General features: G+C 72.9%; 216 protein-coding genes, 1 tRNA gene and 2 pseudogenes (2 of these 219 cut by a window edge). 91 read left to right on the top strand and 128 right to left on the bottom strand.

Annotated elements, in window-relative coordinates:
- Positions 1-425: the end of an IS110 family RNA-guided transposase gene (locus Pdca_RS07435; RefSeq protein WP_125911294.1), read on the top strand. The gene continues 643 nt to the left of window position 1, outside the view; only the last 425 of its 1,068 coding nucleotides appear in the window; its start codon lies beyond the left edge, outside the window; its stop codon occupies positions 423-425.
- Between the two features lie 124 nt (positions 426-549).
- Positions 550-2,031, top strand: a complete 1,482-nt coding sequence (locus Pdca_RS07430; protein ID WP_085915425.1) for a S1C family serine protease — start codon at positions 550-552, stop codon at positions 2,029-2,031.
- Here the strand turns inward: Pdca_RS07430 and Pdca_RS07425 are convergent.
- The 4 genes from Pdca_RS07425 to Pdca_RS07410 form a co-directional block, all read right to left on the bottom strand.
- Entirely contained in the window at positions 2,006-2,794 is a 789-nt protein-coding gene (locus Pdca_RS07425) for a DedA family protein (RefSeq protein WP_174824403.1), read from the bottom strand. The two genes, Pdca_RS07430 and Pdca_RS07425, sit on opposite strands and share 26 nt — an antisense overlap.
- Positions 2,791-3,591, bottom strand: a complete 801-nt coding sequence (locus tag Pdca_RS07420; RefSeq protein WP_269462846.1) for an MBL fold metallo-hydrolase — start codon at positions 3,589-3,591, stop codon at positions 2,791-2,793. Before Pdca_RS07420 ends, Pdca_RS07425 begins: the two co-directional genes overlap by 4 nt.
- Before the next feature lie 46 nt (positions 3,592-3,637).
- The gene (locus tag Pdca_RS07415; RefSeq protein WP_085915426.1) at positions 3,638-4,054 is read right to left on the bottom strand and encodes a TIGR03618 family F420-dependent PPOX class oxidoreductase; all 417 of its coding nucleotides are present in this window, start codon (positions 4,052-4,054) and stop codon (positions 3,638-3,640) included.
- Between the two features lie 125 nt (positions 4,055-4,179).
- A complete protein-coding gene (locus Pdca_RS07410) occupies positions 4,180-4,629 on the bottom strand; it encodes a VOC family protein (RefSeq protein ID WP_085915427.1) in 450 nt (149 codons plus the stop codon).
- 219 nt (positions 4,630-4,848) lie between these two features.
- On the opposite strand from Pdca_RS07410, the gene Pdca_RS07405 reads away from it, so the two are divergent.
- The 4 genes from Pdca_RS07405 (at position 4,849) to Pdca_RS07390 (ending at position 15,229) form a co-directional block, all read left to right on the top strand.
- The gene (locus Pdca_RS07405; RefSeq protein WP_085915428.1) at positions 4,849-6,309 is read left to right on the top strand and encodes an MFS transporter; all 1,461 of its coding nucleotides are present in this window, start codon (positions 4,849-4,851) and stop codon (positions 6,307-6,309) included.
- A gap of 436 nt (positions 6,310-6,745) precedes the next feature.
- Positions 6,746-8,698 carry a 3-oxoacyl-ACP synthase III family protein gene (locus Pdca_RS07400; RefSeq protein ID WP_085915429.1) on the top strand — a complete coding sequence of 651 codons (1,953 nt, stop codon included), beginning with the start codon at positions 6,746-6,748 and terminating at the stop codon, positions 8,696-8,698.
- Between the two features lie 106 nt (positions 8,699-8,804).
- Complete coding sequence (locus tag Pdca_RS07395) at positions 8,805-14,465, top strand: ATP-binding protein (RefSeq protein WP_085915430.1); 5,661 nt, start codon at positions 8,805-8,807, stop codon at positions 14,463-14,465.
- Positions 14,462-15,229, top strand: coding sequence for a beta-ketoacyl-ACP reductase (locus tag Pdca_RS07390; RefSeq protein WP_085915431.1), 768 nt, complete (start codon positions 14,462-14,464; stop codon positions 15,227-15,229). Before Pdca_RS07395 ends, Pdca_RS07390 begins: the two co-directional genes overlap by 4 nt.
- Here the strand turns inward: Pdca_RS07390 and Pdca_RS07385 are convergent.
- Complete coding sequence (locus Pdca_RS07385) at positions 15,201-16,217, bottom strand: helix-turn-helix transcriptional regulator (protein WP_085915432.1); 1,017 nt, start codon at positions 16,215-16,217, stop codon at positions 15,201-15,203. The genes Pdca_RS07390 and Pdca_RS07385 overlap by 29 nt on opposite strands.
- Before the next feature lie 59 nt (positions 16,218-16,276).
- Between Pdca_RS07385 and Pdca_RS07380 the strand changes: the two genes are divergently transcribed.
- Positions 16,277-17,386, top strand: a complete 1,110-nt coding sequence (locus Pdca_RS07380) for an epoxide hydrolase family protein (protein WP_085915433.1) — start codon at positions 16,277-16,279, stop codon at positions 17,384-17,386.
- Between the two features lie 23 nt (positions 17,387-17,409).
- Here Pdca_RS07380 and Pdca_RS07375 read toward each other — a convergent pair whose 3' ends face one another.
- Complete coding sequence (locus Pdca_RS07375) at positions 17,410-18,627, bottom strand: glycoside hydrolase family 3 N-terminal domain-containing protein (protein ID WP_085915434.1); 1,218 nt, start codon at positions 18,625-18,627, stop codon at positions 17,410-17,412.
- A gap of 77 nt (positions 18,628-18,704) precedes the next feature.
- Positions 18,705-19,694, bottom strand: coding sequence for a glutathione S-transferase family protein (locus Pdca_RS07370; protein ID WP_085915435.1), 990 nt, complete (start codon positions 19,692-19,694; stop codon positions 18,705-18,707).
- Positions 19,695-20,239: 545 nt separating this feature from the next.
- On the opposite strand from Pdca_RS07370, the gene Pdca_RS36710 reads away from it, so the two are divergent.
- Entirely contained in the window at positions 20,240-21,112 is an 873-nt protein-coding gene (locus tag Pdca_RS36710) for a glycine/sarcosine N-methyltransferase (RefSeq protein WP_174824404.1), read from the top strand.
- The gene (locus tag Pdca_RS36705) at positions 21,109-21,939 is read left to right on the top strand and encodes a methyltransferase domain-containing protein (protein WP_174824405.1); all 831 of its coding nucleotides are present in this window, start codon (positions 21,109-21,111) and stop codon (positions 21,937-21,939) included. The genes Pdca_RS36710 and Pdca_RS36705 overlap by 4 nt, the downstream gene beginning before the upstream one ends.
- A 115-nt stretch (positions 21,940-22,054) precedes the next feature.
- Here the strand turns inward: Pdca_RS36705 and Pdca_RS07360 are convergent, their stop codons facing one another.
- The 6 genes from Pdca_RS07360 to Pdca_RS07335 form a co-directional block, all read right to left on the bottom strand.
- The gene (locus Pdca_RS07360) at positions 22,055-22,234 is read right to left on the bottom strand and encodes a hypothetical protein (RefSeq protein WP_085915436.1); all 180 of its coding nucleotides are present in this window, start codon (positions 22,232-22,234) and stop codon (positions 22,055-22,057) included.
- 136 nt (positions 22,235-22,370) lie between these two features.
- Positions 22,371-23,297: an alpha/beta fold hydrolase gene (locus tag Pdca_RS07355; protein ID WP_085915437.1), complete on the bottom strand. Its 927-nt coding sequence runs from the start codon at positions 23,295-23,297 to the stop codon at positions 22,371-22,373.
- A complete protein-coding gene (locus Pdca_RS07350) occupies positions 23,267-23,818 on the bottom strand; it encodes a GtrA family protein (RefSeq protein WP_158092284.1) in 552 nt (183 codons plus the stop codon). The genes Pdca_RS07355 and Pdca_RS07350 overlap by 31 nt, the downstream gene beginning before the upstream one ends.
- A gap of 304 nt (positions 23,819-24,122) precedes the next feature.
- Entirely contained in the window at positions 24,123-24,695 is a 573-nt protein-coding gene (gene pcaG, locus Pdca_RS07345) for a protocatechuate 3,4-dioxygenase subunit alpha (protein ID WP_085915439.1), read from the bottom strand.
- Entirely contained in the window at positions 24,692-25,411 is a 720-nt protein-coding gene (pcaH, locus tag Pdca_RS07340) for a protocatechuate 3,4-dioxygenase subunit beta (protein ID WP_085915440.1), read from the bottom strand. The genes pcaG and pcaH overlap by 4 nt, the downstream gene beginning before the upstream one ends.
- Positions 25,412-25,450: 39 nt before the next feature.
- A complete protein-coding gene (locus Pdca_RS07335; RefSeq protein ID WP_085915441.1) occupies positions 25,451-26,704 on the bottom strand; it encodes a 4-hydroxybenzoate 3-monooxygenase in 1,254 nt (417 codons plus the stop codon).
- A 70-nt stretch (positions 26,705-26,774) separates the two neighbouring features.
- Here Pdca_RS07335 and Pdca_RS07330 point away from each other — a divergent pair, with 70 nt between their 5' ends.
- The gene (locus Pdca_RS07330) at positions 26,775-27,569 is read left to right on the top strand and encodes an IclR family transcriptional regulator (protein ID WP_085915442.1); all 795 of its coding nucleotides are present in this window, start codon (positions 26,775-26,777) and stop codon (positions 27,567-27,569) included.
- Positions 27,570-27,625: 56 nt separating this feature from the next.
- Here the strand turns inward: Pdca_RS07330 and Pdca_RS07325 are convergent, their stop codons facing one another.
- The gene (locus Pdca_RS07325) at positions 27,626-28,474 is read right to left on the bottom strand and encodes a helix-turn-helix transcriptional regulator (RefSeq protein WP_085915443.1); all 849 of its coding nucleotides are present in this window, start codon (positions 28,472-28,474) and stop codon (positions 27,626-27,628) included.
- A 206-nt stretch (positions 28,475-28,680) separates the two neighbouring features.
- On the opposite strand from Pdca_RS07325, the gene Pdca_RS07320 reads away from it, so the two are divergent.
- Together Pdca_RS07320 and Pdca_RS07315 are read left to right on the top strand one after the other, a co-directional pair.
- Positions 28,681-29,637: an SDR family oxidoreductase gene (locus Pdca_RS07320; protein ID WP_085915476.1), complete on the top strand. Its 957-nt coding sequence runs from the start codon at positions 28,681-28,683 to the stop codon at positions 29,635-29,637.
- 57 nt (positions 29,638-29,694) lie between these two features.
- Positions 29,695-30,843: an epoxide hydrolase family protein gene (locus Pdca_RS07315; RefSeq protein WP_085915444.1), complete on the top strand. Its 1,149-nt coding sequence runs from the start codon at positions 29,695-29,697 to the stop codon at positions 30,841-30,843.
- Here the strand turns inward: Pdca_RS07315 and Pdca_RS07310 are convergent.
- Positions 30,818-32,071, bottom strand: a complete 1,254-nt coding sequence (locus Pdca_RS07310) for an FIST signal transduction protein (RefSeq protein WP_085915445.1) — start codon at positions 32,069-32,071, stop codon at positions 30,818-30,820. The genes Pdca_RS07315 and Pdca_RS07310 overlap by 26 nt on opposite strands.
- A 128-nt stretch (positions 32,072-32,199) precedes the next feature.
- On the bottom strand, positions 32,200-32,622 hold the full coding sequence (locus Pdca_RS07305) for a pyridoxamine 5'-phosphate oxidase family protein (RefSeq protein ID WP_085915446.1): 423 nt from the start codon (positions 32,620-32,622) through the stop codon (positions 32,200-32,202).
- Positions 32,623-32,670: 48 nt separating this feature from the next.
- On the opposite strand from Pdca_RS07305, the gene Pdca_RS07300 reads away from it, so the two are divergent.
- The 3 genes from Pdca_RS07300 (at position 32,671) to Pdca_RS07290 (ending at position 34,605) form a co-directional block, all read left to right on the top strand.
- Entirely contained in the window at positions 32,671-33,327 is a 657-nt protein-coding gene (locus Pdca_RS07300) for a class I SAM-dependent DNA methyltransferase (RefSeq protein WP_085915447.1), read from the top strand.
- A gap of 3 nt (positions 33,328-33,330) precedes the next feature.
- Positions 33,331-33,897, top strand: coding sequence for a DUF1697 domain-containing protein (locus tag Pdca_RS07295; RefSeq protein ID WP_085915448.1), 567 nt, complete (start codon positions 33,331-33,333; stop codon positions 33,895-33,897).
- Positions 33,898-34,005: 108 nt separating this feature from the next.
- Positions 34,006-34,605 carry a superoxide dismutase gene (locus tag Pdca_RS07290; RefSeq protein ID WP_085915449.1) on the top strand — a complete coding sequence of 200 codons (600 nt, stop codon included), beginning with the start codon at positions 34,006-34,008 and terminating at the stop codon, positions 34,603-34,605.
- Positions 34,606-34,669: 64 nt separating this feature from the next.
- On the opposite strand, the gene Pdca_RS07285 is transcribed toward Pdca_RS07290, so the two are convergent.
- Positions 34,670-35,962: a competence/damage-inducible protein A gene (locus tag Pdca_RS07285; protein WP_085915450.1), complete on the bottom strand. Its 1,293-nt coding sequence runs from the start codon at positions 35,960-35,962 to the stop codon at positions 34,670-34,672.
- Positions 35,963-36,427: 465 nt separating this feature from the next.
- On the opposite strand from Pdca_RS07285, the gene Pdca_RS07280 reads away from it, so the two are divergent.
- Positions 36,428-37,705 (top strand): glycosyltransferase family 2 protein, encoded by a 1,278-nt coding sequence (locus tag Pdca_RS07280; protein WP_125911293.1) that lies wholly within the window; start codon positions 36,428-36,430, stop codon positions 37,703-37,705.
- A gap of 40 nt (positions 37,706-37,745) precedes the next feature.
- Here the strand turns inward: Pdca_RS07280 and Pdca_RS07275 are convergent, their stop codons facing one another.
- Positions 37,746-38,210, bottom strand: a complete 465-nt coding sequence (locus Pdca_RS07275) for an acyl-CoA thioesterase (RefSeq protein ID WP_085915477.1) — start codon at positions 38,208-38,210, stop codon at positions 37,746-37,748.
- A 236-nt stretch (positions 38,211-38,446) separates the two neighbouring features.
- Between Pdca_RS07275 and Pdca_RS07270 the strand changes: the two genes are divergently transcribed.
- Both Pdca_RS07270 and Pdca_RS07265 read left to right on the top strand, forming a co-directional pair.
- Positions 38,447-38,839 carry an STAS domain-containing protein gene (locus tag Pdca_RS07270; RefSeq protein WP_232021449.1) on the top strand — a complete coding sequence of 131 codons (393 nt, stop codon included), beginning with the start codon at positions 38,447-38,449 and terminating at the stop codon, positions 38,837-38,839.
- Between the two features lie 31 nt (positions 38,840-38,870).
- Positions 38,871-40,076: an amidase gene (locus Pdca_RS07265; protein ID WP_085915453.1), complete on the top strand. Its 1,206-nt coding sequence runs from the start codon at positions 38,871-38,873 to the stop codon at positions 40,074-40,076.
- 5 nt (positions 40,077-40,081) lie between these two features.
- Here the strand turns inward: Pdca_RS07265 and cds1 are convergent, their stop codons facing one another.
- On the bottom strand, positions 40,082-41,185 hold the full coding sequence (gene cds1, locus Pdca_RS07260; protein WP_456300193.1) for an L-cysteine desulfhydrase Cds1: 1,104 nt from the start codon (positions 41,183-41,185) through the stop codon (positions 40,082-40,084).
- Positions 41,186-41,375: 190 nt separating this feature from the next.
- On the opposite strand from cds1, the gene Pdca_RS07255 reads away from it, so the two are divergent.
- The 3 genes from Pdca_RS07255 to Pdca_RS07245 all read left to right on the top strand — a co-directional run bounded on the left by Pdca_RS07255 (position 41,376) and on the right by Pdca_RS07245 (position 44,011).
- A complete protein-coding gene (locus Pdca_RS07255; RefSeq protein WP_085915454.1) occupies positions 41,376-42,788 on the top strand; it encodes a hypothetical protein in 1,413 nt (470 codons plus the stop codon).
- Between the two features lie 220 nt (positions 42,789-43,008).
- Entirely contained in the window at positions 43,009-43,455 is a 447-nt protein-coding gene (locus tag Pdca_RS07250) for an anti-sigma factor antagonist (RefSeq protein ID WP_085915455.1), read from the top strand.
- Positions 43,456-43,687: 232 nt separating this feature from the next.
- On the top strand, positions 43,688-44,011 hold the full coding sequence (locus tag Pdca_RS07245; protein WP_085915456.1) for a WhiB family transcriptional regulator: 324 nt from the start codon (positions 43,688-43,690) through the stop codon (positions 44,009-44,011).
- Between the two features lie 204 nt (positions 44,012-44,215).
- Here Pdca_RS07245 and Pdca_RS07240 read toward each other — a convergent pair whose 3' ends face one another.
- Together Pdca_RS07240 and Pdca_RS07235 are read right to left on the bottom strand one after the other, a co-directional pair.
- Positions 44,216-44,782 carry a hypothetical protein gene (locus tag Pdca_RS07240; RefSeq protein WP_085915457.1) on the bottom strand — a complete coding sequence of 189 codons (567 nt, stop codon included), beginning with the start codon at positions 44,780-44,782 and terminating at the stop codon, positions 44,216-44,218.
- A gap of 275 nt (positions 44,783-45,057) precedes the next feature.
- On the bottom strand, positions 45,058-47,361 hold the full coding sequence (locus tag Pdca_RS07235; RefSeq protein WP_125911292.1) for a SpoIIE family protein phosphatase: 2,304 nt from the start codon (positions 47,359-47,361) through the stop codon (positions 45,058-45,060).
- A gap of 161 nt (positions 47,362-47,522) precedes the next feature.
- On the opposite strand from Pdca_RS07235, the gene Pdca_RS07230 reads away from it, so the two are divergent.
- The 4 genes from Pdca_RS07230 to Pdca_RS07215 all read left to right on the top strand — a co-directional run bounded on the left by Pdca_RS07230 (position 47,523) and on the right by Pdca_RS07215 (position 50,516).
- The gene (locus Pdca_RS07230; RefSeq protein WP_158092285.1) at positions 47,523-47,942 is read left to right on the top strand and encodes an STAS domain-containing protein; all 420 of its coding nucleotides are present in this window, start codon (positions 47,523-47,525) and stop codon (positions 47,940-47,942) included.
- An 81-nt stretch (positions 47,943-48,023) separates the two neighbouring features.
- Positions 48,024-48,455, top strand: a complete 432-nt coding sequence (locus tag Pdca_RS07225) for an ATP-binding protein (RefSeq protein ID WP_085915459.1) — start codon at positions 48,024-48,026, stop codon at positions 48,453-48,455.
- Complete coding sequence (locus Pdca_RS07220) at positions 48,452-49,228, top strand: SigB/SigF/SigG family RNA polymerase sigma factor (RefSeq protein ID WP_085915460.1); 777 nt, start codon at positions 48,452-48,454, stop codon at positions 49,226-49,228. The genes Pdca_RS07225 and Pdca_RS07220 overlap by 4 nt, the downstream gene beginning before the upstream one ends.
- 91 nt (positions 49,229-49,319) lie before the next feature.
- Positions 49,320-50,516 (top strand): NAD(P)/FAD-dependent oxidoreductase, encoded by a 1,197-nt coding sequence (locus tag Pdca_RS07215; RefSeq protein ID WP_085915461.1) that lies wholly within the window; start codon positions 49,320-49,322, stop codon positions 50,514-50,516.
- A gap of 16 nt (positions 50,517-50,532) precedes the next feature.
- Here Pdca_RS07215 and Pdca_RS07210 read toward each other — a convergent pair whose 3' ends face one another.
- Positions 50,533-50,754 (bottom strand): DUF3618 domain-containing protein, encoded by a 222-nt coding sequence (locus Pdca_RS07210; RefSeq protein WP_085915462.1) that lies wholly within the window; start codon positions 50,752-50,754, stop codon positions 50,533-50,535.
- 243 nt (positions 50,755-50,997) lie between these two features.
- Here Pdca_RS07210 and bcp point away from each other — a divergent pair, with 243 nt between their 5' ends.
- From bcp to Pdca_RS07195, 3 genes are all read left to right on the top strand, one after another.
- A complete protein-coding gene (bcp, locus tag Pdca_RS07205; RefSeq protein WP_085915480.1) occupies positions 50,998-51,465 on the top strand; it encodes a thioredoxin-dependent thiol peroxidase in 468 nt (155 codons plus the stop codon).
- Positions 51,466-51,504: 39 nt separating this feature from the next.
- Positions 51,505-52,155, top strand: coding sequence for an HNH endonuclease (locus Pdca_RS07200; RefSeq protein WP_085915463.1), 651 nt, complete (start codon positions 51,505-51,507; stop codon positions 52,153-52,155).
- Positions 52,146-52,218, top strand: a tRNA-Leu gene (locus tag Pdca_RS07195). The genes Pdca_RS07200 and Pdca_RS07195 overlap by 10 nt, the downstream gene beginning before the upstream one ends.
- A gap of 1 nt (position 52,219) precedes the next feature.
- Here the strand turns inward: Pdca_RS07195 and Pdca_RS07190 are convergent.
- Positions 52,220-52,885 (bottom strand): TVP38/TMEM64 family protein, encoded by a 666-nt coding sequence (locus tag Pdca_RS07190; protein WP_085915464.1) that lies wholly within the window; start codon positions 52,883-52,885, stop codon positions 52,220-52,222.
- 91 nt (positions 52,886-52,976) lie between these two features.
- On the opposite strand from Pdca_RS07190, the gene Pdca_RS07185 reads away from it, so the two are divergent.
- On the top strand, positions 52,977-53,381 hold the full coding sequence (locus tag Pdca_RS07185; protein ID WP_085915465.1) for a carboxymuconolactone decarboxylase family protein: 405 nt from the start codon (positions 52,977-52,979) through the stop codon (positions 53,379-53,381).
- Between the two features lie 209 nt (positions 53,382-53,590).
- On the opposite strand, the gene Pdca_RS07180 is transcribed toward Pdca_RS07185, so the two are convergent.
- From Pdca_RS07180 to Pdca_RS07135, 10 genes are all read right to left on the bottom strand, one after another.
- Entirely contained in the window at positions 53,591-54,373 is a 783-nt protein-coding gene (locus Pdca_RS07180; protein WP_085915466.1) for a non-canonical purine NTP pyrophosphatase, read from the bottom strand.
- Positions 54,370-55,173, bottom strand: a complete 804-nt coding sequence (rph, locus tag Pdca_RS07175; RefSeq protein WP_085915467.1) for a ribonuclease PH — start codon at positions 55,171-55,173, stop codon at positions 54,370-54,372. The genes Pdca_RS07180 and rph overlap by 4 nt, the downstream gene beginning before the upstream one ends.
- Positions 55,174-55,195: 22 nt before the next feature.
- Entirely contained in the window at positions 55,196-55,981 is a 786-nt protein-coding gene (locus Pdca_RS07170) for an MBL fold metallo-hydrolase (protein ID WP_085915481.1), read from the bottom strand.
- An 8-nt stretch (positions 55,982-55,989) separates the two neighbouring features.
- A complete protein-coding gene (locus Pdca_RS07165) occupies positions 55,990-56,397 on the bottom strand; it encodes a hypothetical protein (protein WP_166665908.1) in 408 nt (135 codons plus the stop codon).
- Positions 56,390-56,755, bottom strand: coding sequence for a hypothetical protein (locus Pdca_RS07160; RefSeq protein ID WP_085915468.1), 366 nt, complete (start codon positions 56,753-56,755; stop codon positions 56,390-56,392). Before Pdca_RS07160 ends, Pdca_RS07165 begins: the two co-directional genes overlap by 8 nt.
- Complete coding sequence (murI, locus tag Pdca_RS07155) at positions 56,752-57,624, bottom strand: glutamate racemase (RefSeq protein WP_085915469.1); 873 nt, start codon at positions 57,622-57,624, stop codon at positions 56,752-56,754. Before murI ends, Pdca_RS07160 begins: the two co-directional genes overlap by 4 nt.
- Positions 57,621-58,235: a rhomboid family intramembrane serine protease gene (locus tag Pdca_RS07150; RefSeq protein ID WP_085915483.1), complete on the bottom strand. Its 615-nt coding sequence runs from the start codon at positions 58,233-58,235 to the stop codon at positions 57,621-57,623. The genes murI and Pdca_RS07150 overlap by 4 nt, the downstream gene beginning before the upstream one ends.
- 51 nt (positions 58,236-58,286) lie before the next feature.
- Entirely contained in the window at positions 58,287-59,237 is a 951-nt protein-coding gene (locus tag Pdca_RS07145) for a PLP-dependent cysteine synthase family protein (protein WP_085915484.1), read from the bottom strand.
- An 87-nt stretch (positions 59,238-59,324) separates the two neighbouring features.
- Positions 59,325-59,600: a MoaD/ThiS family protein gene (locus tag Pdca_RS07140; RefSeq protein ID WP_085915485.1), complete on the bottom strand. Its 276-nt coding sequence runs from the start codon at positions 59,598-59,600 to the stop codon at positions 59,325-59,327.
- A gap of 114 nt (positions 59,601-59,714) precedes the next feature.
- Entirely contained in the window at positions 59,715-60,209 is a 495-nt protein-coding gene (locus Pdca_RS07135; RefSeq protein ID WP_232021448.1) for a M67 family metallopeptidase, read from the bottom strand.
- Between the two features lie 134 nt (positions 60,210-60,343).
- Here Pdca_RS07135 and Pdca_RS07130 point away from each other — a divergent pair, with 134 nt between their 5' ends.
- A complete protein-coding gene (locus tag Pdca_RS07130) occupies positions 60,344-62,038 on the top strand; it encodes a bifunctional metallophosphatase/5'-nucleotidase (protein WP_085915470.1) in 1,695 nt (564 codons plus the stop codon).
- 130 nt (positions 62,039-62,168) lie between these two features.
- On the opposite strand, the gene Pdca_RS07125 is transcribed toward Pdca_RS07130, so the two are convergent.
- A complete protein-coding gene (locus Pdca_RS07125) occupies positions 62,169-62,720 on the bottom strand; it encodes a DUF2017 domain-containing protein (protein WP_085915471.1) in 552 nt (183 codons plus the stop codon).
- A gap of 22 nt (positions 62,721-62,742) precedes the next feature.
- Positions 62,743-63,051, bottom strand: coding sequence for an ATP-dependent Clp protease adapter ClpS (gene clpS, locus Pdca_RS07120; RefSeq protein ID WP_085915472.1), 309 nt, complete (start codon positions 63,049-63,051; stop codon positions 62,743-62,745).
- A gap of 38 nt (positions 63,052-63,089) precedes the next feature.
- On the opposite strand from clpS, the gene Pdca_RS07115 reads away from it, so the two are divergent.
- Together Pdca_RS07115 and Pdca_RS07110 are read left to right on the top strand one after the other, a co-directional pair.
- Positions 63,090-64,391: a nicotinate phosphoribosyltransferase gene (locus tag Pdca_RS07115; RefSeq protein WP_085915473.1), complete on the top strand. Its 1,302-nt coding sequence runs from the start codon at positions 63,090-63,092 to the stop codon at positions 64,389-64,391.
- Positions 64,391-64,963 (top strand): isochorismatase family protein, encoded by a 573-nt coding sequence (locus tag Pdca_RS07110; protein WP_085915474.1) that lies wholly within the window; start codon positions 64,391-64,393, stop codon positions 64,961-64,963. The genes Pdca_RS07115 and Pdca_RS07110 overlap by 1 nt, the downstream gene beginning before the upstream one ends.
- A gap of 148 nt (positions 64,964-65,111) precedes the next feature.
- Here Pdca_RS07110 and Pdca_RS07105 read toward each other — a convergent pair whose 3' ends face one another.
- A complete protein-coding gene (locus Pdca_RS07105) occupies positions 65,112-66,893 on the bottom strand; it encodes a BCCT family transporter (RefSeq protein ID WP_125911291.1) in 1,782 nt (593 codons plus the stop codon).
- A gap of 223 nt (positions 66,894-67,116) precedes the next feature.
- Here Pdca_RS07105 and Pdca_RS07100 point away from each other — a divergent pair, with 223 nt between their 5' ends.
- On the top strand, positions 67,117-68,262 hold the full coding sequence (locus tag Pdca_RS07100) for an aromatic ring-hydroxylating oxygenase subunit alpha (RefSeq protein ID WP_125911290.1): 1,146 nt from the start codon (positions 67,117-67,119) through the stop codon (positions 68,260-68,262).
- Between the two features lie 63 nt (positions 68,263-68,325).
- Here the strand turns inward: Pdca_RS07100 and purU are convergent, their stop codons facing one another.
- On the bottom strand, positions 68,326-69,174 hold the full coding sequence (purU, locus tag Pdca_RS07095; protein ID WP_085914047.1) for a formyltetrahydrofolate deformylase: 849 nt from the start codon (positions 69,172-69,174) through the stop codon (positions 68,326-68,328).
- 95 nt (positions 69,175-69,269) lie between these two features.
- Between purU and Pdca_RS07090 the strand changes: the two genes are divergently transcribed.
- Positions 69,270-69,935, top strand: coding sequence for a GntR family transcriptional regulator (locus tag Pdca_RS07090; RefSeq protein WP_085914046.1), 666 nt, complete (start codon positions 69,270-69,272; stop codon positions 69,933-69,935).
- 15 nt (positions 69,936-69,950) lie between these two features.
- Here Pdca_RS07090 and Pdca_RS07085 read toward each other — a convergent pair whose 3' ends face one another.
- The 10 genes from Pdca_RS07085 to Pdca_RS07040 form a co-directional block, all read right to left on the bottom strand.
- A complete protein-coding gene (locus Pdca_RS07085) occupies positions 69,951-70,823 on the bottom strand; it encodes a bifunctional 5,10-methylenetetrahydrofolate dehydrogenase/5,10-methenyltetrahydrofolate cyclohydrolase (protein ID WP_085914045.1) in 873 nt (290 codons plus the stop codon).
- Entirely contained in the window at positions 70,820-71,440 is a 621-nt protein-coding gene (locus tag Pdca_RS07080; protein WP_085914044.1) for a cyclodeaminase/cyclohydrolase family protein, read from the bottom strand. The genes Pdca_RS07085 and Pdca_RS07080 overlap by 4 nt, the downstream gene beginning before the upstream one ends.
- 35 nt (positions 71,441-71,475) lie before the next feature.
- Complete coding sequence (locus Pdca_RS07075) at positions 71,476-73,962, bottom strand: GcvT family protein (protein ID WP_085914043.1); 2,487 nt, start codon at positions 73,960-73,962, stop codon at positions 71,476-71,478.
- 61 nt (positions 73,963-74,023) lie between these two features.
- On the bottom strand, positions 74,024-74,632 hold the full coding sequence (locus Pdca_RS07070) for a sarcosine oxidase subunit gamma (RefSeq protein WP_232021447.1): 609 nt from the start codon (positions 74,630-74,632) through the stop codon (positions 74,024-74,026).
- Positions 74,622-77,384, bottom strand: a complete 2,763-nt coding sequence (locus Pdca_RS07065) for a 2Fe-2S iron-sulfur cluster-binding protein (RefSeq protein WP_085914042.1) — start codon at positions 77,382-77,384, stop codon at positions 74,622-74,624. Before Pdca_RS07065 ends, Pdca_RS07070 begins: the two co-directional genes overlap by 11 nt.
- A complete protein-coding gene (locus tag Pdca_RS07060) occupies positions 77,381-77,671 on the bottom strand; it encodes a sarcosine oxidase subunit delta (protein ID WP_085914041.1) in 291 nt (96 codons plus the stop codon). Before Pdca_RS07060 ends, Pdca_RS07065 begins: the two co-directional genes overlap by 4 nt.
- 49 nt (positions 77,672-77,720) lie before the next feature.
- Positions 77,721-79,001, bottom strand: coding sequence for a sarcosine oxidase subunit beta family protein (locus tag Pdca_RS07055; protein ID WP_085914040.1), 1,281 nt, complete (start codon positions 78,999-79,001; stop codon positions 77,721-77,723).
- A gap of 5 nt (positions 79,002-79,006) precedes the next feature.
- Positions 79,007-80,311 (bottom strand): serine hydroxymethyltransferase, encoded by a 1,305-nt coding sequence (locus tag Pdca_RS07050; RefSeq protein WP_085914039.1) that lies wholly within the window; start codon positions 80,309-80,311, stop codon positions 79,007-79,009.
- Positions 80,312-80,542: 231 nt separating this feature from the next.
- Positions 80,543-81,712, bottom strand: coding sequence for an NAD(P)/FAD-dependent oxidoreductase (locus Pdca_RS07045; protein ID WP_085914038.1), 1,170 nt, complete (start codon positions 81,710-81,712; stop codon positions 80,543-80,545).
- Complete coding sequence (locus Pdca_RS07040) at positions 81,712-82,059, bottom strand: bifunctional 3-phenylpropionate/cinnamic acid dioxygenase ferredoxin subunit (protein WP_085914037.1); 348 nt, start codon at positions 82,057-82,059, stop codon at positions 81,712-81,714. The genes Pdca_RS07045 and Pdca_RS07040 overlap by 1 nt, the downstream gene beginning before the upstream one ends.
- A 412-nt stretch (positions 82,060-82,471) precedes the next feature.
- Between Pdca_RS07040 and Pdca_RS07035 the strand changes: the two genes are divergently transcribed.
- The 3 genes from Pdca_RS07035 to Pdca_RS07025 all read left to right on the top strand — a co-directional run bounded on the left by Pdca_RS07035 (position 82,472) and on the right by Pdca_RS07025 (position 86,077).
- On the top strand, positions 82,472-83,917 hold the full coding sequence (locus Pdca_RS07035) for an MFS transporter (protein ID WP_085914036.1): 1,446 nt from the start codon (positions 82,472-82,474) through the stop codon (positions 83,915-83,917).
- Positions 83,918-84,001: 84 nt separating this feature from the next.
- A complete protein-coding gene (locus tag Pdca_RS07030) occupies positions 84,002-85,375 on the top strand; it encodes an L-serine ammonia-lyase (RefSeq protein WP_085914035.1) in 1,374 nt (457 codons plus the stop codon).
- Positions 85,376-85,384: 9 nt separating this feature from the next.
- Positions 85,385-86,077 (top strand): GntR family transcriptional regulator, encoded by a 693-nt coding sequence (locus Pdca_RS07025; protein ID WP_085914034.1) that lies wholly within the window; start codon positions 85,385-85,387, stop codon positions 86,075-86,077.
- Between the two features lie 87 nt (positions 86,078-86,164).
- Here Pdca_RS07025 and Pdca_RS07020 read toward each other — a convergent pair whose 3' ends face one another.
- On the bottom strand, positions 86,165-87,055 hold the full coding sequence (locus Pdca_RS07020; RefSeq protein WP_125911289.1) for a thioesterase family protein: 891 nt from the start codon (positions 87,053-87,055) through the stop codon (positions 86,165-86,167).
- 168 nt (positions 87,056-87,223) lie between these two features.
- Between Pdca_RS07020 and Pdca_RS07015 the strand changes: the two genes are divergently transcribed.
- Positions 87,224-89,278, top strand: coding sequence for an ATP-dependent DNA helicase (locus Pdca_RS07015; RefSeq protein WP_085914032.1), 2,055 nt, complete (start codon positions 87,224-87,226; stop codon positions 89,276-89,278).
- A 57-nt stretch (positions 89,279-89,335) separates the two neighbouring features.
- On the top strand, positions 89,336-90,235 hold the full coding sequence (locus Pdca_RS07010) for an alpha/beta fold hydrolase (RefSeq protein WP_158092215.1): 900 nt from the start codon (positions 89,336-89,338) through the stop codon (positions 90,233-90,235).
- A gap of 12 nt (positions 90,236-90,247) precedes the next feature.
- Here Pdca_RS07010 and Pdca_RS07005 read toward each other — a convergent pair whose 3' ends face one another.
- Positions 90,248-90,805: a TetR/AcrR family transcriptional regulator gene (locus tag Pdca_RS07005; RefSeq protein WP_085914030.1), complete on the bottom strand. Its 558-nt coding sequence runs from the start codon at positions 90,803-90,805 to the stop codon at positions 90,248-90,250.
- 89 nt (positions 90,806-90,894) lie between these two features.
- Between Pdca_RS07005 and Pdca_RS07000 the strand changes: the two genes are divergently transcribed.
- A complete protein-coding gene (locus Pdca_RS07000; protein WP_085914029.1) occupies positions 90,895-92,457 on the top strand; it encodes an FAD-dependent oxidoreductase in 1,563 nt (520 codons plus the stop codon).
- 81 nt (positions 92,458-92,538) lie between these two features.
- Here Pdca_RS07000 and Pdca_RS06995 read toward each other — a convergent pair whose 3' ends face one another.
- From Pdca_RS06995 to ctaD, 3 genes are read right to left on the bottom strand one after another with little or no spacing between them, the layout of a single operon-like run.
- Positions 92,539-93,261: a peptidyl-tRNA hydrolase gene (locus Pdca_RS06995; RefSeq protein WP_085914028.1), complete on the bottom strand. Its 723-nt coding sequence runs from the start codon at positions 93,259-93,261 to the stop codon at positions 92,539-92,541.
- A complete protein-coding gene (gene serB / locus Pdca_RS06990; protein ID WP_197719942.1) occupies positions 93,258-94,481 on the bottom strand; it encodes a phosphoserine phosphatase SerB in 1,224 nt (407 codons plus the stop codon). The genes Pdca_RS06995 and serB overlap by 4 nt, the downstream gene beginning before the upstream one ends.
- A 46-nt stretch (positions 94,482-94,527) precedes the next feature.
- The gene (gene ctaD / locus Pdca_RS06985) at positions 94,528-96,282 is read right to left on the bottom strand and encodes an aa3-type cytochrome oxidase subunit I (RefSeq protein ID WP_085914063.1); all 1,755 of its coding nucleotides are present in this window, start codon (positions 96,280-96,282) and stop codon (positions 94,528-94,530) included.
- A 290-nt stretch (positions 96,283-96,572) separates the two neighbouring features.
- Here ctaD and Pdca_RS06980 point away from each other — a divergent pair, with 290 nt between their 5' ends.
- Entirely contained in the window at positions 96,573-97,700 is a 1,128-nt protein-coding gene (locus tag Pdca_RS06980; protein ID WP_174824347.1) for an acyltransferase family protein, read from the top strand.
- Here Pdca_RS06980 and Pdca_RS06975 read toward each other — a convergent pair.
- Entirely contained in the window at positions 97,686-98,498 is an 813-nt protein-coding gene (locus Pdca_RS06975) for a PIG-L family deacetylase (protein WP_085914025.1), read from the bottom strand. The two genes, Pdca_RS06980 and Pdca_RS06975, sit on opposite strands and share 15 nt — an antisense overlap.
- 26 nt (positions 98,499-98,524) lie before the next feature.
- Positions 98,525-100,405, bottom strand: coding sequence for an AAA family ATPase (locus tag Pdca_RS06970; protein ID WP_232021446.1), 1,881 nt, complete (start codon positions 100,403-100,405; stop codon positions 98,525-98,527).
- 209 nt (positions 100,406-100,614) lie between these two features.
- Here Pdca_RS06970 and Pdca_RS06965 point away from each other — a divergent pair, with 209 nt between their 5' ends.
- Positions 100,615-102,216, top strand: a complete 1,602-nt coding sequence (locus tag Pdca_RS06965) for a benzoate-CoA ligase family protein (protein ID WP_085914023.1) — start codon at positions 100,615-100,617, stop codon at positions 102,214-102,216.
- A 40-nt stretch (positions 102,217-102,256) separates the two neighbouring features.
- Here Pdca_RS06965 and Pdca_RS06960 read toward each other — a convergent pair whose 3' ends face one another.
- Positions 102,257-102,895 carry an acyl-CoA-like ligand-binding transcription factor gene (locus Pdca_RS06960; RefSeq protein WP_085914022.1) on the bottom strand — a complete coding sequence of 213 codons (639 nt, stop codon included), beginning with the start codon at positions 102,893-102,895 and terminating at the stop codon, positions 102,257-102,259.
- A 156-nt stretch (positions 102,896-103,051) separates the two neighbouring features.
- On the opposite strand from Pdca_RS06960, the gene Pdca_RS06955 reads away from it, so the two are divergent.
- Positions 103,052-103,495 (top strand): GNAT family N-acetyltransferase, encoded by a 444-nt coding sequence (locus tag Pdca_RS06955; protein WP_085914021.1) that lies wholly within the window; start codon positions 103,052-103,054, stop codon positions 103,493-103,495.
- A gap of 72 nt (positions 103,496-103,567) precedes the next feature.
- Here the strand turns inward: Pdca_RS06955 and Pdca_RS06950 are convergent, their stop codons facing one another.
- The gene (locus Pdca_RS06950) at positions 103,568-104,020 is read right to left on the bottom strand and encodes a hypothetical protein (protein ID WP_085914020.1); all 453 of its coding nucleotides are present in this window, start codon (positions 104,018-104,020) and stop codon (positions 103,568-103,570) included.
- Between the two features lie 181 nt (positions 104,021-104,201).
- Between Pdca_RS06950 and boxC the strand changes: the two genes are divergently transcribed.
- Both boxC and boxB read left to right on the top strand, forming a co-directional pair.
- Positions 104,202-105,923, top strand: a complete 1,722-nt coding sequence (gene boxC, locus Pdca_RS06945; protein WP_085914019.1) for a 2,3-epoxybenzoyl-CoA dihydrolase — start codon at positions 104,202-104,204, stop codon at positions 105,921-105,923.
- Between the two features lie 5 nt (positions 105,924-105,928).
- The gene (gene boxB / locus Pdca_RS06940) at positions 105,929-107,341 is read left to right on the top strand and encodes a benzoyl-CoA 2,3-epoxidase subunit BoxB (RefSeq protein WP_085914018.1); all 1,413 of its coding nucleotides are present in this window, start codon (positions 105,929-105,931) and stop codon (positions 107,339-107,341) included.
- A gap of 15 nt (positions 107,342-107,356) precedes the next feature.
- Here the strand turns inward: boxB and Pdca_RS06935 are convergent, their stop codons facing one another.
- Positions 107,357-107,635: a hypothetical protein gene (locus Pdca_RS06935; RefSeq protein ID WP_085914017.1), complete on the bottom strand. Its 279-nt coding sequence runs from the start codon at positions 107,633-107,635 to the stop codon at positions 107,357-107,359.
- Positions 107,636-108,682: 1,047 nt separating this feature from the next.
- Between Pdca_RS06935 and Pdca_RS06930 the strand changes: the two genes are divergently transcribed.
- Positions 108,683-109,612 carry an alpha/beta fold hydrolase gene (locus Pdca_RS06930; RefSeq protein WP_158092214.1) on the top strand — a complete coding sequence of 310 codons (930 nt, stop codon included), beginning with the start codon at positions 108,683-108,685 and terminating at the stop codon, positions 109,610-109,612.
- A 28-nt stretch (positions 109,613-109,640) separates the two neighbouring features.
- Here the strand turns inward: Pdca_RS06930 and Pdca_RS37465 are convergent, their stop codons facing one another.
- The 3 genes from Pdca_RS37465 to Pdca_RS06915 form a co-directional block, all read right to left on the bottom strand.
- Complete coding sequence (locus Pdca_RS37465; protein WP_269462845.1) at positions 109,641-109,763, bottom strand: hypothetical protein; 123 nt, start codon at positions 109,761-109,763, stop codon at positions 109,641-109,643.
- A gap of 200 nt (positions 109,764-109,963) precedes the next feature.
- Entirely contained in the window at positions 109,964-110,590 is a 627-nt protein-coding gene (locus Pdca_RS06920) for a hypothetical protein (RefSeq protein ID WP_085914015.1), read from the bottom strand.
- A gap of 105 nt (positions 110,591-110,695) precedes the next feature.
- Positions 110,696-112,195 (bottom strand): alpha/beta hydrolase, encoded by a 1,500-nt coding sequence (locus tag Pdca_RS06915; protein ID WP_232021445.1) that lies wholly within the window; start codon positions 112,193-112,195, stop codon positions 110,696-110,698.
- Between the two features lie 231 nt (positions 112,196-112,426).
- On the opposite strand from Pdca_RS06915, the gene Pdca_RS06910 reads away from it, so the two are divergent.
- Positions 112,427-113,482 (top strand): alpha/beta hydrolase, encoded by a 1,056-nt coding sequence (locus Pdca_RS06910; protein ID WP_085914014.1) that lies wholly within the window; start codon positions 112,427-112,429, stop codon positions 113,480-113,482.
- A complete protein-coding gene (locus tag Pdca_RS06905; protein WP_085914013.1) occupies positions 113,482-114,258 on the top strand; it encodes an alpha/beta hydrolase in 777 nt (258 codons plus the stop codon). Before Pdca_RS06910 ends, Pdca_RS06905 begins: the two co-directional genes overlap by 1 nt.
- A gap of 28 nt (positions 114,259-114,286) precedes the next feature.
- On the opposite strand, the gene Pdca_RS06900 is transcribed toward Pdca_RS06905, so the two are convergent.
- The 4 genes from Pdca_RS06900 to Pdca_RS06885 form a co-directional block, all read right to left on the bottom strand.
- Positions 114,287-114,712: an META domain-containing protein gene (locus Pdca_RS06900; RefSeq protein ID WP_125911287.1), complete on the bottom strand. Its 426-nt coding sequence runs from the start codon at positions 114,710-114,712 to the stop codon at positions 114,287-114,289.
- Positions 114,713-114,773: 61 nt separating this feature from the next.
- Positions 114,774-115,046: a cupin domain-containing protein gene (locus Pdca_RS06895; RefSeq protein ID WP_085914011.1), complete on the bottom strand. Its 273-nt coding sequence runs from the start codon at positions 115,044-115,046 to the stop codon at positions 114,774-114,776.
- Positions 115,047-115,140: 94 nt separating this feature from the next.
- On the bottom strand, positions 115,141-115,353 hold the full coding sequence (locus Pdca_RS06890) for a hypothetical protein (RefSeq protein WP_085914010.1): 213 nt from the start codon (positions 115,351-115,353) through the stop codon (positions 115,141-115,143).
- A gap of 131 nt (positions 115,354-115,484) precedes the next feature.
- Positions 115,485-116,066 (bottom strand): TetR/AcrR family transcriptional regulator, encoded by a 582-nt coding sequence (locus Pdca_RS06885; protein WP_085914009.1) that lies wholly within the window; start codon positions 116,064-116,066, stop codon positions 115,485-115,487.
- 77 nt (positions 116,067-116,143) lie between these two features.
- On the opposite strand from Pdca_RS06885, the gene Pdca_RS06880 reads away from it, so the two are divergent.
- On the top strand, positions 116,144-117,271 hold the full coding sequence (locus Pdca_RS06880; RefSeq protein WP_197719941.1) for a DUF418 domain-containing protein: 1,128 nt from the start codon (positions 116,144-116,146) through the stop codon (positions 117,269-117,271).
- Between the two features lie 8 nt (positions 117,272-117,279).
- On the opposite strand, the gene Pdca_RS06875 is transcribed toward Pdca_RS06880, so the two are convergent.
- Entirely contained in the window at positions 117,280-118,284 is a 1,005-nt protein-coding gene (locus Pdca_RS06875) for a LacI family DNA-binding transcriptional regulator (RefSeq protein WP_158092213.1), read from the bottom strand.
- A 90-nt stretch (positions 118,285-118,374) separates the two neighbouring features.
- Between Pdca_RS06875 and Pdca_RS06870 the strand changes: the two genes are divergently transcribed.
- Positions 118,375-120,045 carry a glycoside hydrolase family 13 protein gene (locus tag Pdca_RS06870; protein WP_085914008.1) on the top strand — a complete coding sequence of 557 codons (1,671 nt, stop codon included), beginning with the start codon at positions 118,375-118,377 and terminating at the stop codon, positions 120,043-120,045.
- Between the two features lie 88 nt (positions 120,046-120,133).
- Here Pdca_RS06870 and Pdca_RS06865 read toward each other — a convergent pair whose 3' ends face one another.
- Entirely contained in the window at positions 120,134-121,099 is a 966-nt protein-coding gene (locus Pdca_RS06865; protein ID WP_085914007.1) for an SDR family NAD(P)-dependent oxidoreductase, read from the bottom strand.
- A gap of 186 nt (positions 121,100-121,285) precedes the next feature.
- On the opposite strand from Pdca_RS06865, the gene Pdca_RS06860 reads away from it, so the two are divergent.
- The 13 genes and pseudogenes from Pdca_RS06860 to Pdca_RS06800 form a co-directional block, all read left to right on the top strand.
- Positions 121,286-121,879: a TetR/AcrR family transcriptional regulator gene (locus Pdca_RS06860; protein ID WP_085914006.1), complete on the top strand. Its 594-nt coding sequence runs from the start codon at positions 121,286-121,288 to the stop codon at positions 121,877-121,879.
- Between the two features lie 153 nt (positions 121,880-122,032).
- Complete coding sequence (locus tag Pdca_RS06855; protein WP_373865522.1) at positions 122,033-122,557, top strand: MarR family winged helix-turn-helix transcriptional regulator; 525 nt, start codon at positions 122,033-122,035, stop codon at positions 122,555-122,557.
- A gap of 140 nt (positions 122,558-122,697) precedes the next feature.
- Positions 122,698-123,966: an FAD-dependent monooxygenase gene (locus Pdca_RS06850; RefSeq protein ID WP_085914005.1), complete on the top strand. Its 1,269-nt coding sequence runs from the start codon at positions 122,698-122,700 to the stop codon at positions 123,964-123,966.
- A gap of 12 nt (positions 123,967-123,978) precedes the next feature.
- Complete coding sequence (locus tag Pdca_RS06845) at positions 123,979-125,403, top strand: MFS transporter (RefSeq protein ID WP_085914004.1); 1,425 nt, start codon at positions 123,979-123,981, stop codon at positions 125,401-125,403.
- Positions 125,400-126,185 carry an FAD binding domain-containing protein gene (locus Pdca_RS06840; protein WP_085914003.1) on the top strand — a complete coding sequence of 262 codons (786 nt, stop codon included), beginning with the start codon at positions 125,400-125,402 and terminating at the stop codon, positions 126,183-126,185. The genes Pdca_RS06845 and Pdca_RS06840 overlap by 4 nt, the downstream gene beginning before the upstream one ends.
- Positions 126,178-128,532 carry a xanthine dehydrogenase family protein molybdopterin-binding subunit gene (locus tag Pdca_RS06835; protein ID WP_085914002.1) on the top strand — a complete coding sequence of 785 codons (2,355 nt, stop codon included), beginning with the start codon at positions 126,178-126,180 and terminating at the stop codon, positions 128,530-128,532. The genes Pdca_RS06840 and Pdca_RS06835 overlap by 8 nt, the downstream gene beginning before the upstream one ends.
- Positions 128,529-129,077: a (2Fe-2S)-binding protein gene (locus Pdca_RS06830; protein WP_085914001.1), complete on the top strand. Its 549-nt coding sequence runs from the start codon at positions 128,529-128,531 to the stop codon at positions 129,075-129,077. The genes Pdca_RS06835 and Pdca_RS06830 overlap by 4 nt, the downstream gene beginning before the upstream one ends.
- Positions 129,074-129,727 carry an isochorismatase family protein gene (locus tag Pdca_RS06825; RefSeq protein ID WP_085914000.1) on the top strand — a complete coding sequence of 218 codons (654 nt, stop codon included), beginning with the start codon at positions 129,074-129,076 and terminating at the stop codon, positions 129,725-129,727. Before Pdca_RS06830 ends, Pdca_RS06825 begins: the two co-directional genes overlap by 4 nt.
- Complete coding sequence (locus tag Pdca_RS06820) at positions 129,724-130,626, top strand: alpha/beta fold hydrolase (protein ID WP_232021444.1); 903 nt, start codon at positions 129,724-129,726, stop codon at positions 130,624-130,626. Before Pdca_RS06825 ends, Pdca_RS06820 begins: the two co-directional genes overlap by 4 nt.
- A gap of 27 nt (positions 130,627-130,653) precedes the next feature.
- The gene (locus Pdca_RS06815; protein WP_085913999.1) at positions 130,654-131,169 is read left to right on the top strand and encodes a hypothetical protein; all 516 of its coding nucleotides are present in this window, start codon (positions 130,654-130,656) and stop codon (positions 131,167-131,169) included.
- Positions 131,170-131,254: 85 nt separating this feature from the next.
- Positions 131,255-132,415: an outer membrane protein assembly factor BamB family protein gene (locus Pdca_RS06810; protein WP_158092212.1), complete on the top strand. Its 1,161-nt coding sequence runs from the start codon at positions 131,255-131,257 to the stop codon at positions 132,413-132,415.
- Positions 132,416-132,581: 166 nt separating this feature from the next.
- The gene (locus Pdca_RS06805) at positions 132,582-132,884 is read left to right on the top strand and encodes a DUF485 domain-containing protein (protein ID WP_085913997.1); all 303 of its coding nucleotides are present in this window, start codon (positions 132,582-132,584) and stop codon (positions 132,882-132,884) included.
- Positions 132,885-132,895: 11 nt separating this feature from the next.
- Positions 132,896-134,476, top strand: a pseudogene (locus Pdca_RS06800) (solute symporter family protein); the annotation flags it as partial.
- Positions 134,477-135,152: 676 nt separating this feature from the next.
- Here the strand turns inward: Pdca_RS06800 and Pdca_RS06795 are convergent.
- The 7 genes from Pdca_RS06795 to Pdca_RS06765 form a co-directional block, all read right to left on the bottom strand.
- On the bottom strand, positions 135,153-136,082 hold the full coding sequence (locus Pdca_RS06795; protein WP_085913996.1) for a PfkB family carbohydrate kinase: 930 nt from the start codon (positions 136,080-136,082) through the stop codon (positions 135,153-135,155).
- Positions 136,079-137,521, bottom strand: a complete 1,443-nt coding sequence (locus Pdca_RS06790) for a purine-cytosine permease family protein (RefSeq protein WP_085913995.1) — start codon at positions 137,519-137,521, stop codon at positions 136,079-136,081. Before Pdca_RS06790 ends, Pdca_RS06795 begins: the two co-directional genes overlap by 4 nt.
- A 9-nt stretch (positions 137,522-137,530) precedes the next feature.
- Positions 137,531-138,550, bottom strand: a complete 1,020-nt coding sequence (locus Pdca_RS06785; protein WP_085913994.1) for an ADP-ribosylglycohydrolase family protein — start codon at positions 138,548-138,550, stop codon at positions 137,531-137,533.
- A complete protein-coding gene (locus Pdca_RS06780) occupies positions 138,547-139,263 on the bottom strand; it encodes a GntR family transcriptional regulator (protein ID WP_085913993.1) in 717 nt (238 codons plus the stop codon). The genes Pdca_RS06785 and Pdca_RS06780 overlap by 4 nt, the downstream gene beginning before the upstream one ends.
- Before the next feature lie 622 nt (positions 139,264-139,885).
- Positions 139,886-140,647 carry a maleate cis-trans isomerase family protein gene (locus Pdca_RS06775; RefSeq protein ID WP_085913992.1) on the bottom strand — a complete coding sequence of 254 codons (762 nt, stop codon included), beginning with the start codon at positions 140,645-140,647 and terminating at the stop codon, positions 139,886-139,888.
- The gene (locus Pdca_RS06770) at positions 140,644-141,690 is read right to left on the bottom strand and encodes a 2,5-dihydroxypyridine 5,6-dioxygenase NicX family protein (protein WP_085914056.1); all 1,047 of its coding nucleotides are present in this window, start codon (positions 141,688-141,690) and stop codon (positions 140,644-140,646) included. Before Pdca_RS06770 ends, Pdca_RS06775 begins: the two co-directional genes overlap by 4 nt.
- A 98-nt stretch (positions 141,691-141,788) precedes the next feature.
- Positions 141,789-142,418, bottom strand: coding sequence for a chorismate mutase family protein (locus Pdca_RS06765; RefSeq protein ID WP_125911285.1), 630 nt, complete (start codon positions 142,416-142,418; stop codon positions 141,789-141,791).
- 76 nt (positions 142,419-142,494) lie between these two features.
- Here Pdca_RS06765 and Pdca_RS06760 point away from each other — a divergent pair, with 76 nt between their 5' ends.
- Positions 142,495-143,391, top strand: coding sequence for a beta-keto acid cleavage family enzyme (locus Pdca_RS06760; RefSeq protein ID WP_085913990.1), 897 nt, complete (start codon positions 142,495-142,497; stop codon positions 143,389-143,391).
- 194 nt (positions 143,392-143,585) lie between these two features.
- Here Pdca_RS06760 and Pdca_RS06755 read toward each other — a convergent pair whose 3' ends face one another.
- Positions 143,586-143,741, bottom strand: a complete 156-nt coding sequence (locus tag Pdca_RS06755) for a hypothetical protein (protein WP_085913989.1) — start codon at positions 143,739-143,741, stop codon at positions 143,586-143,588.
- Positions 143,742-143,887: 146 nt separating this feature from the next.
- Positions 143,888-145,057, bottom strand: coding sequence for an ROK family transcriptional regulator (locus Pdca_RS06750; RefSeq protein ID WP_197719940.1), 1,170 nt, complete (start codon positions 145,055-145,057; stop codon positions 143,888-143,890).
- Positions 145,058-145,111: 54 nt separating this feature from the next.
- Here Pdca_RS06750 and Pdca_RS06745 point away from each other — a divergent pair, with 54 nt between their 5' ends.
- Complete coding sequence (locus tag Pdca_RS06745) at positions 145,112-146,332, top strand: MFS transporter (RefSeq protein ID WP_085913987.1); 1,221 nt, start codon at positions 145,112-145,114, stop codon at positions 146,330-146,332.
- On the opposite strand, the gene Pdca_RS06740 is transcribed toward Pdca_RS06745, so the two are convergent.
- From Pdca_RS06740 to Pdca_RS06715, 6 genes are all read right to left on the bottom strand, one after another.
- Entirely contained in the window at positions 146,322-146,780 is a 459-nt protein-coding gene (locus tag Pdca_RS06740; protein WP_085913986.1) for a hypothetical protein, read from the bottom strand. The two genes, Pdca_RS06745 and Pdca_RS06740, sit on opposite strands and share 11 nt — an antisense overlap.
- Positions 146,773-148,272, bottom strand: coding sequence for a multicopper oxidase family protein (locus Pdca_RS06735; protein WP_085913985.1), 1,500 nt, complete (start codon positions 148,270-148,272; stop codon positions 146,773-146,775). Before Pdca_RS06735 ends, Pdca_RS06740 begins: the two co-directional genes overlap by 8 nt.
- A 199-nt stretch (positions 148,273-148,471) precedes the next feature.
- Complete coding sequence (locus tag Pdca_RS06730) at positions 148,472-149,140, bottom strand: response regulator (RefSeq protein WP_085913984.1); 669 nt, start codon at positions 149,138-149,140, stop codon at positions 148,472-148,474.
- Positions 149,137-150,219 carry a sensor histidine kinase gene (locus Pdca_RS06725; protein ID WP_085913983.1) on the bottom strand — a complete coding sequence of 361 codons (1,083 nt, stop codon included), beginning with the start codon at positions 150,217-150,219 and terminating at the stop codon, positions 149,137-149,139. Before Pdca_RS06725 ends, Pdca_RS06730 begins: the two co-directional genes overlap by 4 nt.
- Positions 150,220-150,258: 39 nt before the next feature.
- Complete coding sequence (locus Pdca_RS06720; protein ID WP_085913982.1) at positions 150,259-151,059, bottom strand: TrmH family RNA methyltransferase; 801 nt, start codon at positions 151,057-151,059, stop codon at positions 150,259-150,261.
- A gap of 153 nt (positions 151,060-151,212) precedes the next feature.
- Positions 151,213-152,391, bottom strand: a complete 1,179-nt coding sequence (locus Pdca_RS06715; protein WP_158092211.1) for an MFS transporter — start codon at positions 152,389-152,391, stop codon at positions 151,213-151,215.
- 79 nt (positions 152,392-152,470) lie between these two features.
- Between Pdca_RS06715 and Pdca_RS06710 the strand changes: the two genes are divergently transcribed.
- Positions 152,471-153,286, top strand: a complete 816-nt coding sequence (locus Pdca_RS06710; protein ID WP_085913980.1) for a crotonase/enoyl-CoA hydratase family protein — start codon at positions 152,471-152,473, stop codon at positions 153,284-153,286.
- Here Pdca_RS06710 and Pdca_RS06705 read toward each other — a convergent pair.
- The 10 genes from Pdca_RS06705 to Pdca_RS06660 all read right to left on the bottom strand — a co-directional run bounded on the left by Pdca_RS06705 (position 153,274) and on the right by Pdca_RS06660 (position 161,854).
- Positions 153,274-154,089, bottom strand: coding sequence for an SAM-dependent methyltransferase (locus tag Pdca_RS06705; protein ID WP_232021442.1), 816 nt, complete (start codon positions 154,087-154,089; stop codon positions 153,274-153,276). The genes Pdca_RS06710 and Pdca_RS06705 overlap by 13 nt on opposite strands.
- The gene (locus Pdca_RS06700; protein ID WP_085913978.1) at positions 154,064-154,954 is read right to left on the bottom strand and encodes an energy-coupling factor ABC transporter ATP-binding protein; all 891 of its coding nucleotides are present in this window, start codon (positions 154,952-154,954) and stop codon (positions 154,064-154,066) included. The genes Pdca_RS06705 and Pdca_RS06700 overlap by 26 nt, the downstream gene beginning before the upstream one ends.
- The gene (gene cbiQ / locus Pdca_RS06695; protein WP_085913977.1) at positions 154,951-155,682 is read right to left on the bottom strand and encodes a cobalt ECF transporter T component CbiQ; all 732 of its coding nucleotides are present in this window, start codon (positions 155,680-155,682) and stop codon (positions 154,951-154,953) included. Before cbiQ ends, Pdca_RS06700 begins: the two co-directional genes overlap by 4 nt.
- Entirely contained in the window at positions 155,682-155,981 is a 300-nt protein-coding gene (locus Pdca_RS06690) for an energy-coupling factor ABC transporter substrate-binding protein (protein ID WP_085913976.1), read from the bottom strand. Before Pdca_RS06690 ends, cbiQ begins: the two co-directional genes overlap by 1 nt.
- A complete protein-coding gene (locus Pdca_RS06685; protein WP_085913975.1) occupies positions 155,978-156,679 on the bottom strand; it encodes an energy-coupling factor ABC transporter permease in 702 nt (233 codons plus the stop codon). The genes Pdca_RS06690 and Pdca_RS06685 overlap by 4 nt, the downstream gene beginning before the upstream one ends.
- 162 nt (positions 156,680-156,841) lie before the next feature.
- Positions 156,842-157,309 carry a hypothetical protein gene (locus Pdca_RS06680; RefSeq protein ID WP_085913974.1) on the bottom strand — a complete coding sequence of 156 codons (468 nt, stop codon included), beginning with the start codon at positions 157,307-157,309 and terminating at the stop codon, positions 156,842-156,844.
- A gap of 220 nt (positions 157,310-157,529) precedes the next feature.
- The gene (locus Pdca_RS06675) at positions 157,530-158,804 is read right to left on the bottom strand and encodes a TRAP transporter large permease (RefSeq protein WP_085913973.1); all 1,275 of its coding nucleotides are present in this window, start codon (positions 158,802-158,804) and stop codon (positions 157,530-157,532) included.
- A gap of 1 nt (position 158,805) precedes the next feature.
- The gene (locus Pdca_RS06670) at positions 158,806-159,333 is read right to left on the bottom strand and encodes a TRAP transporter small permease (RefSeq protein ID WP_085913972.1); all 528 of its coding nucleotides are present in this window, start codon (positions 159,331-159,333) and stop codon (positions 158,806-158,808) included.
- The gene (locus tag Pdca_RS06665) at positions 159,330-160,325 is read right to left on the bottom strand and encodes a TRAP transporter substrate-binding protein (protein ID WP_158092210.1); all 996 of its coding nucleotides are present in this window, start codon (positions 160,323-160,325) and stop codon (positions 159,330-159,332) included. The genes Pdca_RS06670 and Pdca_RS06665 overlap by 4 nt, the downstream gene beginning before the upstream one ends.
- A 608-nt stretch (positions 160,326-160,933) precedes the next feature.
- A complete protein-coding gene (locus Pdca_RS06660) occupies positions 160,934-161,854 on the bottom strand; it encodes a dihydrodipicolinate synthase family protein (protein ID WP_197719939.1) in 921 nt (306 codons plus the stop codon).
- A gap of 148 nt (positions 161,855-162,002) precedes the next feature.
- Here Pdca_RS06660 and Pdca_RS06655 point away from each other — a divergent pair, with 148 nt between their 5' ends.
- The 5 genes from Pdca_RS06655 to Pdca_RS06635 all read left to right on the top strand — a co-directional run bounded on the left by Pdca_RS06655 (position 162,003) and on the right by Pdca_RS06635 (position 167,536).
- Positions 162,003-162,680, top strand: coding sequence for a GntR family transcriptional regulator (locus Pdca_RS06655; protein WP_197719938.1), 678 nt, complete (start codon positions 162,003-162,005; stop codon positions 162,678-162,680).
- A gap of 496 nt (positions 162,681-163,176) precedes the next feature.
- Positions 163,177-164,562, top strand: coding sequence for an FAD-binding oxidoreductase (locus Pdca_RS06650; RefSeq protein ID WP_085913968.1), 1,386 nt, complete (start codon positions 163,177-163,179; stop codon positions 164,560-164,562).
- Positions 164,563-164,700: 138 nt separating this feature from the next.
- On the top strand, positions 164,701-165,741 hold the full coding sequence (locus tag Pdca_RS06645; protein WP_085913967.1) for an Ldh family oxidoreductase: 1,041 nt from the start codon (positions 164,701-164,703) through the stop codon (positions 165,739-165,741).
- Between the two features lie 156 nt (positions 165,742-165,897).
- Positions 165,898-166,329: an ATP-binding protein gene (locus Pdca_RS06640; RefSeq protein WP_158092209.1), complete on the top strand. Its 432-nt coding sequence runs from the start codon at positions 165,898-165,900 to the stop codon at positions 166,327-166,329.
- Positions 166,330-166,366: 37 nt separating this feature from the next.
- Complete coding sequence (locus Pdca_RS06635) at positions 166,367-167,536, top strand: acetyl-CoA hydrolase/transferase C-terminal domain-containing protein (RefSeq protein ID WP_085913965.1); 1,170 nt, start codon at positions 166,367-166,369, stop codon at positions 167,534-167,536.
- Positions 167,537-167,570: 34 nt separating this feature from the next.
- On the opposite strand, the gene Pdca_RS06630 is transcribed toward Pdca_RS06635, so the two are convergent.
- The 7 genes from Pdca_RS06630 to Pdca_RS06600 all read right to left on the bottom strand — a co-directional run bounded on the left by Pdca_RS06630 (position 167,571) and on the right by Pdca_RS06600 (position 175,309).
- The gene (locus tag Pdca_RS06630) at positions 167,571-167,756 is read right to left on the bottom strand and encodes a hypothetical protein (RefSeq protein ID WP_085913964.1); all 186 of its coding nucleotides are present in this window, start codon (positions 167,754-167,756) and stop codon (positions 167,571-167,573) included.
- A 56-nt stretch (positions 167,757-167,812) separates the two neighbouring features.
- Positions 167,813-169,054, bottom strand: a complete 1,242-nt coding sequence (gene mmsB, locus Pdca_RS06625; RefSeq protein ID WP_085913963.1) for a multiple monosaccharide ABC transporter permease — start codon at positions 169,052-169,054, stop codon at positions 167,813-167,815.
- Positions 169,051-170,568: a sugar ABC transporter ATP-binding protein gene (locus tag Pdca_RS06620; protein ID WP_085914054.1), complete on the bottom strand. Its 1,518-nt coding sequence runs from the start codon at positions 170,566-170,568 to the stop codon at positions 169,051-169,053. The genes mmsB and Pdca_RS06620 overlap by 4 nt, the downstream gene beginning before the upstream one ends.
- Before the next feature lie 121 nt (positions 170,569-170,689).
- Positions 170,690-171,832, bottom strand: coding sequence for a multiple monosaccharide ABC transporter substrate-binding protein (gene chvE, locus Pdca_RS06615; protein ID WP_085913962.1), 1,143 nt, complete (start codon positions 171,830-171,832; stop codon positions 170,690-170,692).
- Positions 171,833-172,156: 324 nt separating this feature from the next.
- Entirely contained in the window at positions 172,157-173,293 is a 1,137-nt protein-coding gene (locus Pdca_RS06610) for a LacI family DNA-binding transcriptional regulator (RefSeq protein WP_085913961.1), read from the bottom strand.
- A 59-nt stretch (positions 173,294-173,352) separates the two neighbouring features.
- The gene (locus Pdca_RS06605; RefSeq protein ID WP_197719937.1) at positions 173,353-174,231 is read right to left on the bottom strand and encodes an SMP-30/gluconolactonase/LRE family protein; all 879 of its coding nucleotides are present in this window, start codon (positions 174,229-174,231) and stop codon (positions 173,353-173,355) included.
- Positions 174,232-174,301: 70 nt separating this feature from the next.
- On the bottom strand, positions 174,302-175,309 hold the full coding sequence (locus Pdca_RS06600) for a zinc-dependent alcohol dehydrogenase (RefSeq protein ID WP_085913960.1): 1,008 nt from the start codon (positions 175,307-175,309) through the stop codon (positions 174,302-174,304).
- Between the two features lie 397 nt (positions 175,310-175,706).
- Between Pdca_RS06600 and Pdca_RS06595 the strand changes: the two genes are divergently transcribed.
- Positions 175,707-176,060, top strand: a complete 354-nt coding sequence (locus tag Pdca_RS06595; RefSeq protein WP_085914052.1) for a nuclear transport factor 2 family protein — start codon at positions 175,707-175,709, stop codon at positions 176,058-176,060.
- A gap of 228 nt (positions 176,061-176,288) precedes the next feature.
- Complete coding sequence (locus Pdca_RS06590) at positions 176,289-177,011, top strand: CPBP family intramembrane glutamic endopeptidase (RefSeq protein WP_085913959.1); 723 nt, start codon at positions 176,289-176,291, stop codon at positions 177,009-177,011.
- A 19-nt stretch (positions 177,012-177,030) separates the two neighbouring features.
- Here Pdca_RS06590 and Pdca_RS06585 read toward each other — a convergent pair whose 3' ends face one another.
- The 3 genes from Pdca_RS06585 to Pdca_RS06575 are packed head-to-tail and all read right to left on the bottom strand — an operon-like array spanning position 177,031 to position 179,799.
- Positions 177,031-177,744, bottom strand: a complete 714-nt coding sequence (locus Pdca_RS06585; protein WP_085913958.1) for a MerR family transcriptional regulator — start codon at positions 177,742-177,744, stop codon at positions 177,031-177,033.
- Positions 177,745-177,784: 40 nt separating this feature from the next.
- On the bottom strand, positions 177,785-179,098 hold the full coding sequence (locus Pdca_RS06580) for an MFS transporter (RefSeq protein WP_085913957.1): 1,314 nt from the start codon (positions 179,096-179,098) through the stop codon (positions 177,785-177,787).
- Positions 179,095-179,799: a DUF3159 domain-containing protein gene (locus Pdca_RS06575; protein ID WP_197719936.1), complete on the bottom strand. Its 705-nt coding sequence runs from the start codon at positions 179,797-179,799 to the stop codon at positions 179,095-179,097. Before Pdca_RS06575 ends, Pdca_RS06580 begins: the two co-directional genes overlap by 4 nt.
- A 302-nt stretch (positions 179,800-180,101) precedes the next feature.
- Here Pdca_RS06575 and Pdca_RS06570 point away from each other — a divergent pair, with 302 nt between their 5' ends.
- Positions 180,102-181,373: a lipopolysaccharide biosynthesis protein gene (locus Pdca_RS06570; protein WP_085913955.1), complete on the top strand. Its 1,272-nt coding sequence runs from the start codon at positions 180,102-180,104 to the stop codon at positions 181,371-181,373.
- A 49-nt stretch (positions 181,374-181,422) separates the two neighbouring features.
- Here Pdca_RS06570 and Pdca_RS06565 read toward each other — a convergent pair whose 3' ends face one another.
- Positions 181,423-182,412, bottom strand: coding sequence for an LLM class flavin-dependent oxidoreductase (locus tag Pdca_RS06565; protein WP_085913954.1), 990 nt, complete (start codon positions 182,410-182,412; stop codon positions 181,423-181,425).
- 172 nt (positions 182,413-182,584) lie between these two features.
- Here Pdca_RS06565 and Pdca_RS06560 point away from each other — a divergent pair, with 172 nt between their 5' ends.
- The 4 genes from Pdca_RS06560 to Pdca_RS06545 all read left to right on the top strand — a co-directional run bounded on the left by Pdca_RS06560 (position 182,585) and on the right by Pdca_RS06545 (position 187,552).
- Positions 182,585-184,552, top strand: a complete 1,968-nt coding sequence (locus Pdca_RS06560; protein WP_085913953.1) for an acetoacetate--CoA ligase — start codon at positions 182,585-182,587, stop codon at positions 184,550-184,552.
- Between the two features lie 91 nt (positions 184,553-184,643).
- The gene (locus Pdca_RS06555) at positions 184,644-185,618 is read left to right on the top strand and encodes a glucosyl-3-phosphoglycerate synthase (protein WP_269462844.1); all 975 of its coding nucleotides are present in this window, start codon (positions 184,644-184,646) and stop codon (positions 185,616-185,618) included.
- A 161-nt stretch (positions 185,619-185,779) separates the two neighbouring features.
- The gene (locus tag Pdca_RS06550) at positions 185,780-186,271 is read left to right on the top strand and encodes an RrF2 family transcriptional regulator (RefSeq protein WP_085914049.1); all 492 of its coding nucleotides are present in this window, start codon (positions 185,780-185,782) and stop codon (positions 186,269-186,271) included.
- Positions 186,272-186,328: 57 nt separating this feature from the next.
- On the top strand, positions 186,329-187,552 hold the full coding sequence (locus Pdca_RS06545) for an NAD(P)/FAD-dependent oxidoreductase (RefSeq protein ID WP_085913952.1): 1,224 nt from the start codon (positions 186,329-186,331) through the stop codon (positions 187,550-187,552).
- Between the two features lie 111 nt (positions 187,553-187,663).
- On the opposite strand, the gene Pdca_RS06540 is transcribed toward Pdca_RS06545, so the two are convergent.
- Positions 187,664-188,473, bottom strand: coding sequence for an IclR family transcriptional regulator domain-containing protein (locus tag Pdca_RS06540; RefSeq protein WP_174824333.1), 810 nt, complete (start codon positions 188,471-188,473; stop codon positions 187,664-187,666).
- A 135-nt stretch (positions 188,474-188,608) separates the two neighbouring features.
- On the opposite strand from Pdca_RS06540, the gene Pdca_RS06535 reads away from it, so the two are divergent.
- The 6 genes from Pdca_RS06535 to Pdca_RS06510 all read left to right on the top strand — a co-directional run bounded on the left by Pdca_RS06535 (position 188,609) and on the right by Pdca_RS06510 (position 193,901).
- Entirely contained in the window at positions 188,609-189,160 is a 552-nt protein-coding gene (locus Pdca_RS06535) for a flavin reductase family protein (protein WP_085913951.1), read from the top strand.
- A gap of 79 nt (positions 189,161-189,239) precedes the next feature.
- Entirely contained in the window at positions 189,240-190,754 is a 1,515-nt protein-coding gene (locus Pdca_RS06530) for a 4-hydroxyphenylacetate 3-hydroxylase family protein (protein WP_197720031.1), read from the top strand.
- 5 nt (positions 190,755-190,759) lie between these two features.
- Positions 190,760-191,614: a catechol 1,2-dioxygenase gene (gene catA / locus Pdca_RS06525; RefSeq protein WP_085913949.1), complete on the top strand. Its 855-nt coding sequence runs from the start codon at positions 190,760-190,762 to the stop codon at positions 191,612-191,614.
- A 94-nt stretch (positions 191,615-191,708) separates the two neighbouring features.
- Positions 191,709-192,830 (top strand): muconate/chloromuconate family cycloisomerase, encoded by a 1,122-nt coding sequence (locus Pdca_RS06520; RefSeq protein WP_085913948.1) that lies wholly within the window; start codon positions 191,709-191,711, stop codon positions 192,828-192,830.
- Entirely contained in the window at positions 192,830-193,105 is a 276-nt protein-coding gene (catC, locus tag Pdca_RS06515; protein WP_085913947.1) for a muconolactone Delta-isomerase, read from the top strand. The genes Pdca_RS06520 and catC overlap by 1 nt, the downstream gene beginning before the upstream one ends.
- Positions 193,106-193,130: 25 nt before the next feature.
- Positions 193,131-193,901 carry an adenylyltransferase/cytidyltransferase family protein gene (locus Pdca_RS06510; RefSeq protein ID WP_085913946.1) on the top strand — a complete coding sequence of 257 codons (771 nt, stop codon included), beginning with the start codon at positions 193,131-193,133 and terminating at the stop codon, positions 193,899-193,901.
- A 348-nt stretch (positions 193,902-194,249) separates the two neighbouring features.
- Here the strand turns inward: Pdca_RS06510 and Pdca_RS06505 are convergent, their stop codons facing one another.
- The 10 genes from Pdca_RS06505 to Pdca_RS06460 all read right to left on the bottom strand — a co-directional run bounded on the left by Pdca_RS06505 (position 194,250) and on the right by Pdca_RS06460 (position 204,253).
- Complete coding sequence (locus tag Pdca_RS06505; RefSeq protein WP_125911284.1) at positions 194,250-194,585, bottom strand: hypothetical protein; 336 nt, start codon at positions 194,583-194,585, stop codon at positions 194,250-194,252.
- A gap of 306 nt (positions 194,586-194,891) precedes the next feature.
- Entirely contained in the window at positions 194,892-196,013 is a 1,122-nt protein-coding gene (locus Pdca_RS06500) for a cupin domain-containing protein (RefSeq protein WP_085913944.1), read from the bottom strand.
- Positions 196,014-196,074: 61 nt separating this feature from the next.
- Positions 196,075-196,278, bottom strand: a complete 204-nt coding sequence (locus Pdca_RS06495) for a ferredoxin (protein WP_085913943.1) — start codon at positions 196,276-196,278, stop codon at positions 196,075-196,077.
- 7 nt (positions 196,279-196,285) lie between these two features.
- Positions 196,286-197,479, bottom strand: coding sequence for a cytochrome P450 (locus Pdca_RS06490; protein WP_125911283.1), 1,194 nt, complete (start codon positions 197,477-197,479; stop codon positions 196,286-196,288).
- The gene (locus Pdca_RS06485) at positions 197,476-198,879 is read right to left on the bottom strand and encodes an NtaA/DmoA family FMN-dependent monooxygenase (protein ID WP_232021441.1); all 1,404 of its coding nucleotides are present in this window, start codon (positions 198,877-198,879) and stop codon (positions 197,476-197,478) included. The genes Pdca_RS06490 and Pdca_RS06485 overlap by 4 nt, the downstream gene beginning before the upstream one ends.
- 17 nt (positions 198,880-198,896) lie before the next feature.
- The gene (locus Pdca_RS06480; protein ID WP_125911282.1) at positions 198,897-200,345 is read right to left on the bottom strand and encodes an MFS transporter; all 1,449 of its coding nucleotides are present in this window, start codon (positions 200,343-200,345) and stop codon (positions 198,897-198,899) included.
- Between the two features lie 44 nt (positions 200,346-200,389).
- A complete protein-coding gene (dapA, locus tag Pdca_RS06475; protein ID WP_085916602.1) occupies positions 200,390-201,310 on the bottom strand; it encodes a 4-hydroxy-tetrahydrodipicolinate synthase in 921 nt (306 codons plus the stop codon).
- Positions 201,307-202,239 (bottom strand): ornithine cyclodeaminase family protein, encoded by a 933-nt coding sequence (locus Pdca_RS06470; protein WP_085916601.1) that lies wholly within the window; start codon positions 202,237-202,239, stop codon positions 201,307-201,309. The genes dapA and Pdca_RS06470 overlap by 4 nt, the downstream gene beginning before the upstream one ends.
- Positions 202,236-203,105, bottom strand: coding sequence for a fumarylacetoacetate hydrolase family protein (locus Pdca_RS06465; RefSeq protein WP_085916600.1), 870 nt, complete (start codon positions 203,103-203,105; stop codon positions 202,236-202,238). Before Pdca_RS06465 ends, Pdca_RS06470 begins: the two co-directional genes overlap by 4 nt.
- On the bottom strand, positions 203,102-204,253 hold the full coding sequence (locus tag Pdca_RS06460; RefSeq protein WP_085916599.1) for an LLM class flavin-dependent oxidoreductase: 1,152 nt from the start codon (positions 204,251-204,253) through the stop codon (positions 203,102-203,104). Before Pdca_RS06460 ends, Pdca_RS06465 begins: the two co-directional genes overlap by 4 nt.
- Before the next feature lie 98 nt (positions 204,254-204,351).
- Between Pdca_RS06460 and Pdca_RS06455 the strand changes: the two genes are divergently transcribed.
- Genes Pdca_RS06455 through Pdca_RS06445 form a run of 3 tightly spaced genes read left to right on the top strand, consistent with a single transcriptional unit; the run spans position 204,352 to position 206,447 of the window.
- On the top strand, positions 204,352-205,359 hold the full coding sequence (locus Pdca_RS06455) for a LysR family transcriptional regulator (protein ID WP_085916598.1): 1,008 nt from the start codon (positions 204,352-204,354) through the stop codon (positions 205,357-205,359).
- A 33-nt stretch (positions 205,360-205,392) separates the two neighbouring features.
- Complete coding sequence (locus tag Pdca_RS06450; RefSeq protein WP_085916597.1) at positions 205,393-205,800, top strand: ArsR/SmtB family transcription factor; 408 nt, start codon at positions 205,393-205,395, stop codon at positions 205,798-205,800.
- Positions 205,801-205,802: 2 nt separating this feature from the next.
- Positions 205,803-206,447, top strand: coding sequence for an SRPBCC domain-containing protein (locus tag Pdca_RS06445; protein WP_166665907.1), 645 nt, complete (start codon positions 205,803-205,805; stop codon positions 206,445-206,447).
- Between the two features lie 127 nt (positions 206,448-206,574).
- Here Pdca_RS06445 and Pdca_RS06440 read toward each other — a convergent pair whose 3' ends face one another.
- Both Pdca_RS06440 and Pdca_RS06435 read right to left on the bottom strand, forming a co-directional pair.
- Positions 206,575-207,474 carry an alpha/beta hydrolase gene (locus tag Pdca_RS06440; RefSeq protein WP_085916604.1) on the bottom strand — a complete coding sequence of 300 codons (900 nt, stop codon included), beginning with the start codon at positions 207,472-207,474 and terminating at the stop codon, positions 206,575-206,577.
- 47 nt (positions 207,475-207,521) lie between these two features.
- Complete coding sequence (locus Pdca_RS06435; protein ID WP_085916596.1) at positions 207,522-208,592, bottom strand: helix-turn-helix domain-containing protein; 1,071 nt, start codon at positions 208,590-208,592, stop codon at positions 207,522-207,524.
- Positions 208,593-208,807: 215 nt separating this feature from the next.
- Between Pdca_RS06435 and Pdca_RS06430 the strand changes: the two genes are divergently transcribed.
- Positions 208,808-210,172 carry an FAD-dependent monooxygenase gene (locus tag Pdca_RS06430; protein WP_232021440.1) on the top strand — a complete coding sequence of 455 codons (1,365 nt, stop codon included), beginning with the start codon at positions 208,808-208,810 and terminating at the stop codon, positions 210,170-210,172.
- 84 nt (positions 210,173-210,256) lie between these two features.
- Here the strand turns inward: Pdca_RS06430 and Pdca_RS06425 are convergent, their stop codons facing one another.
- The gene (locus Pdca_RS06425) at positions 210,257-211,033 is read right to left on the bottom strand and encodes a siderophore-interacting protein (protein WP_085916594.1); all 777 of its coding nucleotides are present in this window, start codon (positions 211,031-211,033) and stop codon (positions 210,257-210,259) included.
- 149 nt (positions 211,034-211,182) lie between these two features.
- Here Pdca_RS06425 and Pdca_RS06420 point away from each other — a divergent pair, with 149 nt between their 5' ends.
- A complete protein-coding gene (locus tag Pdca_RS06420; protein ID WP_307724057.1) occupies positions 211,183-211,980 on the top strand; it encodes a helix-turn-helix transcriptional regulator in 798 nt (265 codons plus the stop codon).
- Positions 211,981-212,195: 215 nt separating this feature from the next.
- Here the strand turns inward: Pdca_RS06420 and Pdca_RS06415 are convergent, their stop codons facing one another.
- From Pdca_RS06415 to Pdca_RS06395, 5 genes are all read right to left on the bottom strand, one after another.
- Entirely contained in the window at positions 212,196-213,479 is a 1,284-nt protein-coding gene (locus tag Pdca_RS06415; protein WP_085916593.1) for an MFS transporter, read from the bottom strand.
- A gap of 744 nt (positions 213,480-214,223) precedes the next feature.
- Positions 214,224-215,243 (bottom strand): LLM class flavin-dependent oxidoreductase, encoded by a 1,020-nt coding sequence (locus Pdca_RS06410; RefSeq protein ID WP_085916592.1) that lies wholly within the window; start codon positions 215,241-215,243, stop codon positions 214,224-214,226.
- Positions 215,240-215,620 (bottom strand): Rid family hydrolase, encoded by a 381-nt coding sequence (locus Pdca_RS06405; protein WP_085916591.1) that lies wholly within the window; start codon positions 215,618-215,620, stop codon positions 215,240-215,242. Before Pdca_RS06405 ends, Pdca_RS06410 begins: the two co-directional genes overlap by 4 nt.
- Positions 215,621-215,624: 4 nt before the next feature.
- Positions 215,625-215,864 carry a hypothetical protein gene (locus tag Pdca_RS06400; RefSeq protein ID WP_125911281.1) on the bottom strand — a complete coding sequence of 80 codons (240 nt, stop codon included), beginning with the start codon at positions 215,862-215,864 and terminating at the stop codon, positions 215,625-215,627.
- Positions 215,865-216,064: 200 nt separating this feature from the next.
- Positions 216,065-217,219, bottom strand: a complete 1,155-nt coding sequence (locus Pdca_RS06395; RefSeq protein WP_158092366.1) for a PucR family transcriptional regulator — start codon at positions 217,217-217,219, stop codon at positions 216,065-216,067.
- 123 nt (positions 217,220-217,342) lie between these two features.
- Here Pdca_RS06395 and Pdca_RS06390 point away from each other — a divergent pair, with 123 nt between their 5' ends.
- Positions 217,343-218,293, top strand: a complete 951-nt coding sequence (locus Pdca_RS06390) for an ornithine cyclodeaminase family protein (RefSeq protein WP_158092365.1) — start codon at positions 217,343-217,345, stop codon at positions 218,291-218,293.
- A gap of 277 nt (positions 218,294-218,570) precedes the next feature.
- Here Pdca_RS06390 and Pdca_RS06385 read toward each other — a convergent pair whose 3' ends face one another.
- The 7 genes and pseudogenes from Pdca_RS06385 to Pdca_RS06355 form a co-directional block, all read right to left on the bottom strand.
- Positions 218,571-219,920: an FAD-dependent oxidoreductase gene (locus Pdca_RS06385; RefSeq protein ID WP_085916587.1), complete on the bottom strand. Its 1,350-nt coding sequence runs from the start codon at positions 219,918-219,920 to the stop codon at positions 218,571-218,573.
- Positions 219,921-220,015: 95 nt separating this feature from the next.
- On the bottom strand, positions 220,016-220,276 hold the full coding sequence (locus Pdca_RS06380; protein WP_085916586.1) for a 4Fe-4S dicluster domain-containing protein: 261 nt from the start codon (positions 220,274-220,276) through the stop codon (positions 220,016-220,018).
- Positions 220,277-220,979: 703 nt separating this feature from the next.
- Entirely contained in the window at positions 220,980-221,594 is a 615-nt protein-coding gene (locus Pdca_RS06375; RefSeq protein WP_085916584.1) for an MSMEG_1061 family FMN-dependent PPOX-type flavoprotein, read from the bottom strand.
- 548 nt (positions 221,595-222,142) lie between these two features.
- Positions 222,143-223,022 (bottom strand): annotated as a pseudogene (locus Pdca_RS06370) (IS5 family transposase).
- 309 nt (positions 223,023-223,331) lie between these two features.
- Positions 223,332-224,561: a kynureninase gene (gene kynU / locus Pdca_RS06365; protein ID WP_085916909.1), complete on the bottom strand. Its 1,230-nt coding sequence runs from the start codon at positions 224,559-224,561 to the stop codon at positions 223,332-223,334.
- Between the two features lie 22 nt (positions 224,562-224,583).
- On the bottom strand, positions 224,584-225,438 hold the full coding sequence (locus Pdca_RS06360; protein WP_085916910.1) for a tryptophan 2,3-dioxygenase: 855 nt from the start codon (positions 225,436-225,438) through the stop codon (positions 224,584-224,586).
- A 1,153-nt stretch (positions 225,439-226,591) separates the two neighbouring features.
- On the bottom strand, positions 226,592-227,779 hold the full coding sequence (locus Pdca_RS06355) for an IS701 family transposase (protein WP_408635018.1): 1,188 nt from the start codon (positions 227,777-227,779) through the stop codon (positions 226,592-226,594).
- A gap of 88 nt (positions 227,780-227,867) precedes the next feature.
- On the opposite strand from Pdca_RS06355, the gene Pdca_RS06350 reads away from it, so the two are divergent.
- Positions 227,868-228,244 carry the 5' portion of an IS701 family transposase gene (locus Pdca_RS06350; RefSeq protein WP_408635061.1) on the top strand. Its footprint extends 892 nt past the window's final position, so only the first 377 of its 1,269 coding nucleotides appear in the window; it begins with the start codon at positions 227,868-227,870; its stop codon lies off the right edge, out of view.

The following is a 228,244-nucleotide window of genomic DNA, read 5'->3' as shown; positions in this document are numbered from 1 at the left end:
AGGCCGCCGAGTACGAGAAGACGATCCGACGCGTGGTGGCGTCATGGCGGCCGGATCTACTCGAGTTGACCGGGGTCGGGCCGATCAACGCTGCGACCGTGCTCACCGCCTGGTCCCACCCCGGCCGCTGCCGCGACGAGGCCGCCTTCGCCATGCTCGCCGGAGCCGCCCCGATCCCGGCCAGCTCCGGGCGCACCGTCCGCTACCGGCTCAACCGTTCCGGCGACCGCCAGCTCAACCGAGCCCTGCACAGCATCGTGCTCTCACGACAACGCTACGACCAGGCCACCCGCGACTACACCCAACGGCGCCACACCGAAGGCAAGACCGACCGGGAGATCCGCCGCTGCCTCAAGCGCTACACCGCACGACAGCTGTTCCGCCAGCTCGAAACCGACCCCCTTCGCGGCCTTGACGAACCATAGGAGCGTCCCGGCCCGGGCCGCCGGCCCCGTCCGGCGGGAGTCAGCCGGACATCCACACCGAACGCCGCAGGGATTCCCAGCGCGATCACAGGGTCGTCTCAGGGTCGGGACGCACAGTACTGACATGACCGAGAACGGGCCGGGTCCGAGCGGGATCCCCGACGGACACACCCCCACCGCCGCCGGCGGCTCCGCGGGTGGCGATCCGGCCCCGTCCCGGCCCGAACGACGTTCCGGCGACGCGCGCACCGGCCACGCCGACGACACCCGCGCAGAGGAGGCACCCGAGATGAGCGACACCGAGCAGCGGCGTCCGAGCCCCGAGTGGGCGGCGGCGCCCGGTACCCAGCCGGGCGTGCCCGCGCACGGTGCGGGCAGCCCACCCACCTCGGTGTACCCGCCGTTCCCGCCGCAGAACGCCCCCCGGCCCCCGAAGCCCCCGAAGCGGTTCGGCGCGAGCGTGATCGCGCTCGCCCTCGCCGCGGGCCTGGTCGGCGGTGGCGTCGGTTTCGGTGGCGCGTACGCCGTCCTCGGCTCGTCCGGTTCCGGGCAGGCGAGCCTGGCCAGCGCGGCCGATCCGGGCACCCCGGCCCGAGCCGCGGACGGCTCGATCGCCGGCGCCGCGGCCGCGATCATGCCCAGCACCGTCGACATCCAGGTCCGCACCGGCCAGGGCGTCGCCGAGGGGTCCGGGGTCGTCCTGACCGCCGACGGCGAGGTGCTCACCAACAACCACGTCGTGTCCGGCGCCGCCCAGGGCGGGGAGATCACGGTGACCCTGTCCGACGGCACCCGGCACCAGGCCACCGTCGTGGGCACCTCCCCCAGCTACGACCTCGCGGTCATCCGGCTGCAGGGCGCCTCCGGCCTGACCGCCGCGACCCTCGGCGAGTCCTCGGGCGTCCAGGTCGGCGAGCAGGTCGTGGCGACCGGGTCGCCACAGGGACTGTCCGGCACGGTCACCGCGGGCATCGTCAGCGCGCTGAACCGGACCGTCGCGGCCGGCGGCGACGGCCAGGCCCCGGTCGTCTACAACGGGCTGCAGACCGACGCCCCGATCAACCAGGGCAACTCCGGTGGCCCGCTGGTGAACCTCGCCGGGCAGGTGGTCGGGATCAACTCCGCGATCGCCACCACCGGCCAGAGCCAGGGCTCGATCGGGCTGGGCTTCGCCATCCCGGTGGACACCGCGAAGCGGGTCGCCCAGGAGCTCATGTCCGACGGCGTCGCCACCAAGCCGCAGCTCGGCGTGCAGGGATCGGTGAACGCGTCGCGGGGCGCTGCCACCGGCGGGGCCGAGATCGCCGCCGTGCAGCCCGGATCGCCGGCCGCGCAGGCCGGGTTGCGCGAGGGCGACGTCGTCACCGAGGTGGACCAGTACCCGGTGTCGAGTTTCGCCGACCTGATCGCCCGGGTCGGCAACTTCGCCCCCGGTCAGCAGGTCACGCTGACCGTCGGCAGCGGCGCCGACGCCCGCCAGGTCCCGGTCACGCTCGGCAGCGTCGAGGACACCGCGGCCGCCAACGCAGAGAACGGGTCCAGCAACACGCCGAACGACCCGGGCCAGCTGCCCTTCGGGTTCAACCCCTTCGGCGACGGCAACTGACCCCACCCTCTCCGGCCGGGCGCGGCACATCCCTCCCGTCGCGCCCGGCCGGTCCTCTTGTCCGCTCCTGCCAGCGCGCGGTGGCGGCGGGATCCGACGCCCGGGCCCGACGCTCACGCCGCCGGGTCCGCAGCCGCCCGACCACGGCGGAGACGGCCCCCACCACGGCCACCAGCCCGACCGCCAGTCCCGCGGCCACCAGCGGCGAGTCGGTGAGATTGCCGGTCAGCACGCCGAGCACGCCGTAGAGCAGCGTCCACAGCGCGGCACCACCGGCGACCGCGGGCAGCAGCTTCGCCCAGGCCATCCCGGATGCCGCGGCGGCGATCAGGGTCGGCACGCGTCCGGCCGGGGCGACCCGCCCGACCAGCACCAGGAGCCAGCCGCGTTCGGCGAACGCGTCCCGCAGCCGCACCACCCGGGCCACCGTGCGTTCCCCGCCGAACCGGCCGCCCGCGACCGCGGCGAGCACCGAGGCGCTGCCCCGGCGGGCGACGGCGAAGGTGACGACGTCGCCGGCCAGCGCGGCGACGAAGGCGAGCCCGAGCACCAGCGGCAGCGACAGCGCGTCGGTGGTCATCGCCGTCGCCGCGGCCGCACCGACGATCGCGCCGGTCGGCACGACCGGCGCGATCGAACCGAACAGCACCCCGCCGGCGACGATCAGATAGGCGACCCGGCCGGCGTCCGGAGTGAGCTCGGCCTCGATCCACTCCTCGGCCGGGGGCGGGGCGACCGAGAGCGCGGCCAGCAGCGCGCTCACACCGGGGCCCCGACGCGGGCGCCCGGCTCGACCACCAGCGGGCGGGTGGGCAGCCCGGCGGCCGTGACGGCGGCGGCGAACTCGTGCGGAGGGTGCACCAGCAGCTCGCGCATCCGGCCGCCGATCCGGCCGGGGACCGAGCAGAGGCCGGTGACCGCGAGCGTGCCCCAATGCACCGGCAGGGTGACCTTCGGCGCGAGCCGGCGGACCGCCTCGGCCGCGCCCGACGGGTCGAGGTGGCCGGGCCCGAGGCTCGGCCCCCAGCCCCACACCGGCAGCGCCGCGAGATCGATCGGGCCCTGCGCGGCGACGTCGTCGAGCCCGGGGAACAGCCCGGTGTCCCCGGCGGCGTAGACGCGCAGGCCGTCGGCCTCCAGCAGATGGCCCATCGCGTCCGCCTGCGGGCCGTGCGTGAGCCGCGGACCCCAGCGGTGCCCGGAGTGCTCCGCCGGGGTGCCGGTGACCCGCAGCCCACCGAACGTCCTGGTCTCGCCGACGGCGAGCTCGGACACCCGGGGTACGCCGCGCCGGCGCACCCACCCGGCCGCGCCGGCCGGCACCACGATCTCGGTGTCGCGGGGCAGCAGCCGCAGCGACCGCAGGTGCAGGTGGTCGGCGTGCAGGTGGGAGATCAGGACCAGGTCGACGTCGGCGAGCCCGGCGGTGGGCACCGCGGGCACCATCCGGCGCAGTGGCCCCACCGCCGCGGTCAGCAGCGGATCGGTCAGGACGGTGCGTCCCCCCATCCGCAGCCGCAGCGTGCTGTGGCCGAGGAAGGTCGTCTCCGGCAGGTCCACGGGTCCGAGTATCCCCGGGTTCGGGCCGTGGTGGTCGTGCGCGGGCTCAGGCGTTCCCGAGAACCCGGTCGACGGCGATCTCCAGCACCACCCGTTCCGGGTTCGGCCGGGGCTCCTTGTACTGGGCCGCGTAGCGCCGCTCGGCGTCCCGCACGATCTCCGGCTCGTCCCGGACGACGGCGACACCCTCCAGCGTCGACCAGGTCCGGCCCTCGACGAGACAGACCGCGACCCGGGCGCCGCCGGGGCCGGCCGCGGCCACGTTGCGGGCCTTCTGCGAGCCGGCCCGGCAGATCACCCTGGCGATCCGCTCGTCGACGTCGACGGTGACACCGACCGGCGCGGCGTGCGGTGTGCCGTCCCGGCGGGCGGTGACGAGGATGCACGGGCGGCGCTCCGACCACAGCTGCAGGAAGGCATCGGAGACACCGTCGGCGAGGGATCGGCGTCGGTTCACGATCATCATCCTCGCCAACGGCCCGTTGCTCTGCTCACCGGGGGCTCGCCGGGCCGCGCCGGCCGGGCTCCGGCGGGATCACCGGCCGCGGGCCGGTGTAGACGCCGCCGGCTGATCCGGCCGTCCGCGACCTACGCCGGGCCGCCCCCGCCGGAGCCGGTCCCGGCTCCCTGACCGGCCCGGTCGCCGCGGGTGTCCCGGCGGATCGGGTGTTCGGGCGGCACCTCGACGAACACGATCCGGGTGCCGTCCGGGTCGGCGATCCACATCTCGTGCAGGCCCCACGGCTCCTGCTTCGGCTCACGCAGCACCCGGACGCCCGCGGCGGCCAGCTCGGCGTGCGTGCTCGCGAGATCGCGGACCTGCAGCCACAGCCGCAGCCCGCCCGGATCGGTACCCGGCTCGGCGTCCGGCGCCCCGGACGGCGACGCGGACACCTCCAGGAACCCGCTGCCCAGGAAGAAGACCGTCCCGCCGGGGAACTCCCGGGAGATCGCCAGCCCGAGGGTGTCGCGGTAGAAGGCGACCGCCGTCGCGGGATCGGCGGGACGCAGGATGGCGCGGCTGGCGAGGATCTCCACGAGGCCGCACGGTAGCGGTCCGGAACGGGACCGTGACACGGGCGAGACGTGCGTGAGATCGGTGGCATTGCAAACTTTTTGGTTGCCGCGGGACACGACGGCGTGCTCATCTGATCGGGCACCACCACTTCTCCCGCCCACGGAGGTCGCGTGTTCCGGGCCCGAACCCGCCCCACTCAGGACCCGGCCACACCCGGCCAGCCACCGGAAGCACGTCCGATGGTCGCGATCGCCGTGCTCGCCTCCTGCGGCGTGCTGGTGTCGCTGCTGCAGACGATGGTGGTGCCGCTGCTCCCCCGGTTCCCGGAGCTGCTGTCGGTCAGCCCGTCGACGGCGTCATGGCTGATCACGGCGAACCTGGTGGCGGGCGCGGTGTCGGCGCCCGTGCTCGGTCGGCTCGGCGACATGTTCGGCAAGCGCCGGATGCTGCTGGTCGCGCTCGGCCTGGTCGGCACCGGATCGCTGCTCGGCGCGCTCGCCCCGGGCATCGAACTGCTGCTCGTCGCCCGGGTGCTGCAGGGCGCGGCCTTCGGCGTGATCGCGCTGGGCATGAGCCTGATGCGCGACATCCTGCCCGCGGACCGGGTCGGCTTCGGGGTCGGGCTGATGTCGTCGTCGCTCGGCTTCGGCGGCGCGATCGGCCTGCCGATCACCGGTGTGGTCGCGCAGTTCGCCAGCTGGCGGTGGCTGTTCGCCGGTGCGGCGGTGCTCGCCGTCCTGCAGCTCGTGCTCGTGCGACGGCTGGTGGCCGAGTCGGGACGGCGGACCGGCGGCCGGTTCGACGGCCTCGGCGCGATCGGGATCGGCGCGGTGCTGCTCGCGGTGCTGCTCGCCGTCTCCAAGGGCAACGAGTGGGGCTGGACGTCACCGCAGGTGCTCGTGCTGATCATCGCGGCGCTGGTACTGGCACCGGCCGTCGGCTGGTACGAGCTGCGCTCCCCCGCCCCGCTGATCGACCTGCGGGTGTCCGCCCGGCCGGCCGTCCTGCTGACCAACACCGCGACCGTGCTGGTCGGCTTCTCGATGTTCGCCGGCTTCGTACTGACCACCCAGCTGCTGCAGGCACCGGTCAGCACCGGCTACGGCTTCGGCCAGTCGCTGCTCGTCGCCGGCCTGGTGCTGCTGCCGATGGGCGGCTCGATGGTGCTGTTCTCCTCGGCGTCGGCCCGGCTGTCGCGGGCCCGCGGGCCGCGGACCACGCTGGTGCTCGGCACGCTGCTGCTCGGGGTCGGGAACCTGGCGTTCGCGACGCTGCCCGGCACGGTCTGGCTGCTCATGCTGGTCTCGACGCTCACCGCGATCGGTGCCGCGCTCGCCTACTCCGCCATCCCACTGCTGATCATGCGCGCGGTGCCGGAGTCGGAAACGGCGGCGGCCAACAGCCTCAACACCCTGGCCCGCCAGCTGGGCACCAGCGCATGCACGGCGTTCGCCACCGCTGTGACCACGGCGTTCGTGATCGGCGACGGGATCCTGCCCGCCGGGCTCGCCTACACGATCGCGTTCGCCGGAGCCGGTGCGGCCGGGCTGCTGGCGATGCTGCTCGTCGCCGTCACGCCGGCGCCCGCCCCGGAGCCCGCGCCGGCGACGACTGCGTCGACGACCCCGACGAGGGCTGCGTCGACAGCCCCGACGACGACCCCGGCAGCGACTGCGGAACCGGCGACCTGCCGGCGCTGACGACGCCGCCCACAGGGATGCCGGAGGGCCGTTCCACCGAACGGACCCCCCGGACGCCCCACCGCCCGGCGGATCGCACATCGTGTCGCTGCACACTCCCGCCGCTCGCCCGCGCAGCGTGCAGGTACGTGCGCGGACGGTGTCCGGCGACCTGCGGACGCCTTCCATTGTGGACACTCACCCACCGCCCACCTGCCGTTTCGCCGGAAATGGATCCCGAACTTGCCGGTAGAACTACTCGGTAACATTCTCCCGGGTAACCGTCCGAGTTGACCGATTATCCGTGAGCGCGCACACTCCAGGGCTTGGATCACATTCCGATCGTGACCGTCCGCCGATACCGTTGCACGCACCGCATCCGAACTCATCGCCTGGCTTGCTCACGCGTCCAGCCTGGTGATTCCCGCCAGGCCGGCGCTGCTCCAGGAGGTCGCCCATGAAGCCTTTCGTGGTCAACAACCACGACCGTTTGGTCTTTCCAGCCAATTTTCTCGCCGAACTCGATTTCTCGGTCATCGATGATCTCGACCAATTCACGGCAATCGTCGGCCGCGATTTCGAGGCCAAGGCCCCGACCGGGACCGAGATTCTCGAGCGCATCACCGCCGGCGTGTACGAGAGCCGCTTCGCACTGCTGCGGGACATGAGCCAGAACCTCTTCTGGGTCAACCGCTTCTCGATGACGATGTTCGAGAAGCGGCCGACCCGCTGGCGGGACCTGCCCCGGCACCGCTCCGACGTCTTCCTGCCGGTGCTCACCCCCTGGGAGGACGGTGACAAGAAGGTCCGCGCCGTCCGCGAGGCCTTCCAGACGCTGCCCGCGACCTGGGACGACGAGGCCGAGCAGGGGATCTTCGATCTGCTCTTCGACGTCTTCGGCCACCGGCGCCACCACGCCACCGAGCTGCCCGCGGTGAAGCCGACCGTCGAGGAGTTCCTCGCCACCCCGGGCGCGATGACGTTCGTCGTGCCGCAGCACGACCCGGACTACCCGGTCTTCTCGTTCAACCAGATCCTCGACGCGCACGCCGAGGTGCCCGAGCTCGAGGCGCTGACCCGCTGGGCGATGGCGCTGCACAACCAGTACCCCTGGGACCGGGCCGCCACCGAGCTGCGCACCGCCGACCGGATCGGCGACGACGACCACGTCGTCGCGTTCCATCCGCGCAACCGCGACGTCGAAGCCTTCCTGGACCGTGCCACCGGCGCCCGCCCGACCCGCCGCGGCCGGCTCGCGACCCGCTCCGAGCCGGTCGCCCCGGAGTCCCCGCTGCCCCCGGTCCGGGTCCGCGAGGCGTTCCGGGTGCAGCCGAAGGTGGAGGCACTGGCCGTCGTGCGGGGTGAGCACGTCTGCTCCAACACCGACGTCGTGCGGAACACCTCGTTCTCCTGGTCGCCGATGAGCGCCGATGAGATCTCCGCCAAGACCGGCATCGACCAGCGCCGCTACACCGAGCTGGACATCGAGGACCTGGCCTGGTCGGCGGCCGTCCGCGCACTGGAGCACTCCGGCCGCCGGCGCGAGGAGATCGGCGCGGTGCTGGTCGCGACCTGCACCAGCGAGCGGTTGATCCCGTCGCTGTCGACCTGGCTGTCCGGCGAGCTGGGCCTGCTCCAGACGCACTGCTCGGCGGACATCATCGCGGCCTGCGCCGGGCTGCCCTACGGCCTGTCCGAGGCCGTCCGGCAGCTCCAGGAGGTCCAGCGGCCGGTACTGCTGGTGTGCGTCGAGAAGTTCTCCGACAAGATCGGCAACGTCCGCACCTCCAGGATGATCTTCGGCGACGGCGCGGCCGCGATGGTGGTCGCCCCGGCCCCCGACGGCGAGCCGGGCGACATCGACCTGCTGCAGACCTACGCGTCCGGCCCGGCGTCCGAGGTCAACTCGATCATCTGGCCGAACCCGGAGTTCGACAACGACATCACCGTCTACGGCCCCGAGGTGAAGGCGCTCGTCTCCCGCTACCTGGCGCAGATGATCGCCGAGCTCTCCGACGAGACCGGCCCCGGCGGAACCGGCTCGATGCTCGACGCGATCGACCTGATCGTGCCGCACCAGGCGAACAAGACGATGATCCTGCAGCTCGCGGCCAAGGCCGGGCTCTCGGCCGGTCAGCTGTACTTCAACATCGAGTCGATGGGCAACGTCTCCGCGGCGTCCATCCCGATCGCCATGTTCGACGCGGTCGCCGACGGGGCGGTGTCCGGCCGCACCCGGGTGTTCGCGCCCGGCTTCGGCGCCGGCGCGGTCGGCGGCTACGCGGTGCTGGAGGTCGATCCGGCCGTGATGGCCCCGGAGGTGTTCCTCGACCCGGCCGGTGCGCAGGGCCAGGTCTCCGGGACCACCGCGCCGACGTCCGACGACGTTCGCATCGCGTTCGGCGAGTGACGAGGATGGGTCCGGACCGGTAGGACGGACGGGCGATCCCCGCATCCGTCCCCGCCACCCAGCCAACGCCGCCGCCGTGCACACCTCAGGAGCAGTGAAACCCGCCATGTTCTCGCGCATCGCCATCGTCAACCGCGGCGAGCCCGCCATGCGACTGATCAACGCCGTCCGGGAGTGGAACGCCCAGAACGCGCCGGCCCGGCGCCTGCGCACCATCGCCCTCTACACCGCCGTCGATCGCCGGTCGATGTACGTCCGGGAGGCCGACGAGGCCGTCCTCATCGGACCGGACGACCCCGACCACATGGGCGCGAGCCCCTACCTCGACCACGACGAGCTGGAGCGCGCGCTGCGCGTGTCCCGGGCCGACGCGGTCTGGCCCGGCTGGGGCTTCGTGTCGGAGAAGGCCGAGTTCGCCGAGCTGTGCGAGCGGCTCGGGATCACTTTCGTCGGCCCGTCGGCGGAGGTGATGCGCCGGCTCGGCGACAAGATCGCGTCGAAGCAGCTCGCCGAGTCGGTGGGCGTCCCGATGGCACCGTGGTCGGGCGGCCCGGTGGCCGACATCGAGGCGGCGCGCAAGGCGGGCGACGCCATCGGCTACCCGCTGATGGTGAAGGCGACCGCGGGTGGCGGCGGCCGCGGCATCCGGTTCGTCGCGGGGCCCGAGCAGCTCGACGAGGCCTTCGAGCGGGCGGCGTCCGAGGCGGCGCGGACCGCGGGAGACGCCACCGTGTTCATGGAGCGGGCGGTCGCCGGTGGCCGGCACGTCGAGGTGCAGGTCGTCGCGGACGCGGGCGGCGACGTGTGGACGCTCGGCGTGCGTGACTGCTCGGTGCAGCGACGCAACCAGAAGGCGATCGAGGAGTCCGCCTCCACCGCGCTCGACGCCGAGCAGGACCAGCTGCTCCGCGACTCCGCCGCCGACCTGGTGCGGGCCGCGGGCTACGTCAACGCGGGCACCGTCGAGTTCCTCTACCAGCCCGAGGAGAAGCTGCTCTCGTTCCTCGAGGTCAACACCCGGCTGCAGGTCGAGCACCCGGTCACCGAGGCGTGCACCGGCGTCGACATCGTCAAGCTCCAGCTGCACATCGCGGCGGGCGGCACACTGGCCGACGCCGCCGGTGGCCCGGGGAGGAACGGCGGCGGATCGCCGGCCGGGCAGGGCTGGGCGATCGAGGCCCGGCTCACCGCCGAGGACCCGGAGCGCGAGTTCGCACCCGCCCCCGGACGGATCGAGCACCTCGCCCTGCCGAGCGGGCCGGGCATCCGGGTCGACACCGGCGTCGCCGCGGGTGACGTCATCCCGCCGCAGTTCGACTCCATGATCGCCAAGGTGATCGCCTGGGGCCGGGACCGCGACGAGGCCCGTGCCCGGCTGTCCCGGGCGCTGCGCCAGACCTCCGCGGTGATCGACGGCGGCTCCACCAACAAGGCGTTCCTGCTCGACCTGCTCGACCGCGACGAGCTGCGCTCCGGCGATGTCGAGACCACCTGGCTGGACGCCATGATGGCGGCCGGGTACACCCCGCCGCGCCGGCTCGACGTGGCGCTGCTGGCCACCGCGATCCAGTCGCACGACGGGCACGTCGCCCGCCAGCAGGACCGGCTGTTCCGTTCCGCCGAGGCCGGCCGGCCGGAGGTCGGCTACGAGACCTGGCACCAGACCGACGTCACCGCGGCCGGGCAGTCCTACAAGCTGAGGGTCGCCCGGACCCGGGCGGGCCGCTACCGGGTCGAGCTCGACGTACCCACCGCCGGAGGCGGCTCCTCGACACAGACCGTCGACGTCGACGTCGAGCGCAACGGCACCTACGAGCGCCGGCTCACCGTCGGTGAGCAGAGCTGGACGGTGCTCTCGGTCGCCCAGGAGTCGGACTACCTGGTCGAGGTCGACGGCGCCGTGCACCGCATCTCCGGCGGCGAGGCGGGCATCGTGCGCGCCCCGGCCCCGGCGATGGTGGTGGCGCTGCCGGTCTCTGCGGGCGACACCGTCGCCGAGGGCGACACGCTCGCGATCGTCGAGTCGATGAAGCTGGAGACCTCGCTGCGGGCGCCGTTCGACGGCGTCGTCGCCGAGCTGCTCGTGCCGGCGAACACCCAGGTCGACGGCGGCACGAAGCTGCTCCGGCTGGAGCCGCTGGCCGACGCCGACTCCGGCGCCGTCGCCGCCACCGGGGACCGGGTGGGGTTCGCCGCGTTCGGCACCGCCGGTGACTCCGGCGACCCGGCCCCGACCGCCGCGGACGCGCTGTCCGCGCTCCGGTTCCAGGTGCTCGGCTTCGACGTCGACGAGGGCCAGGCCCGCCCGCAGCTGCGCAGGCTCGCCGCCGCACGGGACGGCCTCCCGGCCGACGACCCGGCGGTGCTCGCAGGCGAGACCACCGTGCTGAAGATCTTCGCCGACCTGTGCGCGCTGTCGCGCAACCGCTCCGAGACCGACGACGAGACCGGCGAGACCGAGCGGAACCCGCAGGAGTACCTCTACGCGTACCTGCGCAGCCGCAACCCCGACGACGAGGGCCTGCCGGAGTCGTTCCAGGCCAAGCTGCGCCGGGCGCTGACGCACTACGGCGTCACCGACATCTCCGCCGATCCCGAGCTCGGCCCGGCGCTCTACCGGATGTTCCTGGCCCACCGCCGCGCCCCGCAGCAGGTGCCGGTCGTGCTGAACCTGCTGAACTGGCGGCTGCAGCACCCGGAGTCGGTCGCCGGGCTGTCCGCCTCGGCCCGCGAGGAGTACCTGCGCACGCTCGACGAGGTCGTCGTCGCCACCCAGCTACGGCATCCGGTCGTCGGCGACACCGCCCGCCTGGTCCGCTACCGCGCGTTCGACGCGCCGGTGGTCGCCGCCGAGCGCGGCCGGGTGCTGAGCGAGGTCCGGGAGAGCCTGGACGTGCTCGCGGCGGACCCGGAGGCCGCCGACCGCAACCGCCGGATCGACGCGCTGGTCGGCTCCTCGGAGCCCATCCTCGGCGTCTTCGGCGACCGGCACGACGCGGTGCTGCTGGAGGTCATGACCCGCCGCTACTACCGGGTCCGGCCGCTGCGCGAGCTGGAGCTCGCCGAGCACGCCGGCCGGCCGCTGCTCACCGCGCGCTACCAGCACCTGGGCAACGACCGCACGCTGTTCGCCACAGTGATCGACAACAACGACCCGCAGGGCGCGCTGGCGACCGCCGAGGAGCTGCGCCGCCGGGTCGGCGAGCTGGGCAGCGGCCGCACCGCGCTGGTCGATCTCTACGTCACCTCCACCAAGGCCGACGACGGAGGCGACCCGGACGCCCGCGCCGAGCGGGTCCGGGCGGCGCTCGGCCGGGTGCCCGGCGCGCTGCACCGGGTGGCGGTCGCGGTGCGGCCGAACCCGAGCGCCGACGCCGACGCCGCCGAGCCGCCCACCTGGTTCACCTTCCGGCCGGACGAGAACGGCGATCTCGTCGAGGACCGCACGCTGCGCGGCATGCACCCGCTGGTCGCCGACCGGCTGCGGCTGTGGCGCTTCCGCGACTTCGAGCTGACCCGGCTGCCCGCCGCCACCGACGTGCACCTGTTCCGGGCGGTCGGCCGCAACGTCACCGCCGACGACCGGCTGGTCGCGATGGCCGACGTCCGCGAACTCACCGTGCTGCGCGACGACGAGACCGGGCGGATCCGCTCGCTGCCTCAGTTCGAGCGCGCCCTCGACGCCTGCATCAACTCGCTGCGCAGCGCGCGCGCCGGGGACCGGACGCTGGCCCGCACATCATGGAACCGGATCCAGCTCTACGTCTGGCCGGAGGTGGACGTGCCACTGGCCGAGCTGGACTCGGTGGTGCGCAAGCTCGCCCCGCGCACCGCGAACCTGGGCCTGGAGCAGGTCCTGGTCGAGTTCCGCAGCGGCGACACGGCCGTCACCGGTGGCCAGGGCGGCCCGCGGTCGATGCTGCTGCGGATGTCGCGGCCGCCCGGCGCCGGGCTCACCGTCCGGCTGGACCAGCCGCCGACCGAGCCGATGCGCGAGCTGGACTCCTACGACCAGAAGGTGCTCAAGGCGCGCCGCCGCGGCGCCGTCTACCCCTACGAGATCGTCCCGCTGCTGACCGCCCCGATCGACGCCGGGCCGGGCAGCTGGCAGGAGTACGACCTGGACGACGCCGGGACCCCGCACCCGGTCGACCGGGCCCCCGGCGGCAACACCGCCAACCTGGTGCTGGGCGTCGTCACGGTGCCGACCCGGCGCTACCCCGAGGGCATCCGGCGGGTGGTACTGCTCGGTGACCCGACCCGGGCGCTCGGCGCGATTGCCGAGCCGGAGTGCCGCCGGGTACTCGCCGCGATCGAGCTGGCTCAGCAGCTGGACGTGCCGATCGAGTGGTTCGCCGTCTCGGCCGGCGCGAAGATCGCGATGGAGTCGGGCACCGAGAACATGGACTGGATCTCCCGGGTGCTGCGCGGGATCATCGAGTTCACCCAGGACGGCGGCGAGCTGAACGTCGTCGTCACCGGCATCAACGTCGGCGCCCAGCCCTACTGGAACGCCGAGGCGACGATGCTGATGCACACCAGGGGCATCCTGGTGATGACGCCGGACTCGGCGATGGTGCTGACCGGCAAGCACTCGCTGGACTTCTCCGGCGGCGTCTCCGCCGAGGACAACTTCGGCATCGGCGGCTACGACCGGATCATGGGCCCGAACGGCCAGGCGCAGTACTGGGCACCGGACCTGTCCGGCGCGGTCGGCGTGCTGCTGGCGCACTACGCGCACACCTGGTCGCTGCCCGGCGAGCGGTTCCCGCGGCCGGCGCCGACCACCGACCCGGTCTCCCGGGACGTCACGACCGCACCGCACGCCGGGCCGAACTGCGAGTTCGGCACGCTCGGCGAGATCTGGGCGCCGGAGACGAACCGGGAACGCAAGAAGCCGTTCGACATCCGGTCGGTGCTGCGCGGCGTCGCCGACGCCGATCACCCGACGTCCGAGCGGTGGGCCGACATGCACGACGCCGAGTCGGTCGTCGCGCTCGACGCGCACCTCGGCGGGCAGCCGATCGCGATGATCGGCATCGAGTCGCGGCCGCTGCCGCGGCGCGGCCCGAGCCCGGTCGACGGCCCGACGCAGTTCACCGCGGGCACGCTGTTCCCGCGGTCCTCGCGCAAGTGTGCGCGGGCCATCAACGCCGCGTCGGGCAACCGGCCGCTGGTCGTGCTGGCGAACCTGTCCGGGTTCGACGGCTCGCCGGAGTCGCTGCGCGGGCTGCAGCTGGAGAACGGCGCCGAGATCGGCCGGGCCATCGTCAACTTCGACGGCCCGATCGTGTTCTGCGTCGTCTCCCGCTACCACGGCGGGGCGTTCGTGGTGTTCTCCGGAACGCTGAACGACAACATGGAGGTCGCCGCGATCACCGGCTCCTACGCCTCCGTGCTGGGCGGCGCGCCCGCCGCCGCCGTCGTCTTCGCCGGCGAGGTCAACGACCGGACCGCGAAGGACGAACGGATCACCGGCCTGGAGGCCCGGATCGCCGAGGCGACCGAGGCCGGGGACGAGGCGGGCGCAGCCCGGTTGCGCGGCGAGCTCGCCACCCTCCGGCCGGACGTCCGCTCGGAGAAGCTCGGCCAGGTCGCGGACGAGTTCGACACCGAGCACTCGATCGAGCGGGCGCAGAGCGTCGGCTCGGTGCACCGGATCGTCACCCCGGACCAGCTGCGTCCCTACCTGGCCGACGCCGTACAGCGGGGCATGAAGCGCACTCTCGAATCCGCCGCCGGCGGAACCACAGGAGGAACGGAATGACCGCAGTTTCCGACACCCACCCGGACCAGCGCGTCGCCATCGTCACCGGGGGTGCCCGCGGCATCGGCGCGGCGATCACCACCGCGCTGGCCCGGCAGGGCGTGCACGTCGCCGCCGGATACTCCTCGAACTCCAAGGCCGCCGAGGAACTGAAGGAGAAGCTCGGCGCCGAGGGCGCCTCGGTCTCGGTGCACCAGGGCAACGTCGGCGAGCCCGACGACTGCTCCCGCGTGGTCGCCGAGGTGATCGAGCAGAAGGGCCGGATCGACTACCTGGTCAACAACGCCGGCATCACCGTCGACAAGACCGTCCGCAAGCTGACCGTCGACGACTGGCACGCGGTGCTGCGGATCAACCTCTCCGGCGCCTTCTACATGGCCAAGGCCGTGCTGGAGCACATGACCGGCAACGAGTTCGGCCGGATCGTGAACATCTCGTCGGTGATCGGCCAGACCGGCTCGATCGGCCAGGCGAACTACGCGTCGTCGAAGGCCGGCCTGATCGGCTTCTCGAAGTCGCTCGCCCAGGAGGTCGCGCGCAAGGGCGTCACGGTGAACTGCGTGGCGCCGGGCTTCATCGAGACCGAGATGGTCGCCGCGGTGCCGGAGAAGGCGCTGGAGAAGATCATCGCGAAGGTCCCGGTCGGCCGGCTCGGCCAGGCCGACGAGATCGCCCGCGCCGTCCAGTTCCTGGTCGACGACCGCGCCGGGTACGTCACCGGCTCGGTGATCAGCGTCAACGGCGGTCTGGACATGGCGTCGTGAGCTCCGGTCCCGTCCCACCGTCGGGGGGTGGGACGGGACCGGTCGCCCGCGTGTAGCGGGCCGCGAGCACCCGGAGCCGATCGACCAGCTCCGGGGGCTCGGTCACCCGGAAGTCCAGGTCCAACAGTCCGATGTAGACGGCGACGGTCTCGATGCTGTCGGCGCCGGTCACCAGCACGCAGCGCCCGCCGTCGAGCTCCTCGACCATGCCGACGGCCGGATTGATCCGGGCGAGCACGGTCGCCGCGGGCGCCTCGACGGTGATCCGGACGTGCACCTTCCACCCGGTCGACGCGACCTCCCGCAGCACCAGCGCCGGGTAGTCACCCCCGGGCAGCGGATCGGGGACGAACCGGCGCCCGGTCGGCGCCCGCAGGCCCACCAGATCGACCCGCCAGGTCCGCCAGCTCGCGTCCAGGCGCCCGACCAGATACCAGCGCCCCTGCCAGGCCACCAGCCGGTACGGCTCGACCGTGATCGGCCACTGCTCGCCCGGCACCTCCAGCCGGACGAGCTCGTGATCCCGGATCGCCGACGCCAGCGCAGTCAGCGCCACCGGATCGACCTCCGGATCGGGATCGGCGGTGTCGGTGTTGCGCGGGCCGGCCGCGGTGCTCTCGTGGATCGCCGCCACCCGGCGGCGCAGCCGGTCCGGCAGCACCTGGTCGAGCTTCGCCAGCGCCCGGCCGCCGCTCTCGCCCAGCAACCCGCCGCTCTCGCCGACGGTCCGCAGCCCGATCGCGACGGCGACCGCCTCGGCGTCGTCGAGCTGCAGCGGCGGCAGCCGGGCACCGGACCCGAGCCGGTAGTGCCCGGCCGCGCCGCGGACGGCGTGCACCGGGTAGTCGAGGCCGCGCAGCCGGGCGATGTCGTTGCGCACGGTGCGCTCGCCGACCCCGAGCCGCTGCGCCAGCTCGCGCCCCGTCCACTCCGGCCTGGCCTGCAGCAGCCCGAGCAGGGTCAGCATCCGCGCCGCGGTGTCGGCCACCGGAAACCCCCATCCGAATCAGGAACGAAACGTGCCGGATTGCGGTGCAGGGTATCCCCATGACGCCCTTCACCGTGCAGATCCCGCAGTCCGACCTCGACGACCTGGCCGACCGCCTGGCCCGGACCCAGCTCCCCCGGCCCGCGCCCGGCGACGACTGGACCTACGGCACCCCGAACGCATGGCTGGCCGGGACCGTCGAGTACTGGCGGGAGAGCTTCGACTGGCGCGCCCAGGAGGAGCGGATGAACGCCTTCCCGCAGTACCTCACCGAGATCGACGGGCAGCCGATCCACCACCTGCACGTCCCCTCCGCCGTCGAGGGCGCCACCCCGGTGCTGCTGCTGCACAGCTGGCCCGGCTCGTTCACCGAGTTCCTGGACCTGATCGGGCCGCTCACCGATCCGGTCGCGCACGGCGGGAACGCCGCCGACGCCTGCTCGGTGGTGGTGCCGTCGCTGCCCGGGTTCGGCTTCAGCGCACCGCTCGTCGGTGGCGGCTGGACGACCGCCCGGATCGCGCAGACCCTCGACCACCTGATGCGTGAGCTCGGCTACACGTCCTACGGGGTGCACGGCAGCGATGCCGGGGCGCTGATCGCCCGCGAGCTCGGCCTGCTCGACCCGCCCGGGTTCCGCGGGCTGCACGTGCTGCAGCTGTTCTCGTTCCCCTCCGGCGACCCGGCCGAGTTCGAGCGGCTCGGCCCGGACGACCACGCCGCGCTGGAGTTCATGGGCTGGTTCTCCTCGGTCGGCGGCTACAACGGGATGAACGCCTCCCGCCCGCAGACCATCGGCGCCGCGCTGGCCGACTCGCCGGTCGGGCAGCTGGCCTACTCGGAGCTGTTCACCTCGTTCGGCAACGGCACCGCACTGGTGACCCGCGACCAGCTGCTCACCCAGGTGTCGCTGTACTGGCTGACCAACACCGCGGCGTCCGCGGCCCGGATCTACTTCGAGGACGCCCGGGCGGGGGCCGCCGCGCAGGTCAACCACGCACGGACCGGGGTCGCCGTGTTCGCGTCGGACTTCAGGACGATCCGGACGTTCGCCGAGCGGGACAACTCCCGGATCGAGCACTGGTCCACGTTCGGCGAGGGCGGGCACTACGCCGCCCTGGAGCGGCCGGCCGAACTGGCCGCCGACATCCGGGCGTTCTTCGCCGGCTGAGACGCCCTCAGCCCCGGGTGCCCTCAGCCCCGGGTGCAGAGCCCCTTGGACTCCAGCACCCTGGCGACGGCGGCGTCGTTCGCCTCGGGGGTGATCCGGCCGTCGGCGAGTGCCCGCTCGGCGGCGTCGAGCAGCGGGCCGACCGGGGTGACGTTGGAGAACAGCGCGATGTCCGCGCCGGCCGACAGCGCCAGCACGGTCGACTCGGCCAGCCCGAACCGGTCGGTGATCGCCTTCATCGCGCCCAGGTCGTCGGTCATCACGACGCCGTCGAACCGGTACTGCTCGCGCAGCAGCCGGTAGGCGGCCGGCTCGACGCTGGTGGGCACGTCGGTGGTGAGCCCGGGGACGTCGAGGTGCCCGAGCATCACCCCGACCTGCCCGTCCAGCGGCTTGCCCGGCCCGACCAGCGCCTCGTAGGGCAGCAGGTCGCTGCGCTGCAGCTGGTCCAGCGGCGGGGTGCTCACCGAGCCCTCGTGCGAGTCGCCGGAGCTGCTGCCGTGCCCGGGGAAGTGCTTGAGGACGCCGAACACGCCGCCGGCCTGCTGCCCCTGCGCCCAGGCCTGTGCGTAGCGGGTCACCGTCTCCGGGTCGCCGGAGAAGGCGCGGTCACCGATCACCGACGTCCGCGGCTGGTCGGACACGTCCACCGTGGGCGCGAGGTTCCAGGTGACGCCGCGGGCCCGCAGTTGCGCGGCGCGCTCGCGGGCGATCCCGGTGACCTCGTCGGGGGTGCTGGAGGCGGCCATCGAGCGGGCGCTGGGGATGTCGCCGTCGAGCTCGTCGATTCGCTGGACGCGGCCGCCCTCCTCGTCGACCGCGACCGCCAGCGGGGTGGGCGAGGCGTCCTGCAGCGCCTGCATCCGGCCGTCCTGCAGCAGCGCGGTGCCGTTGCCGCCGAGGAACACGCCGCCGACCTTCGAGTCCCGCACGATCGTCGCGGCGCCGGCCGGGTCGGAGGCGTCGACGCCGACCATCAGCCGCTGCGCCAGCCGGTCGCGCGGGGAGAGCTGCGCGACCGCCGGGGCACAGGTGTCGACCACCTGCCGTACCGGCTCGGCGCTCGCGGGCGCGGCCTGCGGTGCCGGGGCCCGGTCGTCGGCCCGGTTCGCGGTGAGCGCCGGCGTGCCCACGACCACGGTCACCGTCCCGGCGACCAGCGCGCCGGCGACGGCGGCCGTCAGCAGCCCGGCGCCGCGGCGCCGGCGGGCCCCGGTGACCGGGTGGTTTCGTCCTCGCATCGCCGTCCATCGTGACAGCCCACCACCGGGGGCGCTCCGGTGCCCGCACCGGCGCGGACGGGTGGTCCGGCGCCGGGTCAGCCGATCGCCGGGACCCGCTCGCCCGCCGGCGGCGGGCCGGGCGGCGTGCCGTCGCCGAACGGGCGGCCGCCGAGCTCCTCGCGGCCGTGCGGGACCAGCCAGTCCGCGGTGTCCGGGCCGAGCGGCACCACGCCGGTCGGGTTGATCGAGGTATGCACGCCGTAGTAGTGCTGCTTGATCTGGTCGATGTCGATCGTGTCGCCGAAGCCGGGCGTGCCGAACAGGTCCCGGGCGTAGGCCCACAGCACCGGCAGCTCGGTCAGCTTCTGCCGGTTGCACTTGAAGTGGCCGTGGTAGGCGGCGTCGAACCGGACCAGGGTCACCCACAGCCGGATGTCGGCCTGGGTGATCGTGTCCCCGACCAGGTACCGGCGGGTCGCGAGGTGCTCGGACAGCTCGTCCAACCGCGCCCACAGCGCCCAGTAGGCGCGCTCGTAGGCGGCCTGCGACGAGGCGAACCCGCACTTGTAGACGCCGTTGTTGACGTCGTGGAAGATCCCCTCGCCGATCCGCTCGATCGCGTCGGGATCCGGCCACAGGTCCGGGGCGCCGTCGCGGTGCAGCGCCCGCCACTGGGTGGCGAGGTCGCGTTCCAGCGCCGCGTAGTCGTTCGTCACGACCTTGCCCGACGACACCTCGACCATCGCCGGGACGGTGACGCCCTCGTCGTAGCCGGGGATCGCCTTCTCGTAGGCCGCGCGCAGGTACTCGATGCCGAGTACCGGATCGACGTCGCCGGGATCGAGATGGAATCGCCAGCTCCGCTCGTCGTGCAGCGGGCCTGCGATGCCGAGCGAGATCACGTCCTCCAGGCCCAACAGCCGGCGGGTGATGATCACCCGGTTCGCCCACGGGCAGGCCCGGGCACCGACGAGTCGGTAGCGGCCCGCCTCGACCGGCCACGGCGACGACCCGTCGGCGGTGATCCGCTCGGCCACCCCGAGGGGGTCACGTACGAACTCGCCGGTCCCGTCGTCGCTCGCCATACCGGAGACGGTAGTGCGCCGGGGACGTCATCGCAGGTCGCCGGGCGGGGCGACCTTTCCGGTGCGGGCCCGGGCCGGGCCGTCACCGATCCGTGGCACCCCGTCGGGCACGGGGGCCGCACTCTGATCGAACGCGTCCGCACACTCGACCTCCCGTGGAGTGGCATCGTTGGCGCAAACGAGTGAACTTCGAATCCATGTAGTGGTGGAGGTCACAGATTTTCTTTGTGTTGCGCCGGGCGGAACGGGTGCGGCGTGTCGAGGTGCGTGTCGTCACCGCGACCCCCGACGAGCAGGTCCGGCGGGCCGGGTCGCCGCCGTCCGATCCCGTCACTGGTGGGACCGGCCGCAGAGCGGACATGTGACCACGCTCGCCGCGCCGACGAAATGTGGCTGAAACCACTGGTCGCCGGGGGTTCGTTGCGTATAACACAACGTCGCGGCCCGATCCAGACCCCTCGCGGCATACCGGACAGGGCGCGGTTGTCCGATCTACCGTCGAGCCGACCCGCAGCACCCGAAGACTTGTCGAGGAGACGCGGTACATGACGGCCGACCACCGTACCGACAGCGAGCTTCCCGAGCTCGGAAGGACCGTCCAGGAGTTCGGAGACTCCCCGACCGAGGTCCGGGAGTCCACCCACTACAAGCACGAGTACGTGCAGACGTTCGTCGACAAGTGGGACGAGCTGATCGACTGGCGCGCCCGCTACGAGAGCGAGGGCAAGTTCTTCGTCGAGCAACTGCGCAAGCGCGGCGTGCGCAGCGTGCTCGACGTGGCGACGGGGACCGGCTTCCACTCGGTGCGCCTGCTGGAGGAGGGCTTCGAGACCGTCGTCTCCGCCGATGGCAGCGCGGAGATGCTGGCGAAGGCGTTCGACAACGGCATGAAGTTCGGCGGGCACATCCTGCGCGTCGTGCAGGCCGACTGGCGATGGCTCAACCGCGACGTGCACGGCGAATACGACGCCATCATCTGCCTGGGCAACTCCTTCACCCACCTGTTCTCCGAGAAGGACCGCCGCAAGGCGCTCGCCGAGTTCTACGCGATGCTCCGCCACGACGGCGTGCTGATCCTGGACCAGCGCAACTACGACGCGATTCTGGACAACGGATTCTCGTCGAAACACCAGTACTACTACTGCGGTGACGGTGTCGTCGCCGAGCCGGAGCACGTCGACGACGGCCTCGCCCGGTTCCGGTACCAGTTCTCGGACGGCTCCGAGTACCACCTCAACATGTTCCCGCTGCGCAAGGACTACACCCGGCGGCTCATGCACGAGGTCGGCTTCCAGAAGATCGAGACCTACGGCGACTTCCAGTCCAGCTACTCCGACGACGAGCCGGACTTCTTCGTGCACATCGCGGAGAAGGCCTACCTGGAGGAGGCGCTGGAGTCGGAGGTGGAGAACCCGTGACGCAGGCCCAGGCCGCCGAGAACACGGCCCGCAGCTACTACGACTCCGAGGACGCCGACAACTTCTACTCCCTGGTCTGGGGCGGCGAGGACATCCACGTCGGCCTCTACGAGACCGCGGACGAACAGATCGCCTCCGCCAGCCGCCGCACGGTGGCCCGGATGGCGGAGGTCGCCGGCATCACCTCCGGGACCCGGGTGCTCGACCTGGGCTCGGGTTACGGCGGCGCCGCCCGGCAGCTCGCGAAGCGGTTCGGGGCGAGCGTGCACTGCCTGAACCTGTCCCCGGTGGAGAACGACCGCAACATCCGGCTCACCAAGGAGCAGGGCCTCGACGGCCTGGTGACGGTGGCGACCGGCACCTTCGAGGACGTGCCGGTCGAGGACGGCTCGGTCGACGTCGTGTGGTCGCAGGACGCGTTCCTGCACTCCGGGGACCGGGACCGGGTGCTCGACGAGGTCGTCCGCGTGCTCCGCCCCGGCGGGCAGGCGGTGTTCACCGACCCGATGGCGGTCGACGGCCTGGACCAGTCGTCGATCCAGCCGATCCTGGACCGGATCCAGCTGTCGACGATGGCCACGCCGGGCTTCTACACGGCCGGGCTGGAGCGGCGCGGGGCGTCCGCGGTGACCTTCCACGACCACGCCGCGCAGCTGCCGACGCACTATCGGCGGGTCCGTGAGGAGCTGGTCGCCCGCGAGGCGGAGCTGGTCGCCGCGATCTCGGACAGCTACATCGCGAACATGAAGGCGGGCCTGCAGCACTGGGTGGACGGTGGCAACGCCGGCAAGCTCACCTGGGGCATCGTGCACGCCGTCAAGAACTGAAGGCACCGAGTCCACTCCAGGAGGCCCGGCACCCACTCCGGGTGCCGGGCCTCCTGGCGTGCGTGGCGGGCCTCCGGTGTGGGTGCCGGGCCTCCGGCGCGCCGGGTGCTGCTGATCAGCCGCCGTCGTCGCCGTCGTTGTCGTCGCCCTGATCGTCGTCCTGGTTGTTGTTACCGCTGTTGTTGCCGCTGTTGTTGTTGCCGCCGTCGTTGTCGTCGTCACCGCCCTGCTGCTGCTCCTGCTGGGTCGGTGCGGGCGCCTCGCCCCCTCCGCAGGACGCCGCGGTGGTGAGCACGAGTGCCAGCGCGGCGATGGTCCCGAGCAGAGCTCTGGAGAGCGTTGTGCGTCGTATGGGTCCGAGTGTGCGGCGTTCCGGCGCTCGCGCAGCGGCTCCGCAGCAGGCCGGTGGCAGGGCCTGCCCGACCGGCTGCTCAGCCCTCCCGGCCGGCATCGGGCCGGGCGAGGAAGTCGCGGAGCGCGGCGAGGGTGTCGGACGGCTGCTCGTCCACCAGGAAGTGCCCGGCCCGCGCGACGGCCCCTCCGGTGATCAGCGCGGGATCGGCGGCCTCCCGGCGCCAGACCTCCAGCGGGCTCTCGGCGTTGGCGCCGACCACACCCGACTCGCCCCAGAGCACCAGGGTCGGCGCGGCGATCCGGTTCCCGGCCGCGGCGTCGGCGGCGTCGTGCTCCAGGTCGATCGACGCGCCGGCCCGGTAGTCCTCCATCATCGCGTGCCGTGCCGCGGGATCGGCGAACGCGCGCTCGTAGGAGGCCAGCGCCTCCGCCCGGTGCGCGGAGAGCCCGGAGCCCCAGCCGCCCAGCAGCCGGTGCAGGTAGCCGATCGGGTCACCGTCGATCAGCCGTTCCGGCAGGTCGGCCGGCTGGATGAAGAAGAACCAGTGGTAGTAGGCGGTGGCCAGGGCACGGTCGACGTGCGAGTAGACATACGCCGTCGGCAGGATGTCGAGCAGCGCCGCCCGCTCGACGCGACCGGGATGGTCCAGCAGCATCCGGTGCGTGACCCGGGCGCCCCGGTCGTGCCCGAGCACGGTGAACGTGTCGAACCCGAGCTGCTCCATCACCTCGACCTGGTCGCCCGCCATCGCCCGGAACGAGTAGCCCGCGTGGTCCGCACCCGCCTCGGGGCGCCCGGAGGCCCCGTAGCCACGCAGGTCGGTCGCGATCACGGTGTGGTCGCGGGCCAGGTCGGCCGCGACCGGCCCCCACATCGCGTGCGTCTGCGGGAAGCCGTGCAGCAGCAGCACCGGCGGCCCCTGCCCGCCCCGCACGCCGTGCACCGAGACCTGCTCCCCCGGCGCACCGACGGTCAGGTCGAAGGCGGTGAGATCGCCGAGCACCGCGGGTCACCTCCGGGGGGAGTCGCGTCGTCCCCGCGATCCTGGCGGAGATCGAACACCCAGAATCGCAACACGGCGAACCGGAGGAGTCCACCCCCGAGGCTCGCCAGCACGAGTGCGGTGGCCTCCTCCGTGGGCGTCGGGGCGGCCGCCAGTGCGTGCAGGACGACCAGTACGACGGAGCTGTAGCAGGCGTAGAACGCGACGGTGCCGACGTCCTGCACCCACTCCCGGAGCCGGAAGGCGGGCGGCCCGCCGAAGGCGAACCGGCGGCTCAGCTCGGTGCTCAGCGCCGTCGTCAGGACGAGCGCGATCAGGTTCGCCGGGACCGCCGCCAACCAGGGCCGGAACAGCAGGAACAGCGTCGCGTTCAGGCCCGTCGACAACCCGCCGACGGCGGCGTAGCGGCTCAGCTGCCGCAGCAGGGGGCGAGCCGCGGTGAACCGGAGGATCGCCCGGCCGGCCGCGCGCAGGCGTGCGAGGGTCCCGTCCCCCGCCCCGAACGCGGCTGCAGCGCCCACCGACCGACACCCCCTCCACCCGATCTTCTCAGGAGTATCCCCCGGGCGCCCCCGGAACCCGCCGTTTCCGGTCACACCGGTTCACACCTGCTCGCCGCGGTTCGCACCCGCTGCAGTGGGTGCGACCCGCGGCGAGTGGGTGCGGACGGGCGCCGGGTGTGCCGTGCGCCGGGTGTGCCCGACGCGCGGGCGCGGGCGGGTCTCCGAGCCGGCGGAGGGTCGGCGCCGGCGGAGGGTCGGCGCCGGCGGAGGGTCGGCGCCGGCGGAGGGTCGGCGCCGGCGGAGGGTCGGCGCCGGCGGAGGGTCAGAGCTGGAGGAAGACCGTCTCGTCGTCGCCACGGAGGCGGACGTCGAAGCGGTAGCGGCCCTCGCCGTCGGGCACCGCGATCAGGGTGTGCCTGCGGTCCCGGGGCACCACCGCCAGCAGCGGATCGGTGGCGTTCGCGTCGGCGAACTCGGGGAAGTAGATCCGGGTGACGACCCGGTCTAGCAGCCCGCGGGCGAAGACCGAGACGTCGATGTGCGGGGCCTGGCCGGGCAGCGCACCGGGCAGCAGCGTGCGGATGCTCCAGTTGCCGTCGTCGTCGGTGGGGGTGCGGCCGAAGGCCCGGAACTCCGGGTGCCCGGACTCGGCCGGTGACACCGCGCCGCGCGGGTCGTCGGGGTGGTCGAAGCGCCCCGCCGGGTCGGCCTGCCAGGTCTCGATCATCGCGTCGGCCGTCGCGGCGCCGGTGCCGTCGGTGACGGTCCCGCTGATCGTGATCGCGCCCGGGGTGCCCGCCGGGACGACGTCCGGGCCGTCCGGCCAGGGCAGCCCGAGCGAGAGGTACGGGCCGACGGTCTGCGACGGGGTCAGGCCCAGGGACGTCTCGCTCATGCGTGCGGCTCCTCGAAGTGCGTCTGCTCCCGGCCGCGCAGCACGATGTCGAACCGGAAGGCGAGTGCCCACTCCGGCCGGGTCGCGGCCAGGTCGAAGGTGGACACCATCCGGTGCCGGGACTCCTCCGGTACCGAGTTGAAGATCGGGTCCTGGGCGAACAGCGGGTCGTCCGGGAAGTACATCTGGGTGACCAGGCGCTGGGTGAACGCCCGGCCGAACAGTGAGAAGTGGATGTGCGCCGGCCGCCAGGCGTTGTGGTGGTTGCCCCACGGGTAGGCGCCCGGCTTGATCGTGGTGAACGAGTAGTTGCCCAGCGAGTCGGTGAGCGCCCGCCCGCCGCCGGTGAAGTTCGGGTCCAGCGGCGCCGGCCAGTTGTCCCAGCGGTGCGCGTACCGGCCGGCCGCGTTGGCCTGCCACACCTCGACCAGGGTGTCCGGGACCGGACGGCCGTCGGAGTCGAGCACCCGGCCGAACACCACGATCCGCTGACCGGCCGCCTCACCGTGCTCGCCGATGGTCAGGTCGTCGTCGCCCGGGTTCACCGGGCCGGTCAGCAGCGGACCGGTCACCTCGGTGAGCCGGTGCGGCAGCACCACCGGCTGCTGTGACGGGGCGCGGATCCCGGTGCTCTTGTAGCCGGGCGAGTTCAACGGCGGGTGGGTGCCGTCGGGCACCGGCAGGTAGCCGGGTGGCTGGAGCAGCGGCGGCGTCATCGGCGGTTCCTCTCGTGCTGTGCGTGGTGGGACGGCGGTTCAGACCGCGCCGTGCGGGAGGCCGACGTAGTTCTCGGCCAGGCTGGTCGCGGCGGCGCGGGACGTCGCGGCGTAGCGCAGCTGGGAGCGCTGCAGGCCGACCCCGAACGCGTCGCCCGCCTCGGTGTCCGGGGCGAAGCGGTGCAGCATCGAGGTCATGAACCAGGAGAAGTGCTCGGCCCGCCAGACCCGGCGCAGGCAGGTCGCCGAGTACTCGTCGAAGCCGGTCTCGGAGCCGGTGCGGTAGAAGCCCGCGATCGCGTCGGCCAGCACCCGGACGTCGGCGATCGCCAGGTTCATCCCCTTCGCCCCGGTCGGCGGGACGATGTGCGCGGAGTCGCCGGCGAGGAACAGCCTGCCCCGGCGCATCGGCGCCGCGACCATGCTCCGCATCGGCGTGACCGACGGCTTCTCCAGGAACTCGCCCTCGTTCAGGGTGAAGCCGTCGCAGGCCAGCCGGGTGGCGAGCTCGTCCCAGATCCGGCGCTCCGACCAGTCGCCGGGATCGGCGTCGGCGCCGACCTGCAGGTAGAGCCGGGTGACCTCGGGGCTGCGCATCGAGTAGAGGGCGAACCCGTTGTCGTGGTGGGCGTAGACGAGCTCGTCGGTGGTGGGTGCCGCCCTGGCCAGCACGCCGAGCCAGCCGAACGGGTAGACGCGCTCGGCGACGGTGAGCTCCCCGCCCGCAGCGACCGCGGGCCGGGACACCCCGTGGAACCCGTCGCAACCGGCGACGACGTCGCAGTGCAGCACGCACGAGGTGCCGTCCGCGGAGGTGTAGGTGATCGACGGCGCGTCGGTCGTGAGGTCGTGCAGGGCCACCTCGGAGACCTCGAACTCGACGGGCAGCCCGGCCTCGTCGATCCGGTCGGCGAGCAGGTCCTTCACGACCTCCTGCTGGCCGTAGACGGTGATCCCGGTCCCCACCAGGTCGGCGAAGTCGATCCGGTGGTCGGCGGCCGCCTCGCCGGGTGCCTCGGCGAACCGCAGTGCGATCCCGGTGTGCGGCATGCCTTCCCGATCCAGCCGGGCGGCGACGCCGGCCTCCCGCAGCAGCTCGACCGACGGCGCCTCCAGGACACCGGCCCGTACCCGTGCCTCGATGTAGCCGCGGTCGCGGGCCTCCAGGACCACCGAGTCGATCCCGGCCAGTGCCAGCAGCCTGGCCAGGACCAGTCCGGCCGGCCCGGCACCGATGATGCCGACCTGGGTCCGGGTCTCACGTCGCGGCGGGGCGGGGGTCGTGCTCTTCATGATCGGTACTGTCCCGGACCCGGCGGACCCGGCTCGACCGCGCTTCCGCTCTACGGAAGACTGCCGGGTCATGAGCACGCGTCCCGCCAGGTCCGGGGTGACCGCCCGGGTCCTCGACGTTCTCGGGGCCTTCACCGCGTCGGCCCCGGCGCTCGCGCTGAGCGACATCGCACGCCGGTCCGGGCTGCCGCTGACCACCGCGCACCGGCTCGTCGGCGAGCTCACCGCGGGGCGTGCGCTGGAACGCGGCGAGGACGGTCGCTACCGGATCGGGCTGCGGCTCTGGGAGATCGCGCACCTCGCTCCGGCCAGCAGCGGGCTGCGGGAGACCGCGATGCCGTTCCTGGAGGACCTGCACGAGGTCACCCGGCACAACGTGCAGCTCGCGGTCCTCGACCAGGACGATCCGGCGGAGGTCGTCTACGTCGAGCGGCTGTCCACCCGGGACGCCGTCTCGATCGTCAGCAGATCGGGATCGCGGCTGCCCTCGACCGCGACCGCCGTCGGCTTGGCGCTGCTCGCGCACGCGACCCCCGACGATGTCGAGCGGGTGCTCGCCCGCCCGCTGCGCCGGTTCACCCCGTACACCGTGTGCGAGCCGGACGGGGTGCGGGCGCTGCTCGCCCGGGCGCGGGCGAGCGGGTTCGTCGTCTCCGACCGGCAGATCGAGGCGGTGTCGCTGTCGGTGGCGGCACCGGTGCGCGGCGGTGACGGCCCGGTCGTGGCGGCGCTGTCGGTGGTCGTCCCGGCGGACGGGACGAACCCGCACACCTGGGTGCCCGCGGTCCGGGCGGCGGCCCGCGGGATCAGCCGGGCGCTGGGCCATCCGGCCGCCGGGTCCGGCTCCGGGACCGGGACCAGCTAGGGCTCGGGCTCGGGCTCGGGCTCGGGCTGAGCGCGATCACGGACACCGGGGCCGGTCTACTCGGACGGCCCCAGCGACTGCCCGGCGAGCACCGAGAGCAGCTGCAGCTTGTCGTGGGTCTCGCTGCCCGGCGGGGCCGTGTACACGAACAGCAGGTGCGACTGGTGCGGATCGAGCAGGGTCTGGCAGTTCAGCTCCAGCACGCCGACCTGGGGATGGACCAGCCGCTTGACCTCGTCCGGGGTCACCCCGATCTCGTGTTTCTCCCACAACGTGCAGAACTCCTCGCTGCGGACCAGCAGCAGATCGGCGAGCTCTGCGGCCCGGGAGCCGGGACCGCGCAGCGTGGCCACGCCGCGCAGGCCGGACGCGTACATCCGGGACATGAACCCGTGTTCCTCCGCCGGGTACAGGTCACGGGACGACGGATCGGTGAACCAGCGGTAGCCGCGGCTGCGGGCCGGTCCGGTGTAGGCGGTCGCGTCGCCGGTCAGGGCCACCCCCAGCGGGGTCTGGCGCAGCGTCTCCCCCAGCTCGGTGACGATCTCGGCCGGGGTGTCGGCCAGCCGATCCAGCACGCGCAGCAGGCCCGGGCCGATGTGCTCGCTGGTCGAGCCCCGGACCGGTGGGTGCTGACCCGCCAGGCGGAACAGGTGGTCCCGTTCGTCGAGCGAGAGGTGCAGGCCCTGCGCGATCGAGGCGAGCATCTGCTCGGACGGGTGCGGCCCGCGTTCCCGCTCCAGCCGGGCGTAGTAGTCGGCCGACATGTGGCAGAGCGCCGCGATCTCCTCGCGGCGCAGCCCGGCGGTGCGGCGGCGGCGCCCGCGGGGCAGCCCGACGCCCTCCGGTTGCGTCGCCTCCCGGCGGTTGCGCAGGAACGCCGCCAGCCCGGCCCGATCGATCATCGCCCACCACCTCTCCTCGGCCACCGCGTCTCATCAGCCACGGCATCTCATCAGCCACGGCATCTCATCGGCCACAGCATCTTTCCTACCGCCCGGATGCCCACCGGAGCCACGGATCGGGAGTCCGTGGATGAGGCGCGGATCCGGCGCAGTGTGGTGTGCAGGCCCCACCGGGCACCGACATCCAGACCAGCAGGGAGCACCCCATGCCACGCCGTACACCCGAGTTCACCCCTCCCGACCTGACCGGGCGGCGCGCCGTCGTCACCGGTGCGAGTGACGGCGTCGGCCTCGGCATCGCCGCCCGGCTCGCCGCCGCGGGTGCCGAGGTGATCCTGCCGGTCCGCAACCCGGCCAAGGGCGAGGCGGCACTGACCACGATCCGCGAGGCGCACCCGGGCGCGAACGTGTCACTGCGCGAACTCGACCTGTCCTCGCTGGAGTCGGTGGCGGCGCTGGGCGAGAAGCTGGGCGCCGAGGGTGCCCCGATCCACCTGCTGATCAACAACGCCGGCGTCATGACCCCGCCGGACCGGCAGACCACCGCGGACGGCTTCGAGCTGCAGTTCGGAACCAACCATCTCGGGCACGTCGCGCTCGTCGCCCGGCTGCTGCCGCTGCTGCGCGCCGGGCACGCGCGAGTGACCTCGCAGATCAGCGTGGCCGCGGCCCGCGGACACATCAACTGGGACGACCTGAACTGGGAGCGGTCCTACGACGGGATGGCCGCCTACCGTCAGTCGAAGATCGCCTTCGGTCTCTTCGGGCTGGAGCTGGAGCGGCGCAGCCGGGCCGGCGGCTGGGGAATCACCAGCACCCTCTCGCACCCCGGCGTCGCCGCCACGAACCTGCTCGGCGCGCGCCCGGAGGTCGGCCGCGACCGGCAGACCGTGGGCAGGCGGATCATCGGCGCGATGTCCCGCCGCGGCATCCTGGTCGGCACCGCCCGCTCCGCCGGGCTGCCCGCGCTGTACGCGGCGGTCGCGCCGCAGGCACAGGGCGGCCGGCTGTACGGGCCGAGCGGGCCGGGGAACCTCGGCGGCGCGCCCGCCGAGCAGAAGCTCTACACCCCGCTGACCGACACCGGCGAGGCCCGGCGGATCTGGGACACCTCCGAGAAGCTGATCGGTGTCCCGTTCACCCCGGCGACCGAGCGGCCCTGACCACATCGTGATCGATCCGGGGCAGCGCCACGGACCACGGCGTGCCACCGTTGCGGAGTGCGCGACTTCCGCATCGAGATCCCCGAGACCGAGCTCGACGACCTGCGTGAACGGCTCGGCCGGACCCGCTGGCCCGAGCCGTCGACGGTGGATGGCTGGGGCCAGGGCATCCCGCTGGACTACGCCCGCGAGCTCTGCGAGTACTGGCGGACCCGCTACGACTGGCGCCGGGTCGAGGCCGAGATCAACGCCTGGCCGCAGTTCCGCACCGGCCTCGACGGTGGCGGGGACGACTCGGTCGAGGTGCACGTGCTGCACGCGCGATCACCGCACCCCGGTGCGATGCCGTTGCTGCTCACGCACGGCTGGCCGGGCTCGATCGTCGAGTTCCTGGACGTGCTGCCCGCGCTCACCGATCCCCCGGACCCGGCCGATGCGTTCCACGTCGTGCTGCCGACGCTGCCCGGCTTCGGGTTCTCCGGCAAACCGGCGGTGCCGGGCTGGGGTGTCGAGCGGATCGCGGTGGCCTGGGCCCAGCTGATGGACCGGCTCGGCTACCAACGGTTCGCCGCGCAGGGCGGCGACTGGGGATCGATGATCACCTCCGCACTCGGCACCGCGGCCCCGGAGATGCTCTACGGCATCCACCTCACGATGGCGCTCGCCCCGAAGCCCGACGACGTGGACCTGCCGCTGTCGCGACAGGAGAAAGCCGACATCGCGTTCTCGAAGAGCTTCGACCGCTACGGCAGCGGCTACTCCGCCGAGCAGTCCACCCGGCCGCAGACCATCGGCTACGGCCTCGTCGACTCCCCCGTCGCGCAGTGCACCTGGATCGTGGAGAAGTTCTGGGACTGGACCGACTGTGCCGGGCACCCGGAGAACGTCGTCAGCCGGGATCGACTGCTGGACAACGTGATGCAGTACTGGCTGAACGGCACGGGGGCGTCCTCGGCGCGGCTCTACTGGGAGAGCTTCGCGCGGCGCCGGATGGAGGACGTCGACGTCCCGACCGGTGTCGCCCAGTTCCCGCAGGAGATGGTGAAGCTGCCGCGCTCCTGGCTGGAGCGCCGCTTCACCGACCTGCGGCACTTCTCCCGGCCCGACGTCGGCGGGCACTTCGCCTCGCTGGAGCAGCCGGAGACCTTCGTCGAGGAGGTGCGGACCTTCTTCCGGGGCGTCAGACCACCAGCAACGACGCCGTGAAGCCGTGCAGGTGGTTGCGGCCGCCGATCGGCCCGATCTCCCCGGCGGCGAAGAACCCGGCGATCCGCGGCCGATCGGCCGCGGCACGGCGGGTGACCGGATCGGCCGCGGCGGACTCCGGATCGAGCCCGGCCAGTACGGCGCGCACGTCGTGGTCGGGATCGCCGAACATCCCGGCGCCGCGGCCGTTGCAGGAGAACAGCAGCGCCCCGGCGACGGGCCCGGACCGGCGGACCGGGCCGAGCAGCTCGTAGAGGTTCTGGGCGGCGCCGATCGCGTCCCGGACCTGGAAGCGGACGGTGGTGCCGACGTCGACGACGTCTCCGGCGACGACGGACCCCTCCTCGGCGTTCACCGCCAGAACCGGGCGGACCAGGAAGTCGCCGCGCCCGAGCTCCCCGGCGTGCTCGTCCACGGCGACACCGATGTGCAGCCCGCGCAGCGCCTGCTGCTGCTCGTCCGGCGGCAGCGCCCCGACGATCTCGCGCAGCTGCCGCGCGGCGGGCCGCCCGGCCAGCTCGGCGATCCGGTTGTGCTCGGCCCGGGTGACGACCATCGGCGGCCCGATCGGCCGGCAGCCCTGGCTCACCACGATCCGGGGCGCCGGACCACCGCCGATCAGCACGCCGACCGCACCCCCCTGGTGCACCCGGCCGTCGACGAACAGCCGGTTCGCCTCGGGGCCACCGGGGCCGCTGGCCATCCCGCCGATCACCGGGAAGCCGGGGTGGGTGTCGTTCACCCGCTCCAGGACCCCGGAGATCGGGAACTCGTACGGGTCGGCGAGCAGGATCGCGGCGGTGTCGTCCGCATCCGGGGTGCGCACGCCGCGCCCGGTCATCGTGTCCGCGCCGTCCGGCCCGGCACCGGGACGGCGCTCGGCCACCGGGGCGACCGCCCGCACCCGGGTCCCCGGCAGGCTCGCCGCCCAGACCGCCACCGAGGGCTCGCCCTCGACACCGCGGGCGTCGGCGATCACCCCGTGTGCGGTGGCGCCGATCGCGGCGGCCCCGCCGGCCAGCTCCATCACCCGCAGACCGGCGGCCTCGACCTCCTCGGTGGGCAGCTGCGGCCCGGCACCCGGGCAGACGAAGAACACCACCAGATCGGGAACGGCGCCGTCCAGCGGACCGAGTGCCTGGGCGGTCGCGACCTCTGCGGCGCCGGTGAGATCCGGCCCGACGGCGAGCCCGTCGCCGACCCGTCGTCCGGTCGCCGGGGGTGTCATGCCGCCTCCGTCCGGGACACCCGCCGGGCGCCCGCTCCGATCCGGCGGCGGGATGCCACCGGTGCTCGCCGCGACGCTACGGGAGCGCCCCGGGCGCTGCCATCAGCCCGGGCCGGCCACGGGACCGATCAGGTTTTGGACTGGTCGTTGCTCAGCCAGCGCTCCGGACGCATCCGGACCAGGACCGAGTCCGCATCCGGCCCGTCCCCGACGAACGCCGCGGCCTCCCCGTCCGGCAGGTACCGGCCGGCGATGGCCGTCGCCTCGGCCCGGGTGGGGGCGCGATCGGCGGCCGTCACCGGCCCCTCGGCGGTGACGTAGCGGTAGGGGACGGTCTCCGACTGCACGGTGAAACTGAACCGCCCGGCGGCGCGGATCGCCCGGTCCTTCGCCGATCCCCGGTGCATCCACAGCAGGATCTCGCCGTCGCGGTAGTCGTACCAGATCGGCACCGCGAGCGGCGCCCGTCCGTCCCGCTCCACGGCGAGCACGCCGACGTGTACGCCGGCGAGGAACGCCTCCCGCTCATCGGGGGCCATCACGAACGACATGCCCTCTGCGACCTCCCGCGGGCGTCGGTTATTCCCTAGCCTGCCGCCGTGGACGCATCGACCGAGGAGCTGCGCGGCGCGCACGACGCGATCGCCGAGCTGTACGCCGAGGTGCTGGCCGACTCCCTCGACCGCTCCCCCGAGGACCGGGCCGTGCTCGACCTGTTCCGCGAGCTGCTGCCCGGGCACGGCGTCGGCGTCACCGTCGCCGACATCGGCTGCGGCTCCGGCCGGGTCGCGGATCATCTCGCGCGGCACGGCGTCCGGCCGCACGGTGTCGATCTCTCACCGGAGATGGTCCGGGTCGCCACGCGCGACCACCCCGGCATCCCGTTCGAGGTCGCCGACCTGCGGCGGTTGCCGTTCGCCGACGGCGGGCTGGCCGGTGCGGTGGCCTGGTACTCGCTGATGTACCTGGCCCCGGACCAGCGCGCGGCGGCGTTCGCCGAGATCGCCCGCGTCCTCGCGCCCGGGGGTCTGCTCGCGGCCGGGTTCAAGCTGGGTGACGACACACCCCGGCGCGGTGGCGCCGCAGTGGGTGTCGCGTTCGACGTCTACTGGCTGTCGATGCAGGAGTTCGAGCGGCGGCTCGCCGACGCCGGGTTCCGCACGGTGTTCCGGGCCGAACGCCCACCCCGGCCCGACCGGCCCGGTGAGGACCAGCAGCAGGGCTACCTGCTCGCCGAACGGCTCGGGAGGGGCTGAGCCGTGCGGACCCATGTGGCGCTGTTGCGCGGGATCAACGTCGGCGGGACCGGGAAGGTCCCGATGGCCGGCCTGCGCAGTGCACTCACCGGGCGCGGGTTCACCGACGTCGGCACCTGGATCCAGTCCGGCAACGTCGTGCTGAGCGTCTCCCCGGACAGCCCGGACGGCCCGGCGGAGATCGCTGCGACGGTGGAAGCGGTGCTGCGCGAGGATTTCGCGGTGCCCCGCCCGGTCGTCGTGTTCGGCCGCGACGAGTACGCGGCGGCCGTCGCGGCGAACCCGTTCGCCGGATCCGGTGAACCGGCGCGACTGCACGCGGTGTTCCGGTCTGCACCCCCGTCCGACGACGACCGGCGGCGGCTGGACGCCGCGCTCGCCGCGGAGCGGGCCGCCGGCGGCCGAGGTGACGCCGCCGTCGTCGGGCGGGTGGTGTACCTGCACCTGCCGGACGGGTTGGGGCGCAGCACGCTCGCCGCCCGGCTGACGGCCCGCTCCGGAGCCACGGACGGCGGCGGCACCACCCGCAACTGGACGACCGTGGGCAAGCTCCTGGAGCTGCTCGGATAGCGCATGCGTGCGCGGCAGCCGGTGCGGGTAGTCGTATCGTGAGACATAGTGAACGTGATCCGCGCGGCAACCGCCGCGCCCCGTCACCGAGGAGGTCGGAGACAACCGATGGCCGAGTACACGCTCCCGGATCTGCCGTACGACTACAGCGCGCTCGCCCCGCACATCGCGCCGGAGATCATGGAGCTGCACCACTCCAAGCACCACAACACCTACGTGCAGGGCCTGAACGCCACCCTGGAGAAGCTCGCCGACGCCCGCGAGAAGAACGACTTCGGTGCGATCGTCGGTCTCGAGAAGACCCTCGCGTTCAACCTGGGCGGGCACGTCAACCACTCCGCGTTCTGGAAGAACCTCTCCCCGGACGGCGGCGACAAGCCCACCGGTGACCTCGCCTCGGCGATCGATGAGGACTTCGGCTCCTTCGACGCGTTCCAGGCGCACTTCACCGCCGCCGCCACCACCATCCAGGGCTCCGGCTGGGCCATCCTCGGCTACGACCAGCTCGGTGGCCGGCTGCTGATCCACCAGCTCTACGACCAGCAGTCCCAGCTGCCGGCCGGCCAGACCCCGATCGTGCTGCTCGACATGTGGGAGCACGCGTTCTACCTGCAGTACAAGAACGTGAAGCCGGACTACGTCAAGGCCTGGTGGAACGTCGTCAACTGGGCGGACGCGGCCGAGCGGCTCGCCGCCGCGAAGGGCTGAGAAACCCTCCGCACAGTCCCCGCGTGCCCCGTCCGGATCTCTTCCGGGCGGGGCACGCGTGCGTCTACCGGTGCGCGCCCGCTCCGGTCACCCCGGTGACCCGCAGCAGCAGGTGCATCGCCAGGTCCACCGACCGCTCCCGGACGTCGGCGCGCCCCCCGGGCAGCTGCGGATCCCGGGCGAGCACCTGCCCGTCGGCGGTCGTCACGCAGAAGCAGACGTAGCCGACCGGCTTGGCCTCGGTCCCGCCACCGGGCCCGGCGACACCGGTGACTCCGACTCCGATGTCGGCGCCGAACCGCTCCCGGGCGCCGTCGGCCAGCGCGCGGGCGACCTCCGGAGACACCGCGCCGTGCTCGGCGATCAGCGCGGGATCGACGCCGAGCAGCGCCGACTTCGCCTCGTTCGAGTACGCGACCACGCCGCCCGCGACGTAGGCCGACGAGCCCGCCCGGTCGATCAGCCGCCCGGCCAGCAGCCCACCGGTGCACGACTCCCCGGTCGCGACGGTCCGGCCGCTCGCCAGCAGCGCTCCCGCGAGCAGCTCGTCGGTGCTGCGCCCGTCGTCGCTGATCAGTCTGCGCCGGTGGGCGTCGACGATCCGGCCGGACAGCTCGCGGGCGGTGTCCTCGGCGCCCGGCAGCGGGTGCAGGTCCACCTCCAGCTCCGAGCGCCGCAGGCAGGTCGTGACCTCGACCCGGGAGGTGTCCAGCTCCCGTTCGATGTCCCGCAGGGTCGCGGCGATCTCCGACTCGGGCAGCCCGGCGAAGCGCAGCAGGATCGGCTCGGCGCGCGGGGTGCGGGCGAGCAGTGCGGCGACCGGCGGGGACGCCAGCGCCGCGGGCCACATCCCGGTCAGCTCACGCGGCGGCCCCGGCAGGACGACGACGAGCGGCCCGCCGGCACGGGCCACCGCCAGGCCCGGTGCGGTGCCGACCGGCTCCAGCACGCTCGCCCCGCGTGGCACCCGGGCCTGCTTGGCGATCGAGTCGTCCAGCGCCGGCCCGTCCCAGCCCGTCCGGGCGACCCAGCCGGCGACCTTGGCGTGGATCCGGCCCTGCAACGCGGTGTCGACCTCCATCGGTGCGTCGCAGAACTCGGCGACGATCTCAGCCGTCAGGTCGTCGGCGGTCGGGCCGAGCCCGCCGGTGGTGACGACCAGGTCGTCGCCGGCGACGAACTCCAGCCCGGACCGCAGGTCCTCGGGCCGGTCGCCGACCAGCAGCACCCGGCGCACCTCGAACCCGAGGTCACCCAGTGCACGGGAGACGAACGGACCGTTCGCGTCGGCGACGAGGCCGGTCAGCAGTTCACTGCCGGTGACCAGCACGGACGCGGTGGGGCGGGACTCGGCCATGATCCGAATCTACCTGCCGGTGCCGCCGTGCACGCCCGGCGAACGGCCGCAGCCGACCGGCCCGGCCGAACCGGTCACCCGGCCTTGAACCGGATGGAACCGGGCAGGCTCCGTTCACTCGATCGAGGCCCGCGCGACCGCCGTCACCGCAGGAAGACCAGCCCGGCGACCCGGTGTGCGCCACGCCTCACTCGATCGATGCACATCACGCGCTCGCGACACGCCCAGGACTCACTCCGGACGGCGTGTCCCCGCGTGATTCGATCCGCTCGTCGTGGCGCCGAACGGATCCGGGCAACCTCCCGACCGCGGGATGCCGACCGGCACCCGACCCGGACCAGGGAGAACACCGCCGTGTCCACCGGAACCGGTGACACGGCCGCAGATGCTGACGCTGCGTTCCTGTCCGCTGTCCCCCGGCCACTCTCAGTGTCGTCTCAGCGCCGGTGGTCGACACTGTGTCGCATGTCAGGGAACTGTGCGACCGCGGACGCCGCGACCTGGGTGGGCGAGCTCGACCGGCTGCTGCCGCTGCGCGACCTGCGGGTCGGGCCCGGGTTCCACGCGGCCCGGCTCCTGGTGACCGTCGGCGGCTCCCCGCAGGGGCAGGTGACGGTGCCGCTGCGCGGTGGCCGTGCCACGGTCGCCGATCTGGAGGCCGCCCTGATCACCCTCGGATCGCCCGAGCTGGTCGCCCCGGCTCCCGTCGCGACCGACCCGGTCACCGTGGTGATCGCGACCCGCAACCGGCCGGCCTCGCTGTCCCGTTGCCTGGCCGCGGTACTCGCCTCCGATCACCCGGCGCTGTCGGTGATCGTGGTCGACAACGACCCCGACGACGAGCTCACCCGTGACGCCGTCCAGGCAACCGGATCGCCGCGCGTCCGCTACGTCCGCGAGCCGCGCCGCGGCGCCTCGGTCGGGCGCAACCGCGGTCTCGCCGAGGCCCGCACCGAGCTCGTCGCCTTCACCGACGACGACACCGAGGTCGACCCGGCCTGGGCCTCCCGTCTCGCCGGCGCCTTCGCCGCCGATCCCGAGCTGGCCTGCGTGTCCGGCCCGGTCCTCGCCGCCCGCCTGGGCAGCGCCGAGGAGCGCGCCGCCGACGTCGCACTGGCCTGGAACAAGGGCTTCACCGCTCGCCGCTTCTCGCTCGACGACCCGCCCGCCGACTCCCCGATCTTCCCGTTCGCACCCGGCCTGTTCGGCATCGGCGCCAATCTCGCCGTGCGCGCCGCAGCGGCCCGCTCGGTCGGCGGCTTCGACGAGGCGATGGGGCCCGGTACACCCACCCACGGCGGCGAGGACTGCGAGTTCCTGGTCCGGATGATCCTGGCCGGGAACATCCTCGGCTACGCCCCCGGCGCCTACCTGTGGCACCACCACCGCCCCGACCAGGACGCGCTGCGCGCGCAGCTGGAGGGCTACGCCGTCGGGCTCGGGAGCTTCCTGGCCAAGGTCGCGCTGTCCCCCGAGGGCCGGGCCGTCGCGCTGCGCCGGCTGCCCGCGGCGCTGGCCCGGCTGCGGCACATCTCCGCCCGCGAGGCGGGTGCCGGTGACGCCATCCCGAACGACGCCGACCAGACCCGTACCCGCGGACTGCTCACCGGCCCCCGTGCCTACCTGCGGTCCCGGCGGGCCGTGCGCCGGGCCGGCGGCGCGGTGCCGCCGCTGATCGGGCGGAGCCTGCCGGTCGTGGTGCCGGGCCACACGGCCGAGCGCACCCCGGTCATTCCGGCCTGAGCAGCGGAGCAGCACGGGAGTACAGCACCGGTACTCGGGCTCAGTCCGGCACCGGCCCCAGCAGAGCCGGCTCGGTGGCGGCCGCGCTCAATCGTGCGTGCGGATCGGCCACCAGCCTCCTGGTGCCGACATCGAGCACGCCCATCGTGCACTCCACCTCGGCCGCCAGATCGTCCACCGGCGTTCCGGCGCGATCGGCGATCCGCCGGATCCGGTGACTCATCGTGAACGGCTTGCGCCGGGTGAAGGCGATCTCCGAGTCGACCTCCAGCGTCTCCCCGGCGCGCAGCTCGGCGCGGAAGTGAACAGTCGTCGACAACAGGACGACGGTCAGCTCCCGGCCTGCCAACACGTCCTCGGACAGTCCGCTCGCGCGGAAGTGCTCCATCCGGGCGTGCTCGGCGTACTGGTGATAGACGGCGTGGTTGACGTGCCCGTTCACGTCCATCTCATAGCTCCGCACACCGATCCGGACGACGAACCGGGCGGGCTGCTCTGCGCTCATGGCCGCCACCCTGACATCCCGCCCGGCAGCCGGCGGAACCTCACTCACCCGGGCGCGCGGAACGTTTGTGCGACCCGTGACCGCGGCCGTAGGGTGAAGGGCCGTCCTGACTAGGGTGGGACCTGAACAGCACGAACGGCACGTCAAGCAACGGCGGCCGGTTGTCACTCACGGTGAGGCCCCGCGGAGCGCGGGTGGCCGCCGACGGCGACGACTGTCGAGGGAGCACGAGACACATGAGCAGTGAGACGCCCACCGGGGTGGGGGACGAGCAGGGCCCCGACGTCGGCGAGGTCGTCCGCTTCGAGGTGGTCGAGCACACGGGTGGCGCCGTCGTCGTCCACGTGCACGGCGAGATCGACACGATGACCGCACCCGTACTCACCGAGCGCCTGGCCGACCAGATCCCGTCCGCGAGCCTGCTCGTCGTGGATCTGTCCCGGGTGACGTTCCTGGGATCGGCCGGGCTGGCCGCTCTCGTCGAGGCCAAGGAGAAGACCGCGGGCGCCGACCGCAGGCTGCGGCTCGTCTGCGGCTCGCACGCGGTGACCCGCGCGCTGGAGGCGACCAGCCTGCTGTCCCTGTTCGACGTCGCCGACGGGGTCCCGGAGGCGCTCCGGACGGCATGACCCGACTCCGGTCGGGCGCCCGGCAGGCACGATGAGCTCGCCCCGCACCCAGATCCCCGGCACGGACCCGGCACCGCCCGGTCCGCTCCGGGTGGTCGCCGACGACGTCCGGGCCGGTCGCCGGAGCGCCGCCGGAATCGCCGACGCGCTGCTCGACGCCCTCGACCGCGCCGATTCGGGCTCCCCGCTGATCACCGTCGACGCCGACCCCGTCCGGGCCGCCGCCACCGCGGTGGACCGCAGGGCCGACCGGTTCGCGCTGCCGCTCGCCGGCGTCGCGGTCGTGGTGGAGGAGGGCATCTCGGTCGCCGGGCGCGGCGACGAACCGGTCCGCAGGCTGCGTGCCGCGGGCGCGCTGATCGCCGGCCGGGCCCGCACCGCCGCGTTCGCGATCGGACCGGACGGCTCCCCCGGCGGACGGGCGACGGCGGCCACGGTCGCCACCGGGACCGTGCCGCTCGGGATCGGTATCGACGGCGACGGCGCGCTGCGGGCCGCCGCGGCAGCGCACGGCCTCGCCGCGCTGAAGCCGGGCCGCCGGGTGCTCCCGCTCCCGCCGGGTGAGGAACGCCGCTGGTCCGGTCTGGCCGAGACCACACTCGTCGCTGCGGGCCCGGCCGACCTGGTCCCGGTGCTGAACGCGCTGACCACCGACGCCCGGCACACCAGCGGGGCGGAGCCGGGGCAGCCGGTCGGGTCGCTGGTCTGCTCGCTGCGTACCGGGCGGACCCGGCTCGCCGGACCGGCCGCCGCCACCGCGGTGCACGAGGCGATCCGGGTGCTCGACGCCGCCGGGATCGGCCTGGTCGCCGACGACCCGCCGTACCGGGCCGTGCTGCCGGTGCACGGCGCCCGGCGCAGGCAGGCCGGGCTCGCCCGCCGGGTCGAGGATCTGCAGCTGGATCCGGCGCAGCTGCCGCGGGCGGCCCGCAGCGCGCTGCGCCGGGGCCGCCGGGTGCGCCGCCTCGGCGGGCTCCGGCCAGCCACCCCCGCCTCCTGGCGGCAGCGCCTGGTCGGCTGGCTGGACGCCGCCGGTGCCGAGGCCGCCCTGCTGCCGGTCACCGCGGGCCCGGCGGGCGCCGGATCGACCGGTCTGGCCGCGTGGAACCTGGCCGGGCTGCCCTCGCTGGTCACGCCGGTGCACCCGGGCCCGGGCCGGACCTGTGTGCAGCTGGTCGGCCGGCCGGGATCGGAACACCGGCTGCTGGCGACCGCGGCACTGCTCGTCGGGGACTGAACCCCTCAGCCGGCGGGCGGGGGCTCCCAGTGGCCGGTGGCCAGGAACGTCTCGAGGGTCGCCGTGTACGGAGCGAGATCCATGCCCTGCGCGGCGACCCAGTCGTCGTCGAAGTAGCTGTGCCGGTACCGCTCGCCACCGTCGCAGATCAGCGTCACGACGCTGCCCCTCCGCCCGGCCCGGACCATCTCCGCGACCAGCTGGTAGAGGCCCCACAGGTTGGTGCCGGTCGAGCCGCCGACCCAGCGGCCGGTGAGCGTCCGCAGGTGCCGGGCGGCCGCGATGCTGGCCGCGTCCGGTACCGGGAACATCCGGTCGATCACCGACGGCACGAAGCTGGGCTCCATCCGGGGCCGCCCGATCCCCTCGATCCGGGACGGCATACCGGTCGCGTAGTCGGGCACGCCGAGCGCCCAGCCGTTCAGGAACGCCGAGTTCTCCGGATCGACGACGGCGAGCCGGGTCGGCAGCCGCCGGTAGCGCAGGTAGCGGCCGATCGTCGCCGACGTCCCGCCGGTCCCGGCACCGACGACGATCCACTCCGGCACCGGATACGGCTCGTCGGCGAGCTGGCTGAGCATCGACTCGGCGATGTTGTTGTTGCCACGCCAGTCGGTGGCCCGCTCGGCGTAGGTGAACTGGTCGAGGTAGTGCCCGCCGGACTCGGCGGCCAGCCGCTCCGCCTCGTCGTAGACCTGGGTGCCGTGCTCCACGAAGTGGCAGCGGCCGCCCTCGCGCTCGATCAGCGCGACCTTCTCCGGGCTGGTGGAGCGCGGCATCACCGCGACGAACGGCAGCCCGAGCAGCCGCGCGAAGTACGCCTCGGACACCGCGGTGGATCCCGAGCTGGCCTCGACCACGGTCGTGCCCTCGCCGATCCAGCCGGAGGCCAGCCCGTAGAGGAACAGCGACCGGGCCAGCCGGTGCTTGAGGCTGCCGGTGGGGTGCACCGACTCGTCCTTGAGGTAGGCCTGCACGCCCCACTCGGCGGGCAGCTCCAGTACGTGCAGGTGGGTGTCGGCGGACCGGTTCGCGTCGGCCTGGACCCGGCGCATCGCCTCGTCCACCCAGGCGCGGGTACGGGCACAGGATCGGTCGAGGGGCTGCACGGGCCGAGCCTAGGCGACTCCGGCGCCCGGAGAAGATCGTCACCCACCCCGGGCCGGGCGGTCCCCGGCCCGCCCGTCGACCGTGCAGGGCCCCGTCACCCGCCGTCGGCCGCCGGACCGGATCCGTCCGCCGAACGGGGGCTGTTCGACAACGCTCCTGACATCGACACTGACGCACCGTGAGGACAGCGTGAGCAAGGTACGCGGCGAGCGGCGTCCGGGCGGCACGGCGGACCGGTGGAGCGAGCTCCTCGGGCGCAGGCACTCCGGGACCGCATCGGGAAGGACCGACGGCGACGTGAACGGTGACGGGACCCCGGGCGTGCCCCCGGAGGCGGACCGCGGCGTGGCCGGTGACGGGGGTACCGACTCCGACGATGTGCGCGACGACGAGCGGACCCGCTCCACCGAGAGCGCGGCCCGGGCGGGCGCGACGACCCCCGCCGGATCTCCTGACGGCGACGGCGCCGAGCCAGCGGGCCAGGGCTCCGCGGCCCCCGTCGAGGAGCTGCTGGTGCGGCTCGCCGCCGCCGAGCGGGCGCTGACCGAGGCCGAGACCGCCCGCGCCGAGGCCGTCCGGCGCGCCGAAGCGCTCGCGGCGGAGCTGGAGCGAGCCCGTGCGACGCCGCCGGAGACGTTCGGCATGCGTGCCGACAAGGTGCTCCGGATGGCTCAGCACGAGGCCGCGCAGCGCCTCCGGGACGCCGAGGCCGAGGCCGCGGCGCTGCGCGAGAACGCCGGTGCCGAGGCCGCCAGGATCACCGACGACGCCTACACCGAGGCCATCCGCATCACCTCCGACGCCCGGGCCGAGGTCGACGCGGCCATGGCCGCCGGGGCGACCGCGCGCCGGGACAGCGAGCTCGTCGCGGACACCGCCGCGTCGATGCACGCGCACGTGAACGGCCTGCGCAGCAGCGTGCGCGCCGAGCTGGCCCGGGTGCACGCCCTGCTGGGTGCCGAGATCGGCCGGCTCGACGCGCCGCCGCTCCCCGGGACGGGCGCGGTCCGCGGCCCGGACCCACAGGCCGCCCGTCCGGGGTCGTCGGACACCGGGCCGGTCCCGGCGGTCACAGGCTCCGGGTCGATGGTCGCGGGCTCCGTGCCGACGGTCGCGGGCTCCGTGCCGACGGTCGCGGGCTCCGTGCCGACGGTCGCGGGCTCCGTGCCGCCGCGCCCCCGTCCGGCCCCCGCGCACGCCCTGCGTGATCCCGCTGCGGCCACCCCGGGCTCCGGGCCGGCCGCGGGGGCGGACACCGGTGAGCTGCCGGTGTTCTCAGCGCCCGTCGTCTCGCAGCCCCCGGTCTCCCAGCCCGCGATCACGCAGCCCGCAGTACCGCAGCCCCCCGTCACGGTGCCCGTCGTCTCGCTGCCCGCGCAGCGTGGCTCCGGGAGCGGGCCGGCGCCCGCGGACGCACCCGAGGCCCGGGCCGGCGCCCCGGCCGGCGGCAGCGACCCGGCCGGTGGTTTCGGCAGCGACGCGGCAGGCGGCACTGCGGTGGACCCCGACCAGGAGGGCGACCGGGTGTCCGCGGGAGCGGTGGCCGCGGACGAGCCGGGTGCCGCCGGGGCGGATGTGCGCGGACCGGACCCGGAGGCCTGAACCAGAGCTCTACTGCTCCACGCGCCTGCTGCTGAGGCCTGCAGCTCCGGAGGCCTGCTCGGCGATCCGGTGCCGGATCGCCGAGCGATGGTGGCCGCGCCGCGCACACCGGTGACGCCCCATTGCGCTGCGCACCGGTCGTTCCGGGCGGTACCGCGAACGGCCCAACACTCCTGCTCCCGAGTGGCGGACCCGCACCGGGGTGCCTACCGTCGGGCCAATGACCGACTCCCGCCGCCCAGGCCCCGGCAACGCCGACGGCTCCCTCGGTGGGACGACCCGGACCGATACCACCCCACCGGATACCGGTCCCGACGACGCCGACAACTCGGACGGCCTGCAGATCGGGACCACCTCCCCCTCCGAGGGCGTCGTCGTGGTCACCGTGGGCGGTGAGCTGGACATGCTGACCGCACCCGAGCTGCGCGCGGCCGTCTCCGAACGGATCGCCTCGGTGGAGCTCGTGGTGCTGGCCCTCGACGATGTGCGGTTCCTCGGCACCAGCGGACTGGCCGCGCTGATCGAGCTCCGCGAGCAGGCCCACCGGACCGGTGTCGAGCTGCGGATCGCCTGCACCGAACGACGGGTGCTGCGACCGATCGGGATCGCCGGGCTGCACCATCTGTTCGACATCCACGACGACGTTCCCGCCGCCCTGAACTCCTGAGGAGTGTGACGCGCATCACAGTTCGCTCGCACACAGCTCCGGCACCCCCGGCCGCATCGGCGCCGTGAGCAGGGTCGATGGTCCCGAAACGGATGGGATCATCATGACCGGGCGGGTCGGGACACCTCTCGACAAGCCGCACCCGAAGACGGCCACGTTTGCCGCGGGACGCCCCCGGGAACCGACTGGCAACAGCAGCCGCCCTCCGGGTGCCGATCGACGAGGTGAGCACGTGAGCGACATTTCCCGGCTTCCCGGCCCGATGGACGACGAGTGGCAGTGGCAGCGTCTCGGAGCGTGCCGCGGGATGGACAGCGCCGTCTTCTTCCACCCTGACGGCGAGCGCAACCCGTCGCGCTCGCGTCGCACCGAGCAGGCCAAGCAGGTCTGCCGCAGCTGTCCGGTGATCCAGGAGTGCCGCCGGTTCGCGCTGGCGAGCCGGGAGCCGTTCGGGGTCTGGGGCGGCCTGGGCGAGTCCGAGCGGCGCGCGGTACTCGAGCGCCGCGACAACGTCCGCACCGCTGACGCCCCCGGCCTGGTCGCCGCCGCGGGCTGAGCCCGCCCCGGCTCTGCTGATCAGCAACTGCCGATCAGCAACTACCGATCAACGACGGCCGATCCGCTACTGCCCGTCAGCTACGGCCGATCCGCTACTGCCCGTCGGCTGCGGCCCGTCAGCTGCGGCCGGTCAGCGGCGTTCGGGCTCGCGGGCACCGACCGGGCGTCGTCCTGAGCGGCCCAGGCCCGGCCCAACCGCCGGTCAGCAGCTGCCGGTGAGCGGCGCCCCGTCGGCCGATACCGACCGGGCGTCGTCCTGAGCGGTCCCGGCCCGGCCCGGCGGCCGGTAGGGCAGCACCGGCAGTCCGTACACCCGGGCGACCCGGCGGACGGCGCGCCGGACCACCTCGATCTCCGGGTCCGCCACCACGCCGGCGGGGGCCGGGGCGACACAGAACGTGTCCTCGTCGGGATCGAAGCCGACGAGCTCGGACAGCGCGGCGACGAGATCCTCCTCGTCGCCGTCCTGCAGCGTCCACCGCAGCCCGAGCCGGTGCAGCCGCACCTTCCCGGAGGGCACCCGGGTGACCGGCATCGTGATCGGGTCCGGTTCGGACACCACGTCGTCGCCCGGATAGTCCTCCGCGTCGGCCGGCGCGACCAGGCGTTGCCCACCGGCCGGGTCGGTTCGCACCACCAGCAGGTCGGTCTCACCGGCGCTGCCGGACAGCTCGGCCAGCGCCCCTCCGGCCCGGGCGGACTCGGCCTCGGTGAGCGCCACGGCCACCAGCCTGCGCGGCCGGGCCACGTCCTGCCCCACGACGATCACGCGCCTTCCGGATCCGTCCGCTGCTCCCTGGCGGACACTAGACCGCGGACGCGGCGCCGCGGCGCACCGGGCACACCCCCTTCCGGACGAGTGGATGCGCATGCGCCGCGAGCGGATCGACGACGACGGCCGTCGCCCCCGAGCCGTCGGCGTCACGTGATCGCAAATCACCCGCTCACGGCCACCGGTACCGATCGGCGGCCGGACGGACGAGCGGTCTCACACGTCCGGCGGGCGGTGCGATGCGCTCTGTGACCGCCGGTCGGCCGTCCGGGTCACCCGTGGTCGTCGAGCCGGATCGCCAGCAGCGCGATGTCGTCGTCCAGCCGCTCGGGCCGGCAGGTCTCCAGCACGTGCTCCACCACGCTCTCCGGCGTCGCGTCCTGCGGGAGTTCCGCGACGGTCCGTTCGAGCAGCTCGGCCCGCTCATCGGCGTCCTCACCGGCCACGTCGGTCAGGCCGTCGGTGTAGAAGACGAGCAGCGACCCGGCCGCACAGATCAGCGTCGCCTCGTCCCGGGGCGGCCCGGTGGCGCGACCGAGCGCGGGCACCGCGCCCAGCATCGGTGAGTGGTGCGCGTCCAGCCGGACGAGCGCACGGCCCGGCTCACGCAGCAGCGGCGCGGGATGCCCGGCGTTGGTGTAGGTGAGCTCCCGGGAGCCGTCCGGGGCCGCCGGGCCCAGCCGCGCGTACACGGCGGTCGCCATCGCGGCGATGTCCAGGCCCTGCACCAGCTGATCGCAGCGGTCCAGCACCGAACCCGGCCGGTCACCGCCCCAGGCGTAGGAGCGCAGCACACCGCGCAGCTGGCCCATCGCCGCCGCGGCCGCCAGGTCGTGCCCGACGACGTCACCGACCGCGGCGCCGACCGAACCGTCCGGCAGCGGCAGCACGTCGTACCAGTCGCCGCCGACCTGGTTGCCGTCCGCGCCCACCACGTAGCGGGCCGCGACGTGCATGCCGGGCACCTCCGGCAGCGCGGGCAGCAGGCTGTGCTGCAGGGTCGCGGCGGCCGCCCGTTCCACCTCGTAGAGCCGGGCGTTGTCCAGCGCCAACCCGGCCCGACCGGCGAGGTCGGACGCCAGGTGCAGGTCGCGGTGGGTGTAGCGGCGGCCGTACGGGAACTGGGTGTGGAAGGTGACCAGCCCCAGCACCCGCCCGCGGCCCAGCATCGGGACCACCATCGCGCTGCGCAACCGCAGCCGCTCGTACTCCTGCGCCGCCACCGGGTCGTCCGGGTGCGCGTCCCGGCCGTCCTCGGGCAGCTCCCCGATCAGGTACGGCCGGCCCGCCCGCATCGCCGCCGCGGCCGGCTCCTCGAGCCGGAGCGTGCGCAGCGGCCCGGGCCGCACCAGGAGCTCCTCGTCGGAGGCGTCCCTGGCGGCCACGCCGAGGCGCCGGCGGCTGTCGCCGTCCGGCGAGTCGAGCAGATCCACGGTGCACAGGTCGGCGAGCTCGGGCACCGCGATCCGGGCGAACCGGGTGCAGACGTCACCGACGTCGAAAGCCGAGGTCATCTGCGTGGTGGCCTCGGCGAGCAGGCGCAGCTGGGCCCGTGCCTCCTCGGCCTCGGCCAGCGCCGCCCGCCGCTCCTGCTCGACGATCACCCGCTCCGTGACGTCGCTCTGCACCCCGACGAAGTTGACCAGCCGGCCGTCCCCGTCGAGCACCGGGGACACCGAGATCTGGTTCCAGAACGCCGTACCGTCGCGCCGGTAGTTCAGCAGCACCTCGGTGACCGGACGTCGCTCACGCAGCGCACGCGCGATCCGGGCCACGGCGCCGCGGTCGGTGTTCGGCCCCTGCAGGAACCGGCAGTTGCGGCCGATGACCTCGTCCAGCGGGTACCCGGTCAACCGCTCGAACGACGGGTTCACCCAGGCCAGCGGGTCGTCGTCGCGGTGCGGGTCGGAGATCGTGAAGGACATCTCGGTGGCCAGCACCGCGCGATCCCGCAGGAACTCCATCCGGTCCCGGTCCCGGGTCCCGGACCCGGCCAGCGGGAGCAGCACGACCAGCGCCCGGGAGTTCCCGGCGTGATAGGTGTCGGTGACCCCCTCGGCCGGATCGGCCAGCGCGAACCCGGTGATCCAGACCAGGGCGGTCACGGCGGTCGCGCCGCTGCCGCCGTCCACCGGCACACCCTCGCGGTCGGGCACCAGCGCCGGGCCGTGCAGCGCCACCGGCTCCCCCGGCACCTGCTCCCCCGCCGCGATCCGGTCCAGTGGGGAGGCCCCGTCCGGGTACTCCCGGCCGTCCGGGTCGGTCAGCCGGACGATCTCCGCCCACTCCCGGACATCGGCCGGCAGCGCCACCGGCTCCCCGGGGAGCTCCAGCGCGGTGGTGTTGGCGTAGACGATCCGCCGCCGCTCGATGTCGATCATCAGCACGGCGACCCTGGTGCCACCGCGGACGTGCGGCAGCTGCGGCCTGCTGGGCTGCTCGCCGAGCTGGTCGCCGAGGAGCCCGCCGGACAGCGCGACGGCCTGGTCGACGGCCCTGCCGACGGCGTCGTCGGGCGGCGGGCCGGGCTGCGGGCCGGCGGCGTCCGTACCGGCGTCGGGGTACCGGGAGCTCACCCCGACGAGCCTAGAGCCAGGCGCCCACCGTGGCCCGCCGGGACCGGCCGGTATCGTCAGGCCGCCGCCCTCCGGGGCGGCGACGACCATGCTCGCAAGGCCCCGTCGAGACCACGGCGGGGGCGCCCGAGGAGTCGACGCGGCAACGCGACCGACTGGAGGTGATCCCCCTGCCCGGATCGACACCGGCGCAGCCGTCCAGGGACGACGGCGAGCCGGCAGGACAGCACGCCGCCCTCCCCGGCGGCCTGAAGCTGTCCTTCTCCTCCCCCCGGAGCGATCTCACCGTGCTGAGCGTCTCCGGTGAGATCGACACGCTCACCGCACCGCATCTCGGCGCCGCCCTCGACGACCTCCTGGAGCGCGCCGACCGGCAGATCGCGATCGATCTCGAGGGGGTCACCTTCCTCGCCTCCAGCGGGCTCGGGGCGCTGATCCACACCGCGCGCCAGGCGGCCCGCGACGACCGCAGGCTGTTCGTGGTGGCGACCAGCCGGGCGGTGCTCCGCCCGCTCGAGGTCACCGGTTCCGCCCAGCTGTTCACCGTGGTCGGGGACCGGGCCGGGATCCCCGGGCCGTGACACCGCTCCCCCGGCCTGCACGCAGCGCCGCGGCGCGCCATCATCCAGCACCGACACCGAGCCGATGAAAGGACGTCCAGCGTGGCCCAGGAGGACTCCCCGAGCGTTCCCGCCGACCAGGGCAGCGCGCCGACGGTCGAGATCCGGACGGCGGCCCGGCCTGCGCTGATCCCGACGGTGCGGGCCGTCGCGTCCGATCTCGCGGCCCGCGCCGACTTCGATCTCGACGCCATCTCCGATCTCCGGATGGCGGTTGACGAGGCCTGCGCGACCCTGGTCGGGCTCGCCGCACCCGGCTCGTCCCTGCGATGCACCTTCGACGTGCACGGCGAACGGATCGACGTCGCCGCACAGGTGTCCACCGGTGAGACCACCGACCTCCCCACCGACAGCTTCGGCTGGCGGGTACTCCAGACACTCGCCGACCAGGTCGCGGTCGAGACCGGTGAGGGGGACGGGGGCCGCCCGGCGCTCACCATCCGGCTGCACAAGCTCGCCGGGCCCGGACTGTGACGGCGGATCCCGAGTACGCGCACCTCACACCGCTCCTCGAGCAGTACGCCGGTCTCGACGCCGACGACCCGCGCCGTGAGGCCCTGCGGGACCAGCTGGTCACCGGCTACCTGCCGGTCGCCCAGCACATCGCGCGCCGGTTCAACCACCGAGGTGAGCCGCTCGACGACCTGGTCCAGGTCGCGACCGTCGGCCTGATCAACGCGATCGACCGGTTCGATCCGGCCAAGGGCGGCGAGTTCTTCTCGTTCGCCGTGCCCACCATCTCCGGCGAGGTGCGCAGGCATTTCCGCGACCAGAGCTGGTCGATGCGGGTGCCGCGGCGTCTCAAGGACATGCACGTCTCGATCAACGGCGCGGTCTCCGAGCTGTCCCAGCGGCTCGGCAGGGCGCCGAAGCCCTCCGAGCTGGCCCAGCACCTCGATCTCCCGGTCAACGAGGTCCTGCAGGGCCTCGAGGCCGCCGAGGCGTACCGCAGCTCCTCGCTCGACGAGATGCTCTCCTCCGAGGACGGCAGCGCCACCGTCGGCGAGCTCGTCGGTGACGCCGACGCCGAACTCGACCGGGTCGACTACCGCGAGTCGCTGCGCCCGCTGCTCGCCGAGCTGGCACCGCGCGAACGCACCATCGTGATGCTGCGGTTCTTCGGCAACCGCACCCAGACCCAGATCGCGGACGAGGTCGGCATCTCCCAGATGCACGTCTCCCGGCTGCTGTCGCAGACCCTGACCCGGCTCCGGAACCGGCTGGATCCGGACGACCGGACACTGTGACCAACGCCCCCGCACGAAACGGGCGGGGGACGACGAAAATCATCCCGAGCTGACCGGCAGCGGAGCCGGCGCCGATCGTGGAGGGGGCCCGGTGACTGGACCGGAGCACGTACTGGTCGTCGGAGCCGGCCTGGCCGGCCTGCGCACCGTGGAGGGGCTGCGCCGGGCCGGGCACGACGGCCGGATCAGCCTGGTCGGCGCCGAGAAGCACCTCCCCTACGACCGGCCACCGCTGTCCAAGCAGTACCTGGCCGGCGAGTGGGACCGCGCCCGGATCGATCTGATCGCCGCCGAGGGGCTCACCGAGCTGGGTGTGCGGATGCACCTCGGGCGCCGCGCCGTCGCGCTGCGCGCCGGCGAGGTCGAGCTCGACGACGGCAGCACCCTGCACGCCGACGCGATCGTGCTCGCGGTCGGCGTCGTCGCGCGCACGCTCGACGGTCAGCCGCCCTCGGCACACGTCCTGCGCAGCGTCGACGAGTCCGACACGCTGCGCGACGCACTCGCGCAGGCGTCGTCGCTGCTGGTCGTCGGGGCCGGGTTCATCGGCGCCGAGGTGGCGAGCACCGCCCTGAACCGCGGGCTGGCGGTGACCGTGCTGGAGACCGGCCCGGTCCCGATGGCCAGGGTGCTGGGCTCCGAGGTGGGTGCGCTCGCCGCGCGGCTGGTGTCCGAGGCCGGTGCCGACCTGCGCTGCGGCGTGACCGTGTCCGCCCTGACCGAGACCGGCGCGACCCTGTCCGACGGTTCCGCGGTGACCGCCGACCAGACCGTCGTCGGGATCGGGGGCAGGCTCGACCTGGGCTGGCTGGAGCCGACCGGCCTGGACCTGACCGGCGGGATCCCGTGCGACGAGCACGGCCGGGTCGAGGGGCTGACCGGCGTCTGGGCGGTCGGCGACGCCGCCGCCTGGACCGATCCGCATTTCGGCGGGCGGGTCCGGCACGAGCACTGGACCTCGGCCACCGACCAGGCCGCGGTCGTCGCCCGGGACATCACCGGGGCCGAGCCCCCGCCGCCGACCGTGCCCTACTTCTGGTCGGACCAGTTCGGGCTGAAGATCCAGCTGATCGGGCGGCCGGACCTCGCCGACGAGCTGCTGCCACTGCACGGCGACGGCCTCGACGGCGGCGAGATCAAGGGCACCACCGTCGGCTACCTGCGCGGGGGCGAGCTGGTCGCCGTCGTCGGATTCGGGGCGGCGCGGCGGATCGCCCGCTATCGCAAGCCGCTGGCGGCGCGGGCCGACCGCGCAGCGACCCTGGAGTTCCGGGACACCCTGACCTGAGCCGGGCCGCCGACGCTCAGCGGAAGATCGACCGGATAACGACCAGACCGACCAGCGCGCCCACCGCGATCAGCGTGTACTTGATCTTCGGGTCGGCCAGTTTCTCGGCGATCTGCTCCCGGCCACCCTCGATCAGGTTCTTCGGGTTCGCCCGGTCCGCCAACGCGTCCAGACTGTCGGCCAGCGCATCCCGGGTCTTCTCGATCTCGCGCTGGATGTTCTCGGGGTCGCGGGCCACCACGTCTCCTCCGACTCGGCCGGTGCGCATGTCGCGCGCCCGGGACTCTCCTGCTGCTCGCCGCCCCGCGGAACCGGAAGGCCTGGCTCCACGCGGGCGGCGTGGTCCACACCGTAGCCACCGTGTCCCGTACCCGCTCGCGACGGGCCGCGTGCGTCCACAACCGGCACCCAGCCGACGGAGTTGTCCACAGCCTGTGCACTCGCCGTGGCGCGGCGGGCACCGGGTGGCAGGCTGGCCGTCATGAGTACCCGGTTGCAGGCGGGCGATCCCGCCCCCGATTTCACCCTCGACGACGCCGACGGCAAGCCCGTCTCGCTCTCCGATCACCGGGGCCGCAAGGTGATCGTCTACTTCTACCCGGCCGCGAGCACCCCCGGCTGCACCAAGCAGGCCTGCGACTTCCGGGACAATCTCGCCGAGCTCGACGGCGCCGGGATCGACGTCCTCGGCATCTCCCCCGACAAGCCGGCGAAGCTCGCGACGTTCCGTGACGCCGAGGGGCTCACCTTCCCGCTGCTGTCCGACCCGGACCGGTCGGTCCTCACCGCATGGGGCGCGTTCGGCGAGAAGACCATGTACGGCAAGACCGTGACCGGCGTGATCCGTTCGACGTTCCTGATCGGCGAGGACGGCACGATCGAGGACGCGAAGTACAACGTCCGCGCCACCGGCCACGTCGCCAAGCTCCGCAAGGACTGGAAGATCTGACGTGCCGGCGGTCCGCCCGGCGGGCGGCGGCGGTGCCTGATGCCGCGCGCCCGCCGGTGGACCGACGAGCAGCTCCGCGCGGCGGTGGCCGCCTCCCACCGGTTGAGCGAGGTGTGCCGGCGGCTCGGTATCCGGCCGGGCCGCTACGACTGGTTGCGGGCGCACATCGTGCGGGTCGGGGCCGATGCCGGGCACATCCCGGACGCAGCCGCGGGGCGCCGCCGGCACCACTGGACCGACGAGCAGCTCACCGATCTGGTCCGCCGCTCCGACACCGTCGCGGCGGTGCTGCGCGGGCTCGGCTACCAGCCCAGCGGCGGCACCCACCGGCTGGTCGTCGGGCACATCCGGCGGCTCGGACTGGACATCACGCACTTCCGTGGCCGGAGCTGGGCCAGGGGCCGGTCGGTGCGAACGCGGACGGCGCGGCCGCTCGAGGAGATCCTGGTCCGCAACTCACCTCACCGCAGCACCGGCCATCTGCGCCGCCGGCTGATCTCGGCCGGGCTCAAACCGGCCCACTGTGAGCAGTGTGGGGCGGCCGAGTGGCGCGGGCGTCCGCTGCCGCTGCATCTCGACCACGTCAACGGCGACCACACCGACAACCGGCTGGAGAACCTCCGTATTCTGTGCCCGAACTGCCACGCGCTCACCGACACCTGGTGCGCGCGCAAGAGCAAGCCGGCGTAGCCCAACGGCAGAGGCACGGTCTTTAGGTGGCCGACAGTGCGGGTTCGACTCCCGTCGCCGGCACTCAGCTCGCGGGTTCCTCCGGGATCGGCCGGCGGGCCGCCACGACCACCCCGATCAGCCCCACCACCCCGCACAGCGCCGAGACCAGCAACAGCGACGGCTTCACGTGCCCGGTGACCGCGTCGCCGAGCGTCACGATCGCGATGGTGCTCGGCGTGGACCCGACCACCGTCCCGATCAGGTACGGCCAGAAGCGCACCGCCGACAGCCCGGACAGGTAGTTCATCACTGCGAACGGCACCATCGGGATGAGCCGCATCGACGTGACGGCGAGCGTGCCGTGATGGTCGAGGCGTCGCCGGACCCACAGCGCGCGGGGGTGCTCGGCCCAGCGCCCGATGATCCCGCCGCCGGTGAGCCGGACGAGCGCGAACGCGACCACCGCCGCCAGCGCCGTCGCGATGATCGCCAACGCGGTGCCGACGACCGCGCCGAACAGGACACCGGCGGAGACGGTGAACACCGTGCGCGGGAACGGCGGCACGTTCAGCAGCACCTGGAGCAGCACGAACACCACCGGCCCCCAGGGACCGGCCGCCTCGACGACCCGGCGCACCTCGCCGAACTGCGGCACCACGGACAGCCCGTAGGCGCGCGCCACCATCACCACGATGCTGACCACGAGCACCAGCCCGAGACAGCCGAGAAGGGGACGCCACCACCGCACGGCCCGAACGGTACTCAGGCCACCGACGCGACCGGCGTCACGCCTCTCGTTGCAGGACGAACCACCCATCCGGTCATGAGAGGCTTCGGTCATGAGCACTGCGAACGACGGGATCGATCCCTCCGAGCTGGACCCCGACGGCCTCGCCGTGCGCCGTGAGGTGCTCGGTGCCGACTACGTCGCCGCGGCACTGGCGAACACCGACGCGACGACCGCGGAGTTCCAGCAGCTGATCACCCGTTACGCCTGGAACGAGATCTGGACGCGGCCGGGTCTGGAGCGCCGGATGCGCTCCGCGGTGACGCTGACCGCGCTGATCGCGCACGGGCACTGGGCGGAGCTGGAGATGCACCTGCGTGCGGCCCGCCGCAACGGGCTGACCGACGGTGAGATCGTCGAGATCCTGCTGCAGACCGCGATCTACTGCGGCGTCCCGGCCGCCAACTCGGCGTTCAAGATCGCCCAGCGGGTGCTGGCGGAGCCGCCCCCGGAGTGAACCGGGCGCGGCCGCACAGCGCCCTGGGGCCCGGTCGCACAGGCCCGGTTGCACAGGCCCGGTTGGCACAGGCCCGGTTGGCACAGCCCCGGTTGGCACAGCCCCGGTTGGCACAGCCCCGGTTGGCACAGCCCCGGGGCCGGTACACCGGCCCCGGGGACAGACTTTCAGCGCCCGAACCTCAGAGCCCGAACCTCAGGGCCCGAACCTCAGAGCCCGGCCCGCAGGTGCGGGACCAGGACGCGCAGGGCGAGCCCGCGGTGCGACGCGCCGTCCTTCTCCTGCGCGGACAGCTCAGCCGATGAGCGGTTCTCCCCCTCCGGGGCGAAGATCGGGTCGTAGCCGAACCCGTTGTCGCCGCGCGGGGCCCGCAGCAGCGTCCCCCGCCAGGTGCCGTGCACGACGATCCGGCCCGGGACACCGTCTCCGGTGCCCGGCCCGCCGCTACCCGGCCCGCCGCTGCCCGGCCCACTGCTGTCCTGCCCGGCGCTACCCGGCCCACTGCTGTCCGGCCCGGCGCTGTCCGGTCCGGCGCTGTCCGGCCCGGCGCTGTCCGGTCCGGCGCCGCCCTCCGGGAGCAGCGGTGCGGCGGCGCCGTCCGGCGTCACCAGCGCGGCGGCGCACACGAACGCCGCACCGCGCCGCTCGTCGGGCACGTCCTCGGTCTGCCCGAGCAGCAGCCGCAGGTTGGCCTCGTCGTCGCCGTGCCTGCCTGCCCAGCGGGCGGAGAAGATCCCCGGCATCCCGTTCAGCGCGTCGACGGTGATCCCCGAGTCGTCGGCGATCGCCGGCAGCCCGGTGGCGAGGGCCGCGTCCCGGGCCTTCGCGAGGGCGTTCTCGGCGAACGTCGCCCCGGTCTCCGGGGCCTCCGGGAACTCGTCGACGTCGGCGAGACCGAGGATCTCGATGCCGTCGAGCCCGGCCGCGTCGACGATCCGGCGCAGCTCGACGAGCTTCTTCGCGTTGCGGGTCGCGAGCAGCACCCGGGTCACTCGGCGCCGTCCTCGGCGGGGGCCGCCTCGGTCGTGGCCGCCCGCTCCGCCACCAGCTTGGGGTGCGGCTGGGCGAGCACCTCGACCTGCATCCGGGCCAGCGTCTCGATCCCGGACAGCGCCGAGTCGAGCATCGCGTCGAGGGTCTTGCGGGCGAAGGTGGCGCCCTCGCCGGTGCCCTGGACCTCGATCAGCGTCCCGGTCTCGGTGGCGACGACGTTGGTGTCGACCTCGGCCCGCGAGTCCTCGGAGTAGGGCAGGTCGAGCCGGACCCGGCCGTCGACCACACCCACCGACACCGCAGCCACCTGGCAGGAGATCGGCTTGGGATCCGACAGCTTGCCGTGCTCACCGAGCCAGCTGACGGCGTCGCAGAGCGCCACGTAGGCGCCGGTGATCGCCGCGGTGCGGGTGCCACCGTCGGCCTGTAGCACGTCGCAGTCGATCGCAATCGTGTTCTCGCCGAGCGCCCGCAGGTCGATGCAGGCGCGCAGGGACCGGCCGATCAGCCGGGAGATCTCGTGCGTGCGGCCGCCGACCCGGCCCTTCACCGACTCCCGCGACGACCGGGTGTCGGTCGACGAGGGCAACATCGCGTACTCGGCGGTCACCCAGCCGAGGCCGGATCCCTTCCGCCACCGCGGGACACCATCGGTCACGCTCGCCGCACAGAGCACCTTCGTGTCACCGAACTCCACCAGCACCGATCCGGCCGGGTGCTTCTGGAAGCCCCTGGTGATCGTCACGGGGCGCAGCTCGTCGTCAGCCCGTCCGTCCGCTCTGCCCTCTACTCGTGTCACCCACCCATCGTAGGAAGCGGGTTCAGACGTCGAAGACCGCGTCCGGCGTCGCGGCCTCGACCGGCCCGTCGAACGCGGCCGCCGCCTCGCCGGCCAGCTCGTCGCGGTCGTACCAGGCGGGGACGTGCGTGACGACCAGCCGGCGCGCACCGGCGGTGGCGGCGTGCTCGCCGGCCTCCCGCCCGGACAGGTGCACCCCGGGCGGATTGTGCTCACCGTGCGGCCAGCTCGCCTCGCACAGCAGCAGGTCGGCGTCGCGGGCGGCGTCGAGGAGACCGGGGCAGGCACCGGTGTCGCCGGAGTAGGTGAGGACCCGCCTGCCGTGCTCGATCCGCAGCGCGAACGCCGGGCACGGGTGGACCACCCCGAACGCGCTCACCCGCACCTCGTCGGCGCCGGTGCCGATCGTGTGGGTGCCCCCGGCGGCGAGATCGTGGAAGGTGAAGACGTCGGTGAGGTCGGTCCCGGCGAGCTCGTCATCGGAGGGCGCGTAGGCGCGGGCGAACCGGTCGTGGGCCCCGGCGGGCGCGTACACCGGCAGCGGCGACGCGGCGGCGTCGAACGGCGGCCGCGGGTGGTAGCGGCGGTGCACGACCAGCGAGGCGAAGTCCGAGCAGTGATCGGCGTGCAGGTGGCTGAAGACGACCGCGTCCAGCGACCACGGGTCGAGATGGCGCTGCAGCGCACCCAGAGTGCCGTTGCCGAGATCGAGGGTGAGGCGGGTGCCGCCCGCCTCCACCAGATAACCGGAGGCAGGGGACTCGGGACCGGGGCCGCTGCCGGAGCACCCGAGCACGATCAGCCGCATGCGCGACACTAACCCGTTCGCGCAGTGCGCCGCAGCCACCAGATCCCGACGAAGGGCAGCACCAGCGGCACGAAGCCGTAGCCGATGCCGAAGTACGACCAGACCGTCTCCCGCGGAAAGTCGCTCGGCACGAACAGCGTGACCGCGCCGACGACCAGCACCCCGATCATCTCGAAGACCACCGCGCACCAGGCGAGCCTGCGGAACCACGGGCCGGTGCCGGCGAGCCCGATCGTCGCCAGTACGTAGACGACGCCCGCCACGGCGGACAGCGAGTACGCCAGCGGGGCCTCGTCGAAGCGTTCCGCGATCTGCACCCCGGCCCGGGCCGTCGCGGCGAGCGCGAAGATGCCGTAGACGGCGATCAGCACCCGGCCGGGGCCGGTCGCCGTCGCCCGCACGTCGCCGTCAGGCACCGGGGATCCAGAGGCCCTGCAGGCGCAGCACTGCGACCAGGGTGCCGATCGCGCCGGCGGCGATCACCGCGCCGCCCCACCGGCTGGGCTCGGCGGTGGCGAACTGCAACGCGATCGGCATGACGCAGATCGCGACGGCCAGGTAGATCAGGAAGGTGGTCTGCTCGGGGAGGGTGACGCCGTCGACGAGCACCAGGTAGGCCGCGACGGCGGCCTGCACCACGACCAGCGCCTCGCAGACCCCGACGGCGACCCGATGCACCCGCCCCGGCGGCCTGCCGGTCACCGTGGTGACCAGGCCGAACAACGCGGTGGCCGCGAGGGCCACCGTGATCACCAGTACCAGCGCACCGATCACGGCCGCGACGTTACCCCGGCCGGGTCGGCGGCCCGTGCACCGGCTCTGCCGACCACCGCGCCGATCTCGGGGCCGAGGAACCGGCGGCCGAGCCGCCGGAACGGCTCCGGGTCGCCGGTGGCGAGGAAGCGGTGCGGCTGCGGCGGCACGGTGTCGTCGGCGCCGTCGCGCAGCAGGTCGCGGGCGTGCAAGGTGCGCACCAGGGTGCGGGCGGTCTCGTCGGCCGAGGACACCAGCGTCACGTCCGGGCCGAGCACGATCTCCAGCACCCCGGTCAGCAGCGGGTAGTGCGTGCAGCCCAGCACCACGGTGTCCACCCCGGCGCGCTGCAGCGGCTCCAGGTAGCCCTCGGCGACACCGAGCACCTGCCGCCCGCTGGTCGTCCCGCGCTCGACGAAGTCGACGAACCGCGGGCAGGCCACCGAGGTGACCTCGACGCCCGGTGCGGCCTCGAACGCGTCGGGATAGGCACCCGACGCGATCGTCCCGGCCGTCCCGATGACGCCGACCCGTCCGTTGCGGGTGGTCGCGACCGCCCGCCGGACGGCCGGCCGGATCACCTCCACGACCGGCACCCGGTAGCGCTCACGGAAGTCGGCCAGGCAGGCCGCCGAGGCCGTGTTGCAGGCGATGACCAGCGCCTTCACCCCGGATTCGACGAGCTCGTCGCCGATCGCGAGCGCGTGCCGCCGGACCTGCGCGATCGGCTTCGGCCCGTACGGGCTGTGCGCGGTGTCGCCGACGTAGACGACCTGCTCGGCGGGCAGCAGGTCGATCACCGAGCGGGCGACGGTGAGCCCGCCGACCCCGGAGTCGAAGATCCCGATCGGTGCGTCGAGATCCTGGCCGCCGTCCCGGGTGCTGCTCACGCCCTCAGGGTAGGTGCGGAGCGCCGATCGGCCTTCGCCACCCAGGACGCCGCGACGACGCCGCCGATCGCCCCGAACAGGTGGCCCTGCCAGGACACCGACGGATCGGAGGGCAGCACGCCCCACAGCAGCGAGCCCCAGAACAGGAACAGCACCACGGCGAGCAGCACCTGCCGCCCGTTGCGCGCGTAGAAGCCGCGGGCCAGCAGGAACAGGAACCAGCCGAACACGATGCCGGAGGCACCGATCACCGGCGCGGGCGAGACCAGCCAGACCCCGAGGCCGCTGACCACCCAGATCGTGGCGGTGACCGAGAACCACTGGGCGATCCCGCCGGACATCGCGAGGAACCCGAAGATCAGGAACGGCAGGGTGTTCGCGAGCAGGTGCGCCCAGTCGTCGTGCAGCAGCGGGGCGGTGAGGATCCCGGCGAGCCCCGCCGTGTCGCGCGGGTAGATCGCGCCCGCCATCTGCACGGTCTGGCCGGAGGCGACGTCGATGGCCTCGAACAGGTAGAGCGCCGCGGTGAACAGCAGCATGACGGCCGCGGCCCGTTTCGGCGCGGGCGGGAGCACCCGGGCGGGAGCCCGGCCGGACGGGAGTGCGGTCATGCCACCGACGGTACCGGCGGGCATGCCGGATTCGCCCGTCCTCCCGTGCGCTCAGGCCCAGAGATGCCCGTCGATGTTCTGTGCGGCGGAACCGAGATCGCCCGAATAGGCGCCGGTGGACAGGTACTTCCACCCACCGTCGCAGATGATGATCACGACGTCGGCCCGCTCGCCGGCGTCGAGCGCCTTGTTCGCGACGCCCAGCGCCGCGTGCAGGATCGCCCCGGACGAGATCCCGGCGAAGATCCCCTCCTGCTCGACGAGCTGGCGGGTGCGGCGCAGCGCGTCGTAGCTGCCGACCGAGAACCGGCCGGTCAGCACGGTCTCGTCGTACAGCTCGGGGACGAACCCCTCGGAGAGGTTCCGCAGCCCGTAGACGAGCTCGCCGTAGCGCGGCTCGGCGGCGACGATCTGGACGTCCGGCTTGTGCTCGCGCAGGTACCGGCCGGCCCCGACGAGGGTGCCGGTGGTGCCCAGCCCGGCCACGAAGTGGGTGATCGAGGGCAGGTCGCGCAGGATCTCCGGGCCGGTGCCGCGGTAGTGCGCGTCGGTGTTGGCCGGGTTGCCGTACTGGTAGAGCATCACCCACTCCGGGTGCTCCGCGGCCAGCTGCTTGGCGACGGCGACGGCCTGGTTGGAGCCGCCGGCCGCCGGCGAGGAGATGATCTGCGCGCCGTACATGGCGAGCAGCTGGCGACGCTCGGCGGAGGTGTTCTCCGGCATCACGCAGACGATCTCGTAGCCCTTGAGCCGGGCGGCCATCGCCAGCGAGATGCCGGTGTTGCCCGAGGTCGGCTCCAGGATGGTGCAGCCGGGGGTGAGCAGGCCCTGCTTCTCCGCGTCCTCGATCATCGCCAGCGCGGGGCGGTCCTTGATCGAGCCGGTGGGGTTGCGGTCCTCCAGCTTCGCCCAGAGCCGCACGTCGTCGGACGGCGACAGCGACGGCAGCCCGACCAGCGGGGTGTCGCCGACGGCGTCCAGCAGCGAGTCGTAACGCAACAGGTCCTCCTCACGGACCGGTGCCGGGCGGGTGAACCCGCCCGGCACCCGGGATCCGGATCCTCAGCTCTGGGGGTCCCGCGAGCTGGTCTAGTGCCCGCCGGCGACGGCCGGGAGGATGGTGAGCGTGGACGACTCCTTGACCGGGGCCTCCAGGCCACCGGCGAAGCGGACGTCCTCGTCGTCGACGTAGATGTTGACGAAGCGGTGCAGCTTGCCGTCGGTGATCAGACGGTCCTTGATGCCGCTGTGCCGCGCATCCAGGTCGTCGATGACCGCGGAGACGGTGTCACCCTTCGCCTCGACGGTCTTCTCACCGCCGGTGTGCGTGCGAAGAATGGTGGGGATGGAGACGGAGACGGCCATCTCGGTGATCACTCCTGGTCGGTTGCTCGGACGTGCTCTGTACGCGGCAACGCAACCGGCGTCCGGCGACATTCCCGCGCGACCTCGCCCGCGCGGGTGCGGGGGGAGGGTGGATCAGCTCCGGTCGGGGACGTCGTCGGACCCGGTGTGGGCGAACATGTACGACTCCACGACCGCCAGCTCGTCCTCCACCACCGCACCGTCGGTGAGGTGGAAGGAACGGATCTCGGGACGGGCGTCGGCGGTGGAGAGGGCCACGATCAGCCAGTGCTGGTCGGGCGTCCACTCCATCTGTGCGATGTCCTTCACCGAGGGATACGCCTCGGGCAGTCCGCTGTCGGTCAGCGGCCGGCGCGGGACGCGGGTGTGCGAGTGCACGACCAGCATGCGGCGCTCCCCGGCGGCGTCGAGCGCGCGCTCCAGCCGGATGTCCTCGGCCGGGGAGAAGGCGAAATCGCTCTCGATCTCGTCGGCGTTGGTCATCGGGACGTAGCGCTCGGGATGCTCACCGGGGTCCGGACCGACGAGCTGGCCGCACGCCTCCAGCGGGAAGTCCCGCCGGGCGTGCGCGACGATCTCGTCGACGAGGTCCGCTCGGATGGCCAGCACGCCGATCACGATACGGGGCGCTCGCGCGGAACCCCACATCCCCGGGCGCCGGGAGACGACGTTCACCGGGTCGTCACGGCCGGTTGTGATACCGCCCACGGCGCGCGCGGTGTTGCGTCGCGATACTGCCGGGCATGCCCGTCGCATCCGGTCGCCGTACCGGCCTCGTCCTCGCAGCGGTGTTCGCGTTGGTCCTCGCGGCGGCGCTGGGCACCGACATCGGCTCGCGGGGCGGCTCCGGACCCGGCGTGGTCCGGGTGATCGCGTTCAACGACCTGCACGGGAACCTGGAACCGCCGTCCGGTTCGTCGGCGGAGGTGACCGCCGACGACGGCACGCAAGTCGAGGCGGGCGGCGCCGCGTTCCTGGCCGCGCACGTGGAACGGCTGCGCGCCGAGCAGCCCTCGAGCGTGCTGCTCTCCGCCGGGGACAACGTCGGCGCGTCCCCGCTGACGTCCGCGCTGTTCCACGACGAGCCGACGATCGAGCTCCTGGACGCGATGGGGGTGGCCGCCTCCGCGGCGGGCAACCACGAGTTCGACGAGGGCATCGACGAGCTGCGGCGGCTGGTTTCCGGCGGCTGCCGTCCGGCCGGGGGCTGCCGGTTCGGCCCGGCCCACGACGGCGCGTCGTTCCCGGTGCTGGCCGCGAACCTCACCTCGACGGGCGGGGCGGACGACGCCCGGACCGGCTCTCCCGCGCTGCCGGCGCACACCGTGCTCGACGTCGGTGGGACCCGGCTCGGCGTCATCGGCGCCACCCTGACCGAGCTGCCCGATCTGGTGTCACCGGACGGGATCCGCGGCATCGAGGTGGGCGACGAGATCGCCGCCGTCGACGCCGCCTCCCGGGAGCTGACCGCGCAGGGGGTGCGGGCCCAGGTGCTGCTGGTGCACCAGGGCGACGGGACCGGATCCGACGGCGGCGGCCCGGGCAGTTGCGCGCTGGAGCCGGACGGGCCCGGATCGGCGATCGCGGCGGGCGTCTCCGCCGACGTCGACGCCGTGTTCTCGGCGCACTCGCACCAGCAGTACGTGTGCAGCGTCACCGACCCGGCCGGGGAGCAGCGGCCGTTCGTGCAGGGTCTGTCGTTCGGGCGGCTGCTGTCGGTGGTCGACCTGGCGCTGACCGGCGACGGCGACGTCGACCGCGCCGCGACCACCGCGCGCAACGAGATCGTCAGCCGCGACATCGAGCCGGATCCGGCCGCGCAGCGGATCGTCGACGCCGCAGTGCGGGGATCGGAGCCGCTCGCGCAGCGGCCGGTCGGCACGCTCGCCGCGCCGCTGCCCCGGGCCGCCGAGGCATCCGGGCTCTCGCCGCTCGGGACGGTGATCGCCGACGCGCAGCTGGCCGCATCCCGCGGCGACGGCGCGCAGCTGGCGCTGACCAACCCGGGCGGTGTCCGGGCCGATCTGGTGCCGGGCCCGGACGGCCGGGTGACCTACGGGCAGGCCTACACGGTTCAGCCGTTCGGCAACATCCTGCAGACGATGACGCTCACCGGCGCGCAGCTGCGGGCCGTGCTGGACCAGCAGTTCACGGTGGACGACGGACCGACGGTCCTGCAGACGTCGTCGAACGTGCGCTACTCGGTCGCCGGCGACCGGGTCACCGGCATCGAGCTGGACGGCGCCCCGGTGACCGACGCCGGGACCTACCGGGTGGCGGTGAACAACTTCCTGTCCGCCGGGGGTGACGGGTTCGACGCCTTCACCGCTGGCACCGACCTGGTGGGCGGGCCGGTCGACCTGGACGCGTTCGTCGCGCACCTGGAGGCTTCCCCCGGGCTCGCGCCGCCGCCGACCGACCGGGTCACCCGCGACTGACGACCGGCCGCGCCAGTGCCTGCTCCGGGAGCCGACCGCCGCCGAGCTCGTGGTGCTCGCCGTCGGTACCGACACCGGGTTCACCACCGCGGTTTCCGGCCCGGTGCTCTCCGGGGCGGTGCCTGGTCGGCTACAGCGCCTTGAGCCGGACCCGGACCAACGAGTCCTGGACGAACGTCAGCCAGTGGTAGACGCCGAGGTGCTGGGCCCGGGGATCGTCGTCGGGCAACTGCTCGGGCATCTCCTCGCTCACGTCGAGCGCGGTGCCCAGTGCCAGCCGGACGTCGTTCAGCGCGGCCAGCCAGGAGTCGGCCTGCCCGGTGGTGAGCTCGATCCGGCCCCCCGCCTCGGGCAGCGTGTCGAGCACGGTCTCCGCCGCGGCGTCCTTCGCCTCGATCAGGCCCGGCTCGTGCAGCGACCGCATGCCGCCGGCGAGATCGGAGTCCTCGGTGGTGAAGTCGGGGAGCAGCCGGGCCAGCACCCGGTCGGTGGGCCGGGTGGTCGGGCCGGTGCGGATCCCGGTCAGCTCGGCGAGCTCGTCGGTGGGCGCGAGTGCGGCGCGGCCGGCGAGCATCTGCCGGACCTCGCTGAACAGGCCGCGCAGCACGGCCGCCTCCTCGCCGGAGAACCCGGAGGAGTACCGGACCCGCTCGCCGCGGCCGCTGCGCTTCCAGCCGTTCATGTGCGGTACCTCATAGCCGATCTCATGTGCGCTGCATGGTGGCCCACAGGCCGGCCGCGTGCAGCTGCGCGACGTGCCCCTCGACGGTGTCCTTGTCGCCCGAGGACACCGCGGCCCGGCCCTTGTGGTGGACGTCGAGCATCAGCGCGTTCGCCTTGGGCTCGGGATAGTGGAAGACCTTCTGCAGCACGTACGTGACGTACGACATGAGGTTGACCGGGTCGTTCCACACGATGGCCTGCCACGGGGTGTCGGGGGAGGCGGCGTCGTCGACATCCGGGTCGACGTCCGGCGAGACCTGCTCGGTGGGCGACGGGGACGGCGCGGTCATGCGCCCCATGGTGACACAACGGGCATAGGCTCCCACCCATGACCGGCCCCGTCCCGGAGGGCAGCACCGCTCTCCTGACCGACCGATACGAGCTCACGATGGTGGCCGCCGCGCTCGCCGACGGCACCGCCGACCGGGCGTGCGTGTTCGAGCTGTTCGCCCGCAGGCTCCCCGACGGCCGCCGCTACGGCGTCGTCGCCGGGACCGGCCGGCTGCTGGCGGCACTGGAACGCTTCCGGTTCGGCGAGGCCGAGCTGGCGGCGTTGGCCCAGGTGGTGGACCCGGCGACGCTGGACTGGTTGCGCGACTACCGGTTCACCGGCGACGTCGACGGCTACCCGGAGGGCGAGCTGTACTTCCCCGGCTCCCCCGTGCTGACCGTCACCGGCACCTTCGCCGACGCGGTGATCCTGGAGACCCTGGCCCTGTCGATCTACAACCACGACTGCGCGATCGCCTCGGCCGCCGCCCGGATGGTGACCGCGTCGGCCGGGCGGCCGCTGATCGAGATGGGCTCCCGGCGTACCCACGAGGAGGCGGCCGTCGCCGCGGCGCGGGCCGCCTACCTGGCCGGCTTCGCCACCACGTCGAACCTGGCCGCCGGCCGCCGCTACGGCATCCCGACCGCGGGCACCGCCGCGCACGCCTGGGTACTGCTGCACGACGACGAGCGGGCCGCGTTCCGCAGCCAGGTCGCCGCGCTGGGCACCGGCACCACCCTGCTCGTCGACACCTACGACATCCGCACCGGCATCGCGAACGCCGTCGAGGTGGCCGGGACCGGGCTCGGTGCGGTCCGGATCGACTCCGGTGACCTGGGCGAGATGGCCCACCAGGCCCGCGAGCAGCTCGACGCGCTGGGCGCGACCGGCACCCGGATCGTACTCTCCGGTGATCTCGACGAGTACGCGATCGCCTCGCTGCGGGCCGAGCCGGTGGACTCCTACGGGGTGGGGACGTCGCTGGTCACCGGATCCGGGGCGCCGACCGCCGGCATGGTCTACAAGCTCGTCGAGGTGGACGGGCGGCCGGTCAGCAAGCGGTCGACGTCCAAGGAGTCCCGGGGCGGGCGGAAGTCCGCGCTGCGCCGCTACAAGCCCACCGGGACCGCGGTCGAGGAGATCGTGTTCCCGCACGGCGGCCCGCCCGCCACCGGGCCGCACGACCGGGAGCTCCCGGTGCCACTGGTCCGCGGGGGCGAGCTCACCCCGGACGCCGCGGCACCCCTGGAGGACTCGCGCGAGCGGCTGCGGGCGGCGCTGGTCGCCGTACCGTGGGAGGGCCTGAAGCTGTCCCGCGGGGAGCCCGCGATCCCGACCACCTTCGTGACGGAGTCCTGATGGCACGCGCCCTGATCGTCGTCGACGTCCAGAACGACTTCTGCGAGGGCGGCGCGCTGGCCGTCGACGGCGGCGCCGCGGTCGCCGCCCGGATCGGCCCGCTGGCCCGCGACGGCGACTATTCGCACGTCGTCGCGACGCGTGACGTGCACGTCGATCCGGGCCCGCACTTCAGCGACACCCCGGACTTCGTCGACTCGTGGCCACCGCACTGCCGGGCCGGGACACCGGGCGCCTCGTTCCATCCGCTGCTGGACGTGGCACCGATCGAGTGCGTCTTCGACAAGGGCGCCTACACCAGCGCCTACTCCGGGTTCGAGGGAGCGAGCGACAACGAGTCGGGGGTGCCGCTGGCCGGCTGGCTGGACGAGCGCGGCGTCACCGAGGTGGACGTCGTGGGGCTGGCCACCGACCACTGCGTCCGGGCGACCGCGCTGGACGCGGCCCGGCTCGGCCTCACGACCAGGGTGCTGCTCGGCCACTGCGCGGGGGTGTCCCCGGCGACGGTGGAGCAGGCCCTCGCGCAGCTGCGCGCGAGCGGTGTGACGCTGGTGGGGCCCGAGCCGGCCTGATCCCGGGCCGGGCCCGATCCCGAGCCGGCCTGATCCCAGTCCCCGGCATCCCGACCCCCGGCGCCCCAGTCACCGGCATCCAGTCCCCCGCGCCCCGATCCCCGGCGTCCCGATCCCCGGGCGCCCCCGCGGGGCACCCGGGATCCGGTCAGCCCCGGAAGGCGGTGGAACGGTCCGGAACGCCGTCCCCGTCCGCACCGGGAATCGAACCGGCATCCGCACCGCCGGCCCCGGCTCCCTCCGTCGTCTCCGGCTGCTCGTCGTCGGAGCCGTCCTTCGGGAAGGCGCCGACCTTGACGAAGAAGTCGTCGCCGTGCCGGTCGGTCGCCCAGTCCACGGCCTGTTCGATCACCGCAGCCCCCTTGATGCTGCGCAGCACCAGCGGATCGCGGCGTAGATCGCGGAACAGTGCCAAGCAGAGCAGGACCATGATGATGACGAAGGGGGCGGCGACCAGGATGGTGAGGTTCTGGATGCCGTCGAGTGCGTTCTCGCCGCCGGTGAGCAGCATGAGTACGGCGACGGCGCCCATGACCGCGCCCCAGAAGATGACGATCCAGCGGCTGGGTTCGATGGTGCCGCGTTGGGACAGGGTTCCCATCACGATGGAGGCGGCGTCGGCGCCGGAGACGAAGAAGATGCCGACCAGGATCATGACCAGGATGCCGCTGGCGGTGGCCAGGGGGTAGGCGTCGAGCATCTGGAAGAGCTGGACGTTGGAGTCGTCGGAGAACTGGGTGCCTTGCTGGGACTGGGTGATGGCGGTGCCGCCGAAGATGCAGAACCAGACCAGGGAGACCAGTGAGGGGGCGAGGATGACGCCGCCGACGAATTCGCGGATGGTGCGGCCGCGGGAGATGCGGGCGAGGAACATGCCGACGAACGGGGTCCAGGAGATCCACCAGGCCCAGTAGAAGATCGTCCAGTCGGAGAGCCAGTCGAGCATGGGTTCGCCGCCGACGGCTTCGGTGCGGCCGACCATGTCGAAGAACTGGGCGAAGTAGGCGCCGATCGAGGTGGGGATGAGGTCGAGGATGATCACGGTGGGGCCGGCGACGAACACGAACAGGGCCAGTACGCCGGCCAGGACCATGTTGGTGTTGGACAGCCATTGGATGCCGCGGGCGACGCCGGAGACCGCGGAGAGCACGAAGGCGGCGGTGAGTACGACGATGATCGCGGCCAGGGTGCCGGGGCCGACGGGGCCGTCGGACCAGCCGACGGTCTGCATGCCGCCGCCGATCTGGTAGGCGCCCAGGCCCAGTGAGGCGGCGGATCCGAACAGGGTCGCGAAGATCGCGAGGATGTCGATGGCCTTGCCGATGGGGCCTTCGGCGGCGCGGTGTCCGATCAGGGGGATGAAGGCCTGGCTGATCAGTTGGCGGCGGCCCTTGCGGAAGGTCGAGTAGGCGATGGCCAGTCCGACCACGGCGTAGATGGCCCAGGGGTGCAGGGTCCAGTGGAACAGCGATGTGGCCATGGCGACCTGCATGGCTTCGGTGGTGCCGGGTTCGGCGGCGCCGGGTGGGGTCGAGGTGGTGAAGAACGACAGGGGTTCGGTGACGCCGAAGAACATCAGTCCGATGCCCATCCCGGCGGAGAACATCATCGCGATCCAGGACACGGTGCGGAACTCGGGTTGTTCGTCGTCGGTGCCGAGTTTGATCCGGCCGAACCGGCTGAACGCCAGGAACAGTGCGAACGCCACGAACGCTGTCGCGGCGAGGACGAACCCCCATCCGCCGCCGCGCATCAGGCCCTCGAGCATCGTCTCGGCGGTCGCAGCGAGGCTGTCGGGGGCGGCCATCCCCCAGACCACGAACAGCAGCGCGAGTGCCGCGCCCACCCCGAAGATCGTCCAGTCGGTGCGCGACCGACCCTCATCGGATCCGGCAGAGCCGGAATCCGTACACGGTTCCACCTGCGTCATGAGTGGTCCACCTCTGATCGGGGCGGCACGCGGAACACCGGCCGCCATCAGATACTCGACTAATATATCTAGGGACCGTATTGTGGGTCACCAGTTCGGTCAAGGCTGGCCGAACACACGGTGCCCCTTCGAAGCCACCGGAAGCCTTCCGTGACCAGGTCCCCGGCAGCGGACGACGACCGCGCGGGGCAGCACCCCCATCGCCTTCCCGAGGAGCAGTGCTATGACAACCGGTGAGCTCTCCACCCCTGCCGAGGACCAGGGTCTGCCGGAGAGCCTGCGCGAGACCCTGGCCGGCCATTACTACACCGATCCGCAGATCTTCCGCGCCGAGCAGGACCGGATCTTCCACACCGGCTGGTTCTGCGCCGTACTCGCCACCGACCTCGAACGACCCGGCCAGTACGAAACCGTCCAGATCGGACGGGAAAGCGTCATCATCACCCGCCGCCGCGACGGCCGGATCGCCGCCCACCTCAACATCTGCCGACACCGCGGCGCCCGACTCTGCACCCAGGACAAGGGCGAGGTCCGACGCTCCTTCCAATGCCCCTACCACGCCTGGACCTACGACCTCGACGGCTCACTCATCGCCGCCCCCAACCTCAACGCGATGCCCGACATCGACAAAACCGACTACAGCCTGCACCGGGTACACACCCGCGAATGGCTCGGCTACATCTGGCTCTGCCTCGCCGAAACCCCACCCTCGTTCGACGACACCGTCATCGCCGACGTCACCACCCGACTCGGATCACCCGACGCCATCGTCGGCTACGACATCGCCAACCTCCGCCTCGGCCGCCGCATCACCTACGACGTCGCCGCGAACTGGAAACAGATCGTCGAGAACTTCATGGAGTGCTACCACTGCGCCACGATCCACCCCGAACTCACCGAAGTACTCCCCGAGTTCGCCGACGGCCTCGCCGCCCAGTACTTCGTCGGCCACGGCGCCGCCTTCGGCAACGACGTCGAAGGATTCACCATCGACGGCTCAGCAGGCCTGCCCCGCATCCCCGGCGTCACCCACGACCAGGACCGCCGCTACTACGCCATCACCGTCCGACCCCAGGTCTTCATCAACCTCGTCCCCGACCACGTCGTGTTCCACCGGATGTTCCCCCTCGCACCCGACCGCACCCTCGTCCACTGCGACTGGCTCTACCTACCCCAGGTCATCGACTCCGGCACCGACATCGACCACTCCGTCGAACTGTTCCACCGCGTCAACCAACAGGACTTCGACGCCTGCGAACGCTGCCAACTCGGCATGGACTCCTGGTCGTATCAGAAGGGCGGCGTCCTGGTCCCCAGCGAGCACCACATCGGCGAGTTCCACGACTGGGTCCGCGGCCACATCGGCTGACCCGAACCGTCGAGCGTTGCAGGACGGCCTTCCCCTTCACCGTCCTGCAACGCTCGACCCCGTTCAGCGGAAGACGACGGTGCTCCCGCCGGACAGCAGCACCCGGCGCTCGCAGTGCCAGCGCACCGCACGCGACAGCGCCAGCGCCTCGGCGTCCCGGCCGACCGTCTGCAGCGACGACGGCACGTAGGTGTGGTCGATCCGGATCACCTCCTGCTCGATGATCGGCCCCTCGTCCAGGTCCGGGGTGACGTAGTGCGCGGTCGCCCCGACCAGCTTGACCCCACGGTCGTACGCCTGGTGGTAGGGCCGGGCCCCCTTGAAGCCGGGCAGGAACGAGTGGTGGATGTTGATCGCCCGGCCGTGCAGTGCCTTGCAGGTCTCGTCCGAGAGCACCTGCATGTAGCGGGCGAGCACGACGAGCTCGGCGTCGAGCTCGTCGACCGTGCGCAACAGCTGCGCCTCGGCGTCGGGCTTCGTCTCCGGGGTGACCGGGATGTGCACGAACGGCAGGCCGGCGGCGTCGGCCATCGGGCGCAGATCGGTGTGGTTGGAGACCACCCCGACGATGTCGGCACCCAGACTCCCGGCCCGCCAGCGGAAGATCAGGTCGTTGAGGCAGTGGCCGAGCCGGGACACCATCACCAGGATCCGGGCCGGGGATCCGTCGGAGAAGCCGAAGTCCATGCCGAACTCGGTGGCGACCGCCTCGAACTCGCGCGACAGCGTCCCGAGGTCGGCGCCGTCCGGCGCGACGACCCGGGTGCGCAGGTACAGCCTGCCCCGGACCGGGTCGTCGAACTGCTGGTACTCCCCGATGTCACAGCCGTGCTCGAAGAGGAAGGCGCTGACCGCGCGCACGATGCCGGTGCGGTTGGGGCAGCTCAGGATCAGGACGAAAGAACGGCTCACGGGAGTCTCCTCGACTACTGATATATCAATCACCGCGACAACCCGGCGGGTTGACGCTCCACTGTTACGTCGGTGTGCCGGGTTACCATGCGGTAGTGACCGCTCTGCCCGATACCAGTGAGCCGGAGTACGCCTCCCTGGCCGACAAGGCCTACACCGCGATCCGGGACCGGCTGATCATGCTCGACATCCCGCCGATGACCGCGATCGACGACGTCGCACTCGCCCGGTCCCTCGAGGTCGGCCGCACGCCCGTCCGGGAGGCGCTCAAGCGGCTCGAGATCGACCGGCTGGTGATCTCCTACCCGCGCCGCGGGACGTTCGCGACCGCCGTCGACATCACCGATCTCGCCTACATCTCCGAGATCCGGGTCCAGCTCGAGCCGCTCGCCGCCCGCCGGGCCGCCGAGTCCTCCGGCACCGCGGCACTGAGCGAGCTCGTCGCGCTGGCCGACACGATCGACGAGATCGACGTCCGCACGCTCGACCGGGACGCGCTGATGCGCTGGGATCTGCACGTGCACCGCGCGATCTACACCGCCGCCGCGAACCCGCACCTCGAGGACACCCTGATCCGCTACGACAACCTGGCGACCAGGATCTTCTGCCTGTTCCTGGACCGGATGTCGCACTTCGACCAGCACGTCGGCGAGCACTCGGGGCTGCTGCGTGCCATCGGCGACCGGCGGGCCGACGAGGCGGAGCAGCGGGCCCGGGACCACGTGATCGGCTTCGAGAAGGCGATCCGCGCGGTCGTCTGAGCGCGGTCGCACCGCTCAGCCGTGCGACCGCGCCGAGCGCACGGTGTGTTCGAGCAGCAGCGCCGTGGTCACCGGGCCGACCCCGCCCGGCACCGGGGTGAGGCCGCCCGCCACGGCCGCGACGCCGCCGTCGACGTCCCCGGCCAGGCTGCCGTCGGGTGCCGTGTTGGTCCCGACGTCGACGACGATCGCGCCGGGTGCGACGTGCTCGGCGCGCACCAGCCCGATCCGGCCCACCGCCACCACGAGCACGTCGGCCTCACGGGTGTGCTGCGCGAGGTCCTTGGTGTGCCGGTGGCAGATCGAGACCGTCGCGTCGCGCTGCAGCAGCAGCTGCGCGGTCGGTTTCCCGACCACCAGCGACCGCCCGACGACGACCGCACTGCGACCGGCCAGCGCGATGCCGTGGTGGTCGAGCAGGTCCAGTACCGCGGCGGCGGTCGCCGGCGGGTAGGCGGGCAGGCCCGCGGCGAGCCGCCCGGCCGAGAGCGGATTGGCCCCGTCGACGTCCTTCTCCGCGGCGATGTCGGCGGCGAGGTCCTCCACCCGCACGCCGTCGGGCAACGGGGTCTGCAGGATGATCCCGTGCACCGTGTCGTCGCCGCTGAGCCGGAGCAGGGTGTGCCGGATCGTCTCGGGATCGGCGTCCGCGCCGAGCTCGACGACGTCGCAGGCGATGCCGACCCGCCGGGCGGCGCCGGACAACGACCGGACGTACCAGCCGGCGCCCTCGTCGTCGGTGGCCACGACCACGGCCAGCCGGGGTGCGACACCCACCCCGATCAGCTCCGCCGCCCCGGCGGCGACCCGCTCGCGGATCGACCGGGCGAGCCCGGTGCCGTCGAGGACGACCGCGGACCCGGTATCTGCGGTGTCTGCGGTGCTCATCGGCCGATCCGTCCCCGGACGTCCGCGGTGATCTCGTCGGCCCGCGCGAGGAGGTCGTCGACCCCCTCCAGCGCCTCGGCCAGCTCCAGCCGGGCCAGCGGATCGGTGATCCCGGCGAGATTGACCTCGACGTTGAGCCGGGCGGTGCCCGCCGCGGCCCTGGCCGCCTCGGCGGCCGCGCCCACGTCGGTGAGCACGTTCGGATTGCCGACCGGCCCCAGCCGGCCCGCGAGCTCGACGACCTCCGCCGCCGCCCGGACCACCCGGGCCGGCACCCGGCCGGCCTCCACCAGCGCGTGCGCGATCGCCGCCGACCGCTCCGCCTTCGCCTGTGTGCCCTCCCGGGGAAGCGCGTAGGCGGCGCCGACCGCGGCGAAGGCGCGGGTGTCGTCCTCGGCCAGGCCGATCGCGACGACGCGGAGCTCGTCGGCGCGGTTGCGCACCGAGCAGATCGTCTCGGCGTGCTCGGTGTAGCGGTCGCCGTCGCTGTAGCGCGCCACCATGCCGAGCAGGGCGGCCGCCTGGGCCAGGTGCAGGCCCGCTGTCGCGCCGCCACCCGGTGCGGGTACGCGGGCGGCGAGGTCCCAGAGGAACCGGTCCACGGTGTCCGAACGCATGAACGTCCTTTCGTACGGCGAGATGATGGGCTGGTTCAGCGCCGGATCCGGCTCATCTCCGGATCGAACAGCGGCTCGGCGGCGACCGAGGCCGGGATCAGGCGGTCGAAGTACTGGATCTCGACGCGCGCCCCGACCGGCAGCCAGGCCGGCAGCCAGGCGTAGGCGACCGGGGTGCCGAGGGTGTGCGCGTAGGCGGCCGAGGTGACATACCCGGCGGGCTCGCCGTCGACGTGCACGACCTCGTGGCCGAGCACGACGCTGCGCCGGTCGTCGACGGTCAGGCAGGTCAGCCTGCGGGTGATCGCCTCGGGATCGAGTGCCTGCACCGCGGCCCGTCCGACGAAGTCGCCCTTGGTCCCCGGCCGGACGGCGAACCCCAGTCCCGCCTCGTACGGGTCGTGCTCGGTGCTCATGTCCGCACCCCAGGACCGGTACCCCTTCTCCAGCCTTAGGCTGTTGAACGCGGCCCGGCCCGCGGCCACCACGCCGAGCGGACGCCCGGCCGCGTAGAGCACGTCCCACAGCTTCTGCCCGTACTCGGCGCCGGTGTAGATCTCCCAGCCGAGCTCACCGACATAGGACAGCCGCATCGCGGTGACCGGGATCCCGGCGATGTGTGCGGGCATCGCCCGGAAGAACTTCAGGCCCTCGTGCGAGAAGTCGTCGCCGGACAGCGGCTGCACCAGATCCCGGGCCAGCGGCCCCCACACCCCGATGCAGCAGGTGCCACCGGTGATGTCCCGGACCCGGACACCGCCGTCGGCGGGCAGCGCCCGGCGCAGGTGGTCCAGGTCGAGGTTCGAGTTCGCACCGACCTGGAACGAGTCCTGTGCCAGCCGGGCGACGGTGAGATCGCTGCGCACACCGCCGGCCTCGTCCAGCATCAGGGTGTAGGTCACCGAGCCCACCGACTTGTCCATCTTCCCGGTGACCAGGCCGTCCAGGAACGCGCACGCCCCCGGGCCGCTGACCTCGAGCCGCTTGAGCGGGGTCATGTCGTACATCGCGACCGCGGTGCGCGTCTTCCACGCCTCGACCGCGACGACCGGCGAGTGGAACATCGCCGACCAGGCGTCGCGCGACGGCGGCCGCCAGTCCTGCGGGAGCTCCTTGACCAGGCCGGCGTTCGCCTCGTACCAGTGCGGGCGCTCCCAGGCGTGCGCCTGCAGGAAGACCGCGCCCAGCTCGCGCTGCCGGGCGTGGAACGGGCTGACCCGCACGTCGCGCGGGGACAGCTTGGGCTGCAGCGGGTGCAGCACGTCGTAGATCTCGACGAAGTTCTGCTGCGCGGTCTCGTCGACGTAGGCGTCGGTGGTCTCGATCTCGTCGAACCGGTGCACGTCGCAGCCGTGCAGGTCGAGCTCGCTGCGGCCGTCGGTGAGCAGCTGGGCGACCGCCCTGGCGACGCCGGACGAGTGGGTCACCCACACCGCCTCGGCGATCCAGAACCCGGCGACGTCGGCGGACTCACCGATCAGCGGGCCGCCGTCCGGGGTGAACGAGAAGACCCCGTTGAACCCGGTCTCCACCTTCGCCGACCGCAGCGCCGGGAGCAGCTCGCGGCTCTGCTCCCACTGCTGTGCGAAGTCCTCCTCGGTGAACGGCAGCATCGACGGCTGCGCGGACTCGGTGACCCCGCCGCCGATCTCCGGGAGCTCGGCGAGCGAGACCGGCATCGGCCGGTGGGCGTAGGAGCCGATGCCGATGCAGTCGTCGTGCTCCCGGTAGTAGAGGTCGGCGTCCTGGTGGCGCAGGATCGGCAGCCGGGCCTCGACCAGCTCGTCGTTGCGCCCGGCCAGCGCCTCCACCTGCCCGGTGCGGGCGTACTGGTGCGCCAGCGGCAGCAACGGCACCCGCATGCCGACGAGCTTGCCGAGCTCGCGGCCCCAGAACCCGGCGCAGCACACCACGATGTCGGCCGGGATCGTCTCCCCGGTGTCGGTCTGCACGCCGGTGACCCGGCCGCCGGCCTGCGCGATCCCGGTGACCCGGGTGGAACCGCGGAACACCGCGCCGCGCTCCTGTGCCCGGCGGGCCAGTACGACGACGGCGCGGGCCGCCTTCGCCAGTCCGTCGGTCGGGGTGTGCAGCCCGCCGAGGATCCGGCCGGCGTCGAGCAGCGGATGCAGCCGGGCGCACTCGTCCGGGCCGACGACGGTGGCCGGGACGCCCCGGGAGATCGCCCACCCCTGCTTGCGGTGCAGGTCGGCGAGCCGTTGCGGGGTGGTGGCGACCTCCAGGCCGCCGACCTGGTTGAAGCACCAGTCCCCGGCAGCGGTGGCCGGTGTGCCCAGCTCCTTGAGCTTCTCGACGGTGTAGGTGGCGAAGGCGGTCATGGTCTTCGAGCCGGTGGTCTGGAAGACCAGTCCGGGCGCGTGCGAGGTGGAGCCGCCGGTCAGCGGCAGCGGGCCCTGATCGAGGACGGTGACGTCGGTCCAGCCGCGTGCGGTGAGCTCGTCGGCCAGGTTGGTCCCGACGATCCCGGCTCCGATGACGACGACGCGGGAGGTCGTGCTCATGGGGGTCTCCTGTTCTCCACCGGCGGGCGCGGGCGGGGCGATCCGCCGGTGGGGTGGGGGGTCACCGTGCGGCGGCGGCCCGGAACTCGGTGGCCGCGTCGAGCAGCCGGTCGGCGAGATGACCGGCGAACGACGGGCGGACGTGCAGCAGGTAGTCGTCGGCGTCGCCGAGTGCCACCAGCACCACACCGGTCTGCGCGACGACGGTCTGCGCGCAGCGGCCGGCCGGGAACTCGGCCGGATGCAGGTCGAGTGCGCAGACGAGGGCGAGCAGCTCGCGGACCAGCGGCCCGCGCAGCCGCAGCACGATCCGCTGCCCGGACACGTCCACGGCCGATCCGCCGTACTCGGCGAGCCCGGAGCGCAGCACCTGCTCGGTCGCGGCGGCGCGGTCGTGCCTGCTGGTGACGAGCCACTCGTCCGGGCCGAGCCAGACGATCTCGCCGTCACCGGTGGTCGTCCAGGTGTTCGGCCGGGTCGGGAGCGGCGCGCCGAGCAGCGCGGACGCGACGGCCGCGGCACGCGATGCCGGGTCCAGCCGCACGGTGGTGGCCGTCCCGGTCTCCTCGATCCCGATCGTCAGGTCGCCGCCGGTGTCCCGGGCGAGCGCGTCGAACTCCGGCGCCCGTCCGGCGAGCGGGTGGGTGCGGGCCAGGGTCTCAGCCGTCACGACGGGTTCCTTCCGGGTCGACGAGCACGGATCCGGTGATCTCGACGGGGACCAGCGCGCCCCGGTACGGGACGCCCACGACGTCGCCGATCCGGTCCCGGCCGCCCTGCACCAGTGCCAGCGCGAACGGCCGGGCCAGCTCGGCGCTGTGGTAGCTGGAGGTGACGTGCCCGAGCATCGGGACCGGGGGCGGCGGCAGGGCGCCGTCCGCGGCGAACTCGACGATCTGCGAGCCCTCCGGCAGCCGGGTGGACGCGTCGGTCGGGAGCAGGCCGACCAGCTGCTTGCGCAGCGGATCGAGGTTCTCGGCCCGGGTGAAGGACCGCTTCCCGATGAAGTCCTGCTTCTTCTTCGACACCACCCAGCTCATCCCGAGATCGTGCGGGGACACGGTGCCGTCGGTGTCCTGGCCGATGATCGGGTAGCCCTTCTCGGCGCGCAGCACGTGCATCGTCTCGGTGCCGTACGGGGCGAGCCCGCGGCTCGCGCCGGCGGCGATCAGCCGCTCCCACACGGCGAGGCCGTAACGGGAGTCGACGTTGACCTCGTAGGCGAGCTCCCCGGAGAACGAGATCCGGGCGAGCCGGACCGGCACACCGTCGAGCGTGGTGTCCTGCCAGGTCATGAACCCGAACGCGTCGGAGGAGACGTCGAGATCGGCGAAGACCTCCCCGATCAGCTCCCGCGAGCGCGGGCCGACGACCGGGAACACCGACCAGTGCTCGGTGACCGAGGCGAGGTGCACCCGCAGCTGCGGCCACTCGGTCTGCAGCCAGTCCTCCAGGGTCTCCAGCACCGCCGCGGCACCCCCGGTGGTGGTGGTGAGCAGGTAGCGCTGCTCGTCGATCCGCAGCACGGTGCCGTCGTCGACGACCATGCCGTCGTTGCCGCACATGACGCCGTAGCGCACCCGGCCGACCTTCAGCGTGCTCATCAGGTTCGTGTAGACGCGGTCCAGGAACTCCCCGGCGTCCGGCCCCTGCACGTCGATCTTGCCGAGGGTGGAGCCGTCCATGATGCCGACGTCGCGGCGCACCGCCGCGCACTCGCGCAGCACCGCGGTGTCCATGTCCTCGCCGGGGTGCGGGTAGTGGCGCGCGCGCTTCCACTGACCGACGTCCTCGAAGACCGCACCGCGGGCGACGTGCCACGGGTGCACCGCGGTGGTGCGGACCGGATCGAACAGCGCGCCGCGCTCCCTCCCGGCCAGCGCGGCGAAGGCGACCGGGACGAAGGGCGGCCGGAACGTCGTGGTGCCCAGCTCCCCGGCCGCGCGGCCGAGCAGCTCGGCGGTGATCCCCGCGGCGATCATCCCGGAGGTCCGGCCCTGGTCGTGCGCGGTGCCGATGGTGGTGTAGCGCTTCACGTGCTCGACCGACCGCATCCCGGCGCCGACGGCCCGCTCGATGTCGGCAACGGTCGCGTCCCTGGCGATGTCGACGAACTGCCGGGACGACTCCCCCGGCGTGCGCCACCGCACCGCGGTGGGCGTGCGGGCCGGCTCCGGGGGGACGTTCGGCGCGTCGCCGCCCGCCCCCTCGGCCAGGCATCCGGCCAGGTCGAGCGTGCCGTTCGCGGCGCCGACGACCTCGGTGCCGGCGAGCGCGGCCGCCGGCCGGAACGCCCCCAGCGCGGGGTCGTAGCGCAGCTCACCGCGGACGTGGCTGAACAGGTGCGCGGCCGGCGTCCAGCCGCCGGAGACCAGCAGCAGATCGCACGGAACGGTCCCGGCGGTGTCGGTGTGTGCGGCGGACACGGTGCCGTCGGCGGCCGCGTCGGTGCCCACCACCAGGGTCGCCGGCCGGACCGTCACCCCGGCCTCCCGGCAGGCCGCGGCCCGCTCGGCGGGGACGGTGTCGCGGGCGTCGAGCAGGGTGACCGCGGCACCGGCGACGGCCAGATCGGCGGCCGCGTCGTAGGCGGCGTCGTCGGTGGTGAACACGACGACCTCACGGCCGGCCAGGACGCCGTAGCGGTGCAGGTGGTCGCGGGCCGCGGCGGCGGGCATGATGCCCGGCCGGTCGTTGTCGGCGAACACCACCGGGCGCTCGATCGCGCCGGCCGCGACGACGACCCGGCCGGCCCGGATCCGGTGCACCCGCTGCCGGGACCGGCCCGCCGGGTTGCCGGGGCGCCGCTGCAGGGCGAGCACGAAACCGTCGTCGTAGTGACCGAAGGCGGTGGTGCGCTGCAGGTGCGTCACCTCCGGGTGCTCGGCCAGCTCGGCGACCACGCCGGCGACGAAGCGCAACGCGGCGCGGCCGTCGATCCGCTCGGTCGGGATCAGGCTGCCGCCCGCCTCGGGCCGGTCGTCGACCAGCACGACCCGGTCGCCGCGCCGCGCCGCGGTGCGGGCGGCGAGCAGCCCGGCCGGGCCGGCGCCGATCACCAGGGTGTCGCAGTGCGCGTACCGGTGGTCGTACCGCGCGGTGTCGGCGACGGCGGCCAGCCGGCCCCGGCCGTGCACGCCGGTGGCGACCAGGCCGTCATGCAGCTCGACCGTCGAGGCCTGCAGCATCGGCTCCGGGAACGGCTCCTCGATCTGCACGAGGCCGGTCGGGTCCTCGGTCCAGGCCCCGCCGATCCCGCGCGGGCGGCCGAGCCGGATGCTGCTGCCGACCGTCCGGACACCGTTGGCCAGCAGCGCCGACGCGAGGGTGTCCCCCGGGTGACCGGTGTAGCCGGTGCCGTCGAAGGTGAAGCTGACGGTCCGGGTGCGGTCGACCCGCCCGTACCCCTGGACCCGGCTCATCGGGTGGCCTCCGGGATCTGCGGCTGGTCCTCACCGATCCGGTGCACGGAGAGGAACTGGTGGGTGCGGGTGTCGCGGATCGCGATGAACCAGCGGCGGCAGCCGGCGCTGTGCACCCAGCGCTCGGCGAACGGGCCCTTCGGGTTGTCCCGGAAGAACACGAAGTGGCCCCACTGCTCGTCGGTCAGCTCCTGCGGGTTGTCCGGATACCGGACGTCGGCCTGGCCGCCGTAGTGGAATTCGAGCTCCTCGCGGGGCCCGCACCACGGACAGGTGATGAGTTGCACGGTGCGCTCCTGGTAGCGGGTGGCGGGGATCGGTACTGCTGCTCCGGGCCTAGTGCGCGACGCCGGCGGCGCCGTGCTCGTCGACGAGCGCGCCGGTGACGAACCGGTCGAGGGCGAAGGGCTCGATCAGCGGGTGCAGCTCACCGGTCGCGATCGTGTGCGCGAGACACCAGCCCAGCCCGGGGGTGACCTTGAACCCGCCGGTCCCCCAACCGGAGTTGACCAGCACGTTCGCGTACGGCGTGCGCCCGACGATCGGCGACGCGTCCGGGGTGACGTCGACGATCCCGGCCCAGCTGCGCAGCAGGTGCGCCCTGGCGAAGATCGGGAACAGCTCGACCGCGGCGGCCATCTGCCGCTCGATGATGTGGAAGGCGCCGCGCTGGCCGTAGCCGTTGTAGGAGTCGACCCCGGCGCCCATCACGAGCTCGCCCTTGTGCGCCTGGGAGACGTACACGTGCACCGCGTTGGACATCACGATCGTCGGGTGCACCGGCTCCAGCAGCTCGGACACCAGCGCCTGCAGCGGATGCGACTGCAGCGGCGTGCGCACGCCGAGCCGGTCGAGCAGGGTCGAGGTGTGCCCGGCCGCGCAGAGCGCGACCTGACCGCAGGCGATGTCGCCACGGGTGGTCCGGATCCCGGTGACCCGCGCTGTACCCTCCGCAGCGCCGTCCTCGACGGACCCCTCGGTGACGAAGTCCAGCACCTCGCAGTCCTGGATCAGATCGACCCCGCCGGCGTCGGCGCGGCGGGCGAATCCCCAGGCGACGTAGTCGTGCTTGGCGATGCCGGCGCGGGGCTGGTAGGTGGCGCCGAGCACCGGATAGCGGATGTCGTCGGAGACGTTCAGGATCGGGCAGATCTTCGCGACGTCGTCCGGGCCGAGGTACTCGGCGTCGATCCCGTTGAGCTTGTTCGCCTCGACCCGGCGCACCGAATCCCGGACGTCCTGCTCGGTGTGCGCGAGGTTCAGCACGCCACGCTGGGAGAACAGGATCGGGTAGCCGAGGTCGTCCTCCAGCCCCTCCCAGAGCTTCAGCGCGTGCTCGTAGATCGCGGCCGAGGCGTCCCACAGGTAGTTGGACCGGATCAGGGTGGTGTTGCGGGCCATGTTCCCGCCGGCCAGCCAGCCCTTCTCCAGCACCGCCACGTTCGTGATCCCGTGGTTGCGGACGAGGTAGTGCGCGGTGGCGAGCCCGTGCCCGCCGCCACCGATGATCACCACGTCGTAGGAGCGCTTCGGCTCCGGGTTGTGCCAGAGGAAGTCGGGGTGCTCGGGCAGATCCGCGCCGGGCGGATCGGCGGCGGTCGCGGTCGTGCTGCTCACGTGCCTCAGAGCTCCGGGTAGAGGGGGTGACGGTCGGCGAGGGCGGTGACCCGGGCGGCGAGCTCGTCGAGCTCGGTCTGCGCCGCGGCCGGGCGCAGCGCGCGGGCGATGACGTCGGCGACCTCGGCGAACGCCTCGGCGCCGAACCCGCGGGCCGCCAGCGCCGGGGTACCGATCCGGACCCCGGAGCTGACCATCGGCGGGCGCGGGTCGAACGGGACGGCGTTGCGGTTGACCGTGATCCCGACCCGGTGCAGCCGGTCCTCGGCCTGCTTGCCGTCGAGCTCGGAGTCGCGCAGGTCGACCAGGACCAGGTGCACGTCGGTGCCCCCGGAGACGACGCCGACACCGGGCTCGCCGAGCAGCCGGGACGCGATCAGCTGTGCGCCCTCCAGCGTGCGCCGGCCCCGCTCGGCGAACGCGGGCTCGGCGGCGAGCTTGAACGCCACCGCCTTCGCCGCGATGACGTGCTCCAGCGGCCCGCCCTGCTGGCCGGGGAACACCGTGGAGTTGAGCTTCTTGGCCAACCCGGCCCTGGCCATGATCACACCGCCGCGCGGGCCGCCGAGGGTCTTGTGCGTGGTGCTGGTGACGACGTCGGCGTAGGGCACCGGTGACGGGTGCAGACCGGCCGCGACCAGCCCGGCGAAGTGCGCCATGTCGACCATCAGGTAGGCGCCGACCTCGTCGGCGATCCGCCGGAACTGCGCGAAGTCGAGGTGCCGCGGGTAGGCCGACCAGCCCGCGATGATCATCTTGGGGCGGCGCTCACGGGCCAGCCGCTCGACCTCCGCCATGTCGATCCGGTGGTCGTCGGCGCGGACGTGATAGGCCGCGACGTCGTAGAGCCGGCCGGAGAAGTTCAGCCGCATGCCGTGCGTCAGGTGCCCCCCGTGGGCGAGATCCAGGCCCAGGATGGTGTCGCCCGGCTCCAGCAGGGCGGCCATCGCCGCGGCGTTGGCCTGCGCCCCGGAGTGCGGCTGGACGTTGGCGAACTCCGCTCCGAACAGGGCGGTGAGCCGGTCGATCGCCAGCTGCTCGATCACGTCGACGTGCTCGCAGCCACCGTAGTAGCGCCGGCCCGGGTAGCCCTCGGCGTACTTGTTGGTCAGCACCGAGCCCTGGGCCTCCAGCACCGCGCGCGGCGCGAAGTTCTCGCTGGCGATCATCTCCAGGGTCCGGCGCTGGCGGCCGAGTTCGGCGGTGACCGCGGCATGCACGTCCGGATCGACCTCGGCCAGCGACCGGTCCAGCGGGCCGGCGGGCGCGTCCGTCCCGGCCCCGCTCCGGTCCACGGCGAACAGAGTCATGGACACCTCCAGATATCTTACCGAGCGGATTGATATATCAACTGTGGTCAGACTGGCACGTCGCATTCCGCATGGTCAAGGGCCCATCGGAGGCGACTGCGAGCGGTCGCCGAGCGGACCCGGACAACGCAACGGCGCGGGCCCCGCAACGGGTCCCGCGCCGCGCCGCGGCCGCCCGCCACGCACGCCGCACCGGATCGTGTCCGGCACCGGCGCGCGCGGCGCCACGCGCTACAGGCGCTTCGCCAGCTCGCGCCGCCACCGGCCGAACGGGCGGGCCCGGTCGATCCCGAGCACACCGACCGGCTCGCCGCCCGGATCCAGGAACAGCACGAGCAGACCGGCGGCCGGATCCTCCGGATCACCCTCCTCCACCCGGAGGGCACCGTCGGCTGCGCGGTGCCCGGCGAACTGGATCCGGTGCCCGTACTGATCGGACCAGAAGTAGGGCACCGCATGATGGGCCGGCAGCGCGTGCGCCGTCCCGAGCAGCGCCGCCGCCGCGACCGCCGGCTGCTGCAACGCATTCGTCCAGTGCTCCAGCCGCAGCCGGTTCCCGGTGTAGTCCCGCAGCGACGCGGCACAGTCGCCGACGGCGACGATCCCGGGCAGCGCGGTCCGCCCGCAGGCGTCGGTGACCACCCCGTCGTCCAGTTCCAGTCCGGAGCCGGCCAGCCACTCCACGTTCGGCAGCGCACCGATGCCGACGACCACGACGTCGGCCGGGAACTCCCGGCCGTCGTCGGTCCGGACACCGGTCACCCGCGGCGATCCGACGATCCCGGCGACACCGGTGCCCGGATGCAGCCGGACGCCGTGCGCGGCGTGCAGCCGCCCACAGGCGACGCCCATCTCGGGTCCGAGCGCCCGTTGCAGCGGGACCGGCGCCGCCTCGACGATGTCGACCTCGAGCCCGAGACCGGCCGCGGTGGAGGCGACCTCGGCGCCGACGAAGCCGGCCCCGACCACCACCAGCCGGCGCCCCGGGACGAGATCGGCGCGCAGCGCCCTGGCGTCGTCGAGGGTGCGCAGCGTGTGCACGCCCTGCGGCTGTTCGCCCGGGAGGGTGCGGGCCCGGGCACCCGTGGCGAGGACGACGGCGTCGGAGGAGAGTCGCTCGCCGTCGTCGAGCGTGACGACCCGGCCCGGGCCGTCGAGCGCGACCGCGGTGCGGCCGAGCCGCCATTGCGCGGCCTGCTCACCGTCGTCCGGCCCGGCCAGCACCACGTCGGTGTCGGACGCGGTACCGGCGAGGAAGTCCTTGGACAGCGGCGGCCGGTCGTACGGGGCGTGCTTCTCATCGCCCACCACGACGATCCGGCCGTCGAAGCCCTGCTCCCGCAGGGCCCGCACGGTGGCGAGCCCGGCCAGCGAGGCGCCGACCACGGTGACGTCTCGCATCAGAGCGCGACCCGGGCCGCCAGGTCGGCCGCCTGCGCGTCGACGGTCACCGACTCGTGGACGAAGACCTGCCCGGCCTCGACCACCACGGCATGGGTCCGGACGGGTGTCTTGGCGGGCGGACCGCTCGGCCGTCCGGTGCGGAGATCGAAGCAGGCCGCGTGCAGCGGGCACTCGACCGCGCAGCCCTCGAGCCAGCCGTCGGACAGGGAGGCGTCCTGATGGGTACACGTGTCGTCGATGGCATAGAGCTCGCCCTCGACGTTGAACACGGCGATCGCCACTGTCCCCTGGACACGAACGGACTCTCCGACCGGGATGTCGGACAGCTCGCCCACGAAGATCATGGTTCCTCCTGTGTTGCGTATCGCGTAACTCGCCATGTCATGCGCAACCGTAGAATGAGGCCGCGAGGGGTGGCCGTCAACGACGAATTTCGGCGCCCACCCGGGCGCCGAACAGGCGAAACACCCTCGTCACACGCTCGGCGCAACCCCGTCACCGGACCGTTCACCCGAATCCCGGCGCAACACGCACACGGCGGGTCACCCACGACCCGCAGCAGTACCCGTGCGGACCACAACGTCCCGCACCGGAGTCGCGGAATCGGCCCACCGGACGCCCGTCGCCGCCGGACCGCCCGGACAGCTGGTCAATCGAATGAAAGATATATCACTGATGGACCAGACGGGCTATGTCTGACACCATCGCGGGCTTGCGACACTGCGCGGCGACGGACGATCCGCGCCGGAGGAACCCATGAGCAACAGCCCGCGGAGACGCCCGCGGACCGGCCTCACCCCCGCCGTCGAGGAGGAGCGCACGGTGCGCCGGGCCGCCACCGCGGCGTCGGTCGGCAACGTGGCCGAGTGGTACGACTTCGGGCTCTTCTCCTACCTGGCCGCGATCGTCCTGAACCGGGTGCTGTTCCCGGACGCCGGCGAGTGGTCCGGGGTGCTGACCCTGGGCACCTTCGCGGCGGCGTTCCTGGTGCGCCCGCTGGGCGGGTTCGTGTTCGGGCCGCTCGGCGACCGGATCGGCCGGACCAGGGTCCTCTCCTTCACCGTGCTGCTGATGACGGTGGCCACCGTCGCACTGGGCCTGGTGCCGAGCTACGACACGATCGGCATCGCCGCACCACTGCTGGTGCTGCTCATCCGGATGCTGCAGGGCTTCTCGGCCGGAGGCGAGTACACCGGCGCGCTCACCCTGGTCGCCGAGTACGCGCCGGATCGCCGGCGCGGCTTCTTCGGGAGCTGGCTGGAGTTCGGCACGATCACCGGCTACGCGCTGGGGGCCGGCGTGTGCGGCACGGTGGTCGCCGTACTGCCCGAGGACGACCTGCTCGCCTGGGGCTGGCGGATCCCCTTCATGCTCGCGCTCCCGCTCGGCATCGCCGGCATCTACCTGCGGATGCGCCTGGAGGACACGCCCGCCTTCCGCCAGCTGATGGAGCGCTCCCCCGCACTGGCCGCGATGCCCTACCGGCGGGCGATGCAGATCCTGGCCACCCGCTACCGGGGCCCGGCGCTGGTGGCCGGCGGCCTGGTCGTCGCCTGGAACGTCACCAACTACGTGCTCACCAACTACATGCCGACCTACCTGACCAGCACCCTGCCCCGGCACGGCGAGGACGGCGCGAGCGGCGCACTGGCCGGAGCGCTGCAGGTCGTGGTGATGCTGTTCGCGCTCTGCGTGATCATCCCGGTCGGACGGCTGAGCGACCGGGTCGGCCGCAAGCCGATCCTCATGACGGGCGCGCTAGCCCTGATCGTGCTCGGCCTGCCCGCCGTGTGGCTGATGCGCGGGGGACCCCTCGGCCAGGCCGTCGGCCTGCTCCTGCTGGGGGCGGTCCTGGTCTGCTTCGCCGCCGTCGCCCCCGCCACGCTGCCCGCGCAGTTCCCGACCATGGTCCGCTACGGCGGCCTGGGCGTGGTGTTCAACCTGTTCGTCTCGTTCTTCGCCGGCACCGCGCCCACCGTGATCGAGACCGCGGTGACCGCCACCGGGAACCTGGACTGGCCCGGCTACTACCTGGTCGGCGCGGGCGTCGTCGGCGTGATCAGCACGCTGTTCCTGAAGGAGACGGCGGGCCGGCCGCTGCCCGGCGCGGCGCCGCTGACCTCCAGCGCGGACCTTCCGCCGCCGCCGCTGTCACCGGACGGGATCCCGATGGAGCAGCCCCGGGACCACGGCTCGCACTGACCCGCGGAACTCCCTCTTGGCACAATTGATATATCAATCTACGATTCTGTGCATGTTCAGTGGCAACCGGCGTCGGGAGCCCTCGTGACCCTCTCCGTCTTCGACATGTTCACGGTCGGCATCGGGCCGTCGAGCTCGCACACCGTCGGGCCGATGCGGGCCGCCCACCTGTTCGTCACCCGGCTGGACGACTCCGCGCTGCTGCCCCGGACCGCGTCGGTACGGGTGGAGCTGTTCGGCTCGCTGGGCGCGACCGGGCACGGGCACGGCAGCGTCGCCGCCGTGGTGCTCGGCCTCGCGGGGCACGAACCGCAGCTCGTCGACCCGGTGCAGGCAGGCCCGCTGGTCGAGGCGGTACGGAGCGAGGGCCGGATCCGGCTCGGCGGCTCCCACGAGATCGCCTTCACGATCGACGACGACGTCGTGCTGCACCGCAGGCGGCGGCTGGACTTCCACTCCAACGGCATGGTGCTGCACGCCTACGACGCGCACGGCGCGGTCCTCGAACGTCGCGAGTACTACTCGGTCGGCGGTGGGTTCGTCCTCGACTCCGACGCGGTCGGTGGGCCCGCGCTGGTCCCGGACACCACCCCGGTCGCCTACCCGTTCACCACCGGCGACGGGCTGCTGGCGCTGACCCGCGCACACGGGCTGTCGATCTCGCAGCTGATGCTGGCCAACGAGCTGTCGTGGCGCACCGAGAGCGAGGTCCGGGCCGGGCTCCTGCACATCTGGTCGGTCATGCGCGAGTGCGTGGAGCGGGGCAGCACCACCGGTGGCACCCTGCCCGGCGGCCTGCGGGTGCGGCGGCGCGCCGCCGCGCTGCGCCGGCATCTGGAGGCGGCGACCGGCGAGCCCGACGCGCTGCACGCCATGGAGTGGGTGACGCTCTACGCGCTGGCGGTGAACGAGGAGAACGCGGCCGGCGGCCGGGTCGTCACCGCGCCGACCAACGGCGCCGCCGGGATCGTGCCCGCCGTGTTGCACTACGCCGCGCGGTTCCTGCCCGGGTTCGACGACGACGCCGTCGTCCGCTTCCTGCTCACCGCCGCCGCGGTCGGTGTGCTGTTCAAGGAGAACGCCTCGATCTCCGGCGCCGAGGTCGGCTGCCAGGGTGAGGTCGGTTCGGCCTGCGCGATGGCGGCGGCCGGGCTCGCCGAGGTCATCGGTGCCAGCCCGGAGCAGGTGGAGAACGCCGCCGAGATCGGCATCGAGCACAATCTCGGCCTCACCTGCGACCCGGTCGGCGGCCTGGTCCAGATCCCGTGCATCGAGCGCAACGCGGTGGCCTCGGTCAAGGCGATCACCGCGGCCCGGATGGCGCGGCACGGCGACGGCATGCACCACGTGTCCCTGGACAAGGCGATCACCACGATGCGCCAGACCGGGGCCGACATGAAGGACAAGTACAAGGAGACCTCCCGCGGCGGTCTCGCGCTCAACGTCGTGGAGTGCTGAGTCGTCCGGATGACCGCCGTGCGCAACGCCCCACCGGGCTCCGACACCCCGACCCCGGACTTCGACATCCCGGTCTCACTCGCCGACCGGGCCTACCTCGCCCTGCGGGACCGGCTGATCATGCTGGACATCCCGCCGCTCTCGCCGATCGACGACGACGAGGTCTCGGCCCGGATCGGCCTGGGCCGCACCCCGGTCCGCGAGGCGCTCACCCGGCTGCGGGCCGAGCGCCTGGTCGTCTCCTACCCCCGGCGCGGGACCTTCGCGACCGCCGTGGACATCTCGGACCTGCGGCACGTGTGCGAGGTCCGCACCGCGCTGGAGCCGCTGGCGGCGCGGCGGGCGGCGACCGTCGCACCGGGCACACGGAAGGCGGAGCTGGCCGCCCTCGCCGAACGGATCCGGCGGCTGGACACCGCGCGGATGGACCGTCGCGAGCTGATGCGGTGGGACGTCGGCGTGCACCGGTCGGTCTACCGTGCCGCGGGCAATCCGTACCTGGAGGCGTCCCTCACGCTGCACGCGAACCTCGCGACCCGGATCCACTGCATGTTCATCGACCGGATGAACCACGTGGCCCGGCACATCGACGAGCACAGCGCGCTGCTGCACGCCATCGCCGACGGCGATCCGGTGCGCGCCGAGCGGATCTCCCTGGAGCACGTGCTCGGCTTCGAGAACGCCGTGCGCGAGGTGCTCTGATCCCGGTCGAGCACGATCCCCGTCTCGGGAGCGCCGGTGCGGGTACCGGCACCCGGCGCTCCCGAAACACGGATCATGGTCGGTCGGTCAGGCCTTGAACCGGAACGGGGCGAGCGCCTCGGCCAGCCGGACCGGGTCGCCGCCCTCGCCGGGGGCGTGGTGGAAGCCCTCCGCCTCGGCGAACCCGATGCAGCGGCGCTCGTCGAACAGCCCGCAGACGTAGCGCACGGTGTCCTCGCCGATGTCCTCGACGCCGACCCGCAGCTGGTAGATGCCCGGGTAGTGGACCTCGTCGAGGTACTGCACGGACAGTGTCGACGGGGACAGCCCGTCCAGCGGCCCGCCCACCGGGTAGCCGAGGACGTCGGCGTGCAGCTCGGCCAGGCCGTCGAGGTACCAGGCGGCCAGCGCGACGTTGTTGACGTGCCGGTTGGTGTCGAGATCGGTGAACCGGACCCGGGCGTCCCAGCGGAACGGGTAGTTCTCCCGCACCAGCCGGGCCTCGCCGCGCTCGGGGCGGCCGGAGGCGGGGACGCCGATCCGCAGCGGCTCCAGCGAGGCGCGGACCTCGTCGGTCAGCGGGGCGGGCCGCTCGCCGTCGGTGTGCACCGAGGTGGACTCGCCGGTCGCGACCAGATCGTCGCCGGCGAACACCGCGTAGCGGTAGGTGAACGAGGTGGTCCCGACCTGGCTGACACCGATCCCGATCCGGTACGAGCCGGCGACGGTCAGCGGGGCCAGCACCTCCACCCGGACCGCGGCGAGCAGCAGCCGCACCCGCGACTGCAGGCGTGCGACGAGATCGGCGCCGAAGGTCTCGCGCTCGACGGCGACCCGGGCGTCCTCGAACCAGCGCACCAGTGCGTCCCGGCCGATCCGGCGGCTCGGGTCGAGATCGGCGTAGCGGGCCTCGTGCTCGATCAGCACCGGGAACGCTGCGGGCTCGACATTGCTCTGTGAGGACAAGGAAGCGGTCACACCCACCATCGTGACGCTGTGTCGCCGCTCACCGACCACCGGCCGTCCGATATCACACGTGGTGCACCGTGCTGTCACGGCGCGTACCGGGTGTCGGGTCCCGTCGGGGCCCGAGGTGTCGGTGGGCCTCGGTAGCCTCGGACCGTGCCCGCTCCCGTGTCCGTTCCCGTGGCGACCCGCGATCTGCCCGGTGTGCACGAGCTGCTGGAAGCGGCCGTGTCCTCGGTCGGCGGTTCCCGCCGCGAGGGGCAGGACCGGATGGCCGACGCGGTGCGCCGCGCGCTGTCCTCCGGCGAGCACCTGGCCGTGCAGGCCGGCACCGGCACCGGGAAGTCGCTGGCCTACCTGGTCCCGGCGATCCGGCACGCGATGGCACGGGACACCACGGTCGTCGTGTCCACCGCGACGATCGCGCTGCAGCGCCAGCTGGTCGACCGGGACCTGCCACGGGTCGCGAAGAGCCTGAAGAAGGTGCTGGGCCGGGAGCCGACGTTCGCGATCCTCAAGGGCCGCCGCAACTACCTGTGCCTGAACAAGCTGCACGGCGACATGGGAGAGGACGAGGACCCCGAGGCCCAGCTGTTCGACGCGTTCGCGATCTCCGCGCTGGGCCGCAACGTCAAGCGGCTGCACGACTGGGCCTCCGACACGCAGACCGGTGACCGCGACGAGCTGGTCCCCGGTGTGCCGGACCCGGCGTGGCGGCAGGTCTCGGTCACCGCCCGCGAGTGCCTGGGCGCCAGCCGCTGTCCGGTCGGCGAGGACTGCTTCGCCGAGAAGGCGCGCGCCGAGGCGGGGCGGGCCGACATCGTCGTCACCAACCACGCACTGCTCGCGATCGACGCGATGGGCGAGGCGCAGGTGCTGCCCGAGCACGACGTGGTGATCGTCGACGAGGCGCACGAGCTGGTCGACCGGGTCACCGGCGCGGCCACCGCCGAGCTGACGGCCGGCACGGTCGCCGCGGCCGCGCGGCGCTGCGGCAAGCTCGTCGACCAGGAGCAGGCCGACCGGCTCGCCGAGGCGGGCGAGGGCCTCGGCGCGGTACTGGAGGACCAGCCGCCGGCCCGCTGGGAGTCGCTGCCGACGGCCGCCGCGGGCGCGCTCAACGCGATCCTCTCGGCCGCGGCCGGCTGCCGGCAGTCGCTCGGCGGGAACCGCCGCGGCGACGACGCCGATCCCGAGGGTGCCGCCGCCCGCAAGCTCGCGCTGGCGCTGCTCGACGAGGTCTCCGACACCGCGGTGCGGCTGGTCGACACCTTCAAGGAGACCGATCCGGCCAAGCGCCGCGACGTGGTCTGGCTGGGCGAGCAGGGGCCCGACGGCAGCCGGTACAAGGTGCTGCGGGTTGCGCCGCTGTCGGTCGGCGGGCTGCTGCGCGAGCGCCTGTTCAACGCCCGCACCACCGTGCTGACCTCGGCGACCCTCGCGCTGGGCGGTTCGTTCGACGCGCTCGCCCGGCAGTGGGGCCTCCCGGCGTCGCAGCCGAAGGAGCGCGGCGACACCCCGCCGACCACCGAGGAGGGGCACGGCCCGGTCCAGGATCCGGAGGCCCCGCGCTGGACCGGTCTCGACGTCGGTTCCCCGTTCGCGCACGGCAGCTCCGGGATCCTCTACCTCGCCCGGCGGCTTCCCTCCCCCGGTCGCGACGGTCTCGCACCGCAGACCCTCGACGAGATCGAGGCGCTGGTCCGCGCCGCGGGCGGCCGCACCCTGGGCCTGTTCTCCTCGACCCGGGCGGCCAAGCAGGCGACCGAGGCGTTGCGCCCCAAGCTCGACACCCCGCTGCTCTGCCAGGGCGACGACTCGACGATGCTGCTGGTCAAGCGGTTCGCCGAAGACGAGGAGACCTCGCTGTTCGGCACCCTGTCGCTGTGGCAGGGGGTGGACGTGCCGGGCCCGTCGCTGTCGCTGGTGATCATCGACCGGATCCCGTTCCCACGCCCGGACGATCCGCTGGTCGCGGCCCGGCAGAAGGCCACCGACTCGCGCGGCGGCAACGGCTTCCTGTCCGTCTCGGCGACGCACGCGGCGCTGCTGCTCGCCCAGGGCGCGGGGCGGCTGCTGCGTTCCACCGACGACCGGGGCGTGGTCGCGATCCTCGATCCGCGGATCGCCACCGCCCGCTACGGCGGGTTCCTGCGGGCGTCGCTGCCACCGTTCTGGGAGACGACCGACGGGGAGAAGGTGCAGGGCGCGCTGCGCAGGCTGCGCGGCGCCTGAGGCGGTCATGACCTCCGGCACATGCACACCGGGCGTGCGGCGGTGCACGCTGCCCCCATGAGCACCCAGCTGGGCCGATTCACCGACGCGGAGGCCGAGTCACGGTTCCACGCGCTCTACGACACCGCGATGGCGCTGCTCCCACCGCCGGCGGGTACCGACGACGTGCCCACCGCGTTCGGCACGGTGCGGGTGTACCGGTTCGGCACCGCCACCGGGCCGCCGCTGGTGCTGCTGCCCGGCCGTGGCGGCACCACCGCGCTGTGGCTGCCGAACCTGGCTGCCTGGACGCTGCGGCGCACCGTGTACGCCGTGGAACCACTCGGCGATGCGGGCCCGTCCCGCCAGGACCGCCCGATCCGCACCGCCGACGACCAGGCGTCCTGGCTCGGGGAGCTGCTCGGCACGCTCGATACCGGCCCGGCGCACCTGGTCGGACAGTCGGTCGGCGCCTGGCTCGCGACGCAGGTCGCGTTGCGTGCACCGGAACGCGCCGCGTCGCTGTCGCTGATCGAGCCGACCCAGGTGCTCGGCCGGATCCGGCCGGGGCTGGTCGTCGCCGGGCTGCTCACGATTCCCGGGCTCCCGGAGCCGCTGCGGCGGCGTGCGCTGCGCTGGATCGTCGGCACCGGCGACGAGCTGTTCGACGGCCCGATCGGCCGGCTCACCGTGGCCGCCGCGGGCGGCTTCCGCAACGTGACGCCGCCACCCGCGCTGCCGTCCGACGAGCAGCTGCGCGGCCTGCGGGTCCCGGTGCTCGCGCTGCTCGGCGGGCGCAGCCGCACGCACGACGCCCGGCGGTCCGCTCGCCGGGCCCGCGAGCTGCTGCCCGACCTCCGGGTGGCGATCGTCGACGGCGCGGGGCACGCGCTCAACGGCGAGTTCCCGGACGTCGTGAACGAGCGGGTGCTGGACTTCACCGACGCGATCGACCGGACCGCGCCCGGCCCGGGCTGAGCCCGGCCCCGCTCAGCGCTCGCCGAGCAGGTAGCGCTGCAGGGTCGGCCCGAGCCAGGCGACCAGCTCGTCGTCGGGCAGCGCGACGACCGGCGGCAGCCGCAGGACGTAGCGGCACAGCACCGCGCCCAGCGCCTGGGTGGCGACCAGCCCGGCCCGCTCGGCCGCACCGGCCGGGTCACCGGTCAGCGCCGCGATCACCGGGAGCAGCTGACCGGCGAAGATCGCGCGGGTGCGCTCGGCCGCCACGTAGTCGGTGACCGCACCGCGCAGCATGATCGCCAGCGCGTCGTCGCTCCCCCAGCGCTGCAGCAGATGCGCGGCCAGGGTCCGGCCGACGTCGTCGCGCGGTACCGCGGTCAGGTCGGGCAGGCGCAGATCGAACTCGGCGGCCGCGGTGAACAGCTCACGCTTGCTGCCGAAGTAGCGGATCACCATCGACGGATCGACGCCGGCGTCACCGGCGATCGCGCGGACGGTGGCACGGTCGTAACCGTCGTCGGCGAAGCGCCGCCGGGCCGCGGCGAGGATCGCGTCGCGGGCCGGCCGGGAGCGGTCGGTGAAGGCCATGCCGCCATCGTATGCCAACGACCGTTGGCAAATACCTCGACAACGCCTACAGTCGTTGGCAAACATTCGTTGGCAGAGAGGATCCCGCGATGAACGGCCACGACACCCCCGGACCGGACGCCGACGTGGTCGTCGTCGGTGCGGGACCGACCGGACTGCTGCTCGCCGGCGACCTCGCCGAAGCCGGCGTCCGGGTCACCGTGCTCGAACGCCGTACCGAGGCATCCGGGCTCACCAGGGCGTTCGCCGTGCACGCCCGCACCCTCGAACAGCTCGACGCCCGCGGCCTCGCCGATCGGCTGGTCGCACTCGGCACCCGGCTGGACGAGTTCCGGCTCTTCGGGCGGACAACGGTCGACCTGACCGGTCTGGACAGCCGGTTCCCGTTCCTGCTGGTCGTGCCGCAGTACCAGGTGGAGCTGCTGCTCCGGGAGCGGGCGCTGGCCGCGGGTGCCCGGCTGCACCACGGGACCCGGGTCGACGGCATCACCCAGGACGACGACGGCGTCACCGTCTCGTGGTCCGAGTCCGGCACCACCGGCACCGTGCAGACCGGCGCCACCGGCACCGTGCAGAGTGGCGCCACCGGCACCCTGCGCGCGGGCGCCACCGACGCCACGCAGCGCGGCACCGTGCGAGCCCGCTACCTGGTCGGCACCGACGGCCACCACAGCACGGTGCGCGAGGCGCTCGGGCTCGGCTTCCCGGGCCACGCCGTGGCCCGTTCGCTGGTGCTCGCCGACGTGCTCATGGACTCCCCGCCGCCCGACGCGCTGACCGCCGACGGCAACGCCGACGGGTTCTGCTTCGTGGTGCCCTACGGCGACGGCTGGTACCGGGTGATCGCCCGCGACCGCCGCGTCGAGCACCCGGACGCCGAGCCGGTCACCCTCGACGAGATCGCCGGGATCTCCCGCGCGGTGTTCGGCACCGACTGGGGCATGCGCGACCCGCGTTGGACGTCGCGGTTCCACAGCGACGAGCGCCAGGTCGACCGGTACCGGGTCGGCCGGGTGTTCCTGGCCGGGGACGCCGCGCACGTGCACTCCCCCGCCGGCGGCCAGGGTATGAACACCGGCCTGCAGGACGCCGCGAACCTCGGCTGGAAGCTGGCGACGGTGCTGGCCGGGACCGCGCCGGAGGTGCTGCTCGACAGCTACCACGCCGAACGGCACCCGGTCGGCCGGATGGTGCTGCGGACCAGCGGCGGCTTGATCCGGGCCGCGATGCTGCGACCCCGGATCGCCAGGGCGCTCCGCAACCGGGTCGTGGCGACCGTACTGGGGCTACCGGTGCTGGGGCGGCGGGTCCGCGAGACGCTGACCGGGATCGGCATCGGCTACCGGCGCCCGCGCGGCGCGCACCGGCTGGTCGGCACCCGCGCCGCCGACGTCACCGGTGCGGACGGGACGCGGCTCTACGAGGCACTGCGCGGCGGCCACCCGGTACTGGTCGCGCCGGCACCGGACAGGACCCGAGCCGCAGCCCCCGCCGCGGCCCCGGAGCTCCCAGCGATCGCAGAGGCCCCACGGATCCCCAGGGTCCGCACCCTCACCGTGCCGGACGTCGAGCCGTACCTGGTCCGTCCGGACGGCTACATCGCCTGGGCCGGCTCCGATCCCAGCGCCGCTCTGCTCACCCACCCCGCCTGAGCCCCGCACCACCCCCGGCCCAGGCCGGTGAGGGGTACACCAGAGCTGTACGACCGGGCCCCGGGAGCTCTGGTGTACCCCTCAGCGGGCCAGGCAGGTGACGGTGCCCGGATCGACCTCGGTGAAGCCTGCGTCGCGGACCGCGACCAGGTCCGAAGCGCCGGCCCCGAGCTGCGCGAGCAGGTGGTCCCACTCCGCGGGAGCGGGGGTGCGCACCGCGCAGCGGGGCACGTCGGCCGGCTCCGCCACCGGCCAGCCGCGGACCGCGCCGAGGATCATGGTGGCGTGCCCGACCTGGGCCGCCGCCTTCCCGACGGTCATCTCCACGTGCGGGTTCAGCAGCACCAGCGGGGCGCCGTCCGGTGCCGGGCCGGGCTCGTCGGGCTCCAGCTCGGTGCCACCGATCTGCAGCCGGGACACCACCTTCGGCACCTCGTCGACCGGCCCCGGCAACAACGCCCTGGCCTGCGCCCCGCCGATCCCGACGGTGATCCCGGGCAGCTCCTGCACCGCGTCCCAGTGCGCGCCACGGGCCCGGCGGGCGATCTTGCGGATCCGGCCGTCCACCCAGGTCTCGACGGCGTCGTACCACTCGCCGCCGGGCTGCGCCCGCGGATCCAGGCACACCGCCAGCGCGGCCGTGGCGGCCGCTTCCAGCAGCGGCGTCCGGCCGGGGAGCGGATCACGCTCGATCCGCAGCACCACCGGCATCGCGCGCACGATCCCGTCGGTCTCCGGCGGGATCTCCCGGCGCCGCGCGCCGGTCCCGTAGCGGTCGGCCAGCAGGCCGAGCACCCCGCTCACGCGATCGGGACCCGCCGGAGCACGCCCTCGGCGGCGTCCGCGGCCTCCACCTCGTTGCGGGTGATGCCCAGCACGAACAGCACCACGTCCAGGTAGGGCACCGACACCGAGGTGTCGGCGATGTCGCGCAACGCCTGCTTGGCGTTGAACGCGATCCCCAGGCCCGCGGTGGAGAGCATGTCGATGTCGTTCGCGCCGTCGCCGACCGCGATCGTCTGCTCCAGCGGGATCTCGTGCGCGTCGGCGAACCGGCGTAGCGCCACGGCCTTCCCCGGCCGGTCCACGATCTCGCCGCTGACCCGGCCGGTGAGCCGGCCGTCCGCGATCTCCAGCTCGTTCGCGGCGACGAAGTCGAGCTTCAGCTCGTCCGCGAGACCGCCGATGACCTGGGTGAACCCACCGGACACCACGCCGCAGCGGTAGCCGAGCCGCTTCAGGGTGCGGATCGTCGTGCGCGCACCCGGGGTCAGCTCGATCTCGGCGGCGACCTCGTCGACGACCGAGGCGGGCAGTCCCTCCAGCACCGCGACCCGGCGGGTCAGCGACTCGGTGAAGTCGAGCTGGCCGGCCATCGCCTCCTCGGTGACGCGCCGCACCTGGGCCTCGACGTCGGCCCCGGCCCGGGCGGCCAGCATCTCGATGACCTCACCCTGGATCAGGGTGGAGTCGACGTCGAACACGATCAGCCGCTTGCTACGCCGGGCCAGTCCGGCCCGGGACACCGCGACGTCGACGCCCGCCTGCCGGGCCACGCCCACCAGCCGCTTGCGCAGCGTGCCGGGCGGATAGGCGTCGGGATCGCCGTCGGGCACCGGGGAGACCAGCAGCTCCAGGCCGGTCACCGGGTAGTCGGCGACCCGGCGGATCGCGTCGATGTTGGCACCGACCGCGGCCAGCTCGGCGGCGATCGCACCGAACGCGCGCGCCGTGATCGGCCGCCCGAGCACCGTCACCACGTGCGTCGACGGCGGACGGGTCGCGACGTCGCCGTCACGCTGGATCTCGATGTGCACCGACATGGCGATGGAGTCCATCGCCTCGCCGACCGACTCCTGAAGGTCCTCCGCGTCGCCCTCGGGCACGACGAGCGCGCCGAGGGTGAGCCTGCCGTTCACCACGACCTGCTCCAGGTCGAGCAGCTCGACCCCGGCCGCGGTGAGCGCGGCGAACAGGACGGAGCTGACACCGGGCCGGTCCGGTCCGGTCACCGTGACGAGCACGGTGGGCCGGGCCGGACCGCGAGGCGCTGGGGGAACCGCCCCCACCTCAGCTGGACTTGGGGTCGTCGTCCGGCATGGACTCCTTGCCGACCTCCTGCGCCAGGACCTCGGTCGGATGTGCCCGGCCGCCGACGTGCGCCTCGGCGCGCGCCTTCTCGACCAGGTGCGGGTAGTGCAGATCGAACGCGGGACGCTCGGACCGGATGCGCGGCAGCTCGGTGAAGTTGTGCCGCGGCGGCGGCGACGAGGTCGCCCACTCCAGCGAGTTGCCGAAGCCCCACGGGTCGTCGACGTCGCAGATCCGGCCGAAACGGTAGCTCTTGAACACGTTGTAGATGAACGGCAGCGTCGAGGCACCCAGGATGAACGCGCCGATCGAGGAGATCGTGTTCAGCGTGGTGAAGCCGTCGGACGGCAGGTAGTCGGCGTACCGGCGGGGGAAGCCCTCGTTGCCCAGCCAGTGCTGCACCAGGAACGTGAGGTGGAACCCGAGGAACGTCAGCCAGAAGTGGATCTTGCCGAGCGTCTCGTCGAGGAACCGGCCGGTCATCTTCGGGAACCAGAAGTAGATGCCGCCGAACGTCGCGAAGACGATCGTGCCGTAGAGCACGTAGTGGAAGTGCGCGACCACGAAGTAGCTGTCCGAGACGTGGAAGTCCACCGGCGGCATCGCGAGCAGGATGCCGGTCAGGCCACCGAACAGGAACGTCACCAGGAAGCCGACCGAGAACAGCATCGGTGTCTCGTAGGTGATCTTGCCCTTCCACAGGGTGCCGATCCAGTTCACGAACTTCACGCCGGTCGGGATGGCGATCAGGAAGGTCGTGAAGGAGAAGAAGGCCAGCATCACCGCGCCGGTCGCGTACATGTGGTGCGCCCACACCGCGATCGACAGCGCCGCGATCGCGATCGTCGCGAAGATCAGGCCCTTGTAGCCGAAGATCGGCTTGCGGGCGAACACCGGGAAGATCTCCGAGACGATGCCGAAGAAGGGCAGCGCCACGATGTAGACCTCGGGGTGGCCGAAGAACCAGAACAGGTGCTGCCAGAGCACCACGCCGCCGTTCTCCGGGTTGAACACGTTCGCCCCGAGGTGCCGGTCGGCGGCCAGGCCCAGCAGCGCCGCGGTCAGGATCGGGAACGCGATCAGGATGAGGATCGCGGTGATGAAGATGTTCCAGGTGAAGATCGGCATCCGGAACATCGTCATGCCGGGGGCGCGCATGCAGACGATCGTGGTGATGAAGTTGACGCCACCCAGGATCGTGCCCAGGCCGGAGACCACCAGGCCCATGATCCACAGGTCCCCGCCGGGCCCGGGCGAGCGGACCGCGTCGGACAGCGGGGTGTAGGCGAACCAGCCGAAGTCGGCGGCGCCACCCGGGGTCAGGAACCCGGAGAGGACGATCAGACCGCCGAACAGGAACAGCCAGTAGGAGAACGAGTTCAGCCGCGGGAACGCCACGTCGGGCGCGCCGATCTGCAGCGGCACGATGTAGTTCGCGAAGCCGAACACGATCGGCGTCGCGAACAGCAGCAGCATGATCGTGCCGTGCATGGTGAACAGCTGGTTGTACTGCTCGGTCGAGAGGAACTGCAGCTCCGGTCGCGCGAGCTCGGCGCGGATCAGCAGAGCCATCACGCCGCCGACGGCGAAGAAGCCGAACGACGTGACCATGTAGAGGATCGCGATGTCCTTGGGATCCGTCGTCCTCAGCATCCTGAGGAACGTGGACCCCTTGCCCTCTCGCCGCGCCGGATACTGGCGTGTCGAGATCGGCTTCGGCTCGACGGCTGTCACCTGGTCCTCCTGCACTTGCCTGACCTGAGCACGTCCTCGCGGACGGGAGGACTCTACTTCCCGACCGGCGAACGACACCCGACCGGCCCGGAGATCCACAGCGGAGTTCCACAGCGGAGTTCCGGGCAGGCCGCACGTCGCGCGCCGATTGTGCTCTACGGAGGGTAGAACGACCACCCCCCGGGCGCACCGGCGGGTCCGGTTTCACCCCGTCCCACCATCGGGTGCCTGCCGTGCACGGGGGTGCCCGTACTCCGGGGCAGCCGGGTTCCTACCGTGGCGGGGTGGTCGTGACGACGCCGAACGCCGGACGCACCGGCACCCGCCGCGAGCCCGCATGGGACGCGTTGCGGATCGGGTTCGTCCTGCTCGTGGTGACCTATCACGCCACCCACCTGGGGCCCGAGCTGCATCCCGAGCTGATCGAACGCAGGTTCTCCTTCGATCACCAGGTCGGCGCCAGCCTGCTGCTGGTCGTCTCGGCCTACTTCGCCTGCGCCACCCTGGGCAGGCACTCCGCAGGCCGGTACTGGTGGGCCCGGGTGGCCCGGCTGCTGCCCGCGTTCCTGGTGGTGGTGCCGGTGGCGTGGCTGACGCTGCACCTGCTGGGCCCCGCGGACTGGGGCGACCCGCCGGCCCACCAGATCCTCACCAACTGGCTGATGCTCGGGAACTGGGACGACGTCCGCTACCCGTGGCTCGACCCGGCCTACTGGACGTTGCCGCTGCAGCTGATGGCCTTCACCGCTGCGGCCGTGCTGAGCACCACCCGCTGGGGCACCGGCCCGCGGCTGCGGGTGCTGCTGTGGACGCTGCTGCTGGTGCCGCTGCTGTTGTGGCCGCTGCGGGCCGCTCCGGGTGGGCTCTCCGATCCGCCGTGGTGGTACGGGGTCGTCGTCGACGGTCTCGGTTTCCACCGGCTGCACCTGTTCGTCGCCGGGATCGCGATCTGGCTCTGGTCGACCCGCCGGATGGGCCCGGCGCACGCACTGGCACTGCTCACGCTGTGCGGTGCGGCCCAGTTCCTGCACAGTTTCGCGCCCGGGCCGGACGGCACGCTGGAGATCGACGTCGTCGCCGTCGCCGGGGTGTGCACGGGCATCGCGGTGGTCGCGCTGGCGTCCCGGCTGCCGAACCCGGGCTCGTGGACGCCGGCCCCGCTCGCGGTCGCGCTGCGCAGGCTGGCCGGCATCTCCTACGGCGTCTACCTGGTGCACCAGACGATCGGCTACGTGCTGATGCGGCGGCTGCAGGACGTCGGCGTCGGGCCGATGCTGCAGTCGGCGGCGATGCTGGGCAGCGCGCTGGCGCTGGGCTGGTTGCTCACCCGGCTCGTCGAGCGGCCGGCCCACGGCGCCCTGATGAGCGCCTGGGACCGGCTCACCGCGCGGGGTTCGCGCAGCTCACCCGCTGTGTAGCGGCTCGAACACCTCGGTCCAGATCTCCGGCGTTGACGCCGGGTTCGGCGGGCTCGCCACGATGAAGAACTCGGTGCCCAGCCCCATCGCGAAGACCGGATCGGGCATCGTCAGCATGAAGTGCTCGGGGCCCATCTGACTGGCGTGCGCCCGCATCGACGCCCGCTTCGTCTCGGCGTACTCGACGGCCTCGACCCGGTGCGTGATCTCGGACTCCGGCTTGCCGAACGACGGATCGTCGGTGATGTCGGGCAGCTCGAAGTCGGCGCCGCGCTCCTTGCGCAGTCCCCGCATGCCGCGCATCAGCCAGTCCCGGTTCGTGGTGTTCTGCGCGACGACCGGCACCCCGGCCAGCTCGCCGGCGCGGGCACCCACCCGGTGCACCTGGATGTGGTCCGGGTGCCCGTAGCCGCCGTTGTCGTCGTAGGTGGTGAGGACGTCGGCCTCCTCCTCCTCGAGGATCAGCGCGAGCCGCTTGGCCGCGTGCTCCACCGGGGCCTGCCAGAAGCAGTACGGCGCGTCGTTGGACGGCTCGCCCATCATCCCGGAGTCGACGTAGCCGAGGAACTCGACGCGGGCGACGCCGAGCACCTTCGCGGACTCGTGGCACTCCGCGGAACGCCGCACCGAGAGCTGCTCACCGTCGGCGAGCACCCCCGGGACGGGCTCGCCGAGCTCGCCTCGGGTCGCGAACACGAGCACCACCCGGTGCCCGAGCGCGGCTGCCTTGGCGAGAGTGCCCGCGGTGCCGATCGACTCGTCATCGGGATGGGCATGGAAGCTGACCAGTGTCCCCACGTGGCGCGAGCCTACGCAGCCCCCGATCAGGTCAGGACGCGGGTCAGCGCGGCGCCGACGTCGCCGAGCCGGGCCACCGGCACACAGAGGCCACCGCCGCGGGCGGCGAGTGCACCGGCGGCGCGGCGCGCGTCGGCGTCCGGGCCGCCGGGGGCGGGCAGCAGCACGTGCAGGCGGTCGATCCCGGCGAGGGCGCCGAGCGGGTCGTCGCCCGCGGTGTGCAGGCAGTCCGAGAGCAGTACGACGGTCCGCTCCTCGGCGACCGCGCCGGCCAGCTGTGCGGACGCGGCGCGCAGCGCGGCGGCGAGATCGGTCGTGCCGTGCCCGCGCAGCGCGACGAGCTCGGCGACCAGATCCTGCGCCGGGCGTGGCACGCCGTGCCTCGCCAGTGTCTGCACCCCGGAGCCGAAGGCGAGCACCCCCGGATCCTGCGCGGTGCCTCCGGCGCCGCCGTTCGTGCAGGCCAGCACCACGCCGGCCGCGGCGACCGCGGCGAGCGCGACCGCCTCGCCCTGCATCGACCCGGACACGTCGACGACCAGGCAGATCGCCCGGCGGTGCGCGGTCCAGTCCCGGGTGATGAGGTCCTCCGGGCGCGGCGGGCCGCTGCCCGGGTGCCAGCCGTCGAGGGTGCGGTCCAGGTCGAGATCACCGTGCCCACCGCGCCGCGGCCCGAGCCGTCGGGTGCCGCGCGAGCGGGCCGGCCCGACCCGGCCGAGCCGCAGGAACACCCGGCCGGCGATCCGCCGGGCCCTGGCGCGCAGCTCCGCGTCGGTGGCGACGGCGAGATCGGCGAGCAGCGCGGCGGCCGCCTCGGGATCGCGGGCCAGCGCGTCGTCGAACGCGCCGGCGTCGAGCTCGCCGAGCCCCGGCGAGACCTCCTCGAATCCCTCGTGCCGCGACGCCAGCTGGTCCCGGCCCAGCGTGCGCGGGCCGCGCGGCGGACGGCCGGTCCGGCCGGGCCGCTGCGGCCCGGGTTCCGACGAGGAGCCCGGCGCGCCGTCAGCGGGCGCCGGGCCGTCTGCTTTTCCCTGATCACCGTCCGTCTCCTCAGCCGGATCGGGCTGTTCGGGCGGGGCGTCGGATTCCGGCGGCCACACGTCGTCGAGGATCTCGTCGAGCACCGATTCCGGGGCGCGGTCGACGCCGTCGGCGATCCGGATCCGGCCGGACAGCGCGGCGTGCAGGGCGTCGCGCGCGGTCTCCCGGGCAGGCGGGTCCTCGCCGCGCAGCTCGGCCAGCCCGGTCAGGACGTGCGCGAGGTCGATGGCGCCGCGGACCGACGAGCCCATCCGGACGTCGGCGTGCCCGCGGGTGCGCCGGGTCAGCGCCACGGCGAGTGCGACGGCCGGGGCCGGGCGCCCGGTGACCGCCTCGGTGATCCGGCGCTCGGCGTCCTCGGGCTGGTAGCCGAGCACCACCCGGCACATCCGGTCGGCGATCGCCTGGCTCACCCGGGCGGTGCCGACGGCGTCGAACGGGTTCATCGCCGCGATCAGCCGGAAGCCGGGGCCCGCGGTGACCGTGCCGAACCGTGGGACGCTGATCTCGCCCTCGGTGAGCACCGTGATCAGCACGTTCAGCGTCTCCTCGGGGACCCGGTTCATCTCCTCGAGGTAGAGCAGGCCGTCCTCGCGCAGCGCGGTGAGCAGCGGACCGTCGACGAACGCCGCCGGGGTGTAGCCCTCGGCGAGCACCTGCGCCGGGTCATAGGCGCCGACCAGCCGGGCCGGGGTCAGCTCGGCGTTGCCCTCGACGAACACCATCCGGCGTCCGGAGTCGCGGGCGATCGCGTGCAGCAGGGTCGACTTGCCGGTGCCCGGCGGACCCTCCAGCACCACGTGCCTGCCGGTGGCGAGGGCGACCGTGAGCACCTCGCGCTCGCGGTCCAGCCCGACCACGGGCACCGGGCTCCGGAGCCCGTTTCCGGCAGCGGACGGCTCTGTCACCGGCTGCGTCGACGGCGTGGACCGCTGTGTCGACGGCGTGAACGGCACTGTCACCGGGCCAGCTCACCACATTCGGAGGCCCCGACGGAACGGTCTACGAAGCGTTGACGCCACACGTGATGTGTGTAGCATCACAGGTCCCCGAACCGGCACAGGAGCCACCCACCATGGCCGACGTCGTCCGTGCTGACCAGCCCGTTCCTTCGTTCAACGCGGCCGCCTACCTGACCGCCGCCCGGGTGGCGGCGGGGGACGGCGAGCGCACCGCCGTCCGATTTCCGGGCGGATCGCTGACCTACGCCGAGCTCACCGACCGGGTACGCGCGCTGGCCGGCGCGCTGCGTGCCGCAGGCGTCCGGCCGGAACAGCGGGTGCTGCTGGTGATGCCCGACGACGTGCAGCTCTACGTCGCGATCCTCGCCACCATGTGGTCCGGCGCGGTCGCCGTGCCGTCGTCGACGATGCTGACCGGCCGGGAGCTCGGCGTCCTGGTCCGGGACTCGCGGGCGACCACGGTGATCGGCGGTGCCGCGTTCGCCGGTGCGCTCACCGAGGCCGCCGCCGACGCCCCCGACCTGGAACGGGTGGTGCTCACCGGCCCGGACCGGCTCCCGTCCGCGGTCGAGTCGCTGACCTGGGACGAGCTGCTCGCCACCGGGGATCCGATGCCGGAGCCGCACCCGACGTGGGAGGAGTCGCAGGCGCTGTGGCTCTACACCTCGGGCACCACCGGCAAGCCCAAGGGCGCGATGCACCGGCACGCCGACATCCGCTCGGTGTGCGAGACCTACGGCGCCCGGGTGCTCGGCATCCGGCCGGGCGACGTCTGCCTGTCGGTCGCCAAGCTGTTCTTCGCCTACGGCATCGGCAACTCGATGTTCTTCCCGCTGTCGGTGGGGGCCTGCGCGGTGCTGGAGCCGTCGCGGCCCGATCCGGAGCGGTACTCGCAGCTGGCGGCCGAGCACGCGGCGACGCTGCTCTTCGCGGTCCCCAGCTTCTGGGGCCCGCTGATCGCCGCCGAGCTGCCGCGGGAGCGGTTCGCGACGGTGCGCCTGGGCGTCTCGGCGGGCGAGGCGCTGCCGGTGCGGATGTTCCACGGCGTCCGGGAACGCTACGGCTTCGAGGTGCTCGACGGCATCGGCTCCACCGAGGCGCTGCACATCTTCATCTCCAATCGGCCCGGCGAGGTGGTTCCGGGCAGCTCCGGGTTCCCGGTGCCCGGCTACGAGATCGAGCTGCGCCGCCCGGACGGCAGCGTGATCGACGAGCCCGGTGAGCAGGGCATGCTCTACGTGGCGGGCGACTCGGTCTGCACCGGCTACTGGTGCCGCACCGAGGTGAACCGGCAGGTCTTCCAGGGCCGGTGGATGCGCACGGGTGATCAGTACGTGCGCGGCGACGACGGCTCCTGGACCTGCCTGGGCCGGGCCGACGACGTCCTCAAGGTCGGTGGCATCTGGGTCTCCCCCGCCGAGGTGGAGGCCCGGCTGCTGGAGCACCCCGGGCTGGCCGAGGCGGTCGTCGTCGGGGTCCCGGACGACGACGGCCTGGACAAGCCGGTCGCATTCGTGGTGCCCCGCGACGCCGCGGCCGCCCCGTCGGCGGACGAGCTGGTGGCGTTCTGCCGGGAGGGACTGGCGGCGTTCAAGCGGCCGCGGCTGGTCGTCGCCGTGGACGAGCTGCCGAAGACCCCGACCGGGAAGATCCAGCGGTTCCGGCTCCGCGAGCGGGCGGCCGGGCCGGCCGCGGAGCCGGAGCCGGTGGTCTGACCCCGGCCGCCGACGCCCACGACACCGGCACCGGCACCGGTCATGGCTGCTCCTCGGGTGCGGGCGGGACGGCGAGGCCCGCGGTGAGCCGTTCGAGTGCGTCGCGCAGCACCGGCACCAGCGGGACCGGGCGGGCCGCCCCCAGGCAGTGCGTGATCGCGACGTCCACCGCGGAGTCGACGGCCGCGGCCACCAGGTGCGGGTAGATCTCCCGCTCCGGGTCCGTTCCGGTGCGGGCGGCGACCGCCGCGGCCAGCTCGTCGCGGGCGAGCGCGCCGGCCCGGGCCAGTTCCCCCTGCAGCGCGGGCTCGGCCAGCATCAGCCGGACCGCCGCGATCCGCGCCGGATCGGGCGGCGGGGCGCCCGGCCCGGACTGCGCGAACTCCGCCAGGACCCGGTCGAGAAGGCCCGGCAGCAGCGGGACGTCGGCCGGGAGCGCGGCCAGCGCTTCGGCCACCCGGCGCATCCGGTCCACGTGCCGGCCGGAGATCGCGGCCGCCTTCGTCGGGAAGTAGTTGCGGAAGGTGCGGGGGGCCACCCCGGCCCGGGCGGCGATGTCGTCGATCGTGACCGCGGCCCAGCCCCGCTCGCCGACCAGTTCGACCGCGGCCCGGCTCAACTCGTCGCGGGTCTCCCGCTTCTTGCGCTCCCGCAGCCCGGGGCCGGGCGTGTCCTCCATGGCGACGACAGTAGCTACAAAGTGCCGTTCCGGCAATTTTGCCGTAGCGGCAGAATTTCAAGGTGTCGCTATTCGCGACGCCCCCTTGGCGGAACACGATCCACCGGGTTCACTCAGGACGTCACCGGAAGAACAGCCGACGACGAGGAGGCCGGAGTGGACGCGTGGGAGTGGATCCCGGAGACCCCGGCGAGTTGGGACGGTCGCAAGGCGGCCGTGCTGGCGGGACTGTCGCCGTCGCTGTTCGGCCTGGGACAGCCCGCCATCGGCGATGCGCTCGGTGACGAGTGGTGGCGGGTGCAGGACGCGGCCGGTGCCACCGTCGCCTACGGACGACTGGACGAGTCCTGGGGCGACGCCGAGATCCTGGTACTGGTGCACCCGGACGCGCAGCGCAGCGGAGTCGGATCGTTCGTGCTGTCCCGCCTCGAGATCGAGGCGGCGCGGCGGGGCCTGAACTACATCTACAACGTGGTGCCCGACGGCCACCCCGATCCCGAGCCGGTCACCGGATGGCTCGCGGCGCACGGCTTCGTCCGCAACGACGTCGGCGAGCTCCGCAAGCAGCTCCCGCTCACCGCGGCGTCGGCCGCGCGCTGACCGCTCAGCCGGCAGCGTTGTCCGCAGCGACTCCGGCGATCACGCGAGCGGCGTCGCAGCCCGCACCGCTCGTCACGGCGAGGACCCGGGATCCAGGTCGACCGCCACCGTGCAACTGTTCCCGCCGAGGTCGAACTGCACGCCGGTGCGTCCGGCGACGTCGACCGGCGAATGCCTGTCCCGCCCGCCGTACGCCTCGGCCATGAACCCGTAGTCATCCCGCCGGGGCCCGCCGACCAGGACGACGGGCACCGTGGGCAGCCATCCCGGCTCCCCGATCGACACCTCCGGCCCGGACGTGACCGGATCCCACATACAGCCGATCGCGGGCGGCGCGACGGGCCGCCCCGGACCGGTCAGCCCCAGCCCGGCGAGCTCCGGCCCGGCGAGCTCCGGCCCGGCGAGCTCCGGCTCCGGGACGAGCGAGCAGAGGCTCCCGGGGAGGTCGCGGTCCGTGCCGCCGGGGAGCGCCCCCGCGACACCGCAGCCGGCGAGCACGGCCGGCAGCGGCAGCAGGGCGGGCACGGGTCGGTGTCGGTTGCGCACGGCCGCACCCGCACAGCCGCGCACCGTCGCCGCGCCGGATCGCCCGGCACGGATCGCGATGGTGAACAGGCGAACAGGCGAACACTCCACACTCTTTCGTCGCGGCGTCACTCTCCTGTAGTCTTTGCGGACCGCGACGACGCGAGGAGGCGCCCGTCCCATGACCGATGCCGGCCCCACCACCGAGTCGAGCGACCCGGCCGACTCCCCCTCGGTCGACTTCGACCGGGATCCGTCGAGCTACCGGCACTGGCAGCTGGAGATCGACCCCGAGGATCCGGCGGTCGCCTGGGTCCGGCTCGACGTCGACGAGGCGGGCGGGATCGTCCCCGGCTACGAGCTGAAGATGAACTCCTACGATCTCGGCGTCGACATCGAGCTCTACGACATCACCCAGCGGCTGCGCTTCACCCATCCGCAGGTCAAGGCCGTCGTGCTGACCAGCGCCCGGGACCGCAACTTCTGCGCCGGAGCGAACATCCGGATGCTCGCCGGCTCACCGCACCCGTGGAAGGTGAACTTCTGCAAGTTCACCAACGAGACCCGCAACGGCATCGAGGACGCGACCGAGCACTCCGGCCAGACCTGGATCGCCGCGGTCAACGGCACCGCGGCCGGCGGCGGCTACGAGATGGCGCTCGCCTGCGAGAACATCCTGCTGATCGACGACAACTCCTCCACCGTCGCACTGCCCGAGGTACCGCTGCTGGGCGTGCTGCCCGGCACCGGCGGCCTCACCCGGGTCACCGACAAGCGCAAGGTCCGCAAGGACCGAGCCGACGTCTTCGCCACCCGGTCCGAGGGGTTCGGCGGACGCCAGGCCGTCGAGTGGAAGCTCGTCGACGAGGTCGTCCCCAAGCGCCGGTGGGACGAGACGGTCCGCGAGCGGGCCGTCGCCGCCGCCCGGGCGTCCGGCCGGCTGCCCGCGGAGCACGGCGTCGAGCTGCCGCCGCTGCAGCGCACCGAGACCGCCGACGGGATCGAGTACTCGCACGTCCGGGCCCGCTTCGACCGCGGCCGCGGGCTGGTCGAGATCACCGTCGACGGCCCGGACGGCGGCGTCGGGTCGTCGATCGAGCGGGTGCGCGAGCTGGGCGCCGAGTTCTGGCCGCTGGCCATGACCCGCCAGCTCGACGACCTGATCCTGCGGCTGCGCTCCAACGAGCTGGAGCTGGGCACCTGGGTGATCCGCACCCGCGGCGACGTCGAGGACGCACTCGCGTTCGAGAAGGTCATCGAGGAGCACTCCGGTTCGGACTGGCTGGTCGACGAGATCCGGCACTACTTCAAGCGCACCCTCAAGCGGCTCGACGTCACGTCCCGGTCGCTGATTGCGCTGATCGAGCCCGGATCCTGCTTCGGCGGCGCGCTGCTGGAGCTGGCGCTGGCCTGCGACCGGCAGTACATGCTCGACGGCACGCTCGACGAGGACGATTCCGAGCAGGGCGACGAGGCCCAGATCATGCTGACGGCGTCGAACTTCGGTGCCTTCCCGATGGGCAACGGCGTGACCCGGCTGGGCTCGCGGTTCCACGGCGACGACGACCACGTCGCCAAGCTGCGCCAGGAGATCGGCCGCCGGCTCACCGCCCGCGACGCCCTCGATCTGGGGCTGGTCACCGACGCGCCGGACGACATCGACTGGGACGACGAGGTCCGGATCATGCTCGAGGAGCGGGCGTCGCTGTCCCCGGACGCGCTGACCGGGATGGAGGCCAATCACCGGTTCGTCGGGCCGGAGACGATGGAGAGCCGCATCTTCTCCCGGCTCACCGCCTGGCAGAACTGGATCTTCGTGCGCCCGAACGCCTCCGGGCCGGAGGGCGCACTGCGCAAGTACGGGACGGGCCGCAGGGCAGACTTCGACCGCAAGCGGGTGTGAGCACAGTGTCCATCGACTACACCGAGAAGATCCCGAACAACGTCGATCTCGCCGGCGACCGGAAGCTGCAGCGCGCGCTCGAGTCGTGGCAGCCGAACTTCATCAACTGGTGGAAGACGATGGGCCCGGCCGTCCCCACCCAGGACGTCTACCTGCGCACCGCCGTCGACGTCGGCAAGGAGAGCTGGGCACAGTTCGGCCATGTCGCGATGGAGGAGTACCGCTGGGGCGTGTTCCTGGCCGAGCGGGGCGACGACCGCCGGATCGCGTTCGGCGAGAACCGCGGCGAGCCGGTCTGGCAGCAGGTCCCCGGCGAGTACCGGGCCGACCTGCAGCGGCTGATCGTCATCCAGGGTGACACCGAACCAGCCTCGGTGGAGCAGCAGCGCCGGCTCGGCGAGACCGCGCCGTCGCTCTACGACCTGCGCAACCTCTTCCAGGTCAACGTCGAGGAGGGCCGGCACCTCTGGGCGATGGTGTACCTGCTGCACGCCTACTTCGGCCGCAACGGCCGGGAGGAGGCGGAGGCGTTGCTGCACCGCAACTCCGGCGACCTGGACTCGCCCCGGATCCTCGGCGCCTTCAACGAGGAGACGCCGGACTGGCTGAGCTTCTACATGTTCACCTACTTCACCGACCGGGACGGCAAGTACCAGCTCGGCACGCTGAAGGAGTCCGCCTTCGATCCGCTGTCGCGGACGTGCGAGTTCATGCTCAAGGAGGAGGCCCACCACATGTTCGTGGGCACCACCGGCATCGACCGCATCATCCAGCGGACCTGCGAGCTGATGCGCTCCCACGACACCGCCGACATCGCCCCGCACGGCGGTGTGCCGCTGAACGTGCTGCAGAAGTACATCAACTTCCACTACTCGGTGTCGCTGGACCTGTTCGGCTCCGAACAGTCCACGAACGCCGCGAACTACTTCACCGCCGGGCTCAAGGGCCGCTGGCAGGAGGAGCGCCGCCGCGACGACCACCTGCTCACCGATGACGGTTACGGCATGGAGCAGGTCCGCGACGGCGCGATCATCACCGACGACGTCCCGGCCCTGCTGGCACTGAACCTGGACCTGCGCAACGAATACGTGAAGGACTGCCAGTCCGGGATCAAGCGCTGGAACAAGATCCTCGAGCGCAACGGCTTCGACGACCGCGTCCACCTCCCGCACGTCGGGTTCAACCGGGAGGTCGGGCTGTTCTCCGGGCACCACGTGACCCCGAAGGGCGATCTCGTCGGGACCGACGTGTGGGAGGCCCGCCGCGACGACTGGCTGCCGTCCGACGGGGACCGCGCACACGTGCAGAACCTGATGCGGCCGGTCTACGAGCCGGGGAAGATCGCCGGCTGGATCGCACCACCGTCGAACGGGATCAACGGCAAGCCCTTCGAGTACGAGTACGTGCACTTCGCCTGAGCCGGCCGGAACGGCTCAGCCCCGGCGTGCGGGGCGCCGGGACCCACCCGGCCCCCCGGCCCGGTCCGCCAGCTCCCGGGTGGCCAGGTCGGTGACCGCGGCCATCAGCCGGATCAGTGCCCGTTCGCTGGTGTCGCCGTGGTGGATACCGCTGTAGCGGGTGACGCGCACCGGCGCGTTGCCCTCGGCGACCGACGAGACGTTCTCGGCGATCCGCCACAGGTCGAGATCGTCGACCTCGGCCACCGCCGCCAGCATCCGGTCCCGATACCGCCGGGCCAGTCCGCCCGGCACGTCACCTCCGCGCCCCGCGCGCCTTTCCGGGTCGGTTTCGGCGCCGATTTCACGGACTGTTTCGCGACCTGCTTCAGACATTGACACCCACTCCTCCCCGAGGGGTCGGCCGGCCGAATGCGGAACCGCGCCCCCGCCCGCCTCGACCGTGCCTCGAACCGACCGTCGAACACTCGTGTTGCCAGTCCCGAGCCACCGGGAACACGAGGTAGCGCAGGCCACAGTACCGAATCGGGTATCGAAATTCTCTTTCTGCCGACTCCGGGCAACCGGCCGGCCCCCGTTGTTTCCGGCTTCCCGCACCCGGTGCATGCATGTCGATAATTGCGTTGCACTGAACTAGGCTCGGTGGGCCAGGAAATCGGCGACAGGAAAGAAGAATGTCGTGGACGACGTGCGCGAGGTTCTCCGAGGTGGCCGTCCCCGGAAAAGCGACCTGCTGTGGCTGGGCACCCTTCTCGGGCGTGCCCTGCTCGGGCCGGACGGCCGCCGACGGGGCCTCCTGCGAGACATCGGTGTGACCGACGGTCCCGGTGGGCCGGTGGTCTCCGCGGTCCGGTTCGACGCCACTGCCGGCCCCGAGGTGATGCCGGCCGATCGGCTCCGGTTCCGGCACCGCGGCCCGCTCCTGAGCACCACCGGACCCCTGTCACCCGCTGCCGCGCCACCGGACCGGTGGCTGCACCGGACGGTCCTGCACGCCGACGTGCTGACCGGGGCGCCGGTCGATCCGCCGCACCGGGTCGCCGACGTGGGACTGCTGCGGCGCGACGACGGCAGATGGATGCTGTGGGCCCTCGACACGCGTCCGGTGTGGCAGCGGGGCCTGGGCCTGCGCCGCCGGACGTACCCGTGGACCGCGGTGGTGCGCCGCCGGGTGATCCCCACCCCGGTCCCGGGCGCCCCCGCGCCACGACTCCCCATCCCGACGACGAACGGCCGTGAAGCACGATGTGGATCTATCGAAGCGACGCAGGTGACGCTGCCGTCCGGCAGTGGTGCGAGCGCCGCCTCCGGAGCTGGGCGGTACCGCACCACCAACGGTCGGTGCACGACGACCCTCCGTACGACTACCGCCGCGGGCACCTGGTCGTCGCCGGCCCGGCCGACGCTCCGACCGTCGTCGTCCTCGGCGGACGGCACGGCTGCGCCGCGAGCCTGACCGACCTGCTCGAGCGCCTCGCCACCGAGTACCGGGTGATCGCCGTCGACCCGCCCGGTGAAGCGGGGCTCGGCTCGGGCGGGCGCCCCAACACCGACCGGCTGCGGGACTACGGCAGCTGGTTCGACGACCTGCTCACCGAGCTCGCCCCCGACGCACCCGGTGGCATCACGGTGCTGGCCCACGGGTTCGGAGCCGCCGTGGCACTCGCCGCCCGGCCGACCCCCCGGGTACGCGGGATGATCCTGCTCAATCCGCACGGGCTGGCCCGGCCCGCGCTCCGCGCGCGGCTGCTCACCGCAACGCTGGGCTGGCGGGCCGTCCCCGTGCGGCGGACCGCCCGGCGACTGCTGAGCCGGCTCGGCGGCCCGGCGTTCGTGCCGCCCGAGGCGCTGGTCGACTGGCTGGCGACGGTCGGCAGGCACGTCGCGCTGAGCAGCACCCCGCCACCGCACCCGGAGCTCGCGCGGCGCTGGCACGGCACGCCGGTCACCGTGGGCATCGGGGAGCACGATCCCTTCTTCGGCGACGGTCGCCTGGCCCAGCCGGCCCGGTGGGCGCTGGGCGCCACGGTCGTCGTCGTCCCGGGGGCCGGCGCGCTGCTGCCCTACGAACAGCCGGACGCGGTGCACGTCATGGTGAGCCGCCGGCTGGGCGATGGGGCGAGCACCGGTCGCTCACCGCGCTCCGGGCCGGCAGGTGACCGGCAGCCCTCCGGAGACGGAGCGACGGCGCCCGGGGTGGTCGCCGCGGGCGCCACGCACACGATCGACCGACCTCACCACTCGCCGGCTCGGAGCGCGGTCGGGGTGTGAGCGAGCTCGTCGGCCACGTCGTCCGGGCTCATACCGGCAGCACCAGGTGCGGCAGCCCGAGACGGGCGGCGTGGCCGAGCGTGTACCGGGTCCCGCTCTGCGGATCGTCGCCCCGGGGAAAGCCGATCACGAAGTCGCTGCGGTCGACCATCCACCGGTTCCGGGCGTGGAAGGCGTCCGTCCCCGGCCGTCGGGCGCCCAGTTCGACGACACCGGCCGGCCGGGCCCGGAGGGAACGACCCGGGTTCCGGTCACCGTGATCGCTCGGGACATGCCGCCTCCACAGTGATCGGCCGGAACCACGGTCCCATGACGGCACGCCGACAGGGGCGGGACGTCCGAAGGCGACGCCTACCGCGGGAGCGGATCCCCGGAGCCGGGCGGATCCTGCACCGCGGCGGGCCGCCGCAGCAACAACACCCCGGCACCGGTGACCAGCGTCGTCACCACCCCGGGGAGCGCGTCGAGCCCGGGCAGCACGACGACCACGGCCACCAGCTGGCCCACCGCGGCGATCGCGACCACCCAGCCGCACACCCGGCACGACGCCGCCCGCCCGGCCGAGGCGAGCAGCGCGTGCCCGATGATCACGCCGCCGGCCAGCGAGGTCACCGCGCCGAACCCGACCCCGGCGAGCACCCCGATCAGCACCGTGACGAAGCCGCCGGTCGCCGGCGGGTTCCGGCGGGGCACCGCATCGGTCCTCGCCGCGCCGAACCGGATCCGGGCCTGCGCCATCCGGTCGGGCGAGTAGCGCCAGCGGGCCCACGGCGAGCTCGGTTTCGCCACCCGTGCGATGCCGGCGATCCCGATCACCGACACCACCGAGAGCGGAGCCAGCAACGCCAGGCGCGGCTTGCCCTTGAGCCGGTGCACGGTGGCCACCGTGGTGACGACGGTCAGCAGCAGCCCGAGCGGCACCAGGACGTCACCGACGAGGTCCAGGCCGGGCAGCAGCTCGGATCCACCGCTCGGCACCGTTCGAGCATGCGGGAGGTGTCCGGGCCGCGCGCGCCGAGATACGCGGTCGCCGCCTCGGCCGCGGGCCCGCCGAGCCGCCTCCCCCGGGAGGCGGCCGGTGGGTCAGCTACCCGGGTCCGGTGGCGGGACCGCCGGGCACTGCACGTCCGAGCCGTCGCCCGCGGTCCGCTCCGGCAGTGCCCCGGTCGCCAGGTAGGTCGCCACCGCATCGTCGACACAGGACACCCCGGACAGCGACGCCGAGTGCGTGTGCCCGCCGAGCCCCTCGACCAGCGACGATCCGGGGAAGGTCCGGCGGGCCTGCAGCGCGCCCTCGTAGGGGGTGGCGCCGTCGTAGGTCTCGGAGATCAGCAGCGGCCCCTCGGCGAGGGTTCCGCGCACCTGCGGCGCCGGGCCCGGCGGCACCGGCCAGTCCAGGCACGGCGCGTTGTACCAGGCGTTGCCCCAGGTCTCGAACGGCGCGACGGCGTCGGTGGCGGTGTTGTCGGCCTGCCAGGTCGCCCAGTCCGGCGGGAACGGCGCGTCGGTGCACTGGGTGGCGAGGTAGACGGCGTAGTTGTTGTCGTCGGTCGGCGATCCGGCCTGGTCGTAGGCCTGCTTGAGGGCGGCGGCGTCGTCGCGGGTGCCGGCCACGAAGGCGTCGGCGACCCGGGTGTAGGCCCCGACGTTGTACCCGGCGGCGAGGAAGATGTCGGTCCACTCGGCCTGGCCGATCAGCCCGCCCGCCGGTTCGGCCCGCAGCCGGTCGCCGATCTCGTAGTAGAGCGCTTCCACCTCGTCCCCGGAGTCTCCGAGGCCGTAGGTCGCGTCGTTCTTCGCGACCCAGTCGAAGAACACCTCGATGTTGCGTTGGAACGCGACGTTCTGGTTCTGGTTCGCCTGGTACCACCAGGCCCGTGGATCGACGACGCCGTCGAGCACCATCCGGCGGACCCGCTCCGGGAACGTCGTGGCGTAGACCTGGCCGAGCATCGTGCCGTAGGAGAACCCGTAGAAGTTGATCCGGTCGGCGCCCAGCGCGGCACGGATCAGGTCCATGTCGCGCACGGTGTCCTCGGTGCGCAGGTGTTCCAGCAGCGGGCCACCGCGCTCCGCGCATGCCTGCGCGTAGGCCTTCGTGCGGGGCAGCCAGGCGGCCTCGGCGCCGTGCTCCGGGCGGTGGGCGGGCCGGTCGTAGCCGCCGTAGCCGGGGTCGCAGCTCAGCGCCGGCCTGCTGGTGCCGACGCCGCGCGGGTCGAAGCCGATCCAGTCGTAGGCGGCCCCCGCGTTGCTCGGGACCGCGCCGCCGAGCCGGCTCAGCCCGAGACCGGGGCCACCGGGGCCGCCCGGGTTGACCAGCATGACGCCCTGGTACTGCGCGTCCGGGACGGTGTGCCGGACCCGGGAGACGGCGATCTCGATCTGCTCGCCACCGGGATCGGCGTGGTCGAGCGGGACCGGCAGGAACCCGCACTCGGCCCCGGCCTGCTGCAGCGGCGGCGACGCGCACGGCCCCCACGCGATCGACGGTGACTCCTGCGCCTCGCCCGGGGCCGCCGCGCCGGTGAGGACCGCGGCGGCGAGCACCGCGCCGACGACGGGGATGACGATCGTCCTGCGCACGTGTGGTCCCCCGCTCCCGGGCTCGCGCCCGCCCCCCGACGTCGGGCGAGGACGTTGCCATCTGCAACCACTGATCCACAACGGTCACGCGGTGGAGGGACGCGAAAGGCGTAACGAACGTTCCCGGAACGGGCGACGGGTGTGCATCGCCCATCCCGGGAGGCCCGGTCGGGGGGTGGGTGGATCCCGTCTCCTTGACCCCGCCGCACGGGCGCCGCGAGGATCCCCGGCGTGGACCTGCTGCCCGGCGTGCGTGCGCGCGACGTACCGACCGACCGGATCCGGATCCATCTGCTGGAGGCCGGCCCGGCCGACGGCGCCCCGCTGGTACTGGTGCACGGCAACCTGTCGACCGGCCGGTTCTACGAGCACGTGATGCCGGCGCTCGCCGAGGACGGGTTCCGGGTGCTCGCGCCGGACATGCGCTCGTTCGGCCGCAGTGAGGCCGCCCCGCTGGACGCCACCCGCGGGCTCGACGACTGGGCCGACGACAGCGCCGCCCTGCTGCGGGCCCTCGGCATCACGGCTCCCCCGCACCTGGTGGGCTGGTCCACCGGCGGCGGCGCGATCGCCCGGTTCGCAGTGGCCCACCCGGCGGCGTCGCTCACGCTGCTCGATCCGGTCGGGCCGTACGGCTACGGCGGCGTCCGCGACGACGGCACCCCGGTGCATCCCGACGGCGCCGGCTCCGGTGCGGGCGGCGCGAACCCGGAGTTCGTGCAGCGGCTGCGCGAGCGGGACACCTCGGCGGACAGCCCGTTCTCGATCCGGAACGTGCTGCGCCGGACGTACTGGTCGCCCTCGTTCCGGCTGTCCCCGGAACGCGAGGACCTGCTGGTCGACGAGATCCTGCTGACCACCATCGGCGACGGCGGCTACCCCGGTTCGGCGGTCGGCTCGGCGCACTGGCCGGGCTTCGCCCCCGGCGATTCCGGCCTGCTCAACGCACTGTCGCCGAAGTACCTGCGGTGGGACGGCATCGTCGGTCTCGACCCGAAGCCACCGGTGCTGTGGACGCACGGCACCGACGACCTGATCGTCGCCGACGGCTCGATGCTGGAGACCGGGACGCTCGGGCAGGCCGGGCTGCTCCCCGGCTGGCCGGGCGCCGAGGAGTTCCCGCCGCAGCAGATGGTCACCCAGATCCGGACGGTGCTGGAGCGCTACGCCGGCGCGGGCGGCGACGTCCGGACCGAATGGTTCGACGGGTCCGGGCACGGGCCGCTGTTCGACGCCGAGCCCCGCTGGACCCGGGTGCTCCGCGAGTTCCTGGCCGCGGTCCGCTGATGGCGCGGCTGCGCTGCGACGTCGTCGCCGACTCGCTCGGCCTCGCCACCTCGGTGACCGTGCTGCTGCCGCAGCCGTCCCGGACCCGGATCGGGGCCGGTGTTCGGGACCTGGACGCGCCGCCGCCGGTGCTCTACCTGCTGCACGGGCTGTCCGACGACGACACCGCCTGGACCCGCTACACGGCGATCGAGCGGTACGCCGACGAACTGGGGCTGGCCGTCGTCATGCCGCAGGTGCACCGCAGCTTCTATCTCGACCAGGCCTACGGCGGCCGGTACCGGACCTGGGTGTGCACCGAGCTGCCCGAGCTGGTCGCCCGGTTCTTCCGGGTGTCCGGCGACCCGGCGCAGACGTTCGTCGCCGGATTGTCGATGGGCGGCTACGGCGCCCTCGGCTGGGCGCTGCGCGAGCCGGGGCGGTTCGCGGCGGCGGCGTCGCTGTCCGGGGCGCTCGACATCCGTGCCCTCGCCCAGGGACCGCCCCGCGAGGAGGACCCGCGGATCTGGGAGCGGATCCTCGGCGACGAACCGGTCGCCGGCACCGACGCCGACCTGTTCGCGCTGCTGGAGCGGGCCGACCCGGCCGCGGTGCCGCCGCTGTTCGTCTGCGCCGGCACCGGCGACCCGCTGCACGAGCAGTCGATGCGGTTCACCGCGAGCGCCCGCGCCGCCGGGCTCGACGTCACCGGCCACGACGGCCCCGGCGGCCACGACTGGGCCTACTGGGACGCCCGGATCCGGGACGTCCTGGACTGGCTCCCGCTCGCCCGCTGACCACGCCCGGACCGGGTACCGCCGCCGATCATGCCAACTCGCGGACCAGGCGGACCGGGTCCCCCGCCGCGTCGTGCAGGACCAGGTCGCCGTCGTCGATCTCGGCCAGGACGGCGTCGTCGATCCAGAACGCGACCGGGACGTTCTCACAGCCGATCATGGTGCTCATTCCGGCGGCGCCGGTGAAGGCGCCGTCGTCCTCGAGCGCCCAGGTGCCGCTCTGGCCGTTGCAGCCGTCGGATCCGGTCCAGCTCCCGTCCGCGGCGAACTCGGCGAACGCGCGTCCCTGCGCGGTGCCGTCGGCCGGGTACCAGTGCCCGCCGATCAGGTCGGCGGCCGTGGCCGGGCGCGGCCCACCGTCACCGGGGCCCGCGGCACTCGCGGGCGTGTTCGCGCAGCCGAGCAGGGCCAGCACCGCGACCAGCGCGACCCCCAGCAGTATCCGGCTCGTCATCGGCGGTACCTCCCGTTCGTCCGGCTCCACACCTACCGCGCCGGAACGCCCGTTGTCACCCTCAGGTCTGTCGGTCCGGGTCCCGCCGCGCCGCACCGATCTCGAAGGCGGGCAGGCAGACCGCCACGTACTCGGCGCCCTCGGGGCCCGGCGAGCTGTAGCGCACCCACTCCCCCGGCGCGGTGTGCACGGCGCTGCCCGCGGGGACGGTCAGCTCACCGCCGGAGTGCTCGACCCGCAGCTCCCCGCGCAGGACGAGGGTGTACTCGTCGATGGTCTTCGGCGGAGTCCCGGCGGCGGTGACCCGGCTCGCGGTCTCGATCAGTCGTGGCACGCGGCCCATCCTGCCCCCGCGGCGCAAGGGGCCGCGGCTCAGGAAGGCGGTCGGGGCGCAGGAGGGCGGCCGGGGCTCAGGGGTACGGCCGGGCTCAGGAAGGCGGCCGGGGCGAGGGCAACCGCGGCACCGGCACCTCGTCGACCGGCGACGACGGGAACGGCCCGCCGTGCGCCGAGGGGTCCAGTCGCACCGGCCGGGCCCGCGGGAAGACCAGCACCGTCTGCTCGGCCTCCGGCCGCAGCGGATGCCGGTAGTGCGTGCGCACCCAGCTCCGGTTCCGCCAGTGCCCCTCGACCCTGACCACGGCCCACCTCCCGGCTCACCCGACAGGGAACCACGAACCCCCGACAGTGATGGTGCGCCGGAACCCCGGCGGTGACGATGCGCCGGAACCCCGCGACGGTCACGATGCGCCGCGATCCCCGACGGTTCAGCTCATCGGCCGAGCCCGACGGCGGGCAGGATCGCCTGGTCGACGATCTCCGCGAGGCGGCCCCGATCGGGCTCCTCCCCCGTGTCGAGCCCGTGCTTGAACACCAGCGCCTCGCCGATGTCCTCGACGACCGGGGTCAGCAGGGCTGGATCGAGCTGCCCGAGCCGCGCGTAGTGGTGCAGCACGGTCGCGGTGAACCGGCGGCCGGAGGCGTCGAAGACCTCCTGCAGCCCGGCCGCGAGCTCGGGAGCCCGCCGCCGGTCGGCGAGGATCGCCTGCACGGCACGGGCGCTGGGATGGCGCGCCCACTCCAGCAGGAGCTCCAGCGCACGGATCAGGTCGCCGCGCAGGTCGTCGGCGGCCGGCGACGGCTCCTCCACGGGATAGGCGGCACCGATGGCCTCCACCAGCAGCGCCTCGGGGGTCGGCCAGCGGCGGTAGAGGGTGGTCTTGGCCGTCCCGGCCCGCCGAGCCACTCCCTCCATCGTCAGCCGGCCGAGTCCGACCTCGTCGAACTCGGCGAGAACCGACTCGTACAGCGCCGCGATCAGCTCGTCGCCACGGCGACGCGTGCGTGCCGCCACCCGGACCCCCTTGTTAGATACGGAATCGTATCTTAATCTGCTTTAGCTACGCGTTCGTATCTTATAGGGAGCCGCTCGTGCCTACCGCCCCGACCCTCCGCGAGCGAGCGCTCGCGCCCGACCTGGCCCGCGGGCTGATGCTCGCGCTGATCGCGCTCGCCCACTCCCAACTGCTCACCGGACGCGTGCTCGCACCGCTCCCGGGTACGGCGTCGGTGGTGGACACGGCCGCCCAGGCCGCGCTCACCCTGCTCGTCGACAGCCGCGCCTATCCGATGTTCGCCGCCCTGTTCGGCTACGGCCTCGTCCAGATCCTGCGAACCAGGGAGGACCGGCTCGGCCCGGATGGGGCCCGCCGGGTGCTGCGCCGGCGCGGCTGGTGGCTCGTGGCGTTCGGGGTCGCACACACCGTCCTGCTGTTCACCGGTGACATCCTCGCCTCCTACGGCCTGCTCGCCCTGCTGCTGGCCGGGATGCTGCGCGCCACCGGACGGCGCCTGCTGATCCTCGCCACGATCGCCGCGACCATGGGCGCGCTGACCTACGGCACCGTTCTGGCGCTACCCGACCCGACCGGCGGCGCCGAGCTCCCGACCGATCCACTGGCGTCGGCGCTGCTGCGACTGACCGTGCTCCCGGTGCTGACCCCGCTGAACGCACTGATGGCCGCCGGCCCGTTCTTGATCGGGATCTGGGCCGCGCGCCGCAGGCTGCTGGAGGATCCGGCGGCCCACCACCTGCTGCTCCGGCGGACCGCCGTGACCGGGATCGCGCTCGGACTGCTCGGCGCGCTGCCCCAGGCCGCCCGGACGACCGGGTTCTGGGCGCCCGACACCGTCGCCGCGGTCGCGGCAGGCACTCTGCACACCCTCACCGGCTACGCCGGTGGGCTCGGCTACGCGGCAGCGATCGGGCTGCTCGCCGCGCACCTGGCCGGCCGCCGGCGCACCGCTGTGACGGGTGCGCTCGTCGCCTGCGGCAGGCGCTCCATGAGCTGCTACCTCGCACAGTCGGTGGCCTGGCTGTTGCTGTTCGAGCCCTATCTGTTCGATCTCGGCGGCACGGTCGGCCCGGCCGGTGCGGCGGCGATCGGACTGGGGGTGTGGGGGATCACCGTCGGCGTCGCCGCACTCGCCGCCCGGGCGGACCGTCCAGGCCCCGCGGAGGCGCTGCTGCGCAGGCTGGTGGAGCCGGCCGCCCGCTGACGCACCGCTCAGCGCGGCGGCGCCGTCGTCCCCCGCACGACCAGCCGGGTCGGCAGCTCGACGTCGGCCGGGGACTCCCCGGCGATCGTGGCGAGCAGCGCCCGTGCGGCCAGCTCGCCCTGGCGGCGGACCGGCTGCGCGATCGTCGTGAGATCGGCGACGGCGGCCATCTCGTGGTCGTCGAACCCGATCACCGACACCCGCCCCGGCACGTCGACACCGGCCCGGCGCAGCGTCCGGACCACCCCGAGCGCCGCCTCGTCGGACATCGCGAACACCGCGGTCGGCAGCCGCGGCAGCGACAGCAGCCGTCCGGCTGCCGTCTCGCCGGCCGCGACGTCGGCGCCGACCTCGAACACCGGCCCGGGCGCGGCCGCCGACTCGCCGAGCGCGTCGGCCCAGCCGTCGCGGCGGTCCCGCGCGGTGCTGCGGCCACCCGCGTCGGACGGGTCGAACGACACCAGCGCGACGCCCTCGTGCCCCAGCCCGGCCAGGTGCCGGACGGCGGCCCGGGCGCCCGCCCGGTCGTCGACACCGACCCGGAACCGGCCCGGCATGTCGCCGCCGACCACGGTGACGGGCAGGCCGAGATCCTCCAGCGCGGGCCGTTCGGTGTCGTCGAGCGCGGAGGCGACGAGGATCAGCCCGTCCACCCGGCCGCGCACCGGCAGCGTGTCGAAGAAGTGCGTCCGGCTCACCGGGTCGCCCACGTTGTGCAGCTGGGTGACGTGCCCGTCGGCGGACAGCACGGCCTCGACCCCGGCGACCGCCTCGGCGAAGAACCACCGGGTGGGGAATCGGGCCAGCACGGCGACCGTGAGGGACCGGACCGGGAGCGTGTAGCCGACCGCGAGGGCCGCCCGCCGGACCCGCTCGCGGGTGCCCGCGGACACCGGGGTGCCCTCGCGCAGCGCGCGCGAGACGGTGGCCGGGGACACCCCGGCGAGCTCGGCGATCCGGCGGACCCCGGCCGGGCGCGACACCTCGCGCAGCCCTACCCGATCGTCGCTCACCGGGTCAGTCTGCGCTCCCCTCGACAGATGTTGCAACAGCGTGGAACAGTATGAAACACCGCGACACACACTTCCGACCCGGGGAGAGGCATGACCGCCCACGACCCAGCCCGCAGCGGCACACCGACGGCCGACTGGTGGCGCCACGCCGTCGTCTACCAGGTCTACATCCGCAGCTTCGCCGACGGGAACGGCGACGGCACCGGTGACATCGCCGGCCTGCGCAGCAAGCTCGACCACCTGGCCCGGCTCGGCGTCGACGCGATCTGGATCAACCCCTGGTACCCGTCACCACTCGCCGACGGCGGCTACGACGTGGCCGACTACCGCGCGATCAACCCGATGTTCGGGGACACCGCGCAGGCCGAGGCGCTGATCGCCGAGGCGCACGGGCACGGCATCAAGGTGCTGCTCGACATCGTCCCGAACCACCACTCCGATGATCACGTGTGGTTCCGGCAGGCGCTCGCCGCCGGCCCCGGCTCGCCCGAGCGGGAGCGTTACCACTTCCGGGACGGCCTCGGCGAGGGCGGCGAGCTCCCGCCCAACAACTGGAAGTCGATGTTCGGCGGGCCCGCGTGGGAGCGGGTGGTCTCTCCCGACGGAACGCCGGAGCAGTGGTACCTGCACCTGTTCGACGTCCGGCAGCCGGACGTGAACTGGGAGCACCCCGAGGTGCGCGCGGACTTCGAGGCGACCCTGCGGTTCTGGTTCGACCGCGGCATCGACGGGTTCCGGGTCGACGTCGCCAACGCGATGGTCAAGCAGCCCGGGTTGCCCGATCTCGTGGCGGGCGTCAACGACGCCCAGGACGGCGGCCACCCCTACCTCGACCGGGACGGGGTGCACGAGATCTTCCGGTCCTGGCGGCGGATCGGCGACTCCTACGACCCGCCGCGGGTGTTCGTCGCCGAGGCGTGGGTGCCGGATCCGGAGCGGCTGGCCCGCTACCTGCGGCCGGACGAGCTGCAGACCGCGTTCTCGTTCAACTTCCTCACCGCGGCCTGGCTGGCCGACGACCTGCGGTCCAACATCGACGACGCGATCGCCGAGAACTCGGCCGTCGGCGCGCCGGCCACCTGGGTGCTGTCCAATCACGACGTCTGCCGGCACCCGAACCGGCTCTCACGCAAGCCAGAGGCCGGTCGCGGCTGGAACCTCGACGACGTGCTCGACCTGCCCGCCGATCCCGCGCTCGGCCTGCGCCGGTCCCGCGCGGCGACCCTGCTGATGCTCGCGCTGCCCGGCACCGCCTACCTCTACCAGGGCGAGGAGTTCGGCCTGCCCGAGGTGGAGGACATCCCGGTCGACCGGCTCGACGACCCGACCTGGGAGCTGTCCGGGCACACCCTGCGCGGCCGGGACGGCTGCCGGGTGCCCCTCCCCTGGGCCGCCGGCGAGCCGTGGCACGGGTTCGGCGGTCCCGCCTGGCTCCCGCAGCCGGAGGTCTTCGCCCGGCACGCCGCGGACGTCCAGGAGGCCGATCCGGACTCGGTGCTGCACCTCTACCGGGATGCGCTGGTACTGCGCCGCGCGCACCCGGCACTGGGTGGGGGCGAGCTGATCTGGCAGGACTCCCCGGAGGGCACGCTCGCGCTGAGCCGGGTCTCCGACGAGGGCGACGGCGGCTTCACCGCACTGGTGAACGTGTCGTCGGCACCGGTGTCACTGCCCGAGGACGCCGAGGTGATGCTGGCCAGCGGCCCGCTCACCGTGCGCGGTGAGGTTCCGGCCGACACCACGGTCTGGCTCCGGTCCTGATCCCACGGGGCGCGACCGCGAGGTCGTGCCCCCGGGAACGCGGGGCCCTCGCTCGTGCGCGGGAATCGTGATCCCCGCGCACGAGCGCTCAGGCCACCACCGGCAGGCCGGAGAACCAGGTCTCGCGCAGCGTGCGCTCGGTCCAGCGCCAGACCCGCCGGGCCACGACCGGGTCCAGTGCGTGCGCCGCGACCCCGCGACCGGTTCGCGGGTCCGCCGGACCGGCCTCGGCGACATCCTCGAAGTAGCGCCCGCTGACCCCGGCGGCCAGCGGCGACGCGGCGGCCAGCACGACCGTCGCGGCACCCTGCTGCGGGGTCGACCGGTTCGCGGCGGGTGCCACCGCGTTCACCGCGATCCCGTCGCCGGACCAGCGGCGCGTCGCCTCGACCGCGTGCAGCACGGCGGCGGTCCGGGACCGGCCGAGCGCCAGCGCACTGTCGTAGCGGGTGGACATGAAGTGCGGGTCCTCCAGGTCGAACGGCGCGTCGAGGTGCGCGCCGGACGACAGGTTGACGACCCGGGCACCGTCGACGGCCGCCAGCGCCCAGTGCAGGCCCGAGCTCAGCGCGGCCGGCCCGAGGTGGTTGACGGCCAGGTGCAGCTCCCACTCCTCCTCGGCGGTGCGGGACAACGGGATCGCCGACACACCGGCGGTGTTCACCAGCATGTGCAGCGGGCCGTCCCAGAGCCGGACGAAGCGGGCGATGGAGCGCTGGTCGGAGAGGTCGAGTACACCGACCGCGACGCGGTCGTTGCCGGTCTCGGCAACGACCGCGGCCCGCGCCACGGCACCGGCGTCAGCGTCGCGCACGGCGAGGGTGACCTCGGCGCCGGCGCCGGCGAGCGCACGGGCGGTCTCCAGACCGACGCCGGCGGCGGCGCCGGTGACGACAGCACGGCGGCCGGTCAGGTCGACGCCGGCCAGCAGCTCGGCGGCGGTCGGGAGCTCGGCCGCGGTCCGCGCGGGATCGGACAGATCAGGATCGGACAGGGCGGGGGTGAGCAGGGACGGAACGGTCTGGGATCGGTCGGAAACGGGCCGGACGGACATGGCGTTGATCCCTTCTGAGCACCGGATTCTCGGACGGCGGCACGGGCAGCTGCGGTGCGGCGGTGCGCCGGGGCGGATCCGGGTGTATAAAACGGAGGATCCTCCGTATGACTCGGAACTTTATCCGGAGCACCCTCCGGATCGCAACCCGTATCGTGGAGCCGATCGCGTTCGAGGAGGCACGACATGCCCACCGGCACCGGACGATCCGGAACCCGTACCGCACTGCGCGCGGACGCCGCGCGTAACCGCGAGCTCCTGCTCGCCGCGGCGGTCCGGGCGTTCGCCGCGGAGAGCTCGGGCGGCCCGGCCACCACACTCGACGGCATCGCGAAGGAGGCCGGGGTCGGCATCGGCACCCTCTACCGGCACTTCCCGAACCGGGACGCGCTGGTCGAGGCCGTCTACCGCAACGAGCTGGACCGGCTCTGCGCGGCCGCCACCGAGCTGCTCGCCGAGCTCCCGGCGGATCAGGCGCTGCGCGCCTGGATGGACCGGTTCGTCGACTACGTCATCACCAAGAAGCACCTCGCGGACTCGCTGCACACGCTCGTCGCGTGCGGGCGGAACCCGTTCGCGCAGAGCCGGGAGCGGATGGTCGAGGCCGTGCGCTCGCTGCAGCAGGCCGGTGTGGCCGACGGCACCCTGCGTTCCGACGTCGACGCAGCCGACGTGCTCGTCGGCACCAGCGGGATCTGCATGGCGATCGCCGACCCGCAGGGCCGGGCCCAGGCCGGACGCCTGCTGGACCTGCTGGTGGACGGACTGCGCACGCACTGACCCGCGCCGCCCCGGACCCGGCCGCACCGGGAGCCGCTCGACGTCGGCGGCGCGCGGGTGGCGACGAACGCGACACCCGGCGTGATCGTCCGGACACGTAACATCAGGGCAGCACGTCCGGACGCCGGGTCCGGATCGACGTCGGAGGAATCAGTGGGTGACACGCTGCCGTCGAGCACCAGCAGCCGCGGATCGAGGCCCGCCACACCGCCCGCCGCCCCGCCCCCCGATCTGGTCACCGCCCCCGGGTACGGCTCGCGGCGGATGTACCAGGCGTACCTGGCCGCCTGGAACCGGCACGTCGACGGCGTCCTCACCGGTCCACAGTTCGCCGTGCTCTCCGCGGTCCGCGCCTATCCCGACTCCGACCAGAGTTCACTGGCCGGTGCGGTCGCGCTGGACACCTCGACGATGGCCGACGTGTGCCGGCGCCTGGAGCGCCGCGGACTGATCTCCCGGACCGAGTCCCCCTACGACGCCCGGCGCAAGCTGCTCTCGCTCACCGACGACGGCGCCGCGGCGCTGGCCGAGGTGACCCGGCGGACCCGCCGGCTGGACGAGGAGCTCCTCACAGCGGTCCCCGAGGAGCGCCGCCGGGAGATCGCCGTGCTGCTCAACACGCTCGGCGCACACTGGGAGGCGGTCGCCGAGCGACCTCTGCTCGACGACCGCTCCTGACCCGGCCCTCCCGTGTGAACGGGAGATCAACCTTGGTTTCCGTCCGATTCACTCCTCCGCAAACTCTTGCGTATCCGGATAGTACGTGCTCGGATTAGTTCCCGATGCGGGCTGCATCACATGGATCCGAGGAGGTAGCGGTGGCACCGAGCCAGTCCCTGCAGATCACGGTCGTCGGCGGCGGCCTCGGCGGCCTGACCGCCGCGCTGGCCTTACGCCAACAGGGCTGCCGCGTCACCGTCCTGGAGGCCGCGCCACAGCTCGGCGAGGTCGGCGCCGGCATCCAGACCGCGCCGAACGCGAGCCGGGTGCTGATCGGGCTGGGCCTGCGCGGCGAGATGGAGCGGATCCACACCGCGCCGCAGGACCAGGTCCGCCGCCGGTGGGCCGACGGCAGCATCATCGCCCAGCTCCCGCTGGGCCGGTCGGTGCTCGAGAGCTACGGCGCCCCCTACTGGCACTACCACCGCGCCGACCTGCACCGGATCCTGCTCGACGCCTGTCTGCACCCCGAGGGACCGGGCCCGGTCGTCGAGGTGCACACCGACGCGAAGGTGATCGAACTGGACCGCGCCGACCCGGACCGCCCGGTCGCGGTCACCGGCAGCGGTGACCGGTTCGCCGGCGACGTCCTGGTCGGTGCCGACGGCATCCGCTCCGCGGTCCGCGACCTGGCCGGCTTCGACGACACGCTGACCTTCTCCGGTGAGATGGCCTACCGGGCGCTGATCCCCGGCGATCTGATCGCCGCCGACCCGGCGACCCGCTTCCTCGTCGACCGCTACCACTCGACGATCTGGTACGGCCCGGACAAGCACCTGGTGCACTACGTCATCCGCAACGGCGAGTACCTCAACGTGGTCGCCATCGTCCCGTGCACCGACCAGGTCGAGCGCGACTGGACGGCACCGGCGTCGGCGCAGGAGATGGTCGAAGCCTTCGACGACTGGGACGACCGGGTGCCCGCGATGCTGTCCAAGGCCAAGGACGACGTGGCCGCGTTCGCGCTCTACCGGCGCCGGCGCGACCCGGTCTGGATCGACGGCCGGGTGGCCCTGCTCGGCGACGCCTGCCACGCGATGCTCCCCTACCAGGCCCAGGGCGCCTCGCAGGCGATGGAGGACGCCGCCGTGCTGGCCGAGGAGATCGGCGCGGCCGGGCCGACCGGCGTCGACGGCGCGCTGGCACGCTACGTCCACCGGCGGGCGAAACACGCCGGGATGGTGCAGGACGCCTCGCTGCAGAACATGGCGTTCTACCACCTTCCGGACGGCCCGGAGCAGCGCGAGCGCGACGACAAGCTCCGCCGCTTCGACGGGGAGTCGGACGTGTCGTACGACTGGCTGTGGCGCGGCTCCCCCCTGCACGACCCCGACAACGAGGCCATCACCTACCAGTTCGCCCGCTAAGGAGCACTCACGATGCGTACCGGAGACCAGGTCGTCCAGGACCTGCCCTGGCGGTGGAGAGTCCAGGGCAAGATCTTCATCATCGGCGGCCTCGGCTACATGTTCGATGCCTGGGACGTCGCTCTCAACGGCTTCCTCACCCCGCTGCTCGGACTCGAGTTCGGGCTGTCCACCGGTCAGCGCGGGCTGGTCGCCACCGCCAACCTGATCGGCATGGCGATCGGCGCCGTCGCGTTCGGCACGATCGCCGACCGGATGGGCCGCAAGAAGGTCTTCAGCATCACCTTGCTGATCTTCGCGCTGTTCTCCGTGCTCGGCGCGCTCTCCCCCAACTGGGAGATCTTCCTGCTGCTGCGCTTCATCGCAGGCCTCGGCCTCGGCGGATGCATCCCGGTGGACTACGCGATCGTCAGCGAGTTCTCACCGAGAAAGCTGCGCGGAAAGATCCTGTCCGCGATGGACGGCTGGTGGCCGATCGGCGCGACGATGGCCGGCGTGTCCGCCACCCTGCTCGTCCCGGTCGAGGGCAACTGGCGCTGGATGCTCGCCCTGATGGTGCTCCCCGCGCTGCTGCTGTTCTGGGTCCGCCGCGGCGTGCCCGAGTCGCCGATCTACCTGGCCCGCACCGGCCGTGAGGCCGAGGCCCGCGAGGTCATCGACGACATGGTCGCCCGCACCGGCGCGACGCCCGAGCCCTACGTCATCACCGCCGCCGCACCCGAGGCGACGACCTCGGGCAAGAAGGGCCTCTCCGCGATCGGTGAGCAGCTCAAGATGGTCTGGGCGTTCTCGCCGCGGATCACCGGTGTCGCCTGGTCGCTGTTCATCTCGGTGATGGTCGTCTACTACGCCGCGCTGTCCTGGATGCCCTCGATCCTGCGCTCGCAGGGTATGGACGAGGTGGCCGCCTTCGCCTCCACGACGATCATGAACGCAGTCGGCATCCTGGGCGTCATCACCTCGGTGCTGCTGGTCGAGCGGGTCGGACGCAAGTGGGTGATCGGGGTCGCGGCACCGCTGGCCGCGTTCTCGCTGGTCCTGTTCTCGCTGGTCATGGAGTCGGCAGCGGCGTCGATCGCGACGATCGCGGTGTTCGGCTTCTTCGCGCTCGTCGTCATCCCGGTGATGTACGCCTACGTCTCCGAGCTGTACCCGACGGAGCTGCGCGCCTCCGGCTTCGGCTGGGCGTCGTCGTCGAGCCGGGCGGTCACCGGGTTCGTCCCGCTGATCTTCGGCACGCTGCTCTGGCCGGTGCTCGGCCTGCCGCTGACCTTCACCGTGATGGCCCTGCTGGTCGTCGCCGCGGTGATCTTCATGGCGCTCTGTGCGCCGGAGACCAAGGGCATGGAGCTCGACCGGATCACCGGTACCGAGCAGCAGGTCGACCACCCGGCCGGCGGCGGCACGGTCAGCGACGAGGCGGTGGAGAAGAGGTGAAGCCCGCCGCGTTCACCTACCACCGGGCGTCCTCGGTGCGCGACGCGGTGAGCCTGCTCGACGAGCTGGCCGACGCCGAGCCCAAGGTGCTCGCCGGCGGGCAGAGCCTGGTCGCGATGATGAACTTCCGGATGGCCCGGCCCGGGCACCTGGTCGACATCACCCACGTCCCGGGCCTGGCCGGCATCCGCCGCGACGGGGACGCCCTGCGGATCGGCGCGCTCACCACCCACCGGGCGGTCGAGAAGGCCGATCTCGGGCCGGACTTCCGGGTGCTGTCGGAGACGATGCGCTGGGTCGGGCACCTGCCGATCCGCACCCGCGGCACGGTCGGCGGCTCGATCGCGCACGCCGACGCGACCGCCGAGTGGTGCCTGCTGGCGGTACTGCTGGACGCGGTGGTCGTCGCCGAGGGACCGGGCGGGCGGCGGGAGATCGCCGCCGGGGAGTTCTTCCTCGGGCCCTTCACCACCGCGTTGGACCCCGATGAGGTGATCGTGGAGATCGTGTTCCCCCGGCCGGCGCCGCGCGCGGCGCTGACCGAGTACGCCGACCGGCGGGGCGACTTCGCGGTCGTCGCCGCCGGTGCCGACCTCGACACCGGATCGGTCGTGCTCGGCGGCGTCGGGACGGTCCCGGTGCTGGTTCCCGACGCCGGCTCGCCGGAGGAGATCGCCGACGATCTCGACCTGCGCGACGAGCCCGGCGCCCCGGCGTCCTACCGCCGGGGTCTGGTCCGGACCCTGGTCGGCCGTGCCCGTTCGGAGGCCACTGATGGGTGAGCCGAGCCTGCGCCGCGACGGGGCCTGGGTCGGTGCGTCCGTCCCGCGCCGCGAGGACCCGCGACTGCTCACCGGGCGGGGACGCTTCGTCGACGACATCACGCTGCCCCGGATGCTGCACGCCGCGTTCGTCCGCAGCACCGAGGCCCATGCTCTGCTCACCTCGGTCGATCTGACCGAGGCCCGGCAGGTGCCGGGTGTCGTCGCCGCGTTCGACGCCGCCGATCTCGGTCTCGGCGACATCACCGCGCTGCTCGACCGGCCGGCGGAGGAGTTCGCGCCGACCGCGATGCCGGTGCTAGCCCGGGACCGGGTCCGGTTCGCCGGTGAGCCGGTCGCGATCGTGCTCGCCACCGACCCGTACGCCGCCGAGGACGGGGTGGAGGCCGCGCTGGTCGAGCTCGAGCCGCTCACGCCGGTCGTCACCGAGGCCGCCGCGCTGGCCGCGGCCGGCCCGCCGGTGCACGACGAGGCACCGGGGAACGTGCTCGTCGACGTGTCGCTGTTCGCCACCGAGGGCATCGACGGCATCTTCGGCGAGGCGCACACCGTCGTCACCGTGGAGGCGAGGACCGGGCGCCAGAACGCGCTCCCGCTGGAGACCCGCGGCGTCGTCGCCGACTGGGACGACCGCGACGAGCAGCTGATCGTGCGCACCTGCACCCAGGTCCCGCACCAGGTCCGCACCGTGCTGGCCCGGTGCGCGGGGCTCGACGAGCGCCAGGTCCGGGTCACCGTGCCGGACATGGGCGGCGGGTTCGGGCAGAAGTGCGTCGTCGGCCGGGAGGAGATCGCGGCCGCGGCCGCCGCCCGGCTGCTGCGCCGCCCGGTCAAGTGGATCGAGGACCGGCGGGAGGCGCTGACCGCGGGCTTCCTGGCCCGCGAGCAGCACTACACCGCCCGGGCCGCGTTCAGCGGCGACGGCGAGATCCTGGCGCTGGACGCCGACATCGTCTGCGACATGGGCGCCTACTCCTGCTACCCGTTCACCGCGGGCATCGAGCCGCTGATGGCCTCGGCCGAGATGCCGAGCGTCTACCGGGTGCCCGCCTACCGGGTCCGCGGGCGCGCCGTCACCACGAACAAGGCGCCCACCGCGCCGTACCGCGGGGTGTCCCGGCCGCAGTACGTGATGGTGATGGAGCGGCTGATGGAGCGCGCCGCCCGCGAGCTCGGGCTGGACGCGCTGGACGTCCGGCGCCGCAACCTGATCACCGAGTTCCCCTACCGCGGGATCAACAACGTCACCTACGATCCCGGCTCCTACCTGGAGTCGCTCGACCTGTGCGAGCGGGTGCTGCGCGAGGAGGGCTGGCCGGGTCGCGCCCTGGACGACGGCCGTGTCCTCGGCATCGGTTACGCCTGCTTCTCCGAGCGGACCGGCTACGGCTCCGGCGCGTTCGCCCAGCGGAAGATGCAGGTCGTCCCCGGCTTCGACATCTCGCAGATCACGATGGACCTCGACGGCACGGTCAGCGTCACCACCGGCACGCTGTCGCACGGCCAGAGCCACGAGACGACGTTCGCCCAGATCGTCGCCGACCGGCTCGGCATCGGCTACGACAAGGTCAAGATCGTGCAGGGCGACACCGACCGGATCACCTACGGCTGGGGCTCCTTCGCGTCCCGCTCGGTGACGATCGGCGGGTCCGCCGCGGCGGCCGCCGCGGTGAAGCTCGGTGACCAGCTGCGGGCGCTCGCCGCGCACCTGGCCGGGGTGGACGTCGACTCCTGCGAGCTGGACGGCGACGGCGGTGTCCGCGCCGGGGACCGCACGCTCCCCTTCACCGAGCTCGCCGACGTCGCCTACCTGCGGGCGCACCTGCTGCCCAAGGACGTCGGCCCCGGCCTCACGGCCACCGCGAGCTTCGACGTGGGCGGCGACGGCACGTTCTCCAACGCCACCCACGGCTGCGTCGTCGCGCTCGATCCGGGCACCGGCGGCGTCGAGATCCTGCGCTACGTCTGTGTGGAGGACTGCGGCGTCGCGATCCACCCGCGGGTCGTCGAGGGCCAGGCCCGCGGCGGCATCGCACAGGGCATCGCGGGCGCGCTGTTCGAGCAGGTCACCTACGACGAGCTCGGCCAGCCGCTGGCCCCCAGCTTCATGGAGTACAAGGTGCCGACCGCCGCCGAGATCCCGGACGTGCGGATCGAGCACCTGGAGACGCCCTGCGCGTTCACCGCGAACGGGGCGAAGGGCGCCGGTGAGGGCGGCACGATCGGCGCCCCGGCCGCCGTACTCAACGCGGTGAACGACGCGCTGCGCGGCACCGGGGTCGAGCTCGACTCCACCCCGCTGGCGCGGGCGGACCTGTACGCCGCACTGAACCGGGAGGCATCGTGACCGACGTGCAGCTGGTCGAGCTGACCGTCAACGGGGAGCGCCACGACCTGGCGATCCCGCCCCGGCGCACGCTGGCCGACGTGCTGCGCCACGACCTGGGGCTGACCGGCACCCACCTCGGCTGCGAGCACGGCATCTGCGGGGCCTGCACGGTGCTCGTCGACGGCGCACCGGCGCGGGCCTGCCTGCTGTTCGCCGCCCAGGTGGAGAACGCCGCGATCCGCACCGTCGAGTCGCTCGCCGGACCCGACGGCGAGCTGTCGGACCTGCAGCGCTGCTTCGGTGAGCACCACGGACTGCAGTGCGGGTTCTGCACGCCCGGGTTCCTGATGCTCGCCGAGGGCTACCTGGCCGAGGAGCCGGACGCGAGCCGCGACGAGATCCGCGAGGTCGTCGCCTCGAACCTGTGCCGCTGTACCGGCTACGAGACCATCGTCGACGCGGTCGACGACTGCGCGTCCCGCCGCCGCGCCGCTCTGCAGGCCGCACTGGACACGGTGCCGGCCACCGCCGCCACCCGACCCGATTCTGGGAGCACCACATGAGTACGCACGACACCGGACTGCACGGCCAGGAGACCGACGCGACCTATGAGCGCGCCGGGTTCGGCGGCCGCGTCCGCCGCGGCGAGCGGCCCGCGATCGTCGTGGTGGACCTGAGTGCCGGGTTCACCGATCCGGCCTACCCCACCGGCGCCGACCTGACCGACGTCGTCGCGGCGACCTCGACGCTGGTCGAGGCGGCCCGCCCGGCCGGTGTCCCGGTCGTCTGGACGACGGTCGCCTACAACCCGGCCGAGCTCGACACGCTGCCGTGGCCGGCGAAGGCGCCCGGCCTGCGCGGGCTCGCCGAGGGCTCGGCCGCCGTCGCCCTGGACACCCGGCTGCCGGTGGACCCGTCCGACAACCTGATCACCAAGAAGGGCGCCTCGGCGTTCTTCGACACCGGCCTCGCCTCGTTCCTCACCGCGGCCCGGGTGGACACCGTGCTGGTCTGCGGCGCGACGACCAGTGGCTGCGTGCGCGCCACCGTGGTCGACGCCGTCCAGTCCGGTTTCACCGTGCTGGTGCCGCGTGACTGCGCGGGCGACCGCGCGGCCGGTCCGCACGAGGCGAACCTGTTCGACATCCAGGCCAAGTACGGCGACGTGATCGACCTCGACGACGCCCTCGGCTACCTGAAGGGAATCGCGTGAGCACCCCCGTGACCAGCACCGTGACCACCCCCGGGACCAGCCCCGGCACCAGCCCTTCCGGCACCGGCCGTCAGGTCCGGCAGGACGCGCTGGCCGATCTCGCCGACGTGCAGGCCGTGTCCCGCTGGGTCCACAACGGCGACCTGCGGCTGCACGTGCTCGACTACGAGGGCACCGGCACCCCGGTGCTGATCCTGCCCGGCATCACCAGCCCGGCGATCACGATGGACTTCGTCGCGCGCGAGCTGAACGACCTCTGCCGTCCACTGGTGCTCGACGTCCGCGGCCGCGGGCTGTCCGACTCCGGCAGCTCCTGGACGCTCGACGACTACGCCTCCGACACCCTCGCCGTGCTGTCCGAGCTGGACCTGGGCTCCGAGCCGGTGCTGCTCGGACACTCGATGGGTGCCCGGATCGCCGCCACCACCTCGCTGCGCCGCCCGCTGCGCGGGACCGTGCTGGTCGATCCGCCGCTGTCCGGGCCGGGCCGGGGTCCGTACCCGACCAGCCTGGAGGCGTTCCTGCGCCAGTACGCCGAGGCCGTCCGCGGCACCGACGCCGACGAGGTCGCCCGGGCGTGGCCGCGCTGGCCGCGGGCCGAACAGGAGCTGCGGGCGCGCTGGCTGTCGTCCTGCGACGAGGCGGCGCTGCGGGCCACCCACGCCGGGTTCGAGAACGAGGACTTCTTCGACGCCTGGCCGTCGGTGCCCGCACCGTGCACCGTGCTCTACGGCGCGGACTCGCCGGTGGTGACCGCCGACGGTGCCGCGGAGATCGCCGCCGCCAACCCACGCGCCGAGCTGGTGCGGGTTCCCGACGCCGGACACATGATCTTCTGGGACAACACCGCCGAGGCGTGCGCGCTGCTGCGCACCGCGCTGGAGCCGCTCGTGCGCTGAGCCGCGGGCCACGCGGCGGCCGCCGTCGTGGTGGCCGGGATCGCGCTCGACGGGCCGGTCCCGCTGCGGCACCTCGGCACCGTCCGCGCCGTCACCGTCGGGGTCGCGATCGTCCTGCTCACCGTGCTCCCCGGGTGGCGATTGCGCAGGCGGGGCGGCCGGGTGGCGGCCGTCGCCGCCGGGATGCTCGCGCTCGCGCCCTGGCTCGGGCTCTGCTGGCTGGGCTCCCTGATCACGCCGGAGCGGGTGCCGCTCGCCGAGGTGCACGGCCCGCCCGGGAGCGCGCTGCGGCTGACCGTCCTCGACGTCCGCACCTGGGCGGGCGACGGGCACACCTCGTCGATCCGGCTGCACGCCGGCGACGGTCCGTTCGCCAGGGAGACCCCGGTGTGGACGGTCGGCGGCCCGCCCCCGCGCGACGTCCGGTTCGTCGCCACGCAGGACCCGGTCGTCGTCGGCGTCACCGACGCGGCGGGATGTGGGCAGCGGATCACCGTCACCGGCCTCCGGCCGGCGGTCAGCGCGGACCCCCCGGTCTGCTGAGCCCGGCGTCCGACCGTCCCGCCGTCCTGCCCGGATCACCGTCGTTCGGGACCGCTCCGCGGAGCGGTCCGGCAGGATCTGCGGGGTGAACCGACTCCTGGTCGCGGCAGCGGTCGCCGTGGTCGTCGCCGCGACGCTGGTCGCGGTCGTGCTGACCCGCCCGGGCTGCTCGCTCGAGGACACCCTGGACGTCGCTCCATCGGCGACCGTCTCCGCGGCCGGATCCGCCCCGGACCTGTCGTCGTGGGAGCTGTACCCCGGCCCGGCGTTCGGTGTTCCGCGGGTCCACCAGGTCCTGTCCGCCGCGGACATCGACGTGATCGTCTCGGTCCGCGACGGCGGTGGCGCGCTGGTGTCCGGCCACCCGCGTGGTGACCCCCGGCCCCGGTGGAGCGTCGCCGTCCCGGGTTCGGGTATCCGGCTCGCGCTCGCCGGCGACCGGCTGGCCGGTGCCACCCTGCACGAGGGTGCCCGGGTGTTCGGCCTGGACGTCCGCACCGGTGCGGACCGGTTCTGCCGCAGCCTCGGTGAGGTCGCGGTACCGGGTGGGTTCGTCGCCCCCGGCGGGTGGATCCCGCTGGCGATCACCGGGGACGCCGCCGTCACCGCCTGGACCGACGACGTCGACGGCCCGACCGTCGCCGCGGTCGGCCTGCGCGACGGCACACCGCTCTGGTCCGTCCCGGGTGGTGGCGGTGCGCTGCACGGGATGGACGGCGGAGTGCTGACCGGTGCCGGCGTCTTCCACCGCGCGGCGGACGGCGCCCCGGCGCCGGGCACCGGCGGGGAGCGGGTCGTCACGGCGGCCGGGCGGACGGCCCTGGTGGAGCGCGACGACGAGCTGGTCGCCCTCGACGCCCCCACCGGGACACCCCGCTGGGCGGTACCACTGCGTGGGCGCGGGGAGCTGCCGGGAACGGTGTCGGCGGGCGACGTCGTCGTCACCAACGACTACGCCGACGACGACGGCCGCGACAGTCTGCGCGGGATCGACCTGCACACCGGGCGGATCCTCTGGGAGGGAGCGGCCGGGTCGGTGGCCGGGCGCGCCCAGCAGATCCTGGTCGCCGACGGCGGGACCGTGTGGGCGGCCGGCCGGCACGAGCTGGTGCGCCTGGACTCCCGCACCGGGTCCGGCACCCCGGTCCGGACCGGGGTCCCCGGGCTCCGGGAGTTGGCCGTCGCTCCGGACGGGCGGGTGCTGCTACGGCTCGGGGACGACCTGATCGGCTACACGACCCGCTAGCCCGGCCTCGGCGACTACGGCAAGCGAGGTCCGGATCATGTACATCTCGTAACCCAAATCGCCCTACTTCGTTACGGAGAGTGTGAAAAGCCCTCCGGCAACGACGCCGCCTCCCCCCTTCGTCACCGGATCGCCGCAGCCCGGAGGGGACGCCGCCCGGCACGATGTGTGGACCGCGGCGGCCGAGAGCCCCGAGTTCGCGGAGCTCCGCTCGCGCCAGATGCGCTTCCTGCTGCCCGCCACCGTCGGGTTCCTGGGTTGGTTCTTCCTGTTCATCGGTCTGAACGCCTGGGCGCCCGAGCTGCTCGCCATGCCGGTGCTCGGCGACCTGACCCTGGTGATCGTGCTGGCCATCGGCCAGTTCGTGTCGACCTTCGCGATCACCGCCGCGTACGTGCGCTACGCCGACCGCCGGCTCGACCCGCTCGCCGACGAGATCCGTGAGCGCCTCGAGGGAGCCCACCGGTGACCCCCACGACGATGACCTCCCCCGGCGACCCGGTACTCAACATCCTGGTCTTCTCCGCGTTCATCGTGTTCGCCTTCGTGCTCGTGATGCGGGTGCGGCGACGCTCCACGACCGACCGGGACTACTACACGGCGGGCAGCGGCTTCACCGGCCCGGAGAACGGGCTGGCCCTGTCCGGCGACTTCCTGTCCGCCGCGACGTTCCTCGGCATCGTCGGCGCGGTCGCGGTCGCCGGCCCCGACGGCTTCCTCTACGCCGTGATCGCCTTCGTCGGTTGGCTCGTGGCGTTGTTCTTCGTCGCCGAGCTGCTCCGCAACACCGGCCGCTACACGATGGCCGACGTGCTCAGCTACCGGCTGCGCCAGCGCCCGGTACGCGCGGCGGCGGCGACCTCGGCGGTGGCCATCTCCACGCTCTACCTGCTCGGCCAGCTCGCCGGGGCGGGCGGCCTGCTCGCACTGCTGCTCAACATCACCGACCGGACCGGACAGTCGATGGTGATCGCCGGCGTCGGCGCGGTCGTCATCGGCTACGTGTTGGTCGGCGGCATGAGCGGCACCACCTGGATCCAGATCGTCAAGGCCTGCCTGCTGCTCGCGACCGGGCTGGCATTGTCGGCCTTCGTGCTCGGCACCTCCGGGCTGAGCCTGCCCGCACTGATCAGCGCCGCCGTCGACAACCACCCGGGTGGCGACGCCATGCTGGCGCCCGGGCTGCTCTACGGCGGAACCCTCACCGCGAACCTCGACCTGATCTCGCTGGCGCTCGGCGGGGTACTCGGCGTCGCCGGGCTCCCGCACATCCTGATGCGTTTCTACACCGTGCCGGACTCCCGCCAGGCCCGGAAGTCGGTGGTCTGGGCGATCTGGCTGATCGGTGCGTTCTTCCTGCTGGTGCTGGTGCTCGGCTACGGCGCCACGGCGCTGGTCGGGCCGGAGGCGATCATGAGCGCGCCCGGCGGGGTGAACTCGGCGGCGCCACTGCTGGCACTGGAGATCGGCGGGCCGGTGATGCTCGCGCTGGTCTCCGCGGTGGCTTTCGCGACGATCGTCGCGGTCGTCGCCGGTCTGATGATCACCGCCGCGGCGGCGTTCGCGCACGACGTCTACGCGCAGCTGGTGCGGCGCGGCCGCGCCACCGCCGCCGAGGAGGTCCGGGTCGCGCGCCGCACCACGGTCGTCATCGGCATCGTCGGCATCGCGGGCGGGATCCTGGCGAACGGGCAGAACATCGCCTTCCTCGCCGCGCTCACGTTCGCCATGGCGGCCTCGGCGAACCTGCCGACGCTGCTGTACTCGCTGTTCTGGAAGCGGTTCACCACCACCGGCGCGCTGTGGAGCATGTACGGCGGGCTGACCGTCACCCTGACCCTCATCGTGTTCTCGCCATCGGTGTCCGGGTCCCCGACGTCGATGCTGCCCGGCTTCGACTTCGCGTGGTTCCCGCTGGCCAATCCCGGCCTGGTGTCGGTTCCGGCCGGGTTCCTGCTCGGCTACCTCGGCTCGGTGCTGGGTCGCGAGCGTCCGGACGAGGCCGGGCACGCCCAGATGTCGGTCCGTGCGCTGACCGGGGCGGGCCTGCAGCGCCCGGTCCCCGGTGCCGGACCGTCGGCGCCGGCGGCCGGTGTGCGGCGGCCGATGCCGACCGCCGACGGCCCCTCGGGTCCCGCCGCGACCGGCGAGTTCGCCCGTGTACACGGCGTCCCGTCCGGTCCCGCCGCAACCGGTGAGTTCGCCCGGGCACACGGCGGCCCGTCCGGCGACGCCAGGCGTGGCGGCGCGCCCGGTGCTCCGCCGCGCGATGGCCGGAGCGGCGGCGCGCCGCGCGAGGACCGGCACAGCGCACGCCACGCGCTGGGTCCGGACCGGCCGACCACCGCGACGGCCCGCCCCCCGGCGGCCGAGCCGCAGCTGCGACTCGGCCGCAATCGCCCCGGGCCGGCCGGTCCGCAGACCCGCGACCCGCGCCGCTGACCCGACCGCGGCGCAGGCCGGTAGCCCGGCTGCGACCTGCGCCGCTTGCCCCGCCATGATCCGCGTTCTGGGAGTGCCGGAGCGCCCGACGACCTCCAGCACTCCCAAAACAAGGATCATGAGCCACGCACGCTGCCCGGCCGGCCGGCCGCCCGCGCGATCCGTGCCGCCGGCCCGGCCGCACCCGCGCCGGTAAGCCGACCATGATCCGCGTCGTGGGAGTGCCGGAGCGCCCAATGACTTCCAGCACTCCCGAAACAGGGATCATGGGCCGCGCCCACGGACCCGCGACCGGTCAGCTGTCCGCGAGCAGGCGGTCCACCTCGGCCCGGGTCGGCGCCGTCGCCGGGCCGTGCCGGGTGACGGCCAGCGCAGCGGCTGCGTTCGCCCGGCGCACCGCCTCCGGCCAGTCCGTCGCCCGCAGCAGCTCCGCCGCCAGCACGCCACAGTGCGCGTCACCCGCGCCCGTGGTGTCGACCGCCCGGACCGTCGGCGCGGGGTAGTTCTCGACGTCGCCGTCGCGGACGAGCAGGCACCCCGCCGCGCCGTCACGCACCACGACCACCGCACCGTCCGGCAGCCGCCGGGACAGCTCTCGCCCCGCCGCGGCGAGATCCGGTGTGCCGGTGAGGAGGCGGGCCTCGCGGGCGTTGCAGCTGAGCACCCCGGTACGCGCGAGCGCGGTGGCCCAGGTCGCCGCCGGGATCTCGGCGACCAGCGGTCCCGGGTCCAGCAGCACCGTCGCCTGCCCAGCCCCATCCGGATCCCGCACCTGCCCGGCGCCGCCCAGCACCTGCCCGGCCCGGTCCGGGTCCAGCAGGCTGTATCCGGACACGTACAACACGTCCTGCGGTCGTACCGCCGGCGGAGCACCGGCCGAGGCGATCTCCGCGCCGCTGCCGGTCACGAAGGTCCGCTCACCCGACGGCTCGACCAGCACCACACAGATCCCGGTGTCGGCGTCCGGTGCGGGCGGTGCGCTGAGGCCCACTCCCTCGGCCGCCAGGGCCGCACGGACGAGATCGCCCCGCGGGCCGGTGCCGTGCCCACCCGCGTAGACGACGTCCGCCCCGGCCCGCGCCGCCGCGGAGACGACGTTGAACCCGCCCCCTGGCAGCATCGTGGTGTCGTCGGCGAGCACGTCCCCGCCGGGCGGTGGCAGCGACGGCACCCGCATCACCAGGTCGACTAGGACCTGGCCGGTGTGCACCAGCCTGCCCCTCATCGCTGTTCCCTGGCCCCGCCGAGCAGCGCGTAGCCCCCGGCCGCGACGACGAAGGTGACCACCCAGGCCAATCCGTTCTCCCCGATCCAGGTCCCGGCCAGCGGGCCGGTGAACCACGGGCTGTCGGCCAGCCCGACGGTCGCGAACAGGTACCCGACGACGATCGCGGCCGCCCAGGCCCCGGTGGCCCGCGGCTCGACGCCACCGCGGTACCAGTAGGCGCTGGTCCGCGAGGTGTCCAGCAGCGCGTCCGGGTCGTAGTGCCGTCGGCGGAGCATGTCCACCGCGAACACCCCCACCCAGGCGGTGATCGGGATCGCGAGCGCGCTGATGAAGGCGATGAAGGGCGGGTAGAAGCCGTCCGCGACCAGCATGAAGTAGATCGCCCCGATGAACGTCACCACGACGTCGAGGACGACCGCGTACACCCGCGGGAGCCGGATCCCCAGGGTGATCGTGGTGAGCCCGGCCGAGTACACCGACAGGTGATTGGACAGCAGCAGACCACCGAACGCGGCGATCAGGTACGGGATCGCCATCCAGACCGGCAACATGTCGCGGATCGCCGCCACCGGATCGGCGGCGCCGGCCAGCCCGGGGTCACCGGCGGCCAGCAGGCTGCCCAGCGAGATCAGCAGCACCAGCGGGATCCCCGCGCCGGCGGCGGCGGAGAGCACCAGCGAACCGGCCCGGACCGAAGGAGCCTGGTAGCGGGACATGTCGGCGGACGCGTTCGCCCAGCCGATCCCGGTCCCCGCCGCGATCACCCCGATCCCGGCGATCACCGCACCGGCCGGGGCCGGGGTCGCCGCGGTCACGGCCGCCCAGTCCACCGTGGCCACGAGGAACCCGCCGACCAGGATGTTCAGCGCACCGAACACCCAGGTCGCCCACCGCTGGACCCGCACCAGGAACCCGTGTCCGAGACCGGCGACGAGCACCGTGCAGAGCACGAACACGGCGATGCAGACGATCGTGATCACCGGATGGTCCTTCGCCGCCGGGCTGGTCCCCGCAACGATCGTGACCAGGGAGAGCAGCGCGAACGCCGCCGTCGTCGTGTTGACCGTCTCCCAGCCGAGCCGGGAGAGCAGCGAGACGAGGGTCGGACCGATGTTGCCCCGGGCACCGAACACCGCTCGCGACAGGGTCAGCCCGGGTGCCCCGCCCCGGCGGCCCGCGATCGAGACGGCGCCGACGATCGCGAACGAACCGACCGCACCGATCACGGCGACGACGACCGCCTGCCAGACCGTCAGCCCGGACGCGACGAGCGTCGCACCGAGCGGCAGCCCGAGAATCGAGATGTTGGCGGCGAACCAGACCCAGAACAGCTGGCTCGGACGCCCGTGCCGTTCGGAGACCGGTACCGGTTCGATCCCGCGGGTCTCCAGGGTGCCGGTGTCGGGCACCGTGTCGTCGGTGGTTCCGGTCGACATGACGGCCTCCTATCGGAAGGTGGTGTCCCGGGCGTCGGCCCGGAGGGTGAGCAGACCGTCGACGAGGCCGTCGAGCGGGTCGAGCAGCTGCCGGTTCACCCGGCGCACGGTCGCGGTGAGGCCCGCGGGCAGGCCCGCGACCCCGTGCACCGCACCGAGGACGGCACCGCAGATCGCGGCGACCGTGTCGGTGTCGCCGCCCAGCGATGCGGCGGTGACGAGCGCGGTCCGTGGGTCGTCACCGAGCGCCGCGGCCAGTCCGAGTGCGGCGACCACGGACTCGGTGGCCGCCACCGAGGTACCCACGACGTCGGTCACCGCGTCCGCGAGCCGGTCCGGCGGCAAGCCGGGCAGCATCCGGTAGGCGATCGCGAGCCGGGCCGCGACGTCGGCACCGGCGGCCCACCCGCCGCGACGGGCACCGTCGCGGGCGGCCGTCACCGATTCCTCGAGTGCGGCCCCGAGTCCCGCGCCGGAGACCCCCGCCGACACGGCCGCCGCGACGGCCGCGGCGGCGGCGATCCCGGGTGCGGTGTGGTGGGTGACCACGGCGGACTCCACGACCGCGTCCAGCAGACCGGCCCCGGTGTGGGCGATCCCGACCGGGGTGACCCGCATCGCGGCGCCGTTGGTGGTGCCGTCCCGGCCGGCGCGCTCGGCGGGCTCGCCCTCGGCGAGACGGGTCAGCGCCCGCCGGGTGGAGGGGCCGAGCAGGTCCAGCGATCCCCGCCGGATCATCTCCTGTTCCCAGGCCTCGAGCCGCGCGGCGAACACCCGCGGGGGCACCCGGCCCTCGTGCTCGACCAGCACCCGGGCGAGCAGCAACGCCTGCTCGGTGTCGTCGGTGACCGTCCCGGCCGGCAGATTCGGGGCGATCGGCTGGTCGTCGGCGCCGTCGAGGAGACGGTCGACGATCCCGTAGCGCTCGGCGATCGCGGACCGCGACAGCGACTGGGTCGGCATGCCGAGCGCGTCACCGATCGCGAGCCCGAGCAGCGCGCCGAGCGCGCGATCCCGCTCCGCGGTCACCGGGCACCGCCCTGCTCCGGCCCGAACGCCAGGTGGAACCGGAAGCGCTGCGGATCCAGCAGGCTGACGACGTGCTCGACCAGGCCGCCGTGCGGGTCCCGGGTCAGGCGGACGGCCCGCAGGAACAGGGTCCCGCCCTGCTGGCCGAGCCGTCCGGCGTCGGCGGCGTCCAGCGGCTCCGCCGAGATCCACTGTTCCCCGATGGAACCGCGCAGGCCTGCCGCGGCCAGGGTCGCGGTGATCGAGCCGTCCACCAGCCCTCGCTCCGGGAGATCGGCGAGCGACCCGGAGGCGGGTAGCGACGACGTCTCCAGCGATACCGGGCGCCCCCCGGACCAGCGGAGACGCCGGACGACGACCAGCGGTCCCTCCCGCTCGACCAGGTCCGGATCACCCGCGGTGTCGATGCCGAGCAGCTCGGTCCCGACCTCCGCGCCGGACTCGGCGAGCGCGCGGGCCCAGCCGATCCGCTGGTCGAGTGGTGCGCCGTCGAAGGTGACGAAGGAGCCGACCCCGGTCTCGGTCGAGATCAGCTCCTGGCGCTGCAGTTCGGCCAGCGCGCTGCGGACGGTGCCGCGGGAGACCGCATAGGTCTCCGCGAGCCGGTTCTCCCCCGGCAGCCGCTCACCGGTGCCGATCCGCCCGGATCGGATCCGGCCGGCGAGGTCCTCGACGAGCCGGGCGCGCTTGGAACGGGCCCCCTGTTCAGACATGTACAAACATGTACAGCAGGGGCCCTCTCGGTGTCCAGACCCGGATTCCTCCGAGCATGATCCGCGTTGTGGGAGCGCACGGGCCCCGACCGATCTCCAGCACTCCCAGAGCAGGGATCACCAGCCATGCGCGCGGATCCGGCCCGGACGGCCCGCAGAACCGCACCCCGCGCCGCGCACCAGCAGCTCGGCTGCACCCCCGCCGGCAGCCCGACCATGATCCGCGTTTTGGGAGCGCAGGTGCGCCCAACGACCTCCCACACTCCCAAAACAGGGATCACCAGCCATGCGCGCGGACCCGGCCCGGACGGCCCGCGACCCGCAACCCGCGCCGCCGGCCCGGCCATGCCGGCCGTGCGCGCGCCCCAGGCCGGCCCACAGACCCGCGACCCGCGCCGCCGGCCCAGCCGCACCCCCGCCGACCCAGCCGCAGCCCGGCCGCGCGCCCACCGGCCCGGCCGCACCCCGCCGGCAGCCCGACCATGATCCGCGTTGTGGGAGCGCAGGTGCGCCCGACGGCCTCCAGCACTCCCGAAACAGGGATCACCGGCCGCAGGGACGCCACAGCAGAACGGACCCGCGCCCGGGAGGGTGGGCGCGGGTCCGTTCTCCCCCGGGAGCCTCAGCCCTGCAGCAGTGCCCCGGCGCCGGGGACCCGCGGCTCCAGGCCGAGCTCGGTGAGGATCCGGTGGGTGGTCGCGGTCGCGGCGGACAGCACCGGGATGCCGATCTCGTCCTGAACCGGCTGGATCGAGGGCAGCGACGGCATCTGCACGCAGGCGCTGAGCACCAGCGCGTCGGCCCGGGACAGGTCGAGCTTGCGCCAGTGCTCGCGCAGGTCGGCCGGATCGAGCCGGGCGACGGCCAGGTTGTCGGGCACCTGCAGCGACAGCGAGTCGACGACCTCGACGCCGGCGTCGGTCAGGTAGTCCACGACCGCCCGGGTCAACGGCTCCATGTAGGGGGTGATGATCGCGACCCGCTGCGCGCCCAGCGCGGCGATCCCGGACAGCAGCGCACCCGCGCTGGAGATCACCGGCGCGTCGGAGCCCTCGGCCCGCAGTGCGGCGGTGATGTCGTCCTCGGCGGTGCAGTGGTAGCCGGGGCCCTGGGCCATGATCGCGACCAGGCAGGCGGTGGCGACGACGTCCGGGCGGGCGTCGGCCAGCTCGGCCGCGGCCCGCTGAGCCTGGGCGTTCATCGCGCGCAGCTGCTCGGGGGTCACGTGCTGCATCCGGGCCCGCGCCGAGTGGAACACGAACCGCTCGTCGGGGAGCACGTCCTCACGGGCGCGCAGCATCCGCGGGAGCTCGGTCTCCATCGTGAGGTTCGACGACGGGACGATCATCCCGATGTGATGATCCCGGGGGTGGTCGCGGCTCATCGGCGTGCCACCGGGCGCATCTCGGGCACGGTCAGCTCGCCGGCGTCGACGATCAGCTCGTCGTCGAGGTAGAGCGAGTTGCCGCGCATCGGGATGTCGAAGTGGCAGGCGGTGTCGTTCGGGCCGCCGAGCTCGTTGTTCGGCCCGATCGAGAACATCACGTTGCCGTAGAAGCTGCGCAGCTCCATCCCCATGCCGCCGGGGAACTGGGTCAGGCCGTGCCAGTGCGCGCGCTCGTCGAGACCCCAGCCGACATGGCTCATGCCGTAGCCGCGCGGGTCGTCGAAGCTCTCGATGTAGGAGCGCAGCAGATCGGCGTCCAGCCCCGAGGAGCCGGCGCCGCCGCGGATGTCGCGGATGAAGCCCTCCTCGATGGTGATCTCCACCGGGGTCTGCACGTAGGTGTTGAACGGCAGCAGCACGTCCCCGGGGGCGAGCACGATCTTCCCGTCGACGCCGGTGTCGGAGCCGCCGGTGAACACGAACGCCGCCGGCCAGTGGTCCCAGCGGCCGGGGGTGTCGGTGTAGCCGTACTCCGACATCGTCGGGTACATGCCCAGCTGATAGGTGACGTCGGTGCCGTGCGGGCTGGTGATCCGCATGGCCGAGGCCTTGGCCAGCAGCTCCGCCCCGGTCTCGACGCGCTCACGCAGCTCGGTGGTCGGCATCAGCCGGGCCAGCAGCTCGGGCGGTTCGACGGCGGTGAGGATCCGGGTGCCGGCGCCCTGGATCGCGAACTGCTCGGGCGAGAACAGCAGGAACGTGCAGTCCACGACCATGTCGACGGCCTTGAGCGCGTCCACGGCCAGTGGGATGTTCCCCAGCCCGGAGTCGCCGACCGCCCACGCCCCGGCCGCGCTCGCCGGCGACGGCAGGCGCATGTGATATCCGGTCGCACCCAGGCGCTGGATCGCCCACAGGAACGCGTCGGCGTACTCGGCCCGCTCCGCACCGCGGGTCAGCACGACCACGGTCTCACCCTCGTGCACCCCCGACAGCGTCAGTTGCTGCAGGCAGATGTCGTTGAACAGGTTCTGGTCCATCGCGGCCACCTCCATGACTCGAACATTAATCCGAGCACGTACTATCCGGGTACGCAATACCTGAGACGGACGGAAACACGACCGTCACGGACACCGGGTCAGTCCGGGGTGCCGTCGCAGACCGACATCAGGCTGCGGCCGAGCGCCCCGCGCGCCAGATCGCCGAGCCCCTCGGCCCGGGCGACGGCGGCCTGCGCGAGCGAGCTGGGGCAGTCCTCGTGCGCCCGAGCCGGGGCGGCGATCCGCAGCGCGGCGAGCAGCTCCTCGTCGATCCGGTCCAGCTCGGACCTCAGCTGCGCCGGATCGGCCTGCTCGGCGGGCCGGGTGTCCGGACGCTCGGCCCACTGCCGGGTCAGGCCGTCGCGCAGCTGGTCGGCGGCCGCGCGCTGGTCGGCGAGCACCCGCGCCGCCCACTCCACGTCGACGCCGGCGCGCTCGGCCGCGGCTGCAGCCACAGCCACGTCACCGGAGCCGGAGTCGGAGTCCGGGCCGGGCGCAGGCTCCCCGGTGTCGGCCGCCGCCGCGGCGGCTCGCTCGGAGATCCCGATCCGCTCCCCGGTCAGCTCGACGATCCGGGCCAGCCCGTCGGCCGGGGCGGCACCCGGGGCTCCCGTGCTCAACGGATCGGGCTGGTCACCACCACAGCCTGCCGACAAGGCGATCGCGGCGACGACGGCGACGGCAGCGGCGCTGCGGCGCGCGCGGCTCGACCGCGGGGCGCTACTCACGATCACGAGCCTACGACCCGCCGGTCGCACCGCCCGCGCAGGTGCACCCGGCGCCGGATCCCGCGATGCTGGCCGGATGGACTCGACGGTGATCCTGGAAGTCGCCCTGAACGGCAGCACCACCCGGGAGGCGAACCCGCACGTCCCGCGGGAGCCCGACGAGATCGCCGAACAGGCCCTGGACGTGATCGGCCGCGGTGCGGCGATCGTGCACAACCACAACGACGAGCCGATGTTCACCACCGACGGGGTGCACGCCGTCGAGCCGTACCTGGCGGCGTGGCGACCGGTGCTCGACCGGTACCCCGACGCGCTGCTCTATCCGACGATGGCGGCCGGGGCCCGCGGCGTCCCGGTGCAGCGCCGGTGGGCGCACGTCGAGGAGCTGGCACGACGGCGGATGGGCGGGCTGACCCTGGTCGATCCGGGCTCGGTGAACGTCGGGCTGCTCGACGACGGCAGCTGCCCCGAGGCCGCCGCGCCGGAGCCGTACCAGAACTCGTTTTCCGACACCGAGTACATGTTCGCGCGCACCGCCCGGCTCGGGGCCGGCCCGAGCATCTCGATCTTCGAGCCGGGGTTCCTGCGCACCGCGCTGACCCTGCACCGGCACGGCCGGGTGCCGCCGGGTGCGATCGTGAAGCTGTACTTCGCCGACCGGCTGCAGTTCGGCCTGCCACCGACCCCGGCGGCCCTGGAGGCCTATCTGGAGCTGCTCGAACCGTCCGGACTGCCGTGGTCGGTCGCGGTGCTCGGCGGGGACGTCGTGGCGTCCGGGCTGGCCGAGCTCGCCGTCCGCCGAGGAGGGCACCTGCGGGTCGGCCTGGAGGACCACGCCGGCCCCGGGACGCCGACCAACCGGGAACTACTGGAGGACGCGCTGCGGGTACTCGACAAGGTGGGTGCGACGCCCGCGGACCCGGTTACCGCCCGTCGCCTGCTCGGCTTCCCGGAGGACACCGGCAATTCATGATCCGGGTGCACCGGAAATTCGTCGTACTACCCACTCGGATCGGGTCGAAACATTGATCCCTGTGTTTTTTCGATCAACTGCACGACAAGGGGGGTGCGACCCCGGCCGTGCCGGGGCCGCACCCCCTGTGCGACTGCGGAGCCGGTCTGCCCCCGAGGCGGTCGGGCACCGCCCTCGGGTCGCGACCGGCCTGGTCAGAACCAGGCCTTGCGACCACCGACCGGGCGGCCGATCGCTCCGAGGATGAGCAGGACGACACCGACGACGACCAGGATCGTGCCGATCGTCGTGACCAGCGGAATGCTGGTGAAGTAACCCACCAGCAGCAGGATGATGCCGAGAATGATCATTTCAGTTCCCTCCCGAGAATGTGAGAGAAAAGTACCCGGGGTGGGCCGGGCGCGCAGCACGGGGAACCGTTCCGATGGTCGGATCGTGACATTCGGGCGGCATTTCCGGTGGCCCGGTCGGTGAGCGGTCGCACCGGCCGGGAGCGCTACGCCCGCGCCGCCAGCCCGGCCGCCGACGTCGCGTGGTCCAGCGCGATCGCCCCGGCTCCGCGCAGCACCCCGTCGGTGCCGTGCGCGGCGTCCACGACCGGTGGGGGATCCTCGCGGTGGAAGCTCATCAGCCCGGCCCGGTAGGCCTCGTCGAACCGCTCCGGCGCGGCCCGGCGCAGCACCGTCCCGAGCCCGCCGAGCACCACGATCTCCGGGTCGTGCGCGTTGACCAGCCCGGCCGTCCCGCCGGCGAGCCGGGCGGCGGCGTGCGCGACCACCCGGCCGGCGGCCCGCTCCCCCGCCTCGGCCCGCTCCAGCACGGCGACCGCCGAGCCGTACGGGTCGTCGGGTTCCGGCTCGCCGAGCATCCGCGCCAGCGCGCGCCCGTCCACCTCGGAGTTCCAGCAGCCGCGGGCCCCGCACGGACAGCCCCGGCCGGGATCGCCGAAGGGCAGGTGCCCGAACTCCCCGGCCGCGCCCCGCGAACCGGACTGCGGCCGCCCGCTCAGCAGCAGCGCACCGCCGATCCCGACCTCGACCGTCAGGAACAGCGCCGTCCCGGCCCCCGCCGCGGCGCCGCCGCGGACCTCGGCGACACCGGCCAGGTTCGCGTCGTTGCCGGCCAGCACCGGCAGCCCGGCCCCGATCCGGCGGACGTCCAGCGGGCTCCAGCCCTGCCCACCGGCCTGCGCGAGATGCTCGTCGAGCAGGGTCGCCGCCACCCCGATCCCCGCGGCGACGACCGGCCCCGGGTGCTCGGCGATCAGCTCGCCGACCACCGCGTCCAGCTCGACGGCGACGGCGTCCGGCTCCCGGTGCGCGTGCCGCCCGGACCGCACCGCGACCGGCTCCCCGTCCAGCCCGACGAGACCGGCCTGCCATCCTTCGAACCGGACGTCGACGGCGACGACCGCGGGCCCGGTGCGACTCGGGACCAGCCGGGTCGTCGGGCGGCCGCGGCCCGGACAGGGCGCCCGCTCCTCGGTGATCCAGCCCAGCTCGCGCAGCCGTGCGGTGATCTCGGTGGCCGACCCACCGGCCAGTCGCAGCCGCCGGGCCAGCTCCACCCGGGTCAGCCCGGGCTCCCGCCGGATCTCCGTGAGCACCTCGGCGGTCGCCCGCCAGCGGTCGGTCTCGGCGCGGCCGGGAGGTGAATCAGCTGACACCGACGCCATCTCGTTTGACACCTCCGGGTGGGCGGTACTTATTCTCGTGGGGCGATGAAAACATTGGGCACACTCTCTCACCACTCCTCCACCACCGGAAGTCCCGGCCCCGCGCTGTTCGCGATGGCGCTGGGCGGGCTCGCCATCGGCACCACCGAGTTCGCCTCGATGGGCCTGCTGCCGGCGTTCGCCGCCGACCTCGGCGCCACCGTGCCGCAGGCCGGTACCGCGATCAGCGCCTATGCACTCGGGGTGGTGGTCGGCGCGCCCGTTCTGGCCGTGCTCGGCGCCCGCTGGCCGCGCAAGCACCTGGTGCTGGCGCTGGCCGGAGCGCTGGCACTGACCAACATCGCCTCGGCGTTCGCGCCGACCTTCGGCACCTTCGTCGCCACCCGCTTCCTCGCCGGTCTCCCGCACGGCGCCTACTTCGGCACGGCATCGGTGCTCGCCGCCTCGCTCGTGCCACGGGAGCGCCGCCCACGCGCGATCGCGACCGTCATGAGCGGGCTGATGATCGCGAACGTGGTCGGTGTCCCCATCGCGACCTGGCTCGGCCAGGCCGCCGGCTGGCCCGCCGCGTACCTTGCGACCGGCGCGATCGCCGTGGTGACCATGGCCGCGGTCTGGTGGCTCGTCCCGGACGTGCGCGACACGCGCCGCGGCTCGGTGCTCGGTGAGCTCTCGGCGCTGCGCCGGGGCCAGGTGTGGATCACGATGGCGGTCATCGCGACCGGTTTCGGCGGCTCGTTCGCCGTCTACAGCTACATCACCCCGGTGCTGACCGAGGTGTCCGGGCTGGCCGAGGCCGCGGTGCCGGTGGCACTCGCGGTGTTCGGGATCGGTATGACCCTGGGCAACCAGGTCGGCGGACGACTGGCCGAGATCGCCCCGGTACACACCATCGCTGCCGGGCTCGGCGCCGCCGCGGTGTCGATGACGGTGTTCGCGCTGACCGCGTCGTCGGTGGTGATGGCGCTGACCGCACTGTTCAGCCTGGCCTTCACCACGACGGCGACCACCCCCGCGCTGGCCACCCGCCTGATGGACGCCGGCCGGGAGGGCCCGACGCTGGGCGTGGCGCTGCACCACGCGGCGTTCAACGTCTCCAACGCGCTCGGGGCCGCGCTGGGCGGTGTGGTCCTGGCCGCCGGATGGGGCTGGACCTCGCCCGCGGCCGTCGCGACCGTGCTGCCGCTGCTGGGGCTGGCCGCGCTGTACGTCGCCGTCCGGATGGAGCGCGCCGAACAGCACCGGGAGCCTGCGCTCACCGGCTGATCCGGCCGCCGTCGCCGGGATGTGCGCCGGTGTCCCGGGAGATCGTTCCCGGACGCCGGTGGCCGTCCCGGCGGCGCGCCGGCAGCAGGGCCCGCACCGCGACCGCCACCTGGACGACGACGATCGCCACCCCGAGCGGCACGTGCACCGCGAGCAGCCCGAGGTGCCCGATCGCGACCTGCGCGGTGTCGGCCACCACGAGGACAGCGCTCACCGCGACCGGCCACCCCGGCATCCGGCCGGGCCACGCGGCCGGCACCGCGAGCACCGTCTGCACCGCCGCCACCAGGATCAGCGACCCGCCGATCCCACCGTGCCAGGTCAGCGCGCCGAGGGCCGCGTCGAGCAGCGCACCGGCCAGGCCCACCTGGGTCAGCACCAGCACCCCGTGCAGCACCGCCCACACCCGGAACGGGACGGCCGCGAGCATCCGTGCGCGCTCACCCATGGTGCCCGCCGGTCGCGGCGAGGGTGCGCGGCACCGAACCGGGATCCGTGCCGTCGCCGACGACCACGAACTGGCCCATCATCCCCTGGTCCTCGTGATAGAGCAGGTGGCAGTGGTACATGAACGGCCGCCCCGGATCCGGGTGCCTCCCGAACCGCAGGAGCACCCGCACCGTCGTCCGCGGCGGGACGTACACGGTGTCCTTCCAGCTCCGCTGCGCCGGCGGGACGGCCCGGCCACCGGCCTCGATCACCTGGCCGCGCGCGTCGTGTACGTGCAGGTTGTGCGGACGGGAGTGCACGTTGACGAGCTCCCAGATCTCGGTGGCGCCGGCGTGCACGACCTCGTCGATCCGGGTCATGTCCATCGACTTCCCGTTGATCACGTCGTTGCCGAGGGTGAACCGGCGCACCCCGGTCGCCGCGGACTCGTCGGGTCCCGGCTCGTGCGGCAACACCTCGGGCAGCGGCGGGGCGGGTTCGAGGACGCCGGCCGGCCGGATCTGGAGCACGTCGAGGGTGTCCGACGCGCCGATCGAGCGCTCGGTGCCCGACACCGCCCCGAGATCCTGGGGCAGCGACCGCAGCGTCACCGGGCGCCCCGGGTCGAGGTCGAGCAGCAGCTCGGCCCGCTCACCGGGGGTGAGCAGAGCAGCGGACACCGCCCGGGGTGCCGCCAGCAATCCGGAGTCGGTCCCGACGATCAGCATCGGACGCTCGTCGGACCGGGCGAACCGGTAGCAGCGGGCGGGTGAGGCGTTGAGCAGCCGCAGCCGGATCCGGGACGACGACACCGCCAGGTAGGGCGCGAGGGTCCCGTTCACCAGCAGTGTGTCGCCGATCAGACCGTGCGCGCTGCGCCGCCGGGTGTCGAAGGCGCCGTCCGCGGTGAAGGTCCGGTCGGTGACGACGACCGGGACGTCGTCGACGCCGTACCGGTGCGGCAGCCCGGGCGCGCCCTCCGGGTCGTCGACGAGGAACAGCCCGGCCAGCCCGCGATGGACGTGCCGCTCGGTGACGCCGTGCGGGTGCGGGTGGTACCAGAGGGTCGCGGCCGGCTGCTCGATCGTCCACTCCGGACTCCAGGTGGCTCCGGGCTCGATCGGGGAGTGCGGGCCGCCGTCGTGCTCGGCCGGCAGCGTCATGCCGTGCCAGTGGGTGGAGGTGGTCTCCGGCAGACCGTTGGTGACGTGCACCCGGACCCGCTCCCCGCGGGTCGCGCGCAGCGTGGGTCCACCGAACGGCAGGCCGTAGCCCCAGGTGGGGGTGTCCACCCCGGGATGGAACGCGCTCGTCCCGGGCGCTGCGGTCAGCGCGAACGTCCGGACGCCGTCCCGGCGGGCCGAAGGGGCGAGTGGCGGGATCGCCAGTGGCCGGGGCGCCGGGGTGCCCAGCTGTGACGCCGGGACGCCCGCGCAGCCGCCGAGCAGCAGTCCGCCCGCGGCGACGCCGGCGAGGCCGAGGAAGGTGCGGCGTCCGATGCGTCGGGTCATGGCCACGAGCCTCGCCGCGGCACCGGGTCCGGCGCGTCGGCGCGGCGACGTCACCCGCCGGTACGCGCACCGACGTAGTTCCCCCGGCCCGCCCCCCGGGATCACCCCCACCCCCGCCGGGGCGGGTGCGGAGCCGCTCCTCCCACCGTGGCAAGTGCGGGACGCGCTGATTCCTACCGCGGCGGGTGCGCGGGGCTCGTCAGCGGCGGCCGACCAGCCCGGCCTCGTGCGCGATCACCACGAGCTGCACCCGGTCCCGGGCGTCCAGCTTGGTCAGCAGGCGTCCCACGTGGGTCCGCGCGGTGGCCGGGCTGATCACCAGCTCGGCCGCGATCTCGCCGTTGGTCCGGCCGGCACCGACGAGCGTCAGCACCTCCCGCTCGCGCCGGGTGAGCACGGCGAGCCGGTCGGTACCCGGCGGCTCGGCCGCCGGGCCGCGACGGGCGAACTCGGTGATCAGCCGCCGGGTGACCGACGGCGCCAGCAACGCCTCGCCCGCGTGCACCAGGTCGATCGCGCGCAGCAACGCGACCGGCTCGGTGTCCTTGAGCAGGAAGCCGCTGGCTCCGCCGCGCAGCGCCCGGTAGACGTAGGCGTCGAGATCGAAGGTGGTCAGCACGATCACCCGGGTGCCGGTCAGCGCGGGATCGGCGGCGATCGCCTCCAGGGCGTCCAGGCCGTCGGTGCCCGGCATCCGGACGTCCATCAGCACCACGTCCGGCCGGTGCGCCCTGGCCAGCCGGATCGCCTCCGCCCCGTCCGCCGCCTCACCGGCGACCGCGTAGCCGGGTTCGGTCTCCAGCAGCACCCGCAGCCCGGCCCGGATCAGCGGCTGGTCGTCGGCGAGCAGCACCCGGACGTCGCTCACGTCCCGCTCCCGTCCGGCAGATCGGCCTCGACCACGAAGCCGTCCGGGCCCGCGGTGGTCCGCAGCCGCCCGCCCAGCGCCTCGGCCCGCTCGGCGAGCCCGCGCAGTCCCTGGCCGTGCGGGCGGGCCGGGTGCGCCATCGGCCCACCGTCGTCGGCGATGTGGACGTGCAGCCGGCCGGCGTCCCGGGTGATCGACGCCTGCACCCGGGACGCCACCGGTGCGTGCCGGACGGTGTTGGTCACCGCCTCCCGGACGATCGCGAACACCGTGCGGTCGGTGCTCTCCGGCAGCGGTCCCGGATCCCCCGTGACGGCGACCTCGAGCCCGGCCGACCGGCCGGCGCTGACCACCTCGTCGAGCCGGTCGAGGCCACCGGTGAGCGGTTCGCCGTCGATGCGCAGCAGCTCCAGGGTGCCGCGCAGCTCCCGCAGCGCGTCGGTGCCCGCGTCCCGGATACGCAGCAGCGCCGCCACCGCCTCCTCCGGTCGCCGGGCCGCGACGTGCGCGCCGACCCCCGCCTGCACGACGATCATCGAGAGGCTGTGCGAGACCACGTCGTGCACGTCCCGGGCGATCCGCAGCCGCTCCTGCTCGACCCGCAGCGCGAGCCGTTCCTCGGCCTGCTCCGCGGACAGCTCCGCGGCCCGGCGGACCGCCCCGACCGCGACGCCGAGCGCGACCGTCACGACGATCCAGCCGTAGTGGTCGCTCGGATCCGGGGGGTTGCGCACGAGGAGCAGGTCGGTGCCCGCCCAGGCCAGCACCACGAGCAGCCCGGTCAGCGCGGCCCGCGGCCAGCTCACCCGGCTCGCGACCGTGTAGACCGCCACCGCGACCAGCAGCGACGCGGGCCCGTCCGGATGATCGAGCCAGTAGTACAGGGCCGTCGGCACCATCACCGCGACGAGCACCGGCACCGGGAACCGGCTGCGCCAGCAGAGCGCCACCGTCGCGACCCCGATCAGCACCGCACCCCAGGGCAGCAGCGGCCGTCCGGACGGGTCGCCGAGCAGCGCACCGGCGACCGCCACGGCCGCGACGGCGGTGGCCACCAGCACGTCACGCACGGTCGGCATGCCGGGCAGGCTACGCAGCCGGGAGGCCCCGGCGCGTCATCACGCCGACGTACCCCGGCGCTGCCGGACGGCCTCGAACAGCACCACCGCGGCGGCGATCGAGGCGTTGAGCGAGTTGACGGTGCCCTGCATCGGGATCACCACGGTCTCGTCGGCTCCGGCGTGCCACAGCTCGGTGACACCGGTCGCCTCGGTGCCGATCACCAGCGCGGACCCGCCGGTGAGGTCGGCGGTGCCCAGCTCGGTGCTGCCCGCCGGTGTCGTGACCAGCACCCGCAGCCCGCTGCGGCGCAACCAGTCGAGCACCTCCGCCGACGACGCCGACGCGACCGGGACCGCGAACACCGTCCCCTTCGACGCCCGCACGACGTTCGGGTTGGCGAAGTCGGTCCCGGCCCGGTCCGGGGTCGCGATGACGACCGCGTCCACCCCGCACGCCTCGGCGGTGCGCAGCATCGCGCCCACGTTCCCCGGCTTCTCGATCCCCTCGGCGACCAGCACCAGCGCGTCCGGGCGCAGCACCAGCGAGTCCAGCGGACGGCCGGGTGCATCGGCCACGGCGAGCCAGCCGTCCGGGGACTCCCGGTAGGCGATCCGGGCGAACACCTCGGGGCTCACCGAGAACGTCCGGGCACCGCGCATCCGGTCCAGCAGCGCCGGATCGGTGACCAGGTCGGGCGCCCAGTAGACCTCGGTGGGCCGGACCCCGGCCTCGAGGGCGAGTGCCAGCTCGTCGTGCCCCTCGATCAGGGTGACCCCCGCCGCGTCGCGGTGCCGGCGGGTGCGCAGCCGCACCAGGTTCTTGACGCGCGGGTTGGCGGTGCTGGTCAGGTCGGGCACCCGAGGAGCCTAGGACGCGCCCCGCACCGGGCCCGCCGCCCGGTCGGCGGGCGCGCCGCACAGCCCCGCACTCGGACGGCAGACGTGCCGGGCAACCGCCTGCTCAGGCCGGGCAACCGCTCAGGCGGCGGGGCGGGCCGCACAGCCGCGTACTCAGGCGGTGGGCATCCGCAGCGCCAGCCAGCCGGCCGTCGCGGCGGTGACGGCGCCGAGCACGAGCAGCGGCCACATCAACGCGTCCACCGCGACGAATGCGGTCGCCAGGAACGGCATCGCGAAACCGACGTAGGCGGCGGTGTAGAAGACGCCGTTCGCCGCGCCCCGGCCGGTCGCCGGTGCCAGCCGTCCGACCAGGGTGAGGCCGGCGTTGAGGCACAGTCCGCCGCCGGCGCCGAGCAGCACCCCGGCGACCGCGACCACGAGCACCGATCCGGTGGGCGCGGCGAGCGACCCGATGACGAACCCGAGCGCGCCGAGCGCCGCCCCGATCGGTCCGGTACGCGCGCCGAGCCGATGCGCGAACGGCTGAACCAGGGTGCCGGTGCCGAGGGTGAGCGCGGCGAGCAAGCCTGTGAAGGCGACCAGCCCGGTGATCCCGGGCAGCAGCAGCGGCAGCACGGTCACCGTCACCGACGGGAAGGCGTAGACGCACACCGCGGTCGGCACGACGACCCGGACGAACGTCCGCCGGGCCGGTCCGTCCAGCCCCGGGCGGGGCAGCAGCCCGCGCCGGACTCCCCCGGCCGGCGCGCCGGCGGTGCCCGCGACCAGCAGCACCGCGACGACCGCCGGGACCAGCAGTGCGACGTGCACCAGGTAGGGCAGGGTGAGCGGCCACGGCCCGTAGGCGGCGATCAGCCCGGAGGTCAGCGGGCCGAGGCAGAAGCCCGCGCTCTGCGCGATCGACGCGGCCCGCGCCGCCCGCGCGGCACCGGCCGTCCCGGCCTGGTCCTGCAGCCAGGCACTGCCGACCGAGAAGATCGCTCCGGAGGCCAGGCCCTGCACGAACCGGGCCACGAACAGCAGCCACAGCGCCGAGCCGCCACCGAGGAACAGCAGCGAGGCCCCGGCCACGCCGACCGCGGCGGGCAACAGCACCCGGGTTCGGCCGTACCGGTCCGACGCCGGCCCGCCGAGCAGCAGCGACGGGGCGAGCCCGAGCGCGTAGACCCCGAAGATCGCGGCCAGGGTGCTCGGCGCGAGATCGAGCTCCACCCGGTAGATCAACAGCAGCGGGGTGGGGACGTTCGTGCCGAACGCCGTCGCGAACAGCAGCCCGCAGGCCACCCACCACGTCCGGTCAGCCCGGCCGATCCTGCCGCCCCGTTGCACCAGCGCATCCTGTCAGCTGGGGTTACTCCACGGTAGCCTCGGCCCCGGTACCGACACCGGACACGAGGGAGTGCACTCCATGGGCGAGCCGACGGGCATCGCGGTCGAGGTGGCCGAGGGGATCGCGCGGGTCCGACTGGACCGGCCGGAGGCGGCGAACGCGCTGCACGAGCCGATGTGGTTCGGGCTGCGCGACACGCTGCGCGAGCTGGACGCCGACCCGTCCACCCGGGTGATCGTGATCAGCGGGAACGGCAAGCACTTCTGCTCCGGGATCGACGTCGCGATGCTCGCCGGGCTCAAGGAGACGGCGTCCGATCCCTCCCCCGGGCACGGCGCGGAGAAGCTCCGCCGGACCATCCTGGACCTGCAGGACTGTCTGACCGCCGTCGAGCGCTGCCGCAAGCCGGTGCTCGCCGCGGTGCACGGCGTCTGCATCGGGGCCGGGCTCGACCTGGCGGTGGCCTGCGACCTGCGGTACGCGACGCCCGACGCGTCGTTCGTACTGAAGGAGGTGGACATGGGGCTCGCCGCCGACGTCGGCGTGCTGCAGCGGCTGCCGCGGATCGTCGGCGAGGGGATCGCCCGGGAGATGGCCTACACCTGCCGCCCGGTGTCGGGCACCGAGGCGAAGGAGCTGCGCCTGGTCAACGGCGTGTTCGACGACGCGGACGCGCTCGAGCAGGGCGTCGCCGCGCTGGCCGCCGAGCTGGCCGCGAAGTCCCCGCTGGCGCTGCGCGGCACCAAGCAGGCGATCACCTACGCCCGGGACCACTCGGTCGCCGACGGCCTCGACCAGATCGCCACCTGGAACAGCGGCGCGCTGATCTCGGCCGACCTGCAGGAGGCGGTCACCGCGTTCCTGGAGAAACGCCCCGGCGTCTACCGCGACTGATCCCGGACCGTCCCGACCAGCCCGTACACCCCCAGTACCGGCCCAGGGCCCGGCTCGCCGGGCCGCCACCGGCCGATGTCGACCAGGCCCGGTTCGAGCGGGTCCACCCGCGCGGTCAGCCGACGCAGGGTGGCCCGGTCCCGCACGACCAGCGGATGGCCGCTGTCGCGGGCCAGCCGCTGCAGGTCCTCGGTCCCGGAGACCGCCGCCGGGTCGTCGACGTCGGCGCTGCCGTGCGAGAACACCAGCATGCTGCCCGGGCCGAACGCCGAGCAGTAGCGGTCGAGCAGCCGGGCGACCAGCTCGTCGTCACCGACGTAGTGCAGTGCCGCGACGGCCAGCACCGCCGTCGGCTCCGCGGGGTCGAGCAGGCCCGCCACCCCGGGTGCGGACAGCACGGCGTCCGGGTCGGTCAGGTCGGCCGCCGTGATCGTCGCGCTCTCGTTGCCGTCGAGCAGGTCGCGGCCGACCGCAACCGCGACCGGATCGGAGTCGACGTAGACGACCCGGGCGGACGGGTCGTGCCGGTGCGCGATCTCGTGCACCGGCTCGACGGTCGGGATCCCGGAGCCGAGATCGAGGAACTGCCGGCAGCCCCGGTCCAGGCAGGCCCGCACAGCCCGGCCGAGGAACGCCCGGTTGGCGACCGCGGTCTCCCGCGCGGCCGGCACCAGCTCGACGATCCGCTCGGCGAGCGCCCGGTCGGCGGCGAAGTTGTGGCCGCCGCCGAGGAAGAAGTCGTAGATGCGCGCGGAGCTGGGAATGCTGAGGTCCGGCTCACCGGCCGGCTCCGGGACGGTCACCCGCGTCACCCTCTCGCATACCCGCGTCGGTACGCAACCCGAGCTGCTCCGCGAGCAGGTCGTGCAGCTCCGCGGCGGTGCGCGGGGCCGGCCCGGGGCGGTCCAGTGCGGCGAGCAACCGGGCGACGGCGGGGGCCCAGGCCGGGCCGAGCCGGGCCCCGGCGAGCAGCTCGGCGTCGTCGAGTGCCGCCGCGGCCGGCGCGCTGACGACCCGGCCCCCGGCGACGACGGCGACGTCGTCGGCCCACCGGTACGCCAGGTCGACGTCGTGGGTGGACAACACGACCGCGGTGCCGTCGTCCTGCAGGCGTGCCAGTACGGCGACCAGCTCCTCGACGCCCGCCGGGTCCAGTCCGGCGGTCGGCTCGTCGAGCACCAGCACCCGCGGCCGCACCGCCAGCGCACCGGCGATCGCGACCCGCTTGCGCTGCCCGAACGACAGCTGATGGGTGGGCCGGTCGATCAGCTCGGACGCACCGACCGCGGCCAGCGCGCCGCTCACCCGGCGGGCCACCTCGTCGTCGTCGAGACCGAGGTTGAGCGGGCCGAACGAGACGTCCTGCCCGACGTCGGCGGCGAACAGCTGGTCGTCGGGGTCCTGCAGGACCAGCTGTGCGCTCTCCCGGAGCCGGATCAGCCCACGACGGCTGCGGTCCAGGGGGACGCCGTCGAGCAGCACCTCCCCGCTGTGGGGCCGGAGCAGTCCGAGCAGCAGCCGGAACAGCGTCGTCTTGCCGCCGCCGTTCGGGCCGAGCACGGCCAGCCGCCGGTCCCGGCGTACGACGAGATCGGCGCCGGCGAGCACCGGTGGGCCGTCGCGGTAGCCGAACACCAGCCCGCGCGCTTCGAGCACCGGCGCGCTCACCGGAGCACCACCAGGGTGGCGACGACGATCCCGGTGAGCAGCACCGCGCTCGCGGCGACGAACGGCGCGGACACCGGCCGGGAGGTGACCCGCACCATCAGCTCGCCGTCGTAGCCGCGAGCGGCCAGTCCGGCCTCCAGCCTGCGGGCCCGGTCGAACGCCCGGACGAAGACGGCGCCGCCCTGCCCGGCCAGCGACCGGAAGGTCGCCCGGCGGGTGCGGAAGCCCATCCGCAGGGTCTGCGCCTCCCGGACCGCCCGCAGCGAGTCCAGCAGCAGGAACAGCATCCGGTAGATCAGCAGGGCGATCTCGGTGACGGCGCGCGGCACCCACCGCAGCCGGGGCAGGGTGTCCGCGATCGGGGTGGTCGCGGCGAACAGGATCAGGCAGCCGACCGCGGCCATCGCCCGGCCGACGAGTTCCGCGGCGCGCACCGGGCCTCCCGGCGCCGGCGCCAGCCACAGGTCCCCGCCGACCGTGATCAGCAGCGGGATCGCCCCCACCAGTACGAAGCCGAGCGGCAGCCGCAGCAGCCTGCCCACCGTGCGCAGCGGGACCCGGGCACCGCCGAGCAGCAGAGCGAGGGCGGCGGCACCACAGAACAGGGCCCCGGGCCACGGCGGGAGCAGCACCGCCAGCGCGAGCAGGCCCAGCGCCAGGAAGGCCTTCTCCCCCGGGTGCCGGGACCGCCACCGGCCCGCGTACGCCGTCTCGTCGATCAGCAGCATCAGCTCTCGGCCGCGGGTGCCTCGCGCCGCTGCCGCGAGCGGGTGCGGGCGCCCCCGAGGCAGTACCCGAGCACACCGGCGCCCGCGGCGGCCTGGATCGCGAAGATGCCCGACTCGATCTCGCCGGACGGCGGCTCCCAGACCGGCTCGAACCAGGGCTCGTAACCGGTGGCGTCGATGGTGTCGCCGGCCTGGCCGTCGGCGCCGGCGTACTCGCCGGGGATGAACAGCGCCGGGATCGCGAACAGCGCGACGACGGCCACGATCAGCAGTACGTTCACCAGTGTCGAGCGCTTCACGCCGCGGCCTCCGTCGGCTCGGTTCCGGTGGTGTCGCGCGGTCGCAGCACACCGAGCCTGCGCAGCTCGTCCGGGGTGATCCGGACCAGCAGCCGGACGACGAGCACGGTCAGCAGCCCCTCCGCCACGGCCAGCGGGATCTGGGTGATCGAGAAGATCGAGGCGAAGGTCAGGAACGCGCCGCCGAAGCCGGACGTCGGGTCCGGGAAGGCGAGTGCCAGCTGCGCGCTGGTGACCGTGTAGGTGCCGAGATCGGCGAGGAACGCGGCGACGAACACCGCGGGCCCGAGGCTGCCACCCAGCCTGCGGACGGCCCGGTAGGAGCCGTAGGCGATCCACGGGCCCGCCACGGCCAGCGAGAACACGTTCGCACCGAGCGTGGTGAGCCCGCCGTGCGCGAGCAGCAGCGCCTGGAAGAGCAGCACCACCGTCCCGACCAGCGCCATCACCGGGGGCCGGAACAGCACCGCCCCCAGTCCGGTGCCGGTCGGGTGCGACGACGAGCCCGTCACCGACGGGATCTTCAGCGCGGACAGCACGAAGGTGAACGCCCCCGCCGCGCCGAGCAGCAGCTTGGCGTCCGGATCCTCGCGGACCCGCACGACCACGGCCCGCGCGCCGTGCACCACGAAGGGGGCGGCGACCACGGTCCAGGCCACCGCGTGCAGCGGCGGCAGGTATCCCTCGGCGATGTGCACAGCAGGTCTCCTCGCGGGCTCGAACGAGGGAACGCTACGACTGCACCACGCAAAGGTGCAAGACTGAACATCTCCTCATGCGAACGGCCGCGGAAGATCGTCCGGACGCCGACGCGCCCGGGTCCGCTCGTGCGGGCCCGGGCGCGTCGGCGTCGGTGTGACTCAGGCCTTTCCGGCCTTCGCGGGCCGGCCGTTGACCTTCTTGCTGACCGCCTCGGCGATCCGGGCGGCGGCGGCCTCGGCCTCGCGGCGACGGGCCTCCTTCTTCGACGGGTCGGTCTCCGGGGTGCCCACACCGGTGCCCGGCTTCGCGGCGACGACCTTCTCGCCCGCCTTCTTCGCCGCCTTGCGCTCGGCCTTCTCGGCCGCCTTGGCGCTGGCGACCTTCTCCAGGCGGGCGGCCTTGGCCTTCTTCGCGGCCTTCTTCTCGGCCTTCGCAGCGCGCTCCTGCTCCTTGCGCTGCTCCTTGGCCTTCGCCTTGGCCTTCTTCTCGGCCTTGGCGGCGTCGCGGACGGCCTGCTCGGCCTTCTTCTCCTCCGCGCGGCGGGCCTTCTTCACGTCCTTCTTCGCGGCCTCGACCGCGTCCTTCTTGTTCTTCTCGTCCTTCTCGGACTTGTCCTTCTTGGCCATCGACGGTCCTCCCCTGCTCCGCGGCGATGCCGCGCGCGGCGACGCCGGCGGCGACGGACGGGGGCCGGCGCCGCCGGGTCGGCGGCGCGCTCGGCACTCCGGCGCGGACCAACTCGGTATGGCACGACCGGCCGCGCTGATGTACGGACGGTGACGTGCGGAACTCGGGAGGGTACCCGTGGTCACCGCGGCGAAACACGGCGCACCGGCACCCGGGCACTCATCGATCCAGCAGCCCGAGACTCAGTGCCGGGACGAAGGCCACCACCACGCAGACGACGATGATCAGTGCGATGCCGGGCAGGACCGCGACGAACAGCTTCTCGTTCGCCACACCTGCGGTCCTCGCCGCGACGAAGACGTTCGGCCCCAGGGGCGGCGTGACGAAACCGAGCGCCAGGAACATCACCAGCAGGATCCCGATCTGCACCGGGTCCATACCGATCTCGCCCAGCAGGATGAGCAGGATGGGCGCGGTGATGGTGATCGCCGCGATGGTCTCCATGAAGGTGCCGAGGAGCAGCAGGAAGATCATCACGATACAGACGATGACGACCGGGTTGGTCGAGATCGCGCCCACCAGGCCCAGGACCTGACCAGGCGCCTCGGCGACCGCGAGGAACAGCGCGAAGGGCGCCGCCGCGGCGACGATGAGCATGATCGCGCTGCAGATCGTCGCGGCCGAGACCATCGCCCGGAACAACCCGGAGAGATCGAGCTCGCGGTAGATCAGCGTCGAGAAGACGGTGGCGTAGACGACCGCGACCACCGCGGCCTCGGTGGGGGTGAACACACCGCCGTAGATGCCGCCGAGGATCAGCACCGGGAGGAACAGCGCGCCCTTCGCCTGGTTCAGCGACGCGAAGCGCGCGGAGAGCGGAATCTTCTCGGTGCCCCCGATGCCGCGACGCCTGGCGTGGGCGACCGCCCACACCATCAGCATCACGCTCACCAGCAGCCCCGGGAAGATGCCGGCCAGGAAGAGGTCACCGATGCTGGTCCCCGTCGTCACGCCGTAGATCACCAACGGGATCGACGGCGGGATGATCACCCCCATGGTGCCCGCGGCCGCGATGAGCGCGCCGGAGAACGTCCGGGAGTAGCCGCGCTGCACCATCTGCGGGATCATCATCCCGCCGACCGCGGCCACCGTGCCCGGCCCCGAGCCGGAGATGGCCGAGAAGAACAGCGCCGTGAGCACCGCCGCCACACCGAAGCCTCCCCGGAGGTGGCCGACCCACGCGGTCGCGATGTTGAACAGGCGCCTGGAGATCCCACCCTTGCCCATGATCATTCCGGCCAGGATGAAGAACGGCACGGCCAGGATGGGGAAGGAGTCGTTGGCGATCGTGAAGTTGTGCACGAGCATGCCGAGCCCGACCCCGTGGTCGAAGAACACGGCGAACGCCAGTGCCGCCAGGATCAGCGAGTAGGCGATCGGGATCCCGGCCACGATCGCGGCCAGCAGGACGATCAGCAGCAACGCGATGTCCATCTCAGACCCCCTTCTCGTGCGTGGTGACGCTCGGCTCGGTCGCCCACAGGCGGACGCTCGCCTGGATCAGGCGCGCACTGGCGACGAGGAGCCCCAGCGGCACCGCGAGGTAGACCAGCCAGACCGGGATCTCGGTGGCCGGGGCGTACTGCCCGAGTTCCCGGACCGTCCGGACCAGCCGCGTCGCGGCCACGATCAGTGCGATGTTGACGGCGAAGAGGATCGCGTACGTGATCTGGGTGACGACCCGCCTGCCGCCCGGACTCAGCTTGTCCAGCAGAGCGTCGACGGCGATGTGCTCGCCACGCAGCGTCACCGCGCCGAGACCGGTGAAGATCATCCAGATGAAGAGGTAGCGCGCGGTCTCCTCGCTCCACGGCAGTGACTGGCCGAGGACGAACCGCGCCACCACCTGACTGAACAGGATCAGCAGCATCACCCCGAGGATCGACCCGATGATCCACTCCTCGACGCTGAGCCGGTGCCGGACCTCCTCGTCGCGGATCGCGGGCGCTTCCATCTCGGTCATGCGTACTCCCTCACCACGTCGTGGAGCTCGTCGATGAGCTCTTCTCCCACCACGCCGCGCAGGTACGCCTCGGCGCCCTCCTGCATCGGCTCCGCGAACTCGGCGCGCTGATCGGGGGTCAGCTCGACGATCTCGCTGCCGGACTCGGAGATCGTGCGCGTGGCCTGCTCGTCGGCGCCCTGTGACCGGTCCCGGCAGACCTGCCGGGCGTCGAGCTCGGAACTGACGACCACCTCCTGCAGGTCCTCGGGCAGGTCCTCGAAGAAGTCGGTGTTGATGTAGAAGGGCTGGGGCCCGTAGATGTGCTGGGTCAGCATCACGTAGCGCTGCACCTCGTAGAACCTCGCCGTCTCGATGTTCGGCAGCGCGTTCTCCTGGGCGTCGATCGTGCCCTGCTGCAGCCCGACGTAGACCTCGCCGAACGCCATCGGGGTCGGGTTCGCCCCGACGCTGCGCCAGGCCCGGATGTGCACCGGGTTCTCCAGGACCCGCACCGACAGCCCCCGCAGGTCGGCGAGGCTCTCGACCTTCGTGGCCCTGGTCGACAGGTGCCGGAAACCGTTGTCCCAGTAGCCCAGCCCCAACATGTTGAACTCGCGGGTCTCGGCGAGGATCCGCTGGCCGAACGGGCTGTCCAGCGTCGCGTACGCGTGCTCCAGGGAGTCGAAGAGGAACGGCACGTCCCAGATCGACATCTGCGGGACGAAGGCGGCGACCGACGAGGACGGGCTGAAGCCGAGCTGCAGGTAGCGCATCTGCACCGACTCGATCGTCTCGCGATCACCGCCGAAGATGCCGTCCGGATAGAAGCGGACCGCGATCCTGCCCGAGGACCTCTCCTCGACCAGGTCCTTGAAGTGGTTGAACGACGCCACGTGGAAGTGGTCGGACTGCGAGGGGTGCCCCACCGTGATCGTGTACTCCGACCGCCCTGCGAGCGGGGCGGCGGAGGAGCACGCGGTCAACCCGCCGACGGCGGCGATGGCCCCCATGCCCCGGAGGAACGATCGTCGGTTCAGCGGCGCGACTCTGCGGTATCCGCTCATGGTGTCTCCGTACGTATGGGGAAAGGGTTCTCGGTGGCGGGGGCGCCGATCGGCCGGTGCCGGCGAGACCTCCCCGCCGGCGATGGTCGAAGCGTGCACGGCCGGGCCGGCGCGACGGCCGGCACCTCGTGTGATCGGAGCCGGCGGGCCGGCCGGACACGGAGGCGGGGCTCGGCGGTCGGGTGGCGCTCCGTGAGCTCGGACGAGCGGGCCGTGCCGAGCGGGCTGAGCCGCCGCCCACGGCCTCGGCCCCGGCAGGCCGCGGGCGTGCTGTCCGGGCTCCGGGCCGAGAATCGTGGGCAGGCCGCCGACCGCGGAGCCGGATCGTGCGGAACCATCCGCCACGAGATCGTGTCGACGGTCGGATGCCGGTGGTGACGACGCGGCCGTCCGTCCGGACGCCCCGGCAGGGCCGGCGACGGCTCGACCGGCGTCCACCGCCGGTCGGTCACCGACGAGAGCCCAGGCGGCACGCACACGTCCGGACGGTCACCGGCCCGGCGCAGCCACCGTCCTCACCACGCCGGTGAACGTCCGGGCCGCACCACGCGCTCTCAGGCGGTGACGGGCTCGACGCCGGGTGCGAGGAGCCCGGCCGCGTCCAGCGCAGCGGCCAGCTTCGCGCTGACCTCGGGGCTCACCGGGTCGACCGGGCGCCGGTGGTGACCGCCGTCGCGGCCCTGCAGGCGCAGCGCCTCCTTGATCGTCGCCGGCTGGTTCGGGCCGTCGATCGCCCGCCAGATCGGCAGGATCTGCGCGTGCAGCTTCTTCCCCAGCGTCAGATCGCCGGCCTGGACGGCGTCCCACAACGCGGTGGACAGGAACGGGGTGACGGTCGGAATCGCGGCGAGCGCGCCCTGCGCACCGAGCACGAACGCCGGGAGGTGCAGGTCGTCGACCGCGGCGAGCACCGAGATCCGGTCGGAGACCAGCTCGATCAGGTCGGCGAGCTTGTGCATGTCACCGCCGGACTGCTTGATGCCGACCACGTGCGGCAGGTCGGCGAGCCGGGACACGACCGCGGGCTCGATCAGCGCCCACGGCACGACGTTGTAGATGATGACCGGCAGGCCGGTCGCCTCGCCGATCTCGGTGTAGTAGTCGATCGTCGAGTCCGTGCTCGGCGACCAGAGGTAGTGGATCGGGGTGACCTGCAGCGCGTCGACCCCGGCCTCCTTCAACGCCTTCCCGTAGCGGACGACGGCGTGGGTGGAGTTCTGGATGATCCCGCCGACGACCGGGACCCGGCCGGCCACCTCGTCGACGACGATCGCGCAGACCCGGGCGCTCTCCTCCGCGGACAGCGTGTAGCCCTCACCGGTGGTGCCGCAGGCGCAGATGCCGCTGATGTTCGCGCTGAGCAGGTACCGGACCTCGGCGCGGAGCTTCTCCTCGACGATCTCGCCATCCGCGTCGAACGGCGTGACGACGGTGGCGATGATGCCGGTGAAGCGGGGGTCGGGCGTGCTCGACACTGGGCGTCTCCTCGTGGGCGAAAGCATGGAACGCTATACTGGAATCTGAAACATCAGATCTGGCCGATCGGATGTCTAACAGATCCGGCGCCGGTGATGCAATACTCCGGCGGCCGAGAACGCAAGACCGAACTGGGTGGTGATCGATGTGACGGTGCCGCGTCTCGTCACGGAGTCGCTGGCGGACCGGGCCTATCGCGTGCTGCGTGCCGAGATCACGCACGGACGCCTGGAGCAGGGCGAACGGCTGGACGTCACGGCGATCGGCGAGACGATGGGGGTCTCGAAGACCCCGCTGCGCGAGGCGCTGAGCCGACTGGAGGGCGACCAGCTCGTCGTCACCCGGCCACGCTCGGGCACCTACGTCGCACACATCACCGCCGACGACATCGACGAGATGTGCGGCATGCGCAAGGCGATCGAGTGGTTCGCGACCCGCGAGGCCACCCTGCGGATGCCGGACCGGGTCAAGCGCGACCTTCGCGAGGAGATCGTGGCGGCCGACGAGGCGATGACCCGTGGCGACCACGAGCCGTTCTTCGTCTCCGACATGAACCTGCACCGCACGATCGTCGAGCACGCCGGAAACGCCCGGATGCTGGCGGTGCGGGACAGCATCGAGGCCTACCTCGAGTGGCTGCGGATCGCCGGGGCGAACGGAACCCACCGCAGCAGTGGCGCCGCGGCCCGCCACCACGAGATCATCGACGCGATGATCGACGGCGACGCCGACCGTGCGCAGCGGGCCGCCGCCGTGCACGTCGACGAGGTCCGGGAATGGACCCTCGAGGACTTCCGCGTGACGACCCGGCCGATCGCGACCTGAGCCGGCCGTACCGAACCCGGGCTCCGGGAGCCGCTCACGGTGACACCGGCGAGGTCGCGGGGCGCCGGGGCCGGGGCCGCCACCCGGTCACGCGCGCACCGGTGTCACGACGGACCGGAGCCGGTGACCGCCACCACCGACCTCACCGGGGCTCGTCCTTGACACCCGCCGGCCGAAGGCTCAGGCTGCGATGTTACCGGTTACATAGCTGTTGCGGCCGTGCCGGAATCGGCTTCGAGGCCTCGGGCCGCGACCGCTCGTGCACCCCACCCCGGAGAGCTTCTCGACGACGACCCACGCCATCCACGACATCCGCCCTCCGCTCGTCAGCCCGATGGCCGCCGACGAGCAGCCCGATCCCGGCACCTCGCCGGCCGAGGTCCCGCGAGCGGCCAGGCCTTCACCACTGCCTGATCACCGTCGGGACGGGCGGAACCGGATTCCATCCGCCCCGACGTACGAACCGTCCGACAACGACGTCCCTCCGGAGTGCCCCATGCCCCCTCCCGGCAATGCCGCCACAGCGCTGGCCGAGCTCACCGCCCTGCGCAACGGGCTCGTCGTCACCGATCCCGACGTGGTCGCCTCGCACGAACGCGACAGTGCGCCCTTCTGCCCGAACGGCAGCGCCGCCGCCCTGGTACGGCCGTCCACGGTGGAGGAGGTCTCCGCGGTGCTGCGGGCCGCGCACCGGCACGGCGTGCCGGTCGTCCCGCAGGGTGCCCGGACCGGGCTGGCCGGTGGAGCCAATGCGATCGACGGCTGTCTGCTGCTCTCGCTGGAGCGGATGAACCGGATCCGGTCGATCGACACGACGAACGCGGTCGCGGTCGTGGAACCGGGTGTGGTGAATGCGGTGCTGTCCCGGGCGGTCGCCGAGAAGGGGCTGTTCTACCCGCCGGACCCGTCGTCGTGGGAGTCCTCGACGATCGGCGGCAACGTCGCGACCAACGCGGGCGGGCTGTGCTGTGTGAAGTACGGCGTCACCGCCGAGTACGTCCGCGGGCTGCAGATCGTGCTCGCCGACGGCCGGGTGGTCCGGACCGGCCGGTCCACCGCGAAGGGCGTCGCGGGCTACGACCTGACGCGGCTGTTCGTCGGCTCCGAGGGCACGCTGGGCGTCGTCACGGAGGTGACGCTGGCGCTGCGCCCCGCCGCCGGGGGCGCGCTGACCGCGGTCTCGTTCTTCCCGGACGCCGCTTCGGCGTGCGCGACGGTGTGCGACTACATGGCCGGTGGCGGGCAGCCGTCGTTGCTGGAGCTGATGGACCGGCTCTCGATGGACGTGGTCCGCCGGTACAAGGATCTCGGCTTCCCCGACGGCGCCGGCGCCATGGTGCTCATGCAGTCCGACCGCGGCGCGCTCGCCGCGCAGGATCTCGCCGAGTTCGAGAAGGTCGCGACGGGGCACGGCGGTGACGTCGTGCTGGCCGAGAACGCCGCGGAGTCCGCGATGTTGCTCGAGGCCCGGCGCAGCGTCGGTGTCGCGACCGAGCTGCTCGGGTCGTTCATCTCGGAGGACGCGTGTGTCCCCCGGTCGGCGCTCGTCGATCTCGTCGTGGGCGTGGAGAGGATCAGTCGCGACAACGACGTCCTGATCACCTGCACCGGGCATGCCGGCGACGGCAACATGCACCCCACGGTGGTCTTCGACCCGGCCGACCCCGAACAGGTCCGGCGCGCGGGTGTCGCCTTCGACCAGGTCATGAAGCTCGCACTGGACCTCGGTGGAACGATCACCGGGGAGCACGGCGTCGGGCTGTTGAAGGCCGAGTGGCTGGAGACCGAGCTGGGAGCCGACGGGCTGGAGCTGCAACGCGACATCAAGCGCACCCTCGACCCCACGGGGATCCTCAACCCGGGCAAGGTGCTGCGCAGCTGACCACCGCCACGCCCGTCCCCACCCGCACCGCCCGGCGTGGCCCGTGCGAGCTCCGGAACACCGCCCCGGTCACCGTCTCCGCATCCGCTCCGGTGATCGCTCCCCAGGGCCGCGCCACGACATGACAGGAAGCTGACGATGAGTGAGACCGTCACGTTGACGTTGCAGGACGTGCACGAGGTCGCCGTTGCGGTTCTGACGGCCCACGGGTTCGACGACACCCATGCCGGGGCGATCGCGGACACCGTGACGGCTGCCGAGCGCGACGAATGCCCGCACCACGGCCTGTTCCGCATCCCGTACTACGTCGACGGGGTGCGATCGGGGCTGGCATCCGGTGTCGCGCAACCGGAGCTGTCGGAGCTCGCGCCCGCGGTGGTGCGGGTGGACGCCCGATACACCTTCGCCCCGCTCTCGCTCGCGCTGGGCGAGGAACCGCTCGCCGCACTCGCCGCGGAGCACGGCATCGCAGCGCTGGTGGTCAACAATGCGCTGCACGTCGCCGCGCTGTGGCCGGAGGTCGAACGGCTCGCGGAGCGGGACCTGGTGGCGTTCGCGTTCGTGGCCGCCGCTCCGTACGTCGCGCCGGCCGGCGGGCGGGAGCCGCTGTTCGGCACCAACCCGATGGCGTTCGCCTGGCCCCGGGGAGACCGCCCCCCGCTCGCCTTCGACCAGGCGTCCAGCGCCTGCGCACGCGGGGAGATCCAGCTGCGGCTGCGCGACGGCCGCGAGCTTCCCGACGGTGCGGCCATCGGCCCCGACGGTCTGCCCACCTCTGATCCGGCGCAGGCGCTGGCCGGCGCCCAGCTTCCGTTCGGCGGGGCCAAGGGATCCAACATCGCATTGATGATCGAGCTGCTCACCGGGCCGCTGCTGGGAGACCTCCTCAGCATCGAGGCAGGCGAACGGGACACCGCGCGGACCGGGGCGCCGTGCGGTGGCGAGCTCGTCATCGCGATGGACCCGGCCCGGTTCAGCGTGCACCACGACCGCGAGGCGCGAATCGCGCACGGTGAGAAGCTGTTCGCGAAGATCCTCGAACAGGAGGGCACCCGGCTGCCCTCCGACCGTCGCTACGAGGCCCGGCTGCGGACGCCGTCGGAGGGCGTGACGATCCCCGCCTCGCTGTACGCGACGCTCGACGGTCTGCGCGGCGGGTACGAACCGGAGCCGGCGTGACCGGCCGACACCACGGCGCTCCCGCGGACGGCAACGACAGGTGTCCATGACCGGCGATGCCGGAGCCGCGCCCGGCGACCCGCGGGTCGAACCGATGTGATGCACCCGGTCCGGCCCGGGACGCGTTGCACGGCGCCGAGCGGGGTACGCAGGGCCATGGCCGCGCACCTCGTCCTCGAACTGACCGCCGAGCCGCGCGCCGCAGGCCGCGTACGCAGCGAGGTCGGCCGGTGGCTGGCGTCGCTGTGCGGAGTGGACCGTGCCTGCGACACGGCATCGGACCTGGTGCTGGCGGTGAACGAGGCGGTGTCGAATAGCATCGAGCACGCCTACAGCGAGGAGCCGGACGGCACCGACGGCACCGTCACACTGCACGCCGAGGTCGAGCGACCCGGCCCCCGGGTCCGCGTCGAGGTGTCCGACCGCGGCCGCTGGCGCGACCCGCCCGAGGACAGCGGGTACCGCGGGCGCGGGCTGCTGATGATCACCGCCTGCGCCGAGGACGTGTCCGTGCGACCGGGCCCGGACGGCACCACCGTCACCCTGCACCGCACGCTCGGCCGCTGTCCGGGCGTCTGTACGACCTGATCGCATCCCGCCGAGTGCGGTGGCCGATGCTCCTCGTATGACGTCCGATCCCGAGTCCGCGCTCGCCGCTCTGGTCAGCAACGGCAGCCGGGTCGCGCTCGCCGACGGCTGCGGCACCCCGCGGACCCTGCACGGGCCGCTGTCCCGGGTCGCCGCCGGACGTGCGGTGTCGGCCGTGCTCGGCTGGCATCCGGCGCCGGCGCCCGATCTCGATCCGGCCGCCTTCGACGACGTCCGGGTGCTGATGGGCGGCCCGGGCACGCGGGCCGCGGTCGAGTCCGGCGCCGCGCACGTCGTACCGGCGCGACTGTCGGCGGTGCCCGCGCTGCTGCGCGGGCCGCTGCGGCCCGATCTGCTCGTCGCGACCGTCGTCCGCGGACCGGACGGCCTGCGGTTCGGTGCCGAGGTCGGCTACCTGCGCGGGCTCGTCGACTCCGGGACACCGGTCGCGGCGGTGCTGTCGCACGGCAGCCCGTGCTCCGACGCCGGGCCCGCGCTGCCCGCCGGCGCGGTGACGGTCGTCGCGGAGACCGCCGAGGGACCGGCCGAGCTCACCGTCCCGGCGCCGACCACCGACGACGAGGCGATCGCCCGCCGGGTCGCCGCACTCGTCCCGCCGGGTGCCCGGATCCAGGTCGGCCCCGGACGCCTCGCCGCCGCGATGGCCGCCGCGATCGAGGTCCCGGTGCGGCTCGACTCGGGGCTGCTGCCGGACCCGGTGGTCGATCTCGATGCCCGCGGGCTGCTGCTCGACCAGCCGGTCAGCACGTACCTGGCGGGCACCCGGCGGCTCTACGACTGGGCGGACGGGCGGGCGCTGCTGCACCCGGTGGAGCACACGCACGACATCGGGCGGCTGTCCGCGGCCGGGGCGCCGCCGCTGATCGCACTCAACGCGGCGCTGGAGATCGACGTCGACGGCCAGGTCAACGTCGAGGGTCTGGGCCGCTCGGCGGCCGGGATGATCGGTGGGCACCCGGACTTCGCCGCTGCCGGGGCACGGGGTGACGGGCTGTCGGTGATCGCGCTCGCCTCGCTGCACCGCGGCGCGCCGACCCTGGTGGAGCGGCTGTCCCGGCCGGTCAGCACACCGTCCCAGGACGTCGATCTGGTCGTCACCGAGCGCGGCACCGCCGACCTGCGCGGACTGGACCGGGCCGAGCGCCGGCGCGCACTGCTCGAGCTGTGGGACGGCGCGATCAGCTGAGACCGGGACCGGGACGGTGACTGCGGCCGGCCGCTCAGCCCCGCACGGCCCTGCGGGCCGCGCGGACGGAACGGTCACCGGCCGGGTGGATGTCGTGCTCGTGGGCGGACCGGTCGTCGGCCGCACCGCCGGTGGGGGCGTAGTGGCCGCCGAGCCGGGCGACCTCGCTGCCCGGATGCGGCCAGGAGACGTCGGCGTGCTGGTTGCTGCTCTCACTCATACCTGCACTGTGCCCGGCCCGTGTTCCCTCCACACCGCTCCCGGCTGACGGCTGGGTTACGACCCGGTGCCGCGCGCCCGACGCTTGTTCCAGACGTCGAACGCGACCGCCAGCAGCAGCACCAGCCCCTTCACGACCGACTGCATCGACTGGTCGACGCCCATCAGCTGCATGCCGTTGCTCATCACGGCCATGATCAGCCCGCCGACCAGCGCGCCGACCACGGTGCCGACGCCGCCGGTCACCGCGGCCCCGCCGATGAAGGCCGCGGCGATCGCGTCGAGCTCGAACATCGTCCCGGCCGCGGGCTGGGCGCCGTTGGACCGCGCCGAGTAGATGACCCCGGCGATCCCGGCCAGGAAGCCCATGTTCACGAAGATCCAGAACGTGACCGCCCTGGCCTTCACCCCGGACAGCCGGGCGGCGGCCAGGTTCCCGCCGATCGCGTAGACGTGCCTGCCGAACACGGTGCGCCGGGTGACGAGGCCGTAGACCAGCACCAGCACGCTGAGGATCACCAGCACCACCGGCAGCCCGCGGGAGGTCGCGAGCTGCCAGGCGAAGGCCAGCACCACGACGCCGACCAGCGCGATCCGGCAGGCGAACAGCGGGAACGACTCGACCTGCTGCAGATCGAGGACCTTCGCGATCCGTGAGCGGTAGGCGTACGCCGCGTACCCGGCGACACCGAGCGCGGCGATCAGCACGGTGAACGCGTCGAAGCCCTGGCCGCCGATCAGGCCGTTGACGAAGCCGCCGGCGACCATCTGGTACTCGGCCGGGAACGGCGAGAGTGAGATGTTGCCGAGCACCTGCAGGGTCAGACCGCGGAACAGCAGCATCCCGGCGAGGGTCACGATGAACGCCGGGATCCCGACGTAGGCGACCCAGAACCCGTGCCAGGCGCCGACCAGCACCCCGGTCCCGACCGCGGCCGCGATCCCGACCCACCAGGGCAGGCCACCGCCGATCACCAGCACCGCGGCGATCGCGCCGGTCAGTGCGACCACCGACCCGACCGACAGGTCGATGTGACCGCCGACGATCACGATCACCATGCCGATCGCGAGGACCAGGATGTAGGAGTACTGCAGGACGATGTTGGTGATGTTGCCGGGGCTCAGCGAGACGCCGTCGGTCAGCACCGCGAACAACGCGACGATCGCGACGAAGGCGACCACGATGCCGCTCTGGCGCAGGTTGCGGGTGAGCAGGGTCCGCAGATTGCTCGTCCCGGTGTGCAGGGCGGCGGCGGCGCCGCTCTCGCCGGCCGGGTCCCGCTTGAGGGTGCTGGTCATGCGGCGGACTCCGACTCCTCGGTCATGAGGGCCATCAGGCCCTCCTGGGTGGCCTCGCCGACCGGCACCTCTCCGGTGATCCGGCCGGCGGACAGGGTGTAGATGCGGTCGCAGATGCCGAGCAGCTCCGGCAGCTCGGAGGAGATCACCAGGACCGCCTTACCGGCCTCCACGAGCCGGTTGACGATCACGTAGATCTCGTAGCGGGCGCCCACGTCGATGCCGCGGGTCGGCTCGTCGAGGATCAGCACCTCGGGCTCGGTGAACAGCCATTTCGCCAGCACCACCTTCTGCTGGTTGCCGCCGGAGAGCGTGCTGACCCCGCTCGTCACACCGGCGGTCCGGATGCCCAGGTCACGCCGGTAGTCCTCGGCGATCCGGTGCTCCCGGTCGCCGTCCACCCAGCCCCCGCGGGCCAGCCGCGGCAACCCGGCCGCGGAGATGTTGCGGCGGATGTCGTCGACCAGGTTCAGGCCGTAGTGCTTGCGGTCCTCGGTGACGTAGGCGATCCCGGCCCGGATCGCCTCGTCCACCGTCCGGGCCTCGACCTCGTGGCCACCGACGTGGAGCCGGCCGCTGATGTCGCGGCCCCAGGAGCGCCCGAACACGCTCATCGCGAGCTCGGTCCGCCCGGCACCCATCAGTCCGGCGATCCCGACCACCTCGCCCGCCCGGACCGTCAGCGACGCCGAGTGCACCACCGTCCGGTCCTGGGTGGGGTGGCGGACCGTCCAGTCGGAGATCCGCAGCATCTCCGCCCCCGGCCGGGACTCCCGCTCCGGGTAGAACGACGCCAGGTCGCGACCGACCATCCCGCGGATGATCCGGTTCCGCGGGGCGGGCTCGTCGGCGATGGTGAAGGTCTCGACGCTGCGGCCGTCCCGGATCACCGTGGTGCGGTCGGCGATCTGGACGATCTCGTCGAGCTTGTGCGAGATGATGATCGCGGTGATGCCGCTGTCCCGGAACCGGCGCAGCAGCTCCAGCAGGTGCGCCGAGTCGGTGTCGTTCAGGGCGGCGGTCGGCTCGTCGAGGATCAGCAGCCGGACGTCCTTCGCCATCGCCTTGACGATCTCGACGAGCTGCTGCTTGCCGACGCCGAGCCGGCCGACCGGGGTCGACGGGCTCTCCTCCAGCCCGACCTCGCCCAGCAGCTGGGCCGCCTCGCGGTGGGTGCGGGCCCAGTCGACCAGTCCGAACCGGCCGCGCCGCTCGTTGCCGAGGAAGATGTTCTCGGCGATCGACAGGTGCGGGATCAGCGCGAGCTCCTGGTGGATGATCACCACGCCGTCGGACTCGCTGTCCCGGATCCCGGAGAACCGGGCCGTCCGCCCGTCGAGGACGATCTCGCCCTCGTAACTGCCTGCCGGGTGCACTCCGGACAGCACCTTCATCAGGGTCGACTTGCCCGCTCCGTTCTCCCCGCAGATCGCGTGGATCTCGCCGCGGCGCACCGCGAGGGAGACCTCGGACAGCGCCGTGACGCCGGGGAAGGTCTTGGTGATCGAGCGCATCTCGAGAATCGTGTCCGGCGGCCCGCCGGACGGCTCGTGATCGGGCACGAGGTCCTCCGTGCTTCGTGGTGGCGGGTGCCCGGGCCGGGGAGGGTGTCGGCCCGGGCACCCGGGTACGGGATCAGCCCTGCTGGCCGCGCTCGACGTCCTCGGCGGTGTAGTACCCCGAGTCGACGAGCACCTCCGTGATGTTGTCCTGGTAGACCGTCTGCACCGGGAGCAGGAACGCCGGGACGACCTTGACGCCGTTCTCGTAGGTGGTGGTGTCGTTGGCCTCCGGGACGCCGCCCTCGAGGAACGCCTTGGCGGCGACGACGGCCTGCTCGGCGAGCTCGCGGGTGTCCTTGAAGATCGTCGAGTTCTGCACCCCGCGGCTGACCAGGTTGACCGAGGCGATCTCGGCGTCCTGCCCGGTGACGACCGGCAGCGGCCGGTCCGGGCCGCCGTAGCCGGCGTTCTGCAGCGCGGTGATGATGCCGCGGGAGATGCCGTCGTAGGGCGAGAGCACGCCGGCGACCGGGGTCCCGTCGCTGTAGGCGGAGGTGAGCAGGTCCTCCATCCGGCGCTGCGCCGTCTCCTGCGCCCAGCGCAGGGTGGCGATCTGCTCGATGGTGGTCTGGTTGCTGCGGACGTCCAGGGTGCCGTCGTCGATCAGCGGCTGCAGCACCGACATGGCGCCGTCGTAGAAGAAGAAGGCGTTGTTGTCGTCCAGCGAGCCGGCGAACAGCTCCACCACGAACGGGCCGCTCTCGGGGCCCGGCGTGCCGTCCTCGTTCTGCAGGCCCAGGCCGGTGAGCAGGGCGTTCGCCTGTGCGACGCCCACCTGGAAGTTGTCGAAGGTGACGTAGAAGTCGACGTGCTCGGTGTCCCGGATCAGCCGGTCGTAGGAGATGACCGGAATGCCGGCGTCGGCGGCGGCCTGGAGCTGGCCGGACAGCGCGGTGCCGTCGATCGCGGCGACCACCAGCAGGTCAGCCCCACGGGTGATCATCTGGTCGATCTGCTGCGACTGGGTCGGGATGTCGTCGCCCGCGAACTGCAGGTCGACCTGGTAGCCGGCCTCGGTCAGCTGGTCACGGACGGAGTTACCGTCGGCGATCCAGCGCTCCGAGGTCTGCGTCGGCATGGCCACGCCGACCAGCAGATCCTCCGCGGCTGCGCCGCTGCCCGCACCCCCGCCACCGGACGCGCCCTCCCCGCCGCATGCGGCGAGACCCACAACCAGCAGAGCGCCGACGGCGACGGCGCGCACTCTCTTCCACACGGGCGATCTCCTCTTCGAGATGTCGCCCGACGCGCCGGGCGCCGGGCAGCTGGGGCATTCCAGCTCGTCGACTGTGAACGCTAACAAAGTCCGCGTGAGATGGGAATCACCGATTTCGGAATGGATCTATCGAGGTGGGGAGCCTTGGTGGCCGGACAGCACCGAATGCCGTCGCGGCGCCACCAGGCCAACCGCGTGAGCGCTAACGGCATCGGAGACGGGGCACGGACGCGCGGCGGTGTCCCAGAGTAGGCAACCCGGGCCGCCCGGGCGAGGGGATCATGCGGACGATCTGCAGCGCCGGCGGCTCAGCCCGGAGGCTGCTCAGCCCGGAGGCGGGCCGACGCTGTCGCGGTCCACCAGCACCGGGACCACCCCGCGGTGCGCCACGGCCTCCCCGGACGCGACCGGCACGGGGTCCGTGTCACCGGTGCCGCCGGTGCCGTTCGCTCCGCCGGTGTTGTTCGCTCCGCCGGTGCCGTTCGCTCCGCCGGTGTTGTCGGCTCCGTTGATGCCGCCGACGCCGTCGGCGCCGGCGACCAGCAGGTCCAGCGCCGCGCGTGCCACGGCCTCGAAGTCCGGCCGGATCGTCGTCAGCGGCGGGATGAGATGCGCCGAGGACGGCACGTCGTCGAACCCGACGACGCTGATGTCACCGGGCACCGCCCGGCCCCGCTCGTGCAGGGCGTGCAGCAGCCCGGTGGCCATCGCGTCGTTCGCCGCGAACACCGCCGTCACCTCCGGCATCCGGCCGAGGAACTGCCCGGCCCGGTACCCGGCGTCCGGGCTCCAGTCCCCCGGCACCACCGGCGGCACCTCACAGCCCGCGGCCCGCAGCTCGGCCTCCCAGCCGGCCGCCCGGCCCGCCGCATCGAACCAGTCCGGCGGCCCGGAGATGTGCCAGACGGTGCGGTGCCCGGCCTCGAGCAGTCGTCTGGTCGCCACCCGGCCGCCCTCCACCTGGTCGACGGTGGCCATCGCGCCCGGGCGTGCCGGGTCGCCGTCCACCGTCACCAGCGGGACCGTCCGCGGCAGCTCGTCGAGCGCCGCGGCGACCGGCGCCACCGGGGCGATCACCACGATGCCCGAGACCTGGCCGTCGAGGTGCCGGTCGACGGCCTCGCGCACCGAGGCGCCGTCGAGGTCGCGGATCCGCACGACGCTGACCCCGAACCCGGCGTTCACCGCCTGCTCCTCGAATGCGGCGAGCAGCGACACCGGGCCGAACAGCGTCGAGCCGGGGGCGACGACGCCGAGCACCCGGTCCCGGCCGGTGACCAGCGTGCGGGCGGCCCGGTTCGGCCGGTACCCGAGCTCGTCGATCGCCGAGAGCACCCGGGTGCGGGTGACCTCGCGGACGTTCGGGTGCGCGTTCAGCACCCGGGACACCGTCTGGTGCGACACCCCGGCGACGCGGGCGACGTCGAACATCGACGGGCCACGCCGGGTCCGCTCACCCATCGCCCGTTCCTCCTCGCCCCGCTGCCGCCCCGACGGAGGGTAGCGACCCGTGATCGGCCTCAGCCGCTGAACTCGGCCACCGGCGCGCCACCGGTACCGGGGCGCACCGCGAACAACGCCCCGGCCGCAGGCTGGGCGGTGAGCTCGTCCGCGGTGAGCTCCTGGCGGGAGCTGGTCACGAACAGCGTGCCGAGGTCCGGGCCGCCGAACGTGCACGCGGTGACCCGGCTCACCGGCAGCCGGACGACGGTGTCCAGCACGCCGTCCGGGGTGTAGCGGTGCACCGCGGAGCCGCCCCACAGCGCCACCCACAGTGCGCCGGCCGAGTCCACGGTGAGGCCGTCGGGCAGACCGGCCGCCGGATCGACGAGCACGGCGGGCCTGCGGTCGCGCAACGCAGCGGCACCGGCGTCCGGGTCGACGTCGAACACGTCGATGCGGCCGGTCGGGGTGTCGATGTAGTAGGCGCGCCGGCCGTCCGGGGTGAAGACGAGCCCGTTCGAGATCGTGACGCCGGTCAGCGCGGGCTCCGCGACCAGGTCCGGCCCGAGCCGGTACAGGGTTCCCGCACCGGGCCGGGTGTCGTAGGCCATGGAGCCGCACCAGAACGCGCCGGCCGGGTCGCAGCCGCCCTCGTTCATCCGGATGCCGGGGTCGTCCCACAGATCGCCGAGCCGCCGCTGCACCCGCAGGTCCGGGTCGAGCAGCACGAAGCCGCGCTCGTCGGCGAGCACCAGTCCCCCGTCGCGGCGCGGCCGGAACGCCGCGGCCACCGAGCCGACGTGCGTGCGCCGGATCCGGTCGTCGGCGAGCTCCAGGATGTCGCCGGCGAGCATGTCGACCCAGCGCACCCCGGCGAACGACGGGTGCCACACCGGACCCTCGCCGTGCTCCGCCACCGGCCCGGTCAGCTGCTCGGCGACCAGCTCCCGGGTCACGACGCCGCTCCGCGCGGCGCGGCAGGGCCTGCGGCGGCGGTCCGGCGCGGTACGGGTGCGGGTTTCCGGTTCACGGGTGCAGCAACACCTTTCCGATCGGCAGTGGCGCGGACGGGCCGAGCGCCCGCACCGCGTCCTCCAGCACGAGCTCGTCGCTGATCAGCGGGGCCGGTCGCAACCGTCCGTCGGCGAACGCGGCGACCGCGTGCGTCCAGGCCCGCGACGGCGCCCCGAACACCGTACGCACCGTCACCGCCGCCTCGACCAGCTCGGCGGGCGGGAGCGGATCGTCGGCGCCGCCGTAGAGCCCGCTCAGCACCACCCGGCCGCCGCGCCGGGTGAGCCCGACCGCCAGCCGCCCGGCACCACGGGCACCGGCCGCCTCCAGGACGACGTCGAACACACCGGCGCGGCGCCCGGTCCGGTCCGGCGGGCAGACGCCGGTCGCCCCGGCAGCGGCGGCCCCCGGCCGCGGTCGCGGATCGACGACCAGGAGCTCGGCGGGCGAGTGCGCGGCCAGCAGCTGGACGGCGAGCAGCCCCAGCGTCCCGCCGCCGACCACCGCGACGCGTTCACCGGGCAGCGGCGCCGCCTGGAGCACCGCCTCGGCCATGCACGCGGCGGGTTCGATGAGTGCCGCGCCGCGCAGGTCGGCGTCGTCCGGGAGCACGTGCAGCAACCGGGCCGGGAGCCGCAGCTCATCGGCGCAGGCTCCGGGGCTGGTGAAGCCGGTCTCGTCGTAGCCGGCGCGGCAGAGGTTGGTCGCGCCGCGCCGGCAGGCGTCACAGGTGGCGCAGTAGCGGAACCCCTCGCCGACGACCCGGCGGCCGAGCAGCCGGGGATCGGTCCCGGCACCCAGTTCGACGACGGTCCCGGACCACTCGTGCCCGGGCACCACCGGGTAACGGACATAGCCGGGAGCGCGGGTCCCGGCCAGGATCTCCCGGTCGGAGCCGCAGATCCCGGCGTAGGCGACCCGCACCAGGGCTTCGCCGTGCTCGAGTGGCCCGGCCCGGCCCGCGTCGGTCACCCGCAGCTCGCCGGGTCGCTCGACGACCAGCGCCCGCGCGCCGCTCACGGGGTGGCGCCCGCCGGCTTCTCCCGGCCCGGGAACTCCCTGAGCTCGTGCACGCCCACCACCTCGTCGTCGTGTCGCTGTCGTGTCGCTGTCGTGTCGCCGGCGTGTCACCGTCGGGCTCGTCGTCGTGTCGCCGGCGGTGCTGCCGTGTCCGGGTCGTGCGGCATCGGCGGCGATCTGATTGTTAGCGCTCACACAATCTCTGTCAACGACCTCTCCGACCGCACAGGTGCATCCTCAACGACCTTGACGACACCTGAGGACCCCCTGCCACCGCCGGATGTTTACGCTAACAGCCCTGGTCGGGTGGTCCACTTGACAGGCGCCCCGCCGCAGCCCTGGGATGGAGCCCCCCGGGCGCGCCGCCCGGAGGTTCCGCCGAACGAGGGGAACCGTGATGCCCTCCGCATCCGAGCTCGCCCAGCGCAATCTGTTCGAGGTCTTCAACGAGCGCGATCCCGCCGGACGGGTGCGGGCGGGTGACGAGATCTACGCCCCCGACATCGAGTTCCACGATCCCGAAGGCCCGGTCCGCGGGCCCGCGGACGTCGTGGCGAAGGCCGGGGCGCTGCTCGACGGGGCACCCGGGTTCGTCTTCACCGTGGCGCGGATCCGGGAGAACCCCGGCGGGCTGAGCGTCCTGGACTGGCGGTTCGGCCCCGCGGGCGGCGAGCCGGTCGTCACCGGGACCGACGTCGTGCTCGTCGCCGACGGCCGGATCAGCGCGCTCTACACCCTGCTCGACGGCTGATCCCGGTTCCGCGCACGGAGCACCGGCCCGGTCCGGACACACCGCGGCGCCCGCAGGTCCGGCCGCAGCGCCGCCCCGAGCGCCCCCGCCACCCGGTCGACGGACCCCGCTTGACCGTGCCGCAACGGCACGGTGTCGGATCGTCGCGCGGCCCGACCCGTCCGGTGGGCCGCGGGAAGCACCACCCGGACCCCGGCGGGCCCGGCCGAGCAACCGCGGAGAGTCGGAATGTCACCGTCAGAGCAGCACCCGCAACGCGCCGCCCACCGGGCTGCCGGCCGCACCGGTCCGCCCGGCTGGCCCGAGATCGTCGTCGGCCTCGCCGTGCTCGCGGTGGTCGCGTACGGGTCCGGGCCGCTGATCATCACCCCGCTCGGCCTGTCCCCGGTGGCGCACGGCCTGGCACTGGGCGCGCTGTCCGGGATCGCCGGGATCGCCGGCTTCCTCGCCGCGCTGGGGCTCCGGATCCGGTCGCTCGAGGCGTTCGGGGTGCGCGCGACGACGCTGCGCTGGCTGCTCATCGGGGTCGGTGGCGGCGTGCTGGCGTTCGTACTCGTCCGGATCCTCGGCATCGTCATGTTCGCGCTGGGGATCGTGCCGGAGAACATCCAGGAGTCCTACACCGACGCGGGCAGCGCGGGCGCCTGGTCGGTGGCGCTGTCGCTGGTGTTCCTCGCCCTGCTCACCCCGCTCGGCGAGGAGCTGATCTTCCGCGGGGTGCTGACGACGGCGTTGCTGCGCTACGGCGCGGTCGTCGCCGTCGTCGGCAGCGCCCTGGTCTTCGCGCTCATGCACGGGCTGAACGCCGTGTTCTTCACCGCGCTGATCGTCGGCCTGGTCGCCGGGGAGCTCCGGCGCCGCAGCGGGTCGATCTGGCCGGCCGTCGCCGCCCACGCGGTCAACAACGCACTCGCCCAGGCCATCGCGCTCGCGCTGGCCGGGGTGCTCTGATCGCGGGATCCGGCCACCGTCAGCCGTCCTTGAGCAGATCGCGGACCCGGCGCAGCACGTCCAGCTGGGCCGGGTTGTAGAGCTCCTGAACCGCCTTCGCCGCGGTCTCGTCCGCCAGCCGGTCCTCGGGCCGGGTTCCGGGCGCCGATGCGAGCGCCGAGTGCTCCTCCCGGATCCGCCGGATGTAGGGGGCCATCCGGTCGGCCAGATCCCGGCGGACGGCCTCGGCGGCGTCCGCGGGGAGCTCGTCGAACTCGCCGTCGGTCGGGTCCGTGGTCGCGGAGCGCAGCAGCTCGGTGTAGGCCTCCAGCCGCTGTGGCCCCAGCACCCGGGTCATCACGACGACGAGCGACCGGTCCGCGTCCGACAGCCCGGCCGTCGGGACCAGCCCGGCGGGCAGGTCGGTGGACGCGCGATGCCGCAGGAGCAGCCCGAGCTCGATGCGGACCCGCTGCAGCTGCTCGACGGTCGCGGCGAGCTCGGCGTCCAGGGTGCGCAGAGCTTGCTCGGGGTGGTGGTCGTCGTCGCCCATCTCGGCGATCTGGGCCAGCGAGAACCCGAGATCGACCAGCCGCTTGACTCGCAGCAGCCGGACGAGGTGCGCGACGCCGTACTGCTTGTAGCCGTTCGGGAGCCGCTCGGGCTCGGCGAGCAGCCCCACCTCGTGGTAGTGCCGAACCGCCCGCAGGCTGGTGCCGGCCAGGTCTGCGATCTCACGGGTGCTCCAGGCCATGGCTCCACTCCACACCGTGCCGCGACGGCATGGTCAAGCGTCAGGAGCCCGCGACCGGGACCGGCGGAACCGGCGCCGTCTGGTCCGGGCCCGTCCCGACGTCGTCGGGGTCCGCCAGGCCCTCCAGCTTCCGGAAGGCCGGGGACGCCAGCGCGATGACCGCGGTCGTGGCCGCCAGCGCGGCCAGCACGATCCCCGCGACCCCCAGTCCGGCGGCCGAGGCGACCGCGGCGACCGGTGCCCCGGTCAGCGCCGGTGCCGCCAGCACCAGTGTGTTCTGGGCGCCCAGCACCCGGCCACGCATCGCGTCCGGGGTCGCCTCGATCGTCAGCACGCCCAGCACGGCGGCGACCGGGGCGTTGGTCAGGCCGACCAACGCAGCGGCAGCGAGTACCAGCCAGGGCGCGGCCAGGCTCCCGACCAGCGCGAAGCCGACACCGAAGCCCAGCATCCCGACGACGAACCACACCCGGCGCGGCACCCGTCCGGCCAGTGCCGCGTACAGCGCCGACCCGACGACGCCGCCGCCGGCCAGCGCGCTCAACGTGAGCCCGGTCAGCGCGGGCAGGTCCGCCTCGATGAAGTAGGCGGGCAGCACCGTCGTCTGCAGCGACGCGAGCACCGCCACCAGCGCCGCCGACACCAGCGTGGCGCCGAGCACCAGCCGGTTGCGGGCGAGGAACCGCCACGAGGCGACGAGATCGGACATCGCCGCGCGCAGCGCGCCACCCGTGGCTTCCCGGGCCCGGCGGGCGATCCGGCCGGCCCGCGGGTCCAGCACCAGCGTCGTCATCGCGGCCAGCACGCTGGTCACCGCCGTCACCCACAGCACGGTGGGCGTCGCGCCGAGCATCCCGACCAGCAGCCCGCCCGTTCCCGGACCGGCGAGCAGCAGCACGTTGCCGAGGTTCTCCCGGATCGCCACCCAGCGCTCCAGCCGCCGGGGTTCGGTGCCGCCGAGCCGCACCAGGGTGGGCAGCAGCGTCTCCTGGGCGGTCATCCCCGGCACCCGGATCATCGCTCCGAGCACCCCGAACAGCAGGAACCATCCCAGGTTCAGTCCCCACAGCAGGTCGACCAGCGGCAGCGCCGCCAGCGACACCGCGCCCAGCAGATCGGACGCCACCGCCACCGTCCGGCGATCGACCCGGTCGACCAGCAGACCGGAGACCAGGCCGGTCAGCGCGGACGCCGCCGTCGTGACCGATGCCAGCACTCCCGCGGCGAGCACGTCCCCGGTGCGTTCGAGCACCAGCAGCGGCAGGACCACCGCGGCGATGCCCTTGCCCAGCAGCGACAGCCCGTACGAGGTCAGCCACACCGCCGGGCTGCGCCGGACACCGGCGATGCTCATCGGCCGGCGGGGATCAGGCGCTTGGTGCTGCGGCGGAACGCCCACACGACGACGAGCGCTGCCACGATCGTCAGCGGGGTGCCCATCAGCACCCGGGCGATCCCCAGTCCGGCCGTGCTCTCGGTGACGTAGAGCCACTGCTGGATCGCGAACCGCGAACCGAGGACGAGCGCGGCGGCCAGCGTCGCGAGATCGTGCGCCCGCAGGGTGGGCCGGTCCGCGCGCCAGTCGTGGGTGCCGCCGTGCACCAGGTTCCACACCACCCCGGTGACCGGTCGGCGGGCCAGCACGGTCCCGAGCGTCAGCACGAAGCCGGCGAGCGACGCCCAGATCCCGATCGCGAAGAAGTCCCGCGCCGATCCGGTGACCGCGACCAGGGCGGAGGCGAGCGCGACACCGAGCAGGCTGCCGACGGCCTGCGCGAAGCGCTCACCGCGCAGCAGCCGGTACCCGAACAGCGCCAGCCCCGATCCGACCGCGATGCCGATCGTCAGCGACAGCGACAGGAACGCGTTCGCCGTGACGAACACGGCGACCGGGATCGCCGAGTAGACGAAGCCCATCGGGCCGCCCATGTGCTCGAGCAGCGTCATCTCGGCCGGGTCCTTCGACGCACCGGCCTTCCCCGACTTCCCGACGACGGGCAGCGGTCCCGTGGTGGCCTCGTCGTCTTCTCGTGTGCCGTCCTGTCGTTCGGTCATGGACATTCCGTTCTCCCGTTCGTACCGGTGATCCGGGAACCAGGAGAGTCGATGCCGCTGCGGCACACTCAACCCGCAGTGGCCCAGGTCACATCGAGGCCACTCGTTCCGAGCCGCGCGACCCGGGTGCGCCGGTCGTCCCGGGTGCGCCGGGTTCCCGTGGCCGTGCGGCCGTCGGTGGTGCAGCGCGTGGCCGACCGGCCGGAGCCGACCGGCTGCCGCCGATCACCGCCGCGACCCGGGTACCGGTGCACGGTGCACCGCGGTGGAGCCGCCACGGCCTCCCGTAGCGTGCTCTCCCGATGGCTCCCCCTCCCCCGGCCGTCGAGCGACGCGGTGGCGGCGGGCTCGGCGACTCGCTCGCCCTGACACTGACCTCCGCGTTCAACTCCGTCGCGGGGCTCATCGGCTTCGTGATCGCGGCCTGGCTGATGCCGCAGGACGAGGTCGGCCGGGCCACCGAGTTCGTCTCGGCGATGCAGCTGATCGGCGGCGCCGCGCAGCTCAACCTCGGGATCGGCCTCATGCGCTGGCTCCCGGGTGCCGGGCGCCGGTCGGTCCGCCTGGTGTTCGGCAGCCTGCTGCTGATCATGCCGCTGTCCGGGCTCGTGGGGCTCTGCTACGGGCTCATCGTGCCGAGGGTCGCCGAGATCGCGGCCGGTGACGGCCCGTTCGGCTGGGGACTGCTGTTGCTCGTACTCGGCTGCGCCGGCTGGGGCGTGTTCGTCGTCCACGACTTCGTGCTGGTCGCGATCGGCCGCCCCTGGCTCGCGGTCTGGCGCAGCGGCACCTTCGCGGTCGCCCGGATCGGGCTGCTGGCCGTGCTCGGCGCCGGACTCGCCTCGCAGGGGATGGTGCTGTCCTGGGTGATCCCGGTGGTGGTGTGGATCGCCGTCGGCACCGTCGTCCTGTGGTTCGTGGTCCGCCGGTTCGCCGCCGCGGGCCCGGTGGGCACCCTGCCGAGCCGGGCGTCGATGGCGGCGTTCCTGGCGCCCACCGCGGTGGCCCAGTTCGGCGCGGTGCTGCTCTACAACCAGATCCCGCTGCTCGCGAACTTCAGGATGGGCAACGAGATCGGCGCGGTCTTCTTCATCGCCTGGCAGGCCACCGTCGTCGTCGACACAGCAGCGGTGTTCTTCACCAACTCGCTGGCCGTGCAGACCGCCCGTGAGCCGCACCGGGCCGCCGAGCTCGCGCGGGCGACCCGCCGCCGGATGCTCATGGTGTTCGTCCCGCTGCTCGTTCTCGGCGCGGCACTCGGCTGGCCGGTGCTGCGGGTGCTCGGCGAGGGCTACCCGGTCGGCGCGCCGGTGCTCGCCGCACTGATGGTGGGGGTGCTGTTCCGGCTGGTGGTGGTGTTCGAGCTGGCCCGCCGCCAGGCCGACGGCGACGGGTTCGGCTATGCGCGGCTCTCGCTGCTCAACTCCGGGCTGGTCGTCGTCTTCGCCTGGCTCGTCCCGCTCCCGGATCCGGCCACGACGCACCCGGCGCTGGTGATGCTGCCGTTCGTCGTCGGCTACGTGGTGGTCCAGGCGGCCTTCGCGGCCCTGGTCGGCCGGCGCGGGGCCCGGTAGGCCGGGGAGCAGCCCACCGGGCCGCGCCCCGGCGCGCCGGGGCGGGCGCTCAGCTCGCGTTGACCTTCGGCAGGATCTCCTCGTTGAGCCGCTTGAGGTCGTCGAGGGTCTTGCTGGTCGGGACGTCGCGGAACGGCGGCCACAGCAGCGGCATCGTCATCCCGGCGTCCTTGTAGCGCTTGAGCATGTCCTCGATCTGCTGCGCATTGCCGGCCAGCAGGTTCGTGCCCTTGCCGGCCGGGGTCTGGTCCATCGGCTCGTCGGTGATGACGAACCAGATCATGCTGCACATCTCGAAGCCGTCGGGGAAGCCGCGACCGAGCTCGCCGAGCTCGCGCTCCATCTCCCCCTTCCAGCGCCGGATGTCCTCGGGCGAGTCCTGGATGCCGATCCAGCCCTGCAGGCCGTACTTCGCGATCCGCTTCGCCGACCGCTTCGGGTCCTTCAGCCCGGAGAAGAAGATCGGCGGTCCGGGCTGCTGGATCGGCTTGTGGCCGAAGCCGGACAGCGGGAAGTCGGCGAACTCACCGTGGTACTCGAAGAGCTCGTTCGACCAGATGCCCTGCATGATCTCGATCGTCTCGCGGACGTGGCCGTGCCGGCGCGGGAACAGGTGCGTGGCGCTGGCCGCGGCGAACTCCTCGGGCATCCAGCCGGAGCCGACGCCGACGTTGAGCCTGCCGTTCGCCAGGTGGTCCTGGGTGGCGAGCTCGGCGGCCAGCACCCCCGGCGACCGGTAGGGGGTGTCGATGATGCTCATGCCGATCCGGAGCTTCTCGGTCTTGGCGGCGAGCCACGGGATCAGCGTCATGCCCTGGAACCACTTGCCGCGAGCGATCACCGGCAGCCCGTTGGGGAGGTCGTTCATCATGCCGAACGGATACTGGAGCTCCTGGCGGTCCGAGGTCTCCGGGACGATGATCCGGTCCAGCGTCCAGACCGAGTCGAAGTCCAGGTCCTCGGCGAGGGCGGTCAGGTCCTCGAGCTCCTTCAGGGTGACGTGGTCGCGGAAGTTGGGCAGGTAGAGAGCGAGCTTCATCGGTCGGTCCCCTCGAGACGTCGATGTCGGCGCCCCGTCCCTTGCCTGCGGGACCGGCGCACACGGATACCGCTCACGACCTTTGCGCGACCGGCTCAACCCCGCCTCAGGTGGATCTCAACGCTTTCTCAACCGGAGCGGTCGCGGCGCCGGGCCGCTCTATGTTCGGGGGATGACCGACATCCTGTGGAGCCCGTCCGACGCCCGCATCGCGTCGTCCCCGCTGCGCGAGTTCCTCGACCGGCTCCAGGAGCGCGAGGGTCGGCCGTTCCCCGATCACGACGCGCTCTGGGCCTGGTCGGTCGCCGACCTCGACCGGTTCTGGACCGCGGTCGTCGATCACTACGACGTCGAGCTGTCCACGCCCTGGACCCAGGTCCGCACGGCCGATCCGATGCCGCACACCCGGTGGTTCACCGGGGCGCGGCTGAACTGGGCCCGGCACGCCCTGCGCCACGGCGCGGACGACGCGCCGGCGCTGCTGTGCGTGCAGGAGGGCGGCCGGGCGGCCCGCGAGATCAGCTGGGCCGAGCTGCGCGGCTCGGTCGCCGCGGCGGCGGCCTGGCTGCGCCGGGCGGGGGTGCGCCCCGGCGACCGGGTCGCCGCCTACCTGCCCAACACCGAGCACGCGGTGATCGGGGTGCTGGCCGCCGCCGCGGTGGGCGCGGTGTGGGCGTGCTGCTCCCCGGACTTCGGCGCCGAGGGGACGATCGGGCGGCTCGCGCAGCTGGAACCGACCGTGCTGATCGCCGCCGACGGCTACCACTGGAACGGCCGGGAGATCGATCGCGGCGACGTCGTCGCGCAGCTGCGGGCGAATCTGCCGACCGTGCGGCGGGTCGTGCACGTCCCGTACCTGTTCGACCGGCCGGCCCCCGAGGGCAGCACGCCGTGGGCGGAGCTGCTCGCCGAGCCCGCGCCGCTCGAGTTCGCCCAGGTCGAGTTCTCGCACCCGCTGTGGGTGCTGTTCACCTCCGGCACCACCGGGCTGCCCAAGGGCCTGGTGCACGGGCACGGCGGGATCACCCTGGAGGGTCTCAAGTGGTCCGGCCTGTACTGCGGGCTGCGCGCGGGCGAGCGGATGTTCGCCGTCACCTCGACCGGCTGGGCGCTGTGGAACATGCAGCTCGGCGCGCTCACCCGGGGCGCGACGATCGTGCTGTACGAGGGCAGTCCCGGGCACCCGGACGGCGCGGTCTTCGAGGTCACGGCCCGCACCCGTGCCGATGTCCTGCTGCTCGGTGCGGCCGTGGTCACCGCGACGTCGAACACCGGGGTGTCGCCACGTGCGGAGCACGACCTGGGCGGGCTGCGGCACGTGATGGTGAGCGGCTCGGCGCTGCCGTCGGCGGGCTACCACTGGATCCTGGAGCACGTCGGGGCACACGTGCGGATCGACTCCACCAGCGGCGGCACCGACATCTCCGGCTCGTTCATCGGCGGCAACGAGTACGCACCGGTACGGGTCGGCCGGATCGGCGGGCGGCTCGCCGGCGTCGACTGCGCGGCCTGGGACGACGACGGCGAGCCGGTCGTCGGCACGGTCGGGGACCTCGTCGTCACCCAGCCGATGCCGTCGATGCCGGTGTACCTGTGGAACGACCCGGATGCGGTGCGCTACACCGACTCCTACTTCGACACCTGGCCCGGGGTGTGGCGGCACGGGGACTGGGTGACCTTCCATCCCGAGGGCGACGTCTCGGTCCACGGCCGCTCGGACTCCACCCTCAACCGCCAGGGCGTACGGCTGGGCAGCAGCGACTTCTACGACGTGCTGGAGACGCTGCCGGAGATCGCGGAGACCCTGGTCGTCGGCGTCGAGGAGCCCGACGACGGCTACTGGCTCGGCCTGTTCGTCGTCCCGGCCGAGGGTCACGTGCTCGACGACGAGCTCCGGGACACGATCGTGACCACCCTGCGGTCCCGGCTCACGGCCCGGCACGTCCCGGACGAGATCATCGCCGCGCCCGCCGTGCCGCACACGCTCAGCGGCAAGCGGCTCGAGGTCCCGATCAAGAAGCTGCTGGCCGGGCGGCCGCTGGAGAAGGCCGCGAACATCGCCTCGGTCGACGATCCGGACGCGCTGCGCTGGTACGCCGGGTTCGCGCAGCGCCGGGGCGCCGCGGCGGGACGTCGATAGGATCGCCCGGAGGCGTGCTCCCCGCCCGCACGACGCGAGATCCGGCCGGACGACCCGCCCGTCACCGGTCCCGGAGGAAGAGGATCCGACGGTGGACGACCACATCCGGGACTGGTTCGACCGCCGGACATGGCACGACTCGGCCCGCTCGGGCGAGCCGCTGCGGGTGCCCGGGAACCGCCGGACGGTCTCGGTGGTGCTGCCCGCGCTGGACGAGGAGGCCACGGTGGGCGAGCTCGTCGCCGGGCTGGTGCCGCTGACCAGCGGCCCCGATCCGCTGGTCGGCGAGGTCGTCGTCGTCGACTCCGGCTCCACCGACCGCACCCGCGAGGTCGCGGCCACCGCCGGGGCCCGGGTCGTCACCCGCGAGCAGGCGCTCCCGGAGGTCCCGGTCCGCCCGGGCAAGGGCGAGGTCCTCTGGCGTTCGCTCGCCGCGACCACCGGTGACGTCGTGGTGTTCGTCGACTCCGACCTGGTGCAGGTCGACGCGGCGGCACTCGTCCGCTCGCTGCTCGAACCCCTCCTCCAGGACGACCGGATCGCGCTGGTCAAGGGGTTCTACCGGCGGCCACTGCGGCTGGAGGGGGTCGAGACCGCGACCGGCGGGGGCCGGGTCACCGAGCTCACCGTCCGCCCGCTGCTGGCCGCGCTGCAGCCCGACCTGGCCGGGGTGATCCAGCCACTCGGCGGCGAGTACGCGGCCACCCGCGAGTTGCTGGAGTCGCTGCCGTTCGCGGCCGGATACGGCGTGGAGATCGGGCTGCTGATCGACACCCTGCGGCACCGCGGGCTCGACGCCATCGCCCAGGTCGATCTCGGCGTGCGCAAGCACCGCAACCGCACGCTGCTGGAGCTCGGGGTGATGGCCCGGCAGATCGTCGACACCGTGCTCCGGCGGGAGTGCCCCGGCGGGAGCGGGAGCCCGGCCGGCGCGCCGAGCATCGTCCAGTTCGGCCGGGCCGGGGGCCGGTGGGTTCCTCAGGAGCACGTCGTCGACGGCACCGACCGCCCTCCGATGTGTGAGCTGCGGCCGGCCGGCGCAACGGCCCGGGCCGGGATGACATGAGTCAGGACGTCGGCCGCACCGGCCGGCGTGACAGAACCCGGCGGACTGCGTCGGGGGTCACATCCGCCGCCGAGCCGGACCTCGGCCCCGCACCCGCGTGCCGATCCGCCCGCCGCACCACTGAATCTTGACATCAAGTATCCGGGTTGTACTTTATGGGGATGCGGATGAGCCAGGGCGTCGAATGGACCCTCCACGTCCTCCTGACCCTGACCTGGCTCGACGACGACGAGCCGGTCGCCGTCGGCAGACTGGCCGCCGGCCACGATCTGCCGGCGCCGTACCTGAACAAGCAGCTCCAGGCACTGGCGAAGGCCGACATCCTGGAGTCGGTCCCGGGATCGCGCGGTGGGTTCCGGCTCGCCCGGCCCGCGGCGTCGATCACCCTGATGGATGTCGTCGCGGCCATCGAAGGCACCCGGGAGGCCTTCCGCTGCGCGGAGATCCGCAAGCAGGGCGTGGGGGCCGATCTTCCGAGCTCGGCCTTCCGCGCGCCGTGTGCGATCAGCGCGTCGATGCGGCGCGCCGAGCTGGCGTGGCGGCGCGAGCTCGCGAGCCGCACGATCGCCGACATCCGCGCCGAGGTCGACGAGCGCTCTCCCGACGCACAGCGCCTCACCCGGAGCGCCTACGACCGTCGGCCCGAGGGCTGACCCTCCCGAGCTCACCTGTTCGAGGCGCACCCGCGCCGACGAGGATGGAGAAACTGGATGTCAAATATATTGGTTATCGGCGGTGGCTTCGCCGGGGTCTGGGCCGCAGCGGGCGCGATCCGCGCACGGCACGAAGCGGGCGCGGACACCGACGCCGTGACCGTGAGCCTGATCGGCGCGGCGGACGACCTCACGATCCGCCCACGCCTCTACGAGGACGACCCGCAGGGCAAGCGGGTGGCTCTCGATCGCATTCTCGGACCGATCGGGGTCCGGCGGATCCCCGCCATCGTCACCGACATCGACACCACCACCCGAACCGTCAGCGCGCTCGGCCGTGACGGCTCCGCGCTCGAGCTGAGCTACGACCGCCTGGTCCTGGCATCGGGCAGCCGGGTACTGACCCCGCCCGTCGACGGCGCCGAGCACCTCTTCGACGTCGACACCCTGCCCGCCGCCGCCGCACTGGAGGCTCACGTCGGCAGGCTCGGCGCGACCGCAGGCGGGGACGAGCGCTTCACCGCGGTCGTGATCGGTGCCGGATTCACCGGCCTCGAGATCGTGACCGAGCTACCGGGCCGGCTCCACGCGGTCGCCGGGGATCGCCCCGTCCGGGTCGTCCTGGTCGAGCGTGCCGACGCGGTCGGCCCCGAGCTCGGACCCGGACCCCGTCCGGAGATCCTCGCGGCGCTGGAGCACGCCGGCGTCGAACTCCTGCTCGACGTCTCCCTGCGGTCGGTCGACCGCGAACGAGCCACCCTGTCCGACGGCACCGTGATCCCGACCCGCACGGTCATCTGGACCGCCGGCATGCGGGCCAGCGCGCTGACCGAGCTGATCCCCGGCAAACGCGACGCCATCGGCAGGCTCGAGGTCGACGAGCACCTGCGCGTCGTCGGGGTGGACGGCGTCTACGCTGCGGGCGACACCGCCGCCGCCGTCGCCGAGAACGGCCACGTGGTGACGCAGAGCTGTCAGCACGCCGTACCCCAGGGGAAGCTGGCGGGGGCGAACGTCGGCGCCGACGTACTCGGCCTGCCGCTGAGCCCGTTCGCGCCGAACCCGTACGTCACATGCCTGAGCCTCGGCCCGTACGGGGCCGTCCTCACCACGGGATGGGACCGGACGGTCGCCCTGACCGGCGCCGAGGCCACGACGCTCAAGCACACCATCAACAGCGAGTGGATCTACCCGCCGGTCGACGACGCCCAGGCGATCCTCGCCCTCGCCGACCACCGCACCACCTGGCCGACCGAGGCGGTCCCGAGCCCGGCGGCCTGACCGTCCCGCGGCGACACCGGGCTCGGCGTCGCGGTCACGACAGGGGGAAGAACGTGGGGCGAGGCCGCGGAGGACGCCCGCCGCCTCGCCCCACGTCGTCCTGAGCCGTGATCAGTAGAACCCGTCGCGGATCGGCGGCAGGACGGTGGCGTCGTAGCCGAGATCGGCCGATATCGCGGCGGCGGTCTCCAACAGGATCGGCACCGTCTGCTCGACCAGCTTCTCCGGCGCCAGCCGTCCCGCCGAGGTGGACGAGGCGAGCGCGGCCACGACCCTGCCCCCGGCGTCGCGGACCGGGACGGCCGCGGAGACGAGTCCCTCCTCCAGTTCGCCGTCGACGATCGAGAAGCCCTGCTCACGGACCTGGGCGAGCCGTTGCCGCAGCTCGGCCGGATCGGTCACGGTCGCCGGTGTCCGCGCCCGCATCTCGGCCTCCTCCAGGAAACGGGTGATCGTCTCCGGCCCCGCCCAGGCGAGCAGGACCCGCCCCATCGACGTCGCGTAGGCCGGGACCCGGGTGCCGACCGCGACGTTGATGCTCATGATCCGCCGCACCGGAACCCGGGCGACGTAGACGGCCTCGTGCCCGTCCAGCTCGGCCAGTGAGGCCGACTCACCGGTGCGTTCGGCCTGCCGGAGCAGGTGCGGCTGGGCGAGCTCGATCGTCGCGCGGGTCGCGGTGTAGTGCTGCGCGATGCTCAGGACGCGCGGGGTGAGGGTCCAGCGCGACCCGTCGTTGGCGACGTAGCCGAGGCGTTGCAGGGTCAGCAGCAGGCGCCGGACCGCGGGACGGGAGAACCCGGTCTTCGCGGCCAGCTCCGCGAGTGTGGGACGGGTCAGGTCCTCGTCGAATGCGAGCAGTACCGCAAAACCCCGCTCGAGGCTCTGCACGTAGTCACGGTCGCCGCCCTCCACCGCCATTCACCGCATTCTTCCGTACCGCGTTCCGGCTCCGGACTTGACCGGGCCCCGGAGATACGGCACTCTCCCCACTGTTGAACGCAGAGCGGGCACGCTGTACGCATAGCGTTCAGACTCAGCACAGGGAGGTGCGAGATGCCAGTCCCGCCCCGTGACCTACGGATCGCGTTCGGCCGGTTCGCCACCGGCGTCACCGTGGTGACCTGCCGGAACTCCGAGGGAACTCCGCACGGCGCCACGGTCAACGCGTTCACCGCGGTCTCACTGGAGCCCGCGCTCTGCCAGGTCACGCTGACCCGCAAGTCGAAGGCGTGCGGGTTGCTCGACGGCGCACCGTTCGCGGTCAACGTGCTCGGCGCGGCCCAGGTCGACACCGCATGGCACTTCGCCGGTCGCCCGTCCGATCCCGGGCCGCAGTGGGCCGAAGGGCCGACCGCACCGGTTCTCGTCGGATCGGCCGCGGTCTACTCGTGCCGCCCCTGGCGCACCTACGACGGCGGCGACCACCTGATCGTCGTCGGCGAGGTCGAGCACATCGACGTCTCCGACGACCAGCCGCTGCTGTTCTACCGCGGCGCCTTCCGCGAGATCGGCCCGGTCGAGACCGGCACCCACTGGGGCGGCTCCCTGGACTGCCCCGAAGCCGGCTGGTTCGACGCCGAATCCACGTTCCTCAAGATCGCTTGACTTCCCTCCGACGCAGAAGGGCTCACCAGTGACCATCCAGCAGGACCGCCCCACGGACGTCCCGACCACCGCGGCGCCGATGACCGGCGACGAGTACATCGCCTCGATCCAGGACGGCCGGGAGGTGTGGGTCTACGGCGAGCGTGTCAAGGACGTGACCACGCACCCCGCGTTCCGCAACCCGGTCCGGATGACCGCGCGGCTCTACGACGCCCTGCACGCCCCGGAGACCCGCGACAAGCTCACGGTCCCGACCGACACCGGCAGCGGCGGCGTCACCCACCCGTTCTTCCGCTCCCCGCACACGGTCGACGACCTGCTCGCCGACCGGGAGGCGATCCAGACCTGGTCGCGGATGACCTACGGCTGGATGGGCCGCTCCCCCGACTACAAGGCCAGCTTCCTCGGCACGCTCGGCGCCAACTCCGACTTCTACGCGCCGTTCGAGGACAACGCCCGCCGCTGGTACAAGGAGTCCCAGGAGAAGGTCCTCTACTGGAACCACGCCATCATCAACCCGCCGGTGGACCGCAACCTGCCGCCGGACGAGGTCGGCGACGTGTTCATGAAGGTGGAGAAGGAGACCGACGCCGGCCTGATCGTCTCCGGCGCGAAGGTCGTGGCCACCGGATCGGCCATCACGAACTACAACTTCATCGCCCACTACGGATTGCCGATCAAGAAGAAGGAGTTCGCGCTCATCTGCACGGTGCCGATGGACGCACCGGGCATCAAGCTGATCTGCCGCACCTCCTACAGCCAGCAGGCCGCGGTGATGGGCAGTCCCTTCGACTACCCGCTCTCGTCGCGGATGGACGAGAACGACACCATCTTCGTCTTCGACAAGGTGCTGGTGCCGTGGGAGAACGTGTTCCTCTACGGCGACATCGAGAAGATCAACGGGTTCTTCCCGGTCTCCGGCTTCATCCCCCGCTTCACCTTCCACGGCTGCATCCGGCTCGCAACGAAGATCGACTTCATCGCCGGGCTGCTGCTCAAGGCCCTGGAGATCACCGGCAGCAAGGACTTCCGCGGCGTGCAGACCCGCGTCGGTGAGGTCGTCGGCTGGCGCAACACCTTCTATGCCCTCGCGGACGCCATGGCGCGCAATCCCGACGAGTGGACGAACGGTGCCCTACTGCCCAAGCTGGACTACGGCCTCACCTACCGGATGCTCATGATCCAGGCCTACCCGCGGATCAAGGAGATCATCGAGTCCGACGTCGCATCCGGGCTCATCTACCTGAACTCCCACTCGATCGACTTCAAGACCCCCGAGGTCCGGCCCTACCTCGACAAGTACGTCCGCGGGTCGAACGGCTACGAGGCCGTGGACCGGGTGAAGGTCATGAAGGCACTGTGGGACGCGGTGGGCTCGGAGTTCGGTGGCCGGCACGAGCTCTACGAGCGCAACTACTCCGGCAACCACGAGAACGTGAAGGCCGAGCTGCTCTTCGCCGCCGACGCCCAGGGCACGACGGCGAACATGAAGGGCCTCGCCGAGCAGTGCCTGAGCGAGTACGACCTCGACGGCTGGACCGTCCCCGACCTGATCGGCAACGACGATGTCTCCTTCCTGAAGAACCGGAGCTGAGCACCGTGACCACCACGCACGCCACCCCCACCCCCACCGCCGCCGACTCGGGCGCCAACGCCTCGGACGCGTTCCGGGCCAGCACCGCCCGGCACGGCTCGGCGGGCACCTCGACCGAGCGCGCCGACCGCCTCATCCGCCGCACGCTCGAGGCGATCCACCAGGTCATCCGCGAGGAGGAGGTGACCTACCCGGAGTTCCAGACCGTCAAGGCCTGGCTGATGGCCGTCGGCGAGGGCGGCGAGTGGCCGCTGTTCCTCGACGTCTTCGTCGAGCACGAGGTGGAGAAGGTCGCCGCTCGCACCCAGCACGGGACGACCGGCACCATCGAAGGCCCCTACTACCTGCCCGGGCAGAAGCAGCTCGGCGCGGTGGACACGCTGCCGATGCGCGCCGACGAGAAGGGCGAGCAGCTGGTGTTCTCCGGCCAGGTGCGCGACCTCGACGGGCGCCCGCTCGCCGGTGCCGAGATCGACTTCTGGCAGGCGGACGCGGACGGCTACTACTCCGGCTTCGCCCCGAACCTGCCCGAGGGCAACCTGCGCGGCGTCTTCCGGACCGACGACGACGGCCGCTTCTCGATCACCACCATCAAGCCGGCGCCGTACCAGATCCCGACGGACGGGCCGACCGGCGCGATGATCACGGCCGCCGGCTGGCACCCCTGGCGCCCCGCCCACCTGCACCTCATGGTGCGCGCGGACGGCCACCGCTCGGTGACCACCCAGCTCTATTTCACCGGTGGGGAGTGGCTCGACGCCGACGTCGCGTCCGCGACCAAGGACGAGCTCGTCCTGGACCCGGAGCGCACCGGCGACGGCTGGGCCGCGGTCTACGACTTCGAGCTCGAGCGCGCCTGACCGGCCGGGCCCGGTTCCGGCCACCCGCCGGAGCCGGGCCCACCCGCATCACCCGAGAAGACCACGGGGCCACCAGCCCCCGGAGAGGACAGTCGTGAGCGACCTGCGCATCGATCGCGTCGAGACCGTGCTGCTCGACATCCCGTTGCGGCGGCCGCACCGCTTCGCCCGGGTCGGCATGGACGCCCAGCCGGTCCTCTACGTCTTCGTCCACACGGCCGGCGGGATCACCGGTGTGGGCGAGGGCGTGGTGCCCGCCGGGCCGTGGTGGGGCGGCGAGTCCGTCGAGACCATGCAGCTCGTGATCGAGCGGTACATCGCGCCGGTACTCGTCGGACGCCAGGCCGATCACGTGCAGCGCATCCTGCGCGACGTCACCGACGTGGTCGCCGCCAACCTCTTCGCCAAGGCCGCGGTGGAGATCGCCCTGCACGACGCCTGGGCCCGCGCGCTCGACGTTCCGGTGCACACCCTGCTCGGTGGCCCGGCCCGGACGTCGGTCCCGGTGACCTGGGCACTGGGCACCGAGCCCGCTCCGGTCGTCGTCGAGGAAGCTCTCGCCAAGCTCTACGCCGATCAGCACCACTCGTTCAAGCTCAAGATGGGCGCCCAGGACCCGGCCGCCGACGTCGCCCGGGTCTGCGCGGTCGCCGAGAAACTGGCCGGCGTGGCCGGCGTGCGGGTCGACATCAACGCCCGCTGGGACCGGCTGACCGCGCTCACCCACCTGCCGGCACTCGCCGACGCGGGCATCGAGATGATCGAACAGCCGGTACCGGGGAACGAGATCGAGGCCCTCGCCGAGATCAACGCCGCGCTCCGGGTCCCGGTAATGGCCGACGAGACCGTCCGCACGCCGGTCGACGCGCTACGGGTCGCCCGGCTGCGGGCGGCCGACATCCTCGCCGTCAAGACCACCAAGTGCGGTGGCCTGCGGGCCAGCATGGAGATCGCCGCGATCGGCGCCGCCGCGGGGATCCCGTCGCACGGCGCCACCTCCATCGAGTCGCCCGTCGGCACCGCGGCCTCGTTACAGTTCGCCTGTGCCGCACCCGGGGTGACCTGGGGCAGCGAGCTGTTCGGCCCACTGCTCATGGCCGAGGAGATGCTCACCGAGCCGCTCCGCTACGCCGACGGGCACCTGCACCTTCCCGAGGGCCCCGGCCTCGGGATCACCCTCGACCCGGACAAGATCCGGGCGTTCCGGAGGTCGTGATGCTCTTCCACGTGACGATGGACGTCGCCATCCCCCGTGACCTCGATCCCGACGTGCGGGCGGACACGATCGCCCGGGAGAAGGCGTACTCGCAGGGCCTGCAACAGCAGGGCAAGTGGCTCCACATCTGGCGCGTCGTCGGGCAGTACTCCAACGTCAGCATCTTCGACGTGGAGTCCACCGACGAGCTGCACGAGCTGCTGTGGAACCTCCCGCTCTTCCCGTACATGACGGTGCAGGTCACCCCGTTGTGCCCGCACCCGTCGGCGATCTGACACCCACCCGTCCCGGAGGTCGACGATGACGGCGGCACTGCGCACCGATCCGGAACGGGCCTACTGGTACGGGCCCCGGGAGATCCCGTGGAGCTGGGGCCGTTCGGTCGTCACGCTCGGGGTGTTCGACGGCCTGCACCGTGGCCACGCCCGCCTGCTCGGCCGCGCCGTCGAGCTCGGCGGGCGGCGGGGTCTCCCGGTCGTGCTCACCACGTTCGACCCGCATCCGGCGACGATCGCCGGGCCCGGCCGCGACACCACCGCCATCGTGTCGCTGGAGCAGCGCGCGGAGCTGGCCCTCGAACGCGGCGCGGACGCCGTGCTGGTGCTGCCGTTCTGCGAGGCCGTCGCCGACACCCCGGCCGTCGACTTCGTCCGGGAGGTCCTGGTGCGGGGCCTGCGGGCGAGCGACGTGGTGGTCGGTGCGAACTTCCGGTTCGGCCGCCGCGGGGCGGGCGACGTGACGCTGCTGCGCCGGCTCGGCCCGCGGCACGGGTTCGAGGCGCACGGCGTGCCGCTGCTCGCGGGGTGCTCGTCGACCCGGGTGCGCGAGCTCGTCTCCCGCGGGGACGTCGCGGCTGCCGCCGCGGTACTCGGCCGGGCGCACGAGATCACCGGTCACCACGACCGCGGCACCGTCCGTCCGACGTCGCCCCTGCTGCCCGCCGCGGGCCGCTACCGGGTCCGCGTCCTGGGGCGGGAGACGACCGCCGAGATGCGCACCGACGGCACGGTGCGGGTGTCCGCGCTGCTGCCGCCCGGTCCGGTCGGCCTGGCGCTGCTCGGCAGGGCGTGACGCCCCGGGGCCTCCCCCGCACCGGAACCCGCGCGCAGGGCCCACCGAGTCTCGTCGGCCTCGGCGGCGAGCCGGCCCCGACCGGGCCCAGATCGCCGAAGCGACCCCGGCTCCCGATCACGCCACCGCCGAGACGGTCATCGCGCAATGGATCGCCTCCCCGGCGGGCACGCACAGCGTTCGGCTTCGATGCCGAGGACCGTACCGACGCTGCGGCGGCCTGAGCCCACAGGTCACGGCCTCGCTACGCAACCTCGTGATCCGGAGCAGCAGAAGCGGCGACACCACGAGACGGGCACCCAGCCGGGCACTGCGTCGCAGGTCACTTCCAGCCAGTCCCGTGGACGATCACGGTGTCAACCGATAACGGCGATACCGCCACATCTCCAGCAGGACGTAGGCCGCCATCAGCGTCGTACCGACCACGATCATGACGTCGGCGATCCCGATGGCCCCGGGTTCGAGTGCCCGGATCGCAGCTCCGCCGATCAGCAGCAGGACCAGCACCAGCTGGCATCGGAGGAAGCCCAGCGGATTCCGGCGGCCGGCGTCGCGACGCCTCCGCTCGACGATCGCGGGGTGCGGCGGCGGATCGGCCGTCACGGCCTCGATCAGCGACGCCGTCGCATCCGGATCATGGACCACGAACCAGTGCCCGACCCCACCCACGGAGTCGACCCGCACTCGCCGGCGGGGTATCACGTCCCGGCCGGACACGCGCCCTTCCACCGACGTCCGCCGCAGTGTCTCGGCCGGGAGGCGGAGCCGCCGGCCCCCCGACGCCCGGGCCGGCTCGAAAACCAGCCCCTCGCGATCCACGGCGAGGGTCCCGCGCCGGACCGATCGGCCGTCCGAGTGTGTCGCCTCGATCGGCATCCGGACCTCCTGTTCGCCGCGCGAGCGTATCGCGAAGGTCCCTGCCCGCGGCGGGACCGCGCTCAGCCGATCCCCCACGTCGACGCCGGGTGGAGCGTGCCCCCCGCAGTTCGGTTACCGGTCGTCCCAGTTCCGCGGCGCGACGTAGCCGGTCTGTCCCTTCTCCAGCCCGAGCGCGAGGATCGGCCCGCGCAGGTCCTCCTGCCAGATCAGCGACTCCATGCCGATGTGCTGCGGGTGGTCCTGGACCGTGTAGACGGTCAGCCCGGTCTCGCTCGGGTAGTGCGCGTGCTCCCGCCAGGACGGCGCGGACAGCAGCAGGTCGCCCGGCTCGAAGTCGATTCGCTGCCCGTCGACGACCGAGTAGCCGGTGCCGTCGAGGTGGTAGTTGATGGCGACGGAACTGTGCCGGTGGCCGGGCCCCTCCGGCCGCGGCCGGGCACCCTGCGGGATGCGGGAGAGGGTGACGAAGAAGCTGCCGGTCGCCCCCTGCCGCCGCTCGGTCGCCGGGTTGTAGAGCGCCATGATCGTGCGCCTGCCGTCGCCGAGGGTCTGCGACATCAGGTCCGCGACGGGCCGGTAGGGCCAGTGCAGCGGCCGGTTCGGCACGGGCTCGATGTCGACCAGGTACTCGTAGCCGCGCAGGCGCGCCCCGGTCGGCGACACCTCGTGGTCGGGTGCGGAGCCGCGGTCGGCGACCTCGTCGGCCTCGTCCATGTCGATCGGCCCGTCGACCGGGACCCCGGGGATCCAGTCCTCGGAGAGCTCCTCCCAGTAGTGGGTGCCGAGGAACTCCAGCAGCGGGGCGTTGGAGTACGCCAGCCGGGTCCACCGCTGCTCGCCGGTGTTCTCGAACCGGTGCGGTTTCATCGAGGGCACGCTCACCACGTCGCGGGTGTCCAGCTCCAGCGACGTGTCCCCGACCCGGACGGTCCCGGAACCCTCGATCCCGATCTGGACGAGGCTGGAGTTGCGGCGCACCGGTGTCGTCCGTTCGCCGGGCAGCAACACCTCGATCACGACCTCCACCCCGGGGGCGAAGCTGCGGCCGGTGCCCGACTCGGGGTGCACCAGCACCGCCGACCGCCGGCCGTTGGCGGGGGCGGCCCCCTGGGACAGCCGGTCGACGGTCTCCCGGATCTCGGCCGCGGTGATCCTCAGCGGCGCCCAGGGGGTGGGCTGCGCGGGTCCCTCCCCCACCGTGGCGACGGCGTGGGACACGTCAGTGGCGGTCATGTGCGTTCCTCTCCGTGTGGTGTGTCCGGTACGACTCGGGCCGGCTCGGTGCCGGCAGGGGTCAGGTCCGGTGCAGCGCGATGGCTCGCGCCGGGCAGTCCGCCACGGCCTCGCGCAGGGCCGGGCCGTCCTCGTCGACCGGGCGGCCGGGCAGGACGACGGCGATGCTCGTGTCGGCGTCGAGGTCGAACACCTCGGGGGCGGTGACCATGCAGTTGCCGTAGCCGAAGCACAGCGTCTCGTCGATGTGCACGCGGTAGCTCATCGTCGGGTCATCCCTTCTCGGTGCGGGCCGGGCCGAACCGGACCGGCAACGTCGTGGGGCCGAGGTGGTTGCCGCCCTGCAGACCGCTCCAGCGCACCTCGCCGTCCGCCGCGACCGGCGGGTGGGCGCAGAGCCGGGTGAGCAGGATCGCCAGTTCCGAGCGCGCCAGCGCGGCCCCCATGCACTGGTGGATGCCCCAGCCGAATCCGAGATGGCCGCGGGTGTCCCGGTCTGGGTCGAAGCGGTCCGGGTCGGCGAAGCGCTCCGGGTCCCGGTTGGCCGCGGCGAAGGACAGCAGGACCGCATCGCCGGTGGCGATGTCCTGCCCACCGACGCCGGCCGGGCAGGTCGCCCGGCGCGCGAAGTTCTGGGCCGGGCTGCGGTGGCGCAGCATCTCCTCGACGAACCGGGGTGCCAGGCCGGGGTCCGCCCGTAACCGGTCCTGCTGGCCGGGCTCGGTGACGAGCAGGTGCACCAGGGTGCTCGCCGAGTTCATCGTGGTCTCGTGCCCGGCGACGGCGAAGGTGACGAGGATGCTGATGATCTCGTCCTCGTCGAGCGGGCGCCCGTCGATCTCGGCGTCGAGCAGGTCGGTGACGAAGCCCGTCCGCCCGTCGGCGCGGTGCGCGGCGATCTCGGTCCGCATCAGCTCGTCGACGCGGGCCCGCGCACCGGCGAAGTCGACCTCCTCGTCGTCGTCGGCGAGGCCCGACCACATCTGCTCGGTGACGGCGCGGAACTGAGCGACGGTCGCCGGGTCGAAACCGATGAGCTCGGTGAGCACGAGCAGCGGCAGCGGCAGCGCGACCTCGCGGACGAACTCGCCGCCACCCGCCGCGACGAACCGGTCGACGAGGTCGGCGACGGTGCGTTCGAGGAACGGTTTCAGCTCCCGTACCCGTGCCGGGGACAGTGCTGCGGTCATCAGCCGGCGGTAGGCGGTGTGCAGGGGCGGATCGAAGTCGATCGGGATCGCCCGCTGGCTGCCGTCGGTCGGGATCCGGTGGCCCGAGCCCGACGAGAACGTCTGCGGGTCGCGCAGTGCGGCGCGGACGTCGTCGAACCGCGTCAGCACCCAGAAGCCACCACGGCGACCCGACCACGCGGCGGGCCCGGCTGCGCGGGCGGCGGCGTAGGCGTCCCACACCCCGGGTTCGCTCAGGTGCGCGGAGTAGGGGTCGAAGTCCACGGCGTTCGTCACGAGGCCGACCCGCCCGCCGCGACGCCGGTGCGCCGGTACCGGGATCCGATGTGGTCGGCGGGCAGGTGCGGCCCACCGTCCGGGAACAGCTTCTCGCGGAAGGTGCCCGGCCGGTACGCGGTCTTGTAGCGGCCGCGGTCCTGCAGCTCCGGCACGACGAGCTCGGTGAACGAGCGGAGCCCGCCCGGCTCGATCGTGCGGACCAGGTTGAAGCCGTCGATACCGGTCCCGTCGACCCAGGAGATCAGCTCGTCGCAGACCTGGGAGGGCGAGCCGACCACATAGGCCTCGCTGCCGGCCAGCCCGCTGAACGACGCGATGTCCCGGATCCGGACCGTGCGGCCCCCGTTCTCACGGGTCATGGCGTCGAGCACGGACTGCATCGCGTCGCTCTCGACGTGCTCGACCGGATCGTCCCAGCCGTACTTCGACAGGTCCTGACCGATGAACCCGGAGAGCATCGCGAGGTTGCCCTCGCCGTCGCTGAACTCGCGGCACTGCGCCTCGATGTCGCGGGCCTCGGCCTCGGTCGGGGCGACGACGACGGTGATCGCGTTGAAGACCTTCACACTGTCGGCACCGCGGCCGGCGTCGACGGCGGCCTTGCGGTACCCGTCGACGATCCGGCTCGCGTGGCCCTTGTCGCTCACCGACATGAAGGCGGCTTCGGCGTGCGTGCCGGCGAAGCGCATGCCCCGCGCCGACGCGCCCGCCGAGTAGATGAACGGCGTGCGCTGCGGCGACGGCTCGCACGGGTGGAACGCCTCGCAGGCGTAGCGGCCCTCGGTCCGGATGCGGTGCACCCGGGCGGGATCGGTGAACACCCGGCGCTCCCGGTCCCGGACCGCCGCGCCGTCCTCCCAGCTCTGCTCCCACAGCCGGTACATGAGGTCCATGTACTCCTCGGCCACGTCGTAACGCTGGTCGTGCCGAACGGGCTCGACCCCCATCGCCCGCGCGGCTGAGGGCTGGAACCCCGTGACGACGTTCCAGCTCACCCGTCCCTCGGTGAGGTGGTCGAGCGTGGAGAACCTGCGCGCCAGCAGGTACGGGGGCTCGTAGCTGGAGTTGGCGGTCACCCCGAAGCACAGGTCCGATGTGGCCGCCGCCATCGCCGGGATCATCATCATCGGGTCGTTGACCGGGAACATCCCACCGGCCCGCATGATCGCGTCCGGCGACCCCCGGTAGACGTCGTGGATGCCGAGCCCGTCGGCGAGGAAGATGCCGTCGATCAGGCCGCGTTCCGCGGTGCGCGCCAGGTCGGTCCAGAAGCCGAGCCTGTTGTAGCTCATGGCGTCGGACCCGGGGTGCGCCCAGAGACCGGTCCAGGACTGCGACGGCGTCGCCATGTAGAAGGCGTTGGTCAGGATCTCCTTATTCGCGACATTACTGTCCACAGTGGTCTCCTTCGAGATCATCGCGCGGAGCGGGGCGCCGGGTCCGCCGTCGCCGTGGTGGGCGCGGTGGCGGCGGCCGGGCCGTCCGTCACGTCCGGGTGGGGGGTGCGCAGGAGCAGTACGGCGGCGATGCTCACGAGGCCCAGCACGACGACGTAGGCCGAGATCGCCGTGCCGTTGCCCGTCACCGCGAACAGGGCCGTCGCGACGATCGGGGCGATCGCACCGCCGAGCACGCCGCCGATCGCGTACGCCACCGACGAGCCGCTGTAGCGCACCGCCGTCGGGAAGGCCTCCGCGATGTAGGCGCCGTACGGGCCGGAGGCGATCGCCACCCCGATCCCGGTCACGACACACGCCGTGAGCACACCGGCGACGGACCCGGTGTCGATCAGCCAGAAGTACGGGAAGGCCCACACGGTCAGGAGCCCGGCGCCGGCCAGCAGCAGCGGTCTCCGGCCGTGCCGCTCGGCCAGCATCGCCGCCAGCGGGATGACGCCGGCCCAGACCAGCGCGGTGACCACGGTGATCGCGAGCATCGCCGACGAGCCGACGAGCTGGCGGGTCGCGACGTAGCTCAGGGTGAACACGAGCATGATGTTCGCCAGCCCGGAGACGACGATGTTGATCCCGGACGCGGGCAGGAGCGTGCGGGGGGCGCGAAGCACGTCGCCCAGCGGGGACCGCCGCACCTGCTCCCGGCTCCGGACCCGGGTGAACTGCGGGCTCTCGTCCAGCTTGAGGCGCAGCACCAGCCCGAACACCACGAGCCCGGCGCTGATCAGGAACGGGATGCGCCAGCCCCACGCGACAAACGCGGCCTCGTCGACCGAGAGCCGGACGAGCAGGAACACCAGGCTCGCGAGCACGACCCCGAGCGGCAGGCCGACCTGCGGGAACGAGCTGTACAGCGTGCGCCGCGACGGCGGCGCGTGTTCCAGGGCGAGCAGGGTGGCACCGCCCCACTCGCCGCCGACCCCGATCCCCTGGGCGAACCGCAGCACCACCAGCAGGATCGGTGCCGCGATGCCGATGGTGGCGTAGGTCGGCAGCAGCCCGATCAGCAGCGTCCCCACGCCCATGATCAGCAGTGAGAGCACGAGCATGCTCCGGCGGCCGACGCGGTCACCGAAGTGCCCCATCAGCGCGCCCCCGATCGGGCGGGCGACGAAGCCGATGGCGAAGGTGGACAGCGCGGCCAGCGTGCCGGCGACCGGGGACGCCCCGGGGAAGAACTGCGGGGCGAACACCAGGGCGGCGGCCATGCCGTAGATGAAGAAGTCGTACCACTCGATCGTGGTGCCGATCAGTCCCGCCAGCGCCACCGTGCGGGCTCGCCGGGGCGGGGTCGGGGCTGCGTCTGTGGTCGGGGTCGGGGTCGGGGTCGGGGTCGGGGTCGGGGTCGGGGTCGGGATCGGGGTCGGGGTCGGGGTCGGGGTCGGGGCGGAGCCTGCGGGCGGGGACATCGTCGTCTCTCCTCGGGTGGGCCCGGGACGGGCGCGGGTGGGGCTCAGGACCGTCCGAGGACCGCCGCGCCCTGCTCGAGCAGGGCGCGGACCCGGGGCACACCATCGTCACTGAGCGGGAGCAACGGGGGCCGGACGTGCGCCGAGGCCAGGCGCTCCTGCCGGTGCAGGACCCACTTCGCGGGAGCCGGGTTGGTCTCGACGAACAGGAGATCGACCAACGGGTGCAGGCCGTAGTGCAGCTCGCGGGCGGCCTCGTGGTCGCCCGACTCCCAGGCCTCGTACATCCGGGCGACCGCCGACGGGGCCAGGTTGGACACCGCGGAGATGAACCCGGCCCCGCCGAGCGCGAGCAGCGGCAGACCGAGCAGCTCGATGCCCGACCACACCAGCAGCTCGCGCCCGCACAGGTGCAGCACCCGGGAGAAGTGCTCGAAGTCCTTGGTGGTCTCCTTGATCCCGACCACGTTCTCGCAGTCGGCGAACAGCCGGGCCACCGTCTCCGGGGCGACGTCGACGGCCGTCCGGGACGGCACGTTGTAGATCACGATCGGCAGGTCGGGGAACTCCGCGGCGATCGTGCGGTACCACCGGTAGAGCGCTTCCTGCGTCGGGCGGGCGTAGTAGGGCGTGATCACCAGGGCGGCGTCGGCGCCGGCGTCCCGGGCGGCGGCGGTGATCTCGAGGGTCTCGTCCAGCTTCGCCGAGCCGGTGCCGGGCAGGAACGGCACGGCGTCGTCGATCTCGGCGGCGACGGCGCGAATCGCCTCGATCCGCTCCGCGACGGTCTGCGCCGACGGCTCCCCGGTGGAGCCGCCGATCGAGACGCCGTGCGAGCCGGACTCGAGCTGCCACCGGACCAGCCCGCGCAGGGACGCGAGGTCGAGCGCGCCGTCGTCGGTGAACGGGGTGATGACCGGGGCGATGGACCCCCGGATCCGGACGGGGTCGCTGCGGAACTTCACCGGGGTCCTCCCACGATCAGGCGGGCGACCGCCAGGTCGGACAGGCCCATGCCCATCCCCTTGAACACCGTCACGCGGGCGCCGGAGGGCCGCTCGGCCTTCCCGGCGACGACGTCGCAGAGCCGGCGAACGGCCCCCCAGTCGGCGTCGTCCGCCGGCCCGAAGAACTCGCGCAGCTCGCGGGACCCGCGTCGCGCGTTGCCCTCGCTGTCCACCACGGTCAGCGCGGACTCCCGCAGCAGCGCCGGGTCGAACTCGGCGTAGCCGGGCAGGATCGCGCCGACCGCGTTCAGGTGGGCGCCGTGCGCGAGGTGCTCGGGCCGCAGGAACGGCTCCGCGGCGCGGGTGACCAGGGTGACGACCGGGGCGTCCCGGGTCGCCTCGTCGACCGACCCGGCGACGACGACCTCGAGTCCCAGCTCGTCGCGGACCTGCTCGGCCAGCGTGTGGGCGCGGTCGGTGGTGCGGTTCCACAGCCGGACCCGCCGCAGCGGGCGGACCGCCGCGACGGCCTCGACCTGGCGCAACGCCTGGCGTCCCGCACCCAGCACGGCGAGCTCGTCGGCGTCCGGGTCGGCCATCAGGCGGGTCGCCACGCCGGAGATCGCCGCGGTCCGCAGCGCACCGGCCGCACCCGCCTCGGCGACGCCGAGGGTCGCGCCGTCGCCCGCGGTGAACACGGTCATCAGCGCGCTCGCACCGGCCGGGGTGTTCACCCAGGTCTTGAAGATCGCCAGATCGGCGTCGCGGTCGAGCGCGCCCAGCGCGTGCGCGCTGCCTCGGGCCTCGCCGTCCGGCCAGGTCGTCATGGTCTTGTCCAGGTTCCACGCGGAGCCGGCCGCCTCGTGGGACAGCACCGCCTCCAGCGAGTCGATCACCTGGGGCAGGGTCAGCCGGGACCGCACGTCGTCCTCGGTCCAGAGCTTCACCGGGTCGCCTCCAGCATCTCGCGGCCCAGTGGGGCCGGTGTCTCGTCGACCACGCCGTGCCGCAGGACGCCCACGCCGGAGACCTCGACCTCGATCTCGTCGCCGGGGCGCAGGAACCGCGGCGGGTCACGGCGCAGCCCGATGCCCTGCGGTGTGCCGGTCGCGATCAGGTCGCCGGGCCGCAGCGGCGTGAACGTGCTGACGTAGGCGACCAGCTCGGCGAAGCCGAAGGTGAGCCGGTCGGTGGTGTCGTCCTGCACCGTCGCCCCGTTGAGCCGGGTGGTGACGCGCAGCGGTCCGGTGCCGACCTCATCGGTGGTCGTGACCCACGGGCCCACGGCGCCGCTGTGGTGCCAGTTCTTGCCGGCGGTCGCCTGACCCGAGTGCAGCTGCCAGTTGCGGACGCTGTTCTCGGCCACACAGGTGACGCCGGCGACGTGCCGCCAGGCATCCTCGGCGGCGATCCGGCGCCCCGCCGCGCCGATCACCAGCGCGGCCTCGCCCTCCCAGTCCAGCGAGTCGTCGAGCGCCGGCCGGACCACGGGCGTGCCCGCTCCGACGAACGAGTCGGTGAACCGGGTGAACAACGTCGGCCGCTGCGGGGTCCCGTCCGGTGAGCGCTCCGACTCCGCGGCGTGGGCCGCGTAGTTGAAGCCGACACAGACGATCTTCGGGTGGTCCCCGACGGGTGGGGCCCACCGCAGGCCGGCCGCCGGGCCCCGGGGGTCGTCGGCGCGCGGCTGCGGCCGTTCGGCCAGCACCGACTCGAACGAGGCGATCCGGTGGTCCAGCCGCACGACCCGGTCCCCCTCGACGACGCCGAAGCCGGGCTCCCCGGACGGGGTGTGGAAGCGGGCGAGCCTCATCCGGTCACCGCCGGCTCCGGCAGGACGCTGCGCGCCGCGCTCCGGGCGACCGGCGAGCGCAGCCCGGCCCCCTCGAGCAGCGGCAGCACGTCCCGGGCGAGGTCGGCGATGCCGGCGTCGTAGTCCACCCAGGTCAGCAACGCCCCCTCGATCCCGGCCCGGCTGAGCATGCCGAGCCGGTCGGCGATCGTGTCGGCGGTGCCGACCAGCGGGAACCCGCCGGCTCCCGCGGCGAAGCGCTGCCGCATGGCCTCCATGACGGCCGGGGGCATCAGTTCGGTGTTCGCGGCCTGCAGCCGCATCCAGGCGTCGACGCTCTCGACGTCCTGCTGCTCGACCGAGAACCGCCGGTAGTACGCCTCGGCCTCGGCGACGGTGTCCCGCTGCACGACGACCGTGTGGGTCCAGACCCGGACCTCGCGGCCGAACTCGTCGCGGGCCATCTGCTTGTAGCCCTGGATCTGGTCGCGGATCTGCGCCTCGTCCTCCGAGTGCACGATCACGAAGCACAGGTCGGCGTGCTCGGCGGCGAAGCGCATGCCCCGCGGTGAGCCGCCGGCGTTCATGATCGGGATCGCGGGCTGGACCGGCTTCGGTTCCGACACACCGCCGACGACGTCGTAGAACGAGCCGTGGAAGTCGAACTCGTCGGTCTCGGTCCAGAGCCTGCGGGCCACCTGCAGCCACTCGTCGAGCTGGCGGTAGCGCTCGTCGTGCTCACGCAGCGGAGCCCCGAACATCTCCAGCTCCGGCTTGTTCCAGCCGCCCACCACGTTCAGCGCGAAGCGGCCGCCGGAGATGTGGTCGACGGTCGCCGCCTGCTTCGCGGCGACGATCGGGTGCAGCGTCGGGGCGTGCGAGGTGGCGAAGACACCGATGTCCGTGGTGGCGGCGGCGATCCCGGCCGCCCAGGTGAACGGGTCCAGCACGCGCCCGGACCGGTGCTCGGGCCGGTTCTCCGGATAGCCCTTCCAGCGGGCGAACGGAACGACCGCCTCGAGGCCGGCGCGGTCGGCCGCCTGCGCTGTCCGTAACGACATGCTCCACGCCGTGTCGTGCGCCTCCGGCACCAGCGTCTGGGACGCACCGGGGCCGTTGGTGCAGAACAGGCCGAGCTTGAGGGTGCTGCCGCCGAACAGCGGGTTCATCGCAGACCTCCTCGTCCGTGGTGGTGTGAACGGACGCTAGGGAGCCGCATCACATAACACCATGACGAGTCTTGCAATGAATCGATACGATTCTTCGTATGCTTCACCTCCAGCTGCGTCGCCTCGACCTGTTCTGCACCGTGGTCCAGGAAGGGGGCGTGACCCGTGCCGCCGAGCGGCTGCGGGTGGCGCAGCCGTGGGTGTCGGCGCAGCTGCGGATCCTGGAGAAGGCCGTCGACGCCCCACTGTTCGTCCGGGACGGCCGGCGCCTGGCGCTGACCGAGGCCGGGCACCGATTCCACCTCTGGGCCGCCGACGTGCTCGCCGGCAGCACCCAGGTCCGCCGCGACATCGAGAACCTGAGCGCGGGCCTCGCCGGGTCATTGACGGTGGCCACGAGCATGGCGATCGGCACCTACCTGGTGCCCCCGCTGCTCACCGCACTGCGCCACGAGCGGGCCGGGGCCGACATCACCGCCCACATCAGCGAGCCGGCGGCGGCGCTGCGCAGCGTGGCGACCGGCAACGCGGACTTCGCCGTCGCCACCTGGTCCGACGAGCTCGAACCCGATCCGCTGCACGCCGAGAAGCTGTGGGAGGAGCCGCTGGTGCTCGCCGCCGCCCCGGACGGGCCACCGGACGGTGACGAGATCACCCTCGCCGGGGTGGCCGATCTGCCGCTCGTGGGAGTCCCCGCGGGCGTGGCGTTCGACCGCACGCTGGGCGCGCAGCTGCGGAGCCACGGGATGGACGAGCTGAGCTACGTCATGCGGCTCGGGCACGCCGAGGCCATGAAGCGCGCCGTGGCCGCGAACGGATGGGGGTGCCTCGCCCCGTCCTACGCCGTCGCCGACGACGTCGACGCCGGCCGGTTGCGCAGCGTCGCGATCACCGATGCGCACCTGGTCGAGGGCATCGGACTGTTCCACCGGGAGTCGAAGTTCTTCTCACCGCTCCAGCAGGCGGCCGTGGAGATGCTCCGACACGTGGCGGCGACCAGGGCGGGCACCCCGTCCGCCCCCGGTCGAGCCCCGGAGACCGACTCCAGCGCGCCGGACGACGACCACCTGCACGGAGATACCCGAGCCGACACCATGCAGTCTTGACTTATATAAGCAACAGACGGGATAGTCGGGATCGTGCACGCGTTCGACATCCTCGGCGACCCCGTTCGCCGTCGCATACTGGAGCTGCTCACCGACGGCGAGCAGACCTCCGGGGCGATCACGGACGTCATCCGGGCCGAGTTCTCCATCTCCCAACCAGCTGTCTCCCAGCATCTTCGGGTGCTGCGCGACAGCGGGTTCGCGTCGGTTCGCGCTGCGGGCACCCGCCGGTTCTACGCCGTCGAGCCCGCCCCGCTGCGCGAGGTCGACGCATGGCTGGAGCCGTTCCGCCGGTTCTGGGAGCAACGCCTCGACGCACTGGGAACCGAGCTGGCCCGGGGCAGGCGCGCACGCCGGCCCCGGACCGGCCCGGACCCCACTCCACCGGCCGAGCCCGGCACCGATCCGGGCTGCGCCGATCCACCCGGCGAGAGGACCTGACCATGAAGGACGTACTGGACGAGCTCGCCGCCGTACACCGGCGGATGGGCACGGGCAGCCTGCCGGCCGGCGAGGCCTACACCGTGGAGCTGCGGCGCCGATACGACGCGGAGATCGACGACGTCTGGGATGCCATCACCCGTCCCGAGCGACTGCGCCGCTGGCTGCGGCCGGTCACCGGAGACCTCCGGCTGGGCGGGACGTTCGAGCTGGAGGGCGGTGAGCACGGCGAGATCCTCCGGTGCGAGCCGCCGCGGCTGCTGGGGGTGTCCTGGCTCTTCGGTCCGGAGGCCGACGCCTGGCCCGGCACGAGCGAGGTCGACGTGCGCCTGGCCCCGGACCCGACCGGCGGCACCGAGTTCACGCTGATCCACGCGGCGGCCGTCGGCGAGCCCATGTTCCCGACCTACGGCCCCGGCGCCGGCGGCGTCGGCTGGGACCTGGCTCTGCTCACGCTGGCCCGGCTGCTGGCCGATGGTGAGATCGCCGATCACGAGGAGTTCGGGAAATCGTCCGACGGGCGCGAGTTCAGCCGGCGCAGCGCCGCGGCCTGGGGCCGGGCCCACCTGGCCGCCGGTGGCGAACCCGAGCAGGTCGCGGCCGCGGTCGCGGCCACCACCGCGTTCTACGTGCCCGACCCGACCTGACATCGCTGCTGCGCGGCGCGAGCGGCCTCCTCGGTACCCGCACCGCCGATGCGGAGTCTCGGTCACCGGGGCGGCCGCGAGCGCCGCATCGGATTCCTCGGGAGCCGGACGCCGGGATCGCGCCCTCTCAGCCGTTGAGGTGCGTGGCGAACCAGTCCGTCGCCGGGACCGAGGACTCCTCGAAGCCGTTCACGTAGGCGTCGAAGTGCCCGCCCGGCAGCACGACCAGCTTCTTCGGCTCCCGGGCGTTCCCGAACGCGCCGATCGCCAGCTCGGTCGGGGTGAGCACGTCGTCCTTCGCGACCAGCATCAGCAGCGGGGTCGGGGCGATCCGGTGGATCCAGGCGCCCGGCTCGTACTCGGAGAGCATCTCCACGGTGCGCAGGGTGACCTCGTTCCGCCAGGACGGGGCGCGCTGCTCGTGGGTCTCGGTGAACCACTGGTACGAGTCCGGCGTCGGCAGCGCGGACGGGGCGAGCGGGTCCTTGTCGACCACCGGCACCATCGCCGGCGCCTCGCCCCGGCCGCGGGCCTCGCGGTCCTGATCGAACATCTCCCGGAAGCCACCGATGAAGTCCGAGCGCACCAGCGACCGGATGTTCTCGTGGCCGGACACCAGCGGGACCTGTGAGACCACGGCGCCGACCCGCTTGTCGATCGCGGCGACGACCAGGACGTGCCCGCCGGAGTAGCTCGAACCCCATACCCCGACCCTGCTGCGATCCACCTCGGGCAACGACTGCGCGTAGGTGATCGCGTGCCGGTAGTCGCGGACCTGCTGGATCGGGTCGATCTCCTGGCGCGGCTCGCCGTCGCTGGCACCGAAGTTGCGGTTGTCGAAGACCAGCGTGTTCAGCCCGGCCGCGGAGAACGCCTCCGCGTACTTGTCGAGGTACATCTCCTTCACCGCGGAGAAGCCGTGCGCCATCACGACCACCGGCGCGGCCCCGTCGGCGCCCTCGGCCGGGTAGAACCAGCCGCGCAGGGTCACGTCCTCGCCGGTGAACTCCACATCACGTCGAGCCATCTCCGGTACCTCCCGGGTCGAATCGATCGGCCCGGGGAAGCACCCGCTCACCCCTGAACCGCGGTGACCCCAGTCTCGCGACGTCGCCGTCCGGATCGATGAATCTGCGCGCCACGCCGCTGAACACCCACGCCATCTTCGGCGGCGCCGCCGGAGTCGTCGTCGCCGCGGGCAGCGGCCCGGTACTGCGTCGGGCTGGCCCCGTAGTGCGCCTTGAACAGCCGGCTCAGATGGCTGCTGTCGGAGAATCCGTAGCGGTGCGCGATCGACGCGACCGGACGATCGGTGCCGGCGAGCTCCTCACGGGCCCGGGCCAGCCGGCGTGCCCGCAGCACCTCGCCGACGGTCTGCCCGGACGCCGTGAAGATGCGGTTGACGGTGCGCAGCGATACGCCGTGCGCACGAGCCAGCCGGGTCGGGTTGAGTGTGGAGTCGGCCAGGTGGCGCTCGATGTAGCGGTCCATCGCCGCCCGCAGTGCCGGTCGGGCGATCGCCGATTCGGGGACGTCGCCGCCGCTCCGGAGCGCGCCGATGAACAGCTCCAGCGTCGCGTTGCGGGCCGCGGACACCGCGGACCGGTCCAGATCGGGCAGTGCCGCGCTGAGGGTGTCCAGGTAGGAGATGAGCAGCCGGGTCGCGGGCTTCCGGCCGTCGAGCAGCACTCCGCCGGTCATCTGCGCCCGGCCGACGATCTCGTCCAGCGCGGCGCGCGGGATCAGCAGGCTGCGTTTGGACAGCGGCTCCTGGACGACGAACCGGGCCGTCGTGGAGCTGTCCCAGACGACCGCGTCGCCACGCCCCAACCCGGCCTCGGAGCCGCCCTGGGCAACCGTCTCCCGCCCGCCACGGTTGATCAGCACCACGACGAACTCGCCGTCGGTTCCTGCGATGTCGCGCTTCGTCCGGGTGCCCGAGCACAGCCCGCAGGTGCAGTCGACAAGGGCCAGGTCGTCGATCCACCAGCGCTGGACCGTCGCCTCGAACACCTCGCCCCCGGGCTCGGCCTCGGGCACCGCGATCGACCACTTCAGGTGCGTCGCGGACAGCATCTCCTGCCACTGCTCGACCACCACCGACGTGTCACGGTCCGTGCTCCAGTACTCCGAGGCTGCGCGCATACGACCTCTCGCCTCCCACGACCCTGTGGCGACGCCGGGGCATCAGGCTAGGCCGACTCCCGGCGGGATGACCAGCGTGAGAATCCCGGCGGCGTGCCGGAGCGCACTCGCCGACCGGCGGCGCGGCGACGTGGAGCCTGCGTGCCACACCGGTGGACGGGCGAGCCAGGTTCGTCCGGCCCTCGGCCGGGCCCCCTGATGCGAGTGAGCAGCCTGTGCACGGCACGTACCCGGGCTGCTCCTCGCAGCGAGCAGCGGCTTGGCGACTTTACGGCATCTGGAGTCTGTGTATCGGTAGCGCGCCACAGATCGACGAGCCGACGATGGTGCCCATGGACATCGAAGAGCACGCATTCCCCCACCCGGTTCCGCCGACCGGGGGAAGACGCGCCCTGGTCGTCGGCCTCGGAGTCAGCGGGATCGCCACCGCCGTGCGGCTGCGCTCGATCGGCTGGGATCCGGTGATCGTGGAGAAGTCCCCCGGGCGCCGCACGGGCGGCTACTTCGTCGGGATCTTCGGTGCGGGTCAGGCAGCCGCACGACGGCTCGGCATCCTGGACGCCATTCCCGACCGCTCGCCCGCGAACAGCGCCGACTACGTCGTCACCCGCTCCGGCAATCGCCGGTCCGGGCTGGGGTTCACCGACTTCCCCAGCGAACCCCGGGTCATGTCGCGCGGCGACGTGGAACAGGGTGTCTTCGCCGCGCTGCCGGACGATGTGGAGATCCGGTACTCGACCTCACCGGTCCACATCGAGCAGGACACCGACGGTGTCGACGTCACACTGGAGCGGGACGGTACGACCGGCACCGAGCGCTTCGATCTGGTGGTGGGCGCCGACGGCCTGCGGTCGACGGTCCGACGCCTGGTGTTCGCCCCGCACGAGCAGCACCTTCACCGTCTCGGATACATGATCGCGGCGTTCACGCTTCCGGGACCGATCGGCGGCATGGCCGCGAACGAGGGCGCCATGCTGCTCGAACCAGGACGCTCGTTGCTCGTCCTGCCCTTCGCGGGCCGCGGGCCGAGCGCCTTCTTCTCCTACCGCACCTCCGACGTCGAATCGCAGTTCTCCGGCCGGCCGGTCGACCGGCTCCGCACCGCGTACCGCCCCGAGCCCTACGGGCGGCTGCTCGGTGAGGCCCTCGACGCGTTCGAAGCGACCGACGAGTACCTCTACGACACGGCCGAGCAGGTGCAGATGAGCAGGTGGTCGAAGGGGCGGGTGGTGCTGACCGGCGACGCCGCCTGGTGCACCACCGTCTACTCCGGCATGGGCGCCTCCGCGGCCCTGGCCGGCGCCGATCTGCTCGGCACGATGCTCCGACGCCACGGCGACCGGATCGGTCCCGCGCTGCGGGCCTGGGAGAGCCACCTTCGTCCCCCCATCGCCTCGTACCAGCGCACCGGCATCGCACAGGTCTCCCTGTTCACGCCCAGCAGCAGGCGGCAGATGGTCGGGAGACGGATCTTCGAGTTCGTCGACCGGCTGCCGGTGCTCGGCGCCGCGCTGCGCCACCGGCTCGACAACAGCGAGGACAACGTCGAGAAGGAGCGTGACATCGCATTCGTCGCCTGACCGGCGGCGGAGACGTCCGCGCGCCGGCGGGCGACGCCGGGCAGCCGGTGAGCGGAACACCCCCGGCCCGCCGGCCCCGCACCGTCACGGGCTGGCCCGGCCCTGCTTCCAGTAGCCGAGGAAGGCGATGTCGGACCTGCGGACATTGCGTTCGTTGACGAGATGCCTGCGAAGTCCGGTGGACAGAGCGGACTCACCCGCGGTCCAGGTGTAGAAGGGCCCGGGTCGCAGCTCCGCGTTCCGTACGGTCGCCAGGGCGAGCGTGCCCGGTGTGGCGGACGGGTCGTTGCGGGGCAGCCAGTGGATCGTCGTCCCGGCGGGCGCGGCTACCTCCGGGCGGATGTCCTCGTCGGTGGGGACCTCCAGGAACACCTCGGCGGGCAGCTCGCCGGTGGACTGCTCCAGGATCGCGAGGATGGCGGGGGCGGCGCTCTCGTCGCCGACGAGCAGCTGCCAGGTCGCGCCCGGGGTCGGCCCGTAGGTGTACCCCTCGTCGAGGAAGCCGACCGCGTCTCCGGGCCGGGCTCCCAGCGCCCAGGACGCCCCGGGGGCGGCGGGCCGGTCCGCGACCTCCTCGTGGACCACGACCTCGATGTCGAAGGCCGAGATCTCCGGCCGGAACCTGCGGACGGAGTACATCCGCACCCGTGGACGACTCGCAGCCGACTGGAGAGCGAACTGGAGCATCCACCGCTCGCTGGTCGGGAGAACGACCGGGCCGTGACCGGGCACACCGAAGAACAGGCGGCCCACCTGGTCGTACCCGGACTGCTCCAGATGCCGGACGTCGTCGCCTCCCACCGTGACGGAGACGAAGTGCGGGCTGATTCGTTCGGACCGTTGGACGGTCAGCGCCAACATTCGCCTCCTGCTCGGACGCCGGTACTTGCCCGCCATCCCGATCGCCTCTTCAAGGCTGGTCAACAGTTCCTCCCGACACCGACGGATGCGTTTCCACACGCCATCGTCACCGAGGCAGGGGCGACGTACTACCGGTAAACTGACGAGCTGTGCCGAAAACCCGCCACGTCGATCCGCTGTTCGCCGACCTTCAGGTGCTGACCACCCGGCGGGGAGCATGGCTGCCCGACGGCTTCTACCTCGACGCCCATCGGCACGCCCACGGCCAGCTGGTCTATGCGGCCGCCGGAGCGCTGGCCACCACGACGGATCACGGGACCTGGATCGCGCCCGCCGACCGGGTGACGTGGACCCCACCGGGTTTCGAACACTCGCACCGATTCTACGGTCGCGCCGATGCCCGGGTCGTCGTCGTTCCGAAGCGGATGTGCGACGACCTCGCGGGGCGTCCCGGTGTGTTCGCCGTGAGTCAGCTGCTCCGTGAGGCCATCCTGGCGCTGACCGGCCGGCCGGAGACCCGCGCCGGCGCCCACGGACGACTGCTCGCGGTCGTGATCGACGAGCTGACCGAAACTCCGGAGCAGCCGTTGCACCTGCCCGAGCCCGACGACGACCGGCTGCGCGCCGTCACCGACCTCCTGCACGCCGACCCCGGACGCAGCTCGACCCTGGCCGAGCTCGGACGAGCAGCCGGAGCGAGCGAACGGACCCTCAGCAGGCTGTTCCACGCCGAGCTCGGCATGAGCTTTCACCGCTGGCGCACGATCCTGCGCATCCATCACGCTCTCCTGCACCTCACCAACGGGGTCTCGGTCACCGCCACCGCGATGATGTGCGGATGGTCGAACCCGTCGAGCTTCATCGCGGCGTTCACCGACGTCGTCGGCCAGACCCCGGGCCGCTACCGGGCCGACCACTGCGAGGGCCCGCCCCGGCCGCCCGGCTGACGACGGACATGAGGGCGAATCCGCCCGGTTGCGCGATTCACCGCCCGGCCACGGCTTGTGCCCGTCCGAGTCGAGCAGCCGTCGCTGAAATCCCAGCTCCGATGGGGGTAGGGCGTGCTCCTCGCCGGCGCGGCGCTGGGCAGCATCGCCGGAGGGCTGATCAACGCCAGGATCGTCGCTCGGTGCGGAGCCTTCAGCCCGGGCAGGCCCCCGGATCAGGCTCGGCCGGGCGACGAGGTACTGGCCAGATCGGACCGGTAGGTCTCTGGTGCGAAGTACGTCGCCACAGCCGCAACCAGTGAGGCGAGCATCATATAGCAGGCAACCAGGATCCAGCTGCCCCCGGAGAGCGCGACCAATGCCGTGGCGATGAACGGCGCGAATCCGCCACCGATCATGGCGCCGAGCTGGCGACTCAATGCTGTGCCGCTGTAGCGGATCCGGAGCTCGAACAGCTCCGCGTAGTAGGACGACTGGACGCTGGCGATCGCGTCGTGGCCACCGTTGATGAGAACGATGTAGGTGAGCACGATGATCACTGGCAGCGTACTCTCCAGCGCCCAGAAGAACGGGAACGTCAACAGCGCGATAGCGAGCGAGCTAGCGAGACAGAGACGGCGGCGGCCGATCCGGTCGGACAGGGCGGCGAACGCCGGTATGGTCACCAACCCGATCGCCGCACTGATCGTCACGCAGGCAAGAAGGAAGGACCTGTCGATACCGAAATACTGCGGCGCATAGGACAGTACCCACACCGAGGCCAGGAAGAACGGAACCGACTCGGCCAGCGACATCAGGATGACCAGCAGCATGCTTCGTCGGTGCGTGGAGAACAGCGTGACCAGCGGGTGGCGTGCTCGCTTCCGGTCCTCCTTTGCTTTCGCGAATACCTCGGGCTCCGGGAGCCGCATCCGGACGTAGAGCGCGAACAGAATGAGCGGGAGACTGGCGAGGAACGGTATGCGCCAACCCCATGCCAGGAAAGCTTCGGCGTCCATCTGAGATGTCAGCGCTACCGCGCCGGTGGACAACAACACTCCGGCCGAGGTCCCGACGCCGATGGCGCTGGCGAAGAGCCCTCGCCTCTTGGTGGGTGCCTGTTCGAGCACCATGAGCGATGCCCCAGCCCATTCGCCACCGACGGCGAAGCCCTGCACGAAACGGAATACGACCAGAATCAGAGGCGCGGCGACTCCGATGGTGGCGTAGCCCGGCAGGAGACCGATGCCGACGGTCACGATGCCCATCAGCAGCAGGGTGATCGCAAAGATCGACTTCCGCCCCACCCGGTCACCGAAATGTCCGAAGAATGCCCCACCGACCGGCCTGGCCACGAAGCCGACCGCAAAGGTGGACAACGCCGCAAGCGTGCCGGCGATCGGATCGAGATCAGGAAAGAACACCTTGTCGAAAACCAGGGCCGCAGTAGTCCCATAGAGGAGGAAGTCGTAGGACTCGAGCGTCTGACCGAGGAAGCTTGACAGTGTCACCTTACGCATTTTCGTACGGTCGACTGCCTCTCGCTGAGTTGTCACCGTTCTCCACTCTGATCAGTACGGAACATTGCCGAGTCCCGAGTTCGTTCGGACTGCTGATCCAATCGACAGATTATGGCACCGCGCACCGTCGAAGGGCAGCACACAAAATGACTGAATCCATGTGTCGGTACTCCTACAGGTGTCGAGTCGCTCTGACGCCAACTCTTCGACTCAGGTACCGGAAGAGCACGCCGCACCCGGAAGATCGCCGCACGGCCGACCCGGCCACATCGTGATCAGACATTTTCCGGGTGCTCACCCGCAGGTCACGGAGCGGGTTGAATACGCGTACTCGACGCCCTTTTCCTCGAAAGATCTACTTGATGACGATTGAGTTACCACGCACCCCGTGGCCGTATCGCCACGAGGAGATCCGGCCGGCTTCGTGACCGTCGAGGACACACAGACACTGATCGATCCCGATCGCTCTGGCGACGGTCGACCCGACATCACGGACAAGCTTCTGGTGCGACCGCACGACGGGATCGTTCCCTTCGTTCCCGTCCGCGGCGACACGCCTCGTGTGGAGAGGGCCACGACAACGCACCCGACGCATACACTCGTCCGCCGTTGACAGGCTCGGGACGGCTCAGCGACTGCTGGGCGATGAGCAGGAGATCTCGCCGCAGATGATCTCGTGGGCCGGCTCGGCGTGCCCGTCTCGCCGCACCTCCGGCCCGATGTCGCCCCCGTCCCTGCTCGAGATCACGACGACATCGTCTCGACCTGGGCCCGGATCGCGGGCAGAACCCGCTCACCCAGGGTGTGTACCGCGGTCTGCGGGTCGAGGCCCAGTGGCGGCCCGAACGACAGGTGGGTGGCACCGTCGGCCATCAACCCTCGGCAGCGTAAGATCACGGCATCCGGGCCGCCGGCGATACCCAGGCCGAGCATCGTCGGTGTGACCAGCGAGCGGGCCTTGGCGGTGTCGCCGTCGGCGAGTGCTTCCTGGATCGGGCCGAAGTCCTCGACGGTCAGGCCCGCCTTGGACAGTAGGTACGGCGCGAACGACGCGCCGTAGTAGGCGATCTTGTCCGCCAGCTCCGCCGACGCGCGCTCCGGGTCGTCGTCCACACAGCACCAGAAGCAGGCCGGGAGGTCGATGTCGGCGAGGGTGCGACCGGCCTCCCGCGCGCCGTCGGCGATCTGCGCCGCGGCGGTGGCGAAGTGTTCTGGTGGATAGAGCAGGGGCAGGACGCCGTCGGCGTGCGCGCCCGCCATGGCCAACATCTTCGGGCTCATCCCGCCGACGTAGATCGGGGTGTGCCCCTCGCCGGCAGCCAGACGCGCGCGCGACGTCCACCCCACGCCGGAACCGGGTACATCCGATGGCGACTTCCCAGCGAGCAGTGCGCGGATCGCAATGATCGCCTCGCGGGTGGTGGTGAGCGGTTTGGGGCGCCCGAGTCCCGCCCAGTCGAGGAAATCCTCGGCGCCTGCGCCGAGTCCCAACAGGAAACGTCCACCGGACACCTCCTGCAGGGTCGCGGCCATCATTGCGATCTCGGAGGGATGGATGGAGTAGGGATTGAGGATCCCCGACCCGATCCTGATCCGTTCCGTGTGCTGGGCGATGGCCGAGAGAATGATCGGGCCGGACCGCAGGAACAGATCGTTGGACACCCAGATCTGGTCGAATCCGTGAGCCTCCGCCACTCGCGCGATGTCGATCAGCGTGCGGACTTCGAGGTCGTTGTTCAGGCGGATGCTGAAGGTCAGGCTCATGCCGAGGCCTCCGCGTCCAGCTCGACCTCGACCAGGACGCCGTCGTCACCGACCAGCCCGGACACGAACAGCATCGTGTTGGCCGGCCGTTGTCCGGCGAACACCTCCCCATGAGCCCGCGCCGCGCCCTGCCAGTCCGCACCGGGGGCGAGATACACGCGCGTCCGGAGAACGCCGTCGACACCGCCGCCGAGTTGCTGCACCGCCTGCACGGCCCTGCCCAGGGCCTGGGCGGTCTGCGCGTAGGTGTCGAGCACCTCGTCGGGCGTCAGGTTCGCGGTGGTGCCGCTCACCGCGATCCGACTCCCCTCCCGGGCAGCCCTGGCGTACCCACCGACTTCTTCCAGCGGGTTTCCTTCGATGAACCGGTCCGACACGTGCTCATGCCTCCTTGGCAGTAGTTGCCGACGTCGCGGCGCAGCGCGCGCCGCTCAGTGACTGGACGGGTGCCCGTCCCGGGTTGCCCACCGCCACGCCACGGCCGGTCGGGCGGCCCGGATCACCGCCCAGGATCAGGATGGTGTCGTGGATGCCGATCCCGTCGATCGCCGGCGACAGCAGGAAGGTCCCACCGCCGCCCCGATCCGGCTGATCGAGGGGCGGACCCCCGACATCGAGCACCCGGACCACGGTGGGGAACAACTCGCTCGGTCACACCGAGGTGACCACCTGCGCACAGCCGATGCTCACGATCGCTCCCTATGCGGACCGCGGAACCGGATGGACCACGGGATCTACCGACCTTCGCAGCTGTGGCGGGCCCACACAGTCCGCAGAGCGGCGAAATCGACTGGCTTCCACTCCTGCAGGTGTAGGAGACGTCATCGCGGCAGGAGCGCACCGAGCCGTAGCGCCAGCTGCAGGTCGATCCGTACGTTCGCGTCGCCGAGGCTGCGGCCCAGCAGCTGCTCGGCGCGGTTCAGTCGCCAGTACAGCGTGGTGCGGTGGATGTGCAGCCGCAGAGCGGTCTCGCGCGCGTCGCCGCAGGTGCCCAGATATGTCTCGATGGTCTCCCGGTACATCTCGTTCCGGGGGTCGAGCAGGACACCGGCGCCGCGACACAGGCGTTCGACACCGGCTTCGGTGTGATCGACGTGCTGGAGCAGGGTCCAGCTGCCCAGCTGCTCCCACGCGGCGCCGCCGCCGAACTCGGGTGCGGAGGCGGCGACCAGCGCGGCATAACGTGCGTTGGCCAGCTGCTCCGGCACAGCCGCCAGCGTGGGTGCCGGTGCGCCGGTACCCACGACGAGGTTCGGGGTGCCGTCCCGCAGAGCGTCCGCGAGAGTGCCCTCAACCGATGCGCCCGAGTTCGCCGTACCGGTGGTCGTCAGTACGGCGACGAGGTGCCCGTCGCCGACGGCGCTCACCATTGCGGCCGGTGGCATACGTTCACGCAGTCGGGCCCCGACGGACTCCAGGTCGCCTGCCGCGAGGTCGTCGCCCCGGCCGGCGCGCACCACGGTGAGGGTGAACGGAGGGTCGTCGGCGAGTGGGCCGTGCTCGAGCAGCGCAGCCGCAGCCTCCTGTCTGGCGGGTTCCTCGGCCGTGAGCAGTTCGTCGAGCAGTCGGCCGGTTCGTGCCTCGTGCTGTCGGCGGCGGGTCAGCACCTCCAGGGCGCGGGCGCCGGCCGAGCGGGCGTGCTCCAGCTCGTCGGGGCTCAGCGGGGGCTCGTCGATCAACCAGATGAACCCGTGCAGCACGTCGGTGCGCAGCGGGATGCACCACCGCGCCAGCGTGCCGAGCTCCTCATCGGCCGCCACCAACACCGGCTCCCGTGCGTCGTCGATGCGATGGCGTCGATGAAGCGGCTTGACGGAGTCGTCGGGACGCCGCATCAGGATCGAGTCCTTGCGCGACTGATCCACGACACCGAGCAGCGCGCTGGCCGCGAGCAGACGCGACAGGTCCTCGATCAGGACCGATCGTCCGAGGTCGGCTGCGAGCTGATCGGCCAGCACCTGCAGGTTCTCGTGCACAACGTGCATCCTGGGGCAACGACGGGCGCCTTGCACAGGGCGGCCCTACTGCTCGGTCGCCGGCGAGGGGCAGATATAGCCGATTGACCACCGCCGTCAAATTGATGCTATAAGATTGCCATGGTGAGTGATGTCCTTGTGCTGGGAGCGGATCAGACACGGTCGATCCTCGCCCGTGTCGACCTGTCGGATGCCTGCGCGACAGCGCTGATCGAGTTGAGCCGAGGGGGCGTGTCCGCGCCGGCGCGAGGGGTGGCCCTGACCCCGGACGGGGCGATGCTGGGGTCGATGCCGGGCTACGTCCCCGGCCTCGGACTCGCGGCGAAGCTCGTGACGATGTCTCCCGTGCCGGGCCGGCCGGGACGCAGCCTGCACAACGGCGTTGTCGCACAGTTCGACGTGGAAGACGGCAGGTTGACCGCACTCGTCGACGCGCAGTCGATCACAGCTGTTCGTACCGCGATGGCCGCGACATTGGCCATGCGGGCGATCGGCCCGGCGAATCCGACGAAGATCGCCGTGGTGGGTTCCGGGGTCCAGGCCCGCGCCCAGATCGAGCTTCTGACGGAGGTGGCATGTCCGGTCGTGGTGGGGGCGCGGGACGCAAGTGCTGCCGGACGCCTCGCCGAGCTGCATCCGCAGGGCTCGGTCGACACGATCGAGGCGGCGGTGCGCGGCGCCGATGTCGTCCTGTGCTGCACCGGCGCGTCGAGCCCGGTCGTCGACCGGTCATGGCTCGCTGACGGCGTCTACGTCAGTTCGGTAGGTGGCTCGCACGGCTGTCCGGAGCTCGATGCAGAGACGATCGCGGATGCGTCGGTGTGCGCGGAGTGGCCGGGGTCCGTCACCGAGCCTCCCCCGGTCGGCGCCCCCGAGCTGCAGGGACTCGACCCGTCCGAGGTGATCTCGCTCGGCGCCCTCCTCGATCCCAGCGATCCGCAGTCGGTGATGGAGCCGGGTGCCGCGATCACCGTGTTCAAGTCGACCGGTCACGCTGCGCTCGATGTCGCCGCCGCCTCGGTGGTCGTCGCGTTCGCCCGGGAGAACGGGATCGGGGTGACGATCCCGTTCTAGGCTCGGCGAACCAGCGCTGGACCAGGTCCCCGACGCCGAGCCCGGCGGCGACGGCGGTCATCGCCCCCCACGGTGAGTCGTGGTCCGACCGACCTCGGCGACAATGCGCACCGCCCGCTCACGCGACGGCGGCGGATACAGCGGCGGGGAACAACCTGTCATGACTCCGTCCCCGCGGTCGATCGGGTCCCGACACGCCGGGGCGGTTCGACCCGCTCCGGCGCAGCGGAAGGCCCGGGCCAAGTGACGCCCGGGCCTTCCGCCGTCTCCGGCGGCGTCAGGTCGCGGAGTGGGCCGCGGCGAGCAACTCGTCCCTCGTGCACAGCTTGACGCGCGGTCGGCCGGCCGCTCGCCCCGAAGCGACCTCCATACGATCGATGGCGAGCCAGCCTTCGGCGAGCACCACGCCCGGATGCTCACCGGTCTCGGCCATGTTCGGCGGCTCGAGCCGGCCTCGGAGCGGGGCCAGTGCGCCCGAGGCGAGATCGCCGACGATCACGTCGACCGTCTGCTGCGCGCACTTCTTGTTGGTGCCGATGATCCCGGACGGGCCTCGCTTGGCCCATCCGACCACGTACTCCCGGTCCCCGCCGGTGACCCGTCCGTCGACGTGCAGGACGATTCCGCGGTCCCGGTCGAACGGGACTCCCTCGATCGCGGCGCCACGGTATCCGATGGCGCGGACGACCAGGCCGCAGTCGAGGTGCTCCCGTTGCCCGGAATCGACCGCTACGACACCCGCCCCATCAACTCGGAGATCGTTGTGGGCCAGGACGATCTCCCGGACCCGGCCCCCTCCCCGCAGCTCGACCGGCGAACGCCCGAACCTCAGTGTGATCCGCCTGTGCCGGCCCGACGGCCGCGGACGTACCGCGAGGTCTCGCAGGACCTCGATGTTGCGTTGCTCGACCGGGCCGACCGCGGCCAGCTCGTCATCGGTGATATCGGCGAGGTCGGCCGGGTCGACATCGACGTACACGCCGTCCAGTGCGCCGAGCTCACGCAGCTCCGAGGTCGTGAACGCGGCCTGCAACGGTCCCCTGCGGCCGACCACCGTGACCTCGTCGATCGCGCTGGCCGTCAACGCTTGCAACGCATGGTCGGCGATGTCCGTGCTGCACAGTTCCGACGGTTGCGTGGTGAGGATCCGAGCCACGTCGAGCGCGACGTTACCGTTGCCGATCACGATGGCGGCTCGTACCGAGAGATCGACGGGCAGCGTGGTGAAGTCCGGATGCCCGTTGTACCAGCCGACCAGTTCGGTGGCGGCGACACTGCCCGGCAGGTCTTCGCCCGGCACGCCGAGAGCGCGGTCGCGCTGGGCACCGGTCGCGTACACGACGGCGTCGTACCGCTCCAGCAGTTGCTCCCTGCTCATGTCCCGTCCCAGCTCGACGTTCCCGAAGAAGCGGAACCGGTCGTGCAGCGCCGTCTTGGCGAACACGGCGCTGACCGCCTTGATCTTGGGGTGGTCGGGCGCCACACCGGAGCGCACGAGCCCCCACGGAGTGGGTAGCCGCTCGAACATGTCGACATGAACGGCCGGGTGCTCGATCTTGAGCAACGACGCGGCGGAGAAGAAGCCCGCGGGACCAGCGCCCACGACGGCCACGTAGAAGGGAGGCATGTCTCACTCATCTCGGTCGGTCGGGCGGCCGCGGCGGCGACCGAGCCGGCCGTCGGCCGCGAGGCAGTGCGGGCACCGTCGCCCGGCCGGGGAACTCACGCGGCGAAGTGCGCCGCGTTGGCCGCTATGTCCCCCAGGAGGTCCTGCGGGACGTCTTCCTCGTCGAACACGGCATCGTTGGGACACACCGGCACGCAAGCCCCGCACTCGATGCAGTCGTCCGGGTTGATGAACAGCTGCTCGACCTCGTCGAAGTCAGGGTGGTCCGGCGTGGGCTGGATGCAGTCGACGGGGCAGACCTCGGTGCACGAGCCCGCCTTGGTACCGACACACCGCTGCGTGATGACGTAGGCCATCAGTCAGACCTCTCTCGTTGACAGTTGACGGGCAGGACGGCCCGGGCCGGCGCATCGACCGACCCCGCCCGCGCCGAGCGGGCCGAACTGTGCCTCTGCCCTTTGGAACTGGACGTGCAGGGGGTCCGGGCCGGCGACCACGACATGGCCCTGCCGCAGCCGGTCGGTACCGCTGTCGGCAACGGAGTCCGAGTACCGCTCGAGGATCCGGGTGCAGGACACCTCGCTCTCGAGCCGGGCGAGCGGCGCGCCGAGGCAGCTGTGGATCCCGTGGTCACAGGACATCCGGTGGTCGGGCGTCCGGTCGAGCCGGAGCCGGGTGGGGTCGTCGAACCGGCAGGTCGTCGCGGGCCGCTCCGTGGACCTGGAGGACGAGCGCACCGGGCGCGGGTTCCGTCTCGCCCGGCGTCGTCGTTCCCGAGGTCGCGCGAGGGGCACCGATACCGATCGGGGTGTCGAGCCGCAGCGACCCGTCGGTGGAAAGGTGCCCCTGGTCGGCGGCGCCGGCCAGCAGCGCCGCGCGAACACCCGGTGTACCGGAGCAGGTGGACGACGCCGCCGGAGCTGTCGACCGTGGTCCTGTTGCCGGCGGCGACGAGGAACACGACCTGGGCCGGCAGGCCCGCGACATCAGGGCCGGTGCCGTACCGACCCCGTCACAGAAGCCCACGGCGTGACGCCATCACGATCGGCCTCCGGCGTATCAGTACAACTTCCAGTCCTCACGTTCGACCAATTCGTCGGACAGTTCCACCTTCGAGTGCTCGGAGAGGATCCGGCCGAAGGGGGCCACATCTTCTGCTGCCGGCGCGGGTTCGCCGGACCACAGCCGCGAGCGTTTCAGCGCGCGGCCACAGTGAATGAAGACTTCGTCGATCGCCACTCGGAGCACCGATCGAGGAGTTCGGCTCGCAACCGCGTGCGCAGCAATCCGCTGTGGTGACACATCGATCAACGCAGTCCCCTTCACACGTAGCGTGTCGTCGCGGCCGGGAATGAAGAAGATGATCCCGACCTGCGGTCGCACCAGAAGATTCTCCATGATGTCGAGTCGATTATTGCCGGGGCGATCGGGGATGATCAGCGTCTTCTCGTCCTCGACGGTGACGAAGCCGGCCGGATCTCCTCGTGGCGACACGGCCACAGCGCCGTCCTCGCCGGCACTCGCAACACACAGGAACGGTGAATGCGCAATGAAGTCCCGACAGTGTGCGTCGAGATAGGGCAGGACCTTGCGCACCGTGAGGTCCTGGTACATGGGGTATACCTTGCGCAGCTCCTCAGCAGAATCGAGCGTCGCGCCATCTGATTCAGTCATATGAACACCACCAGGAATCGCGATGAGGACAGTTGAACGTGGACCAGCAGGTCGTGGCACCTGCCGGGTGAGCACGCGGGGGTCGCACCCGCCTGCCGGCCCGGCACCCGGCGTGGCCGGCGGACATGCGACTCACCCGGCCACCGAGATGCCCGAACAACGCTCCACCGACCGGATCGAGGTCGACGAAGAAATTTTTGTCGTAAACCAAGGCCGCAGTGCCCCACGACAGCGGGAGCCGGCGGACCCGACTGCCGGATCGAGGAAACCTCATAGGGCCACCCTACGCATTGCCGTATGATCGACCACCTCTCGCCGAGTTGTCACCATTCTGCACTCCGAACATTGCGGAACATTGCGGGACATTGCGGGACATTGCGAAACAATGCGGAACCCTGGGCTCGTTCAGGCCACTCGTCCAATCAATAGATTATGGCATCGCTCACCGTCGGGCGGCAGTACACAATGTGACTGAATCCGTGTCGCCGCACTCCTACAGGTGTAGGGCAACTGAGAGCGTGTTTGAGAAGATCAAGTCGCGGGTGTGATCATGTACTTCTGTTGCCGGGCGGCCGGGGTGCCGCGGGCGAGGCGGCGGGTGATGGTGTTGATCGCCGCCCAGCGGATCATGGCCTCGGACACGGCGGGGTCGCGTTCGTAGTCTCGGGCCAGACGCCGGTGCGCGGTGAGCCAGGCCAGGGTCCGCTCGACCGCCCACCTGCGCGGCAGGACGGCGAATCCGCGCTGCTCAGGCGGTTTGCGGACGACCTCGACCGTGGTCCGCAGGATCGAGGTGGCCCAGTCGAGCAGGCGGCCGGCGAACCCGGCGTCGGCGAACACGAAGCGCACCCTCGTGCGCAGGTAGAGGTCGAGCAGGATCGACTTGGCGCCGTCGCGGTCCTGGACCGACGCCGAGCACACCATCGTCGTCAAGAGCAGGCCGAGGGTGTCGGTGATGATGAACCGCTTCCGACCGTTGACCTTCTTTCCGGCGTCGTATCCACGTGTGTCCTGTCCGACGGTGTCGGCGCCGCGCACGGACTGGGAGTCGATGATGCCCGCGCTCGGCTCCGGGTCGCGGCCCTCGTCGGCGCGCAGCTGTCCGCGTACGACCGGCAGGATCTGTTCGGTGACCTTCTGCTGCTCCCATCGGTTGAAGTACCAGTACACGGTCTGCCATGGCGGGAAGTCCGCAGGCAGAGCACGCCATGCGCACCCCGCGCGCACCACGTAGAGGATCGCGTCGACCACGTCCCGGCGTGGATGCTTCTCCGGCCGCCCACCCGATCCGGCCTCGGGCAGGAGCGGCTCGATCAACGCCCACTGGGCATCGCTGGTGTCCGAGGGATACCGCCGCTTACGCCGAGCCACCCATCCACGATGGACCACACCGGCGCCCGGACCACGCAGACACGCCGGCCTTCTCAAACACGCTCTGAGTCGGCACCTCTCCCGGCCCGGGAGCCGGACGCGCACACCGACCCGGGAGATCGCCGCGTGGCCGTCACGACCACCCGATCTCCTGAGGGGGTCGGGAACGCGGTGATCCCGAGGCGGTTGCGCATACCGAGCGAGATACCGCCCAGTCTCCTGTCCGCCACGCCCACCGGGGCCCGCTCCCGCCCTCCGGACGTCGGTGGCGTGGACGGGGATCGCCGCCGCGCAGCGAGGTGGGCCGTGACCGGCTCGGCCGCGCGCCACGGCGCCTCTCTCCGATGGTCGCGACGGCACCTCGAGTTATCCGGCCGTTGCCCCGTCCAGGATGTCGCGGAAGATCTCCATCGCGGAGTATGTCTCGGCGAAGCTCGTGGTCAACGGGGAGAGCCCTATCCGGATGCCGCCCGGCGGTCGGTGATCGACGATCACCCCACGCTCGATCAGTGTGGTGCTGATCCGCGCCGCGTCCGGGTGCGTGACGGTCACGTGGCCGCCGCGCAGACGTGGGTCGCGGGGCGAGCCGTAGCCGGCGCCCAGGGGCACGAGCCACACGTCGACCAGTGCGGTGACGAACTCGGTGAGTTCGACCGCCTTGGTCCTGATCCGGTCGATGCCGGCCTGCTCGACCAGCGCGACGCCCTGTTCGACGCCGATCAGGCCGGTCACCGGCGGGGTCCCGGACAGGGCGCGCTTGATCCCGGCCGCCGGGCGGTAGGCCTTCTCCATCGCGAACGGGTCGTCGTGGCCCATCCAGCCGGGGATGGCCGCGGCGAAGTCGTCCTGGTGCTCGGCGCGGACGTAGAGGAACGCCGGGGCGCCGGGGCCCGCGTTGAGGAACTTGTAGGTACAGCCCACGGCGAAGTCCACGCCGCACGCGTCCAGCTCGACCGGCACCGAACCGACGCTGTGGCACAGGTCCCACACGACGACCGCGCCGTGCCGGTGGGTCAGCGCCGTGATCGCGGCCATGTCGGCCAGGTAGGCCGATCGGTAGGCCACGTGCGAGAGCAGCAGCACCGCGGTCCGGTCGCCGAGGGTCTCGGCGACCTGTTCGACGGTGACCCCGGATGCCGGGTCGGAGTCGATCCAGCGCACCGTCATGCCGAGCTCGGTCGCGACGCCGTCGACGACGTAGCTGTCGGTCGGGAAGTTGTGCCGGTCGGTGACGATCTCGGTGCGGTCGGGTCGCAGCGCGGCTGCGGCGCGCAGCGTCTTGTAGAGACACACCGTCGTCGAGTCGGCGACGATCGTCTGGCCGGGTGCGGCGCCGAGCACGGCGGCGGCGAGCCGGTCGCCGATCTGCGCGGGCAGTTCCAGCCAGCCTTCCGACCAGGAGCGGATCAGCCGCCCCGCCCATTGCTCGTCGATCAGTTCGATCAGCCGGTCGCGGGTGGCCAGCGGTGGGCGGCCCAACGAGTTGCCGTCCAGGTAGGCCACCACCCGGTCGTGCTCGCCGGGGGCGATGAACCGCCTCCGGAACCCGGCGAGCGGGTCGCGGTCGTCGAGCGCCCGTGCGTCGGCGATGTCCACTGTGTCTCCTCGGAGGTCGGGCTCAGGTGCCCAGTTCGGTGCGGACGGCGAGGATCTCCGGGAAGAAGGTCAGCTGCAGTGCGGCCTTGAGGAACCCGACGCCGCTGGATCCGCCGGTGCCGCGCTTGTAGCCGATGATCCGTTCGACGGTCTTCATGTGCCGGAACCGCCACAGCTGGAAGCTCTCCTCCAGATCGACCAGTGCCTCGCAGGTCTCGTAGGCCGCCCAGTTGCGGTCCGGATCGCGGTAGATGTCGCGCAGGACCGGGACCAGCTCCTTGCTGAACTCGTGCGGCAGCGTCACGTCGCGCTGGAGGAGATCGTCGGGCACGGGATGGCCGTGGCGGGCCAGGTGCCCGAGGAACTCGTCGTAGAGACTCGGCGCCTGCAACGTGGCGCGCAGCCCGGCGGCGGCCTCGGGGTTGTACCCGAAGACGTCGATCATGTCCGCGTTCTTGTTACCGAGCAGGAACTCGACGGTCCGGTACTGGACGGACTGGAAGCCGGAGGAGTGCCCGAGGGTGTCCCGGAACTGGATGTACTCCGACGGCGTCAGTGTCGCCAGCACCTCCCACTGCTCGAACAGCTGACGCTGCACCGCCTTCACCCTGGCCAGAGCCTTGAGTGCGGGCCCGAGCGAGCCCCCGCGCATGCACACGATCGCGTAGCGCAGCTCGTGGATGACCAGCTTGATCCACAACTCGGAGGTCTGGTGCTGGATGATGAACAGCATCTCGTCGTGATGCTCGGGGACGCTGAGCGGTTGCTGGGCGGCCAGCAGCAGGTCCAGCCGCAGGTAGCCCTCGTAGGTCAGCTCGGTGTGCAGATCGCGCAGCACTCCCGGCTCGATGTCACGTCTGTTGCGGTGTTCCGGCATCGCCCTGTGATCACTCCCCGTGGACCGCGGGAGCGGATCTCCTCGCACGATCTCCCCGAGCCTCGCAGCAACGACCGGCTCGGACAGTCCGCGGTGTGGCGAAATCTGAGCAGAATCGCCCCTACATGTGTAGGAGTCTGCCGAGTCGGTGCGCGAGCCGACGATCGACCCGGACGTTCGCGCCGGCGGGGCAGCGACCCGGAAGCTGCTCGGCCCGGTTCGGCCGCCGGTACAGCGTGGTGCGGCGGAGGCGCAGTGGCGAGCGGTCTCGTGGGCGTCGCCGCAGCTGCTCGGGCAGGTCTCGACGGTGTTCTCGTGGTCTGCGCGGAGCGTCGCATCGAGGCGCGCCAGAAATCGCCCTCGCTGTTGCGGCCGGGCTTGCGGTCCTCGGTGTAGTCCTCGAGTGCGGCGTCGACGGTCGGCTCCCGGTCGGGACCGCCCCGAGTTCCCCGAACGACACACGAACCTGGAGCAGAATCCCGACCGCATCTCACGCCCCCGCGCTGAATGCTCCAGCGTGAGACCACGGTGGACATACACACGATCATCCAAGGATCATGATGTCAGATGTTCCGGATGCTCAGCAGCAGGAAAGGCCGGAACCAGCGATCTGGTTCCGGCCTTACATTCAGGGTGGAGCTGAGGGGATTCGAACCCCTGACCCCTTGACTGCCAGGCACCGGCAGAACGCTCTCGACTTGCAGGGATATCGGCGTCCGGGCTGGTCAGAAGTCCGGTGGCGTCCGTGGGCGTCCGGCGAGCCGCCGGTCGGTCGTCACTCAGTTAGACACCACGCTGAGCGTAGGACCTTGTCCACGTAGCGCTGAGCAAGACCACTAACCGCCCGAGCCAAGAACGACACTGCTCGCTAGAGCGCGTCCTCCGCCGTTGTCCGTCCCGAGCTGCAAAAACGTCGTGGCCGCTTTGGTCTCCGTTGCGTTCGTTCGGCAACGCCTGGCCTTGACTCCTAGTACTGCAACGGCGTTTTGTCAGGCTGGTGGGCGTTGGCCGCGGCGGCGGTAGTGGCAGGTCCGGGCCTGGTGCTGGCGTCGTCGGCGCCAGGTGGACCAGGCGAGTGTGCTGGCCAGGCAGGCGGCTGGGGTGAGGATGAGGGTGGCGAGCAGACGCCGTATCTCGTTGCCGCTCAGCGGGATCAGCCCGGTCCGCTCGGCTGGAGATCCCCCTTTTCGGCCTCCTGTGCGCGGGTGACGGACAGGTAGGCGGCGGCGAGCATGGCCAGTGTGATGTGGGCGTACCAGGCTCGGTAGGAGCGGACTTGGTAGTGGTCGAGGCCTGCTTCGTTCTTGGAGGTCTGGAAGCATTCCTCGATCGCCCAGCGTGCGCCGGCGACGCGGACCAGCTCGCGCAGCGGCGTGGCCGCGGGGGCGGCGCAGCGGTAGAACGCCAGCTCCCGGGTGGTCTTGCCCTGCCCGGGTTCGGTCTGGCGGCGCACGAGCAGCCAGTGCCCCCACCCGTGGGGCAGGCCGGCCGGGTCGAGGGCGACGGTGGTCCAGTCATAGATCCGCTCTCCGTGCGCACCCGCGCCGACCTGGCGCCGTTCCCACCCGCTGCGGCCGGTGTCGGGGTCGCGGGCGCCGGCGATCGTGGCGAGGACCTTGGCCTGGCGGCGATGCCCGTCCGGGCTGGTCAGGACGTCGTCGTTGCGAGTGGCCAGCACGAACGGAATCTCCCGGTCGGCCAGCCAGGTGCGGAAGGTCGGATTCTGTCCGTAGATCTCGTCGGCGGTCACCCACGAGCGGGGTGTGAGGGCCCCGCAGGCGTGGGCGCGGGCGAGCATCGCCAGCCCGAGCTGGGGCTTCGTGGCGAACCCGACCTCATCGGGCACGTCAGCTCTGGCGCAGCGGTCCCGGTCCTCGGTCCACGAGGTCGGCAGGTAGAGCTCGCGGTCGATCAACGCCCGCCCCTTCGAGCTGGCATAGGCCAGGAACACCCCGAGCTGACAGTTGTCGACCTTGCCGCTGGTACCGGTGTACTGGCGTTGCACTCCCGCCGAACGCAGGCCCTTCTTGATGAACCCGGTCTCGTCGACCACGAACACCTCACTTGCGGGGTCGCCGAGGGCGTCGAGGACGTAGTCGCGCACGTCGTCGCGGACCCCGTCGACGTCCCAGTCAGCGATGCGCAGCATCCGCTGCGTCCCGTCCGGCGAGACCGCCCCCGCATGCTCGGCCAGAGTCCACCCGTTCTTGCGCTCCAACCCGGCCAGCAGGCCGCGCACATACGCCCCGGCCCGCGCGCGGGGCTCACGACGGAAGAACCGCGGCCCGATCGACGCGATGACCTGGTCCAACGCCGCTACCCATCCAGCAAGATCCACCACCCGGCGATCATCACCGCCGAACCCGGATCAGCCTCTCACGACACGTCGAAACGCCGTTGCAGTACTAATACTCCAGCCGCAGTTCGTGATGTTGGTTGCGCTAGGCTTCGATCTTGTGAAGGAAGAGGAGGATCTCGAGGCGTGGGCCGGTGGCCTGGACGGGCTGTTCGGGTTGGTGGCGGGCCGGTTCTTCCGGCCCGAGCCGCGGCGGCGGGCACGGGCGTATGTGCGTGGGTTGCTCGCACCGTTGGCCGGGAAGAACGGGTGGACGCTGGCCGAGGTCGCCGGCGACACGACCCCGGACGGCATGCAGCGGCTGCTCAACTCCGCGACCTGGGACACCGACGGGGTGCGCGATGACCTGCGCGACTACGTCGCAGAGCGTCTCGGTGAGCCCGGCGGGGTACTGATCGTCGATGAGACCGGGTTCCTGAAGAAGGGGACGAAGTCTGCAGGGGTGCAGCG

The organism is Pseudonocardia autotrophica, assembly GCF_003945385.1.
GTDB lineage: Bacteria > Actinomycetota > Actinomycetes > Mycobacteriales > Pseudonocardiaceae > Pseudonocardia > Pseudonocardia autotrophica.
This window is presented reverse-complemented; position numbering and strand designations above follow the sequence as displayed.

Excerpts from the sequence above, each read along its gene's own strand:
- boxC (WP_085914019.1), top strand. The coding sequence starts at position 104,202 with ATGACCGATGCCGGCCCCACCACCGAGTCGAGCGACCCGGCCGACTCC.
- Pdca_RS07100 (WP_125911290.1), top strand. The coding sequence starts at position 67,117 with ATGACAACCGGTGAGCTCTCCACCCCTGCCGAGGACCAGGGTCTGCCG.
- Pdca_RS06510 (WP_085913946.1), top strand. The coding sequence starts at position 193,131 with ATGACGGCGGCACTGCGCACCGATCCGGAACGGGCCTACTGGTACGGG.
- Pdca_RS06495 (WP_085913943.1), bottom strand. The coding sequence starts at position 196,278 with ATGAGCTACCGCGTGCACATCGACGAGACGCTGTGCTTCGGCTACGGC.
- Pdca_RS07040 (WP_085914037.1), bottom strand. The coding sequence starts at position 82,059 with ATGATCTTCGTGGGCGAGCTGTCCGACATCCCGGTCGGAGAGTCCGTT.
- Pdca_RS07405 (WP_085915428.1), top strand. The coding sequence starts at position 4,849 with ATGGTCGCGATCGCCGTGCTCGCCTCCTGCGGCGTGCTGGTGTCGCTG.
- Pdca_RS06640 (WP_158092209.1), top strand. The coding sequence starts at position 165,898 with ATGGCCGCGCACCTCGTCCTCGAACTGACCGCCGAGCCGCGCGCCGCA.
- Pdca_RS06740 (WP_085913986.1), bottom strand. The coding sequence starts at position 146,780 with ATGGGTGAGCGCGCACGGATGCTCGCGGCCGTCCCGTTCCGGGTGTGG.
- Pdca_RS06665 (WP_158092210.1), bottom strand. The coding sequence starts at position 160,325 with ATGGGGGCCATCGCCGCCGTCGGCGGGTTGACCGCGTGCTCCTCCGCC.
- Pdca_RS07065 (WP_085914042.1), bottom strand. The coding sequence starts at position 77,384 with ATGAGCCGGGTCCAGGGGTACGGGCGGGTCGACCGCACCCGGACCGTC.
- Pdca_RS06670 (WP_085913972.1), bottom strand. The coding sequence starts at position 159,333 with ATGACCGAGATGGAAGCGCCCGCGATCCGCGACGAGGAGGTCCGGCAC.
- Pdca_RS07280 (WP_125911293.1), top strand. The coding sequence starts at position 36,428 with ATGTCAGGGAACTGTGCGACCGCGGACGCCGCGACCTGGGTGGGCGAG.
- Pdca_RS07075 (WP_085914043.1), bottom strand. The coding sequence starts at position 73,962 with ATGAGCACGACCTCCCGCGTCGTCGTCATCGGAGCCGGGATCGTCGGG.
- Pdca_RS07400 (WP_085915429.1), top strand. The coding sequence starts at position 6,746 with ATGAAGCCTTTCGTGGTCAACAACCACGACCGTTTGGTCTTTCCAGCC.
- Pdca_RS06645 (WP_085913967.1), top strand. The coding sequence starts at position 164,701 with ATGAGTGAGACCGTCACGTTGACGTTGCAGGACGTGCACGAGGTCGCC.
- mmsB (WP_085913963.1), bottom strand. The coding sequence starts at position 169,054 with ATGACCAGCACCCTCAAGCGGGACCCGGCCGGCGAGAGCGGCGCCGCC.
- Pdca_RS06465 (WP_085916600.1), bottom strand. The coding sequence starts at position 203,105 with ATGAGGCTCGCCCGCTTCCACACCCCGTCCGGGGAGCCCGGCTTCGGC.
- Pdca_RS06595 (WP_085914052.1), top strand. The coding sequence starts at position 175,707 with ATGCCCTCCGCATCCGAGCTCGCCCAGCGCAATCTGTTCGAGGTCTTC.
- Pdca_RS07370 (WP_085915435.1), bottom strand. The coding sequence starts at position 19,694 with ATGGCGAGCGACGACGGGACCGGCGAGTTCGTACGTGACCCCCTCGGG.
- Pdca_RS07010 (WP_158092215.1), top strand. The coding sequence starts at position 89,336 with ATGAGCACCCAGCTGGGCCGATTCACCGACGCGGAGGCCGAGTCACGG.
- Pdca_RS06755 (WP_085913989.1), bottom strand. The coding sequence starts at position 143,741 with ATGATCATTCTCGGCATCATCCTGCTGCTGGTGGGTTACTTCACCAGC.
- Pdca_RS06845 (WP_085914004.1), top strand. The coding sequence starts at position 123,979 with ATGCGTACCGGAGACCAGGTCGTCCAGGACCTGCCCTGGCGGTGGAGA.
- Pdca_RS06610 (WP_085913961.1), bottom strand. The coding sequence starts at position 173,293 with ATGGGTGAGCGGACCCGGCGTGGCCCGTCGATGTTCGACGTCGCCCGC.
- Pdca_RS07250 (WP_085915455.1), top strand. The coding sequence starts at position 43,009 with ATGACCGACTCCCGCCGCCCAGGCCCCGGCAACGCCGACGGCTCCCTC.
- Pdca_RS07050 (WP_085914039.1), bottom strand. The coding sequence starts at position 80,311 with ATGACTCTGTTCGCCGTGGACCGGAGCGGGGCCGGGACGGACGCGCCC.
- Pdca_RS06860 (WP_085914006.1), top strand. The coding sequence starts at position 121,286 with ATGCCCACCGGCACCGGACGATCCGGAACCCGTACCGCACTGCGCGCG.
- Pdca_RS06480 (WP_125911282.1), bottom strand. The coding sequence starts at position 200,345 with ATGTCCCCGCCCGCAGGCTCCGCCCCGACCCCGACCCCGACCCCGACC.
- clpS (WP_085915472.1), bottom strand. The coding sequence starts at position 63,051 with ATGACCGCGCCGTCCCCGTCGCCCACCGAGCAGGTCTCGCCGGACGTC.
- Pdca_RS06425 (WP_085916594.1), bottom strand. The coding sequence starts at position 211,033 with ATGTTGGCGCTGACCGTCCAACGGTCCGAACGAATCAGCCCGCACTTC.
- Pdca_RS06650 (WP_085913968.1), top strand. The coding sequence starts at position 163,177 with ATGCCCCCTCCCGGCAATGCCGCCACAGCGCTGGCCGAGCTCACCGCC.
- Pdca_RS07005 (WP_085914030.1), bottom strand. The coding sequence starts at position 90,805 with ATGGCCTTCACCGACCGCTCCCGGCCGGCCCGCGACGCGATCCTCGCC.
- Pdca_RS07025 (WP_085914034.1), top strand. The coding sequence starts at position 85,385 with ATGACCGCCGTGCGCAACGCCCCACCGGGCTCCGACACCCCGACCCCG.
- Pdca_RS06780 (WP_085913993.1), bottom strand. The coding sequence starts at position 139,263 with ATGTCTGAACAGGGGGCCCGTTCCAAGCGCGCCCGGCTCGTCGAGGAC.
- Pdca_RS06965 (WP_085914023.1), top strand. The coding sequence starts at position 100,615 with ATGGCCGACGTCGTCCGTGCTGACCAGCCCGTTCCTTCGTTCAACGCG.
- Pdca_RS06865 (WP_085914007.1), bottom strand. The coding sequence starts at position 121,099 with ATGTCCGTCCGGCCCGTTTCCGACCGATCCCAGACCGTTCCGTCCCTG.
- pcaG (WP_085915439.1), bottom strand. The coding sequence starts at position 24,695 with ATGAGCGAGACGTCCCTGGGCCTGACCCCGTCGCAGACCGTCGGCCCG.
- Pdca_RS06410 (WP_085916592.1), bottom strand. The coding sequence starts at position 215,243 with ATGAGCCTGACCTTCAGCATCCGCCTGAACAACGACCTCGAAGTCCGC.
- Pdca_RS06455 (WP_085916598.1), top strand. The coding sequence starts at position 204,352 with ATGCTTCACCTCCAGCTGCGTCGCCTCGACCTGTTCTGCACCGTGGTC.
- Pdca_RS06870 (WP_085914008.1), top strand. The coding sequence starts at position 118,375 with ATGACCGCCCACGACCCAGCCCGCAGCGGCACACCGACGGCCGACTGG.
- Pdca_RS06570 (WP_085913955.1), top strand. The coding sequence starts at position 180,102 with ATGGCTCCCCCTCCCCCGGCCGTCGAGCGACGCGGTGGCGGCGGGCTC.
- Pdca_RS07110 (WP_085915474.1), top strand. The coding sequence starts at position 64,391 with ATGGCACGCGCCCTGATCGTCGTCGACGTCCAGAACGACTTCTGCGAG.
- Pdca_RS06540 (WP_174824333.1), bottom strand. The coding sequence starts at position 188,473 with ATGGCGGTGGAGGGCGGCGACCGTGACTACGTGCAGAGCCTCGAGCGG.
- Pdca_RS07115 (WP_085915473.1), top strand. The coding sequence starts at position 63,090 with ATGACCGGCCCCGTCCCGGAGGGCAGCACCGCTCTCCTGACCGACCGA.
- pcaH (WP_085915440.1), bottom strand. The coding sequence starts at position 25,411 with ATGACGCCGCCGCTGCTCCAGCCACCCGGCTACCTGCCGGTGCCCGAC.
- Pdca_RS06905 (WP_085914013.1), top strand. The coding sequence starts at position 113,482 with ATGGCGCGGCTGCGCTGCGACGTCGTCGCCGACTCGCTCGGCCTCGCC.
- Pdca_RS07140 (WP_085915485.1), bottom strand. The coding sequence starts at position 59,600 with ATGGCCGTCTCCGTCTCCATCCCCACCATTCTTCGCACGCACACCGGC.
- Pdca_RS06530 (WP_197720031.1), top strand. The coding sequence starts at position 189,240 with ATGACCGGCGACGAGTACATCGCCTCGATCCAGGACGGCCGGGAGGTG.
- cbiQ (WP_085913977.1), bottom strand. The coding sequence starts at position 155,682 with ATGCTGCTGATCGACGAGACGGCGTACGCGGGCCGGTGGCGGTCCCGG.
- Pdca_RS06790 (WP_085913995.1), bottom strand. The coding sequence starts at position 137,521 with ATGTCGACCGGAACCACCGACGACACGGTGCCCGACACCGGCACCCTG.
- Pdca_RS06500 (WP_085913944.1), bottom strand. The coding sequence starts at position 196,013 with ATGACCGCCACTGACGTGTCCCACGCCGTCGCCACGGTGGGGGAGGGA.
- Pdca_RS07170 (WP_085915481.1), bottom strand. The coding sequence starts at position 55,981 with ATGCGGCTGATCGTGCTCGGGTGCTCCGGCAGCGGCCCCGGTCCCGAG.
- Pdca_RS07105 (WP_125911291.1), bottom strand. The coding sequence starts at position 66,893 with ATGACGCAGGTGGAACCGTGTACGGATTCCGGCTCTGCCGGATCCGAT.
- Pdca_RS06440 (WP_085916604.1), bottom strand. The coding sequence starts at position 207,474 with ATGGCTCGACGTGATGTGGAGTTCACCGGCGAGGACGTGACCCTGCGC.
- Pdca_RS06580 (WP_085913957.1), bottom strand. The coding sequence starts at position 179,098 with ATGAGCATCGCCGGTGTCCGGCGCAGCCCGGCGGTGTGGCTGACCTCG.
- Pdca_RS06735 (WP_085913985.1), bottom strand. The coding sequence starts at position 148,272 with ATGACCCGACGCATCGGACGCCGCACCTTCCTCGGCCTCGCCGGCGTC.
- Pdca_RS06675 (WP_085913973.1), bottom strand. The coding sequence starts at position 158,804 with ATGGACATCGCGTTGCTGCTGATCGTCCTGCTGGCCGCGATCGTGGCC.
- Pdca_RS07000 (WP_085914029.1), top strand. The coding sequence starts at position 90,895 with ATGAACGGCCACGACACCCCCGGACCGGACGCCGACGTGGTCGTCGTC.
- Pdca_RS06635 (WP_085913965.1), top strand. The coding sequence starts at position 166,367 with ATGACGTCCGATCCCGAGTCCGCGCTCGCCGCTCTGGTCAGCAACGGC.
- Pdca_RS07275 (WP_085915477.1), bottom strand. The coding sequence starts at position 38,210 with ATGAGCGCAGAGCAGCCCGCCCGGTTCGTCGTCCGGATCGGTGTGCGG.
- Pdca_RS06375 (WP_085916584.1), bottom strand. The coding sequence starts at position 221,594 with ATGACTGAATCAGATGGCGCGACGCTCGATTCTGCTGAGGAGCTGCGC.
- Pdca_RS06760 (WP_085913990.1), top strand. The coding sequence starts at position 142,495 with ATGGACTCGACGGTGATCCTGGAAGTCGCCCTGAACGGCAGCACCACC.
- Pdca_RS06385 (WP_085916587.1), bottom strand. The coding sequence starts at position 219,920 with ATGCCTCCCTTCTACGTGGCCGTCGTGGGCGCTGGTCCCGCGGGCTTC.
- Pdca_RS07310 (WP_085915445.1), bottom strand. The coding sequence starts at position 32,071 with ATGACACCCCCGGCGACCGGACGACGGGTCGGCGACGGGCTCGCCGTC.
- Pdca_RS06415 (WP_085916593.1), bottom strand. The coding sequence starts at position 213,479 with ATGCGTAAGGTGACACTGTCAAGCTTCCTCGGTCAGACGCTCGAGTCC.
- Pdca_RS06680 (WP_085913974.1), bottom strand. The coding sequence starts at position 157,309 with ATGGCCAAGAAGGACAAGTCCGAGAAGGACGAGAAGAACAAGAAGGAC.
- Pdca_RS07085 (WP_085914045.1), bottom strand. The coding sequence starts at position 70,823 with ATGAGCACCGCAGACACCGCAGATACCGGGTCCGCGGTCGTCCTCGAC.
- Pdca_RS06535 (WP_085913951.1), top strand. The coding sequence starts at position 188,609 with ATGCCAGTCCCGCCCCGTGACCTACGGATCGCGTTCGGCCGGTTCGCC.
- Pdca_RS06775 (WP_085913992.1), bottom strand. The coding sequence starts at position 140,647 with ATGAGCCGCGACCACCCCCGGGATCATCACATCGGGATGATCGTCCCG.
- Pdca_RS07200 (WP_085915463.1), top strand. The coding sequence starts at position 51,505 with ATGCCGCGCGCCCGCCGGTGGACCGACGAGCAGCTCCGCGCGGCGGTG.
- Pdca_RS07125 (WP_085915471.1), bottom strand. The coding sequence starts at position 62,720 with ATGAACGGCTGGAAGCGCAGCGGCCGCGGCGAGCGGGTCCGGTACTCC.
- Pdca_RS07080 (WP_085914044.1), bottom strand. The coding sequence starts at position 71,440 with ATGCGTTCGGACACCGTGGACCGGTTCCTCTGGGACCTCGCCGCCCGC.
- Pdca_RS06560 (WP_085913953.1), top strand. The coding sequence starts at position 182,585 with ATGACCGACATCCTGTGGAGCCCGTCCGACGCCCGCATCGCGTCGTCC.
- Pdca_RS06435 (WP_085916596.1), bottom strand. The coding sequence starts at position 208,592 with ATGCGCGCAGCCTCGGAGTACTGGAGCACGGACCGTGACACGTCGGTG.
- Pdca_RS06545 (WP_085913952.1), top strand. The coding sequence starts at position 186,329 with ATGTCAAATATATTGGTTATCGGCGGTGGCTTCGCCGGGGTCTGGGCC.
- Pdca_RS06900 (WP_125911287.1), bottom strand. The coding sequence starts at position 114,712 with ATGACGAGCCGGATACTGCTGGGGGTCGCGCTGGTCGCGGTGCTGGCC.
- Pdca_RS06380 (WP_085916586.1), bottom strand. The coding sequence starts at position 220,276 with ATGGCCTACGTCATCACGCAGCGGTGTGTCGGTACCAAGGCGGGCTCG.
- Pdca_RS07325 (WP_085915443.1), bottom strand. The coding sequence starts at position 28,474 with ATGATCGATCGGGCCGGGCTGGCGGCGTTCCTGCGCAACCGCCGGGAG.
- Pdca_RS07380 (WP_085915433.1), top strand. The coding sequence starts at position 16,277 with ATGACGCCCTTCACCGTGCAGATCCCGCAGTCCGACCTCGACGACCTG.
- Pdca_RS06565 (WP_085913954.1), bottom strand. The coding sequence starts at position 182,412 with ATGAAGCTCGCTCTCTACCTGCCCAACTTCCGCGACCACGTCACCCTG.
- Pdca_RS07375 (WP_085915434.1), bottom strand. The coding sequence starts at position 18,627 with ATGCGAGGACGAAACCACCCGGTCACCGGGGCCCGCCGGCGCCGCGGC.
- bcp (WP_085915480.1), top strand. The coding sequence starts at position 50,998 with ATGAGTACCCGGTTGCAGGCGGGCGATCCCGCCCCCGATTTCACCCTC.
- Pdca_RS07320 (WP_085915476.1), top strand. The coding sequence starts at position 28,681 with ATGCCACGCCGTACACCCGAGTTCACCCCTCCCGACCTGACCGGGCGG.
- Pdca_RS06835 (WP_085914002.1), top strand. The coding sequence starts at position 126,178 with ATGGGTGAGCCGAGCCTGCGCCGCGACGGGGCCTGGGTCGGTGCGTCC.
- Pdca_RS06710 (WP_085913980.1), top strand. The coding sequence starts at position 152,471 with ATGGGCGAGCCGACGGGCATCGCGGTCGAGGTGGCCGAGGGGATCGCG.
- Pdca_RS07150 (WP_085915483.1), bottom strand. The coding sequence starts at position 58,235 with ATGACCGCACTCCCGTCCGGCCGGGCTCCCGCCCGGGTGCTCCCGCCC.
- Pdca_RS07270 (WP_232021449.1), top strand. The coding sequence starts at position 38,447 with ATGAGCAGTGAGACGCCCACCGGGGTGGGGGACGAGCAGGGCCCCGAC.
- Pdca_RS06590 (WP_085913959.1), top strand. The coding sequence starts at position 176,289 with ATGTCACCGTCAGAGCAGCACCCGCAACGCGCCGCCCACCGGGCTGCC.
- Pdca_RS07430 (WP_085915425.1), top strand. The coding sequence starts at position 550 with ATGACCGAGAACGGGCCGGGTCCGAGCGGGATCCCCGACGGACACACC.
- catC (WP_085913947.1), top strand. The coding sequence starts at position 192,830 with ATGCTCTTCCACGTGACGATGGACGTCGCCATCCCCCGTGACCTCGAT.
- Pdca_RS36710 (WP_174824404.1), top strand. The coding sequence starts at position 20,240 with ATGACGGCCGACCACCGTACCGACAGCGAGCTTCCCGAGCTCGGAAGG.
- Pdca_RS07305 (WP_085915446.1), bottom strand. The coding sequence starts at position 32,622 with ATGTCGTTCGTGATGGCCCCCGATGAGCGGGAGGCGTTCCTCGCCGGC.
- Pdca_RS07035 (WP_085914036.1), top strand. The coding sequence starts at position 82,472 with ATGAGCAACAGCCCGCGGAGACGCCCGCGGACCGGCCTCACCCCCGCC.
- Pdca_RS07390 (WP_085915431.1), top strand. The coding sequence starts at position 14,462 with ATGACCGCAGTTTCCGACACCCACCCGGACCAGCGCGTCGCCATCGTC.
- Pdca_RS07265 (WP_085915453.1), top strand. The coding sequence starts at position 38,871 with ATGAGCTCGCCCCGCACCCAGATCCCCGGCACGGACCCGGCACCGCCC.
- Pdca_RS07335 (WP_085915441.1), bottom strand. The coding sequence starts at position 26,704 with ATGAAGAGCACGACCCCCGCCCCGCCGCGACGTGAGACCCGGACCCAG.
- Pdca_RS06795 (WP_085913996.1), bottom strand. The coding sequence starts at position 136,082 with ATGAGGGGCAGGCTGGTGCACACCGGCCAGGTCCTAGTCGACCTGGTG.
- Pdca_RS06630 (WP_085913964.1), bottom strand. The coding sequence starts at position 167,756 with ATGAGTGAGAGCAGCAACCAGCACGCCGACGTCTCCTGGCCGCATCCG.
- Pdca_RS06575 (WP_197719936.1), bottom strand. The coding sequence starts at position 179,799 with ATGACCGAACGACAGGACGGCACACGAGAAGACGACGAGGCCACCACG.
- Pdca_RS07290 (WP_085915449.1), top strand. The coding sequence starts at position 34,006 with ATGGCCGAGTACACGCTCCCGGATCTGCCGTACGACTACAGCGCGCTC.
- Pdca_RS07185 (WP_085915465.1), top strand. The coding sequence starts at position 52,977 with ATGAGCACTGCGAACGACGGGATCGATCCCTCCGAGCTGGACCCCGAC.
- Pdca_RS06460 (WP_085916599.1), bottom strand. The coding sequence starts at position 204,253 with ATGAACCCGCTGTTCGGCGGCAGCACCCTCAAGCTCGGCCTGTTCTGC.
- Pdca_RS06825 (WP_085914000.1), top strand. The coding sequence starts at position 129,074 with ATGAGTACGCACGACACCGGACTGCACGGCCAGGAGACCGACGCGACC.
- Pdca_RS06960 (WP_085914022.1), bottom strand. The coding sequence starts at position 102,895 with ATGGAGGACACGCCCGGCCCCGGGCTGCGGGAGCGCAAGAAGCGGGAG.
- Pdca_RS06725 (WP_085913983.1), bottom strand. The coding sequence starts at position 150,219 with ATGCCGACCGTGCGTGACGTGCTGGTGGCCACCGCCGTCGCGGCCGTG.
- Pdca_RS06620 (WP_085914054.1), bottom strand. The coding sequence starts at position 170,568 with ATGCGCTCGATCACCAAGACCTTCCCCGGCGTCACGGCGCTGTCCGAG.
- Pdca_RS07130 (WP_085915470.1), top strand. The coding sequence starts at position 60,344 with ATGCCCGTCGCATCCGGTCGCCGTACCGGCCTCGTCCTCGCAGCGGTG.
- Pdca_RS37465 (WP_269462845.1), bottom strand. The coding sequence starts at position 109,763 with ATGGTCGACCGCAGCGACTTCGTGATCGGCTTTCCCCGGGGCGACGAT.
- Pdca_RS06585 (WP_085913958.1), bottom strand. The coding sequence starts at position 177,744 with ATGGCCTGGAGCACCCGTGAGATCGCAGACCTGGCCGGCACCAGCCTG.
- Pdca_RS06770 (WP_085914056.1), bottom strand. The coding sequence starts at position 141,690 with ATGGACCAGAACCTGTTCAACGACATCTGCCTGCAGCAACTGACGCTG.
- Pdca_RS06445 (WP_166665907.1), top strand. The coding sequence starts at position 205,803 with ATGAAGGACGTACTGGACGAGCTCGCCGCCGTACACCGGCGGATGGGC.
- Pdca_RS07045 (WP_085914038.1), bottom strand. The coding sequence starts at position 81,712 with ATGCGAGACGTCACCGTGGTCGGCGCCTCGCTGGCCGGGCTCGCCACC.
- Pdca_RS07285 (WP_085915450.1), bottom strand. The coding sequence starts at position 35,962 with ATGGCCGAGTCCCGCCCCACCGCGTCCGTGCTGGTCACCGGCAGTGAA.
- Pdca_RS07330 (WP_085915442.1), top strand. The coding sequence starts at position 26,775 with ATGAGCACGCGTCCCGCCAGGTCCGGGGTGACCGCCCGGGTCCTCGAC.
- Pdca_RS06745 (WP_085913987.1), top strand. The coding sequence starts at position 145,112 with ATGAAAACATTGGGCACACTCTCTCACCACTCCTCCACCACCGGAAGT.
- Pdca_RS06550 (WP_085914049.1), top strand. The coding sequence starts at position 185,780 with ATGCGGATGAGCCAGGGCGTCGAATGGACCCTCCACGTCCTCCTGACC.
- Pdca_RS07415 (WP_085915426.1), bottom strand. The coding sequence starts at position 4,054 with ATGATCGTGAACCGACGCCGATCCCTCGCCGACGGTGTCTCCGATGCC.
- Pdca_RS06360 (WP_085916910.1), bottom strand. The coding sequence starts at position 225,438 with ATGCCGGAACACCGCAACAGACGTGACATCGAGCCGGGAGTGCTGCGC.
- Pdca_RS07395 (WP_085915430.1), top strand. The coding sequence starts at position 8,805 with ATGTTCTCGCGCATCGCCATCGTCAACCGCGGCGAGCCCGCCATGCGA.